The organism is Prevotella sp. HUN102 (genome assembly GCF_000688375.1).
Lineage (GTDB): Bacteria > Bacteroidota > Bacteroidia > Bacteroidales > Bacteroidaceae > Prevotella.
Genome location: NZ_JIAF01000004.1, coordinates 1785516 through 2016201 on the forward strand (window position 1 = coordinate 1785516; position 230686 = coordinate 2016201).

Consider the following 230686-nt stretch of genomic DNA (forward strand, 5'->3'; position numbering starts at 1 on the left):
GCATTTATGCCCGATTTGGATAAAGGGCAGCACGGAAGTGTCCCGATAGTGCTGGAGCGTTCGTTTGCTGATGTTCAGTATTCGGCACACATCCCCGTTGTGCAACAGGTCGGGGACTTCGGGCTTCGTGCCGAACTCCTCTCTCATACAAAGAGCCAACTCTTCGATGCTCTTTTTCAGTTTCTCCCAAGCGGAGGTGTCGATGGCGGTAAATCTCATATCAATATCGTTTTAATTGTTGTTTTTTCTCTTTTTGGTGCAAATGTATGCAGGAGAAATCCTTGTCCCAAGACCCGATGAAATCAAGGGAAATAAAAGGAAGTCGCAGGCAAATGTACAAGTATGAATTGCCTAATTTACCCACTTCTCTCTAAGTGCGTACTTGTGGCTCCGATATGGATAGAAGTGGCTCTCCTACCAACGAAAACAGATGCCCTTCTCTCGTCCAAGGAAAAAGGATGCAGGCTTTGGCAATCCGATGAAATTGCTTTTAGAGCCGTTCTCCTCGCTGTTCGCTCCTTTTGAGCGTTTTCGTCCCGATTTCCCCTGTTTATCCCCTCCATTCTCGGAGCATTTCTCTGTACCTCGAAGCAACAGAAACACAACCCTTGGGACTCTGTGTTCGCCTCTGTAACTTGGTTTCAGCATCCCGTTTCGGATGAAAGTTCAAAACCAAGCAAACAGAAGAAGTACGAACAATGAAAAAAGAAGAGAAGAAAAGCCCCTCCAAGAACGCCCAAATAGAAGAGTTCCTTTCGGCTCGTTACGAGTTTCGATACAACACCGTGTTGCATCGAGCGGAGTATCGTCCACGAGGAATGGACGATTACACAGCCATAGACCGCTACCGTATCAACACCCTCAAACGAGCGTTGGACAAGGAAGCCGATGTACAGACCTCGCCCGAGAATCTGTACAGCATCATCGAAAGCGATTTCTCCCCACGCATCAATCCCGTGCAAGCCTATTTCCAAGCCTTACCGCTGACGAATGGAAATGCGGAAGCCATCACCGCCCTTGCCGACTGCGTGAGCGTAACCCATCCCGAGAAATGGAAAGAATACCTCACCAAGTGGTTAGTGGCAGTGGTCGCCAATGCGATGGACGACAAGCAGTGTCGTAACCATACCTGCCTTGTGCTGACAGGCGAGCAGGGCAAATTCAAGACCACATTCCTTGACCTGCTCTGTCCCCCAGCTTTATCCGACTACCGCTATACAGGAAAGATATACCCACAGGAGAAGGACGTGCTGAGCCTTATCGGGCAGAACCTCATCATCAACATTGACGACCAACTCAAAGCCCTTAACAAACGGGACGAGAATGAACTGAAGAACCTCATTACCTGTCCGCAGGTGAAGTACCGTATGCCTTACGAGAAGCATATCGAGGAGCGCCCCCACTTGGCAAGTTTCGTGGCCTCGGTCAATGGCAACGATTTCCTCACCGACCCGACAGGAAGCAGACGCTTCCTGCCCTTTGAAGTATTGGCAATAGAGATAGACCGAGCCAAGAGCATTCCAATGGATGCCGTTTACAGCGAAGCCAAGACGCGATTGAATGAAGGGTTTCGCTATTGGTTCAATGATGAAGAGATTGCCGAGTTGCATAGAAATAGCGAAGCCTTCCAAGTCTATACGACAGAGATGGAACTGTTGCTCCGCTATTTCACCTTTCCCACGGAAGCGGAGACGGCAACGAAACGCTTCTATATGACCAATTCGGAGATAGTGGGGTATCTCTCCTGCTACACCCGACAACCCCTCTCCACCAAGCGGATGGGCGAAGCCTTGCGAAAGGCAGGCTATACGAGGGAGTGTCGCAGGATAAACGGCAATCCCGTGTATGTCTATGCCGTCCGTAAGATTTACCCCGAGCAACCGCCATAGCACTCTGCTGTTACTCACTCCTTTGCAATCCCCCTTTCTCTTTTCTTTCCTATTCTCCTTACTACGTTACTACAACTAAGGACAATACAGTGAAAGAGAAAGGATTGCAGGAGGTGTCCATCTTGCGACACAGCTTACTACCATCTTTCTACGCTTCTACGATAAATATGAATGAGAAAAGGTGTAGACAGGAGGTGTAGAAGGATAAACCCGAATGAAGTGTTACATTTTTCTCTTTCATTGTCAATCACTTATCCGAGTGTCGAAGGGTAGTAAGATAAAAAGGGGAAAATTCCAAAAAGAGAAAACAGAGCGAACAATGAAATAACGAACAAATGAATACGAACAATCCAATTCCAACGATAACAGCAATGAACAACGAATATTACGACCTACAACACATCAAGGCGATACCGATAGCCGACTACCTGCACGCTTGCGGTATTGAGCCTGCCAAGCGTTACAACGGCTATGCCCTCTATCACGCACCTTACCGAGAAGACCCCAACGCCAGCCTGAAAGTGGACTTTCGACAAAACCTGTGGCACGACTATGGCACGAGCCAAGGCGGAAGCATTATCGACCTTGTGATGCGGATGCGTGGATGTAGTGCCTATGAAGCAATGGCACATCTTGCCGAAGGCAAAGCGACAACCCTCGCCCCCTTTCCCTTTCATCGTGAAGCACACACGGAGCGGAAGAGAAATGAACAGCGACAAAATGATGCAAGGCGTATTCTCTCCATTAGTGAAGAATTGCCTCTGCATCTGCAAAACTATCTCCGAGAAGTACGCAAGATAGACCTTGCCGTGGCAAGTCCCTATCTCCGTCACATTCGCTACGAAGTGGGAGGACGAGAATACTCTGCCATCGGCTTTGCCAATTGTGCAGGAGGGTATGAACTCCGAGACGACAAGACATTCAAGGGAACAATCGCACCAAAGGATATATCCGTAGTTGCGGGAGAAGCGAACAACGCCCCTCTCTGCATCTTCGAGGGCTTTATGGACTTCCTTTCCTATCTCACAATGAAAGGGAAAGAAAGCATTTCGCCTTCCATCGTTCTGAACTCCGTCAGCAATCTACCACGAGCCATTGCCTATCTCCACGAGAAAGGTATCGATTCCGTTCAAGCTTTCTTCGATAACGACCAAGCTGGACGACAAGCCCTACATTCTTTACAATCGGCAGGTATCAACGTGGAGGATATGAGCCGACACTATGCCCGACACAAAGACCTCAACGACTACCACGTTGCTCAATGTAAGCAACAACAAGAAGTACAACAGCAAAAGCCTGTTATTGTCAAACACAAAATAAGATAAGCTATGAAAGAAGGAATTGATATATCACACTATCTGAACAGTGAAAGTTCTCAGATACTTTCAAGAAATATCACGAAAGCACTCTCTGCGGAACAAGAGAGAATACAAGCAGAGCAATCTGAAAGCTCACAGCATTCCTCAGCATCCGAGCAGACATTGCCTTCCCAGCCTTTGACTGAAGTAAAGGAAGCCGAGCATTCCGAACAGGAGAAGCAACAAGTGGCGTCAAGCAGTCCGAAACGCATCAGCCACAAGCAACGACAAGAGAGCTTGGATAGCTATCGGGAATCCTTTCTCGTTCCCCACAAAATCATCGACCGAAAGGCAACCTATCTTAGTCGCACCACGTGGGAACGCTTAGAATTCGTTGTCCGTCGTTTGGGTGATTACGGAGCGAATGTTTCCAGTTTCTTGGAGTGCATAGCTCTCCGACATCTGGAGGAATATAGCGAGGACATAGAACGCTGGCGCAAACTTTAATCACGGCATTCCGAGCCATCGGTAAGGAAATGAATAATCGGCATTCTCAGAAGATGAGAAACACAGGAGATGAAAGCCAAGCATAGTATATGCGAGGGTATTCCATCGGTAACATTGCAAGACGTCAGTTTGTAGCCACAAACTGCGCTTGCCCCCTTTACCGCTACGCTCAGGGGGAGAGCCGTAATCACTTCGTTCTCATCGGTCGGAATGCCTTAATGAACAAACTAATATGAAACCCAAAACAGATAAAGAGAAAAGGAAGAAGAAGTCCAATAAGACCTGCCTTCTTCGGGTACGCTGCTCCGAAGAGGAGAAAGCAAGGATACAAAAGCGAGCGGAACGGACGGGCAAGAAACTCTCCGAGTTCTGTCGGGAGGCATTGCTTACCGGAGAGATTGTTGCCGTTCCCCAATTGGGAGAACACGAACGGGAAGCCATTCGGGTATTGCAACGGGTCAGCTACTTCTTCAGTCACATTTCCAACTTGATTAAGACGAAAGACCCCTCTTGGGTTGCCATTGCCAAGAACCTTTCTTGCATTTCACTACACGCTTTCGAGCGATTTTACAGTCCTCGGTATCGGATTACGGACGAGATATATGATGTTCTAAATATGAAGCGCAATGATAGCGAAGTGCAAAGCCATAGCACACGGTAAGACGGCATTGGAGTATATCTTCCGAGAAACGAAGCTCAAGAATAAGCTCTTAATCCAGAACCTTTGCAGAGATACGGCAGAGAGAATATACGAAGAGATGAACCTTGTCAATCGGTTCAACAGCCGTTGTCGCAACAAATTCCTGCGGATGGAAATCGGTATCGCTCCGAAAGATGAAGCAGGAATGAATTGGAAGAAGCTCCGAGAAATAGCCTGTGAGTTTATCCAAGCAATGAAATTGCAGGAGTATCAGGTGGTAGCCGTTACGCATAAGGATACCGACAATCTGCACATTCATGTCATTGCCAATCGGATGAGTATGAACGGGGTGGTTTATGATACGACCTTTGTGAGCAACAAGGCAGCACGGGTGGCAGAGGAATTAAGTCGCAAGCACGGTCTAACCATTGCCAACGAGATACGGGTGGAGAAACGGTATCAAAAGCCGAGAGCCAATCAGACACGGGAGGCGAGCAAGGAGAGACTACGTACAATGGCTTACGGATTGTTAGGAAAATATACGAATGGCGGAGTGAATGGCTATGCTTCCTTTCGGTATGATTTGAGACGACAAGGAGTAACCGTTGAACAGATGAAGAACAAGAAAGGCGGAATCTATGGACTGAAGTTTCTTTTTGAGGGGCAGACGTTCAAGGCTTCGGAGATAGGACGAGAGTTTGGATATAACTCTCTGTTGAAGCAGTTCGGATTATCCTATGCTGCTCCCTATCAGTCTTCTGTTCCGATTTATCAGCCGAAAGCCCCTTTACAGGAAGAAAAGCTACAGCCGGCACCAAGTCCTGAACCAAGTCTTGTTGAAAGCGTAGTGGATGTGGCTGAAGGGATTGCATCGGGAGTTGGCGGTGTGTTGGACTTCCAAGTCCACGGAGAGGATTATGCGGAGACCGCCTTTCAGCGAAGATTGCGCCACGAAGCCGACAAGAAAAAGAAACGGGGAAGAAGGATGTAGGAAACAAATTTGCCTTCCCTAAGAAGAAAATCACGAAAGAGCGCTCACTTTCGCTCGCAAATCTGTACCTTTGCAAGTGATAATAGTGAGCGTTCTTTGGCTATTCAAAACAATGTGTCTCAAAGCACTCCGCTCATTTCTAAATCGTTACCTATTCACCCTCCGCTAGATGGTAATGCCTTATTATCCAATAAGATAGTTCGGAGTCGAAAAATCCATCTGCTGAATAAATCAACAGGCGTTAATATCCTTTGCAGACTTGTAATCTTATGACTCTGAAGTCTGACCTAATTCCAAACTCAAGTTGTTATCACGATGCCGTAGACTTACCTGCATAATTATACATATCATAATGAATATAGTTTTGATTTTATAAACACTTGAAAATAAGTAAATTACAAACGTTATTCATTTGTGCGAAGAATGCGTTCCAATCTTCGCACAAATGAATTGTATTTATCGCACAAACGCAAGCCATTTGTCGGATAATTGAAAGACAGCAATGCGTATTCTGTTTTTTTTGAATAAGAATACAAGGATATTTCCCATAAATATTATCAGCTTACAGATACCAAAGACGGAAAAGTTTTCAAGGAACGCACGGAACATTAATAGAAACAACTGGGTATTTATCTTATCACTATACATTCGTTTTTTGAATTATTCTACTATCCTTAATATTTGTCAAAAGAAAATAGTTGCAGGAAGTGTGTGTTTTAAAAAGTTTTACTACTTTTGCACGCAATTAATTAATAGGAGGACGCTCGGGAGTTCTTTTGTTATTTCCATCATAGAAGTAAATAACCAACATTAAATAATTGTACAATGAAAACTCTGATTGACCGTATTCTCAAGGAAGGAAAGTGCTTTGAGGGAGGAATATTGAAAGTAGACAAGTTCATCAACCATCAGATGGATCCTAATCTGATGAAACAAGTAGCCGTGGAACTGATTCGCCGTTATGCTTCTACGGACATCAACAAAATTATCACGGTGGAGGCAAGTGGTATTGCGCCTGCCATTATGATGGGATTCCTGTTGGATCTGCCTGTGGTTTTCGCAAAGAAAAAGAAACCGTCTACTATGGTGGATATGCTGTCTACGACGGTTGTTTCGTTTACCAAGCAGCGCGAATACCACGTCTGTATCTCCAGCGAATACCTCACGAAAGACGACAAAGTGCTCTTTGTGGACGACTTCCTCGCATACGGCAATGCGGCAAAGGGAATCATAGACCTTTGCAGACAGGCCGGGGCAGAGCTTGTGGGAACAGGATTCATCATTGAGAAGGCTTTCCAGAATGGTCGAAAAGTGATTGAGGAGGCCGGCGTGCGATGTGAAAGTCTGGCAATAATAGAATCGCTCGACAATTGTGAAATACGGATAAGACAATAGGGCTTCGGTAAACGGATTTCTAAGGAAGCGAGCTGACAAGTAAGTTACAAGAAACGACTTTCATACCCGTATTAAAGCCTGCTTACCTGCTCGTTTCTTTTGTGGTTTGTCTGTCGTTTTGTCTTCCGGTTATCTCGTTCCTGATGCCCTTAGTTTTCTTATCTATAAATTTACTCGTCATCTATTTTATCATATTATGGAAAAATCTAAAGAACTCATCTATGGTCTGAACGACCGTCCACCATTGCGCGAAAGTTTGTTTGCCGCGCTTCAGCATCTGCTGGCTATCTTTGTTGCCATTATCACTCCTCCGTTGATTATCAGCTCTGCCTTGCAGTTCGATATCGAAACCACAGGTTTTCTGGTATCAATGTCATTGTTCGTTTCGGGTATTGCCACTTTCATTCAGTGCTACAAGCTCGGTCCTGTGGGTGCAGGACTGCTCTGTATTCAGGGCACCTCCTTCTCTTTCATCAGTCCGATTATCGGTGCCGGTATGCTGGGAATGGCGAACGGAAAAATGAATGTGGAGATGGGGCTGAGCTATATCTTCGGTGCTTGTCTGCTGGCATCGGTGGTTGAGATGTTTGTGAGCCGAATCCTGCCTTATATGCGCAGGATTATCACGCCGTTGGTATCGGGTATAGTGGTGTCGCTCATCGGTATGTGCCTTATCAAGGCCGGTATCAATTCGTGTGGCGGAGGCAACGCGGCAATGGAAGCAGGCACTTTCGGATCGATGCAGAACCTTGGACTGGCGTTGCTTGTTTTGGTAAGCATCATTTTCTTCAACCGTTCCAACAACCGTTTCTTCCGAATGGCATCCATCGTCTTGGGATTGGTTATCGGCTGCGTGGCGGCTTATTTCCTCGGAATGATAGATTTCTCTAAACTGAATGGCGCAGGTGCGTTGAACATTCCTCAACCGTTCAAGTATGGTTTGCGTTTCGATGTGGGTTCAATCATTGGCTTGGGGTTGATTTACTTGGTTACGGCTGTTGAGGCCTATGGCGACATTACTGCCAATTCGCTGATTTCCGACGAACCAGTTGAAGGTCCGGTGTTTATGAAACGCGCACAGGGAGGTATTCTTGCCGACGGTTTCAATTCGTTTCTGGCAGCCGTTTTCAATAGTTTCCCGAACTCAATCTTTGCGCAGAACAACGGTATGATTCAATTAACGGGCGTGGCAAGCCGTTATGTTGGCTATTTCATTGCGGCTGCCTTGGTGCTGCTCGGACTGTTTCCGGTGGTGGGGCAGCTTTTCTCATTGATTCCCGACTGCGTGCTCGGTGGTGCAACGCTGCTGATGTTCGGTACGGTGGCTGCTGCCGGTATCAGAATCATCGCCGCAACCACCATCAACCGTAAGGCCGTCTTGGTAATGGCCATCAGCTTCGCAATGGGACTCAGCGTGGAACTGGTGCCGAACATTCTCGGTCAGATGCCCGATGTGATAAAGAATATCTTTTCGAGTGGAATCACTATGGGAGGTCTTACCGCCATTCTTGCCAATGCTTTCATCAGAATTAAAGAATAGCGTTTGAGAAAGTTTTAGTGATTAATTCCTGATTTTCTCCGATTTAATTTCTACCTTTGCAATAGATAGAATCATTCGTGCTTTAACGGTGAGACTATCTATTGTGGTTTTTTAGATTAAGGAAACAGACAGAATATGGCAAAAAGTAACAAAAAGCGAGGATTCAGACACAGCTTGACATTCAAGATTCTGTGTGGTATGGCAGTTCTCTTCGTATTGGGAATTATCTATAATATGATTGTTGCCGAGGATGCTGAGGTTGCTTCGGAGATTAAAGAAGAGGAAGAAATGCGTAAGGCAGCCCTCGATACGTTGGATATCATCGGCGACTATTTGTGGCCGAATGCCAAACCGGTGGTCAGCAAAGATACTGCTGCCGTGAAAAAAGAAGAAGACAGGAAAGGTGACGAGCGAAAGGAGGACAAGAACGAAGGCAAGACTAGTAGAGAAATAGAAATGCCTGAAGTGCAGTTGCCGCCTGCTCCTGCTCCTGCCACCGACCCAATTCCTGCGATTGACCCGAAGCCAAGTGCTCCGACTGTGGAGAAGATGGATGCGTCGAAGGTGGAAAAGATAGAGCAATAACAGGAATCCGAATCCGTTGCTTGCAGAAATACCCTACAATTTTCAATAATTAACACGAAAAGGAGGTTTTTATGAAGAAGATAATGATGTTGCTGCTCGGGGCGATGTTGCTCGTCGGCTGTGCAACTGTCTATTATGATTCAAACGGCAATCCTGTTCCGAAAGAACAGGTTATGCACTTGAAGAAGAAAGCCGTGCAAGGACATCTTGCTGAACGCCGATACAGAATTTTCGTGAATCGTGTTTATCCGATACGAGGTCCGTCGCACGATCTTCGAGACGATTGGGGAATGGAAGTGAGCGGCGACTCCGTGGGGTTGTTCCTTCCGTATTTCGGCCGTGTATATCAGGTTCCTTATGGCAGAGGATTGGGCTTGAACATCATTACGAAATTGCAATCCTACGAGGAAGAACCCATCAAGAATGGAATACGTATCATTATGAAGGCTCGTTCGGAAATAGAGAGCTATCACATCGTGCTCGAAGTTTTCAACGATGCCACCGTCTATCTGAACGTAATGCCCAGTGGAAAGGAGGGCATCAGCTATTCCGGCGTGATGGAACTTAATGATGCCTTCAAAGTAAATAAATAAAATACAATGACCAGACAAATAAAATTATTGTTCCCCATACTGATAAAGATTCATTTTTGAGGGACATTGAGTGCGTGGTATGAGAAGGGACAGAACTTCATCAGTGAGAGAGCAAAGAGAACAGACGGGAAAGCACATTATGTGCATAAAACCACGAGAAGTGCATACCTGAGTTTAAAGAGAAACATACCATGGCTGTGGACTTACTATGACTATCCGAAACTGGGCTTACCTAATACTAACAATGAGCTAGAAGTCCTCAACTCTAATGTGAAAACAAAATTAAACTTGCACAAGAGCATTACCAAAGAAAGAAGAAAAGTGTTCATACAGGACTTGTTAAAGGTTCATTCCCCTAATAGATAAAGGGGAAATGAACTTTTTTAAGTCTCTTTTTGTCTCTTACACCTTTATTTTATATTTTTGAGCACAGCAAGCAGATGATCCCAAACCATTTGGGCTGATGGGATGTGGAGACGCTCTTCTGGTGTGTGTACAAAACGGAGAGTAGGACCGAAACTTACCATATCCAAATCAGGATATTTCTCTGAGAACAGACCACACTCAAGGCCTGCGTGAATACCAAGTACCTGTGGTTCTTTATCAAAGAGTTTCTTATATTCCTCAACAGCAACTTCTACGAGCTTAGAGTTTGGATTCATTTTCCAACCCGGATAGGCACCGCCTTGAATCACTTCAGCTCCTGCAAGTTCCAAGCAAGCCTTTACGGTATTGGCCATATTCTTGAGATTGCTCATCACGCTTGAACGCTGAGAAGCCACAACCTTTACTTCGTTTTCCGAACTCTGAACCACGGCCACGTTGCTTGATGTTTCCACGAGATAGGCAAGCACTTCGTCCTGACAGTTGGCAACTGGTCCGTTGTCGATAGCCTGCATAGCCAAGATAAGATTTCGGCTCACGTTCTTATTCATTACCTTCTGAACATCAGTACTTTCCAATCCCCACACCATATTAGGGTCAGATACGTGATATTCGTCTTCTACACCCTTTGTGAAGATGTTCCATTCTGCCTTTACCTCTTCTTTCTTATCGTTGGGAATGGCAAAGACAATCTTGCCGTCGCGAGGAATTGCGTTGTCCATCTTTCCGGAATTCCACTGTGCCAAACGAAGGTCCATCTTCTCTTGAATGATGTAGAGGAAACGAGCCATAATCTTGATGGCATTAGCGCGCTTCTTGTTGATATCATCGCCGGAGTGCCCACCGATGAGTCCCTTCAGACTGGCTTCCATAAAGAAGAAGTTTGCCGGAGCTTCCTCGCGTTCAAATTTGAATTTGGCATTTGTAGTGATACCACCTGCACAACTCACGAATAATTGACCTTCATCTTCGGAATCAAGATTGATAAGATACTTACCAGTCATAAATCCCGGTTCGATACCTTCTGCGCCTGTCAGACCTGTTTCCTCATCAACGGTAAACAGACATTCGATAGGTCCGTGCTCAATGTCGTCAGAATCAAGGATTGCCAACTCGTATGCGCAGCCAATACCATCGTCGGCACCGAGTGTTGTACCCTTGGCAGTGAGCCATTCTCCTTCAACGTAAGTGATGATAGGATCATTGAAGAAATCTATTTCATAATCCACCAACTTGTCGCAAACCATATCCATATGGCTCTGAATTACCACCGTCGGTACGTTCTCCATACCTTTTGTGGCAGGTTTGCTGATAAGCACGTTACCGGTTTTGTCTACCTTTGTATCGAGATTGCGGCTCTTGCCGAATTCTACCAAATACTCAATCATTTTTTCCTCGTGCTTTGATGGACGAGGAATTTCATTGATTTTAGCAAATTGCTCGAATACACGAGCGGGCTTTAATTGAATGTTTTCCATTTTTAATAATTTTTTATTTGATATCTTGCTGATTTGTATTACCTTTGCCGAAAATATCACTTGCAAAGTTAAAGAAAATGATTGATACTCTATTGTTGAGTGTGTTAATAATTGCTATTGCAATGCTTTTGTTGGGTGTAAGAGTATTCTTCCAAAAAGGCGGCAGTTTCAAATCGCAGCACATTCACGACAATGAACATCTGCGCAAGAAGGGAATCCATTGCGTGATAGATCAGGACAAGGCTGCACGAGCAGCCAACAAAGCCTATTAAGATTCATTTCAAACGGCTTTAATAAACAGAAATAATAACAAAAAACAATAAAGAAAAAATGAAAAAGATTTTTGGTACTTTGGCAATTGCTGCATTGGCATTCGGAATGTATTCCTGCAACAACCAGCCACAAGCTAACGACACGAACGCTTCGTCCGGAAAGGGTGGGGCAGCAGCTTCTGCCAGTGGTCAGAAGATTGCATATATAGAATTTGATTCTATTTCCAGCCAATACACATTTGCGAAGGATGTTAAGAAGATTCTTGAAGAAAAGAGTAAGAACGCCGAAAAGACTATTGGTGCCAAGGAACAGGAATTTTCTCAAGCTTACAGCTCATTCCAACAGAAAGGGCAGAGCAATAAGTTTGCCAGTCAGGCAGAATTTGAGCAGGCACAGGCTCGACTCGCAAAGTTACAGCAGGACGGTCAGGCTCTGACAGCACGTCTGCAAGGCGAACTCCAGTCCGATACAGAGAAATATCTCAAAGCTGTCAGCGATAGCGTTGAGAACTACATCAAGCGTTTCAATAAGGATAAGAAATATTCAATGATTCTTGTTAAGTCTGGCAGCAATATCCTCGGTGCTGACCCTGCACTCAATATTACCAATGAAATTGTTAAGGGTTTGAATAAGGATTATAAGGGAATGAACAAGAAGTAGTTTATTTCGGCGTAATGGACATTTGGTAGGCTGAAAAGCTCCAAATGTCCTTTATTTACTACCTTTGTACCATTTGAAAACCTATGAATAAAAACCATGTGTATTCTGTGGTAGCTCAAATGTTAAAAAGAAGGTCATCGTCGTGGTGTGCAAATGTATTCTTGTGGTGGTTGCAAGAAGCAATTTCAAGGTGGTCATCGCATAGACAGTATATCATTATGGCGAAGCTATCTGACAGAGAAACGAACTGTTAGAGAACTCTCGGTCCTGCATAAATGTTCAGAAAGGACAATACGCAGGAAACTAAAGTTGGTGGCAGGCAGCTTTACCCCTTCCTATCCTAAGGAAGCAACAATCATAATGGACACGACCTATTTCTCCAGAACATTTGGTGTTATGCTGTTTCAGGATGCAACTTCTGGAAAAATCCTTTATCGCAGGTTTGTCAGGAATGAAACCAACAAGGACTATCTCTCAGGACTTAAATATATACAAGCTGGTGGAACAAAGATAAAGGCAGTAGTCCGCGGTGGACACACTGGGCTTTTGCAGGCTATAACCTCCTGTCCTGTACAGACGTGTCAGTTTCATCAACTACAAATCATCAGAAGGCTTCTGACAAGTAAGCCTCATCTGCCTGCAAGTATAGAATTGCTGGCATTGATAAGAAAGATGTTTACCGTCGGCAAGGAGCGGTTTTTAATAGAATTTGATAAATGGTGTGCCTTATGGGAAGATTTCTAGGATGAAAGAGCTACTTTGGCATCAGGCAAGACTACTTATACACACAGACGACTTAGAACTGCAAGAAGGTCTATAAGCACACACCTCAAGTGGCTCTTTACATATGAAGAATATCCAGAAACTAACATACCCAACACAACCAATATATTAGAGGGGTACAACTCACAACTTAAAAGAGCCTTACTGAGTCATAACGGATTAAACGAAACCAACAAAAAGAAGTTTATTGATGGGGGCCTGAATATAACAAAGTAGGCTGGGATGTGCCAGCCTACCATATTTGTCCATTACGAACATTTGGAGCTTTTTCAGCCTACCAAATGTCCATTACGCCTTTATTTCTTCTTTAGATATAGTTAAATAAAATAATCTCCCCGAAATATTTCTATATTTTCGGGGAGTTTTATTTATCTTTAAATCTCTGGCTATTGTAAGAGAAAGTAAACATTAAGGCTAAATTAACCTAATGTAGGAACAACGGCAAAGTAGATTACATCGTGGTCTGTCTTGTTTTCAAACCAGTGCTGATGTCCGTTAGGGCAGTAATGCACTTGTCCCATCTTGATTATTTCTTCTGAACCATCATAGTGTACTGTAAGTTCGCCACTTACTACATACATTACTTCAAATGAACCAGCGTGTGGATGTTTGCCACTTTTTGGACCGGGGCGTAGGGTAGAGTACATAATTCTGGCTCTGTCGTCTACGTAGTTTCGAGTGTCAAGTCTGCCTTCGCCTCCTTTGAATCCTTCAATATGTTCTTCTGCTATTTTTTCAAAATCAATTTTCATAATCCTTTATTTTAGAGTTTAAGACAAAGGTAATAAAAAAGATGGATACTCAAAAGGGTATCCATCTTTATTTTATTTGAAAGAATGTTCTTTAGAACGTGTACTTCAAACCAAGCTGACCACGCCAACGGCTGAAGATATCGCTGTAATCGCGATTAGCATATCCACCTGTGAACTGATAAACACCTGCACCACGATAGGTTACTGGATTATAGTAAACACCGAAGCCGTCTCCGTGAGTATGTCCCCAATCCTTATTCAAGAGGTTACCAAGGTTAAGAATATCGAAAGTAAGCTCGATAGAGTTCAACTGACCTGCAACCTTGAAGCTGTATTTCTGGCCGAAGTGCAAATCGAAATGATGCTCAAAAGCGAGATTGTCAGCATAACGCTCATAAAATTCGCCTCTGTGTTCGCTCATATAAGAGTCGCCTGCAATCCATTCCTTCAATAATTGTCTTTGCATCTCTGGAGTTAAGGTCTTTCCGTGAGTATCACCGAATACTCTGTTTGTGAGTGCATTTACGTTATATGAAGTTTCTTCAAACTGCATCTTGTCTATCTGAGCGTCAGTTGGAATGTAGAAGAGGTCATTTCCGTTTGCTCCATCTTCATTAACATCACCATAATAGTATAATGTATATGGAGAGCCACTTCGAGCAGAATAAATCAAACCGATAGTAGTCTGCCATTGTTTCTGTGTACCATACTGAAGGTGGTAGTAAGCTGAAGCCTGAATACGGTGAGGAACATTGTAAGCCGAATTGCCAAGTTCAGGATCATTAGGATTTCTATAAGTATAGTTGTAACGCCAGTTGCTTTCTGCCACAGAGCTACCACCATTGTTTACACTCTTAGACTTTGTCCAAGTATAGCTGGCCATCAAGTCGAGACCGAAATCGAAGTGTTTCTCGGCCTTCATTGAGAGGTTTACTGTGTATCCCTTGCTGGTATTGTACAATCCATAGACATTATTATAAGGTGTACCTGAAGTAACCTTTGAATATAAAGGACGGTTGTCCCAACTCAATGTAGGATACTTCTGACCGAACGTCTGACCAGTTCCTTCGTATGCAAGGTTCTTATAGAGAATGTCGTTCAATGTCTTTGAATAGATAGCTTCTGCTGTCCAGTCGATGCCAAGTGCCTTGAAGTCGAAGCCAAGATTGAATCTTAGGTTTTGAGCAAACTTGAAGTTCTTGTCGTAAACATTGACTGTCTGGCTGCCTGCTGCACTTGCTGTGGCAACATTAGGCTCCTGATTATTTGGGTCAAGCAAAAGATTGATTCCCTTTGGACGGTTCAGATAGTAGGTAGACATCTGAATACCTGTGTTGGAGAAATTGTTGCTGATCCAAACGAATGGGATACGTCCTGTGAAGATACCTGCACCACCTCGGAGGATGTACTTACGGTCATTCTGGATATCCCAACGGAAACCTACGCGTGGACTCCAGAGAGGAGTGCTTGAAAGTTTTTGATTGGTCTTTACTCCCCAACCTCTGTTTGCAGCATATTCGTTGAATGGAGCATTCTCGGAAGGAGTGTCGAAGAAGATAGGGATTTCCATACGCAAACCATAAGTCAGTTGGAAATTGTTGGAAGCATTCCACTTGTCCTGTGCATAGAATCCCAACTGCGCTGCACCAAAAGTTGCCGCCCAGCGAGGGTCTCCGGTAACATCGGTATTTGCGTGACCGTAACGGTATGTATTGAAATAGGCACGCTTAGGATCGATTGCACCAGCCATATAATCTGTATAATATCTATTGAATTCATCAACAGTCTGGAAACTATATGTTCCATAAAGATCCTGAATAAACAGGTTTGAGAACTTATAAATTTCGTTGTGTGTACCGAAAGTGAACGTATGGTTACCCTTGTACCAAGTCAGATTGTCCTCGATAGTCCAGATATCCTGATCCAACGAATTGGCCATTGACGAACGTTCGTTACCCAAATTGATGGTACCTCCACCGACACCGCTGATAGAAATTGATGGGAACGGAGAACCAACAGCTCTTTGGTCGCGAACTCTTACATAACTTACACGAGCTTCATTACTGATAGTAGGGGAGAGGCGGCTTTGCAACTCTGCGATAAATGAGTTGGTAACACTCTTGAATGGATAACTATAAAGGTTGTCGTTCAGTGCCGTGCGGCCTCCACCATTATTCAACTGCTTGGCATTAACAAGACTCCATCTGAAAGTAGCCTTGTTGAATTCGTTAATATTCCAGTCTAATTTAATACCACCTTTCTGACTCTTGGAATAAATATCCTCTGTGGTAAAAGCACCGGGATAGACTACGCCTTGCTTGTTCGCCATATCCTGAAGTTTTCCGATAATGTCGGTAGCCTGACTCATATCTACACGTGAATCAGCTGAACCGTATGCATAGAGGTTCGGATACGACTTGTCATTCATTTCGTAGTTGGCGAAGAAGAAGAGCTTGTCCTTAATGATAGGACCACCAAAAGTTACACCCCAGTTGTAATCTCTTTCTTCATTGTACTTTGGTGCATATCCACTTCCGTCAGCCAATTTATAATGGTGTCCCATCAAGTTCTGATTGTAACCATATCCATACAAACTGCCGTGGAATTGATTCGTACCACTTTTTGTGATAGCATTGATAGAACCACCGGTAAAACCACTCTGACGAACATCGAACGGGGCAACGTTTACCTGAATTTGCTCAATGGTTTCCATTGACACAGGTTGCGCACCAGCCTGACCTCCATTGGAGCCATTTGAGGTCAAACCGAAAACGTCATTGTTTGCAGCACCGTCAATAAGGAATTGGTTGTAACGGTTGTTTGTACCTGCAAACGACATTGCACCAGAACTGGTAGTTGTCAATTGTGGATTCAAACGGGCCACGTCTGCAATACCGTGATTAATACTTGGCATTTCTGCAATCTGTCTTGCGTTGAGACTTTGAGCAGCACCGGTTTTGGTTGCATTGATACCCGCAACTCCGGTAACGATAACTTCTTGAAGTTCTTTGGTGTCTTGTTCCATAGCACAAGACAAGTCTTCAGTCTCACCCAAACGGAGATTTACACCATTGAATGTTTTTGTTTGCTGACCAATGTAGGCAACTTCAACCTTGTATGGTCCACCAACACGCATACCTTGAATAGTATAGCGGCCGTCAATGTTTGTTACAGCTCGGTAAACAGTGCCCGAAGGTTGGTGCGTAGCTGTAACAGTAGCTCCGATTACATCCTCGCCTTGAGACGTAATCTTTCCACTAATTCCAGAAGTTGTAATCTGTGCCATAACTGAAGTGGCTAAGGCAAAAAAACTTACAACTATAAAGAATAATCTTCTTTGCATAATTGTTTAAATTAAAGGATTATAACGTTTATTTGTATTATGCTGCAAATATACCTATAATTTATTGAAACAGCACTACAAATTTATTAAAACTTTAAAAATAAGCTAATAAGTTAAACTAAACCTGAAATACTCTGTATATGCAAGGAAGATAAAATTATTATTTAATTAATTATTTATCATAATCATCATTATGTGATTATTGTGCTTTCACTTCATAATATTCATTTGGTTATTATGTATTCTAATACATCCAGTCTTTATTCAGCTAACAATTCGGAATTTATATAACGCTTAATTGTTTTCAGCTTGTAAGTAGCTGAAAGTCAGCTATTAATATCTTGATTTTTTAAAGTGCGAAGAATGCGTTCTAATCTTCGTAAAAATGGAATGCAAACGTGCGAAGATTGCAAGGCTTTCTTCGGTTACTTGGAAATCACGTTTCAATCACTCTGAAATACTATATTGTTTTAACGGATTAGGATAATGAAATTACTGTGAAGAAATAAACGAAAAGTATAAGTACATAAAACAAGATACAAGGAAAAATTATTCAATCTATGGTTTTCATAAAAGACAACGATAGATACCTAATGTTAGTATTAAACAAGGTTTTGAACATCTATTTTGCTAAGCATAGATAGCATTTTGCAGTTATAAGTTATGATTATATACCTACTATTAGGTATTGACAAGGAGTTATTATAGCATTTCTGCACACTAAGAAAAACTTGTGCAGTACAAAATACTAAAATTTAAGTATTGTGAAAAATGTGCAAACCGACTAACTTTGCACACAAATTTATTAACAGCCAATTGCGATGCTCAAATTGCAGTTGGCTAAGTTCTTTACCAAAACATATAACATTCAAGTATGAGAAAAGAATGGAGAGGTTTCACAGGCACGAAGTGGCTTGATGAAGTCAATATGCGCGAATTTATCCAGAACAACTACACGGCTTACGATGGCGACGAATCGTTCCTTGCTGAACCAACTGAAGCAACTGATAAGCTTTGGGGAAGACTGAAGGAATTGCAGAAAGAAGAGCGTGCCAAGGGTGGTGTTCTCGATATGGAAACAGAAATAGTTTCCAGTATGACTGCATACGGCCCCGGCTATATCAGTGAAGAAATGAAGGACTTGGAGAAAATTGTTGGTCTTCAGACTGACAAGCCTCTGAAGCGTGCCTTTATGCCATACGGTGGTATCAAGATGGCTGAACAGGCTTGTACTACTTATGGTTACACTCCATCTGAGAAACTTCACGAAATCTTCACAAAATACTGCAAGACTCACAACGACGGCGTATTTGATGGCTATACAGACGAGATGAAACTCGTTCGCCACAATCATATTCTTACCGGTCTGCCTGATACATACGGTCGTGGCCGTATCGTGGGCGACTATCGCCGTGTTGCTCTTTATGGTGTAGACTTCCTGATTGAAGAGAAGAAGAAAGACCTTCGCAACTGTGGTTGCGGTGTGATGACTGACAACATCATCCGTCTTCGTGAGGAAATTTCAATGCAGATCAAGGCATTGAAGGAAATGAAAGAAATGGCAAAAATCTACGGCTACGACATTTCTATGCCTGCAAGCAATGCTCGCGAGGCTGTTCAGTGGCTCTACTTCGGCTATCTTTCAGCCATCAAGACACAGAATGGTGCCGCTATGTCGGTTGGCCGTATTTCGACTTTCCTTGACATCTATATCCAGCGCGACTTCGCAGAAGGTACATTGAACGAAGCTGAAGCACAGGAGCTGATAGACCATTTGGTAATGAAGTTCCGTATGGTTAAATTCGCTCGTATTCCTTCTTACAACCAGTTGTTCTCAGGCGACCCAGTATGGGCTACTTTGGAAATGGCAGGTTTGGGTATGGACGGCCGTTCTATGGTTACAAAGAATGACTTCCGTTTCCTCCACACATTGGAGAATATGGGTCCTTCGCCAGAACCAAACCTCACAGTACTCTACTCCCCTGCCCTTCCTGAAGGCTTCAAGAAGTATGCGGCAAAGATTTCTATCACAACAAGCTCCATCCAGTACGAAAACGACGAAGTTATGCGTCCGGTTTGGGGTGATGACTACTCTATCTGCTGCTGCGTTTCTGCAACACAGACTGGTAAGGAAATGCAGTTCTTCGGTGCTCGTGCCAACCTTGCTAAGTGCTTGACTTATGCTATTAGTGGTGGTGTTGATCACAAGACACGCGAACAGTGTGGTCCTGCACTTCGTCCAATCGAAGGCGACGTTGTAACTTACGAGGAATTTATGCCTAAGTTTATGGATATGATGGAATGGCTCGCTGGTGTTTACGTAAACACACTGAACCTTATCCATTATATGCACGACAAGTACTTCTACGAAGCTGCTGAGTTGGCATTGATTGATACCGATGTTCGTCGTACTTTCGCTACTGGTATTGCCGGATTCAGCCACGTAGTTGATTCTATTTGCGCTATCAAGTACGCTAAGGTTAATATCATCCGTGATGAAACTGGCTTCCCTCTCGAGTTCAAGACCGAAGGAGAGTTCCCACGCTATGGTAACGATGACGACCGTGCAGACGAAATTGCAGTATGGTTGCTCAAGACATTTATGAACATGATCAGAAAGCATCATACCTATCGTGATTCTGAACCTACAACAAGTATCCTTACCATTACTTCAAACGTAGTTTACGGCAAGTACACTCCAAATATGCCTGACGGCCGTCCAGACGGTGCTCCTCTTGCTCCCGGTGCCAACCCATCATACGGTGCAGAGCAAAACGGTCTTTTGGCATCTTTGAACTCTGTGTCCAAATTGCCTTACGAATATGCACTCGACGGTATTTCAAATACTCAGACCATTGCTCCAAGCACACTCGGTCATAATGTTGAGGAGCAGACAAATACACTCGTAGGTGTAATGGACGGCTACTTCGGTCGCGGTGCTCACCACCTGAACGTAAACGTGTTCGGTGTAGAGAAACTTATCGACTGTATGGAGCATCCTGAAAAGGAAGAATATGCTAACTTTACTATCCGTGTAAGTGGTTACGCAGTTAAGTTTATCGACTTGACACGCGAACAGCAGGAAGACGTAATTGCACGTCAAGCACACGGCAAGATGTAAAACTCCCCCACTCTTTCCCGATAAAAGGAAAGAAGGGAAAACCATAAATGCCTGTCAGATGTGATTTGAAATATAATCCATAAATGTTTATATTTGCTTATCACAGCCTTTCAGCGCATTAATATCCTAAAATAATTGGGCACACATTGCCCAATTATTTTTTTATCAATCACAGAACAGAAACATTATGACAGCAACTGATAGCAAAGATTTACTTTCCACTCCCAAAATGGAAGATTATGAACTTGAAACTTCCAATGCTATGGAATCGATAAAGGCACGTGTACATTCAACCGAATCATTTGGTTCTGTCGATGGACCGGGTATTCGTTTCATCGTCTTCCTGAAAGGATGCGCAATGCGCTGTCGCTACTGCCATAATCCAGATACGTGGGATGTGAAGTCTGACCAGTTGATGACTGCTGACGAACTTCTTTCGCAGGCTGTTAAGTATCGCAGCTATTGGGGAAAAGAAGGAGGAATAACTGTCAGTGGCGGCGAGTCTTTGTTGCAGATAGACTTCCTTATTGAGTTTTTCCGCAAAGCAAAGGCGCAAGGTATCCATACTTGTCTGGACACTTCTGCTCAACCCTTCCGTCGGACAGGAATATTCTTTGAAAAGTTTGAAGAATTAATGCGTTATACCGATTTGCTATTGTTTGATATTAAACATATAGACTCAGTTGAACACAAGAAACTTACGGGTTGGCCAAATGAGAATATTCTCGACTGTGCGCGTTATCTGTCCGAAATAAACAAGCCTGTTTGGATTCGCCACGTTCTCGTTCCTACTATCACTGATAAGGATGAATTCCTTTATCGTATGCGTGATTTCATCTCAACACTCCAAAATGTTGCAAAGATAGAAGTCCTCCCCTATCACGCTCTCGGCGTTTATAAATGGGAAAACCTCAATATTCCTTATTCATTAAAGGACATTAATCCCCCATCTGAAGAACGTGTTCAGAATGCTTTGCAGATATTGGAAGGACAAAAGTAATGAATGTGAACCACGCTACTTCATCGTTAGTTCGTCAAGAATGCTATGAGCAGGAATTTAGACCATATCGAACTGGAGAAAAAGGATTATTAAAGAATCTGCTTTTAAAGTGGAGAGTTCAACTTTTTTCAGTATCTTTGCACGTATGACAAACGAAGAATTTGAAAAGATATGGCAGGAAAACCGAGGAAAAGTGCTTGCCAACGACGATGAATATCAGCGCATCTCAAAGAGTTATCTCAGTTGGGGATGGGCTGATTATATTATATTAATAGGTGGATTTGTTATCTTTGAGAACTTTATTCAGGGTTTCGGATTACATATCATACTCCAATATCTGTTGGCTTTGATTGGAATGGTAATGATTTGGTTGGGTTATAGAATTATCAAAGCAAGAATGGGGAGCAAGAAAACGCTTGAGGAAGTAGAAAGCAGAGTGAGGGAAAAATACAGAATGACTTTGAGAAAATAAGTCAGAGACTGCAAGCTAATGGGTTTGCAAGTCAAATATATCTGCCCATTCATCGCACCATTACCACTTTGCTTTTAGGTAATTATCTTGAACCGAAAAGCAACTTATGGTAAACTTATTGACCTGTATTCTTATTTTTCCGAGTTCAGGATTTGTCCCGAACTCGGGTTTCTAATTTTATTATTCTTCTGTCTTTTCTTTTTCCTTAGGCAGAATAAGGTTGAGCAAAACTCCAACGATGGCTGAAAGTCCGATACCACTCATTGCAAAATCTCCCCAATTAAGGATAGCTCCACCGATACCGATAGTCAGTGTAACGGAGATGATAATTGTATTGCGTGTCTGATTCAGATTTACCTTATTCTGAATCAGGTTCTGAATGCCTACGGAGGCTATCGTTCCGAAAAGCAACAGCATAATACCACCCAGAACGGCTTGTGGAATGCTCTGAAGCAATGCGCTCAATTTACCAATAACGGAGAAAACTATGGCTGTAAAGGCTGATATACGGATAACTTGTGGCTGAGTAATCTTAGTGATGCTCATTGCTCCCGTAACTTCGCTGTAAGTAGTTACAGGAGGACCACCGAAGAAACTTGCAGCAAGGCAAGCCAAGCCGTCGCCCAACATCGTGCGATGAAGCCCCGGTTCTTTCGTAAAATCTTTCTGTGCAACTGCTCCTACAACGTAGACATCGCCGATATGTTCAATAACCGGTGCGATGGCAACGGGAATCATAAAGAGGAATGGTTCCCAAGCAAACTGTGGCAACTGGAAATCGGACAATGCCGGAGGAAGTGCTATCCAAGGAGCAGCAGCCACCTTGTCGAAATTTACTTCTCCTAAACAGATTGCCACGATGAAGCCTGCCACGATTCCACATACGACTGGCACGAGTTTGATAAGTCCTTTTCCCAACGAGAGCACGAGAATAGCTACGGAAAGAGAGATACACGCTAAAATCCAGTTGGTCTTTGCCATATCAACGGCAGAACTTGAAAGCGACAAGCCGATGAGAATGATAACCGGACCAATGACAACGGGAGGGAAAAGCCGGTCGAGCAACTTCTTGCCTTGCCATCTGATAAGGGCTGCCATCAGGAAATAAACGAGCGAAACGCCGATGATCCCTGCCAATGTTCCCGGCATTCCCCACTGCTTGGAGGCTGCAATGATGGGAGCAATGAAGGCGAAGGACGAGCCTAAAAAAATAGGAACTTTACCTTTCGTAACGAAATGAAAGATAAAAGTTCCTATTCCAGCCGTGAATAAGGCCGTTGCCGGGTCGAGACCGACGAGTAAAGGGACGAGGACGGTAGCACCAAAAGCGACAAACAAGAATTGCACGCCTACTATCGTTCTTCGGAATGGAGATAAATTTGCTGTGTTCATTTTATTAAACTATATTATAAAAACGCATAGAACAAACTATGATTTCTGGCTGCAAAATTACTTAAAAATTTGCTAATATGGAGGAAATAAAGGAAAGAATGTTACATCTGAATCAAAAAAAGAAGATAATAAATAGTATTTCCTATTCTTTTTCGTATCTTTACAGACAGTAACACAAATTCTATACAATAAATTATGTCGGCATTAATATCAATCATTCCTATCGTGCTGCTTTTCGTTCTTATGCTGGGCTTCAATATGGCCGGCCACAAAAGCGCAATCATTACCCTCGCAGTAACTGTTCTTTTAGGTTTATTCGTTGCCCCGGAATTGAGCATCATTCCTGAAACCTATGCCGGAAGCAGCGTCTATGGACTTGTAGGGTGGAGCTTGGCAGAGGGTGTTCTGAAGGCTGTTTTTCCCATTCTCATCATTATTCTGATGGCGATTTACAGTTACAACATCCTTGTTGAGAGCAAACAAATAGAGGTTAACAAAAATCAGTTCACGTCTATTTCCGATGATAAAGGCATCATTGTCTTGATGCTCGTGTGGGGATTCGGAGGCATTCTTGAAGGAATGGCAGGTTTCGGAACGGCAGTTGCCATTCCCGCAGCTATCCTTATCGGATTGGGATTCAAGCCTTTGTTCTCTGCTCTCGTATCGTTACTTGCCAATACCGTGCCCACTATCTTCGGAGCAGTAGGCGTTCCGGTTACAACGCTGTGCAACGAGGTTACCGTGGGTGGTGCAGCATCGCCTGAAAGAATTAGCGAAGTGGCGAGTATGGCAGTTCTTCAACTTTCGCCGTTGTTCTTTCTCTTGCCATTCATCATCCTGATGCTGACAGACAGAAAAGCTATCGTGAAGAATATCGTGCTCACACTTGCCGTTGGTTCGGTATCGCTCGGCGTACAATACGTTTGTGCAAAATATCTTGGTGCAGAAACGCCCGCCATTATCGGCTCTATTGCAGCCATCATTGTAATTCTGGTCTTTGCAAAGCTGATGCCCAAGAAAGAAAGCGAAGCAGTAAGGTCAGAAAAGAAACGCTACACGCTGGGCGAAACCTTCAAGGCTTGGAGCGTTTATCTGTTCATTTTGGCATTCATTCTTCTTTCGGGTGCGCTGTGTCCTCCTATTAACAATTTCCTGAAATCCAACTTAGTGAGTCAAGTTCCTCTTCCTGCCATTGGCTCAACGTTCAAGTTCGGATGGATCAGCAATGCAGGCTTGATGCTTTTCCTCGGTGCCACTATCGGTGGATTGATTCAGGGGATGAGTTTCGGAAAGCTGATGGTAGTGTTGGCGCGTACAGTGGTTAATCTGCGTAAAACCGTCATCACAATTATAAGTCTCATATCTTTGGCTTCGATAATGAATTACAGTGGTATGATCGGAGCTATTGCGAGTGGATTGGTCAGCCTGACGGGTGTCTTTTATCCGTTCTTTGCACCATTGATTGGTGCAATCGGCACTTTCGTAACAGGTTCCGACACATCGGCAAACATTCTTTTTGCCAAATTGCAGGCCAATGTTGCAGGCCATTTGGGCTTCGATCCTACCCAGGCCAACTGGCTCGTGGCTGCGAACACAACGGGTGCATCGGGTGGAAAGATGATTTCGCCACAGAGTATAGCCGTTGCAACTGCTGCCTGCAATATGCAGGGAAAGGATGGAGAGATATTGAAGTCTGCCATTCCTTACGCCATAGGCTATATCGTAATAGCAGGCTTGATGGTATATTGGGGCTGTTAGAAACTGCTATCAGCCTTTTGATTTCATCAAGACATAGATTACCACGGGTGCTCCGATGAGTGGAGTTACGGCATTCAAGGGAATGATGCCTGCCTCGCCCGGTAAATAACAGATAATATTACAAAGAAGTGCTGTCAAAGCACCGCAGAGAATCGTTGAAGGCAATAGCATTCGATGATTCTCTGTCGTTAATAGAAGGCGTGCAATATGAGGTACTGCCAATCCTATGAAAGCAATTGGACCACAAAAGGCTGTGGTAATGGCTGATAAAAGTCCGGTTACCACCAATAGATAGTTTCGCACACGGCGTGTGTTTATTCCCAGACTTTCGGCATATTGAGGGCCTAAGAGTAAGGCGTTGAGTGGTTTCATCAACAGGAGTGAACATAATATTCCGAATGAGATAATGGCAACAAACATTGGAATATGCTTCATTGAAACGCCTCCAAAGTTACCCATTCCCCACATTATATAGCTTTTTACACCTTCATCAGTAGCAAAGAAGTTGAGCAATGACACTACTGATGAAGACAAATAGCCAATCATTATTCCGATTATCAGCAGCAAGACGCTGTTTCTGACAATTAATGAAAAGAAGAATATCAGTGCCGTAACGGCCATTGCCCCCACAAATGCAGCCAGAAGAACTGCCATAAAGCCCGAAACGGAGAAAAAAGCAGTAGACACGTTTCCCCCTAATAAGAGCATAACAAGGGCTACTCCAAGTCCCGCTCCTGAATTAATGCCGAACACATCAGGCCCTGCTAAGGGATTGCGAAAGGCTGTTTGCAGCATCAGTCCACTAACAGAGAGTGCTCCTCCACAAAACATTGCCGTCAAGGCTTGTGGCAAACGGTTTTCTATGATAATGTATAGCCAACTCTCCTTGCCTTCAAATTTTCCCGTAAGTATATCAACCACATCTCCAAAGGGTATCTGCACCGAACCAATATAAAGATTCAATGCAAATAAAAGAATAATGCACAGTGGCAAGAATATGAAGATACGAGTTCCTCTAATCATAAGAAGTATTGAGCCACTTAGTCGGATAGCTTTTTGTAATATCTCAAATTGTTCTTGTTCAAGTCAGGATGGAAGAGTTGAATAAGGTCGTTTAACAGCCAATCAGGTCGCCAACTCACTTCTTCAAAATATGGAACTTTGTCCGCAGGACAAGCATATATTTCGCCTTTCTTGAATGGTTTCAACATTGCATAGCCCTGATATTCCGAAAGCAGCAGTTGTTTGTTCATCTCTCCATTGTAACTCATTATCCAAAAGTCCGCTTCTCCAAACTTGTCTAAGACTGTTTCAAACGGCATAGACAGGCTGCCGCTACTCTTGTCGTTGGAGAAAGCATAGTTTCCACCTACATCTTTGTAAAGCAATCCCACACTGCTTTCGCCACCGGGCAAGTACCAAACCGATCCAACCATACGGTCAGGAAGGACTGAACGCGTTTCCTTTGCATTGCTTGCAGCATTCTTTGCTGCCATATAATTCTTTTCCACCTCAGCAAACAATGCGTTTGCTTCATCCTCACAACCGAACAGCATTCCATAGAATTTCATCCATTCGGCACGTCCCAAAGCAGACGTTTCCATATAGTCAGCACATTCAATGATTGGAATATTCAATCCGTCAAGTTTGCCGTAGCCACCACTATTTTCAAATGGCGAAAGCAACAAAACATCGGGCTTCATATCAATAATCTTCTCTATGTCGGGTTTCATTCCATCGCCACAATCCACAATTTCTTTCGATTTGATTCTTGCCTGAACATCTGGTATCAGCATATACTTGGCATCAGCTATACCGGCTATTACTTTCGGATTTTTCAGCATCTCCATCAGGTTTGCGTGGGCAGTAGTGAAGAAGACTCCACGCTGCAAAGGAATTTTAATTGCAGTGCCATCACTCGGTGCTTTGCTCACATCGTCCACCAAATAGTAGGTATGCAGCACTTCTCCTTTCTTCCAAGGATTGTCCAAACTTACCTTTATACCATCATCCACACGCTCCATCTTGATATTTTGCGCATATTTGAACGACAAAGTACTGTCAGAAGCATCTGATTTCTCATTTTTCACAGCATTGTTTGTGCATCCACAAAACAAACATAATAATAAGGTATATACTACCAGTAACTTTTGCATAGCTTAGAAATATTTTCGGCAAAAGTACAAAAAAAGTATGAATTTTTGTCAGTTTACAATATTTTTTCGTAATTTAGCAACGTTTGAACTGATAAAGAAGATAATCAATCATTAATTAATATTTTTATACCATGTCTGAAAAGAATTCTAATGCTCTTACAAACCACATTGAAATGAAAAAGATTTGGGAACTTTTGGCTATTATCGTGATTACAGCCATTGTGTGGAATCTGCCCAATAGTTCATTCGGCATCGATGGCTTAACAGTAGTTCAACAGCGTATCATCGCTATTTTCGTCTTTGCCACGCTTTCCTGGCTTACGGAATGTATTCCCGCTTGGGCCATTTCGTTGGCTATTATGACGATAATGTGTACAACGGTGTCTGAAAACTCCTTTGGATTCTTCAAAGGCGAAGGTATAGGAGATTTATTGAAAGCAAAGGAAATAATGGCATCATTTGCCGATCCCATTATAATGCTCTTCCTTGCAGGTTTCATTCTTGCTATTGCTGCATCCAAATCGGGGCTTGACACGCTGCTTGCAAGGAGTATGATTCGTCCATTCGGAAAGAAGAGCGAGAACGTACTGCTCGGTTTTCTGATGATTACCGGTATTTTCTCGATGTTCATTTCCAACACAGCCACTGCGGCTCTGATGTTAACGTTCCTCACTCCGGTGTTTGCTGCTCTTCCTGCAAACGGTAAAGGCCGTATAGCACTGACAATGTCTATTCCTATCGCTGCCAATCTTGGAGGTATGGGTACGCCTATCGGAACGCCTCCGAATATGATTGCATTGAAATATCTCAACGATCCGGCAGGGCTTGATATGCACATTGGCTTTGGCCAATGGATGATTTTTATGGTGCCTCTCGTTATCATCCTGTTGCTTATTTCGTGGAGGGTAATTCTCTATTTCTTCCCATTCAGCAAAAAAAACATCGATCTTGAAATCAATGGCGAAATACATAAAGGTTGGCGTATGTGGGTTGTTATTGCTACATTCATTATTACCATCCTTCTATGGGTCATTCCGAAGGAAATAACTGGTATCGATACTAATACGGTTTCAATGATTCCAATGGGACTGTTCGCAATTACAGGTGTCATTACAGCGAAAGACCTTCAACAGATTGACTGGGCTGTCATCTGGATGGTAGCCGGAGGCTTTGCATTGGGGCTGGGAATGAACGGTTCAGGTCTTGCTGATGCAGCTATTGAGAGTATCCCATTCGGCGAATGGAGTCCTATTTTGGTACTTGTCATCTCTGGGCTTGTATGTTATTTCCTCTCAAATTTCATATCAAACACAGCTACTGCGGCTCTCCTTGTACCAATTCTTGCCGTTGTTTGCCGTGCTATGGATTTAAACTCAATCGGTGGAACAAGTACAGTACTCATTGGTATTGCAATCGCCGCTTCCACCGCAATGTGCTTACCTATTTCAACTCCTCCAAATGCCATCGCTTACTCAACAGGTTTGGTAGAACAAAAGGATATGTTGAAGACCGGTCTCACTTGTGGTCTTATTTCAATCGCTTTAGGATATGTACTCCTCTTCATCATTGGAGAATTGCACCTGTTCGGTTAATTAAATAAAAAAAGAGGATGGATTTAATAGACAAAGGAATTAAAGAATTTACAAATCTAAAGTTTTACAGTTAATAAAGTCATTGCAAATCATATTCGTATCAATATTTTGCAGAACTCTTCAACTGATATTTTAATATCCTCCTAAATAAAATCTAAAGAATCGAGCTTTTCTATTTATTAGGAAAACTCGATTTCTCATTTCTCAGCAGATATCCGAACTCGCAAACCTATTCTTCAGTTTCTTTCTTGGTATAGTGCCAAACAGCCTAAGAAGTGTATGGGAAATAACGTGTAATACAAAAAGAATATCATTAAGTAGATTGCTTAAATATAATATTCAGCCGTATCTATCAAGCCTGCGCGAATGGCGTACTTTGTAGCTTCGTGTACATTGTTCACGCCAAGTTTTCTGAATATGTTCTTTCTGTGCGTGTTTACCGTATGAAAGGAAGAGAAACGGCGTTCGGCTATTTCCCTCGTAGTGATACCTTGTGCTATGTCCTTCAATATTTCCGTTTCCGTCTTCGTGAGATTAATCAGTTGGAAATCAGAAGGAACGGCAGGACTTGTAAGCATTTCGGTCATTTGTTGGCAGATGTAACGTTGCCCATGCATTGCTTCCGAAATGCACTGACGGATTTCGTACAGACGAGAGTCTTTCAAAAGAATACTGATCATACTGCTTGAGCCGATGAGCAGCCGAACAAAAGGGATGCTCAATTCTTCGCTCCAAAGAATTATCATCATCTCAGGAAACCGCTGCCCGATGATTAAAAGTTCGTTTTCATCCTTCAGGTCGAAGAGTGTATAATCCAAAATAACAATGGATTCTGGATTTTTTCTTCAACTGATAAAGCAACTCTTGTTTGTCGGCTGCCAAATGACAGACAACGTCTTTCATCTTGGAGATTACATATAATAAACCTGCGCGCGTGATATCCTGATGGTCTGCTATGATGATGTTCATTTTACGATGTTTTTCCTGAATTATTTTCCCATTCCTCCCATTCTTTCATAGCCTCTTTCCAGTCAGTAGCTTCGCCAGTTTCTATAGCCTGCTTTTCCTTTGCTGTTTCGTCCCGCGCCTTGTCGCGCGCACGTTTCTCCTTCATATCTACAATGGTCTGATCGTCAAGTATCTGAATTACTCCACGCTTAATGGCATCCGTGAGTTCTTCTTCGCCGAATGCTTTACCGGGAACGTTGAAATCAGAGATATTAAATTCGTAATTAACACGCAAATCGTGTCTTACCATCTTCTGCTGATACCTGTTTCCGGCATTCTTCAGCCTGAGCAATCTGCCGATTTCCTTTATTTCACTTTCCGAAAATTTATTTCTTCCCATCTATTTCTATTATTTCTGTGTGCAAAAATACGAATAAAATATGATAGTACTCCATTATCTTCCCACAAAGTGAGGATTGATTTTGAAGCAATATCTCTTTAATATCTCTACTTTTGCTGCACTCTAAAAAATAAGGCTCAATTATTTCTAGAACAATTGAACCTTATTTGATACGAACTAATATGAAGTTGAAATTATCTTATAGCCTCAAAATACTGGTCGAAAGCACGTGGATGTCTGCCAATAAGGATGGTATTGAGCAGACAGTTGGCTACGATTTCTTCATTGCCGAGGTCTACTTTTCCATCTTTTTTTACTTCTTTTGCCAAAAGTATGTCCCAAGGACCGTTAAAATTACTGTCGTCTGCACCAAAAAACATTTCGTTTGTATCAGGATCTTCCATCAACTGATAATGAATGTACTTCTTTGTTGGCGTAGGTTTGATTTCGAGAAGCATATCATAAGCCAACCTGAACTCCTTACGGAGCTTGCGTGCTTTGGGATACATCAGTCCGATATGTGGATAGATTTCGTCAAAATCGTATGCCTGAAAGTATTGCTGTAATGTCATTTCTTCTTGTTTTGTTGATTCAGACTAAAATTTAGCCATCTTTATGGCTACGATAGCACATTCGTCTCCCTTGTTGCCGAGCTTCCCTCCACAGCGATCCTTTGCCTGCTGCAAGTCGTTTGTAGTGAGAAGACCATAGATTACAGGGATTTCACAAGTGGCGTTGAGCCTTGAAATACCATAAGTTACGCCCTCGCAGATGTAATCGAAGTGAGGGGTTTCTCCACGGATTACGCTTCCAAGCACAATGATTGCATCGTAACCACCGTTGAGTGTCATCTGGTGAGCACCATAAACCAGTTCAAAACTGCCCGGAACAGTTTTCACGTGAATGTTTTCCGGAATAGCACCGTGCTTTTCCAGTGTTTTTACTGCACCATCAAGCAATGCCCCTGTTATTTCAGGATTCCATTCCGAAACAACAATGCCAAAGCACATATTGCTCGCATCGGGAACACTCGTAAAGTCGTAGTCTGATAAATTATGTAATGATGTTGCCATTTATTAATAGCTGTTGATGAATGATTTTTATAAATTTCCCTGTTCAACGTATAACACATATTATAAATATGCCTCATTTGCTCAACAAGTAAATGATGGAGTGGACAAATAGATGGTTTTATAAACTATCAGAATTGAATAGTTCCATCTTCAGTCGTCCATTATTGATATTCCATTTAAAAAGAATGGACAATTGTCAGTAAAAGTGTTTACTGCCAACTGTCCACTGTTTATTTTCAACTGATTAGTTGCTCGCTCTTTCAATGTATTTGTCAATGTCCTGTGAAATAGGAGCATTGAGATACTTCTTCTTGATGTCCTTGTAGATTTCCAATGCCTCAGCCTTCTTATTCTGGCTTTCAAGTATAATACCTGCCTTTCTCAAAGCCAAAGGAGCAACGCTGAGATTGGTATTGTTGTATGCTTCATCATCAGCCATCTTTGCAGCTTTCTTGAAAGATTCAACAGCCTTGTCCAACTGGTTGTTGTCGGCATAGACGTCGCCGAGTGCCATCTGCGAAGCCGGACTGATTATCATATCGTCTTCGGTATCGTACTTTTCGATATTCTCCAAAGCCTTAGCATAATCAGGCTTAGCTTGCTTTGCATAGCAGATGCCTACATAAAGATTGGCAAGATTGCCGGCTTGTGTTCCACTGTAATCGTTCTGAATCTTCTGAAACTCCTTCAAGGCATCTTCATATTTCTGCTGTGCAAGAAGTTCCTGACCTTTGTGTGAAGCAGTCTGAGCTGCCAGCTCATTTGGTTTTGAAACAAATTCCTTATAAAGGAAGAAGCCACCAACAACAACGATGATAGCTACGAGAGCGATGAGTGCCTGCTTTCCGTACTTTTGGAAAAAGGCTTCAGAACTATTGAGGTTTTCTTCGTATGTACCCTCTACTTTTTTGTTTGCCATTTTTATTTTGTTTTTTATTATTTCTCTTCTTAAATGCCTTTGATGAGCCTTCTATCATTTCTCCATTAACGATTAAATATAAAGGCAAATAGCATAATAACCCATAATAGCGTGGCAAAATTAATGAAAAACTCTCACATATTGAAATTTATTGCATACTTTTTTATGATATAACCTGTTGAATGGTAATTATCTATTTTTACTTTAAGATTTTTCCTTAAAAATATAACAAAGATCTTAATGAATTATTATCGTAGCTTGATACAGTTTGCTTTCTATTCTCTTTGAGCTGCACTTCATAGATAATGGTATTGTTGGAAAAAGTAAGATACTTCTTATCATATACACCAAAAACGTAAAGTGCAAAGATTCTTTATATAAGAGATTTACAGATAATAAAACTTGTTATTCTAAATATGCGAAGATTGTATTTCATTCTTCGTACATTTGGCGTGTATTTTTGCAAAGATTCCACGCCAATCTTCGCACGTTTGAAAGTGAGTTATATAATAATTGATTTCCAACCACTTACAAACCGCTATTTGGAATTTGTTCTGTGGAATTAAAATAGCTTTTGGAGTGCAACCATATAGCTTTGTTTTAGTTCAAAAATCCGTGTTGAAGTTTGTGATTCCATATCCTTTTCAGGTAGGTGTTAATACAAAAAATATTGCAAACAACAAATGATTTCCTTATTATACAAAAAGCGTTTGGCATATAAAACACCAAACGCTTTTCTTATTTTCCATACCACAGAATCATATAATGGAGTGATTGCGGTGTTTTATCACTGATTCCGATACAGAAATCCTTTGTATACTTAAGTTGCCTTATTGCATATCGTAAACAACCTGCATCAGTTTCTTGCCCAAAGCATCGGCCTCTCCCATTGAACCGGCTTCACTATACACACGGATGATTGGTTCGGTGTTTGACTTGCGAAGATGAACCCAAGCCTTTGGGAAGTCAAGTTTCACACCATCAATGTCCGTTACCTGAACATCGGCTTCCCGACCGTAGAGTTCTTTTACCTTGACGAGGATTGCATCAACATCTGTTTCAGGAGTCAAGTCTATGCGATTTTTTGCAATAAAGTATTCAGGATAAGTTCTGCGAAGTTCACTTGCTTTCAATCCCTTTTGTGCCAATGAGCTGAGGAAGAGAACGATACCTACTAATGAATCGCGACCGTAATGGCTTTCCGGATAGATTACTCCACCATTGCCTTCGCCACCGATAACAGCACCGACTTCTTTCATCTTTGTTGTTACATTGACCTCGCCCACGGCAGAAGCAAAATACTTGCCACCGTGCTTTTCTGTTACATCACGGAGCGCACGGGTAGAAGACAGATTGCTCACGGTGTTTCCCTTGACGTGGTCGAGAATATAGTCGGCAACGCTCACAAGCGTGTATTCCTCGCCAAACATTACGCCGTCTTCCTGAATGAATGCCAGACGGTCTACGTCAGGATCCACTACAATACCAAGGTCGTAATCTCCACTTTTCATCTCATCCATAATGCCACTGAGATTCTTCTCAATCGGTTCTGGATTATGTGCAAAGTCGCCTGTCGGTTCGCCATAGAGAATTTTGTATTCCACTCCTAACTGATCGAGAAGTTTTGGAAGGATAACACCTCCGACAGAGTTTACAGCATCAACGCAAACTTTGAATTTTCTATTCTTTATTGCTTCTAAATCAGCCAGTTCCAATGCCTTGACCGCGTCTATATGCTTCTGGTCGAAACTATTATCTTCCGTATATGAACCAAGACCATCAACATCTGCATAATTGAAGTCTTCACGTTCAGCAATATCGAGAACGGCAGCACCGTCGGCAGCAGTGAGAAATTCGCCTTCGTGATTGAGCAGCTTCAATGCATTCCACTGACGCGGATTGTGCGAAGCCGTGATGATAATACCGCCATCGGCGCCTGCCATACGAACAGCAAGTTCCGTTGTGGGAGTGGTGGCAAGACCAATGTTTACAACGTCAGCACCAATTCCCATCAAAGTGCCGCAAACTACGTTCTTAACCATCTCGCCCGAGATACGAGCGTCGCGGCCAACAACGATTTTCAACTTCTTACCGGGATGTTGGCCAGCAATGTAGGTAGCGTAAGCAGAGGTAAATTTAACGATGTCGAGTGGATTCAATGTATCCCCTGTCTGGCCGCCTATTGTTCCGCGGATACCAGAAATAGACTTAATAAGAGTCATAACCTATTGTTTTTTATATCTCATAAATTAAGAATATATCATTCTGACTTATAAGATGTTCATTGTTTGAGTTGCTATTGTAATTTGACTAATGTCTAAACTCCTCTTCCAAATGTAATATCGTAGAAACAAGGATATACATTTTGGCTGGCAAGTTTCTGTCCGTGTGTTGAAGGGACTATGAGTTTCACGTGAGCCAGTGAGTCGGTTGCATTCTGAATTCGACCAATATTAACGTAAGGCAACGCAACCAGCCATCCCTTAGGTACCGATGCACTCTGATAAGCACGATACATTACACTCGAACTGGGGTCGAAAGATGCTGTGAACGTACCACTTGTGTTGGTAACCGACATCTTATCGACAACGCTGCTCCAATAGAGAGAGTTGTTGGTCAATTGCAATGTATCAGTAAAGATATTGTATTCTGAGAATCTGCAAAGCACAGTCGTGGATTCACCTTTCTTTATTTTCTCTCCCACTCCCTTATGCACAATCTGCATATACACGCCAGCATTGTCAAACTTCACGTATTCGTTCTTTGATACATCAGTTGTTGAATCCTGAGCCTGAAACTGTTGCTCTGAAATAACTTTGATACCTTTCTTTACGATAAAGTCATTCATCGCATTACGCTCGCGTTCTATCTGATCGGCATAACTGTCATTGTCGCTGCAAGAAGCAAAAGCAAAAATTCCTACAAGCACCACTAAGAGAAAGTTTATTTTCTTCATTACTTTATAATTCCTTTGTTTCTATTTTGCAAAGGTAAGAAAAGAATATAGAAAGTAGGAATTTGAAATAAGAAAATATATTAAACTATCTGTTGCATTCAACTTATACGCTCGAAAGACCTACACTCTGACAGCGCATTAAAAGAGATTCCGCAATTTCACGAAAAGTCTATATGCAGCACAAAGACCTTTTATTCCAAGTATCTTATAGGCTATTGCTTTGAGTTTATATGTAGAATAGATAGAGGAAATCTGATAATTGAGTGGTTTGGGAATATCTCCGGTAGCTAAATTTTCAGACAACTGTACATTTAAAAGGGATTGATAGTAATGTGATAGGGATTTTTTGGAGAAGCGATGCAATTCATCTGCTATACGTTCGTGTGCAGAAAGATGAGCGTCCAACATCGTTTTCCAACCGTCAGCATTAACATTATGCGAAATTCCGTTAGGATTGGACACGTAATGATAGAAACCAACTTCACAAGTTCTAATGGATTGCGCCTTATCAACCAAAGAAGGAAGAATGATAATATCCTCAAAAACCTTTCGCTCTGCAAATCTTATATCATCAAAGAGAGTTTTCCGATAAATCTTGTTGCACGCATAAGAATGCTTATAGCCCTCGCCTGCAATCCAGTAATCGGCAAAAGATCTATAAATGATATCGTGGAAAGCCAATTTCTTCGTTGATTCGGTATCTTCCTGCTTTACGCCAAACTCTATTATATCTACATCAGGTGTAAACATTTGAAGCACTTCAGAATAAACGTTTGAATCGATGTAATCATCGGAATCGATAAAGGTAATGAACATTCCGTCTGCAACGTCTATTCCCTTGTTGCGGGCATAGCTTAATCCTCCATTCTTATTGTGCAATACTTTTACATCATAGCCTTTAGTACTGGTCTCATTAGCCCAACTATCGCATAAAGCTCCACTTGAATCAGTAGATCCATCATCTATCAGAATGATTTCATAATCATCTGACAACGCAATGCTGTTCAGACATCTAAGCAAGGTGTCTTCAACATTGTAAACAGGTATTATTACAGACAGTTTTTTCATTAAATTATCGTTTTTTATCAAGGTGGTATTAATTAAAATGGTGCTCAATAGGTAGCATAAATGGCGTTAATTCCTTGGCGTGAGTGCCATATTTACTTGTCGTAGACAGCGAGTAAGCAATATAAAGCCTACGCTTGGCACGCGATATTGCCACGTAAAACTTGCGTGCGTCTTCCTCATCGCTTTTTTTATTCTTATTATAGGCATTGGGGTAACGTCCGTCCACTGCGTCAAATACGATGACATTATCAAACTCCAAACCTTTCGCCTTGTGAACAGTAGTAACATATACCCGTTCACGTATGCTCCGGCTGTTGCAGAAATCGCTTTCTTTCAACGTATTTATATCCATTATATAAGAGCCAATCTGCTCAACCAACGCATTCGGAATGTGTTCGTCCACGAGCATATCCATATCCAGATAGCGAAGAATGTACTCCAAACGGTCTATTTCGCTAATCACTGCTGTTTGTTGGAAATACTGATAAGCGTCTTCAAGTGCAAGTATCAATGCTTTCTTTGCATTATCTTCCAACAAATAGAGTTTACTGAAAGCCGAAAGATATAATTCCTGATAGGCTGAACGGAACTTCCCCACGTAAGGCATAACTTTCGGATGATTGAGAAATGCCGTCTGCTGCGCCACGATGGTTTCGGCCTTTTGGGCACAAAGGCGCACAAGGCTCACCGTTGCTTTTGCATCGTCAATTGCCTGATGCGAATTTTCTCCCACAAGATTGAAACGTTCGAGCAGAGATTCCAGTTTATAGGAAACCAGATTGCGTTCCAAAAGTCTCATCAACTTCAGCGAATCGAAGTATCCGTTCGGACAATCCTTCATAGAAATATCGAGGTATCGGCGCAAATTAAAATCGAGAATATTGTAATCATAATCTGCATTGTGCCCAAGAAGCGTTGCGTTCCCAGCATATTCCAAAAACTTTTTCAGTCCCTCTTGTGGAGAAAGCAATGCGCCGTTTCTTAATTTGGAATGATACAAATCGTACAATGGATTTTCATTTTCACCCAATTTCCGCAATATCGGTCGGGAAGTTTCTATATAAATATCCAGCGGTTCACCGATAATTTCCCCATTCCTGATTTTTATCGCTGCGATTTCAATGATATCATCCTCAAACACATTCAGTCCCGTTGTTTCCGTATCAAAGACAATTATATCCTCATTTCTATACGTCTGAAGGAAATCGGCTACGTAAGTGCTTTTATCATACAGCAACAAATCGGTCGGCGACATAGCCAATTGCTTGAGCTTATAGACAAATCGCCGTGCCAAGGCATTTGAATCAAAAGCCTTCGTTCCTTTCAAGATGCGCGTCCAAGCCAGAAAGTTATGCTCATTGCCAAGCACATTTAAGTGCGCCATCAGCAGTTTCACGCTCGGCGTATCGAACAGATCCCTGCCTGACACCTTGAAATGACTTAAATCATAACGCATCATTACCCTGCTCAGCTTATCGGCATCGGCATTAGAACTTACTATCACAGCCGTAGTTTCGCTCTTATCCGCCTTGAACAAGTCCAAAGCCGTTCCGGCAATCTCTTCCATTTCAGCCTCAATATTGTCGCTGGGCAGAATCTTCAGGTCGTTTGGTTGCGCTTCCAGTTCATTATCCGTTATGGGCAACAGTTCCCTGTCAATCTTCAATTGCTTTTCAGCAAAATCATTGAATACGTCCAGAAGATAGCTCGGCGAACGATGGTTCTTCAGCAGATGATGAATATTACCCTTGCAGCGCATTTTCAGGAAGGTAAGTGTTTCAAGTTTCGCTCCCATAAAGGAGAAAATAGCCTGCTGCTCATCGCCGAGATACATAACGACGGGATTATCCTTGGAGGTCAGCAGGTCTATGATTGCAAGTTGCATTGCATTCAAATCCTGAACTTCGTCCACCTGAATCCACGGGTACCTCTTGCAATCGGCATCCTTGCTGTATATATCATAGGTTACCAGAAGCAAGTCCTCAAAGTCGAGCAGATGATGCTCGGTCTTGTATTGTTCGTAGCAAGAGGCATAATACATTTTCCAGAGCAATCTCCTTATATTATTAGCTGACTTCCAGTCTATCCTCGGAGCATCGGCATCGTCAAGAAACTGCTGTGCATTGTGATAGATATACACTACTGTCCGCTCGTTGTATTCCATCCGTTGCAGCTCGCAAATCAGCTTTACGGCATCACGGTCTTCTTTCGTAAAACATTCCGGATGCAGATAATATTCCCAAGGATGCGCCTTTTCCATCTGGTACATAAGATGTGAAAAGAAGATAATCTCCTGATAAACCTTGCTCCTGTTGTAATCGCCTATCACTCCTTCCTCGCTCTCGTTTCGGTAATCAGCTATGATACTTATGGCCTCTTCGTCGTCGATTATCGACGTGTCAGCCTCTACCCTATTCTCTTCAAACAAGAATCTCGAACAAAAATGATGCACGTTGCCCACTTGCAGCCGTTCCACTTCTGCGTCGTCCACCACCGAAGCGATACGGTTTATCATTTCCCTTGCAGCACGATTCGTAAACGTCAGACAAAGCATATCCTCGTACTTCACGCCCTGTCCGTGCGCATATTTGATTCGTTCGGCAAGAATATGCGTCTTGCCGCAACCCGGCGAAGCCAAGACAAGATGGAAACCATTGTCGGCACGTACTACCGGAATCTGACTGTCGTCCAGAGAATGAACATCGTTTGCTTTCATCGTATCGTTTTCATTTGATGCAAAGTTAATAAAAAACTTCCATCTACTGCGTTTCAACAAGAGATAATATCAACGAAGGGGTATGCGATTAGTATAGAATTGAGGGGTAAATATCCTAATTTATACTTTTTATAAACGTTACGATACACTTACAATTGCAGCATAAGGATATGCCATCTGCCCATTGTAAGCAGCAATAGCTCAATAGAAATTTGCAGTATTCTTCCGAAAATTGTAAATTTGCTGCCATTCATCAAAAACGATAAGATATTATGAAAAGATGCGATTGGGCTGAAACCGACCCGCTGCTCCAACAATACCACGACGAGGAATGGGCTGTACCTGTTCACGACGATCGGGAACACTATATGTATTTGCTGATGGAGAGTATGTCGTGCGGGCTTTCGTGGCTGCTGATGCTCAAGAAGCGTGAGGTGCTCAGAGAATGCTTTGCCGGTTTCGACTTCGAGAAAGTGGCACAATTCACAAGCGATGATGTGGAACGCATTATGAACACCGAGAATATGATCCGAAGCCGACGGAAGATAGAGGGAATGATTGCCAATGCAAAGGCTTTCGTCAAAGTCAGGGAGGAGTTTGGATCGTTCGACAGGTACATCTGGAGCTTCACGAAAGGAAAGACTATGATTTATCCCTCGCACAGCCACAAGCCCGTAGCCAGCAACGCATTGAGCGACAAGGTGGCAAAGGATATGAAGAAACGAGGCTTCAAGTTCATCGGCTCGGTCATTACCTACAGCCATTTGCAGGCTATTGGAATCATCGACGACCATCTGGAAAGTTGCTGCAAATACAAGGGTGGAAAGAAAAATCTTAACTCCCTTTAACTCGTCCAAGTCCCAAACAATCACTATCTTTGCACCATTAATAGTAAGAAAAACAAAAAAAATCAACAATGGACTGGAAAAAAATACAGAACGGATCAGATATCCGCGGAATAGCACTCGAAGGTATCGAGGGCGAAAACGTGAATCTTACCAATGAAGTTGCCAACGCCATAGCCAAGGCTTTCGTGGCTTGGCTGAAAGAAAAGAACGGAAAAACGATGCAGACGGTGGCAGTAGGCAGCGACTCCCGACTTTCAAGCCCTGCAATCCGTGAGGCATTTGCCGAGGGAGCAAGTGGCACAGGCGCGCAGGTGCTCGAATTTGGTATGGCTTCAACCCCTGCAATGTTTATGTCTACCGTAGACAAAGATCTGAAAGTGGACGGTGCCGTAATGGTTACGGCGAGCCATTTGCCTTGGAATCGCAATGGATTGAAGTTCTTTACAACAGAAGGTGGACTGGACAAGGGCGACATCAAGAGGATACTCGAACTGGCTCCGGACTTCTACAATGTGGAAAACACCAACAAGGGCAAGATAGAGAAAGTGGACTTTATGGACACTTACTGCCGAATCCTTACCGACTACATTCGTGAAGGTGCAGGCATCGGCAACGAACCGTTGAAGGGAATGAAGATAGTTGTGGATGCAGGCAACGGTGCCGGAGGCTTCTTCGCCCACAAGGTGCTCGACAATCTCGGTGCAGACACATCGGCAAGCCAGTTCCTCGAACCCGACGGGCACTTCCCCAATCACGTTCCAAATCCGGAGGACAAGGCTGCAATGGCTTCCATCTGCAAGGCAGTTGTTGAGCAGAAAGCAGACCTCGGCATTATATTCGACACCGACGTGGACCGTTCCGCCATCGTAGGCAGAACAGGTGCGCCCATCAATAGGAATGCACTCATCGCACTCATAGCAACCGTCATACTCCGCGAACACCCCGGAAGCACCATCGTTACCGACTCCGTTACTTCCGACGGTCTTGCAGAATTCATCGCTGCCAAGGGAGGCATCCATCATCGTTTCCGTCGCGGCTACAAGAACGTAATCAACGAATCGCTCCGTCTGAACGAAGCAAACGAAGAGTCTTGGCTTGCCATCGAGACATCAGGACACGCAGCACTGCGCGAAAATTATTTTCTGGACGACGGAGCATATCTGGTAGCAAAACTATTGGTTGAGGCTGCCCGACTGCGCACGGAAGGAAAAGAACTTCAAGACTTGATTTCCGACCTCAGAGAGCCTGCCGAAAGCAAGGAAATAAGATTCAAGATTGCAACGGACAACTTCAAAGAATACGGACAGAAAGTATTGGAGGATTTGCAGAACAAGATAGAGAAACAAGCAGACTGGAAGATAGTTGCACCCAATCACGAAGGAATACGCATAGCCTGCACGGCAGAGAACGAGAAAGGCTGGTTCCTCCTCCGTCAGTCGCTCCACGATCCAGTACTACCTCTGAACATAGAATCAGATGTAGAGGGTGGCGTGGCACGAATAGAGCAGCGCGTGCTCGGCTTGCTTTCAGCACACAGCGAATTAAAACACTAAGCTATCAATCGGGTGCAAGGCTGCAAGTTTACGAGTTTACAAACAAAGCCCATATGAACCTGAGTTCGGATAAGGTCTGGACTCAGGTTATTGATTGGACGAATTAAATTCATACCATCTTTCCGACAGGCAATTCTGCACATCGTTGTTTCTCGTCAGAGATTCTTCCAAGTCTTTGAAATCCATCGAATCCGAAGCGAGATGTAAGTCGTTGAAAATCAAGCAAAACAACATCCGTTTCCAATCGTGCGAAGAATGCGTTTCAATCTTCGCAAAAACGCAATGTATTTTTGCGAAGATTGAAACGCATTCTTCGGTTACTTGCAAATCATATCTTTATCTCCTTGCAAAACCTCCTCTTATATCCTCAAGAGAACAACGAAAAAATAAGTCTGAAATGGTTTAGAAATGAAGGATTTTTCTTGAAAATCGGTAAACCTGTCCCCATCCAAGTTAGCTCCTACCTACCATCTTTATAATATGAACATCACAATTGAAAATGCACAAAAGCACCAAGCCCACATCATCGCAACGATGATAATGGAAGCTATGAACCACGAATGCTGCCAATGGTTTGCAGGACCGGCACACACTTTGGCAGATTTCCACAAACTGATGCGCAATCTTGTGGAAATGGAAAACTCACAATATTCCTATAAGAACACATTGGTTGCAAGGAACGATGATGGAAAAATCCTCGGAATATGCGTCAGTTACGACGGTGCTTGCCTGCACGCACTAAGAAAAGCATTCATAGACGAAGCCAAAAAGGCTTTCGGCCGCGACTATTCAGACATTCCCGACGAAACGCAATCAGGCGAATTATACATCGACTCATTGTGTGTAGGGAAAGATTTCCGCAAGATGGGCATCGCAACAAAACTCCTTGAAGCAACCATCGAAAAAGGAAGAACGCTGAATCTTCCTACCGGATTGCTCGTAGACAAAGCCAACCCTGATGCAGAAAAGCTCTACAAGCAGGTTGGATTCAGATATGTGGACGACAATATGTGGGGAGGACATCCTATGCGCCACCTTGTTTTTCCTCTATAAGCAGGTAAGTTAAAAAAATAACTTTAAGGCAATTCAAAAGCCATTGAATACAATGCGTTCTTAAAATGAGAGACAATAATAAATTAAATATTTGGAATATCATTGGTTTTATATTATCTTTGCACAAGCATTTGGTTCACAGGAATCGTGATTAAAAGGGAATACGGCGAGAATCCGTAACTGTCCCGCAGCTGTAAGTTGTTCGTATGCAACAAGCGAATGTCACTGGAGAATGCCGGGAAGGTGTTTGTTGCGCTTTGAACAACAGAGTCAGAAGACCTGCCAATGCGAGTTACGCAACTCTCGAGGACGAGTTTGCGATAATGAAAAAACAAACGTTTCTATGAGATTATTGCCTATCGGGTTGCTCTTGCTGTGCCCATTGGGAATAAAGGCACAGTCCACTATAAATGATTCGACATTCCAAATCGAAGAAGTTGTCGTAACCTCCCGTTTGACTCAACGGGAGATTATTCCTTCACAGAATCTGAAAGGAACGGAACTGCAACGGCTCAACAGTCAGTCGGTGGCAGATGCGCTACGCTATTTCTCAGGAATGCAGCTGAAAGATTACGGTGGTGTGGGTGGCATCAAGACCGTTGATATCCGAAGTATGGGCACTCATCATCTTGGCATCTTCTACGATGGAATAGAATTGGGCAATGCGCAAAACGGACAGATTGACCTTGGGCAGTTCTCGCTCGACAATATAGATGAGATTTCGCTATACAATGGGCAGAAAAGTGCCATTTTCCAACCGGCTTCCGACTTCGGTAATGCAGGAAGCGTATATATCCGTACGCGTCAGCCACGCTTTACAGAGGGCAAGAATTACAACATAAAGCTCAAGACCAAATACGGTTCGAGCGATCTTTTCCGCTTCTCCACTCTATGGGAACAGCGACTTTCGCCAACAGTTTCAAGTTCTCTGAATGCCGAGTTTCTCTCCTCCAGTGGCAAATACGAATTTAATTACAAGCGACTGACTCCTAATGGAGAGGTTGCCTACGACACAACTGCCATCCGACAGAATGGAGACATACACGCGGAACGTGTTGATCTGAATATCAATGGTATTCTGGAACGTGGCTATTGGAATGCCAAAGCCTATCTGTATAATTCCAAAAGAGGCATTCCCGGTGCTATCGTCAATAACGTCTGGAGAAGAGGAGAACGACAGAATGACTTGAACACGTTTGTGCAAGGACGATTCCAGAAAGACATAAACGACCGTTTTTCCACGCAATGGTTGGCGAAATATGCTTATTATCGCACACATTACATCAACAGGGACACGACACAATTGCCGACAGACAATCGTTATTGGCAACAGGAATTTTATCTCTCAACGGCAAATGCCTACGAGATTCTGCCCAATTGGAGTGCATCCATCAGCTACGACTTCCGTTGGAACAAGCTGAATGCCGATACCTATCGCTTTGCTTTCCCAACAAGAATATCAAACCTCGTTAGTTTTGCAACAGCATTGGATGCAAGGTTCCTGAAAGTCCAAGGCTCTGTTTTGGTTTCATTCATCCACGACAAGCTGCATCCAAAGGTTCCGCTCATAGGAAAACAGGCAAAGGAAAACATCAATAAGTTTATGCCTGCAGTCTTTATAGACGTTCCTCTTGTTGATAGAATGACTGGTTTGCACACAACCAATTTGAGTTTGCGCACTTTTGTCAAGCGAAGTTTCCGTATGCCCACCTTCAACGATTTGTATTACACCGATTTGGGCAATTCCAACTTGCTCCCGGAAAGTGCTACTCAATACGATTTCGGCGTGGTGTATGACAGATTCAACAAGTTTGGAGTCCTAAGAAAGTTTCACATTCAGGCAGATGGCTACTACAATACCATTCAGGATAAGATTATTGCTTACCCTAAAGGACAGCAATTCCGTTGGACAATGCTCAATCTCGGACGAGTGCATATCACAGGATTGGACGTTTCTGCCTCTATGACGCTCGAACCTATGAGAGACTTACTCGTTACGGGAAGGCTGCAATACACTTATCAGGATGCCCGCGACGTAACAGATCCGGCTACATCTTATTATAAAGATCAGATTCCATATATTCCATATAACAGTGGTTCTGCCATTCTTAATCTTGCTTATCGCAATTGGTTCTTCAATTATAGCTTCATCTATTCCGGAGAACGATACAACGAACAGGAGAATATACAGTACAACTATATGCAACCTTGGTACACACACGATATCAGCTTGCAATACCAGTTTGTCGCAAAACGAACAAAATGGAGGGCAACATTGGAAGTGAATAATCTGTTCGACCAGAAATACGATGTAATTCTCAACTATCCGATGCCCGGAATCAACGGCGCAATGGGCTTACAGGTAGAGTTTTAACGAATATTCTAAAGAAAACAATACTTAAAATCTTTAGTGAATATGAAGAAACATCACATCTTATTATTAATGGCAATCCTGACTTTGATTGCTTGCCGTCAAGATGATTTAATCATATATCCCGACTTGCAAAATACGGGAGACCAATCCAAGACCGATTATTTGGGACTTTATATCCTAAATGAAGGAAATATGGGTACCAATAAAGCCACGTTGGATTATCTTGACCTCACAACGGGGACGTATTCCAGAAATATCTATCCATCACGCAATCCCAATATGGTAAAGGAATTGGGCGACGTGGGCAACGATATCAAGATATACGGCAATAGTCTTTGGATGGTTATCAATCAATCGAATAAGGTTGAGGTTGGATGCCCAAACAGCCGTGAGCCGTGGACACGTAGACGTGCCCAACTGTCGCTATTTGGCTTTCGATGGTGGCTATGCCTATGTAAGTTCATACGTTGGAAAGATTTTTGAAAAGAGTGTTTTGGGTTCTGTCTACAAGGTAGATACAGCCACTTTGAAGATTGTTGATAGATGCGTTGTAGGCTATCAGCCCGAAGAAATGGCTATTCTAAATGGTAAACTTTACGTAGCCAACAGTGGTGGTTACAATCCTATGCAGAATATGCCATACGATAAAACCGTGTCCGTCATAGACATCAGCACTTTCAAAGTAACGAAAAGCATTGATATTGCTCCTAATCTTTTCCGTTTAAAATCAGATAAATACGGCAGATTGTGGGTATCTTCGCGGGGGGATTACGCAAATATCAAGTCTAAACTGTATCTTATTGAAAACGATGTGCTTGCCGATTCCGTAGATGTGCCCATCGGAGACTTTGCTTTCAATGGAGATTCTCTCGTTTATTATGGTTCAGACACATACGGAAGCACTCCTCAATATGGTGTAATCGACATTCGTACAAACAACGTTGTAAACAGAAATTTCTTGCATCCAACTGCTGAAGCACCCCCCGTGAAGATACCTTATGGATTGATAGTACATCCTATTACTGGAGACGTGTATCTGATGGATGCAACTAATTATGTATCGAGTGGCAAGCTCTTCTGTTTCGACAGGAATGGAAAATATAAATGGAACACTTGGACAGGGGATATTCCCGGACACGCTTGTTTCCTTTTAAGAAAGAAAAAATAAATATTAATGATGGAAAAAACATTGATGATTGCAGGATTATTATCCTCAACTCTTTTAGCAACAGCACAAAACAGTCCATATATTAAGGCTGTAGACGAATACGTGCCTGCGCCGGGACAATTTGTAAATACAATGCCGGCTCTTACGGAAAATGATACTCCTGAGACGGCTGCACAAAAGTGTACGGAGGCAGTTGCAGGCAAAAAGCAAGGAGAATTAATTACTTTGGGAGCCTATGGTGGCTATATCACTTTCCACTTCGACCATCCTTTGGTAAATGTTGAAGGGGATAATGATTTCAAGATATACGGCAATGCGTTCCCGGGGAATAGCGAACCAGGGATTGTTATGGTTTCTCAAGACCTAAACGAAAACGGATTACCGGATGACGAATGGTATGAATTGAGTGGAAGCGCCGACGAAGACAGTATTGGCAAGGTCGTTTACGATTACGAAATCACTTATACCAAAAATTCAGAACCTGTAACGGCTGTGAAATGGACCGATAACAAAGGCAATTCTGGAGAAATTCCACGCATCGAACCTTGGCATCCACAGGAGTATTATCCACTATGGATAACTGAAAAACAGCTCACTTTCAAAGGAACGAGGCTGCCTAACAACTCATACAAAGACCCTCAAACCGGTTGGTTCAAGCAGAACGCATTCAGATATGGTTATGCAGATAATCTTGATAACGAAAATAGCTTCTTCAATATAGAGAATGCAGTAGACAAGGATAGAAAGAAAGTAAAGCTACGCTCTGTCAATTTCGTCAGAGTTTACTGTGCAATGAATCAGGTTGTAGGCAATTCCGTTGGCGAAACATCTACGGAATTTGCAGGAGCAGAAGATTTGCATCCAAATGCAACAGCAGTTGAAAATATATCTGCCGAGCAGACAAATAGAATTATCAAGAGCATTTATACCATCGATGGTAGAGAAATCAAACAACTTCAAAGAGGTGTAAACATAGTACGCTATTCAAATGGCGAAACTAAGAAGATAATTGTAAAATAAGAAAACATAAGAAAATTCATTATCCCACTATCTTTCCGAGAAATAGTGGGATTTTTTGTGCCCATACAATAGTTATACGTCCCACAAATTTTAAATGCAATATAACGGATAATCTATTGTCGAGTACTCGAATTTTGAATAAGAACTCACACAAGTAACAAAAATGCCGGCTGAATCACTTGATTCAGCCGGCATCATTTATATGAAAATCTCTATTGAGAAACTGCCTTTAAAGTGGAGTTGTAAAGATGAATGTGCGAATTACATAGTAGCTTAGAATACCTGCAATGTAGCCAAGGAAAGCTATCCACGTAATCTTCTTCATATACCAGCCAAAGGTTATTTTTTCCAATCCCATCACGACAACACCTGCCGCACTGCCGATAATCAACATAGAACCGCCAACGCCGGCACAATAAGCCAAGAGCTGCCAGAAAATGCCATCTACTGCCATATCGCCGGTAGCCTGAATCGGATACATACCCATACTGCCTGCCACCAACGGAACATTATCAACGATGGAAGAGAGTACGCCGATGATACCTGTTACAGCATAGTGATTCTCATTGAAAACAACGTTCAACGAGCCACCCAACTTAGTTAGGACGCCAATTTCCTGCAAACAAGCCACAGCCATCAGGATACCTAAGAAGAAAAGGATGGTAGACATATCAATTCTTCGCATAATGCTCGTTACGCGCTTCGAGAATGTCTCGCCATTACCCTGACGGTGCAGGTGGCGATAGAACAATTCAGTTACCGTCCACAACACACCAAGCACCAAGAGAATACCTACGAACGGAGGAAGATGGGTAATAGATTTGAAAATAGGAACAAAACACAAACCTCCCACACCAACTGCAAAGATAGTGATACGCTGCTTACGTCCGAATTCGCCTACATCTTCAGTTTCGCCATCATTATCCACAGTCTCTATATTACCTTTCAGCATATTCTGGATTATCAAACCGGGAATAATCATAGATACCAATGAAGGAATAAAGATTTCTTCTATCACACCTGCTGCCGTAACAGATCCTGCATTCCACAGCATAATGGTTGTAACGTCGCCTATCGGGGAGAAAGCACCACCGGAATTGGCTGCAATAATTACAAGCGAGGCATAAATCATTCGGTCGTTCTTGTCGCGAACAAGCTTACGCAGAATCATAATCATCACAATACTTGTGGTAAGATTGTCGAGAATCGCCGACAGGAAGAAAGTCATAAAGGCAATACGCCACATCAAATTCTTCTTCGATTTGGCCTTCATCACGTCCTTAACCCAATTGAATCCTCCGTTCTGGTCTACAATTTCCACAATAGTCATTGCTCCCATCAGGAAGAACAGCGTGGTGGACGTATCTCCAAGATGCTCAATAATTATGCTATTGCCAAACTTAGTGAGTCCGTGCTCTGCATCCGATATGAGTGCTTCGGGGTGCATCAGTGGAACAAACTGAGCCGGATCTACCATATAAAGTGTCCAGCAAAATACAAACATAAGCAAAGCTATGGCAGCCTTGTCGATTTTTACCAAACTTTCCGTAGCTATGAGCATATAGCCAAGAACGAAGATGGCAATGATTGCAATTGTTAGTGTTGACATTTATTTTATTATTAAGTTTTTTAACGGCAGCAAAGTTAATCAAAAGTTTACACTTGCAAGTAAAAGCGATGATAATTTTCGGAAATAAAAGTGTAATTTCCGTGATTTGTAGTATATTTGTAAAAAATATAAAACTATATGGAAAAGAAACGTCTGAATGTTGTTTGCGCCATCATTCGTGAAGGCGACAAATATCTTTGTACACAGAGGCTGAGAAAGGGGCCTTCATACATTGCAGAACGCTGGGAATTTCCCGGCGGAAAAGTCGAAGACAATGAAAACGACTATGAGGCTTTGCGCCGTGAAATACGCGAGGAAATGGATTGGGACATCTATGTTGGCAGCAGACTGGGAACTATCGAACACGAATATCCTGACTTTATTCTCAAACTTACTGCCTACGATTGTCTGGCACGCGACAATGAATTTAAGCTTTTGGCCCATCTTGATTCCAAATGGCTTACCAAAGAAGAATTTCCATCATTGGAATGGACGGAAGCCGATAAAATCCTCATCCAAGCACTATGGAAGTAATTGTAAGCAATGAAATAGGAAGTGTCTGCCCAACATTCGTTGGTGCTTGCGTGGATGCAAAGGTCAAGAATACAAAATACTGTCAGGCACTATGGGACGAAATTAACGCATTGACTGAAAGGTTTTGCGCAGAACTCACAACCGAAACGTTGAAAGATATTTCTGGCATAGCTGCCACACGCAGAGTTTATCGTGCTTGCGGGAAAGACCCATCGCGTTATCGTCCTGCTTCCGAAGCCCTAATCCGCCGTATATTGCAAGGTAAGGAACTCTATCAGATTGACACATTGGTAGACCTTATCAACCTTGCATCTATCGCCTACGGCTACAGTATTGGTGGTTTCGATGCCGATAAATTTGTTGGCACAACGCTCACGCTCGGTATCGGCAAAGAAGGCGAACCCTATGAAGGTATCGGACGAGGTATGATCAACATTCACGGATTGCCTGTATATCGTGATGCAGAAGGAGGTGTAGGAACTCCCACATCCGACAATGAGCGTACGAAAATTGATACCAACACCACTCATCTTGTTGTTCTTATCAATGGCTACGACGGCAATGAAGAGAATGTGCGCAAGAATGCAGAGTTTATTCAGGAACTTTTGAGAAAGTATTGCGAGAGCGACGGTGGAACTTACACAATGTATTAGGTCATCCAAAGCTCACAACGGAAGAACAGGAAAATACAATCAACTTGAAGAAATTATGAACAGCAACGAACAACCAGACAAAATAACTCCTTCGCTTCAGGGGTACGAAGATACTGCCCGTATGCAATCCCTCATTTCGAAACTCAACGCAGCTTCAGATGCCTACTACAATGGACAGGCTGAACTGATGTCTGACCACGAATGGGATGCAGCCTTCGATGAATTAAAGAGACTGGAAGAAGCCACCGGCACTATCCTACCCAATTCCCCAACGGCAAATGTAAGTGCAGACAATGTGGCAGGTACAAAAGAGGAACACGAATTTGCTACACTTTCATTGGCAAAAACCAAGAAGCCCGAAGAACTTGTGAAATGGGCGGAAGGCCGTCCTATATGGCTTTCTTGGAAATTGGACGGTTTAACGCTCGTAGCAACTTACGATAATGGCAGATTAACTAAGGTGGTTACACGTGGGAATGGGCATATCGGCACGAATATCACGCATTTGTCGAAGGCCATCGACGGCATTCTTCCAACAATAAATAACACGGGACATATCGTAATCCGTGGCGAAGCCGTTATCAGTTATACTGATTTCAACCAGTTCAATCTTGAATCAGAAGAAGAATATGCAAACCCCCGCAATCTCGCTTCGGGTTCTCTGACACTCAAAGATATAAACGAAGTAAAAGCACGACACCTCCGTTGGATTCCATTTACTCTCGTTTATAGCGATGAAGAGCACACGTCGTGGGGCGAACAAATGCAATTCCTTGAAAAACTCGGCTTTAAGACAGTCGATCACGAGGAAATCAGCAATCCAACATTAGATAATATAGAATCCGTTATTGATAAATGGACAAGGAGATTACAAGGAGAAAAAGCCTATCCAAACCTATCTAAGGGAAGGAATGCCGCAGTTGATAGTGAGGGTTTACTTTTGTTGGATACGCCAACAGCCAATGAGCAAACAAGAAAATCTTCTTCTTTGGAAAAACCTGAAAGAGTTTCAGCCTTCGATTATCCCGTTGATGGTCTCGTAATCTGCTACGACGACACGGAATTTGCAGCAAGTGGGTCAGTAACTGGGCATCACGCGACACGTGGGGGATATGCTTTCAAATGGCAAGATGAAAGCGCAGAAACGAAATTGGAGTATATAGAATGGTCGTGTGCAGCTTCCACAATATCACCAGTAGCCGTATTCAAGCCTGTTGAGTTGGAAGGAACAACAGTAAAACGTGCAAGTCTCTGCAATATTTCTGAATGCGAGCGACTGGGAATTGGCGACAAAGGAACGAAAATTTCAGTAATTAAAGCCAATAAAATAATTCCGAAAGTTATCAATGTTACTGAAAGATTGGGCGTTCTCACAATTCCTGAAACTTGTCCGGTATGCAAAGCTCAGACAGTAATTACTGAAAGTGAAAGCAGCAATACAAAAACCTTACATTGCACAAACGAATATTGTCCGGCAAAACAACTCAAGAAATTCGCCCGTTTCGTTTCAAAAGAAGGTGTAAATATCGACGGTCTGTCGGAACAGACTGTTCAAAAATTCATCAATCTTGGATGGGTGTCAGAATATGCCGACCTTTTCCATCTCAATGAGCACGCCAACGAACTGCGTGTTATGGAGGGTTTCGGCGACAAGAGCGTCAAGAAACTGTTGGATTCCATAGCAAAAGCTCGAACTGTTGAAGCACGGCGATTGCTTTTCGCCCTCAATATTCCATTAGTAGGGCAAGATGTCTGCACACGCTTGCTATCCTCTCAGCCATTGGAAGAACTGATTAGCACGGCAAGAACGACTGATGATTCCACCGTCTTCTCATCCATTGACGGTATCGGACCGGAAAAGAGTTCCAGTTTCGTTAAATGGATGCAGGATGAAAACAATAAAAAAGTTTTGGACAACCTGCTTTCGGAGCTAACCATCACACAAACATCGAAAGAATCGCAAGGTGCACGATGCGAAGGACTTACATTTGTTGTTACAGGCGACGTACATCATTACAAGAACAGAAATGAATTGAAAGCCTACATCGAAAGTCAAGGTGGTAAGGTTACCGGCAGTGTTTCCAAATCTACCAACTATCTTATTAATAATGACGTAAACAGCACTTCCGGAAAGAACAAGAAAGCACAGCAACTGAACATTCCTATCATTTCGGAAGACCAATTCATTGAGAGATTTAGTTCTTAGCCTATTCTTAAGACACTCTACAACCAACAAACAGCTACTGTCCTAAACGGGTCGTAGCTGTTTATTGGTTGTCTACCCCCACGGTATCAAAGAGATACTTGGCATAAACGTAGTGTCTATGGACATAATAAATTACAGACAAGCAGCCCCTACAAACGTCATAACAGAATTACACTTCTAACTTGAACGCCTAATTTATATATGATGGTATATTTCTTCAAATGGAATTCGGAAGCGATCTCCCCAAACGCCGTCGGACAAACGAATGCCGCAGGTAATTATCATATTGATTTCGCAGTTATAAGGGAGATTCAATGCTTTCTTAACCAGTCGGCTATCAAAGCCTTCAAGAGGACAGGTATCGTAACCCTCTTCGCTCATTGCAAGCATAAACGTCTGGACTGCAAGCGCACAACTCTTATGGACAACAACTCTAACGTCTCCTTCTGATACTTGCCGAACAATCGGTCTGAAGACTCCGATAGTCTGAGCAAGCATCTTTCGTCCTAAACCTGCCATACCAAAGAAACGGGAATAAAGGAGAGGCATAACCTTGCCATAATATAAATCCCATTTCTTTATACGCTTTTCTTGTTTTTCTTTGGGGCTATTGTGCCGAGTATTCTCTCGCTCAAAGACTTTTACAGCCTGTGCGTGAGCCTTGTACTTGTCTTGTCGGGTAACATAAACCACCATCTGTTGGGCAGAGGTTGCAGTCAATTGATTGAGACAAGCCTTGGAAAGCAAAGTCATTGTGCCTTTATCAGTAACGTGATAGCACTCCCAAAGTTGCATATTGGAACTTGTCGGGGCGAGTGTAGACTTGCGGATACACTCCTTTACACGTTCTTTGTCTAAAGGTTTATTGGAATCAAAATGGCGAACAGCCCGACGGTGGGACAATATTTCCTGTAATGTCATAGAAGATGGAAACAAATAAAGATGTTGATTGATAACAGTCTAAAACTCATTGAAAATAATCTAAACTGATAATGAGACCCTTATAAAGTTTCATTATCAGTTTTCTTTACTTAGCACATAGTCCAAAAGCTGATTTTATAACTTGCCGGCATCGCCTAAGTAACTATCCTTGAAACCGAGGAAGTAGAGCACTCCGTCAAGTCCGATAGTTGTAATGTTCTGTTCAGCAGTTGCCTGCACACGTGGCTTTGCGTGGAAAGCAATACCAAGACCGGCTTCTGAAATCATAGGAAGATCATTTGCACCATCTCCAACAGCGATAGTCTGTGCAAGATTTACCTTCTCAACCTGTGCAATGAGCTTCAGGAGTTCTGCTTTTCGTCTGCCATCCACAATCTCTCCGAGGTATCTTCCCGTGAGCTTATTGTTTTCATCTATTTCCAATTCATTGGCATAAACATAGTCGATACCGTATTTACGCTGAAGATATTCGCCGAAATAAGTGAATCCTCCACTCAGAATAGCAATCTTGTAACCACAGTTTTTCAATACGGTCATCAGTCTATCGACACCTTCAGTAATAGGAAGGTTCTCAGCAATCTCTTGCATAACCCTCGCATCAAGTCCCTTCAAAAGAGCAACACGTTCCGTGAAACTCTCCTTGAAGTCTATTTCTCCACGCATTGCACGTTCGGTAATCTCAGCAACTTTGTCTCCTACACCGGCTCTCTTTGCCAATTCGTCGATACATTCTGTCTGGATGAGCGTTGAATCCATATCAAAACAAATGAGACGGCGCATTCTTCGATACATAGTATCCTTTTGCAAAGAGAAGTCCACCTCCTGTTCGTGGCTCATCTGCATCAGTTCTGCCTGAAGCTCATCGTAATTTCTCGGAGTTCCACGCAATGAAAACTCGATGCACGCACGGACATTCAGGTTCTGTTTCTTGATACTCTGTCTACCAGTAAGGCGCAAAATAGAGTCGATGTTCATCCCCTGACCTGCAATAATCTTGGTTGCAGCCTCGATATTCTTAGCTGAAAGCGAACGGCCAATGATTGTCAGGATATATCTGTTCTTTCCCTGTTGGTCTACCCATTCTTCATACTCATCGTCATCGACAGGAGAGAAACCAATGTTCACTCTCAGTTCGGTTGCCTTAAACAGCAATTCCTTCATTACCTTACCAGAATTTTCGTCAGTTGTGCGGATTAAAATACCAAGTGATAAGGTAGAATGGATATCTGCCTGACCAATATCCAGAATATGCGCATCGTATTTTGCAAGGATTTCCATTACTGATGCAGTAAGTCCCGGACGGTCTTCACCTGTGATACGAATCAATATCTGTTCTTCTTTTGTGTTCTTATTATCTTTCATATCGTTATGTATTGATAGTGCAAAAATACAAACTTATTACGATGTGAGCAAGTTTTAGACTATGAATAAAATAAGAAAGCTGCCAACCATACACAGAATGTACAGCCACAGCTTTCGCCTTCTTTCTCTTTTCTCATATTCAGTATATCCTATGAGAGTCAATAAGCTAAAACAAATCAAAACGCATTGTGTCAATATCAGTTCTCCTAACCCACTCCCACTCTTTCAAGGAAGAGGATAAAGAAATGGATTCGGCATCCAATGCGCATTGACCATATAATCAACAAACCATCTGCCCATTCCGAGGAAAGAGCAGATGACAAAAATGATTCTAATATTCCTTTATTTCCTGCTGTCCACTGAGCGCAGCAACTGCATTCTCGGTCAATGCGAGCATTTCATCCTGACCGGGGTAAACCTTTACCGGAGCAAGAAATTCAATTCGCTTCTTTAACAGACCAACGATATACTCGCTATAACAGAGCCCTCCTGTAAGGAGAATGGCATCTACCTTGCCACACAAAACTGCTCCTTCCGAAACGATAGCCTTCGCAATGTGCCAAACCATTGCATCCAAAATAGCCTTTGCGTGTTCGTCGCCCTCATTAATACGCTGCTCTACAATGCGCATATCATTAGTACCAAGATGTGCCAAAACGCCTGAACGTGCACTGAGTTTACGAAGCATTTCTTCTTCGGTCAAATCTGTATTGTAGCACAAATGAACCAGTTCTGACAAAGGAAGCGTACCGGAACGCTCCGGAGAAAACGGTCCTTCTCCGTCCAAAGCATTGTTGGCATCAATAGCTTTACCCTTCTCGTGCGCTGCAATGGAAATGCCGCCACCCAAATGACAGATAATCAAATTCAACTTATCATACTCAGAATTTATGTCGCGGGCATATCTCCGAGCAATAGCTTTCTGATTGAGTGCGTGCCAGATACAGATACGTGGAGCTTCGGGCAAACCTGAAACGTGTGCTTCGGGTGCCATTTCGTCCACCACTCCCGGGTCTGCAATGAAACTTTGACAATTTGGTATCAGTTCGGCAATCTCATAGGCGAGCATACATCCAAGGTCGCAAGCGTGCTGATGAACAGCCTGTTTCTGGTCTTCTATCATTTCTTCGCTAACTCGGAATACGCCACTCGGAACGGCTTTCGCCAAACCTCCTCGACCTACTGTCGCATCGAAATCCAATGGAATGCCACGCTTCTCCAATTCCTGAAGAATATGCTGCTTGCGAAACTCGTATTGGTCGGAAACTTTCTCGAAATGCTTCAAGTCTTCTTTCGAGTGCTTTATATCCTCTACAAAGAGCAATTCATTGTCGTGAGCAACGGAAATCTTTGTAGATGTAGAACCGGGGTTAATCGCTAAAACCTTATACATAGTGTAATTATGAGTCTATTGTTATCATTGTGGCAAGTGCCAGACTGTAAAATTTCGATTTATTGCTGTCTCCACGGCTTGGGAGAACCACAGGAACCATCGGTCCCTTCAGCAAACCTGCCATTTCGGCATCAGCAAACAGCGTAATGCTCTTATAGAAGAGGTTGCCTGCCTCGATGTTTGGGAAGATAAGCGCATCTGCCTCACCACCGATAGGAGAATCAATCTTCTTGATAGCCAATGCCTCGGCGCAGCAAGATGTCTTCAAATCCAATGGACCATCAACAATGCAGTCGCCGAACACTCCCTCCTTTGCCATTTCTTTCAGTTGCAAATAGCCTTCCGTGTATGGGAAATGCTTTGCATCCACCTTCTCAGAACAGTGAATGAGCGATACCTTTGGCTTTTCAACGTGGAATGCGTGGCAGAAATCCACTACATAACGAATCTGCGCCTGACGCTGCTCTTCCGTTGGATAAGGAATAACGGCAGCATCGGTAAAGAAAATCAACTTTGGATAGCTCGGGATTTTTGCTGCTGCAACGTGTGTCAGCACACTTCCTTTAGGTAAAATTCCCGTTTCCTTATTGAGTACTGCACGAAGAAGGACGTCGGTATTTACGAATCCTTTCATCAAAACGTCTGCGCCACCGTCTCGCACAAGTGCTACTGCTTTTACTGAAGCGTCGGTAGGGTCATCTGCAAGAATTGTCTGGAATCTGTCTCCATATAATTCCTGACTCTGTTTTGAACAAATGAATATCGGTTCAATGAAACCTGCCTGAATGGCCATTTCTACTGCTTCTCTCGTATGGCCGTCTTCAGGCCATACCACTGCGACACGTTTTTGTATTTTCCGTTCAACCAAATGTTCTACAAGCTGGTTGAAATCTTTAATAGGCTCTGTTGGTTTAATCATAGATATTAATAGATTAAATGGATTCGTTTCGTTCTTGTTCGGAAGCAAAATTACAAAATAGTTTTTTAAATAGCAAAAAAATCAGCAATTTTCTATCAACGTTTTTTGCTTTTTTTTACTAAACGGCTTGCTATAAAATTCTTGTCATCAACCGAGAAACAGATACAAATATAGCTGCCGTGAGCTATGAATATCTTGTTTATAAAAATACATTTTACAAATAACCGATAAATGGAAAACAATCTTCGCACGATTGCAGTGCATTTTTGCGAAGATTGCACTGTATTCTTCGCACGATTGGAATCGAACGTTTTATCGATTAATTTTCAGACACTTACAAATCATCCATCAATAGAGATTCTGCATTGTTTTAGATTGCTGATTAATAAAAAACAAAAAGAGCGCATCATATTGATGCGCTCTTTATATTTTGATGATAATATCGTTAAGCTACCTTCTCGAGTCTCTTCATCATTGAGAACATAAAGAGTGCAGAGATGAGGCAGAGAACGATGAATACTGCCCATACAAGCCAGAGTGGCAATGAACCCCAAAGGTATCCACCTACCATTACGAGCAAGTTACCGATAGCAGTTGCCACGAACCAGCCACCCATCATCATCCCCTTGTACTTTGGAGGAGCTACCTTTGACACGAATGAAATACCCATTGGGCTAAGCAACAACTCACCGAAAGTGAGCACAAGATAAGTGCAGATCAACCAGTTTGGAGATACAAATGTACCTGCATCGCCTGCTATCTTCTGTGCATCAGGTGTGTTCAGTCCCAATGAGCCAACGAGCATTACACAGAAACCTGCTGCCGCAATCAACATACCGTAAGCAATCTTACGAGGTGCTGATGGTTCCTTGCCTTTATTTGCCAAACTTCCGAATATGGCCATACTTACCGGTGTCAATGCAACTACGTAGAATGGGTTGAACTGCTGGAAGATAGGTGCGCTGACATCAACAACGCCTTCCAATGAACTGTACTTCCAGATGAGAACGCCAACGGCTGCTGCAATGACAACGGCTGAAATACCCTTCGCCTTACTTGTCTTGCTCTGGAATAATGAGAACAGGGCATAAACAATGATGATAATCATAAAGAGGTTGATTACATCAAAAGGCATACTCTGAAGACCTTCGGCTTTCCTCTCTGTAAATTCAGCTGCGAAATATGTCAAACTCAAACCATTCTGATGGAATGCCATCCAGAAGAAGATTACTACTGCAAATACCAAGCAAAGTGCAACGATTCGGGCTTTAGTGTCGGCTGGCGAAAGTTCCTCTGCTGTATCTGCAACTGCCTTTGCACGCTCTCCACCTTCTACGTGCTTGAAGGTAGAACGGAAAGCGAAGTAGATCATCATTGAAAGAATCAATGACAAGCAAGCTACTGCAAAAGAGAAATGGTAGGCATCGTTTCCGGAATATCCAAGAGTGTGTTCAGCATAATCTTTAATCCTTACGGCTGCCGTCGGTGCGAACAAGGCACCAATGTTGATAGCCATATAGAAAATAGAGAAAGCTGAATCGCGCTTGCCTTGAAGCTCAGGACTGTCGTAAAGGTTACCTACCATAACCTGAAGATTACCCTTGAAGAGACCTGTACCAAAACTAATGAATACAAGTGCCGAAAGCATACAAACGAATGCGAGAGTGCCGCTGCCCAATGGTATGGACAGGAAGAGATAACCGAGGAACATCACGGCAATACCGATAGTTACCATCTTGCCGAAGCCAAACTTATCGGCCATAATACCGCCAATGAATGGCAGGAAATAAACTAAACCGAGGAAACTACTGTAAATCAATCCAGCTGTTCCCGGTTCGAGTCCGAAATTAGCTCTAAGGAATAGAGCAAATACTGCGATCATGGTATAATAGCCAAATCGCTCTCCAGTGTTGGCCAAAGCCAACGCATAAAGTCCTTTAGGTTGGTTTTCAAACATAATTTAAAAATTTTAGGTTTTACTTGTTTTTATATTCTTGTATTTTTTATCTTTTTGTTTTTATTAAATCAAACAGGTATGACACTTTTATCGTAATGGTGCTGTTATTGGATTTTCCGAAATAATCTTTCTTGCTACTGCCGTAGATATTTCCCAAGCCATAATAGTAGCGGGCTTCTAAAAGATAGTGCCCCAGTTTCCTGTTGCTCCATTCAACACCAATTCCGGCAGCGATTCCATAGTCGAATTTATTTTCAGCCTCCATACTTTCCTGTGCAATGATCGTATTGCTCCTGCCAGTACCATCTTTTGCAAGATTAGGTGTGTCATAGTTTTTTGATGTAGACTCACTTAAAAGAAATCCTATCTGTGGTCCTGCTTGCGCAAAGAAGTTCCACCCGGATTGTTCCCTTCCCCAAGTCAAATGTGCAAAAACAGGAATCTGCACATAGTTTAATGTACGTGAATATTCCTCTGTCAGACCATTGGAATTGACAACCCTCTGATCATTGCCCGTTAGGATATCCTGTTTCCATCCCATTGAGTTGTAGTTTATCTCGCCATATACGGAGCAGATTGTGTTGAAATACTTCTCGCATACATATCTGAAACTCACACCTCCTGTAATACCTCCGTGCATTCCTTGCGAAACCTTAGGGTCGAAACCGACGGATGACAGTGAATAGCCGAGATTCGCACCAACCGACAGGTCGTTACGATGGTCGCCCACTTGTGCAAAAGCAGCAATCGGGAGAATCATCAACAAAGAAAATAATATCTTTCTATACATATTATCTATTCACGTATTTATCATCCGTCTGACGGAAACATTTTTATATATGCTCTATTGCAAAAAATAATGAGTTCTTGTGCAAAAGATTTAATACACTAAATTCTCCATTGTCTGATCGGCTTTGAAATGGACGAGTTGGAAATGATTATTAATTCTCATACCTTGACCTATCTGTTCAAAGTTGAATCTTGCTTGCAAAGGACTGTATTTGATTTCGGAAGATGTGCCCTTGAATGCTTTACCCTTTCCTTTCAAACCACGAATGAAGAATTGTGCCTGATCGTAACCTGTGATAGCAAATCGAGGAATATAGGTTTTGCTCATAGCTTCTCCGTATGTGTCAAGGTAAAGTTTCTCCAACTTCTCTGTTTTGTCTGCTACCTTATTATAATAATAGGTTGAAGGAATGTAAACTCCATACTTAAAATAATTCGCAAGGTTGTAGTCCTGATACATAAACCATTGGTTATAGCCATAAACAGAAATGGCAATGCCGGGATTTGTTTGCTTCAATGAATCCAGTTTTGCAAAAACCTTATTCAGTTGGGGACTCTTTTCAGAATTGACAACAACAACGTTTGGCTGCTTGGAACTGAAATGTTTTACAAAATCAGCTTGCGAAGAGTTCAAACTGGTCAAATCATATCTGATGTTTGACAGCTCCAATTGCTTTCTCAACCCACTTGTAAACGCACCAACTTGACTTTCCGGGTCGTTGCAATTGATGAAAACAGGATGATGCGTCTTTTGGAAACGCTCGAAAAAACTGGCTATTGCCTTCTGATTCAATCGGTTTTCATCTTGATAAACTTGGTAAACATTTGGATTTGCAATCACATCCTTAGCATCAATAGAGAATGGAATAACCATCTTAATACCGTTCTTTTGGCAGAAATCAGCCAAAGGCTTTACCTGATTGGAATACAGGGGGCCAAAGATAATATCAAGTTTTGAAGCATTCTCTTCCAATAAAGTGGTACGAATGTCAGCCTCCTTCGGAACATTCCAGGCGTGTACATCAGTCGTGATACCTTCTGTCTTTAATTGATTCAATGCGAGCAAAATACCACGATAGTATTCCACCATCCGTTTTCCGTCGCCATCAAGGTTATGCAATGGAAGCATTACTCCCACCCTGATAGCACTTGAAACCGGAGTGCTTGAAACAGGCTTTGCAGCATTTCCATTTACCGAGGCTGTTGTGGGTTTTGAAGTTGCAGGCTTTGATTCCGACTTTTTGTCCCCTTCCTTGGCATAAGGAACAAATATCCATTCTCCTTTTTTCAATTCGTAGCCTTCACGTTTCATTTCAGGGTTTGCATCAAGTAAGTCCTGAATGCTGACACCATAGTCCTTGGCAATACCAAAGATAGTTTCCTTTTTCTTCACCTTATGGATATCTCTCCATATCGTGGTCTGTGCAGAGACGTGAACGGTGAATGTTAAAACAAATATTAAAACTAAATATTTAAAATAATGTTTCATAATTTTCGTTCTGAGTTTAACACCTTGCAAAGATAACAAAAACTATCCACTATTTGCTTTTTGTCAATAGTTTTTTTGTATTTTTGCAAAAATAAGAGATTTATGAAATCAATTTTTATAAAAATATCATTGTATATCGTAGCGATATTCTTTGGAACAGAAGGATTCGCACAATCGTGCAACCCTTATGGAACCTATATAAATAGCGAGGGTGTTACTGATACGCTCAATTCTTCACTGGGTTTTTCAGGTTCTGCTCCATTAACTGTGAACTTTGTTGCCAATCCCGTTTCACATTATGACCCAAACACGCATTTTGAATGGCATATATTCGAACAGAAGAACCGCCATCAGGCGTTTCTGGTAAGATATGAAGAGAACACGGAATATACTTTTACGCAGGCAGGTTCGTTCAGAGTTTGCCTCTATGAAATATTGGATGGAGACACCGTCAGTATTTATGATGCAATCACAGTTTCCATCAGCGAAAGTGAACTTGTAATGCCCAATGCCTTTTCTCCCAACGGCGATGGAATCAATGATATTTACAAAGCCAAGAATGGACACAAGAGTATCATAGAATTCCGAGCCATCATATTTAACAGATGGGGACAGAAGATTTACGAATGGACTGACCCAAATGAAGGATGGGACGGTACATATAGGGGCAAGAAAGTAGCAGACGGTGTGTATTTCGTGAATGTAAAAGCTAAAGGTGCTGACGGAAGAGAGTTCCACATTAAACGCGACGTGAACCTTTTAAGAGGTTTCACTGAATCTTCAATTCAAACACCATAAACGTTTGTTTATCAAACTATAAAGAACTGAAATGAACAATAAGATAGAAGTGTTGGGAGCACGGGTACACAACCTCAAGAACGTTGATGTTACAATGCCGCGAAACTCCCTGATTGTTTTCACAGGATTGTCTGGCTCTGGTAAGAGTTCGTTGGCTTTCGACACTATTTTTGCCGAAGGCCAACGGAGATATATTGAAACTTTCTCTGCCTATGCAAGAAACTTCCTTGGAGGAATGGAAAGACCCGACGTGGATAAGATTACAGGACTCTCTCCCGTCATTTCCATTGAACAGAAAACCACAAACAAGAATCCCCGCTCTACCGTCGGCACTACGACGGAGATATACGATTATCTCCGTTTGTTGTACGCACGAGCAGGCGTTGCCTATTCCTATATGAGTGGTGAAGAAATGGTAAAATATACCGAGGAGCGAGTTGTTGAGATGATTCTCAACGACTATGCCTGCAAAAGCATATACATTCTTGCACCTCTCATCAGAAACAGAAAGGGACATTACCGTGAACTTTTCGAGCAAATGCGAAGAAAGGGTTATCTGTATATCCGTGTTGATGGCGAGATTCTTGAGATTACCCGTGGAATGAAGGTGGACCGTTACAAGAATCACAACATCGAAGTAGTCATTGACAAAATGAAGCTCGGTGCATCAGACGATGATTCTTTCAAGGAACGACTTGCAAAGACCGTTTCCATCGCTATGCGGCAAGGCGATTCCCTTATAATGATAATGGATAAGGAATCGGGAGAAGCCAAATACTTTTCCAAACGTCTGATGGATCCCGTTACCGGCATTGCCTACAAAGACCCGGCTCCGAATATCTTTTCATTCAATTCGCCAGAAGGTGCGTGCCCACATTGCAAAGGTTTGGGTAAGATAAACGAAATAGACCTTGGCAAAGTGATTCCCGACACTTCGCAGAACATTCACGAAGGAGCCATAATCCCTCTTGGAAAATACAAAAACCAAATGATATTTTGGCAAATCAGTGCTATTCTTGAGAAGAGCGACTGCACACTTAAAACGCCCGTTAAGGAGATTCCAAAGGAGACTTTGGACGAAATTCTTTACGGATCGCTCGAAAAAGTAAAGATATCAAAGGAACTTGTACATACTAACTCCGATTATTTCGTTGCTTTTGATGGAGTTATCAAGTATTTGCGCACAGTAATGGAAACCGACGAGACGGCTGCCGGAAAGAAATGGGCCGACCAATTCATTGCCGAGAAGACCTGCCCGGAGTGCAATGGTCAGCGTCTTAACCGTGAAGCCCTGTCCTATCGCATTTGGGAAAAAAACATTGCCGAACTGGCTTCGATGGATATCACAGACTTGAAAGCGTGGATAGACGCCGCAGACCATCACCTGAATGAAAAACAAAGGAAAATTGCATCCGAAATTATCAAGGAAATCAGAAAACGCATTGATTTTCTACTCGACGTCGGACTTGACTATCTGGCATTGAATCGTCAGAGTGCCACGCTGTCAGGTGGAGAAAGCCAGCGAATCCGACTGGCAACACAGATTGGTTCACAACTTGTAAATGTGCTTTATATTCTCGACGAGCCTTCGATAGGACTCCACCAGCGGGACAACGACAGACTGATAAAGTCATTACGGGATTTGAGAGACTTGGGAAATACGGTCATCGTCGTAGAACACGATGAAGATATGATGAAAGCTGCCGACTGGATAGTGGACATTGGTCCTAAAGCAGGACGCAAAGGTGGCGAAGTAGTATTTCAAGGAACTCACGAACAAATGCTCAAAACCCACACATTAACAGCGCAATACCTTAACGGAGAGCAGAGCATAGCCATTCCGTCCGAACGACGAAAAGGAAACGGAAAGTCCATTTGGATGAAAGGGTGCAGAGGCAACAATCTGAAAAACGTAGACGTAGAACTTCCATTGGGCAAACTGATTGTAGTAACAGGGGTTTCAGGTTCAGGAAAGAGCACGCTCATCAATGAAACGCTCCAGCCTATCCTCTCCCAACATTTCTACCGTTCGCTCAAGAAGCCGATGGAATACGATGAAATCGTGGGAATCGACAATATAGACAAAGTCGTAAACGTGGATCAAAGCCCTATCGGGCGAACTCCCCGCAGCAATCCTGCAACATATACGGGCGTATTCTCTGATATAAGAAACCTTTTCGTAAATCTTCCTGAAGCTAAAATACGTGGTTACAAGCCCGGCAGGTTCTCCTTCAATGTGAAAGGAGGCAGGTGTGAAGAATGCGGGGGCAATGGTTATCGAACTATTGAAATGAACTTTCTTCCCGACGTAATGGTTCCTTGTGAAGTTTGTCACGGAAAACGCTACAACAGAGAGACTTTAGAAGTTAGATTCAAGGGAAAATCTATTGCAGATGTGCTCGATATGACTGTGAATATGGCTGTTGATTTTTTTGAAAACGTACCATTAATTCTTCCAAGAATCAAGGCATTGCAGGATGTGGGACTGGGATATATAAAATTAGGACAGAGTTCCACCACCCTTTCCGGTGGTGAAAGCCAACGCGTAAAACTTGCCACAGAACTCTCAAAACGTGATACTGGCAAGACACTCTACATTCTTGACGAACCTACAACTGGTCTTCATTTTGAAGATATCCGTGTCTTAATGGGTGTTCTTCAGAAACTTGTTGATCGTGGCAATACAGTTCTAATCATTGAGCACAATCTCGACGTGATAAAACTTGCAGACTATATCATCGATATGGGGCCTGAAGGAGGACGCGGAGGTGGAAGAGTGCTTGTTACGGGTACTCCGGAAGAAGTTGTTAAGAACGAACAGAGCTATACTACTCCTTTCCTTAGAAAGGTATTGAAAGAAAACAAGTAAGTTTATTCCACCATCAACGGCTGCGATACGCACGATTCCTGATTGGAAACAAGCGTATCGCAGCCGTTGTTCATCTGTATTTAACAGAATTACACACACCAATCAGGATCTATCTTTCTGTGAATTATCTTAACAAAACACGCTTTATAATTCGATTATTTCCGACAAAATATTTTTCTTTTTCAAATATGAGAATTATGCGTGTGCATAAATAAGCCCCAAATTATCAATGTATTGCCATCTCTTGCAATCAATGTGTGCAACCGAGTCCCATTAAAAACTTCGCAAACTCATCAATATTTCCGACTTTTGAAACATTTTTTGTACATTATTCTTCGCAGTTTTACCATTCATTCTTCCTAAGAATAATCTGTATTTGTCGCAAGATTGCAATTCAAACTTCGTGCTTCTGCACGCCAATGCTTCGTTTTTTCAATCCTCCTTTACAAAACAAGGTTAATTATTCTATAGATTACCGAAAAATAATGTGCGATTTTTGGTAAACAAATTTTACAATCTGAAAGTCAGATTAAAACAAAAGCGTTTTCCCACAATCATAGGAAAACGCCTTTGTTATTTTTAGTTATCGGATTCAAAATGAATGAATTGCGAAAAGACAGAACATTTGATTAAATGAACAACATACCGATTTGGAAGACAAGAGCACTGACAACCCACGCCAAAACCGTTGTATAAACGGCAGAGAATATGCCCCATTTCCAACTGCCGGTTTCTCCCTTAACGGCAGCGATAGTAGCAACACAAGGAAAATAGAGCAATACGAATATCAAGAAACTGAAGGCCGTAAGCGTTGCAATGGGTTTTGCTTTCTGATAGCTGACATTATGCAGCTTGGCAACATCAGTTGTCATTTGTTTCTTCAGCAGTTCGTATTTGCCATTATCGTCATTGTATTCCGTATCGTCCACAAACGAATCGTTGTCAGAATAAAGCACGCCGAGCGTTGAAGCCACGATTTCCTTCGCACCTGTGCCTGCAAGCAAGCCAACATCAAGTTTCCAATCGAAGCCTTGAGGTATGAATACAGGTTCAATGGTCTTCCCTATTCTTCCTATATAACTCTGTTCCTGTTGCGCCTGTCGGCTCATATTAGGATCATCGGGCAATGGGAAATAGCCCAGTGCCCAGACAATAATGGACGCCACAAGGATGATTCCTCCCATCTTTTTCAGATATTGCTTACCTTTTTCCCACGTATGACGGCCGATGGCTTTCCACGTTGGGAAACGATAAGGAGGAAGTTCCATCACAAACGGCGTATCTTCGCCCTTCACAAAGAAGGTGGAGAATATCTTGCTCAGCACCACAGCCATCAGAATACCAATCATATAAAGTGAAATCATTACCAATGAACGGTACTGGATAGCGAAGAATGAACCCGTAATCATTATGTAAATAGGAATACGCGCAGAACAGCTCATCATAGGAAGGATGAGCATCGTAACCAGTCTGCTCTTTCTGCTTTCAATGGTTCGTGTTGCCATAACGGCAGGCACGTTGCATCCGAATCCCATAATAAGAGGAATGAACGATTTTCCGTGCAACCCCATCTTGTGCATCAGCTTATCCATAATGAACGTGGCACGTGCCATATATCCACAATCTTCCATATAGGAAATGAAGAAATAGAGAATGAGAATCTGCGGCAAGAAAACTATCACGGAACCTACGCCTCCGATTACACCATCTACAAGCATTGCCTTCACAGGGCCATCGGGCAGATAATTGCTTACGAACCCTCCTATCCAAGCTACTCCGTCCTCAATCCAAGTCATTGGATATTGTCCGGCATAGAAAGTAACGTAGAACATTACGAAAAGCAACAAAAAGAATATCGGGAAACCCAAATACTTGTGTGTCAGAATATGGTCTATCAAATGCGTAATTTGGTAAGTGTCCTTTTTCTTTCCCGTAGCATATTCCGATTCTTTCAGCGCACCATTGATGAAACCGTATTTGGCATCCATAATGGCAGTTTCAATATCGGTTCCAGTCTCTTCTTTCACGCGATTGGCAACATTTTGTTTATGTTCCTGTATCTCTTCAGCATCGGGGAAAGCTGCTATGAAGTCGTTGATTTCACTATCGTTTTCAAGAAGTTTTATGGCAAGATAACGGGTTGAATACTTAGGGCGAAGATCCTCATTTTTCTTCAGATGCTCCTGAATGTCGGCAATACCTTGCTCTATTTCGTGTCCGTGATTGATATGAATGTGCCGATAGCCGGATGTTTTTCCTTCTTTTCCCTCGTAAACAGAAATGGCTTGCCCGAATAAATCCTCAACGCCACGTCCGCTTGTAAAAACGGTGGGAATCATCGGCACACCAAAGAGTTCTGAAAGTTTCCTGAAGTCTATGTTATCGCCTCTCTGCTCGGTTTCATCGTACATATTCAGTGCGCAAACCATCGGAATGTGCATATCTATGAGTTGGGTGGTAAGATAGAGATTGCGCTCCAAATTGGAAGCATCCAACACGTTGATGACAATGTCCGGTGTCTTCTCTATCAGTTGTTTGCGCACATACAGTTCCTCCGGACTATACGCCGAAAGGCTGTATGTGCCGGGAAGGTCTACCAATTCAAAATGGTATCCTCCGAAATCAGCCCTGCCATATTTTGCATCTACCGTAACTCCGGAATAATTTCCCACACGTTCGTGGGCACCGGACACAAAATTGAAGAGCGAAGTTTTGCCACAATTAGGATTACCCACAAGGGCTACATTGATAATATGCCGCTGTTCGTTTGCTTTTTTGCTGATTTCATCGGGTGTCAAAGCACCTTCGTCAGTGTCTCCATCCTCTATTTCAATCGCTTTTACCTCATTATCTCCTTTTTTTACAGGGATACTCTCACTGCTTGAAACAACCTCTATGAGATCTGCCTCACTGTGTCTTAAACTGACTTCATAGCCTAATATCTGGTATTTTACTGGATCGCTTAAAGGAGCATTGAGCAGCACCTTCACCTCCTTGCCAGTGATGAAGCCCATTTCTATGATTCGTTTTCTGAAGCCTCCCTGTCCTGCAACCTTAACTATAATGCCGGTTTCGCCAGTCTTCAATTCTGATAATTTCATAATCGCTTTTGTTTTATGCAAAGTTACGAAGAAAAATGCACAATAATATATAGTGGAAATTTAAAGAACGAAAGAATACCTACAAATGGGGGTAGAGGATAAGGCATTTGAGGCTATAACATACCTAAATGATTCAGATTTAGGATAAGGTAAGAAGCGCACAAGTAAACGAGCTTACAAGCAAATTCGTTCTGAATAAATCCAACCTCTATCCAGTTTTTCGTTTAATCTATTAAGAAATAAGGCAATTTGCTTGTAAACTTATCTACTTGTTCACTGGTAAAGAATCAACTTATCCGAACAATAATCTCAACGCTTCCTCCACTTTTGACACAGGATGAACATTGATTTGAAATCTTCCTTTAAGTCCTTGACTATTGTTCCGAGGAATAATTATGTGTTCAAAGCCCAGTTTTTCGGACTCAGCAATTCGCTGTTCAATCCTATTTACCGGACGGACTTCGCCACTCAGCCCAACTTCGCCGCACATACACCAACCTGCTTCGATTGGTGTATCAACGTTTGAGGAAAGAACGGCAGATATTACGCTTAAATCCATAGCCATATCCGTGATTCTCAATCCACCGGCAATGTTCAGAAAAACATCCTTCTGCATAAGTTTAAAGCCCACCCGCTTCTCCAATACGGCGAGAAGCATATTCAGTCTGCGCTGATCGAAGCCTGTAGCTGAACGCTGTGGAGTTCCGTATGCAGCCGAAGAAACCAATGCCTGTGTCTCAACCAAGAAAGGACGCACGCCTTCAATGGCACTTGATATAGCAACACCCGATAAGTCCTTGTGCGCATCCGTGATGAGCAACTCGGAAGGATTGTTTACTTCGCGAAGACCTGTCTGTTGCATTTCGTAGATTCCCAGTTCGGAAGTAGAACCAAAACGATTCTTTATGCTTCTTAGGATTCGATACATATAATGCTGGTCTCCCTCAAATTGGATGACAGTATCTACAATATGCTCCAAAACCTTCGGTCCGGCAATCGTCCCCTCCTTATTGATGTGTCCGATAAGAATAACCGGTATGCCGCTTGTTTTGGCTAATTGCAACAAAGCAGCTGCACATTCGCGTATTTGAGTAACGCTTCCGGCACTACTCGTAACAGTTTCTGTTGCAACCGTTTGAATAGAATCAACGATTAACAGTTCTGGCTTGACATTCTTTATATGCTCGAATATCTTTTCAAGAGAGGTTTCTGACAATATCTGAATCGAATCAGGAATGTTATGCGTGATGCGTTCGGCACGCATTTTTATTTGCTGTGGGCTTTCCTCTCCACTCACATATAAGACATTCTTGTCCAGATTCAGGATTGTTTGCAGGGTCAAAGTACTCTTCCCTATACCGGGTTCTCCTCCAACAAGCACGATACTACCCGGCACCAGACCTCCGCCCAGCACTCTGTTCAGCTCTGCATCCTTCATATCAATGCGAACTTCTTCTTTGGAAGAAATCTTATTCAGAGGCTGAGGTATGTTCAGTTTGGCTATTCCTCCATTGGTATTCATCAAGTTCTGAGCAGTATTTCTTATTGCTCCGGAACTTACTTCTGAGGCAATTCTGAATTCCTTGAAAGTGTTCCATTGCCCACAACTCGGACATTTGCCTATCCATTTAGAACTTTCCTGCCCACAGTTGTCGCAGACGTATGCTATCTTATCCTTTGCCATATTCGACAAAAGTAACAATATTTTTCCTTGTTACAAAATTTATTCTTAATTTTGCAATATATGAAAAGATTAAATTATTTGCTGATTTCAGCCCTTTTGGTTCTTATCGGCTGTTCTCCTTCCGAAGAAAAGCAGAAGCAAGATAATGCCGAACAGGCTAAAAAGGAAAAACTTGCTTACGAAAAGGCTTTCAAAGTGGCAGTTATGCCCACTATGGATTGCCTTCCCATATATTTATTGAAAGACAGTATTCTGTTCGATTCAACAAAGATAGATATTCGTCTGAAGCAATACAACGCACAGATGGACTGCGATACGGCTATTATCAATGGCAGAGTGCAAGCCTCCGTTACGGACCTGTTTCGGGCCGAACGTCTGAAAAGACGCTACCACACACCAATTACGTATCTCACGGAGACGAATGCGAAATGGCAACTCATAGCCAACAAGAAATCAAAACTTACAAAACTCTCGGATCTTAGCGACAAGATGATTGCAATGACGAGGTTTTCAGTTACCGACTACCTGACAAATAAAGTGGTAAAAGATGGAAAACTCAAGTTTCAGGCCTACAAAGTTCAAATAAACGACGTGTTGGTTCGTCTGAAGATGCTGGAAAACGACGAACTGGACGCATTATGGTTTACCGAACCACAAGCAGCACAGGCAAGAGTATGGGGCAATAATGTACTATACGATTCAAAAGAAGACGCATTCATACCGGGAGCAATCGTCTTTGTCGGCGCACCATCCATTACCGAACAACAGGAATTTCAGAACGCTTACAACAAGGCGGCAGACCTCATTAATAAAAATGGAGTTCAATACTATTCTGCCTTGATAATGAAGTATATGAAAGTGGGCGAAACCGTCGTGAAATCATTGCCTAAACTGGAATACAAGAAAGCGATACAACCACGGCCTGCCGACCTCAACAAGGCTCGTTCTAATTAATTCCAACCTACCAAAATACTGATTGTGAAGAATATTCAAGACGCAATACAATGCATTCAAGCAAAGAAGCTGGACGATGCCATCGGACTTCTTGCCCCTCTTTTTGAATCGAAACCATCGCTGATTGGACACGAAGAAATGACGGCAATCGCCAACGATTTCTCCCTTATGAAGCAATTTATGCTTCAGGGAGTAAAGGATCCCGAGAGAGAAAATCTCTATCTCAGCCTTCTTCAGCGACTTTATAAAGTTGCCGCAAATATTGAAATCAGTTGGCGATGCAAGAATTTTGACATCTACGTGAACGCTTTTCGGACGAGCGACCATCAGAACACGAGCCACGACTTCATCCAATCAGTGCTCGAAAATTTCGTTTCAGACGTTGCTATGCTCTCATTGGAAAGCGAAAGTGTCCGAAATGACAAACGAACAGAGATATTTGAACGCCATCAGCATTTTATGGATCGGCTTTTTTCCACGATACTCGTCTCTTGCCAATGGAAATCTGCCGATGTAAAGTTCTACGAAAACATCCTGACCTCTCCTTTGGTAGACCTCAACGACCAACTACTCATCATCAGCGCAATCAGCATCAGCACGATGAATGTTTTCGATATCAATAAATTCAAAGTGCTAATAAACATCTATTCATCGGCTTTGGACGAGAATGTAAAACAGCGCGCACTGGTTGGCTGGGTGCTTTCCATCGTGGATAATCTTGATATTTTCCCAGAGCAGACGAATCTCATAGCAACCGTTTGCAAGGAGGAAAAAGCAAGACTGGAGCTTCTCGAACTGCAAATACAGCTTTTCAGCAGCCTTGATGCCGAAAAGGATAACGACAAGATTCAACAGGACATAATGCCTAATCTGATGAATAATTCAGGATTCACTATCAACAGATTCGGCATCAGCGAAACGGACGAGGACAAGATGGAAAACATTCTCAATCCGAACGTGGACGACGAGAAGATGGAAATCATCGAGAAGAACATCCAGAAGATGATGAAGATGCAGAAAGAAGGTTCAGACATCTATTTCGGAGGCTTCAAGCAGATGAAGCGTTTCGCCTTCTTCAGCAAGATTTCAAACTGGTTTATGCCCTTCGTTATCGATCATCCTGAATTAAGTTCGGTAAGAAACAAGTTGCAAGATTCGGCATTTCTGAATCTCCTGTTCAAGCAAAACACCTTCTGCGAATCGGATAAATACTCGTTGGCACTGGCATTGTCGAGTATCATCGATAAGCTGCCTAAGAATATGCTGGAAATGCTCAACACCAACGACAGCTTTGCCTTTGCCGGAGGCACTATCCCCGACGAGGAAAAGACCGCATACATCAGGCGAATGTATCTGCAAGACCTGTTCCGTTTCTATCGCATCCATCAGGAATACAGAAGCGATATCGTGAATCCTTTCCACAAGACAAACCATCACGTAATCTATTTCTTCACGAAGAAGATTTTTGAAAACATTGCTTTGGGCAATCAGAAGATAAGGCTCGGAATGTATCTCTATCGGCATTCGAGACACACGGAGCTATACAATCTCCTTGAATCCTTCTCTTCCGAAAACCATAAATACAACACCCTGAAGGGCTATTCCTATCTATACAGAAACGAGTTCAAGCGGGCGTATTTTTACTTCGACAAAGTGCTCGTTCTCGCCCCCAACAACACTTGGGCATTGAACGGAAAGGTAAACGCCGCTCTTAAGAACGAGGACTATGAAACGGCTGCCTCCACTTATTCCAAACTATTGGAATTGAATCCCAATAAGCAGCATTATATTCTCAATCATAGCATTGCGCTCATCAAACTCGACAGAGCCAATGAATCACTCAACGCATTGTATAAACTTGAGTTTGAAAATCCTGACGACAAGAAAGTGAAGCGCATTCTTGCTTGGGCACTCCTCTGCAACGGTCAGACCGAGAAAGCCATCGAACATTATAAGGCATTGCTGTCAGACAACCCGTCCGATTCCGATTTTCTCAATGCAGGCTATGCCTACTGGATTGAAGGAAACATAGCGCAAGCCTGCAATTGTTTCCAAAACTGGAAGCAGATATGCAAGGACAAAGAACTCCTTGACGAGTTCCGAAAGGACGACTACCTATTAAATAAGGTAAATATCTCTGAAATTGACCGTGAACTGATGATCAGTCTTACCAATCAATAGGACTAAGAGAATAAATACAAGTTTACAAACAAGTAGATATTCACTATTAACAGTTATCATATTCAGGTCTGCTTTCAGACTATCTTTTCATCAGGAGACGAGTCTGAATTTTGTTAGTCATCTGTTTTTGAGGACTTTTTAAGTATCTGAAAATCAATATATAACAACTTCATTTCCAAACGTGCGAAGAATGCGCTCCATTCTTCGCACGTTTGCATTGTATTCTTCGCACATTTATATTGCATTCTTGCGAAGAATGCTTTTCACTACTCAGTTAGTTCAAAATCATATTTGATTCGCCAGTAATAACAGTAGCCTTTCTGAACCGATTATATTATTTCTTTGAAGCGTTTAATGGAAAGAAAAATATGTATTTCCGAACTTTAATAAATAGAAGAAATTGCGTATATTTGCAGAAACTATCAATAATAACGGAATGGAAATAAATAATATGAACAAGGAAAGCGAGAAGCTATATAAGATTTTGTTTATCTGTCTGGGCAACATTTGCAGGTCGCCTGCTGCCAATGCTGTGATGCAAAAGATGGTGGACGATGCAGGATTGTCCGCAAGATTCCTTATCGATTCAGCCGGAATCGGGAATTGGCACGTGGGAGAATTGCCAGATAAGCGAATGCGCAACCACGGTTTCAAGCGTGGCTATCAGGTAAACCACATTGCAAGGCAGTTTGATGCACGGACAGACTTCGAAGCGTTCGATTATATTATCGTTATGGATGAGGATAACTATAAGAATATCAATCGAATGTCGCAATCTGATAAAGAAAAGAAACAAGTGATAAGGATGATTGATTATATAACCGAACATCCCGAAGCGACTTCCGTTCCCGACCCATATTACGGTGAGGGCAAGGACTTCGACTATGCGCTGGATCTCATCGAAGATGGATGCCGAGGCTTACTGCAACGGCTTTGCGAATCAGAATCAACGCCAAACTCTTTATAAACTCCCTGTTATGCAAATAATTTTAGCTTCGGCAAAGATAATGAATGCCTCTGCCGACGTCGCATTGCCCACCGTTTCCGAACCTGCTTTCAAAAAGGAGGCAGAGCTTTTCGCACTCGAATTAGGTCAGCTTTCAGCAGAAGAACTGAAGGAGCAACTGCGTTGCAGTTTGCAATTAGCTATGGAAAACAAGCTGCGCTATCAGGATTTTTTCAATGAAGAGGCAAAGATGCCGGCGATACTGGCCTATTATGGTCAGGCATATAAGTGTCTGAAAGCGCAGACTTTAAAGAACGACGATTTCTCCTTTTCAATCAATCATCTTTGGATTCTCAGTTTTCTCTATGGTATGCTCCGTCCGTCAGACAATATCCATCCTTACAGATTGGAGGGGAAAATGAGTCTGGAAGCCACGGACGGCAAGAATATGTTTGCTTATTGGAAACCGATTCTCACGGATATGCTGATAGACTCGGTTAAAAATGACGACGGAATACTCGTACATTTGGCGACGGAAGAATATCAACATCTTTTTGATTGGAAACGCGTGAAGAAGGAACTGAACGTGATTCAGCCTCATTTTATGGTAAATAAAGGAGGTATGCCGAAGAATGTAACGGTATATGCTAAGAGTTGTCGGGGGGCAATGACGAGATTCATTCTTCAAAACAGGATAACCAAGCCCGAAGAGTTGCTCACTTTTGAGTATGAGGGTTTCCAATATAGAGAAGAAAACAGGGTTTTGATGGGCAAGAAAGCAAAATTCGACGTAGGTTCGGATCTTCTTTGGATTCTGGACGCATAGATAAAACTGCATTGAAAGAATATCTCCAGCTTATCCTTTAGAGCAGAATACACACACTCAGAATGCTGTATTCCGCACTTTAAGGAATATTATTTACAAAAACTAATCGCAAAAATTTTTGCGATTAGTTTTTTTCTTGTATATTTGTATTGTCAAAACCTAAATAAATGATGGAGCTTGCTGTCAAAATGCCGGTCAGCTTCCAAAAGCCTGAACCTGTAAAAGAGCAAGCACAGTAAGTAAATAAACAGAAACAATATGAACAATAACGTCTAATCAAAGCGATGAAATACTTAATTATACCAGAAAGAGCTAACAAGCAGCTTCCTTTTTATTTCGCAGTAGAAGAGTATGTAGCGCGTACTTATACTGACGATGACTATTTTATGGCATGGGTGGTAGACCCAACCGTGATGCTGGGTCGCAACCAACTCATAGAAAATGAAGTGAATGTGGACTATTGCAAAACCAATGGCGTACACATATATCGCAGAAAAAGTGGTGGAGGATGTATCTATGCTGACCACGGCTGTATGCAGTTCTCATACATTTCCTTTGCAGAGAATGTGAATTTGGCTTTTACCGACTATATGAAAAAGGTGGCAGAGCTGTTGCAGAGCCTCAACATTGATGCAACACTATCGGGCAGAAACGACATTCTCGTGGATGGAAAGAAGGTTGCAGGCAGTGCATTTTACAGACTGAAAGGCCGTAGTGTGCTCCACAACTCCTTGCTTTTCGGCACGATGCTCGACCATCTTTCCAATGCTCTTACACCTTCCAAGGAGAAGTTGCAAAGTAAAGGAGTTGCATCAGTAAGTCAGCGAGTTACGAATATTGGTCAATACACTTCTTTAAGTATAGAAGAATTTATAGCCTATACCCAAAAATATATGTGTGGCGACGAAGTTCGTGTGCTTACTGCCGAAGATATGAAAGGCATTGAGGAGATAGAACGAGAACTGGCATCTGACGATTTCGTTTATGGAAACAATCCGAAATACACGGAAATGCGGAAAAAGCGTTTTGAAGGAGTGGGAACGCTCGAGGCTCACATAGAATTAAAGAATGGAATGATTGCCAATATCAACCTGATGGGCGATTATTTCCTTACCGGAGATATTGACAGGGAGTTGCTGGATTTGCTCCACGGCGTTGAGTTTACGCGTGAAGCCGTTCGGGAGAAACTGGAGACAATAGATATTTCCACAGTCGTTCGCAATCTGAAACTCGACCAGTTCCTGCGTCTGCTCTTTGGACGTCCTCCACACGTTATGAAACCGGAATGGCTGAAGATTAATCTTACATCCAAGAAATCGTCCGGAGAGACGGCGGGAATCCTTGCCCGGCACCATCTGAACACCATCTGCACGAGCGGGCTTTGTCCGAACCGTACCGAATGTTGGGCTGCCCGCACGGCAACTCTGATGATTGGTGGCGAAATCTGTACGCGCAAGTGCCGCTTCTGCAATACGCTCAGCGGCCGTCCTCTTGCTTTGAACCCCGATGAACCACGCCACGTGGCAGAATCCATCAAGGCCTTGAACCTGAGATATGCAGTAATAACGTCTGTCGATCGCGACGATCTGCCCGATTATGGTGCAGAGCATTGGGTAAAGACCGTGGAAGCCATCCGGGAGTTGAATCCTGACACGAAAATTGAACTCTTGATACCCGACTTTATGGGCAAGTCCGAGTTGATTAGAAAGGTGGTTGCCACCAAGCCTCACGTTTGTGGGCACAATATGGAAACGGTTCGGAGACTTACTCCTTCGGTTCGCAGCGTGGCTCAATACGACCGCAGCCTTGAGGTATTGGCAGAAATAGTCCGCTGTGGCGTTCAGGCAAAAACCGGTTTTATGCTGGGTTTGGGTGAAACACACGAAGAGATTCTGCAAACAATGTCCGATATTCTTGCTACGGGCTGCAAACGGCTCACACTTGGGCAATACCTGCAGCCTACTGCCAGCCATCTTCCTGTGGCTGCATATATCAGTCCCGAGAAATTTGCAGAGTACAAGCAAATCGGGCTTGCGATGGGTTTCAAGCACGTAGTGAGCGGTCCGTTGGTTCGTTCGTCATATCACGCAGCCGAAGCTGATGCGTAATCAAAAAAATGGTATGAATCAAGGTGTAATCGTTCGATTCAAAAGAACTTCATTGATATGGTTAGGTTGCTGATATATGGCAACCTAAACTTTATATATAGCATTTCTGGAGGTCCGATAATGGTTTTGCAGATTATTACTGTCAGCAGCATTGAATGCTGATAGTTCCTAAATAGTGTTGCAATCAATGGGGAGTTTCAGTAAATTTTGCTATCTTTGCCTGTCCTTTACAATATAGATTATATGCGTTTAGACAAGCTGTCAATTATCAATTACAAGAATATTCAGGCAAGTACGTTGAATTTGTCGCCCAAGATGAACTGCTTTATAGGTCATAACGGCGAAGGAAAGACGAATTTGCTCGATGCCATCTATTATCTTTCGTTTTGCAAGAGTGCATTTAATCCGAAGGATTCGGAAGTGATGCGCCACGAGAGCGACTTTTTTGTACTTGAGGGCAACTATCAGACCGACTCTGGCGATGCGGAACAGATATACAGTAGTATGAAACGTGGCACGAAGAAGCATTTCAAACGCAATAAGAAAGAATACAAAAAGCTGTCCGAGCATATCGGATTGATTCCTCTTACATTCGTTTCTCCGTCCGACAGTTCGCTGATAGAGGGAGGAAGCGAGGAGAGAAGAAAGTTGATGGACGTAGTGATTTCACAGTACGACCGGCTTTATATCGAAACTCTCACGCGATACAACAAGACTTTGCAGCAGCGCAACAGTCTTTTGAAACAGGAGGAAGAACCAGATCAGACGCTGATGGAACTTCTTGAAATGCAAATGGCTGAGTTCGGCGAGCAGATTTACAGGAAGCGTGAGGATTTTGTGAAGGAACTAACCCCTGTTTTTCAAGAGATTTACCAAACTATTTCCAAAGACCGTGAGCAGGTGTCGCTGGAATATGTTTCTCACGGACAGCGTGGAGATTTACTGAACGTGATTCAGCGCGACCGCACAAAGGACCGTATAATGGGTTATTCGCTCCACGGTATTCATAAAGACGACTTGCTGATGATGCTGGGAGGATATCCGATGAAGCGCGAAGGGAGTCAGGGCCAGAACAAGACGTTCGTGTTGGCTCTGAAACTGGCGCAATTCAATTTCCTGAAGCGTACGGCAGGCAACAATACGCCCTTGCTGTTGCTCGATGATATATTCGACAAACTGGATGCCGACCGAGTTGAGCAAATCATAAAACTTGTTTCGGGCAAGAACTTCGGTCAGATATTCATAACCGACACCAACCGAGACCATCTGGACAGGATTTTGCACTCGTGCGATTCCGACTACAAACTGTTTGCAGTTAAGAACGGCGAGATAACCGAAAAGAATCAGGACTATGTTTAGAAGAAAAGTGGAATCGCTTGCTGATATTCTCGGCAAGACTTTGCGTGATAATGGTTTGGAAATGCCCCTGATGCAGAAACGTGCCGTGGATGCCTGGGACGTGGTTACAGGTAAGACGGTTGCAAGATATACTGCCGAGAAATATATCCGCAACCAAACGCTGTTCGTCAAGATAACAAATCCGGCACTGAGACAGGACTTGTCGATGATGAGGACACAACTGGTAAAACGTCTCAACGAGCACGTTGGCTCATTTGTAATAGCAGAAGTAAGAATCTATTAATTTGAGCAAAAAATGGAATATCCAACGCTCATATTCATCTTGTCTGTCTAAACCTTCTCCTGCGTAAATTCAATGATTTTCTATCATTTAGTAAGTTCATAACCTTATTAACAATATTTTAAACAGAAAAAGACTGTCTTTTTTTTGAGTATTCGGATATATTTATTACATTTGCACAAAAAGATGTCTGACGAAGACAGTAAAGCCTAATCGAACATCGTTCAGAGTCTTTGAGAAAGCCTAAGCAAAACAGGACATTAAGCCTTAAAATCAAGCTGAAAGCCAATGAGGAAATGTCTGATTTGAGGAAAATTCTAAAACCAAAATACAAATATGGAGAACAAAAGAACCTGCCTTTATGACAAGCACGTAGCACTCGGTGCTTTGATTTCACCTTTCGGTGGATTTGATATGCCTATTCAGTACTCAAGTATTATCGATGAACACAATGCAGTAAGACAGCATTGTGGTGTATTTGATGTTTCCCATATGGGAGAAATCATCATTACCGGTAACGATGCTGAAAAGTTCGTAAACTATATTTTCACAAACGATGTTATCGGTCTTGAAGTTGGCAAGGTAATATATGGTATGTTCTGTATGCCCGATGGTGGCGTGGTGGACGATACCTGCATCTGCAAGATTGGCGAAGACTGCTTCCTTATGACCGTGAATGCTTCAAACATCGACAAAGACAGCGAATGGATAAAGCAGAACGCCACAGGTTTCGATATCAATATCGACTATGCCAGCGACCGTTATGGTCAGCTTGCAATTCAAGGTCCTGACGCAGAAAAGATTATCGAAGAAAAACTGGGCATTCCTTGCACTGAATTGAAGTTCTATGAGGTTAAGTGCCTTGAGAAAGATGGTGAGCAAATCATTATCTCCCGTACAGGTTATACAGGCGAAGACGGCTTCGAGGTTTACAGTTCTCCTGCATATATAGTTAAGGTATGGGATATGCTGATGGCTGCCGGAGTTACACCGTGTGGACTCGGTTGCCGTGACACACTCCGTTTCGAGGCAGGTATGCCATTGTATGGCCACGAACTCTCTGAAGTTATCACTCCAGTTATGGCTGGTCTTTCAATGTTCGTTAAGTTTGAAAAGGAAAACTTCATCGGCAAGGAGGCACTTTTGAAGCAAAAGACAGAAGGCGTTACAAAACGTCTGCGTGGTATTTGGCTCGACGACAATGCTATTCCAAGAAATGGATACAAGGTGTTCAAGGATGGTCAGGAAGTTGGAGAAATCACAACCGGCTACAAACTTATTTCTGTTGAAAAGAGTTGTGCAGTAGCACTTGTTGATGCTTCTGTAAAGATGGAAGACCGCGTCGAAGTTCAGATTCGCAAGAAATTCTTCCCTGCTACGGTTGGTAAGAAGAAATTTTACGACCCACACTACAAGAAATAAATTCTCTAACGGAGATTAAATAATAATTCTATTGGGCGATAGCCTTATGGTTCTCGCCCACCCTATCTAAGACAAACTAATAAACAATTAATCGAATATGGCAAAAGTTATTGAAGGACTCTTCTATGCAGAGTCACACGAGTATGTAAAGGTTGAAGGCGATTTCGCTTATATCGGTATCACAGACTATGCACAGCACGCACTTGGCAACGTAGTATATGTTGATATGCCGGAAGTTGACGACGAAGTAGAATTCGACGAAGGTTTCGGAGCCGTAGAAAGCGTTAAGGCTGCGTCTGACCTGAACTCTCCTGTATCTGGCAAGGTGGTTGAAGTAAACGAAGCACTCGAAGATCAGCCTGAACTCTTGAATCAGGACGCATTTGCTAACTGGATTATCAAGGTTGAACTTTCAGACAAGTCTGAACTGGACAAACTTATGGATGCAAAGGCTTACGAAGAGTTCTGTGCAAAATAGTTATTCAGCAAACTTTTTCTAAAGCATAAAATAACTGTTTTCCTTCTCAAAATAATCTTTGTGAAAGAAAACAGTTATCTGCTTTTAAAACAGATGCTTTAATGTTACTACTGAATCAAGCGGCATCTGTAATTGGAAAACATAATCAACAAATACTAAAGAAAAATGAATTTTAAATTCTTCCCACATACCCAAGAAGAGACACAGGCTATGCTTGATAAGATTGGTGTGAAAAACATTGAAGATCTTTTTGCAAACATTCCTGAAGTATTGCGTTTCAGAGGGGAATACGATATTCCTGAAGCTAAGAGCGAGTTAGAAATCAGAAACTTCTTCAATCAGCTTGGAAACAAAAATCAGTTGCTGACTTGCTTTGCCGGTGCTGGCGTTTACGATCATTATGCACCAAGCGCAATTCCTACTATTGTAAGTCGTTCTGAGTATCTTACGTCATATACTCCGTATCAAGCAGAGATTTCACAAGGTACGCTCCACTATATCTTCGAGTTCCAGAGTATGATAGCCGAACTCACGAATATGGACATCGCTAATGCGTCATTGTACGACGGCTCTACGGCTACTGCCGAGGCTATGCTCGTTGCCAATGCTGCATCCAGCAAGAACAATACTATCCTTTATTCAGAAACCATCGACCCAAAGATTATTGACGTACTGAAGACTTACGCTCATTTCCAGAATATTAATCTTGTAGCCATAAAGAACGAAGATGGTATCACTTCAAAGGCTGATTTGGAAGCTAAGATGAATGAAGGTGGCGTTGCAGGTGTTATCGTTCAGCAGCCAAACTATTACGGTATCACAGAAGACTTCACAGGATATGCTGATATCTGCCACGGCAAGAAGGCACTGTTCATCGTAAACAGCGTTGCTGCCGACCTTGCATTGCTCAAGACACCGGGTGAATGGGGAGCTGACATTGCTGTCGGCGATGTTCAGAGTCTTGGTTTGCCAATGGCTTTCGGTGGCCCTTACGCAGGCTATATGGCTACTACACAGAAGTTGATGCGCAAGATGCCGGGTCGTATCGTTGGTCAGACAAAGGATACACGTGGTCAGCGTGTATTTGCACTTACATTGCAGGCTCGCGAACAGCACATCCGTCGTCAAAAAGCCACATCCAATATCTGCTCTAATCAGAGTTTGATGGCTCTCTACGTTACCATCTATATGTCTCTGATGGGCAAGGAAGGTGTAAAAGAAGCTGCAAAGATGAGTTTCGACGCTGCACATTACCTCTGCGATAAGATGGTGGCTACTGGTAAAGCAGAATTGGTTTACAATCAACCATTCTTCAATGAATTCTTGATTAAGATTGAGAATCGTGATGTATTCTATGACAAGGCTATTGAAAAGGGAATCCTGCCGGGTGTTAAGGTATGCGATGATAAACTTCTCGTAGCCGTAACAGAAAAACGCACTAAGGAAGAGATAGAAGCACTTGTTGCCCTTCTCTAATTCTCTATTTTGACAAGAACGTTTTTATTAACATCTTAAATTATTGAAGAAATGAACAATAGATTATATGGCAATTTAATATTTGAGCTTTCCCAACCAGGTCATAAAGCTTACAGCCTACCAAAGAATGATTTTGGAAGCTACGAATTTCCAAACAACCTGAAGCGCGAAAAGGATGCAGAACTTCCTGAATGTGATGAACTTACGGTTGTAAGACACTATACAAACCACAGTGGCAACAACTTCGGTGTAGACAATGGATTCTATCCTTTAGGATCTTGTACTATGAAGTACAATCCAACAATCAACGAAGAGATTGCAGCTATGCCTCAATTTACAGGGTTGCATCCTCTCCAACCGTTGAACACAGTACAAGGTGCTTTGGAAGTTCAATACAACTTGCAGCAAGCATTAGCAAGCATTTCAGGCTTGCACGATTTCACACTAAATCCTTATGCAGGTGCTCACGGCGAATTTACCGGTTTGATGATTATCGCATCTTATCATCAGCACCGCGGTGATATGAAGCGTACAAAGGTTATCATTCCTGATTCAGCGCACGGAACCAATCCGGCATCAGCAGCCGTTTGTGGTCTTGAAATTGTTGAGGTAAAGAGTACACCCGAAGGACTTGTAGATGTTGAGGATTTGAAACCATTGCTCGGTGATGATATTGCCGGTATGATGATGACCAATCCTAATACACTCGGTCTTTTTGAAAAGGAAATTCCTGAGATTGCCAAGTTGGTTCACGAATGTGGTGGCTTGATGTATTACGATGGGGCAAATCTAAATCCAATGTTGGGCGTTGCCCGTCCTGGCGATATGGGCTTCGATGTTATGCACATCAATATTCACAAGACATTCTCTACTCCTCACGGTGGTGGTGGTCCCGGCGACGGTCCTGTTGGCGTAAGAGAAGACTTGGTGCCATTCTTGCCAAAGCCACACGTAATCAAAACTGAAAATGGATTCGATATGGAATTGCCAAAGCACGGCGAAGAGTTTACTGTAAAGAATCTACACGTTGGTCCTCATCTTGGTAACTTCCTTGTAGGTCTTCGTGCCTACGTTTACATCCTTACATTAGGGAAAGAAAACTTGAAGTGGGTTGGTCCTTATGCTACATTGAATGCAAACTACATCAAGGAATGCCTGAAAAACGACTACGAGTTACCTATCGGAGACATCTGTATGCACGAATTTGTATTCGACGGTTTGAAGGACAAGAGCACAGGCGTTACGACTATGGACGTTGCAAAACGTTTATTGGACTACGGCTATCACGCTCCAACTATCTACTTCCCATTGCTGTTCCACGAAGCAATGATGATTGAGCCTACCGAAAACGAAAGTAAGGCTACTCTCGACAGCTTCATCGGAATAATGCACACGATTGCCAAGGAGGCACGTGAGATTCCTAATGAAGTTAAGGAAGCACCACACAACACACCAATTGGTCGCGTAGACGACGTACTGGCAGCTAAGGAACCTATCCTTAACTATCGTCAGGCGATGATGAAGTAAATGCCTAAAGTAAGAATATTATGGAAAAAACCGATTTAATTATTATCGGTGCTGGCCCTGGAGGCTATCATACTGCTGTTCACGCAGCAAAAGATGGCCTCAAGGTTACTATCATCGAAAAAAAACATCCAGGTGGTACCTGCCTGAATGAAGGATGTATCCCAACAAAAAGTTTCGCACACGATGCAGACTTATACCGCAATCCTCTCCTATCCTGTGTAGGTGGTGGACACGTTAGGTTTAATCGAATACAAGAGCGCAAAACTGAGGTTATCAATACATTACGCGAAGGTGTAAAGGGATTGCTTTCTCAGCCCGGAATTACTTATATAGAAGGTGAAGCAAAGTTTGTAGACAAGAAAGTGATTGAAGTAAACGGCACACAGATTACTGCTGACAACATCATCATTGCTACCGGTTCACGTGCTCGTATGCTTCCTTTCATCCCTGCATTGGATTCTCCGGAAGGAAAAGTACTGCAAGGAAAGATAATGACATCGACAGAACTCTTGGACATTGACTATATACCTAACCGAATGGCCATTATCGGTGCCGGTGTTATCGGTCTCGAGTTGGCATCTGCCTTCGAAACATTCGGCAGTTCCGTAACTGTTATCGAGTTTATGAAGGAATGCTTGCCGACAATGGATTCCGACATCGCAAAGCGTCTTCGCAAGACAATGGAAAAGAGAGACATCCAATTCCACTTGCAAAGTGGTGTAACGGCAATTGAACCAACTGCCGACAACAAGCAAGTAACCGTATCTTTCAACCAAAAGGGACAGGACAAGCAAGTAACGGCAGACGTAGTGCTCGTTGCTACTGGCAGAGCTGCGAATATTGAAGGACTCAACCTTGAGGCAGCCGGCATCAACTGTATCAAGCAAGGCATTGAAACAGATGAAAACTACGAAACGAACGTTCCCGGCGTCTATGCTATCGGTGATGTTAATGGCAAACAGATGCTTGCACACGCTGCCACATTCCAAGGAATGCGCGTTATGAACAGAATATTGAACAAGGAAGACAAAATCCGTTTCGATATTATGCCGGCAGCCGTTTTCACCTATCCCGAGGCAGGTTCAGTGGGTCTTTCAGAAGATGCGTGCAAGAAGGAAGGCATCAAGTGCATCGTGAAGAAGGGATTCTATCGTTCAAACGGTAAGGCATTGGCAATGGAAGAAACCGAAGGATTGCTGAAGGTCATTGCAAATGAAGAAGGCAAGATTATCGGTGCTCACGTATTCGGTGCCCATTCAGCCGACATCAGTCAGGAAGTGGCAGCACTAATGAACAATGATGCAACGTTAGATGATTTGAGAGACATCATTCACATTCATCCAACCATTGGCGAGATTCTCCTTGATGCCATAATTTAAGTGTGAATGTTTGGCACATAAAAAAGAATGTGCTATCTTTGCACGCAGAAAGGACAAACAACAGTCGTATCGATTCGATCGGGATAGTCATCAAATAAATAAGAAAACCGAGATGACTTCTCTTGTTGATGGCGGGCCACATAAAGCGCATTTAAGCGACTAAGCCGTAAAGGCCAGTGGATTACAAAAACGGAGAGCTCTCTTATCATTGATACTCGGACTTTTCATCACATCATCGATACGACTTTTCCATTTCCTCTCTTTTGAGGGGGCACGAAGGCGAGGCTCCAATGAGAACCTCGCCTTTATTTTATTAATCCAAATAAACCCGAAAGTTCATATTCAATAAAAACTGATTTTAAATTATGTTCTCAGGCATTGTAGAAGAAATGGCACAGGTAATAGCCATTGAACGTTATCAAGAAAATATTGACTTCACGCTCAAATGTTCATTTACCAATGAACTGAAGATAGACCAGAGCATTGCGCACAATGGAGTTTGTCTTACCGTCGTTCGTCTTACAGATGATACATATACGGTTACGGCAATGAAGGAAACCTTAGACAGGTCGAACCTCGGTCTGCTTAAAGTTGGAGACCGTGTAAACGTAGAACGTTCAATGATTATGAACGGACGTTTGGACGGACACATCGTGCAGGGACACGTTGATGAAACTGCAAAGTGCAAGGCGATAGAAAATGCCGACGGAAGCACCTACTTCACATTTGAATATGAGCAAAACGCAGAAATGGCACGCCGTGGTTATTTCACGGTAGACAAGGGATCCGTTACCATCAATGGTGTATCGCTTACCGTCTGCGAACCAACCGACAACACTTTCAAGGTGGCTATCATCCCTTATACACGCGAAAATACAAACTTTGCAGACATTCAGGTCGGTTCGGTAGTCAATATCGAGTTTGACATTCTTGGCAAATATATTGCAAGACTAAACAGTTTTCAGAAGTAAAGCTGAAAAAATGGAATTACAGACAAATTGAATCAAGACACAGAATCATAAAAACAATACGCCCTCGTTTGCTATTTTGCAGGCGAGGGCGTATTGTTTAGCTGTCAGGCAGCAATTCTTTTGGTTCTTCTATGAAAAGATTACCACCATTTTCTATCAAGAAATCCTTATTCCGAAATCCCCACAATACACTTGCACACGGCAATCCGCTGTTCCGTGCAGTCATTATATCCACGTCGCTATCACCAATATAGACAGCTCCCTCCTTGGAAACACCCAGTTGTCTAAGTGCCTCTATTACTGTATCAGGTGCAGGTTTCTTGTTGATATCCTCACGTTCGCCGATAGCCACCTCAATAGTATCGGGGAAAAAATGGCGTGCCAAATCCTGTGTCGCAGCATAGAACTTGTTGCTCACGATTGCTATGTTCTTTCCCCTGTTCTTCAGTTCTGCCAATACTTCAGGAATGCCGTCATACGGTTTTGTTGTATCAAGATTATGTTCCAGATAATGCTGACGGAAAGCAGCATAGGTCCGCTCGAAAAGCGGGTTCTCCAGACCGTCCGGAACAGCTCTTTCCATCAGTTTCTTCACTCCATTTCCCACAAACTGCCTTACCTCATCAATGGTTCTTTCGGGCATTCCCGATGATTTTAGTGCATAGTTCGTGCTCGCTGCAAGGTCGTTCAGCGTGTCGAGCAGCGTGCCGTCAAGGTCAAATATATAAGTTTCAAACTCCTTCATCGTTATAATTTTCGTGCAAAATTACCTATTATAAATCAGACAAAAGCCAACAAGTGTATTAAAAATAGAAAAAATAGAGAGCATTTACGAATGAACGAAGAAAGTTCTTTGATTAAATGTGTATCTTTGCACACTGTTTTATAGAAAAAAATTCCAATGGCAAAATCAAAGCGTAAAGCAAAAAAAGGCAAGGCACTGAAAATAGCAGCCGGTGCAGCAGTTCTGCTCGCAGCAGTAGCCTACTATTTCCTTTTCACGGCAATGTCAAAAACAGGTGAAAAACATTATATATTTATCGACGACAACGATAATATAGACTCCGTTTACACCAAGCTCGAAAAAGTTTCAACCTCCCACAGTTTATGGGCATTCAGGCAAATGGAACGCTTAACCTCTTACGCAGACAAGATTCGCACCGGCCGCTATCAGATAGGAAACGAAGGTGCGTTGCAAACTTTCAGACATTTGCGAAACGGCTATCAGGCACCGGTAAATATCACCATTAAATCCGTAAGAACAATAAACGACCTTGCCAAGGAAATTGACAACAAACTGATGTTCTCAAAAGCCGACCTACTCAATGCCCTTACCTCAAAGGAAACTTGCAAGAAGTACGGATTCACGCCTGAAACCATCATCTCAATGTTCATTCCCAATACCTATGAATTCTATTGGAACACCTCCATAGACAAGTTTATGGATAAGATGGCAGAAGAATACAAGAAGTTTTGGACTTTCGAGCGTGTTCAGAAAGCAAAGAGTGCAGGTTTCCAACAGTCGGAAGTAGTTACGCTCGCAAGCATCGTAGACGAGGAAACAGACAGCGAGGGCGAAATGCCGATGATTGCCGGTATGTATATCAACCGACTGCATCAGGACATGCTGCTGCAAGCCGACCCGACCGTAAAGTTCGCCACCAAGAACTTTGAAGCGCATCGCATCTACCACAAATGGCTATCCTACGACAGTCCCTACAACACCTACAAATACAAGGGCTTGCCTCCGGGGCCAATCCGTATCCCCTGCATAGCAGCAATCGATGCCGTGCTCGATTATGTTCATCACGATTATGTATATATGTGTGCAAAAGAAGATTTCAGCGGCACCCACAACTTTGCAAAAACATACGAGGAACATTTGAAGAATGCCGAAAAATATGCGAAGGCGTTGAACGAAAGAGGTATCCAATAAATCCTATTACGCATATTCAGCTATTCAAATAATTGTTCGATTTTTCCAGAACTGAACAAGGCTGTATTGCATTCCTCACTTGCTGAATTAAATTTACAAAAGTGCGTCTAAAATCCCTACGAGAATTTTAGACGCACTTTCATTTTAGAAATTCCCTGTTTTTCAGATTATCGATAAACAACTAACAGCCAGACACTTTTCATTTTTTACAAAAAACGAAACAAGAAATACTCTCCCATTCTTCGCATAAACAGAAGAAAAAAAGCCATTAATCAGCTAAAATAATTGACTAAATCCGAAATTCAGCCTTCAATACTGCGGAAAGTGAAATGCAACCTTCGCAAGAATGCAATCTGTTCTTCGCACATTTGGATTCCATTTTTCGCACTTTTGACTTCTTAAAAACCGAAAAACAAGGCTTAAAACTCTCTTTCAATGAACTTAGAAGTACGATTCTTAGTAATGAGATATTACAGAAATCAGGCAAATACACCTCATCATCACAAATTCATTGTTTGAAATTTCGACAAAAAAGATATATAAAAGACTAACTGTCAATACCTATTTAAGCTATATTTATTACTTATTATAATGTCTGTACCAATTACTCTGCCATTGTTTACCCATCGTATAGGTTCATAAACCAGTTTTTTCTGCATATAGGATTAATCAGGCACCAATACAAACTTGCAGCAATTATTTTTGTACACCTTGTTTAAAATTATTACCTTTGTGGAATACAAGAACATAAACAGACCAAAACAAAAACCCATTAAAGCAAACTATGATAGACATAAGACTAAAAGTTTTTCAGAATGTGGCACGCAACTTGAGCTTTTCGCAGGCTTCAAGAATACTGTATATCAGCCAACCTGCCGTGAGCAAGCATATAGCTGAACTGGAAAAAGAGTTCAGCACACGATTGTTCGACCGTCTCGGCAACAAAATTCAGCTCACAAGAGCCGGCGAACTGCTGCTCGACCACACCGAACGCATTATAAAAGCCTACGAACTGATGCAGTTCGAGATGAATGCGTTGCAACAGAACATCACAGGGCAGTTGCGAATAGGAGCCAGTACCACCATTTCGCAATACATTCTTCCGGAAATTCTGGCATCGTTTCTATCAGCCTACCCCAATCTGCACGTGAATATGATTTCAGGCAACTCGCACGAGATTGAAGAACAACTGAAGGCAGGACGCATAGACATAGGTTTGGTGGAAGGAGTCAGCAGACAGCCCGAATTGAGATATACCCGATTTATGAAAGACGAACTGGTCGCCATCGTCTCAAGCAGGAATCCACTGGCTGAAAAGGACGAGATTTCCATCAATGAACTTCGCACATTACCTTGGTTATGCGTGAGTATGGTTCGGGAACACTCGATGTGATAGAACAGCATCTTAACGAAAAAAACATCAGATTGTCCGACCTCAACATCATCTTGAATTTTGGAACAACCGAAGGTATCAAGCATTTTGTTTCTCGCTCTAACGTTATGGGTATCATATCTATACGCGCAGTAAGTAAAGAAATACTTGATGGAGAATTCAAGGTAATTGATATCAGGGATTTACCCATCAACAGATACTTGAACATAGTGGAGAAACAAGGTAAAAGCACCGGTCTTCAATCAATGTTCAGCGAACATATAACGAAAAATTATAGATTATAGCAAATCTGTATAACCATAAACAGTTATTTCTTCTTACCTTTGCAGTACTTATCGTCAGAGAGAAACGCTTTGATGCAAACCGACAACTGGAAACAAAAAGAAGAAATAACAACTATGAAACTATCCAACGAGAAGAGCAGTATGCTCCAAGGCATTCTGCTGATGGCACTATTTGCCTTTACGGCATTCTACATCGGCGAAATGAATATAATGAAAACCATTTCATTCTCGCCAATGATTATCGGCATTATCTTAGGTATGATTTATGCTAATACGCTCCGGAGCACGCTGCCGGAGACGTGGACGCCGGGCATTGTATTCACTTCAAAGCGCATTTTGCGACTGGGCATCATTCTTTACGGCTTCAAACTTACCTTTCAGGACGTTATGGCAGTCGGGCTGCCGGCTATTATCATTGATGCAATCGTAGTAATCGTAACGATATTCTTCGGCGTTTTCATCGGAAAGCTCCTGAAAATGGACCGGAGCATAGCTCTTCTTACCTCGTGCGGAGCGGCTATCTGTGGCGCGGCAGCCGTAATGGGCGTTGATGGTGCCATCCGCTCGAAACCTTACAAAACGGCAGTTGCCGTGGCAACGGTGGTTATCTTCGGCACATTGTCAATGTTTCTCTACCCTGTTCTTTACCGTGCGGGAATCTTTGATTTGCCTGCCGACCAGATGGGAATCTTTACCGGCTCAACCGTTCACGAGGTAGCCCACGTTGTTGGTGCAGGCAATGCAATGGGATCAGCCATCAGCGACAATGCAATTATCGTAAAGATGATTCGTGTGATGATGCTTGTTCCCGTACTGCTGATAATCGCCTTTTTCGTGGCAAAGGATGCTGTGTCGGCAGATGAGAGTGGACAGAAACGCAAGATTCAGATACCTTGGTTCGCTATTCTGTTCCTTCTCGTCATTTGTTTCAACAGCCTGAATATATTGCCTATTCCGGCAGTTGAATTTATTAAAACACTTGACACCTTCCTCCTGACAATGGCAATGACGGCATTGGGCGCAGAAACAAGTTTTGAGAAATTCAAGAAAGCCGGCTTCAAGCCCTTCCTGTTGGCAGCCATCATCTATTGCTGGCTGATAGGAGGAGGATATTGTCTCGCACGGTTCGTAGTCCCACTGATTTAATCCGAAAAAGAAAACCTAACAATATGGCAATAGCAACTTAATTCTTTACTGCCAATAGCGGTAAATAATGTTTTGTAATTAAACTAATCTCGAACGAGGTATACGTGTGAATGATTCAAGCGTGTACCTCGTTCAAGATATATTTGCATATTGGCAAGAGATTGGCAGAAGCAGCTTAATAATTGCTCCAAATATCTGCAAATAAATTTTAAGAACCTCCGAAAAACATTTCTTTTTCCGTATCTTTGTAGGTATATATCAATTATGAAATAATGAACAATACGGATTTAACTATCTGGCAGCAGATAAAGAAATATTTTGATATGTCGCGCGATCAGGAACGCGAATCAGCTATCATCCAAAGCATTACGTCGAATATTTCCTTTACGGGTGCCAATCTCTGGATTCTAATTTTTGCCATTTTTCTGGCCTCATTGGGATTGAACGTGAACTCTACGGCCGTAATTATCGGTGCGATGCTCATATCGCCACTGATGGGTCCGATATTGGGAATCGGACTGGCAATCGGTATCAACGACCTCCCATTGCTGAAACGGTCGGGCAAGAATCTGTTTATTGCAACGGCAATCAGTATCACTACTGCCACTATCTACTTTGTACTGTCACCCTATCAGGGAGTACAGTCTGAATTATTGGCGCGTACATCGCCCAACATATATGATGTTCTGATTGCGCTCTTCGGTGGTGCTGCGGGAATTACGGCACATTGCGCAAAGGACAAAGGCAACGTTCTGCCGGGTGTTGCCATTGCAACAGCCCTGATGCCACCACTGTGTACAGCCGGATACGGTATTGCAAACGGCAATCTGGCGTTCTTTGCAGGTGCATTCTTTCTTTATTTCATTAATACGGTATTTATCACTGTTGCAACATTCATCGGTGTCCGGCTGATGAAATTCAGACACAAGGAATTTACTGACCCACAACGGCGTAAGGTTGTGCTGAGAACGATTGCCGCTATCGTGATTCTAACAATGATTCCTGCGGGAATTATGACTGTTAAGATTACCCGTGAAAGTCTTTTCAACAGACAACTGGGAATTTACAGCCACGATAATCTGACGTGGAAAGGAACACAAATCGTATCACAGAACATAGTAAATGACACTACGCTCCGAATTGTAGCAGTAGGAAATATGATAACTGACGAACAGATAGCCAAAGCACAACAGGAAATGAGCAAGTTCAGCAGACTGAAAGGTATTCATTTGGAAGTCATACAAGGTATGGGTACAGATAGTCTGTTGGCACTCAGAACAGAAATGGGTAATCAAATTTCCACATCGAATAATAATGTGGAAATCATTCAACAGCAAACAGTTGAGTTGGCACAGTTGCAGAAGAACTTAAATAAATACGTAAAGTACGAACAGGCAGGTTCGCTGCTGAAGCCAGAGATGCAAACGCTCTATCCCGAAGTACGTTCATTAACGCTCACGGCAGCAACTGAAGTGCCGACAGACACGTTGCAACCACGCAAATACGTGTTGGCGGTTGTCAAGGTTGTGAACAGTTTCAGACAAACAGATGCCGAACGTAAACGGATGACGGAATGGCTGAAAGCGCGCGTGAGTGCAGACAGTCTGGTCTTGATAACAAGAAGAGAATAACCTCTTCGCCATCAACCGTTCAATTAAACAAATTATATGATAAAGAATTATCAACAGAAACTAAACCAAAGGGTAATTATACCCACTCAACAGTTTATGAAACAGGAAAAGTCGGGAGGAATGGTTCTGGCTATTTCTGTTGTCATAGCATTGATATTGGCAAATTCGCCTATTCGAGAGCAGTATTTTAAATTTTTCGAGCAGCATTTCGGTTTCGTATATAACTATGAACCATTCTTCAACTTCAGTCTTGGGCACTGGATTAACGATGGATTGATGTCGATGTTCTTCTTTGTTGTCGGCCTGGAACTGAAACGTGAGTTTATTGGTGGGGAACTTCGGGATATAAGAAAGGTAACGCTGCCTGTTGGTGCGGCAATTTTCGGAATGATAGTACCGTCGCTCATTTACCTTGCATTCAATGCTGGAACACCATCGGCGCACGGATGGGGGATACCAATGGCTACGGATATAGCTTTTGCATTGGCGATACTATATCTGTTGGGCGATAAAGTGCCATTAACGGCAAAAGTATTCCTCACAACTCTCGCAATCGTAGACGATCTTGGGTCAGTGCTCATCATCGCTTTGTTCTACACTTCCAACATATCTTTCACAAGCATTGCCATCGGTGTGGCTTTCTTGCTGCTGATGTTCATCGGCAACAAGATGGGCGTAAAGAATGTTTGGTTCTACGGTATCATCGGTATTGTTGGAGTTTGGACGGCCTTTCTTATGTCAGGAGTACACGCAACTATCTCGGCCGTACTTGCAGCTTTTATGATTCCGGCTGATTCAAGAATCAACGAGGGGGTATTCGTGGCTCGTGCAAAGCGACAACTCAAATTGTTTGAGGAAGCTGATATGAACGACGTGATAACATTGGAAACAGAACAGCTTGAAATTCTCTCGAAAGTGAAGGACGAAACGAGGAACGCTATCCCCCCACTCCAACGCCTCGAACACAGTCTGCATCCCTTTGTATCTTTCATTGTTATGCCTGTCTTCGCATTGGCAAACGCAGGCGTGGCTTTTGTAGATATGGACTTGGCACAAATCTTCTCCAACTACGTGGCAATTGGAGTTATGCTTGGTTTGCTGATAGGAAAACCATTGGGCATAATGCTTTCTGTCTGGCTGTTGCTGAAGCTGAAATTGGGGCATCTTTCGCGTTCAATGACGTGGCGAAGACTTTTAGGAATAGGTTTTCTGGCAGGCATAGGATTTACAATGTCTATGTTCGTAACTGCATTGGCTTTCAATGATTCTGTCAATATAGTTCAGGCAAAGGTAGGAATCTTTGCAGCCTCGTTCCTTAGTGGTGTAATTGGCTATCTATTGCTGAAATCAGATAGAAGAAAACTATAATCTTCATAGATTGATTCCATTCAGCAAATGGCTGAAAGAGCTTTTATAGAGTCTAAATCAGAATAAAACAAAACAGGAACATATCACTAAAGATATGTTCCTGTTTCGTAAATACAGTATAAAAAGATTATACCAAGTATTGGTTGGAAATACTTTCGTTGTTTACAACACGGCGAATGGTTTCTGCAAACATATCGGCTACCGATATTTGCTTCACTTTAGAACAACGGTCTGTATAAGGAATTGAATCTGTGAAAACCATTTCAACGAGTGATGACGCCTCTACGCGTTCCGTTGCCGGGCCACTCATCACACAGTGAGACGCACAGGCACGAACGCTCTTTGCACCGGCTTCCTTCATAATGTCGGCAGCCTTGGTAATTGTACCGGCCGTATCCACCATATCATCGACGATAACAACATTCTTGCCCTTTACATCACCGATGATCTGCATACTTGCAACCTCGTTTGCGCGAGCACGGGTCTTATTGCACAATACCAATGGCACACCAAGATACTTTGCATACGTGTTGGCACGCTTGGAACCACCAACATCAGGACTTGCAATTGCCAAATCTTCCAGTTTCAGACTTTGGAGGTAAGGAAGGATAACACCACTTGCATAGAGGTGATCCACGGGTACATCGAAGAAACCTTGAATCTGATCTGCGTGAAGATCCATAGTCATCAAACGGTCAATGCCTGCAACGCTGAGAATATCTGCTACCAATTTAGCACCGATACTTACACGTGGCTTGTCCTTACGATCCTGACGTGCCCAACCGAAGTAAGGAATTACGGCCGTAATGCTTTTAGCTGAGGCACGCTTTGCCGCATCAATCATCAGGAGAAGCTCCATAAGATTGTCGGTAGATGGGAATGTACTCTGAACAAGGAACAGGTCTTTGCCTCGAATACTTTCTTCATAATAAACAGCAAATTCACCGTCAGAGAAGCGGGTCATCGTAAGATTGCCCAACTGTACTCCTAAACTTGCACAGATTTTCTCTGCGAGGTATCTCGTCTTGGTTCCGGAGAATACCATAAAAGAGTTTTCTTCACTCATTTTTCTTATTGTAATATGTTGTGAAATAACTAATATTTCTACTCTACTGCTCTGCGCAGTTTATTGAAGTAGGCTATAATAGCCTTGAAATCATTGTCCTGATGTATATCGAAATGATTCCAGAAATCTCCACAGAAGACGGCACCACCAAAGCCTAACTCCTTGATTCGTGAAACATCTTCAAGCGTTATGCCTCCCATTGCATAGACATTCTTATTGATTAAGCCCTGCCGTTTCAATTCTCTTAACTCAAAATCAGAGATGTTTCGCTTTTCTTCAGGATATTCAATGCAATCGTTTATATTCTTGAGAAAAACATAGTTAGATTTCTTCCGAGCCTCCTTCAGTCTCAAACTATCGCTGCAATCACGACTTATTTTTCCTCTGTAACCACTTGGAATATCGGCATCAACGGAACTAAGATGAATCCCCGCAAGCGAAAATTCGTTTTTAAGATAAAAATGTTGATGGACTGTGATATATTTATGGTATTGAGATGGAATAAGTTTCAAGAGTCTTTCCAGATAAAGGGGAGAATTATCCGTCTTCGAGATATGGAGATTTTCCAGTCCTTCCTCGAAGAGAGTAGTCAGTATTTTGTCTTCTTCCACGAAAAATGTGGATTTAGTCATAATGACTAATTTCATAGTCCCTTTAATTTTGTGGTTGCAAAGGTAGAGATTATTTCTGAATTTCACAAAAAAAATTACTACATTTGCAGAATGAAAGTAAACCCATCTACATTCAAAGAGTTGCATCAGCCAGTCTATGTTTTGGAAGAAAGAAGACTGCGCAGGAATCTTGAATTGATTTCCAACGTTGCAAAGCAGGCTGACATCGAGATAATTCTGGCTTTCAAGGCTTATGCCCTGTGGAAGACATTCCCAATTTTCCGTGAGTATATCAATGCAACCACGGCTTCATCATTGTACGAAGCAAAGTTGGGCTACAAAGAATTTGGTGCACCCACGCATACATTCTCTCCAGCATATACAGATTACGAAATAGATGAAATAGCAAAATGCTCTTCGCATTTGGTTTTTAATTCTTTATCCCAGCTTAATCGGTTCGGAAAGAGAGCTAAGGATATTAATGAAAAACTTAGTATTGGTTTGCGCGTAAACCCTGAATATTCCGAAATTGACACCTTATTATATAATCCTTGTGCACCGGGAACCAGATTTGGTGTTTCCAATGACAAACTGCCCAACGAGCTTTCTCAAGAGATTGAAGGCTTCCACATACATTGCCATTGCGAGAATGGGAGCGATGTTTTCGAGCGAACGCTAACACATATCGAAGAAAAATTCTCCAAATGGTTCTCTCAAATCAAATGGATAAACTTTGGCGGAGGTCATCTGATGACAAGGGACGGCTATGATATTGACAAACTTATTCAGGTTCTTAAGGCTTTCAAAGCCAAATACCCTTGGTTAAAGGTTATTATGGAACCCGGGAGTGCATTCGGTTGGCAAACAGGTCCGCTCGTTTCTCAAGTTGTTGATGTAGTGGAAGACAAAGGTATCAAGACAGCTATCCTCAATGTCAGCTTCACTTGTCATATGCCAGATTGCTTGGAAATGCCTTATCAGCCGGCAGTAAGGAACGCTTCCATTGTAGATGACGGAAAACAAGGAGACATATCTGTTTATAGGCTTGGTGGCAACAGTTGTCTGAGTGGCGACTGGATGGGCTATTGGGAGTTCGACCACGAACTGCAAGTTGGCGAAAACATTATCTTTGAAGATATGCTTCACTATACTACGGTAAAAACCAATATGTTCAACGGCATTACGCATCCGAGCCTTGCTATTTTAAAGACGGATGAAACACTCGAGATTCTGCGTGAATTTACGTATGAAGATTATCGTTCGCGAATGGACTAATGGCATATTATTTGTAGTTTGATTTGCAAAAACAGATATAATATGGCATTTGTAGATTATTATAAAATATTAGGTGTCGATAAGAATATACCACAAAAGGATGTACGTGCAGCTTACAGAAAGCGTGCAAAGCAATTCCATCCCGACCTTCATCCCGATGATCCAAAAGCTAAAGCTAAGTTTCAGGCACTTTCCGAGGCATTTGAGGTAATTGGAGACCCTGACAAGCGTGCTAAATACGACAAGTATGGAGAGCAGTGGCGCAGTGCCGATGCCTTTAACGGCTTTGGTGGAGGTGGATTCGGAGGCAATGCAGGTGGTGGCAGAAATCCATTTGAAGGCTTCGACTTCAGCAGTTTCGGAGGAATGGGAGGAGGTGGAGGCTTCAGCAGCTTCTTCCAAGACTTGTTTGGCGGTGGAGGTTCACAGCGAACTACATATCGAAGGGAAAGACCTAAACCACAAACACAGGATATTCAAGTTGATGTAGATTTCTACACGGCAATATTGGGTGGTGAAGTTATCGTTCAATTACCAGACGGAAAGAAGGTAAAATTGAAGATGAAGCCCTACACTCAGAACGGCACGAAAGTAAGATTGAAGAGTAAAGGGCCTAATCTCGGAAATGGAACTCACGGTGATTTGATTATTTCTTACAATGTGAAACTTCCTACAAGCCTTTCCGAACATCAGAAAGAATTGTTAAAGCAAATGAGAGATTCATTTGTATAGAAAATCATTCTATAATACACGAATAAATTTGATAGAGAAATGCTATTCAAGGTAAGATGTAATCAATGTGGGCATCAGTTTTCCGTTGAAACAAAATCATTTGGCAAGGTAAAATGCAAATGTCCATATTGCAGTTCAAATCTTCTTTGTCAATTAGACGAAAACACACCTTTCAGAACAAAGGCCCGTTCCGTCATACCAGTAGGAGAAACAAAAGAAAAAAAGATCTCGGACAGTGTATTACCAGTCGTATCAACAAAACTTTTGAAAGATGCACCTTCAGCCAAACAGCTTTCTGACAATCCGTTGGAAGATGAGGATACATACAAAAAGAACTTGAGCTCAAGCAAGACTCTTACAGAACAGAATGTAGACTCCAAATTGAATGATGAAGAGGAAAACAATGATAAAATATCCAACATAAAGAAGACCATTTCCCGATTAGATAGATTTCAGAAAGACGATCCAAACGGCAATTTGTGGCTATTCTTTGGATTCAGTTTCCTCTTTATGCTATTGGTAATAGCAGGATTTATGCTTTTAGCAGAAGCATCCGTCGCAATTTCAAATGGCACATCGTGGATATTCAAGGAATACATTCAGCTCAAGAACAGTTTATAAAGCAATCTTTACTTGAGATTAGGATTGGCTATTATTAAGAGCAGAACAGTTTCTAAAGTTACATTCCCCTTGCAGATAACACCTGCATACCAATACAAAAACTAAGGTAACACATCATTTCCTTCGCTCTTCAACGGATGGAAATCAATGGAAAAGGAAATCCCTCACCAACAAAGTTGGGAGGGATTAAATATTACAATATTATTTTTTGAATTAAATTCTTGTTCTAGTAAGCGAATAATGGATAATCCTTCATTGTTGCATTAACCTTTTCGCGAACTGCTGCGATAACCTTCTCGTCTTCAGGAGATGTGAGAACTGTATCAATCAATTCAGCAACGAGCAGCATCAGGTCTTCCTTAGCACCACGAGTTGTCATAGCTGCTGTACCGAGACGGATACCACTGGTCTGGAATGCAGAACGACTATCGAAAGGAACCATATTCTTGTTTACAGTGATGTCTGCTGCTACGAGAGCATTTTCAGCCACCTTACCTGTCAGTTCAGGGAATTTTCCACGAAGATCGAGCAACATAGAGTGGTTGTCTGTACCACCACTTACGATGTCGAAACCACGATCAACCAATGCCTGAGCAAGGGTTGCAGCATTCTTCTTCACCTGTGTTGCATATTCTTTCCAACTTGGCTCAAGGTTTTCGCCGAAAGCAACAGCCTTAGCTGCGATAACGTGCTCCAACGGACCGCCCTGATTGCCCGGGAATACAGCAGAATTGAGGATGGCAGACATCTTCTTGAGTTCGCCATTCTTCAATGTGATACCCCAAGGATTGTCGAAATCCTTGCCCATAAGGATAACACCACCACGAGGACCACGAAGTGTCTTGTGAGTTGTAGTTGTTACGATGTGAGCATATTTTACAGGATTGTCGAGCAAACCAGCAGCAATCAAACCTGCCGGATGAGCCATATCCACCATAAAGATAGCACCAACTTCGTCGGCGAGCTTACGCATACGGGCATAATCCCATTCGCGGCTGTAAGCAGAACCACCTGCAATAATGAGCTTTGGCTTATGCTCGCGGGCAAGTTTCTCCATATTGTCGTAGTCCACACGGCCAGTCTCCTTGTTCAATGTATAGCCGACTGGCTTGTAAAGAATACCAGATGTGTTTACAGGGCTTCCGTGAGAAAGATGGCCACCGTGATCGAGGTCCATACCCATAAATGTATCGCCTGGTTTCAGCACGGCGAGGAACACAGCCTGATTAGCCTGCGCACCAGAGTGCGGCTGAACGTTAGCGTATTCTGCGCCGAATACTTTCTTCACGCGCTCGATAGCCAGCGTTTCAACTACGTCCACCACCTGGCAACCACCATAGTATCTCTTACCGGGGTAGCCTTCGGCGTACTTGTTTGTGAGGTATGAGCCCATAGCCTGCATTACCTCGTCACTCACGAAATTCTCAGATGCAATAAGCTCCATGCCTTTCAGCTGTCGCTTATGCTCTTGTTCGATAAGATCGAAAATTTCAAGATCTCTTCTCATGTTGTTTAAAGTATTAAGTGTCTTTGGCGTAAACCTTTTCATGGTATCTTTTCAGCCGAAAGACATCGGTTATTATAGTGGATGCAAATATAAACAAATTAAATATAATCGACAAATATTTTCATCGAAAAGTGTGTCGGTTTTGAATCTTCGGAATCTTCAAATCCCCTATTTTGATAAGCTTCTCCCCTATTCGCAGATTTCCACCTTATCTATATGCTGCTCCTTGTCGCAGTAATGACACTTGAGGATTCCCTGCGATTTATCCACCACATTAAATATGGTGCGCATTGGCTCATTATTGGTAATGCACTTGGGATTGTTGCACTTCACGATGCCACACAATTCATCGGGCGTTACCACCTTTTTCTTTTCCACAACCTCATAATCCTTGATTATATTGAGCACTACATTGGGGGCTACTACTGACAGACGGGAGATTTCATCGTCGGTAAAAAACTTGTCGCTCACTTTGATTATTCCCTTTTCGCCAACCTTTGTCGACGAAAAATTGTAGCCTATGGTTACAGGATTCTCCAACTTCTGCAGCTCAAGCAAATTCACCACATCGAAAGTCTTGCCTGCGGGTATGTGGTCTATAACGGTGCCGTTTTCAATCGCGGCCACTAAGCGTTCTTTTTTTGACATAGAAAAAGTATCTAAAAAACTTATTTCATCATTCTCTTGTTCAGAGCAATTTCTTTCAATTCCCTTCCTCCTTTTGCCGTATGCTCTCTATCGGAGACTCTTTCTCAAAAGAAAGCATACAAAGGAGAATATCCTATAACTTCACGTCCTCCAATTTACAGCCCAGACAATAAGAAAAGATTGCCTCACGTGCAAAGAGTCCGTTCTTAGCCTGTTGGATATAGTATGCGTGAGGATTATCATCCACGTCGTAGGCAATTTCATTTACACGAGGGAGTGGATGAAGGATTTTCATATTCTCACGAACCTCGCCGAGCATATCGTTGCGGAGAATATACACATTCTTCACTCGTTCGTATTCCATCAGGTCAGAGAAACGTTCTTTCTGAACTCTCGTCATATAAATAATGTCAGCACCTGCTATCACTTTCGGCGAAAAATCTTCGTGTTCTATGAACCTGATGTTATGCTCACGACAGTAGATTTTATATTCCTCAGGCATTGCAAGTTCCTTTGGTGCGATGAAATGGAAAGTTGGGTTAAAGTGGCGCATAGCCATAATGAGAGAGTGAACGGTGCGTCCGTATTTAAGGTCGCCTACAAGATGGATGTCCAGATTTTCGAGCGTTCCCTGTGTTTGATAAATCGAATACAGGTCAAGAAGACACTGCGATGGGTGCTGGTGTGCGCCGTCGCCTGCATTGATGATCGGCACCGGTGCCACTTCTGAAGCATATTGGGCAGCTCCCTCTATATAGTGGCGCATCACAATCGCATCGGCATAGTTCCCCACCATAAGGATTGTATCCTTCAATGTTTCCCCTTTGCTGACGCTCGACGCCTTTGCATCGGTAAATCCGATTACTTTTGCACCCAATCTGTTGGCTGCTGTTTCAAAACTAAGGCGTGTTCTTGTGGAAGGCTCATAGAAAAGAGTGGCAATAATCTTGCCGTTGAGCAAATCCCTGTTCGGTTTTTTTTCAAATTCTTCAGCCATTCGGATAAGATACATCAGTTCTTCTTTATCCAAATTCTGAATATTCACGAAATCATGTTTTTCCATCTGTCGTGTATGTTGGGTCTGTTATCGAGTCCAAAGGTACGGATTTATTTTCATTCAGCAAGTTTACATACCTATAAAAATAAGCCACAACCGAATGTTTTTCACATTTTTTGCAGCCATTTTCAGTAGTATGACATTTGTTTTGAAAAGGATGGTTTACAAACGTGCGAAGATTGTCCGGCATTCTTCGCACGTTTGCATTGCATTCTTGCGAAGAATGGAAGGCAATCTTCGCAAGAATGAAAACGAATAAAAACACATCTGATTTTCAATCACTTATAAAGTTGAAAGAAAACAAACCTCCGCATCTTAATACCACTTTTTGTATTCAAGATAATGGTCGGCGAACGTGCGCGACACTCCCGACTCAACAGCCTTCAAACGTTTGGCTGGTACGCCTCCCCAAATCTCATTCGCAGGGATTTTAGTACCTTGCAGCACAACAGCTCCGGCTGCAATAACCGAGTTCTCGCCAACTTCGGCACCATCAAGCACCGTCGAGTTCATTCCAACGAGTGCCCCTCGTCGAATTGTTGCACCGTGGACCACGGCCGAATGCCCGACCGTTACACCATCTTCAAGAATCACTGGATTGCTGCGAGATTGATGGATGCACGCCAAATCCTGAATATTCACTTCCGAACCAATGCGAATTGCATTCACATCGGCTCTCAACACGGCTCCAAACCATACAGAGCAATCGTCGCCCATCGTGATTTCGCCTGCAAGCGTTACGTTTTCAGAGAAATAACATCCCTTTCCCCATTTGGGTTCTTTACCGTTTACGGATTTTATAAGTGCCATAATATTTTTAGAGTCAAAGTTTATTCATACTATTATATTAAGGTATTCAGTTGTCAGATGACTTACCGACAGAATGAATCGTCCAGTCTTTCCGGAAAAACCAACCATTCAGAATACGCTGACAAAATTCTGCATTTTTTCTGAATTGAGCAAACAAATCCAGATGTTTCGCAAACAGTCTTGAAATTATCACATTCAATACAGGATGATTCAGCGATATACGTACTTTAAAATTCCATCATACATTGTTGAAAATTGCTTTCACAACGTGCAAATTCTAATTTAGAATACAAAATATTTCGATAAAATATAATAATCTCATATTGAATGCGTTTACACAATAAACAACTCTCTTAATTTATAGACTAGCCTATGATAGAATTATTTACACAAGAAGAATTGACACCGTCAAAAAAGACTTTGGACTTCATACGCCAGTTTGCATACACCTGCCGTTCAATAAAAGTCAATGGTCGTGTTGAAACATACAGTCTTAATTAAATCTTATGAAAACATTAGTATCGCCTTCATTGCTCTCTGCCGATTTTCTGCATTTGGACAGAGATATTGAAATGATTAATAACAGTGATGCCGACTATATTCACATGGATGTTATGGATGGTGTCTTTGTTCCCAACATTTCTTTCGGCTTTCCAATCCTCGAGACTGTGGGAAAAGTCTGCAAGAAACCGATGGACGTTCATTTTATGATTGTTCATCCCGAGAACTATATTCAGCAAACAGCCGACACGGGTGCTGCGATTATGAGCGTTCACGTGGAAACCTGTCCACACCTTCATCGTACCGTTCAGCAAATTCACCAAGCAGGGATGAAAGCCGGCGTGGTATTGAATCCGTCCACACCTGTTTCGCAACTTGAGGACATTATCGAAGATGTAGACCTTGTGCTCCTTATGAGCGTAAACCCGGGTTTTGGAGGCCAGAAGTTCATCGAAGGAACTATCAACAAAGTCAAGCGACTTCGTGAACTGATTGCAAAGAGCGGCAGCAAGGCAATCATCGAGGTGGATGGCGGCGTACAGGCAGAAACAGCTCCACGACTTGTAGAGGCCGGAACAGATATGCTCGTAAGCGGCAGTTATGTGTTCAAGGCGGCAGACCCTATTGAAACTATTCATTCTCTCAAGATGTTATAAAAAGAGAGTAAATCAATGATAACAAGGAACGGGCAAACAAGCTGTTTTACACGCTTGTTTGCCCGTCCTTTTATTGATATATACCATTAAGATGGAGTATAAATCATCTGCCGACCCGTCCTAACATCTCCCAATCAACTGCCTATAACGCCAACTGCAGGCTGACATCGTGCTCACGCACCATTCTTCTCAGGTTCAGAATAGCATAGCGCATACGCCCAAGACTTGTATTAATGCTCACGCCCGTTGTTTCCGCAATTTCCTTGAACGACATTTCCTGATAGAAACGCATAAACACCACTTCACGCTGAGAGGCTGGAAGATGGTTCATCATCTTCTTAATGTCCTGTAAAGTCTGCGTATTCACAAACTCATTCTCAATATTTCCAATCTGCACATCAACTGAACCGATGTTTGAAAGGTCGTTTTCCCTCGGTGCCTCCACCAACTTGTCGGCCTTCTGCGCACGATACCAGTCCATAATAACATTATGGGCGATACGCATTGTCCACGCACTGAATTTGCCGCTTGGCGAATATTTACCTTCCTGAAGTTTGGTAATGACCTTCACGAAAGTTTCCTGAAATATATCATCAGCAGTATCGCGGTCACGAACCACAAAGAGTATATAGGCAAAAAGTTTAGACTGATTGCGAGACAACAATAAATCGAACGCCCTGTTGTCTCCATTAGTATAGGACAAGGCCAATTCTTCATCCGACATCTTATTCAGATTCTTCATTCCTTAAGATAGTTTTAAATTAAGTAATGTTGCTTCGATAGGCAGAATTTATTTAATTTTGAACCGATTTATTGTATTTTAGTTTGCAAATATAGAAAAATTTATCATTTCAGACAAACTTTTAACAATAAATCTGCGTCCTTTTCGTTGTTCAGTCCATCAACTCATAGCCCCAAATATCTTTTTTCATACCGGGAATACCTAAATATTTCTGTTTCTTGCCATAGAATCTTGCCCGCTTTCCATAGTTCTCCGGATGATCACAAAGGGCAAAAATCTCTTTCATATCCTTGTTCATCAGTTGAATGGAAATAACCTTGTCGATATTCGTCTCCCCTACTTCATCGGCTAAAAGGATTGCAGTATTGTAAGAAAAAGGTGGTTCCCACTCTGCATTCTTCTTATTTGCTTTGCAATCGCCGACTATAAAGCCTTCCACACAAACGTAGGAATCGCCGAAATCGCCCTGAATGAACTCTTCAACCGTCAGCACCTGACTGGGAACATCGTCTTCGTCGAAATCATATTCCCCTTCGCTGCCACTTACCGATGGCTTGTCTTTCTTCTCGAAATCCTCTATTTCTGTTTTGGTACAGCCCAAACACAGGCATACCAACAGAAAACACACTATTAGATTCAGTTTTTTCATTTGATTCAAGATTATCACTTGCAAAGATATAATAATATATTAGGTGTAGCAAGATAATTCCAATACTTTTTATGAGAAATAATAAAAGACTGTATTGAAAGAAAAAATAATTCAAAATACACACACTGGCAAACAAAAGAGGTTGGTGCAGGAAGCTACCAACCTCGATAAAGGATTTAGTAAATTTCTAAATCCACGAAAAACACGTAGCAAATATACGCTTTATATATCTTACTGCCAAACTTTTAACTAATAATAATTGTTTTTTAACATTGTAATCGCACACATTCATTAATTTGTGCGCTTCTCGCCTATGCTTCTATATTTTAATTGATATTTAACACAGAAAGAATTGGCTATATCATTATTATTCGGTACTTTTGCAAAAGTATTAACAAATTTATATTTTAAACTAAAATTTCTATTATGAACAAAATTTTACGTTATGCTTTCGTTGCTGCTATGACAGCAATCAGTTCTTTCACATTCGCACAAACAGAAGCCAAGTTCGACTTCGTTCCTGAAAACAGCTACGAGTTATTTGGATTGACAGGTCTGTCTTCACAAAGTAGTAATGCAGGCGACATTACAGAAACCAAGAGTGCTACCGTAGACGGTGTTACCATCACTGCAACTGTCAGTAATCAAAAGAATCCTAACCGTTTTTGGAAAGGTTCTTTCAGAATGTATGGTGGCACATTGTCTCTAAAAGCCACTGGCAAGAAGATTACCAGTATTCTTTATGCACTCTACTTCGACAAGTGGGGAGCTGGGAATAGCTTCGAGCCTGAAGGTACAGTAGAAGATATAGAAGAAAAAGAAGGAAAGAACACTTACAAGTTCAAGAAATGGACTGGCGAAGCAGAAGAAGTTGTTCTCAACGTAGTAAAGAACACACAGTTGCGCTCAATCACAGTTACTTACATTGACGCAACAGGCATCGAGACAGTTGAAACTATCAACTTGAACGAAAACGCTCCTATGTACAACCTCGCAGGTCAGCGTGTTGCTAAGAACTACAAGGGTGTTGTGATTCAGAACGGTAAGAAATTCATCAACAAGTAATTTACTTGCAAGAAAACAATAAAAAAGAGATTCCATAACGGAGTCTCTTTTTTTATTGACGCTGCCAAACTAATACCTATAAAAAACTATTAAAGTCTGATATTTCCAAAACACCTAAACATACCCCTCATATATTCGAAATATTTTCTTTATCGCCTCTTCTATTCATACTATATCGCCTAAGTTCTGCATAAAATTAGAACTAAAAGAAAATAAATAAACAAAAAAACACATAACTATCTGAAAAACAAATAATTACAAAAACCTTCCATTCTTCGCAAAAATGAAATGTAATCTTCGCAAAAATGCATCATAAACGTGCGAAGATTGCAAGCCATTCTTCGCACGTTTAGAAACCAAAGCTGCAATCTAAATTTTTCAGCATTGCAATATCCAACAATACGAGTTCTGCCATTTACCATTAAGAGCACAATATAACGAACTAATAATTACATTGACCTACAATCATAACATCGCAGTTTTATCTTTTGTTATTATCGCGATAAAACGAGGAAATCTGCTTGTTTCCCTGTCCTCCTATTTCTCTGTTTCATTCAAATTAAACACCTATATCAACAAACTGAAATGTTAAAAAAACTCAGAATGATATGTTTTTTCAAGCAAAAAATATGCAGAAAAGAAATAAATAGATTAAATTTGTGGCGTATTACTGCGAAAGTAAAAGAAGATGTAATATTATAATAGCAAAACCTAACAAACAGTCAAAAGGAAAATAAACGTAAAAACCTAATACTGTATAATATGAAGAAAACTGTACACCTATTAATTCTGATGGCATTAATGGCGATGCCGTCGTTTGCCGACAAGGTTTCAAAGTCTGAAGCCCAACGGATTGCAGAGAAGTTTATGGCGCAAAGCAATATGCGCAAGGGTAAGGCTCGCTTTGCTGCCACTCCCAAAACGCTCAAGCTCAGCAAAACCACCAATCAGGACTATGCCCCTTTCTATGTCTACAACGTTGAAAACAACGGTGGTTTCGTAATCGTATCCGGAGAAGATGCGCTCGGCAGCATTCTGGGATACAGCGACAGCGGTTCTTTCGAGATGGAAAATGCCCCCAGCAATATCGTAACGATGTTGCAGATGTTTGCGCGTGCTGCTGAGAATGCAGGCCGACAGGCAAACCAAGGTCCGAAGGAAGATGCCGTTCCATACAAAGGGAACGGTTGTCGTAGCTCCTCTTTTGGGCAACATCCAATGGGGACAGGATAAGCCTTTCAACGCAAAGATGCCGGAATATACGGCTGACGGCGTTACGAGGAACTATTATGTGGGTTGCGTGGCTACGGCTATGGCGCAGATAATGCGTTTCCACAAGTATCCACAACAGGGTATCGGCAGCGAAACCTATCAGACAAAATACGGAACGCCGGCAACAACTCACACGCTAACAGCCAACTACGGAGAAACAACATACAACTGGGGCAATATGCCCGAGTATTTGGAGGAAGACAATGCCGATGCAGCGCAGAACGAACAGGTGGCTACCCTGAGCTATCAGGCAGCAGTAGGCGTGCACATGTCTTTTGCTCCGGGTGGAAGTGGCTCTTATTCGCAGGGCGTAACTGGTGCTTTGGTCAATCATTTCGGCTACGACAAGGGCATTTCCTATAAGAAGCGCGAATATTTCAGCACCAAAGAGTGGATGGATATGATCAAGAAGGAACTCGATGCACACCGTCCTGTGTTTTACAGTGCTTCAAACGAAGATGGTCTGGGCGGTCACGCATACGTCTGCGACGGCTACGACGATCAGGACTATGTTCATATCAACTGGGGCTGGTACGGCAAGAGCAACGGCTATTTCTATGTGAATGCGCTCAATCCATACGATTTGGGAATCGGCGCAAACGGTGGTGGCTACAATCTCCAGCAGGAAATCATCATCGGCATTCAACCCCCTGTTGCCGACAGCAAGAAGCAGTGGGCCATCTATGGTGCTACTCGTCTGGCAGTTCAGGAAATAAATGGAGAAATTCTGGCTATGTCAATTGTTGAAAGCCACGATTGCGATAAGTTTGAAGGCAAGATTGCGGCAGTAATGGTAGATGAAAATGGCAATGTTGCACACGTTTTGAAAGATATGGATATCACTATCAAAGGTGTAAATCTCGACAGTAAGCCTCTTAGTTCTGGTACAACTGTAACATTCAGACAGGTTTCAATGTCTGTACCCTCTCTATCTAACGGAGAATATAAGATAATGTACGCAGTTCAGGCTAACGGAAGCAGCGACTGGACAATCGTCCGTATGCCTAACGGAAAACCAAACTACGGTGAAGCGACCGTGGAAAGTGGTATGATTATATCTGTAAAACAGCACGTTACCGAACCAAACGATATTCAGTTGCTCGAAAAGATTACTCCCGATGGTACGCTCTATGCGAAGGGAAGTGGCAATTTCAGAGTGAACGTCCGCAACAACACCAAGGATTTCTACCTCACACGCATTTGGCTGAAGTTCACATCGGTTACAGACCCTTCAAAGGTTTATTATCTCCACGAAGACAGCGTGAAGACAAACAACGTTTACGACGGTAGCGACAAGGTGCTGAACCTGCTCATCAATCTGCCAGAGGAAATGGAAGCAGGCGACTACAATGTGGTTGCGTTTGAAAAGGGATTCGAGCAATATCCTTTCAAGGAAGACCTCGTTGGTCCTACTGTTCTAAAGGTTCTCGACAAAGCCACAACTCCTATCATTCGTCAGATTGGCAACTTTGCGTGGTTGAGTGGTGGTGCAAACGAAAAAGAAATCCTTCAGGGCGACAAGATTGTGATGACACAACCATTGCGCAACTATGGTATAGCCGGTAAGGCAGCATTGCTTCTCAAGGCTGTGAGTATTGACGACCCAAACAAAGAAGTCAATTTCTTCCAAGTCAAGGAAATCAATTTCTTCCAAATTAAGGAACAGGTATTCGAGCAGCAGCAGCTCATAAACCCACAGTATATTACACGTGTAGACCTGAATCCCGGAAAGTATAATATTGTTCCTTATTATATTGTAGATGGTACGGAATATCCAATGGAAGGCGATGCAGAAAAATGCGTAATAGAAGTGAAGGAAAATGCTGAACTTCCGTTAAGCTGTATGGGACTTCTCACTCCTACAACCGAAATGGTTCAAGGCAAACGTTATACTGGCTTTAAGGTTTCCCTGAAGGCTAAGACGGCTACAAAAGGTACTGTGTATGTTCGTTTGCGCCCAGCTACCTATAAAGAAGGTGAACTCGCCACAATGAAAACAATCAATCTTGCTGCTAACGGCACGATGGATATAACTTTCAATTATACCCCTAAGACTTCATTGCTTAGTGGCAAGTATCTCCTCTATGTGGAATATCGTCCTAACGGCGTTGCTATCGGTAAGGAAATCACAGTTATGGGTGAGAATACAAGAGAAATCTATCTCGGTATTACACAAGGCATTGAAGATGTGAATAATAATGAGGAAGTTGCTGCCGACTTCTCTGTGAACGGCAAACAGATTAGCTTTACGAACGTTCAGAATGTTCGTAAGGTGGAAATTTACAGCCTTACAGGTTCGCAGGTTTATACAACGTCTGCCGTTCCTTCTACGCTCAGTTTGCCGGTAGCAGATGGCGTTTACGCTGTTCGCATAGTTACAAACGGAAGGACTATAACACGAAAGATAGTTTTAAGATAAGATAATGATTTAAGTGTATTAATGAAGGAGTTGGGTCGTGAGATTCGGCTCCTTTTTATTTCAGGGAACAAGGAAAAAAGGAATAAGAAGACGAGAGGAAACAGAACAAATGAACAAAGAATATCGCCTCGACAATATAATCGGATAACGGAAAAATACTTCTGCTTGCAGCTCAATTCCCAACTATGCAACCAAGTTGCAAAACATTAGTTGTATCTTTGCAGTTGTAAAGACAATATTCAAACTTAAAAACTAAAAAATTGTTGCATTATGGTACACGAACATAACTGTTGCTCACACGAACACCATCACAGTAATTGCTGCAAGCACGATGAACATAATCATCACGAACACGTCCATCACAGAGAATGCAGCTGTGGATGTGGACATCATCACCATCATCACGGCGAAATGAAAGGGCAGGTAGCCATCATTATCACTACAATTGCCCTGCTGATAGCAGCACATTTCATTGAAAAGAACTACACGATAACGCGTCTTGAATTGCTTTTCGTCTATCTTGTTCCCTATTTTCTCGTAGGATGGCGCACATTGAAAGAGGCTGTCGAGGGCATTTTGAGCGGCAATTTCTTCAATGAGCATTTCCTGATGTCAGTTGCAACCATCGGAGCATTGGTCATTGGTTTCCTTCCCGGTGCCGAAACACAATATCCTGAAGCCGTTTTCGTGATGCTTTTCTTCACAATCGGTGAAATGTTCGAGGGCTATGCTGAGGGGAAAAGCCGCGAAAGCATTTCGCACCTGATGGATATTCGTCCTGACACGGCGAATGTTGAACGCAACGGAGAACTGAAGACAGTCAGTCCAGAGGAAGTTTCGGTAGGCGAAACGATTGTTGTCCGTCCCGGAGAAAAGGTTGCACTCGACGGAATCATTATTGAAGGCACATCGTCGCTCAATACAACGGCTCTGACTGGAGAGAGTGTACCACGAGATTTGACCGTCAATGATGAGGTTATATCGGGTTGTATCAATCTGACGGGCGTTATCAAAGTGAGAACCACCAAGAGTTTTGGCGAAAGTACGGTGTCGAAAATCATCAAGTTAGTGGAAAGTGCTGACGAAAACAAGTCGAAAAGCGAAACTTTCATTGCAAAGTTTGCACGCATCTATACGCCGATTGTTGTGTTTTCTGCCATTGCCTTGGCGTTTCTTCCACCATTATTTCAGACTGGAGAATACGTAAGCAATCTTTCAACGTGGGTTTATCGTGCGCTGTTGTTCCTCATCGTGTCGTGTCCTTGCGCCCTTGTTATCTCCGTTCCTCTCACGTTCTTCGGTGGAATCGGTGGTGCTTCCCGCAAAGGAATCCTTGTGAAGGGCAGCAATTTTATGGAAACTTTAGCAAAAGTGAAGACCGTTGTGCTCGACAAGACTGGCACTCTGACGCACGGACAGTTTGAAGTTACTGCCATTCATCCCGAGATGGAAGATGAAAAAGAGCTGTTGCATCTGGCAGCTCACGTAGAACATTTTACAACTCATCCTATCGGAGCTGCACTCAGAAACGCCTTCCCTAACGAGGCTACCGACGACTGTCAGACAACCGACGTGGAAGAGATTGCAGGAGAAGGCATTAAGGCTAATGTGAATGGAAAGATAGTCTGCGTGGGAAACACGAAAATGATGGACAGAATCGGTGCAAAATGGCATACTTGCAGCCACGATGTGGGTACGATTATCCACGTTGCCATCAACAGCGAGTACGCCGGACATATCGTTATCAACGATAAAGTGAAGAGCGAGAGCGCAGAAGCGATTGCGAATCTAAAGAAATTGGGTGTGGCAAATACGGTAATGCTTACCGGAGACAGAAAGGAAGTTGCAGAAGAGGTGGGCAAACGCATTGGAGTAGACCAGATAAAATCAGAACTTCTTCCCACGGATAAGGTTTCCAACGTAGAAGATCTCTTGCAGCAATGCAGCGAAAACGAGACTTTGGCATTTGTTGGAGATGGCATCAACGATGCTCCGGTTCTTGCACGTGCCGATGTTGGCATTGCAATGGGAGGTCTTGGCAGCGATGCAGCCATTGAAGCGGCAGACGTTGTGCTGATGGACGACAATCCGAATAAGATTGCCACGGCGATTTCCATAGCCCGCCGTACTCTGAACATCGCACGGCAGAATGTGGTCTTTGCAATCGGAGTGAAAATTGCAGTTCTTCTTCTGGCAACATTCGGGCTTGGAAATATGGCAATGGCAGTATTTGCCGACGTAGGCGTTACAGTAATTGCAGTATTCAATGCTATGCGTGCATTGAAATCATAATAAAAATGGCAGGCATCTATCTGATGCCTGTCATCTACCTATTAACTATTAAAAAACAAAAAGAGCGGACTCATTGAGAACCGCCCTAATGAAAGGAGGAGTGGTACCACCAGGAATCGAACCGGGGACACAAGGATTTTCAGTCCTTTGCTCTACCAACTGAGCTATGGCACCATTCTGCATTTCTTGTTTGATCAGTAGTCATTTCTGAATTGCGAGTGCAAAGATAGGCATTTATTTTTATTCCTACAAATTTTGTGTGAATATTTTCAAACATTAACGTTTATTTATAATTTTATTTTTGATGAATTCCTTTCTAAGTGCCTGAAAAAATAAAGGGTAAAAGAAAAATACTTTACTGTATAATCTTTTACCCTTTACCTCATATCATTCTTCTTCCATCCAACCTTGCGCTTTCAGTTTGAATTCGTTTCCATCACGCGTTATTATGTATTCTCCCAATTTCTCTTCTGTGATGTAACCTATCTGGCGAATATTTTCTACATTTTCAATCTTTGCGTGGTCGCCGATTGGAATTGTAAAGAGCAGTTCGTAGTCCTCGCCACCGTTCAGTGCAGCCGTCGTAAGGTTCATATTAAATTCTTCACACGTTGATGCCGTTTGGTAATCGATGGGAATCTTGTCTTCATAGATTCTGCATCCCACATTGCTTTGCTTGCAAATATGCTTCAAATCACTTGCCAATCCATCGGAAATATCTATCATTGCCGTCGGTTTAATGCCTGCTTCACGCAATTTTTCGAGAATTTTGCCCGGTGCTTCAGGTTTCAGCTGTCTGTCAATAAGGTATTCTTTGCCTATGAAGTCGGGGGTAAAGTTTGCTATCGTGTCCCTTTCAACATTCAATGCCTCCAGTTGCGCTTTGTTATTACTTTCCTGAGCAGCCTTCAGTTTCTTGTTGAACTCTTCAACCTGCTGATAATACACAATTTTCTCACGTTCAAGAATCTGAAGTCCCATATAGGCCGCACCTAAATCGCCCGATACGCAGATGATGTCGGTAGGTTTTGCACCATTTCTGTAAACCACATCTTCCTTTTGAGCTTCGCCGATACAAGTAATGTTAATCGCAAGTCCAGTGTATGATGAAGTGGTGTCTCCACCCACAATATCCACTCCCCACTTTGCACAGGCAGTTTTCAGACCAGTATAGAATAGGTCAAGGTCGCTCACTTTGATACGCTTTCCCAATGCAATGGAAACTATAAGCTGCTTCGGTTGTCCATTCATTGCAAAGATATTGCTCATAGAAACCATAGCACACTTGTATGCCAAGTGCTCCATATCTATATAGGTAAGGTCGAATTGTATTCCTTCCATAAAGAGATGTGAGGAAACGAGAACTTCCTTGCCATCATAATGAAGCACGGAAGCATCGTCGCCGATTCCCTTTACAGTAGAATGGTTTGCCGGAATAATATCTTTTGTAAGGCGATCGATAAGTCCAAATTCGCCCAGTTCTTTTATTTCCATTTTATTTAGAATGTGTTGTGGAAGTTATCCGAATGTGCTATAAAACTTATCAGCACTATTATAGCACCCTATCAGAAAAAATAAAAGGAAGCTAAACACCTTCAGGCTGAAGTCAATGAACAATACTTGAGTTTCATTTACAGATATTGTCCATCAACTTCTACGCAAGAAGTGAATTTAACTTCCCCAAAAGCGTTTAAGCTCTCTTTATCATTTCACGCATAATCTCCGTCATCAAAGGCTGTGCTCTGTTGGCAGCTTCCTGTACTTCCTCGTGGCTCACTTCCACAGGAACGTCAAATCCACCGAGGTCTGTGATGACACTTACACCAAACACCTTAATACCAGAGTGGCGCGCAACGATAACTTCAGGTACGGTACTCATACCAACAGCATCACCGCCCAACAAACGATACATACGATACTCAGCAGGGGTCTCAAACGTAGGACCTTGAACGCCTACATACACGCCGTGCATCACGCGAATACCTTTTTCTTCGGCAATGCCGTCAGCTATTTCGATGAGCTTATGGTCGTAAGGCTCGTGCATATCCGGGAATCTTGGGCCTGTTGGGAAATTAGGACCGTGCAATGGATGTTCGGGGAAGAAATTGATATGGTCGTTGATAATCATCAGATCGCCTATCTTAAATTCCGGATTCATACCTCCTGAAGCATTTGAGACGAAGAGCGTTTCGATGCCCAATTCGTGCATAACGCGGATAGGGAACGTAACCTCCTTCATAGAATAGCCTTCATAATAATGAAAGCGACCCTTCATTGCAACGATATCCTTGCCACCCAGCTTACCGAAGATAAGACAACCGGCGTGTCCTTCTACGGTAGACACAGGAAAATTAGGAATATCCTTATATGATAATTCGTAACTGTCAGTTATTTCGGAAGCTAATTGTCCGAGGCCTGTTCCCAGAATTATTGCCGTCTTTGGGCTTGTTGTCATTCTTTGCTTTAGCCAAGATGCTGTTTCTTGAATTTTTTCGTACATAGGATAATATTTTTTCATTAAACTTCTCTCCCTTATCAAGCATAAACTTGACTTTTATAGGAAGCGCATAAATATTTTTTCTAACATTTTCGTCCAATCCCTCCAAGCCTATAAGGCGGGCACGGTCTTTCTCCGTCGTAATGATAATCTTCGGTTCTGCCATTTGGGCAAAGGTGGAATTGATTAACGCCACATCGTTCTTCTTGAAAGAATGATGATCGGGGAATGCCAATATCTCCGGAGTTCTGTCGCCTGTATAAGGTTGTAGGTCTACTTCCAGTTGTTTTGGCAATGCAATACCCGTAAGAAGCAGTATATTTCTGTGCCTAATATCGTTTAGTACTATCTTTTCTTCCATTGCCTCTCCGTCGAATACAGGAATAAGGTCGCAGTATTCCAACGTAGTGAAGAACAGTTCCTGAAACGGAAACAGGTTCATCGACTTACTCAGCACCCGATATTCAATGGGAGTCAGCTCTTTCGGGCACTTCGTTACGATAACGATGTCTGCACGATTCTTGCCCGAGAGAGGTTCCCGCAACCGCCCTGCCGGCAATAGCTTGTCGTAGATAATCAACCGATGATAGTCCACAAGCAATATATTAATACCCGGCTTCACGTATCTGTGCTGAAAAGCATCGTCAAGCAGCACCACATCGGTATTCTTTGTTTCCTCATCCTGCGTCAGACGGTCGATACCTTCACACCGATTCTTATCCACGGCAACGTGTATATTGGGGAATTTATGCTTCATCTGAAATGGTTCATCGCCAATTTCCCGCATCGGAGTATCTTTTTCAGCCAGAACGTATCCCCTACTCTTACGCTTATAGCCACGTGAAAGCACGGCAACCTGCGTACAGTCCTTGAGCAGATTGATGAGATATTCCACGTGAGGAGTCTTTCCTGAACCACCCACGGTAATGTTTCCTACAGAAATAACAGGCACATCAAAGCTACGGCTTTTCAGAACTCCAAGCTCGAAAAGCTCATTTCGCACCCCTACTCCCAAGCCGTATAGCCAGCTTAGGGGTAAAAGTGATTTATTTATTTTGATGAAATCGCCTTCCATTATATTGTTTAAAGTGCCGAACAGCCTTATTTTCCATTCGGACACCGTTATGTTACTTAATTGATATTGGGATAGAACATCATTCTTGCCTGAATAGCGGACTGCTGATTGAGCGTTTTCAGGAGCGAGAACGGTTCATAATAAAGTCCCAAACCTGCACGAAGCTGCTCGTCCAGATAATTATAGTTCTTCACTTCAGCAAACAACTGCTCTTTCCAATCAGCCGGAGCTGGATACGTTGCCTTGTGATATGATTCCAGTTTTGCAAGTTTGGCAGCCTTGTCAATAGCTTTATCCAATCCTCCCAACTCATCAACGAGCTTTATCTTCAAGGCATCTTCGCCCGTATATACGTGTCCCTGTGCCAAGGCTTCAACCTGCTCGTTGGTCATTTTTCTGCCTTCTGCCACTCGACTCTTGAAGAGTGCATAGCCACGGGCGATATAACGTTCGAGATAACCCATTTCTTCAGCATTGAACGGACGCGTTATCGCACCGAAACTTGCATTCTTATTTGTCTTCACCTCATCAAACTTCACGCCAAGTTTCTCAGAGAACAAGCCACTCATATCGGGGAACATACCGAAGATACCGATCGATCCCGTAAGCGTTGTAGGCTCTGCAACTATCCAACTTGCCGGAGCAGCAATGTAATAGCCACCCGACGCAGCATATCCGCCCATACTGACCACCACAGGCTTCACTTTCTTGAGTTCCATCACCTGATGCCAAATCTGTTCTGAAGCATAAGCCGAACCACCACCGGAGTTGATGCGCAACACAACTGCCTTTACATCTTCATCGTTCATCAGTTCCTCAAGATCCTTGCACACCGTCTGTGCGTCTATCACGTGTCCCTGTGAGAACATTCCACCTGCCACGCCATCCACGATACCGCCGTAAGCATAGTAAACTGCCACTTCTTCGCCTTCCTCCTCAGCCTCAATCGTGCTCATATCGGCGAGCGAAACCTGATTGATATGCTTTGAATCTTCCAACTGAAGCAATTTCTTGATTTCCTTCTTTACCTGATCGGTGTAGATAAGTCCATCAACCAGTTTCATTTTCTTGTATTCTTCCGGCGCAGACAGCGTTATAAGACTGTCGGCATACTGATTGAGCGCAGCAACGGAAACCTTTCTGTTCTCGCTCACGCCCTTCGTGATGTTCTTCCAAATGCCAGTCAGGTATGCAGTAGTCTGTGCGCGGTCGGCATCGCTCATCTTGTCGCCCGTGAACTGCTCGGTGGCACTCTTGTAAGTACCCACCTTTGCCACCTGCACCTTCACACCGAACTTTTCCAAAACATCTTTCAGGAAAACCGGCTGTGCTGCCAGACCGTGCCAGTCAATCTGTCCTTGTGGATTCAGATACACCTTGTTGGCAATCGATGCAAGATAATAAGCATTTTGAGTATAGATGTCTCCATAAGCCACAATCCATTTGCCGCTCTTCTTGAAATCTGCCAACGCATCGTAGGCTGCCTGCAACGAGGCGTGGGAATCGGGCGCAAACGCACCGGCTTCAAGATAAATACCCTTTATTTTATCGTTGTTCTTTGCTTTCCTTACGCCATCCACAAACTCGTCCAACCCGATACCGCCTGCCACCTGACCGGTAAGCTCTGCCATAAAGTTGCTTTCCGCCCTTTCGGTCATCGGGCCTGAAAGATTGATTACAAGCACGGAATTGTCTTTAATGTCTGCCGATGGATTGCCGGAAGCCAACATTCCGAAGACAGCTATGAGACCGAAGACGAACATTATTACTCCAAAGAGAAATATTCCGACAATGGTAGCAAACACGTGTTTTAAAAAATCTTTCATAAAGGTTGTAATTAGTGTTTATTAATATGATGTAAGCGTCTGGTCAAGTAAAGCCATTAGTATTGAATTTACCTTACAAACCTTATTATATGCAAAGATAAATATAAATGGGGAGAATCCCAAATTTTTAATAAAATCTTTATACATTTGCATCCGAAGGAGGGTGTTTCCCTACCCTTTTCCTGAAAAAAGAACAGAAAAATCTTCATTATGAAAACAATACTTGCGATAGACAGTTTCAAAGGATGCCTCACTTCGATGCAGGCAGAGCTTGCTGCCGAACAGGGAATCATATCAGCATATCCCGATACAGAAGTAGTGAAAATACCCGTAACGGATGGTGGCGACGGAATGCTCGACGTGTTCTGCTCGCTTTTCGACTGCGAGAGAATCACTGTCCCCTGCCACGATGCACTGATGAGACGCATTGATGCAAGTTTTGCCGTAAGGAAAGACGGCCTCTGCATTCTTGAAACGGCGCAGGCCTGCGGCATCCATCTGCTGCAAACCGACGAGCTGAACCCATTGCGCGCCACAACCTATGGCGTAGGCGAGCTGATGATAGCAGCGATAAAGCACGGATGCAAGGATTTTCTCGTGGGCTTGGGAGGCTCTGCAACGAGCGACTGCGGCCTTGGAATGCTGAAAGCTTTCAGGAAAGAGTATGGCGAGGACTGGATTCAGCATCCGGCATTGAACATCAACGTTACGTTGGCATCGGACGTGAAGAATCCTCTCTACGGAACAAACGGAGCAGCAGCCGTCTTTGGCCCGCAGAAAGGAGCCTGCGCAACCGATATAGCCTGTCTGGACAGGCGTGCAATGACCTTTGCCAGAATGTCGGCAGCCAAGATGGGATTCGACCAATCCGGCACGGAAGGCGCAGGGGCTGCCGGTGGTTTGGGCTATGCGTTCTTGCAGTTCCTCAATGCAAGGATGGAATCGGGAGCCGATATTCTGTTGCGCGAAGCTCGGTTCAGGCAACTGCTGCACGATGCTGATTGCGTAATTACCGGCGAGGGAAGTGCCGACAAGCAAACCCTGATGGGCAAGATTCCCCAAAAAGTGTTGGAGACAGCGCATCAGGAGAGGGTTCCCGTTCATTTGATTGCGGGGAAAATATCCGAAGCCGACGCACTTTTAAATGCCGGATTTGCATCGACAACGTGCATCAATGCACCCGACTTACCATTGGAAGAAGCCCTGAACGCCGATGTTGCAGCAAAAAACATAGCCTCAACCGTGCAGAAAATCATTGCCGATTGCCAATAGACTGCTTTCCTTGTCAGAAAACCTTATTGGGACAAAAAGAAACAGACGGAAACAAGGCAGCAGTAATCCTGTCAAGAGGAATCCATATAATATAATGTGTAAAAATGCAGATAGCCTTTTTCGGGCAACAAGCCCTACTAAAGACTATCTGCTAAACCTGTATTCAGCGTTCGGGCCTAAAGAGAGGACTAAACCCAAATCGGTCATTAGAAAAATCCGCTTTCTTTTTGCAACGGAACCAGTAACATATGCACGCCATAGTTAGTATCGACACTGTGTTTTATACGATTCTGTTGGAATCCTATGACATTTTGCTATCATAAATCTCTAATGACCGATTTGGGTTTAAGCCTTTCCCTCCTTCTTATAAACAGAGGACTAAAGGGCAAGACGCAACCCAATGTTGCTGTTACGGTAAGAGGGCGTGAAGTCATTACGGTACGAAACACGGCAATTGACTGCACGGTAGTTCCAGCTCCCACCACGACACGCGCGGGAAGAACCCCCTGCAGGTCCCACAGGATTGGTCTGTGCTTCGGCAGTATAGTCGCCATACCAGTCCTGACACCATTCAAGCACGTTGCCACTCATATCGTAAAGCCCAAGCTCATTCGGAGCAAGCTGCCCCACCTCGTGCGCCTTAGATTCAGAATTCTGATAATACCACGCCACCTTGTCTATCTTCACGCTGCCCGCATACTTGTTGTGATAGGTCTTTCGCCCACCACGTGCGGCATATTCCCACTCGGCTTCGGTGGGCATACGGAACTTCATACCGGTCTTGGCATTCAGCGTCTTGATGAAAGCCTGACAGTCTTCCCACGAAACATACTCCAATGGCAGCTTCGCTCCCTTGAAATAGCTCGGGTTCTCGCCCATCACTTCTTCCCACAATTCCTGCGTTACCTCGTATTTGCAGAGATAGAAAGAGGAGAGCGTAACGGAATGCACCGGCTTTTCACTAGGATAAGCCTCTATCTCCTGTTCGGATGTTGCGCCCATATCGAACGTACCCCCTGCAACATACACCATATCGGCGATGAGTTGGTCGAAGATGGCATTGCCGGTGTGTCCCTGCAATGGATTGTCCTCGTCGTCGGATGCCGACACCTTTACCGTCAGCGCAGCCTTTTCGCGGCTCTTGGTGTCGGTTACGGTAATGGTGGCATTGCCTGCCTTCAGTGCCTTCACGTGCAGACTATGCCCCGACAGGGCGGCCGTTGCCACTACCCTATTGCTGCTTTCCACGGCATAGGCACCACTTCCTCCTACCACTTCCACCACAGCTTCCTCCGTGGGTTTCAGCTCCACGGAACTCTGCGAGAGCGAGAGTTTCTCCTCGTTGATTTCTTCCTTTCCGAAAGCAAGCTGTTTGCCGTTCCACGTGGCGTAGAGATGATAGGCCTTCCCACTCTCTATCGCAACGTTTGAACTCTTGGTATTCGCACTCTCCACAGCCTTTCCGTCAATCGTGGCAAGGAGTGTAGCTCCCTCGATTTTCCTACCCGTAGGAACATACCACGATACAATGGAGGCAGAGCCTCCGGCAGGGACGCTTACAGCCGTGCTTGCGGTCGTTTGTGGATGAGAAACGTCTATCTCTACCCCATCCATAAGTTTTACAGTTGATGATGCAGACGTCCAACCTGATGCAGTACGATACCCACGAAGAGCTGCTGAAATAGTCTTTTGGCTCTTATTGATAAAGTGTGTCAGTTCGTAAGCACCCAAATGCTTGAACTTCACGTTTAAACTCTTTGGACCGCCTGAAGCCGTGAACCACACAGGAGCCTGCAAGGCATCCAGTTTTTTCCGCACAAGGCTGCCGGCAAGGATTATTTTGTCCTTCTCCAACTTAGCTTTGCACCCACAGAAGCCATAGAGTGTATAGGGTTTCTCTGTATCTATCTCCTTTGGCAATGTCAACTTCAAGACACACCTCTTTCCATCATTAGAAACAGACGAAACCGGAGAATCCTCCAAAACATATATTTTCTTATTCTGTTTTATGAAGAGCTGCACAATGTCATCTTTGTGCCACTTGGAAACAAGGGACATTGTTCCCTGTTTCTCTGCCAACGAAACGCGTGTAGTCCTCATATCGGAATCATCTTCCGGCATATAGGCAGACAGAAATACTTGCGTGCTTTCCACTTTTGTTTCTTCATCGGTTGCACAGCCAATCAGAAGAAAAACAAATATTGACAATAAAAAATTTATATTTTTCATTTTATTCATAAGTCTATCATTTATAATTCACTACCCGGAACATCGTCAATACTCCCCTCTATACCCGAATCGACATAATTAATATAAAAATACATTCTTTCATCGGGATATAGATATGTAGCAGCCAAAGGCAAGATGGCATCTCCTCCGAGCTTGACAGCGTCTACATAAAACATATATTTTCCCAAAATCTTATCTATTTCTTTACCAGACATTGCAATAGCAACATCTTTTATTTCCTTATATCCTTTCTTCTTTAAATACTTCCAAAATTCCCCTGATACAAATCCGAGCACTTTAACGACACGCTTCTTGCCTGATATAGTCGAGTCTGCTATAATATTCCGGACTTCATTGAGTTTCATAGGGTCGGTCGCAAACTTATAAGAAAAATCAAAGACAATCTTCTTTTTTATTTTATCACTCTTTCCTATAAGGCTCAATACTGGGTCAGCGACAACCATTACCGTATTAAATATCTTCAGCCATTCTCTTTCTTGAGAAGTTATTACTAAGATAACGTCATCCTCGTCTTTCAGGCTTATTTTAATATCTGAAAGTTTTGTCGCATCCCAAGTAAAATCATCTATCGTAAAATCTTTCTCACTTATCAGTTTCCACATATCAGTGAGACTGGCCTTTGCTCCACTCAAGGAAGTACTCTTTTTCATAAAATGACTGACATTCACTGGCTCAATGAGGTATCTGGATTCGTTCCATATACTGTTATCATAGGGATATATCATATTCTGCTTTTTATCATAAATTGCGTGTACGAATGCGTGATAGGTGAATCGCCAGCTATAAGCCTTGAAGACACAGTTCCAAGTTTTATTCTTATCATCCCATTTACGCTCTGTCAGGTCAAGGCGTATTCCTCTGTATTTAGAGCTGCCTAATTTAGGTTCTTTAAATTGTGAAACAGCACGTCTGGCGCGTACAGATTCCATCTTATCATAAATATCCTTCAGACCTGAAAGTTCAAGGATTCGGTTTTTAGCAGAAAGGAATTCTTCCTTTATCTCGGCAAAATCCGTATATCCTTTATCAATAACCGACTTTTCTATGGCCTTTGCTAAAAATTGAGTTTCAGGAACATTCCCAATTAAATTCTTCAGTTTGATAAAATCAGCATCAGGAGTTTCAACAAAGGCATTTGGCAATACCGGCAACAAGAGTGCTATTGCAGTTTCCTCTGCATTGATTTTTACAGGTTCGGTATTTTTACCATCATCTATGGAAGCGTAGCAAAGATATAACAGGCTATCATTCTTCCCAAATACTACATAGGAATTAGCTGCCGTATTAAATCCATTGTCGCTTCCCACACTGATACTGGTACCGTCGGCTATCAGGTCAATATCGGTCGGCTTTATTCCAGAAGCATCCGGAATCTCAATGAAACTTCTTCGAGGTTCAGGCTCTGGTGTTGGAGTTTGGGAAACTCCCTCTTCCTTGCTGCAACCAACCAAAAAAGCAGTAATCACTCCCAACAGCACGAAGGCAGAGAGCCTCCTGTACTGTTTCATCTTGCTAAATTTTCTTTTTCTCATAAAACAGGTAAATTAAATAAATCAACAAAAAAGGTATGGAACAGACCGGGCTGCCTACTTCAGGGTAAGCGTATAGCTTCCTCCATCCTTGTAATCAACCTTATAGGCAGTGCCCTTCACATAGACCTTGGTCAGCTTGCAGCCCTTTATCCAGTAGAGAATGGCCACACCGTCCCTGTCGGTCTCGAACGTGCGCCCACCACAGCAGAATGCACCACCCGACACGTCGGTGGAAACCTTTACATACGCCGCACGGTCGCCATTGCTCTTATAGACCGTTACCTTGCAAGTCTGGTCGTTGTCCGAAACCTTGTTGGCACTTGTAAATGCGGTTGTAACCACAAATACCATCATAAACAGGGCAAATACGCCCGACATTTTCATCAATCTTTTCATTGTCTTTGCTGTTTAAAATTAAATAAATAGGATTTAATAATAATGTTCAATTTGCTCTATGGTAAGATTTTCGTTGCAAATATAAACAATAATGTTAAAATTACCCCCCCCGAATGTTAAATTACGTTATTAAGAACGTTTTTATGCTGTCTGACTGTCCGAAAAGGGATTCCGTATGCCTGTGATTTAGTAGGAAACAAGGCATATCAAGGCATCATCGGAAGCAATGGAAAAGTGCTGTTCACAAACACCATAGGAGCACGAAAGGAGTTCGATTTTGCTCAATTCTCAGAGGTATCGTAAGTAGCGCAGACCGAATATACAATCGTTTTGCATCAGATATCTGTGCCATCCTTGAAGGCTTTGCCTTCTCTGTGTTCGGGAAAATAGGCGTAAATCTGTGCATCTGAGAAATCTGTGAGAGAGATACTTGTCATTTTATTCCGAACTCAGGTAAGTAGCTGATAATCAAACGCATTTTTCTTCATTTTCATTTTTGCGAAGAATGCACGGCAATCTTCGCAAAAACGCAATGCAATCTTGCGAAGAATGAAACGCATTCTTCGCAAGAATGGAAAGGAGGGAGGAAGGGATGGGAAATGGGGAATGGGAAAAGGGAAATGGGGAATGGGAAAAGGGAAATGGGAAATGGGGAATGGGAAATGGGAAATGGGGAATGGGAAAAGGGAAAAGGGAAAAGGGAAAAGAGAAAAGAGAAATGGGGAATGGGAAGAAGGGGACGATAAGGAAGTTTCCTTTATAGGTGTTCCTTATTATATTATATTATATTGCATTACCTGAGTTCGGGATAAAACGGCAAGACGCTCTCGCAGATTTCGCAGATTCACAGATTCACAGATTTACGCCTACTTTCTCGAACACAGAGAAAATAAACGTCTGTGATGCTGTGGCATCCGTGAGAGATAAAACTATTAATGATCCCGAGCAGCAAAGGGAAGAAAGAGAGGAAACAGGAAGGGTAAATCTGTCATTTGTTGTGCCAATCGTGTCAGTATGTGATTTTTGGCACGGTTTTCGTATAATGAGTGTCGGATGCCTGCAAGGGCATTTTACGAACCGATAAGTTTAAAATTATAAAATACATACGATTATGACAATTAAACCATTAGCAGACAGAGTGCTCGTTCTCCCGATTGAGGCAGAACAGAAAGTAGGTGGAATCATTATTCCAGACACGGCAAAGGAAAAGCCACAGCGTGGCAAGGTTATCGCAGTAGGCAACGGCACAAAGGATGAGGAAATGATTCTCAAACCGGGCGACGAGGTGTTCTACGGTAAGTATGCCGGCACTGAAATCGAAAACGAAGGAACAAAGTATCTGATGATGCGTCAGAGCGACGTGTTGGCAGTAGTGGAGGAAGGAAGGAGTTAGTTCTGGGGAGTTAAGGAGTTAAAGGGAGTTAGAAGGAGTTAAAGACATCACTGATGAGAAGGAGGGAAAGGAGAAAGAAGTCAAAGGAAGTTAGAGGGAGTTAAGGACATTACCATCGTGTGGTGAGAGGCTCAGAATTAACTCCTTATATTATTAAGGAAAGGGTAAGGAAAGGGAATAAAAGTTCAAAGATATAGGAATTCAAAATCTACGACATACAGAACTATTGTCTTTAACTCCCTTTGACTCCTTTAACTCCTTTAACTTCAAAAAAAACTCCCTTAACTCCCCAAAATAACATTTAAACAAATAAACATCAAAATACAATGGCTAAAGATATTAAATTCAACAAAGATGCACGTGAGTTGCTCAAGAGTGGTGTAGACCAGTTAGCAAACGCAGTAAAGGTAACACTCGGCCCTAAGGGTCGCAATGTAGTAATCGGCAAGAAGTTCGGTGCGCCACAAATTACCAAGGACGGCGTGAGCGTTGCCAAGGAAATTGAACTGGAAGACAATTTCGAGAACGCAGGAGCACAGCTCGTGAAGAGCGTGGCAAGCAAGACCGGCGACGATGCCGGCGACGGTACAACAACGGCTACCATACTTACGCAGGCTATCGTGAACGAAGGCTTGAAGAATGTTGCTGCCGGTGCCAACCCTATGGACCTGAAGCGCGGTATTGACAAGGCGGTAAACAAGGTTGTTGAATACATCAAGAGCAGTGCCGAACTCGTTGGCGACAACTACGACAAGATAGAGCAGGTGGCTACCGTGAGTGCCAACAACGACCCGGAAATCGGAAAGCTCCTTGCCGACGCTATGCGCAAGGTTTCAAAGGACGGCGTTATCACTATCGAGGAAAGCAAGACTCGCGACACTACCATCGAGGTTGTGGAGGGTATGCAGTTCGACCGTGGCTACCTTTCAGGCTATTTCGTAACAGATACCGACAAGATGGAGGCATTGATGGAGAATCCTTATATTCTCATCTACGACAAGAAGATTTCAAACGTAAAGGACTTCCTGCCTATCCTTCAGCCTGCTGCCGAGAGTGGCCGTCCGTTGCTCGTTATTGCAGAAGACGTTGATTCAGAGGCATTGACAACATTGGTGGTAAACCGTCTGCGCGCAGGCTTGAAGATTTGCGCCGTGAAGGCTCCGGGCTTCGGTGACCGTCGCAAGGCTATGCTTGAAGACATTGCCGTGCTCACAGGTGGCGTTGTCATCAGCGAAGAGAAGGGACTGACTTTGGAGCAGGCTACACTCGAAATGTTGGGTACAGCCAAGAAAGTTACCGTTTCAAAGGATTTCACAACCATCGTCGATGGTGCAGGCTCAAAGGAAAACATTGCAGAGCGTGTAAATCAGATTAAGAGCGAGATCGCCAACACAAAGAGCACATACGACAAAGAAAAACTTCAGGAGCGTCTGGCTAAGCTCGCAGGTGGCGTTGCCGTGCTCTACGTAGGTGCCAACTCTGAAGTGGAAATGAAGGAGAAGAAAGACCGTGTGGACGACGCATTGTGTGCAACACGTGCGGCAACGGAAGAAGGCGTTGTTGTGGGTGGTGGCACTACTTACATCCGTGCTCAGGAGTCTCTCGTAGACCTCAAGGGCGAGAACAACGACGAGCAGACTGGTATCAACATCGTTTGCCGTGCCATCGAAGAGCCATTGCGCCAGATTATTGCAAATGCAGGCGGCGAAGGCGCAGTAGTAGTGAACAAGGTGCGCGAGGGCAAGGGCGACTTCGGCTATAACGCCCGCCGCGACCAATACGAAGACCTCCGTGCAGCTGGTGTTATCGACCCTGCAAAGGTGGCTCGCGTGGCACTCGAGAATGCTGCCTCCATCGCAGGTATGTTCCTCACAACGGAATGCGTCATCATAGACAAGCCGGAGGAAATGCCGGCAATGCCTGCTAATCCGGGAATGGGCGGTATGATGTAAGCCGTAGACGGAAAGAATATAATAATATGATATAAGCCGTAGACAGCGGAAAGAATACAACAAACAGAAGGGGAAGATGCCGAATGGCGTCTTCCCCTTTTCAGTTTGAAGCTGACAGAAGTAAATGATGCTATCTTCAGCCAAGATTCTATGTGTAGCTAAGATTCTGTGTCAGCTAAGATTCTGTGTGCAGCTAAGATTCTATGCTCGGCGACGATCAGTCCTCCCACACGGAACCCCGCTTATAGCCCCACTCCGAAGACTCATTTCCCTCGTCGTCCGTTACGTCCCATTTCTTGCTCAATGCAGGTTCTGTTGCCGGGTCGTCGCTGATGCCGACTTGGGGCGAGCCTGCCATAATGCTTATGTGCATATCCAATTGCACAACGCTGATGCGGGGCTTTTCATATTGTTTCTTTTCCATATTGTCGTATCGATTTATCCAGTATGATTATTTCTTCAACACTTTCTTTCCGTTGCCGATGTAGATGCCCTTGGCTGACCTTCGAGCGAGGTGCCTATGTAGCGTCCGTTGAGGTCGTAGTAGCGCACGGTGCCGGTGCCGTCGGTGGTCTCGATGGTGCTGATGCCGGTTGTGGTCTCGTCGTCGAACTCCAATGAGAAGGGCTTGCTCTCCACCATTTCCCGCATAATGGAAAAATAGGCACGGTAAGGCGGAATCACTACGTTGGCGTTCGTTTCCGTTACCTTGTGGAACTTGCCGTCGCTCTGCAATATATAGGCATTGGCAGCTACTGCCTCGGCATTGCTCATACCTGCATAGGTGGCACACCATTTCACGTAATCACTTGCCACTTTGAGGAACTTTTCCGGGTCTGCCTTGAAAGGTCTTTCGGGTTCTGCCTTTACGGTGATGTCGCTCATCCGGAGTTCGTGGGCATCAGACTTCGGCACGAAGAGATAAGGCTTGTAGGCCTCGTAATGTTCGCCCGACGCAAGGGCTACTTCCTTGAAGCGGGCCGTGCTGGCTTCCTCGTTCACGGCGGCGAGGGCGTATGCCTTTCCCTCTCTGTGCCAGTCGAAAGGCAGCGTTACGGTGGAAGGCTTCCCGGCAGCGAGGCTGCGCTTCAGCGTGGCATCGGCGGCATAGAAGTCCAGTCCCACGGGCAGGTAGCCATTTGCCTCGAAGGAATGGCAATACCACGTCTGCCCGTCTTTGTTCCAATACACATAGTTCGTCTGCTTCCCGGGCTGATAAAGCTCCGGCATCTCGCCCAACGGCTGCGCCCAGTAGCACTTGTCGGTACGGTCGGCTTGGAGGCACTTCGCCACGTAGCCGTTCTTGAGCTGCTTCTCCGTTACCCGTATGCCCTGCTGCGCGCCACAGGCGTTGAGATAGTAGCAGCCGTTGAAAGTGGTGTTCTCGGCAAAGGTCTTCGACCACGTATGCCCATTGCCGCTGCCGAGGTAGAGACAGTTGTTCAGGGTGCATTTGCCTGCCTGATCGCACACGAATCCTGCCACCTTTCGCCTGCCTTTTTCCGTGGTGGCAGTAATCCTGCCTTTTACGATGCAGTCGCTCATCGTGGCACTGGCAGGGCCGCGTACGCATTGCACCATACCCGACGCAGCGCAATAGCCCTTGTCATAGCTGCTCGTGATGTCCACTTCGCTGACGCAGTTGGAAAGGGTGGTTGTGCCATACAAATCGAGGATCATTCCAGCCAGCCACGCTCCTGCCGACGTTATCTGTCCCTTGACGTGCAGGTTCTTGACGGTGGCACTTTCCACACATTGGATAGGGGCAACGTTGTTTTTATCGCCGGTATTCCAGTTGATGGAGAGCGTATGTCCCTGTCCGTCCAATGTGCCGCCATAGCGATGGTTAGTCGAGCCGAGCATCCAGAGGTTGCTGCCGAGGTCGATGTTCCCCGTCAGCCTGTCGTTGAGGCGGGTCTGGCCGTTGTCCACGAGGTCGCAGAATGTCTTCCGGTTTTCCTTCGTGGCAATCTCGTAGGCATCCTTTTCGGTAATGGTAGCCTTTACCGTGAGGTCGCCGCTTACGGTGGTGGAGGCAGAGAAGTCGTCGGCAAAGGCGAGCGTATAGAAATGGCGGGCATCGTATTCGCTGCCGAGGATTTCCTGTATGGTGGGCAACGCTCCGAAGAAGCCCCTGCCCGAGGTGGCATAGCGCGATGCCCTTGCCTTGCCGTTGTAGGCGAAGTCCACCTTATGCACCCGTTTCGCGGCATCGGAGGTGAGCTGCGGCTCGCTGTCGGAGCCGAGGGTCTGCCCCCATATCTTATCCCCACGCCTGTTCTGAAGCAGATATGCCACCTCGCCGTTCCTGAGCTGTTCGGCAGTTACGAGCGTGCCTCGCGGCATGCCACAGGCGTTGAGGTAGTAGCAGTTGCTGAGCTTGGCGTTCTCTCCGAATGTATGGCCCGAGTCGTCGGCATTGTTGCTGCCGGTGTACAGGCTGTTGCTGATGGTGCAGGTGCCTTCGTTGCTAAAGACGAAACCTACCCAGTCTTTTTTAGCGTTGCTATTTGTCGCCTTGAACGTGCCGGACACCTTGCAATCAGTGATGGTAGCGCGTCCGTATTTGCCAACAGACCAAATCAGTCCTGAAGACTGGACTATGCCAGACCCAGGAACTGTTATATCAACGCTGCTGGTGCAGTTGGAAATCGTAGACGCGCCGTGGACAGCATTCACCAATCCGGCAACAGTTCCCCCTCTTGCAGTAATCTCTCCCTTTATATGCAGATTCTTGATGGTGGCATCCGACACAGTTCCAAATGGGACTACGAATGAGTCTTCGAAATCCCATTTTAAGATGAGACTATGCCCGTTGCCGTCGAATATCCCGGCATATTCATTCCTGGCTCCCACCATCGCAGACCAGTCCTCAAGCGTGATGTCGGCTTCGAGGCGGGCGTTGAGGCGGGTCATACGCTTGTTGTTTACGAGATGGGCAAAGAGCTTCCACTCGTTGAAGTCCTTGATGAGCACCGTGCCTTGGGCGTCGGAGCGCACGACGGCGAACTCCCTCGAGAGAGAGGCTGCCTCGTATATGCCGTTCTGTGTCTGGCTGATGGTGATGGTGGCAATGCCGGGTGTGCCGCCGTAGGTGAGCTTGCCGGTGCTCGACGATCCTTCCAGAACAGCATTGTTGCTGCTGCTGATGCTGCATCCTTGGTTCTTGTGGCTGTAGGGGTGGCCGCTTTCGGTGGTCATCTTCACATAGTCGTAGAAGGAAGCGAAGTCGTCGCCCTTTCTCCTTCCTTTGGTAAAGAAAACATCGTCGTCGTTCGTGGGCGTGAATATCGGCCGGTAGCGTTTCACGTTAATGACCGTACTGCACTCTTGCTTGGGATGTATGGCTGTGGCGGCATAGGTGGCAATGATCGTAGCCTTGCCGGGGGAATTGAATTTTACCCTGCCAGTGTAGTCTACCGATGCCACGCCATCATTGGTGCTCCTGAAGCTGACGTGGCCACGATGTTTGCCGTTTTGGAGCGAAGGTCTTATGTCGTCGTCTAAGATGTAGACGTCGTACTGTCCCTGATCGAATCTCACGCGGGCTTCCTGTACGTAAAGCACCTTGTACCGCGCAAACTCCACTTGCTTGCTCGCGGAGAGCGTGATGCTGTTGTCGGTAGCATCGGAGCACTCGATTCCCTTCGAGCCGTCGCCCTTGTAGGCTTTATTTGAGGTGCAGGTGAGCGAGGAAGCGTTATCCAGCTGCTCCTCGATGTAGAAAGCGCGCACGCGGTAGCCCGGTTTGCAGGTGATGGTTACGGTAGAGCCTTCTTTCATTTCCCAGTTACGGTTGCCGGCAAACAAAGCCGGACCTGTCTTGCAATTGCTCCACGATACGGTAACGATGCCGTCTCTGGAGGTACGGGTTCCCTCTACTTCTTTTTTGCCGCGGTCGCTGGCATACCAAGTGTCAAGGTAGCCCCACGCCGGCGCAGTCAGCACGAGGGCGAAGAGGAAGAGGCATAGCCTCTGGATGATGTTCTGTTGTTTCATTTTATTGATAAGATAGTATAGTATTTCCATTTGGGGTTGATAAGAGGGGGGACGCCCCACGAGTGAACGCCCCCCCAGACACGATAAAATTAGTAAGTTAAGGGTTATCGTCTTCGGGCTGGCTGGGCGTGTTGCCGTCCTTTTCCTTCTCTTCGTGGATGATGATGCGCTGCACGCCCTTTGCCTGAGCAAGCATCTCCTGCTTGGGGAAGAACTGTATGCGCGGCGTCTTGAGTGTCTCGGCTTTCACGTCTTCCTCTTTCTCCACGCGCTTGGCCGTGGAGATGACCTTGAAGGAGCCGAGGTCGGCGAGGTCTACGGTGCGGCCGCTGAACATTTCCTCGCGCACGATTTCGGCGAGTGCCGTGATTGCCGAGCGCACGTCGGCACGCGAGAGGGCGGTGAGGTTGATGATACGGTCTTCTACCTGCTTGGAGGTAATCTCGTCCTGTGCGACGGGTGCGGCATAATACATCGTCTTGCCTTTCTTTGCACCGATTCGCATCACTTCGGATTTAACTTTGTACGTAATCATAACTTTAAAGTTTTTATTAGGTGTATAATATATTAAGGTGGGAAGCACGCCTTGGTGCTTTCCCGATGCTTTCTTTCCGTTCTCCAACAGTCGCTTTCATCGTTCCTTAGGAAGCCCTTTAGTCGTTCCTTAGGGATCGCTTCGGTCGTTCCTTAGGGATCGCTTCGGTCGTTCCTTAGGAAGCCCTTTAGTCGTTCCTTGGGAATCGTTTCGGCCGTTCCTCGGAGGGCTTTTCTGCCGTTGTCTTCAGCGCAATCTTTCCCTTGGCGAAGATGATTGACGGCGCAAAAATAAGAAAATACATTTTTCCGCTATAAGATTTATCAGGAAAATGGCTTGTTTTGGGCATAATTGCACGTCTAAAAACTCTAAAACGGGTCTAAAAAAGTCTAAAAAAGGCGTTTTATGCCGAAGATAAATGCGTTTTGTTGCAGGCGTCGTCCAACAGGCGAGACGGCAGAGGGAGGTCTGCCCATTCATTGGGGAGGAACGGCAGAACGGAGAGAGGGCAAGCAAGTTATTCGTGTTTTTGATGCGTATCTCCTATCTTTTTGCTACCTTTGCGCTATGAAGCTAAAAATAAACTGGAAAATGTTCTTGGTGTTCTTCATCGTGATTGGAGGACTCTATTATCTCACGCGAAACGTGTGGGTTGCGGCAGGCATTATGGTGCTGCTGTTGCTTGCAGACGGACTTATCCGTCAGTATGAACTGAAGAAGAAAGGCGAAAGGCAGGCAGAGGAGATTCTGAAAGGTCTGACGGAGAAGGAAGAGAAGGAGGGGGAGGAAGAGGAGAAATAGATTCCCCAATCCCCCTGATGGCAGAAAATTGATGCGCAAATGGAAAAACTCATTGAATTATACAGGAAGTGGGCGGGCAAGGCTCCCCAGAACATAGAGAAACTTGCCGGGGCAGGCAGCAACCGGAGCTATTTCCGGCTGACCGACGACGGAGGAAGAACCGTCGTGGGCGTGATTGGCACGAGCAGGGACGAGAACCACGCCTTCATCTATCTTGCAAGGCATTTCACGAAACGGCAGCTGCCCGTTCCGGAAATCCTCGCCGTGGCTGACGACGAGACACGCTATCTGCAAACCGACCTCGGAAACACTTCGCTCTTCGACGCCATACGCGGGGGAAGGGAGGCAGGGGGACGGTACAACCTTGCCGAACAGGAACTGCTGCGCAAAGCCGTGAGGGAACTGCCGAACATTCAGCTCAGGGGGGCGAGGGGACTGGACTACGCCAACTGCTATCCTCAGCCGGAGTTCGATCAGGAGAGCGTGCTGTTCGACCTGAACTACTTCAAGTACTGTTTCCTGAAAGCAACGGAGCTTGATTTCCACGAACTGAAGCTCGAGGCGAACTTCCGTATGTTTGCCAAGGACCTGACTTCCGAACCGATGGAGGCTTTCCTCTACCGCGATTTTCAGGCGCGCAACATTATGCTCGACGAAGACCTGAACCCACAGTTCATTGACTTTCAAGGGGGGCGCAAAGGGCCTTACTATTACGACCTCGCCTCGTTTCTCTGGCAGGCAAGCGCAAAGTATTCGTTCAAGCTGCGCCGCGAACTGGTGTTTGAATACTACAACAGCCTGAAGCATTTTACCGAAGTTCCGTCAAAGCGTCATTTCGTGAACCGACTTTCGCTCTTCGTCCTTTTCCGTCTGCTGCAAGTGCTCGGAGCTTACGGCTTCCGCGGCTATTTTGAACGGAAGAGGCACTTCATCGACTCCATTCCGCCTGCAATCCAGAACATCAGGGACATATTGCAGTTGGGCGAAGAGGTGTTCCCCTACCCCTATATGATGGATATGCTGAAACGGCTGACGGAACTGCCGCAGTTCGCACTTATCGAGCAGCCGGCTCTCAATCGTTCAGATGGATACAAGGTGGCAGAAAAGGACATTTACATGGCAAATCCACTCGACGGCCCTGCCACTTTCTCGAAATATGACGGCAAAGGTCCGTTGGTAGTGCGTGTATTCAGTTTCTCCTTCAAGAAAGGCATCCCTGAAGATACATCGGGCAACGGCGGAGGATATGTATTCGACTGCCGAAGTACGCACAACCCCGGACGCTACGAACCTTATAAGCAAATCACAGGACTTGACGAAGCCGTCATCCGATTTTTGGAAGACGACGGTGAAATCATAGAATTTCTCAAGCCCGTGTACAATTTGGCCGACCATCACGTAGAAAGATATATGCAACGAGGATTTACCGACCTGATGTTCAGTTTCGGCTGCACCGGAGGTCAGCATCGTTCCGTTTACAGCGCGCAGCACTTGGCTGAGCATCTGAACGAGAAATATGGCGTCGAGGTGCATATCACGCATCGGGAGCAGGGGATTGAACAGGTGCTGGAGGCGAAAAGATAGTTGAACGGAATCAAATAAACAGTATGATTCTGTTCAAACCTATCTGCTAATCTCCTGATTCTTTCCTTGTTAATTCATATAGAAATCAAGTAATAAACTATATCTATGAAACATCGTATATTCATTTTATTAGGCTTTCTCATAACTTTTAATAACTTAAAGGGACAAAACGGCTATACCGAAAGAGTACAGGAAGCACTTCAGACAATGTGGCAATCCGAAGATACGACAGGTTATAAGAAATCATTGGATATGCTTGAAGAAGCATTTGTCACTTATCCTGACAGCATAGAGGGCTCAGGACTTTACAAGGCTTCTGTGTTGGCATCAGAATTACACTATAATGACAAGGCTTTCAAGTATCTGGAAAACCTCCTTAAACTCAAAAAGGATAATTATGGTTCGCCGTGTTGGACTTATATTGTCGGTAAATATCCTGAAAATGAATATAAGAATCTGCTTTCCGACTTACGTTGGCAATCTCTTGTAGCGCAGGCTGAAAAGGAAAAAGCTGTTTTTTATCAAGCATTATCCATTGATGAAAAAGAGTTTTATCAGACAAAGAGCACGTCTTTCACGGAAAACAGGAATGGCAACCTTAGAGAGTTGTATGAAAAAATAAAACAATTTAATCCCTATTTACCGAAAATCAAACAAGATTATTCAATTGTCTTTACCATAAACGACAGCACTAAAACTTCTTTTCTCATTCATTTACCTTCCAATTATAACCCTGAAAAGAAATGTCCTTTATTGTTCTTCCTACACGGAGCAGTAAGAAACAATGCTCTCACAGACTTTCAAATGCCTGAATGGAATTTGAAAGACTGGAACAGATTCTATACAAAATATGCCGAAAAAGATGGTGTTGTCTTAGTATTTCCGAAAGCAGACCGAGAATACAATTGGATGATTCCCGACAAAGGTTTCTTTATGGTGCCTGAAATTCTGAAACTTATTAAGCGAGCAATAAATATCGACGATGCAAAAGTTTTTATAACAGGACATTCAAACGGAGCAACCGGCTCTTTTTCCTATATGATGAAGCAACCAAATTTCTTTGCAGCAGCTTATGGATTCAATACTTATCCGAAAGTTTTTACGGGAGGGACATTCATTGAAAATCTAACAAATAGAAGTTTCATAAGTTTCACGACAGATCAAGATTATTATTATCCGCCTCAAGCGAATGAAGATTTTACCAAGTTAATGCAAGAAACTGGACTGAATTATAAGGAATACAGATATAATGGTTACCCACATTGGTTCCCAGAATTCGACAAGTCGGAAGAAGCAGTAAAAATCCTGTTTGAAGATATTAAACAGAAAAAACGTCCTAAGTTCCCTTCTAATATCGTATGGGAATTTGACGACAATAAGTATGGAAATATAGATTGGCTTTCTGACATCTGTCTTGACACATTGAGATTACCTCAGAAATGGCATAAACTTTCTGCTAATTTCAAGATAAACAAATGGTTGAAATATAATGAGAAAGACAGTTTGGAAACAATTACCGTAGACAAAGAAGCATTCGATTTCCCAAGAAAATCAGGTAAGATCAAAGCAAGCTATCATAAAAACATCTTTCATATTGAAACGTCTTGTATTCAATCGTTCTGCATAAATCTATCACCAGAAATGATAGATATGAATAAAAAGATTAAAGTGTATGTAAATGGGAAGCAGCATTTTAATGATAAAGTTCTCTATAAGGAATCGTTTATGCTCGCAAATTTCGATAACAATAAAGACAGAGAACGAATTTGGGTAAATCAAATAAAAATATCTGTGGGCAAATGACATAGAATTACAGTTGTGGGGTTAAATATATTTTAAAAAGCTCCAATCTTTGCCGTCTGAAAATTAATTAGTAAATTTGCACGCATTAAAAAAGTAGATAATGCAATCAATGATTTTTGCAGCTGGACTCGGCACACGCCTTAAACCGCTTACGGACACAATGCCGAAAGCGTTGGTAAAGGTGGGCGGCCAGCCACTGATAGAACATACCATAAAGAGACTGAAAAATGCAGGTTGCGACCACACGGTTGTAAACGTACATCACTTTGCAAACCAAATCGTAGATTATCTGCACAAGCACAACTTCGGAATAGATGTTTCGATTTCAGACGAATCGGAGGAGCTTCTCGACACCGGCGGCGGTATCAGGAAGGCTTCTCCGCTTTTTGATTTGAGCCGTCCCATTCTCATTCACAACGTCGATATTCTCAGCAATGTGAACCTGAAGGATTTCTATGCACGTGCCGTTGCGAGAGAGAATGCCGAACCGATAGATGCGCTGCTGCTTGTGAGTGCGAGAAAGACGAAGCGTTACCTTATCTTTAACGATGAGATGCATCTCGTGGGATGGATGAACGTGGAGAATGGAGAGGTAAAATCTCCATTTGAAGAAGTGAAACGTCTCACTTTCACGCAGCCCTACGGCGAAAGCGCAACGAATCGACAGCACGGCTATCGGCTCTTTGCGTTCTCTGGCATTCACATTCTGAATCCATCCGTATTCAAGAAAATGGACGAATGCCCGAAGAAATTCCCGATAATGGATTTCTATCTGAAGTATGCCAAGGAACTGCAATTCAAGGGATATGCTAAAAACGACCTGCAACTTATGGATGTCGGCAAGATAGACACCTTGAAAGATGCAGAGGATTTTCTGATTTCCCAAAGTTCAAAAGACTGACGGCAGCAAGAAGAAGTTCCTCGAAAACAATACAGAAACAGCTGAGCCGTAGGGCAAAACAACCCGACAGGCTACATAAAGTTTAAAACAAAAACCTGCTAAGCCGTACCGGTTATTACATCCTCCTCGCTTTCGCGAAAGGATTTGTACGGACTTCAAGGCTTAAAAGCTAAATCATAAACAATTATGCAAAAGATTATCATCTTGGATTTTGGCTCACAAACCACGCAGCTGATCGGTCGTCGAGTGCGTGAAATGGATACATTTTGTGAGATTCTTCCATACAACAAGTTTCCAAAGGACGATCCGTCCGTCATTGGAGTCATCCTCTCGGGTTCCCCCTATTCGGTTCACGACCCTGAAGCATTCAAGGTTGATTTGAGTGAGTTTATTGGAAAGGTGCCGGTATTGGGTATCTGCTACGGTGCTCAGTTCATTTCACACTCTAATGGAGGCAAGGTAGAGCAGACTGGAACACGTGAGTATGGTCGTGCAAACCTCACAACAATAGACTTTGAAAATCCTTTGTTCAAGGGATTCGACAAAGATTCCCAAGTGTGGATGAGCCACGGCGACACGATTACTGCCATTCCGGAAGACTGCAAGATTATTGCTTCCACGGCTGACGTGAAGTTTGCATCTTACGCATCCATAAAGAATCCCCTGTGGGCAGTACAATTCCATCCGGAAGTTTTCCACTCATTGCAGGGCAAGACGCTCTTGAGGAACTTTGTTGTAGACATTTGTGGCAGCAAACAGGAATGGAGCGCGGCTTCCTATGTGGAAACAACCGTTCAGCAACTGAAAGAACAGCTCGGCAACGACCGTGTTATCCTCGGTCTTTCGGGCGGTGTGGACTCATCGGTATGTGCAACGCTCCTGAACCGTGCCATCGGTAAGAACCTTACCTGTATCTTCGTAGACCACGGTATGCTCCGCAAGAACGAGTTTACCAAGGTTTTGGAGGCTTACGAAGGATTGGGGCTGAACGTAATCGGCGTTGACGCATCCGAAAAATTCTTCAAGGATTTGGAAGGCGTAACCGATCCAGAGCAGAAGCGCAAGATTATCGGTCGCGACTTTGTGGAAGTATTCAATGCCGAAGCTAAGAAAATAACCGATGCAAAATGGTTGGCTCAAGGCACAATCTATCCCGACCGCATCGAAAGTCTGAGTATTACGGGTATGGTTATCAAGAGCCATCACAACGTTGGTGGGCTTCCAAAGGAAATGCACCTTCAGCTTTGCGAACCGCTCCAGTGGCTTTTCAAGGACGAAGTTCGCCGTGTGGGTTACGAACTCGGTATGCCCGAACGCCTCATCAAACGTCATCCGTTCCCCGGTCCCGGTCTTGCTGTTCGCATTTTGGGCGATATTACCCGTGAGAAAGTGCGCATTCTTCAGGATGCCGACGACATCTACATTGAGAATATGCACAACTACATCTGCGAAGACGGCGAACATCTCTACGACAAGATTTGGCAGGCTGGCGCAGTGCTGCTCTCATCAATCCGCAGCGTAGGCGTTATGGGCGACGAACGCACCTATGAACATCCCGTTGCACTCCGTGCCGTAACCAGTACCGACGCTATGACGGCCGACTGGGCACACCTCCCCTACGACTTTATGGCAAAGGTTTCAAACGAAATCATTAATAAGGTGAAGGGCGTAAATCGTGTTTGCTACGATATATCCTCAAAACCACCATCAACAATCGAATGGGAATAAGAAACACCTATATGCCGAAACAACAAAAAGGCTCAACGCAAATGCGTTGAGCCTTTTTGTTGTATAGATTTTTACTACTGACGATCAGATAGCTTTCAAATAGTATTTCTTCGTGCTGCCTTTAAATCAAGAACATAGAATATGCGCAGTACAGCAGAAATCTGTCGCCAGTTACTTTTTAATTACCTTGCGCGTAGTTCCGTCAGACATACGAACGATGTTCAATCCACGCTGCAATTCTGTCTGAAGTTTACCATCGGTGGAATAGACAGCCTTAATGGTAGCGTCCATAGATGCTGTTGTTGCTGAAATACCTGTTGCACTTTTCTTTGTGAAGTAGCCTTCAGGACTCGCCATCGCTACATCAACCTTGAGCCTATCATAGCCAACTTTGCCTTTGAGGTTCGTGCATCCCAAGAACATCTCCTTGGATTTGCCACACGTCCATTTGTCGTTGCAGATAATAGTAGTGATTCTGTCGCAACCTCTAAACATACTTTCCATATTCATTACTTTCGCAGTATTGAAGTTGGCAATGTCAAGCGTAACCAATCCAGCACAGTAAAGGAACATACTGTTCATATCGGTAACTTTCTCCGTGTTGAACTTCGAGAAATTAAAGACAGACACGCTCGAACAATAGAGGAACATACCACTCATATCTGTAACGTTGTCCGTATTCAGCTTTGAAACGTCGATAGATTTCAGTTTCTTGCAATAGTTGAACATATTGCTCATATTGGTAACTTTAGAGGTATTGAGATTTTCCAACCCTTTAATCTGCGTCATTTCCGTAAGACTGAAGAACCAATACTTGGTGCTTGTAGGCTGATAATTCTTGAATTGCTTGTCAAATACCACCTCAGTAGTTGTAGTATTCTCCTTCTCATAAGTCCCTGTCCAAGTTGGATAAGTATCGTATTTATCACTATGTGTAGCGTTGATTTCATACACGGTACCCGCTGCTTTCTGCTTCGCCTTGTCCTTGTCATAACGGAACGTGACAGTCTTTCCGTCTTTACTTTTCACTACATAAGCTTCCTGTGCCTTCAGTTGTGAGGCAAGGCGAACATCGCCACAGTCATAGCGAGGACGAATGTGATTAATGTCTTTTTTCTCATCTTTTTTAATGGTTTACATAAATTTACCCTATCGCACTGAATGGGTGAAAACCTCAAGCAACAAGCATACACAACAATTCCTTACCGCACTTTTTCTCTGTGCGCACAAGCACGTAATACTGCATTTCGCTGTTTGTTTCAACGTGGTCAGGTTCGATGGGTTTATTAAATCGGCTGCAATATTAATTATTTTTCCGAATATAACAAAGGGATGGATAAAAAATATTGCCATCTTCGTCCCCCCTCTCATTGATTTTTACGATTTTCAGACCTTAAATCTATCTCGATTTTACGAACAAACCTGTCCTCCTGTTGTCTTATTTCTATGAGTTCAGCCCTGTATTGAATTCAGATTATAAAGCTGTCATTTTGCGTAATTGAAGATGCGTTTTTAATTGACCGAAGAATGCCGTGCAATCTTCGCACATTTGCATTCCATTTTTGCGAAGATTGGAACGCATTCTTCGCAAGAATGGAAATAGGTAAATTACCTATTGATTTTCAAGTACTTACATTCGTTATCGATTACAGTTATACGACAATATTCGTAGCCGCTGAAAGATTGCGCTAATAAAACATATCCACAACACTATCGACATTAATAATCAGGGCGGTTGCTACAAATAATAATGGCGCATCAAAACGATGCGCCATCACTATATTGCTTATCTAATTCCCGAACGAGCAGGAATTGAGGAATTACTTGTTCTTCAACAAGTCGCGAATTTCGCCAAGGAGTTTTTCTTCGTTGCTTGGTTCTGCCGGAGCAGCAGGCTCTTCTTCCTTCTTTTTAGACAGGCTGTTCATCCCTTTAATCATCAGGAAGATACAGAATGCGATGATGAGGAAGTCGATTACGTTCTGGATAAACAGTCCGTAAGCAATCTTGGCATCACCAATCGTTGCAGACAGTTCCTTGAAATCTATTCCACCTGTTGCCATACCTACGAGTGGCATAATGATATCATCAACAAGTGAGGTTACAATCTTACCAAATGCACCACCGATGATCACACCGACAGCCATGTCCATAACATTGCCACGCACGGCAAATTCTTTGAATTCTTTAAGAAATCCCATAAACTTAATTTTTTAATCAAATGACTGCCGTCTGCACTATGAGCATTTGTCTTTCTCAATTTATTGCAAACTTGACTTTGCAATACGGCAAACCTGACCTTCATTTAATATTGTTTAATACTCAATTCGGTTGCAAATTTAAGAATAATTTTGTAACTTTGCACGTGAAAAGGTAAGAAAATTGATTCTTTCATAGAGATTTAGGATTTATATTATTCACTTTATAAAAAGTAAAAATCAAATGATTAAAATTGGTATTAACGGATTTGGCCGTATCGGTCGTTTCGTATTCCGCGCAAGTCTCGAAGGCGCAAACGCAAAGGAAGTACAGGTAGTAGGTATCAACGACCTCTGCCCGGTAGATTACCTCGCTTATATGCTGAAGTATGACACAATGCACGGTCAGTTCAATGGTACAATCGATTTCGACGTAGAGAAGTCTATTCTCATCGTTAATGGTAACGAAATTCGTGTAACTGCTGAGCGTAACCCGGCTGACTTGAAGTGGGATGCAATCGGTGCTGAGTATGTAGTAGAATCTACTGGTCTCTTCCTTTCAAAGGAAAAGTCTCAGGGACACATCGATGCAGGTGCTAAGTACGTTGTAATGTCTGCTCCTTCTAAGGACGACACTCCAATGTTCGTTTGTGGCGTTAATTTCGACAAGTACGAAAAGGGTACACAGTTCGTATCTAACGCTTCTTGCACAACCAACTGCTTGGCTCCTATCGCTAAGGTCTTGAACGATAAGTTCGGTATCTTGGACGGTTTGATGACAACTGTACACTCTACAACAGCTACACAGAAGACTGTTGATGGTCCGTCTTTGAAAGACTGGCGTGGTGGTCGTGCTGCTTCCGGCAACATTATCCCTTCTTCTACTGGTGCAGCTAAGGCAGTAGGCAAGGTTATTCCTGAATTGAACGGCAAACTGACAGGTATGTCTATGCGCGTTCCTACTTTGGACGTTTCTGTTGTAGACCTCACTGTAAACTTGGCTAAGCCTGCTAAGTACGACGAAATCTGCGCTGCTATGAAGGAAGCATCTGAAGGCGAAATGGCAGGTGTGCTCGGTTACACAGAAGACGCAGTAGTTTCTTCTGACTTCCTCGGCGACGCTCGCACATCAATCTTCGACGCTAAGGCTGGTATCGCTCTGACAGATACATTCGTTAAGGTTGTATCTTGGTACGACAACGAAATCGGTTACTCTAACAAGGTTGTTGAGTTGATCAAGCACATGGCAAAGGTTAATGGCTAATCAATTTTAGCATAAAACATATTAAAAGCCATTCGGTATGATGCCGAATGGCTTTTTTTTATTATTTTTGCCAATAAATGGAGAAGTTGATAACGATAATCGGTCCTACTGCAAGTGGAAAGACACCTTTTGCCGCTGCGTTGGCATCGCAAATCGGGGCTGAAATCATCAGTGCCGACAGCCGACAGGTGTATAGAAGAATGGATCTCGGTACGGGAAAAGACCTCGAAGACTACCTCGTAGATGGTGTAAAGATTCCCTATCATCTGATAGACATTGCCGAACCCGGCACCAAATACAACCTTTTCCAATATCAGCAGGACTTTCAGAATGTGTATTCTGCCTTGAAAGAGAGTGGGAAACCCACGATTCTCTGTGGAGGAACAGGGCTTTATGTAGAAGCTGTGCTGAAAGGATATGCACTTTCCCCAGTACCGCAAAACCCAAAGTTAAGGGAAGAATTAGCCGGAAAGTCGCTCATTGAACTGACAGAGATTCTCAAGGATTTGAAGGAACGCAACAAATCGGCTATGCACAATCGCACGGATGTTGATACAGCAAACCGTGCTATGCGAGCGATTGAGATTGAAACCTACGAATTGGAACACCCTACTCCCGACCGGCAGATGCCATCCGTCGATTCCGTCATCATCGGACTCGACATCGGCAGAGAAGAAAGGAGGCATAAAATCTCCTCACGCCTGAAGAAACGGATAGACGGAGGAATGGTAGATGAAGTGAAATCCTTGCTGGATTCAGGCATCCCGGCCGATGACTTGATTTATTATGGTCTTGAATACAAATTCCTGACACAGTACGTCATCGGACAGATAAGCTATGACGAGATGTACAGGTCGTTGGAAATAGCCATTCATCAGTTTGCCAAGAGGCAGATGACGTGGTTCAGAGGAATGGAACGGCGTGGTTTCAGGATTCATTGGATTGATGCAATGCTGCCGATGGACGAGAAGCTGAGGCTTGCAAAAGAAATAATACGTGAAACAAAATAATATAAACTGCAAACAACATAAGCGCGTGAGCAGTCTGCTTAAAGAAAGGAAGTTATGGTAGACGAAAAGAAATGGGGCATCGTGTATTGTCCAAAGGGAGGAATCTTCGGAAATTCCCGTAAAAAATGGGAACGCGTTGAGCGCATTCTCAAGGAACGCAATATTGACTTCGATATGGTTCAGAGCGAGAACGTAAGAAGCGTGGACCGTCTGATACGAATGCTGATTAATAATGGTTACAAAACCATTATTATATATGGTGGCGACTCTGCGCTGAACGATGCCGTAAATTGCGTTATGCAAGAGAAAGAAGAAGTGAGAAGGAGCATCGTTTTCGGTGTTATTCCCAATGGTGTGATGAATGATTTTGCGCATTTCTGGGAGTTTGATGAGGACAATGTTGAGCAAACCATAGCCTGGCTGCAAAAGCGTCGCGTGAGAAAAATCGACCTCGGCTGCATCCGTTACAAGAACAGAAAGGGCGAACGCTGCCACCGTTATTTCCTGAACTGTATCAACGTTGGTTTGATTGCAACGATTATGAACCTTCGCCGCCGTACCAGACACGTCTTGGGTTCGCGCACGCTTTCGTTTATATTCTCTTTCATTCTGCTCGCTTTTCAGCGAATGGACTACCGTATGCACATCAAAATCAATACGGACGAAATCAAGCGAAAGGTAATGACCGTCTGCATTGGCAATGCTCTGGGCTACGGACAGACACCGAATGCAGTCCCCTACAATGGTCTTCTCGATGTTTCGGTGGTTCATCATCCACAGGTTACGCAGCTTTTTGAAGGCATTTACCTGTTCCTCAGAGGCAAATTCCTCAATCACCGCAGCGTGCATCCATACCGAACGCGTGAGATTGAAATGCACGTTGAGCCTCATACACTTGTCGGAATAGACGGAAGACTGATGAGCAACACGCCCGTTGGTCCGTTCAAGATTACCGTGGAAAAAGAAGTTATCAACTTCCTGATTCCAGAATAGAGGCACGAAATCCGCAATAAGACACACCATCTCTGCGAATTAAATCGAAAGCAGATGACACGATAACACCGAGAAATCGTACCATCTGCCAATACAGAACAGGCATTTCTTTTGTCTTTATTTGTTCCTTTCTTACAACGGATAAAAACAGGAATTACAACTGTGCGAAGAATGCGTTCCATTCTTCGCACGTTTGCAATGCGTTTTTGCGAAGATTGCCGTGCATTCTTCGCACGATAGAAAACCAATATTTTACCTATTGATTATCAATCAATTACAAACAGGCTGTTCAAAGACGGCAATCAACACAAAGTTAAGGGTATATTGCATACCCGAAAGACTTTCCACATAGTCAAATTCCACGTTACTACACAATGCTCCTTGATGTATTGAAAAACTGTCATCAGGGAGTTTTTCATCGCCAATAATCAAGACGGAAATTAATATCCTGTGAAAAACGTATCAACGACTATTATTTTTATCTCATTGCATTGTTTATTTCATATATTTTTCGTAATTTTGAAGTGCTAACCGGACCTTGACAAATAAGATCTGACCGACAACACAAAAATAAAAGCAAGATTATCAATTTAAATATATAAACCTAAAAGAAGATGAGCTATCTAAAATTTGAAAAGGCTCTAATGACCAATTTGCAGGACTCGCTGCCGAAAGAGTTGTTGAGAACAAATCGTTCGGGGGCTTATTCGTGTTCAACCATCGTGGATTGCAACACACGCAAGTATCACGGACTGCTTGTAGTGCCGGTTCCTGAACTGGACAACGAGAACCACGTGCTGCTGAGTTCGCTCGACCCTACGGTCATTCAGCACGGTGCTGCATTCAATCTTGGGCTACATAAGTATCAGGGAGATAATTTCAGTCCGAACGGACACAAGTACATCAGGGAGTTTAATTGCGACAACGTGCCGACAACGGTTTACAGAGTCGGTGGCGTGATATTGAAGAAAGAGGTTGTTTTCCAACATTACGAAGATAGAATCCTCATCCGCTATACTCTGGAAGATGCGCATTCGCCGACAACCTTACAGTTCAGACCGTTCCTCGCATTCAGAAGCGTGCGACAGTTCACACACGAGAATGCTGCCATCAACAGGGAATATCAGGAGATTGACAACGGCATCAGCACCTGTCTGTATGCAGGTTATCCGTCGCTCTTTATGCAATTCTCAAAGAAGAACGAGTTCCACTACGAGCCCTACTGGTATCGGGGACTGGAATATCCGAAAGAACAGGAACGAGGCTACGCATCCAATGAAGACTTGTACGTGCCGGGCTACTTTGAAATGACGATAAAGAAGGGCGAAAGCATCGTGTTTTCTGCATCAACGTCCGAAATCAAGACTTCATCCCTGAAGCACCTGTTCGATAAGGAGGTGGAATCCCGCAGTCCACGCGACAATTTCTTTCATTGTCTGGTCAATGCCGCACATCAGTTCCACAACAGAACAGCGAACGACGACCGTTATATCCTCGCCGGCTATCCTTGGTTCAAGTGTCGCGCGCGCGACCAGTTCATAGCTCTTCCGGGGCTTACATTGAGCATTGAGGAGCAAGACTATTTTGAACTCGTGATGAAGACTGCCGAAAGGGGATTGCGAGAATTTATGGTTGGCAAGCCTTTATCGGTTGAAATAGATGAAATAGAAAAACCGGATGTTCCCCTCTGGTGTATATGGGCTATTCAGCAATATGCCAAAGAAGCTGGCAAAGAGCGTTGCACAAAGCTCTATTCCACATTCCTGAAGGATATTCTCCAATACATAGAAAGCGGCAGACACCCCAACCTGCAACTTCACGACAACGGATTGCTCTATTCGGAGGGAAAAGAAGAAGCCATCACGTGGATGAACTCTACCATCAATGGCCGTCCCGTAGTTCCACGTTCGGGCTATATCGTTGAGTTTAATGCACTTTGGTATAATGCTCTTCGTTTCGGAGCTGCCATCGCACGTGAAGAAAACAACGAAGAACTGGCAAATCATTACGAAGCATTGGCTGAAAAATGCAAGCAATCCTTTGTTCCGATGTTCCTCAATGAGTACGGCTATCTGTACGACTACGTAGACGGTAATATGACGGATTGGAGCGTGCGCCCGAATATGATAATTGCCGTTGCACTGGATTACTCTCCCTTGGAGCAAAATCAGAAGAAAAGCGTCATAGACATCTGCACGCGCGAACTGCTTACACCAAAGGGATTGCGCTCGCTTTCACCAAAGAGTGGCGGCTATAATCCGATGTATGTAGGCCCTCAGGACCAACGCGACAAGGCATACCATCAAGGAACGGCGTGGCCTTGGTTAGGAGGATTCTACCTTGAAGCGTGTCTGAAACTCTATAAGCGCACCCGTCTAAGTTTCGTTGAGCGGCAGATGGTGGGCTATGAAGACGAGATTTTCTATCATTGCTTAGGCACACTCCCCGAACTGTTCGACGGCAATCCGCCGTTCCGTGGCCGTGGAGCCATATCCTTCGCAATGAATGTTGCAGAAGTGCTCAGAACGCTGGAGCTTCTTGAGAAATATAAATATCAAAACTAAGGAGGGTACAATATGAAAGTATTAATGTTCGGATGGGAATATCCTCCACACGTTTACGGCGGACTCGCCACAGCAAATTTTGGTATATCAGAAGGACTGCACGCACAGGGAGATGTAGAGACAATTCTCTGTCTGCCACATCCGTTTGGCGATGAAGACAGAACCTATGCCAATATCGTTGCGATGAACTGTGTGCCAATCGCATACCGAGACGTTGATTTCGGCTATGTTCAGTCGCGTGTCGGGCACATAATGAACCCTGAACTTTATTACAAGCTGAGGGAAAACATCTACGCCGACTTCAATATGATGAACGTGAACGACCTTGGCGCATTGGATTTTGCAGGTGGCTATCCTGCAAATCTCCACGAGGAAATCAACAACTATTCCATTATTTCAGGCGTTGTAGCCCGTACATTCGATTTCGATATCATTCACGCGCACGACTGGCTCACTTTCCCCGCAGGCATCCATGCGAAGAAAATTTCCGGAAAACCCTTGTGCATCCACGTGCACGCAACCGATTTCGACCGGTCTCGTGGACAAGTGAATCCCACTGTGTACGCCATTGAAAAGGACGGAATGGACAATGCCGACTGCATAATGTGTGTTTCGGAACTTACCCGTCGGACAGTTATCAACCAGTACCATCAGAATCCCAACAAGGTGTTTACTGTTCACAATGCCGTTTACCCATTGCAAGAAGAAATTGTCGCAATTCCACGTCCCACCCACAAGGGAAAGGAAAAGGTTGTTACCTTTCTTGGCCGCCTGACGATGCAGAAAGGTCCGGAATATTTCGTTGAGGCAGCCAGTATGGTACTCCACCGAACACGCAATGTTCGCTTCTGTATGGCCGGTTCGGGCGATATGATGGAGCAGATGATAAATCTTGCCGCCGAAAGAGGCATTTCCGACCGTTTCCATTTCCCCGGATTTATGCGCGGCAATCAGGTTTATGAGTGCCTGAAAGCGTCAGATGTGTACGTTATGCCGTCCGTGAGCGAGCCATTCGGCATATCTCCATTGGAAGCGATGCAATGCGGAACGCCCACCATCATTTCAAAGCAGAGCGGATGTGCCGAAATCCTGAACAACTGCATCAAGGTAGACTACTGGGATGTCCACGCAATGGCCGACGCGATGTACTCCATCTGCCACAACGAAAGCCTGTTCGACTATCTTTCCACCGAGGGAAAGAACGAGGTAGACCAGATTACGTGGGAGAAAGTGGGTGCGTGGATTCGCGAACTTTACCTGCGGACGCTCGGCTGGGCGTAATCAACCGTGAGACTATCAATCATCCAAACAATTTCAAATAGAAGAATATATGAAAACAATTTGTTTATATTTCGAGATACATCAAATCATTCATCTTCGCCGTTACCGTTTCTTCGACATCGGAACCGACCATTACTACTACGACGATTTTGAAAACGAGCAGACCATTTCCGACATTGCCCGACGAAGCTATATGCCGGCATTGGATATGCTCCAGCAAATGATTCGCGAAAACGGCAAGTTCTTCAAGGTGGCATTCTCACTTTCGGGCGTAGGCATCGAAAGTCTGGAACAGTATGCACCTGAAGTAATCGAGAAACTTCAGGAACTCGCAGCCACAGACTGTGTGGAATTTCTTGCAGAACCCTATTCGCACGGCTTGTCGGCACTCGGAAACGAAGATTGCTTCAAGGAAGAAGTAAAGCGGTTGAGCCGGAAAATAAAGGACATGTTCGGGCAAACTCCAAAGGTATTGCGCAATTCATCGCTGATTTACAGCGACAAAATCGGCTTTCTTGCCTCTCAGATGGGCTTCAAGGGTATGCTTACGGAAGGGGCAAAGCAGGTTTTGGGATGGAAAAGCCCACACTACGTCTATAATTGTGCAATGGCTCCATCGCTGAAACTCCTCCTGCGCGATTACAACTTGAGCGACGACATATCATTGCGCTTCAATAATTCCGACTGGGAGGAATACCCACTGTTCGCAGATGCCTATATGAACAAGATTGCCGCCCTTCCCGACGAGGAACAGTTCGTGGGAATCTTTATGAATCTTTCGGCATTGGGCATAGAGCAACCCCTGTCGAGCAACATTCTCGAGTTCCTCAGAGCACTTCCCTACTGCGCAAAGGACAGAGGGATTACCTTCTCTACGCCGACGGAAGTATGTATGAAGATGAAGAGCGTCGGAGCACTGGAAGTTCCCGAGACAATCAGTTGGCTGGATGAAGAGCGCGACGCGAGCACTTGGCTCGGAAATGCGATGCAGCGCGAGGCTTTCAGCAAGTTGTACAGCGTGGCAGAAAGAGTGCGTATAGCCAATGATCCACGCATCAATCAGGACTGGGACTATCTTCAGGCAAGCAACAATTTTCGTGCAATGTCCACCAAGTCCTCATTGATAGGTATCAACCGCGGCATCTACGACAGTCCTTTCGACGCCTTTACCAATTATATGAATATCCTCGGCGATTTCATCAACCGTGTGAATAATCTCTATCCGGATGATATAGACAATGAGGAACTCAACGGACTGCTGACCACCATCCGTAATCAGGGCGAGGAAATCTCGATGAAGGACAAGGAGGTAGCACGCTTACAGGCAAAGGTCGAGAAACTCGAGGAAGAGGGCGACAAACTCCGCGAACAACTGGAAAAGAAACCCGTAAGGAAAACTGTCCCCCGAGCAAGGACAACTGCCGCAAAAGCCAAGACTATGACTGCAAAAGCCAAAGCGGCAAAGCCTGCTTCGGATGCAAAGGATACGAAGGAATAGACCTTGTCTTTTACATAATACGAAAGTGCCATTGCCGACTCCCGACAATGGCACTTCCGTTTATAGACGGACGAACAGAGTTTTTCATCCAGTATTCATTCAAGCATATTTATTCATCAAAATGAATATCGCTTCATCATCTTGTAAACGTGCGAAGATTGCATTCCATTCTTCACACATTTGGGACTCACTTTTTATACACCTAACTATCAGTTGTTTACAGTGTGTATAAAACTATTGCATTGCATAATATTTATATATGTCAGAAAAAGAAATTTTATAAATAGTATTTCTCAATCAATACGCATAATAAAAGAATATAAAATAGTTTGAGACCTTTGCAAAACTACCTCTACTTCTCACAAATTCGCTTATTCTCACATCAATACTATAAATTGGAGTCTGTGTAAAGGGTAAAAGGGCTTATATTGCCCTCACAAAGTATATATTTCTCCCTTATTTGAGAGAATTTGACACAATTATCCCAGGACTTCGGTAAAGGTTATATGCTACTGCCTCCATGATGTGCTGTGCATGTGTCTTGTCCAATCCGACGTATCTTGCCACTCCTGCACGAAACCACCTGCGCATGGAGCCGAAAGTACGTTCCACCTTGTATCTGATCTTACTGATACAGGCATTGACACGTTGCTCCCTCCCTGTAATCTTCCTGCCTCTGCTCCCCTTGTGCATGATTCGGCTCTTGAGTCTCATCCGGACAAGGACGTCCCTGTTCTCCGATGAGTCATAGCCTTTATCGGCATAAACAGGTGTTCCCTCCGGGAGATTGGCTTTTTGCAAGGGAGTTTCAAGATGCTTGATGTCGCTTGCGTTGGCAGCCGTTGTCTCCTCGGCCAGGACCATCCTGTTCCCGTCCGTCACGGTATGCCGCTTATAACCGAAGTGGAGTTTGCCCATCTTCCTAATCCACCGTGCCTCTCCGTCCACATTAGGCTTGACAACCTCCTTGAGCATCGCCTGTCCAGAACTGTCACCGTCCGCCGCTTCATTGCGGTCCTCCACCACTTCATACTCCTTACGGACACGCTTAACGAGAACGCCCTGGGCGGAAAGTTGACTATTGATCTCGTTGAGCACCACGTCATAGAGGTCCGCCTCCACCAACGTGTTGCGAAAGCGGCACACCGTGGTACTGTCCGGAGCGGTGTCTTCCAGGCCCAGGCCGACGAAGCGGCTGAAGGAGAGACGGTCGTTCACCTGTTCCTCGACCTCACCGTCACTAAGGCCATACCATGTGCGAAGAAGCTCTATCTTGAGCAGAATCAGGCTGTCATAGCTTGGACGACCGGTTGGTTTGTAACCTTTGGTATAAGCGATTTCTATGATACCACGGATAGGGTTCCAATCGATTAGTTTATCGATTTGGGAAAGAAAGCCTGCTTGACTTTACGCTGACCGAGAACGACATCGGCGAAACTGGGAGAAGAGGGATTTTGTTTCATACGATAAAAGTACAAAAAATAAAGGAGATGAACAAGGGTTGGGAGGGAATAGTTTTGCAGAGGTCTCAGTTTTTTGTAATTTATACAAGATTTGTTAATCTATTGCCTCCATTAGTTAATACGTGTTAGTATTGCGCTTATTTTCTATTGGAAATTTGTTTATTGAGAAATAATAGCATAGCTTTGCGATGATTTCCAAAGGAAACAAAGAATGTGTCATTAACGAATAAATAAAATTACAATACGTATGAATAAGGTGTTATTTGCAAGTTTGGCATTTTTTGCTCTTGCATTAAGTAGCTGCAACAGTGCAAATGGAAAGAAGAACATAAACGAACAACAGAAAAGTATTAACAATAAAGAAAGAAAGGACAAAAAAATGAAGACAATAGAAATGAATGTTGCAATGTTTAAGGAAAAGGTAATGGATTATACCAATAATACAAGCGAATGGAAATTCAAGGGAGACAAGCCTGCCATCATTGATTTCTACGCTACTTGGTGTGGTCCTTGCAAACAAACTGCTCCTATTCTCGAAGAGATTGCAAACGATTACGATGGGAAAATCGATGTATATAAAGTGGATGTTGATAAGAACGAGGAACTTGCCGCTATGTTCGGCATCCGTTCTATCCCTACCCTGCTCTTCATTCCAAAGGAAGGCGACCCGACAATCTCTGTTGGTGCAAAGATGAAGCCTGAATTGGAAGAGATGATCAAGCAATATCTATTGAAGTAACAACGCTTTGCCTATCCCGGAAAGTCGGGTTAGGCAGGGATTGAAAAAACAAGCGTTAATGAATAATCTGTGTATCAATAGAATCAGAAACATATACAGAGCTATCGGAGCCTTTGAAATAAAATTGGAAAAGAACTTCCAACTCAACATAAATGAGGCTATGCTGCTAAGTATTCTTCTGGAACACGATAATTTGCTGTCGGGAGAGTTGGCTGATGAACTGGGCATTTCGCGCTCCAATGCTTCAAAAGTGATTGCATCGCTGGAAAAGAAGAAATTGATCAGTCGCGAAACTTGCAAGAAAGACACTCGCTGCCAACGTTTCAGTATAACAGAAGATGGGAGGGAACGAATGTCGCACATCAACTGTGAAAGCTTTGCAGTGCCCGATAATCTCCAAGAACTTGTGAAGATAAGCTAATCTGCCAATAAACTCGTTTGTATCATTTCATAATACAAGCGAGTTTATTTAGTTTCCTCCCAAAAGAAGATTTCATTGTCATTTAATATAGCAATCCCCTTGACTTACTCTACTTTTTCTGCCTCATCAGAACATTACATAGCTTAATGAATTAAACAACAAAAGTTTACAAAAAAAACAGTATGTGCAACTATTTTATCATAATAATTTCTACAAATTAATTCAACAAACAAGTATTAAATTACCTTTCTATTAAATTGGAACGCAGCACCATTTTGTTACCTTCAACATCATACTGATACCGGGGATCTCTTTGAGGAGATAATACTTCTTGCTCGAACGAACCAGTCTGCCCGTCATTCCCTTCAATGGACCGAACTTCACATACACAGGATCGCCCGCTTTCATACTGGCTTCTTCAGGAGAAATAAACTTCTTAATCGTGATATCAGGATTGCACATCAACCTGAATTCATACATCTGATTATGTGGAATAAGATAAAAGTCTCTGGTTTCGCTGCTTGTCATTATCACGCTCATCTTTAAATTAGAGTCATAGACAATGGATCTGAACGCAGAGTCTTCAACCGTTTTCTTCACAAAGATAAGGTTTCGCACAACTGGTTTCAGTCTTCGGCGCACCTTACCATTCTTATCTTTCTCATCAAAATAATTCATTGGAATAAAACTCTCCAAATCTTTTTCTTCAAAATATCTGGCTGCTTCTTCCTGGCGAGCTGCATATAGCCGGATGGCATACCAAGAATTGCCATCGTCAATTATCTCATCCACGTACTTATCTTGAGTTTTTTCCATTGCAAATACAAAAGTAATGATTTAAAATAAAATTGCGAAAGATTAATTTATGAAAATCATCATATTCTGCAAAATCGACAAATAAGGTTTTAAAGCAACAGCCAATTACGAATCATCTGCTTCCCTTCCGGTGTCAGTATACTTTCGGGATGAAACTGAATGCCGTGAATATCATAAGAACGATGACGCAAAGCCATAATCAAACCTTCATTGCTTTCAGCCGTAATTTCCAATTCTGACGGAAAATCATCTTTTGAAATTACCCAACTATGGTATCGACCGACTGTGAATTTATTCTTTATCCTCTTGAATATCGGATCATCGGCTATCAGGCGTGCTTCGGTAGTTACACCGTGAAAGACATCGGACAGATTTTCAAGCTTGCAACCAAATACTTCGCCGATGGCCTGATGCCCGAGACAGACACCGAGAATTGGCTTCTTCCCTGCATAGGTCTTGATTGCATCTAACAGCAATCCTGCTTCTGAAGGTATGCCGGGGCCAGGGCTCAGAATAATCTTATCGAAAGTTTCGAGCTGCGAAAGTTCAAAATCGTCGTTACGACACACCGTAACCTCGGCACCGAGTTCGCGTACAAGCTGAGCCAGATTATAGGTAAACGAATCATAATTATCTATTATAACGCAATTGACTTTCATCATTCTCTTCTCTCTTTATTTTTCCTCCATTCCCTTCCTTTGCCTCTGATTCTATTCCTTTATCTGCTTTATAAACGTTTCCAACTTACTTACATCCTTCATTGCAGGCTTGATTTCAAAGCGACTGTTCAGGTCGATTCCTATAAACTGTGGATGCTTGAATGCCTTTATATTCTCCACATCTTCAGGAGCAATTCCACCTCCCAAGAGGAACGAAACATTGCCTTCGTAAGCATCAAGCACAGTCCAGTCAAATTGTATTCCATCTCCTTCGGCAGCATCATCCTTTGTATCGAAAAGGAAATAGTCCACAACGTTTTCATATTCCCTATATTTCAAGACATCTTCTCGCGAGGCAACCTGCAACACTTTCATAATCTTAATGCCCGGACAGATATCAGGATCGAGCGTGCAACGGAGATTATCTATCATCACGGCACTCTCTGTTCCCTGAAGCTGCACTATATCCAACTTATAATTCACTACTCGGGTTACGATGTTCTGTGGCATATCATCCACAAACACACCACATAGTTTGATTCGTTTCTCTTCTGCCAGCACCAACTTTGAATCCTTGCGACCACGAGCTGCTTCCTGACTTCCGAAATCTGGAATAATGCCGGCGCGCGATGAGATTTGCTGAACAAAACGAGGACTATCCCGGTAGAACACAAAGCCCATCCAATCGATTCCCAATTGTGCTACGTCGTGAATATTCTCGGCATCACGCAGACCACATACTTTTATTATCATAGGTTTATTTATGTTTTCTGAAAGATTTTTCTAATTGTTGATATTTTCAATGAACCGTTTCAATGCTTCGCCCGGGTTTTCTTCCTTCATAAAGTATGCGCCTATGAGGAATCCTTTGTACCCAATTTCCCGTAAATCTCTGACAACTTCAGAATGACTGATACCTCCTGCACTGACTTTCACAGCATCCTCTGGCAGCATTTCTGCCATCTTGAACGACTTTTCCATATCAGTTGCAAACGAACCGAGGATTCTGTTGTTGATTCCGTACATATCCGGCTCACATTCAATGTATTCTAAATCTTCAATACTGTGCATTTCCAAGAGCACTTCCATCTTCAGATGATGCGCCAGAGATATCAACGAATGGCATTGTTCCTTTGTAAGAATGGCTGCCATCAGAAGAATTGCCGACGCTCCGGCATGCTTTGCCTGAAACAATTGGTATTCATCTATCACAAAGTTATTATATAATATAGGTAGACTCACACCTGTTGCGCGTGCTTCCTGTATAAATTCATCGTAACCACCGAAATACGCATTGTCGGTGTGAATGCTCAATGCGGCGGCACCGTTCCTTTCGTAGCTCAATGGTATTTCTCTTGCTTTGCCATCTTGTTTTATCCATCCCTTTGAAGGACTTTTGCGCTTAAACTCTGCAATGACACCCGTGGAAGAATAGAGCAATGCCTGCTTCATAGAAGGAATTTCCCTGTTCATTGCTCCTTCATATTCTATGATGCCAAACAGTTGTTTCATCGGAATGAACTGCCGCCATTGCTCAAGTTCGCATCGCTTGTTGGCTACTATTTCCTCTAAAATATCTTTCATATCGCAAAGTTAATGAAAAAGAAATATTATTCCTTATAATTCTACATTTAATTCTATCAAGAGGCTTTAAATTTTGGATTACCTTACCATTTCCCATCACATCTTTACTCCAATTCCACAAGTATAAAATTGAGAAGTTGTAAGAACTTAAACCCAAATCGGTCATTAGAAAAATCCGCTTTCTTTTTGCAACGGAACCAATAACATGTGCACGCCATAGTTAGTAGCGACACTGTGTTTTACACGATTCTGTTGGACTCTTATAACATTTTGCTATCAAAAATCTCTAATGAACGATTTGGGATAAATCTTTACTCAAACTCTTTTTGTCGAGCCTAAAAATGCTTTTACAAACTAATGGCGGCATAAGTTTTGCCTAAGATTTGCTGCTCTTTTATGTTTTCTTTAATTCTTCAGAAGAACAGTATTGTAAACTCTGTACAACAATAATCATTGCAGCAGTTAAAAACACGATTTTCAAATGACCGAAGAATGGAAAACAATCTTCGCAAGAATGCAATGCAAATGTGCGAAGAATAGAATGCAATCTTCGCACATTTGAAAATGGAGGAATATGTAAAGAAAAAACATAACCAGTATCGCTGTATGACGTGAGTTCGATGAGTTCAGAATAAAGCAAGCTGTGTGATCCAAAACAATAAACCTCTTTCTATGCATTATAGGGAAAGAGAGACTTTAAAAATATGAATGGACTTATCAGGCAGTATATAATAAAGAAAGAGGACCTCATAAGAACACTTGGCAGAATAATATACTGGATGCAGATTAAACAAAACAACAAATCAGAAACAATGAATTTTAAAAGTCAAAACAGACAATTTACCTGAAATACAGATAGACTCGCACTTTCTTATGGAATTTGTCCACAGCTATTTCAAAGTTAAAGAATTGTAAACATTATTTATTTTTAGATATTTTCTGCCATTTTATGCGATTAATCCGTAGAAAATAGATAATTTTGCAGCACCAATTGCATAAGGAAAGGTGCTCGAGTGGCTGAAGAGGCACGCCTGGAAAGCGTGTAACCGTCAAAAGCGGTTCGGGGGTTCGAATCCCCCTCTTTCCGCATTTTATTATTGAACCAAAAAGAGGTTACCGAATATGAAGAAATTGATTGCACATTTTGCAATGATGACTCTCCTCGTTTTTTCTTTCTCAACAAGCGTACTTGCACAAGATTCATCGGCCAACATTCAGGAAAAAACGGCTGCGAGTGTTGCTGCAACTGATACGCTGACGGATGAGGCACTCGATGAAAGTGGCGTTATTGACACGACAGAAGTGGCTGGAGCAAGTAGTGGCGATGGAAATTTGCACAAGTCTCTGAAACGGAAATTCATTGACGGCAACGCAGGTTTTATGTCCTTGGTAGCCCTTGCATTGGTACTTGGACTGGCGTTCTGCATCGAGAGAATCATCTATTTGAGCCTTTCAGAGATAGACACAAAGAAATTTGTGGCAGAACTGGAGAAGAAGATTACCGAAAACGATATTGAAGGAGCAAAGGAACTCAGCAGAAACACACGTGGCCCGGTGGCTTCCATCTGCTATCAGGGCTTGGCGAGAATCGACAGCAGCATAGAAGACATAGAACGGAGCATTACCGCCTACGGAAGCGTACAGAGTGCAAATCTTGAAAAGGGTTGTTCGTGGATTACGCTTTTCATTGCTATGGCACCGTCGTTAGGATTCCTCGGCACGGTTATCGGTATGGTAATGGCATTCGACCAGATTCAGATGGCAGGCGATATAAGCCCTACTATCGTTGCATCGGGTATGAAGGTGGCGTTGATTACGACAATCTTCGGTATTATCGTGGCTTTGGTGTTGCAGGTTTTCTACAATTACATACTTTCCAAGATAGAACATCTGACTGCTCAAATGGAAGAATCGGCAATTTCCCTGCTCGATTCCATTATGAGATACAAATTGAAGAGGTAGCAATGAGGGAGAATAAAGTAGATAAAAAGCTGAATGCAGAACGCTTGTCTCAACGAGTGCTCTACATTCTGATAGTATTCATTGCCGTTTCCTTCGCAGCGTTCTATCTCATTGGCTTTGATATGCCCTTCGTTGAAAACCCTGCTTTCAACGCACCACTGCTCACAGATTTAGTGATTATCACAATGTGGGTATTATTTGCTGGTACGCTCGCCATTGCAGGATTCTCTCTTTATAAGGCAATCCATTCAACGGCAAAAAGCGAAAGCGTGGTGAACAACATACCGGTAAGAAAGATTTCCATTGCTGTTTTCAGCGCAACGCTCCTTTGCCTCGTACTTACATTCATTCTCGGCTCATCAGAAGCAATGCAAATCAACGGCGAGGAATTTACAGACAGGTTTTGGCTGAAGGCAGCCGATATGTTTATGTCTTCATCCATCATTCTGTTGGTGTCAGCTATTGGCGTTGTCATCTTCGGTGCAACACGCTATTACAGGAAAAGAAAGTAAGGAAATATGTTCAGAAGAGAGAAGAGAAAAGTTCCGGGATTGAATACTTCATCGACAGCAGACATTTCGTTTATGCTGTTGATTCTCTTCCTCGTAACCACTTCGATGGACGCAGACAAAGGTGTTTCCGTTCAATTGCCTGCCATCGAGAAGACACAAGACGAACAACCGTCGATGGTGGATGTAGGTAAGATACTGAATTTCAAGATAACGGCAGACAACAAGATATTGCTGAATGGTAAGAATGTAGAGCTTTCCACCATAAAGAGCACTGTATCACAGTTTGTTACAGAAAAAGGAAAGGAGCATATCATTCAAATGGAATCGGACAGAAAGGCATCGTATGATACCTATTTCAATCTTCAAAATGAGATTATTGCAGGCTATCAGATACTGAGAAACAAGCGTTCGGAAGAACTTTACGGAAAATCCTATGCACAGTGCAGCATAGAACAACAGTCAGAAATAAACAAAGAAGTTCCCCAACGTATCTCGGAAACGTATGATTCTCAAGCACCTGTCGGGGAAGGAGGTGGCGAATGAGCATTTACCGAAAGCGAAGCCACGAGATTCCCGCATTGAACACGGCTTCCCTACCCGACCTTATCTTTACCATTCTTTTCTTTTTTATGCTCGTTACACAGATGAGAAAGGTGGCAGTAAAAGTGAAATATCAGTTGCCACAAGGCACGGAACTCACAAAATTAGTGAAGAAATCAGCCATTTCCTATGTTTACATTGGTCAGCCAATGGATGAACTGGGAAACATACAGAGCGATTCTACAATGATTCAGCTCAACGACAAGTTTGTTTCGCTCCCCGAAATGCAGGAATATCTCATCAACGAGCGTGCGGGAATGGACGAAACAGACCGAAAGCAGATGTCAGTGAGCATACGGGCCGACAAAGATGTACCAATGGGAACCATCATCGACCTGAAACAGACCTTGAGAAAGGCCAACACGCTCAACATCAACTACACGGCAATAGCCAGAACAGATTAATATTTTATATTATATTAGGATTATAAATTAAAACAAAGCACTAAAAACAGTTGGGGTTTTAAAAGTTTAATTGTAACTTTGCACCAAATTATTTAAAGAAATGGCACATAGAAGTTTAGATCAACTTGACAAAAAGATTTTGCGTCTCATTGCTGAAGATGCTCGTATTCCATTCTTGGAAGTTGCCCGTGAATGCAATGTCAGCGGCGCAGCTATTCATCAAAGAATACAAAAGCTCACGAATCTCGGCATTCTTAAAGGTTCACAATTCGTCATTGACCCGGAGAAAATCGGATATGAGACTTGTGCATTCATCGGATTGAACTTAAAGAATCCCGAAAATTTCGACACCGTTGTTGAAGCACTGAAGATGATTCCCGAAGTGGTGGAGTGTCACTATACAACGGGCGAATATGACTTGTTCTGCAAAATTTACGCTTACAACAACCATCACTTGCTGAACATCATCCACGATAAGCTCCAGACTTTGGGATTGTCGAGAAGTGTGAGCATAATCTCTTACAATGCTGTGATTGATCGCCCTCTTCCTATCGTCGATTTTCCATTCGAAGGTGGTGAAGACGACGAAGAGGATAACGAGATCGGAGCATAATACAAAGGAAATAAGTATAAAAAAATGAAGTCGAGTTGATTGCAAAGCTACAATTAACTCGACTTTTTATTTTTAAAGAAAGAGAAATCTTTATATCTTTGCGATAGAAATGCGTTACAGCAAAAACAAAAGAACAATCAGAAACAACTCATAAAACATTCAAGACAATGAACATTGGAAAGAAAACATTATTATCCTTGCTCGTTATCGGTGCAGCAATGAGCCTTTCAAGCTGCAAGGAAAACTATTCAAATGGCGAAAAAGTAGGCAACCTTATAGAATTCACGAGCAAAGGAGTATGGTGGGATTCGTGGGAAGGAAGACTGAATATGACACAGACTGGTATGAATACCAGTGGCGAACCTTTCTCGTTCTCGTTCGACAACGACCGTGATGATCAGGATTCGCTCATCAATCTGATGAAACAGGCACAAGTGGAAGGATGGAAACTGAAGATTCGTTATCACGAGGTATGGGGCTTGAAGAATTTCTTTCACAACCGTGGAGAAACCGATTATTTCGTTGATGACGTAACCGTACTCGACAAGGATTTTGCAAATCCACTGAAAAGGAGTGCTGTAAGTAATGGTAAAGGAAAGGTTGTTGATACGATTTACGTGGTAATCGACAAATCTGAACTCAAGAACAGATAAGCTCTTTAAACATAATCAAAGATTAAGTGGGAGCGTTTTCAGACAATTCTTGTGCATAATTCCGCAAAGCTGAGAAGAAAGCATTCTGAACATTGCAATCAATGAACACAGTAAAGGAATACAAGAAAACGAGAACAGCAGAAATATGAATTTGATGAAGAAGAATATTTTGCACATCTTGATTTTCCATAAACGCTCTTCTTAATTATCAATATTGAAACAAGATGGCAAAAATCATTGAAGGCTATATGCCATTCCGTGGATACAAGACCTACTATCGTTCGGTAGGCGAATGCAAAGATGGCAAAAAGCCACTCCTGTTATTACACGGAGGACCAGGAAGTACGCACAATTATTTTGAATTATTGGACGTTTTGGCTGATGATGGCAGACAAGTTATCTCCTATGATCAGTTGGGTTGTGGCAATTCGTTCGTGGAAGGACATCCGGAATTGTGGACGCTGGAAACGTGGATAGAAGAATTGGAAACGCTCATCGAACATCTGCAACTCAAGGATATTCACATTCTCGGACATTCGTGGGGAGGAATGATGATTATTGCTTGGCTGATAGAATACAAGCCTTGCAGCGTCAGTTCTGCAATATTGTCCAGCACGCTGTCATCGAGCAAGTTATGGGGAAGCGAACAGCATCGTCTGATTTCCTTTATGCCACAGGAACATCAGGAAGCAATACAAAAAGCTGAAGCAAACAACGACTGGAAAAATCCCGAATATCTTGCGGCAAACGACTATTACACCATTCGGCACGCTTGCGATATCAAGGGCGAAAGACCAGAATGCCTGATGCGAAAGAAGCGTTTCGGTACAGAATCATACATTACTGCGTGGGGACCAAACGAATATACCCCACTCGGCAATCTTAAAGATTTTGACTATACCGACAGACTGAACGAAATTTCGCAACCCTGTCTGGTTATTAATGGCACAAACGACGAAAGCACGCCACTACTGGCAAAGACTATGTACGACAACATTCCCAATTCTGAATGGGAATTACTGGACGGTGCCCGCCATTTAACCTTTGGCGATCAGACAGAAACATATTGTAGAATCCTCAGAAACTGGATGGAGAAGCACGATTGAATCGTATATTTTCAGCCTCTTCTTAAATAAAGAAAGGCAAGGAACAACAAAATTTTGTCCAAAAACAACGTGGCGTTGCCGTTGTTTTTGGACAAAATTTTTATTATTTTCTACCCTTTGCAACTACTTAACAGCTTCGACTGGCTTCTTTTCGTTGGTCCAAGCTATGATTCCTCCAAGAAGATTGGTAGTCTTGTATCCCTTTTTTTCAAGTATCGAGCAAGCCAGCGCAGAGCGTTTTCCCGAACGGCAATACACAGCAACTGGGCGATTCTTGTCCAATCGTTCCAATGCCTGAGCTTCAAAATCGCCGTCGTGAACATTGATATTCATTGCTCCGTGAATATGAAACTCATTATATTCTCCCGGTGTACGCACATCGAGCAGTTGAACAGAGTCTGTTTTAATCATCTTCTCAAACTCTGAAACCTCAACATTTGCTACTGATGGCGATGTGCATTGTGCTGTAACTCCGACAGCGAAACCAAAAAGTGCCAATATGGTTGCTTTTATCTTGTTCATATATTTCTAAATATTTTATTGCTTTTAATTTATTTGTATATATCTGATACAAAACCTATTTCTATCTATCTTCTAAGATAATGCTTTAATGTGAGTATCGGATGGCGAAGAAGCATTCTCGGACCTGCCCAACGCATCACTTTTCTGATTTCTGCACGCTTTTCCTTGCCGTAACAATGTATCGGGCAAACCTTGCAAACAGGTTTCTTCTCGCCCCAATGACAGTTTTCCAAACGCAACTCACAATAATCAGCCAAATCCCTGTAATGCCCTTTCAACTCCTTCTCGCCAGTCTTGCTTTGGGCATACATCTTAATCATTTCCCTTACAATAACCTTCTCCCTTTCAATCTTTTTCATTCTATAAACATTTCAGTGGGCGCGATGATTGGCTGACCGAAGCCGCATCAGGCATTCGCCAAAGGATTTGACGCAGTAGTCTCAAGATGATAGTAGCTGTGGTCGATACCTTGCTCCGCAAGATAAGTCTTCGCAGCATAATAAATCTCATTATCATTGTTCTCAGCTGAATAAGCAATTACAGCCTGATGCTTGTCTGCCGACAACATATCCATATCCTCTATTGCCAATCCGTGATCATCAAGATAACTGATCAGATTATTGATGTGTCTCGCTACAACGCCCATCGTGTTATCATTCTCGGTAATGTGGAGAAAATGAGTCCCCACAGGTAAAACATTCGCTTTCATTTGGGTAAATAATGTAATAAAATGTTTTGCAAAAATAGCAAAAATAAACGATTCCCACGTATAGTTTCAAAAGTAATACTCTCGCAATTAAAACATATTAACGAATGATTTTTTACATATATATTATATAATTGAAAAGCAACAACTTGCTGCGTATTACTAAATTTTCTATTGAACAGAAATAATTAACTCTCAAGAGAACAAAAGGAGTACGAAGAGCAATGGCAAAAGTTCAGCATTTCATTCCCGTGAGATTACAAATTCTTCCTAAATTTTATTTCACACTATCGGTAATTTATAAAGCCTTAAAGTAATGGAATCAATTTAAAATTGTATCTTTGCATCGAACACTATTCGTGTATATCATATTAATCGTACACGTACATTAATTATAACAGATGGAAAAAGCTGAATACTTTCAGTTGCTTCAATTCAGACTTCTTAAACGTTTGGAGTTGAAGGAGGCAAAGGATATGCAAGGAATGCACATCCGATGGTTCCGGTATGGCAAACATCTGATGAGTGCAAGAGAGGTTACTATCGGCAGTATCATCGACCTTGTGGCAGAGGCAACCACCCTTTCATCGCAGCTCGGCCATGAATCCTTAGCCGATGAATGGCTCAGCCAACTGACGATAGAGGAAATGCAGGCGAAATCCAGAACATTCAGAATACTCGATCCTGACGGACTCCCCACTCCATTGATTACCGAACTCGACAAAGCCACCGGCCAGACGGTGTTCATCGACGAGATTACCCACAAACCTGTCCACTATCTGCTCGACGAACACTATACAGGCACGCCACATCGTCCCGACCCGAAAGACATTATCGACATTCTCATCTTCCTCAAACGGCAACAGACGCTCGGCAATTACGTTACATTCTATAATCAAGGATGCTTCGCCGACAGTGGCTTGGAATGGATTCCACCCGGCAAAAACGATTCAGAACTGAAAGCAATGATGGAACTCTATGGCAGTTTGAACTTCGACGGAGAGGTACCATCAGAGGCATTGGACGAGGAATTTACATCATACGTCTCTCCGATTGAATACGATGCCGTTTACAGGCTTTCCGACGACAAGCTCAACACGCTCTATCTGGCGTGGATAAGATAAATGACAATGCAAACTAAATGGAGAAATAAGATTCAGATATCTCTTCAAAATCAAAATTAAATGCAGATGAAAACGGGAAAAACAATTATGTCTCTAATGCTTTCTGCAATCTCAATGATTGCGATTTCGTGTTCAACAGCCAAAATACAAGAACAGACGGCAACCCTCTTGCCGGAACTTGTTTTCACTTTCAACAGCAAAGGAGAATGTATCGTGAAGAACGCACAAAAAATTTCAAAGAAAGACTTCAGCAAATTATCACAAAAAGATGGTTTACAATGGATTTCCACACGTGAGATTATGCCTTCAGGAGAACTCGCAAAGAATGATTCTTACCACCTAATCAGAGGACGAAGCCCGATGAGTTACTTCTTTGAAGACGGCAAAATCCACTCCTTTTTCTTCAATTCTGCAACCGGGAGAATCGCATCCAATCCCTACCCTTTTGAATATGACGAGAAAGAATGCAGACTGATCATCAACAATTTTGCTACGATGCAGATTGTAAGACTGACAAACGATGAAGTAGGTGCAGTCAGTCTGTTGGGAACCGATGCCGAAGGAAAGCCAACCTACGCATACACAATCTACAAACAACTTTCTGCTGCCGAAGTACAGGCTATGAAAACGAAGTATGGATATGAAGAACCAATTCAGATAATTGAAAAAAGAGAAGAAAAAGAATAAGCCTGAAAACTTAATTCACGATTGCTTTATGACAAGGTTTTGCAAGAAACCGGCTGCCTGCATATTCAAAGGCTATCAATTTTTCTGCTTGAAATATTTTTACAATATAGTTGAAAATACGGCGATATTTTGAAAAAATATTTTTCTATTCGCAAATATGCCCGTTATTTGATAATTTTATAAAATACTGATATTTAACGATTTATAAATATTATCTCGATTAGTGAAATTTATCTGACGTGCATTCTTGCGAAGAATGCACAGTTCCAAGTTGATTTTATCAAGGAGTTGTGCTTCCATTCTTCGCAATTTCGTTTTGCGTTTATGCGAAGAATGGAAAACATTTATCGCACACTTGTATTGCATTCTTCGGACAAATGGAAAATTAGAAGTGAAAACAAAGTGTGAATTGATGAAAAACCATTGCCGAAATTCCTATTTTGAGATTTTACAGAAGCCTTTTTTCAGAAAGATTTATTTACAAGTCATTCGTAGAATGACAATCCTGAAAAAATATAATAATCTATCAAAAATTAAATATAATGCTAATATCGTGCTTGATATATGTCAATAAAATGAACTTTCAATGAGTTTTTCCATTAAAAAACCTTGCTGTGTCCGATAACAGTCGTATCTTTGCATCATCATAAGATAACAAGTAATGATTGTTTTAGATTAGTAACAGTTAATAGGCTACTTATAAGGTAAAGAACTGAATTGTTTTCAGAAAATAGGATTAGTAAAATTGAGGTTAAAGATTGATTCAAATTTCAGGATTACAGGTTGATTTAGGTAGATTAGTTATATAAGGAAAAAGATTTTAAGAGTTCAAGAGAGACACTTTAGGTTGTCTGTCGACAGCCAAGAGGTGCACAACGAGCAAGAAATTGCTGTTGCGCACCTTTTTATTTTATATTTAAATTTAGGAATGCGCTACATTTTTTCATAGATTTATTTGGGAAAAACTCTTTGCTCCCACATAGAAAAAAAATCAAGAGCAATAAGAAATAAAAACAAATTGGTCATATCTTCATTTGAAAATATGACCGTCTATTTTGAAAAACTTATGATTTTCTTAGCAACCACTACCATCCAGTCGGCACGATGGAGCATCTGAGTCAGCCGACTTCAACCCAGCATCTTCAGGATTGAGCGTTATCGTACCATCTTCGAGCACAAAACAGGGGATGCCTGCGTATCCCATCTGTTTCGCTTCATCGAACACAGGGCTGTTATCTCGCAGACGGAGAAATTCCTTGAGATAGCGCACGTGTTCGCCGATATCAATGATTTTGTAATTATTGTTTCCCTTTACCTGCTCGTCCACGGCCACACAGTCGGGACAAGACTTCATTCCATATATCTTTATCATAGTTGCAGGGAATTAATGGTTACAGATTTTGCTTGAATCCACCGTAAATTCATCTTCCTGAGAAGGCATAAACTTGCCACGCTGTTCCAGAAAATCAACAAGCTCTTCGGCAGAAAGCCCTTCAACAGAGCAAGTATGGAAGGTTTCTTCCGGTCCGAATTTCTCAATAATAGCTTTCACAAGGCTTTCCTTTGTAGTGTAGCTATTACCCTCCATCATATGCAATACGTCGTGTCCGTGTGTCATATTCTATTTCCTTTCGTTTTATTTGTTTATTAAATTCTGCGCAAAGATAAACTATTTAATATGTATGGAGAGTAACATTTGTGCCCTTTCAAGTGTTTTTAACTTAAATTAGTAGGACTGGAAGAAGGAAGGAAGACTACAAGAAAAGTGAACGCTTTCCCATTGTTTTTAGAGAAATATGATTTATCTAGGTAAAAACAAATGGTGCGAATACGATGTATTGGTTCGCAATACGGTTGATTTGCTTGAAAAAAGAAAACATTGAAACAACAAAGCTGCCGACACGATGAAATCATTATTCTCAAAAGATTAGAAAGAGAGTTGAATATGGCTTAAAGGAGAAAGTTTGTTATTCCGTAAGTATCAAAAAGTCAGCAATATAACTACATTTATTGTTTTTGTTTCTATGTTTTCATAGAGGCAAAAACTTGAAATCAGATACCTATTCCGTTGGTTAATTTATGCAAAAAAGAATATATATTCTTGCGTGAATAAAAGAATATTTCATATTTTTGTGATATCAATTTGATATCATTTAATCGTATAACTTAAAACAAGAAAATATGGAAAATAAAGAATTTTCATTTCAGGGAAAAGTCTTCAGTGGCTTAGGTATGCTTTTCGTAAACATCCTAATGGGAATCGCTGCACTGGCAATCGGCATTTATGGGATAGTATTACTCGATAATGGAGCCGACTTCGGAGGATGGCTGTTGGGAGGCGGGATTTTGTTGCTGCTCCTGTCGATTTTCGTATTAGCGGGATTTATTAAAGTAGAACCCAATGAAGCACTTGTAATGATGTTTTTCGGGCAATACAAAGGTACGTTTACCAAAGTGGGATTTCATTGGGTAAATCCTCTTATCTACACGAAGAAACTTTCGTTCCGTGCCCGAAACATTGATGCGGAGCCTATCAAGGTAAACGACAAGACGGGTAATCCGGTTATGATTGGTATGATGCTCGTGTGGAAACTGAAAGATACGTACAAAGCTATCTTTGAAATCGACTCGGAAACGATGGCACAGGGGAACGTGGCCACCGACGGAACGCAAAAGCCCGGCGACCTTATGTCGGCCTTTGAAAGGTTTGTCAGAGTACAGGGCGATGCAGCCTTGCGACAGGTGGCAGGTCAGTATGCCTACGACAACATCGAGGACGACAATGATTCGCAGACGCTCCGCGACAATAGCGACGAAATAAACAAGCTCCTTGAAGCCACGCTGGACGAGCGTTTGGATATGGCGGGAATAGAGATTGTAGAAGCCCGAATCAATTATCTCGCCTATGCACCAGAGATTGCCGCTGTAATGTTGCGTCGCCAGCAGGCAAGTGCCATCATTTCGGCACGCGAAAAGATTGTGGACGGTGCCGTTTCGATGGTGGATTTGGCGTTGAAACGACTCAGCGAAGACAATATCGTGGACTTGGACGAGGACAAGAAGGCTGCAATGGTAAGCAATCTGATGGTGGTTCTTTGCAGCGAGAACAACACGCAAGCCGTAGTAAACACCGGAACCTTGAATATGTAAGAGACAAAGGATACAAGGATTGTATTAAGTGTTGGCTGACCAGACTTCCACCGTCAGACGGATAAGATGAAAATTCTGAATCAGAAGCATTCGGTCGCCGATACTTAATACTTTCAATCAACCGTTATGGCAAAAAAAGAAAGTGCAAACAAAAGTTTTATCCTTCGAATGGATGCTGAAACTATGGCTGCCATTGAAAAATGGGCTGCCGACGAATTCCGTTCCACCAACGGACAGCTTCAGTGGATTATAACTGAAGCACTGCGCAAAGCCCGCCGTCTGCCGAAGAATAAAAAAGCAACTGAAGAATAAGCAATAGTAATACTCGTGGCGAGGCTCGTTCTCGCCAACGCTTGTTTACATACCTTCAAACCCAAGTATAGTAAAATCAATACGCAAGAAAATGACACTTCCAAGAACAAAACAAGGAACCATACTGGAACTTCTATGCGCATCTGCGCTCATCATCAGTTGGGCTGTCTCCATAGTTGGATTCCACAATGGGAAAATATCTGTTAATGGCATTATTGGTGTGGGCATTATGACTCTTTCTGTGGTTGTACTGCTCGCCGCTGCCTATAAACCACGGATGAAGTGGGTAAACTTCACTTTCGACCGTAAGCTGAGCAATCACAAGCAATACCATCTCAACGCTATGATGTTGCGATTGGTGGCTTTATGGGTATCGTGCAGTATCATTCTCAAATCGATTGTGAGAAACTTTTCCGACCCTCTCCAAACCGTGATGGACATTTGCTTCTCAGTGGTTATAGCGATTATCGTGATTTATTTCACGAATAAAATCAATGAAGCAGGATAGTTTTCGGCTTGTAAGGAAGAAAAAAACGGATGCAAATTGTGCTAAATTCCATTATGCTTTTTAAGCAGGAATGCAGCCATTTGCATCTTTTTTTACCTGAATTTTGAATAAATCCAGAATCAGGAAACGACTTTATTGGAACGCCTTTGGAAAATATCACGTAATATTTCAGTAAATATCACGTAATATCTCGGCAAATATCACGTAATATTTCAATAAATATCACGTAATATTTCGGCAAATATCACGTGATATTTATGTGGAAATGATTTCTGATTCCCGAAAGGCGAAAATAATATAACCTGAGTTCGTGATAAATCCGAACTCAGGTTATTGCAGAAACGACAGCGCTCTGTCATCCTGAATTATATGAAATGAGGACTGTGAAAAGGGGAACAAACAGGAATCCTTGTATGTAACCATTCGCAAGGTGTACGCCTACACCCAACATAAATGAAGCATTCATAAAGGTTCCTCTTCCCATTCATCCCCATATATCGCGAGGTCAATATGTTATTTTCAGACCCACGTAATAGCATCGTGGGAGCGACGGACCATAGATATAGCCGGCATCACGGTTCCATCCCTTGTCAATGTCTTTCTGATAAGCGTCCGTGATGTTCTGAATGCCGCCATTCAACTGTGCCTTCACGCTCTTGTGAATCTTGAAATCATAGGCAAGTTTTAGGCTCAGCGTCATAAACGACGGCGTATTCACGGCCACCGGTGCATCAACACCCGAACCGGCAGCGTGTCCCACGAGCATTTTGCCCGTATAATTGCCTGAAAGGGATGCTGTGAAGTTCTTTACCGGAGTTATCTGCGCCGTGAAATAACCGTAAATATCGGGCGTGCGCAACATTTTCTTCTCGGCGGGCGCACCCTCGTCCCACTCCACGGCTTCCTTGTATTCGCTCTTCTGCCAAGTGAAACCTGCCTGAAGTTGCAGCCAACGGCTGAAAACAGCCTTGCCCTCGAGGTTCAAGCCAATGACGGTTGCCGAATGGGCGTTGTATCTTTCAAGGATTCCGATACCATTTTCATCCGTCTCCTCCAGTTTGCGCTGTGCAAAAACATTATTAAGATGCGTAAAGAATCCTTCCACAAGCAGGTTGGTCTGCACGGAGCCGAAGCTGTGATACATATCGGCCGAGAGGCTGATACTGTTGGAACGTTCCTCCTTCAGATCCTTGCTGAGCCGTGTCTTGATGCGCTCGCCGCCGGCAAGCGTCGTGTGCAGGTCTTCGTCGAAAGCCTGTGGAGCACGGAATCCACCGGCATAAGTGAGTCGGAGGTGGACGTCGTCCGTAGGATTGTAGCGGACGTTCACACGGGGGCTGAATATCAGATGGCTGATGAGGTTGTGTTTGTCGAACCGTCCACCGAGCAAGAAGCTCCATTGGTCGTTTTTCCATTCATTCTGAAAGAACATACTTCCCGTTCTCACGTATTGTTTCGTGATGGCGTCATAGCCCAGAGCGTGGTCCTTGAGCCCGTCGTAGCTATATTCTGCACCCAGTGTAAGGTCGGCGGGCATAAAAAGAAGGCTTGCAAAATTATGGATAAACTGAACCCCACCCATAATATTCAAATCACGTGTCTTGCTGTAAGCCTTCATAGCATCCTCCTTGCTCTCATCCGACCCGTTGCCCGTGCCACCATAGTAGCTGTCGCGTGAGATGGACTGGAACGAAGCATAGGCAGAAAGATGGTTCAAGCCATCAGGAGTGAAGAGGTCATAGCCCAGATTTCCTCCGTGAATATTGTGCCGGAGCTGTTCGGCAATGTTCGATTCGTGGGCGGGAAGATGGAGATTGTTGCCCCCGCGACGGAACTCGCTCTGCGTATGGTAGTGTAAAGTCAGCTTGGAATAGCTGTTCAGACGAAGGAAAGAACTCAATCCAATCGTCTTGTTGATGAGTTTCGGCAAATCGGTATAGCCGTCAGCATCACGGTCGTATCCCCCACGGTTTCTGCTATGGCCGTAGACAGAGAATCCGGCCTTGTTGTCGCTCGACACCACCGATGCGTTTACCGTGGTGTTGTTTTCAAACGTCTTGCCTCCTTTGAACGCCATAAAGGTGTGCGAAAGGTCGGCAGAGTTGCTGCTTGGCTCTTTCGTTATGATGTTGATTGTACCACCGATGGCAGACGAACCGAAGAGAGCCGAACCTCCGCCACGCACCACTTCCACACGCTCTATCATATTTGCCGGAATCTGCTCCAGTCCGTAAACGCCCTGAAGCGCAGAGAACACCGGTCGGGAATCAATCAGTATCTGCGAATAATGCCCGTCAAGTCCGTTGATTCTCACTTGTGAGAAACCACAGTTTGCACAGTTGTCTTCCGTTCTCACACCGGGCTGGAAATTCAGTCCCTGTGCAAGGCAGAGTGACTGCGTTACATCAAACATCTTCGTGTCTATAACGCTTACCAGCGTCGGAGCATTGCGTCGCAACGATGCGTAACGGTTCGACGAAACCACCACTTCGTCGAGCGCAATATCATCCACTTCCATTGAGAAGTCCAAAGTCTGCGCCCCATTTGCCGCCATTACCACGGTTTTCGTAATCGCACGATAGCCCGTTGCTCTCACTTCTATCTTCTGATTGCCCACCGGCAAATCCTCCAGATGATAATATCCGTCGGCATTTGTTACACAGGCTATCATCGTGCCCAATACTCTCACGCTCACGTGCGACATAGGTTCGCCGCTTTCCTTCTCAACAACAGTTCCCGTAACATTGGCACCGCTCTTGTTGTCGTCTATGCTTTCGGCACCAACGAGCGATGGCAGGCAGCAGAACAGTGCCACCATCGCCGCAATCAGCCCACTTCGGGCTGTCAGTCTTTCTTTCTTCATTGTTTTTTTTAGTTCTAATTCTAATATTTTCGGAGACCAGTCCGTCTCCTCATTTGTGATTAATCTTTCGGTCAGTATCAAAACCTCAGCTTCTCTTCCGAGTCCAATCGGTCTTCATTTATCCCCCCTTCTCACTTGAACGCTATTTCTCCATCTTAAACATTATTATATATAAAGTGAGAAAGATAGCGTAAAGATGAAATGAGTGGGCACAAGTCCAATTCCCTCATTAAGACGATGCAAAGGTAGCAACTTTCCTTTTACCGAACAATACCTAAATACTATGAATTTAACAATCGCACAAATACCTAAAGATATATCCACTCGCATTCTCCTTTTTGTTAAATTCCTTTACTGAAAAACAGCCTCTGAAAAATTTCAAAATAGAAATCGAAAAGCAAAATTCCGATGATTCCAGACCTATTTTCCAATGACTTCATCGCGTTTCTGCGAAGTATGTTTTCCAATCTTGCGAAGAACGCAATGCAATCTTCGCAAGAATGTTTTTCAAACTTGCAAAGAATGAAGCGTAAAAACTATCCGATTATCCACCTTTATTGTCCTTTACCACGGCTTTTATCATCAAAACACTTTACAAGAATTTCATCTTTAATGATAATCTATTAGTATTCAACAAGTTACAAAAACGACCAAAATTCGCATATTTGAAAAATTTTCTCTCCCTGCTCCAAAATATTGAAGTTATGAAAACCCTTTTGTAAAATTTATTCATTGAATTTTTCTATCTCGCAACTGCTGCATATAACGATATAAATACCTACTTCCGTTCTTTTCAAAGTGCTTTTTGGGATTATCAATTAATTATTGTACCTTTGCACGAAAATAAAAATAGGTATAACAACATAAAATGATTACACTTTCAAACATTGCCGTTCAGTTCGGCAAAAGGGTTCTGTACAAGGACGTTAATATTAAATTCACTCCCGGAAATATCTACGGTGTCATTGGTGCCAACGGCGCAGGCAAATCAACGCTGCTTCGTGCCATCTCCGGCGATTTGGAAACAACAAAGGGTACTATCGATTTAGGACCCGGCGAACGGTTGTCCGTATTGGAACAGGACCACTTCAAGTACGATGAATTCAAGGTTATGGAAACCGTTCTTATGGGGCACGAACCTCTTTGGAAGAATATGAAGGAGCGCGAGGCTCTCTATTCTAAGGAAGAAATGACCGAGGAGGACGGCAACCGTGCTGCTGATCTCGAACTGAAGTTTGCCGAAATGAACGGTTGGGAAGCTGAAAGCGAAGCTGCTCAGTTGTTGCAGAATCTTGGTGTGAAGGAGGCTTTGCACGACAAGCAGGTAGCTGAACTTTCAAACAGCGAGAAAGTGCGTGTGATGTTGGCAAAGGCACTTTTCGGTAAACCTGAAAACTTATTGCTTGATGAACCTACCAACGACCTTGACCTCGAAACCGTAGAATGGTTGGAAGAATATCTGAGTGAGATTGACGAAACGCAGACCGTGCTTGTTGTGTCCCACGACCGTCACTTCCTCGATTCCGTAAGTACACAGACCATTGATATCGACTTCGGAAAGGTTACGGTGTTTGCCGGCAACTATTCTTTCTGGTACGAAAGTTCGCAGTTAGCTCTCCGTCAGGCTCAGAATCAGAAGATGAAGGCAGAGGAAAAGAAGCAACAGTTGGAGGAATTTATCCGCAGATTCTCTGCCAATGTGGCAAAGAGCAAGCAGACAACGTCAAGAAAGAAGATGCTTGAAAAGCTCAATGTAGAGGAAATTCGCCCATCAAGCCGCAAGTATCCGGGCATCATTTTCCAAATGGAAAGAGAGCCGGGTAATCAGATTCTTGAAGTTCAAGACCTGAAGGCAGTCGATACGGACGGAACCGTACTCTTCGACCACGTGGACTTCAACGTGGAGAAAGAGCAGAAAGTGGTATTCCTGTCTCGCAATCCTAAGGCTATGACCGCCCTCTTCAATATCATCAATGGCGAGCGAAATGCCGATGCGGGCACGTTCAACTGGGGCGTAACCATCACTACGGCTTATCTCCCATTGGACAATACATCGTATTTTGACTGCGATCTGAACCTTGTTGATTGGCTGTCGCAGTTTGGTCCCGGCAACGAAGTAGCAATGAAGGGCTTCCTCGGCCGTATGCTCTTCAAGCAGGAAGAAGTTGAGAAGAAGGTCAATATCCTTTCCGGAGGCGAGAAGATGCGCTGTATGATTGCACGTATGCAGCTTCAGAACGCCAACTGTCTGATTCTCGACACACCTACCAACCACTTGGATTTGGAAAGCATTCAGGCATTCAACAATAACCTCGTTGGCTTTAAGGGAAACATACTTTTCAGTTCTCACGACCACGAATTTATTGGTACCGTAGCAAATCGCATTATCGAACTTACGCCTAAGGGGATTATTGACAAACTGATGAGCTACGACGAATACATTCACGATGCTCAGATTAAGGAGCAGAGAGAAAAGATGTATTCGTAGGTCTCTCAATGGCTTTCTCAATAGAGAGAATGTATTTTGATTATTGGCACGCAATTTGTCTTTATGCAATAAAAATATTCCAATTATGACTGATAAAAAGAAAAAGATAGAAATCGAAGACGAAGAAATAGAAACCGCCGTTGATTCCCAAGAGGAAGTAAACAACGAGAATGCAGAAAATTCTGAGGAAACAGATTCTTCAGAAGAGCCAAGTGAGGACGAAGAAAAAGAAAATTCCGAGGAAGTTAAAGACGAAGCCGAGGAATGGAAAGACAAGTATATCCGTCTTTTTGCCGAGTTTGAAAACTACAAGAAACGCACTTTGAAGGAGAAAACGGAGCTTATACTCAATGGTGGCGAAAAGACTATCAAGGCCGTTCTTCCTATTCTCGACGATTTTGAGCGTGCTATCGCTGACAAAACAGAGGATGCCAACGCCATCAAAGAAGGGTTTGAACTTATCTATAAGAAGTTCCTCAAGTCTTTGGAAGGTCTTGGTGTAAGCAAGATTGAGACAGAAGATCAGGATTTCAATGTAGATTTCCACGAGGCTATCGCAATGGTTCCGAATATGGGCGACGACAAGAAAGGCAAAATCATCGATTGCGTACAGACGGGTTATACATTGAATGAAAAAGTAATTCGCCACGCTAAAGTAGCAGTAGGTCAGTAACTTAAAGAAGTTATCGGAAGTTTGAAAGAATTTTAAAGGAAAATAAAAGGAAGGAAACTTTTAATCTGAGGCTGACAGACAGAACTTTGATGACTGATTTGAAGACAAACTCAAAAGAATCATCGCTTTTCAATGCTGTTCACAAGATGAGTAAATTTCCTTATCAACCTTCTGATAAATTCAAAAATAAGTACAAACTTCCATTCAACTACAATCAACAACAATGGCAAAAAGAGACTACTACGAAGTGCTTGGCGTTGACAAGAACGCTTCGGAAGACCAAATAAAAAAAGCTTATAGAAAGATTGCTATCAAGTATCATCCGGACAGAAATCCGGATGACCCTGAAGCGGAGGAGAAATTCAAGGAAGCTGCCGAGGCTTACAGCATCCTCAACGATGCTCAGAAGCGTCAGCAATACGACCAGTTCGGGTTTGATGGACCCGGAGGAGGCTTTGGTGGATTCAGCGGAGGTGGATTCTCAATGGACGATATATTCTCTATGTTCGGGGATGTATTCGGAGGTGGAGGCTCTGGCTTTGGAGGATTCGGTGGTGGTGGCTCACGTACACGCCAGCATCGAGGCTCCGATTTGCGACTGAAAGTAAGTCTTACACTTCAGGAAGTTGCAACCGGCGTAACCAAGAAATTCAAGGTAAGAAAGGATGTAACCTGTGAACATTGCCACGGAAGTGGTGCTGAGGCAGGCAGCGGCAAGGAAACGTGCCCTAATTGTCACGGAAGTGGTATGGAAATACGCACCCAGCAAAGTATTTTTGGAATGATGCAGACCCAGACAACCTGTCACGTATGTGGTGGCGAGGGAAGCATTATCAAGCAAAAATGCACACATTGCCACGGCGATGGAGTTGTTAAGGGCGAAGAAGTTGTAGAAATCAATATTCCTGCCGGCGTAGCTGAAGGTATGGTTCTCAACGTTTCGGGCAAAGGTAATGCCGGAAAGCGAAACGGTGTGAATGGCAATATTCAGGTATTCATCGAAGAAGAGGAAAACGAAACGTTTATCCGTGATGGTCAGAACATCATCTACAATCTTTTGCTCGACTTCCCGACAGCCGTACTTGGTGGTCAGGTAGACATTCCAACTATCGATGGTTCAAGCGTAAAGATAAAGATTGAACCCGGAACACAGCCCGGCAAGACGCTTCGCCTTCGTGGAAAGGGTTTGCCGGCAGTGCAAGGTTATGGAAATGCTACCGGAGACTTAATCGTCCAGATAAGTATCTACGTGCCTAAGGAACTTACAAAGGAGGAAAAGAAAGCCGTAGAACAATTCCGTGAAAGTGATAATTTCAAGGGAGACAAGTCTACCAAGAAATCAATATTTGAGAACTTCAAGAAGCTATTCAGCTAATTGTAAAAGGGGAAGTCAGGAAAAGAATCGGATACTTTCGGTTTGCAGCCAATGGGTAATATCAATAATTGAGCTTTAATCTTGATGTAAAGCAAACTATTGCCCGCAATCGCTGCAAACAAAGTGAACTAAAATCCGAATGGCTTCCCCTTTTACCACAATACAGAACCACAAACATTATTACAATGTCCTTCCAAGAAACCATAGAATACCTATTCAATACCACTCCAGTATTCGAGCGCGTAGGCAGCACAGCCTATAAGGAAGGTTTGTCAAACACGCATTTGCTTGACGAGCATTTCGGACATCCACACCAGAATTTCCGTTCTATACATATAGCAGGAACCAATGGAAAAGGTTCTTGTTCGCACACTTTGGCTTCTATTTTACAGGCAGACGGTTATAAAGTGGGACTTTACACGAGTCCACACTTAGTAGATTTCCGTGAGAGAATAAGAGTGAACGGCGAAATGGTTTCCGAGCAATACGTCATTGACTTTGTTGAAGAGCATAAGGATTTTTTTGAACCTCTGCACCCTTCTTTCTTTGAACTGACCACGGCAATGGCATTCAAATACTTTGCCGAACAGAAAGTTGATTTTGCTGTCATAGAAGTGGGACTGGGTGGAAGACTGGACTGCACGAACATCATCAATCCCCTACTCTCCATCATTACGAACATTTCGCTCGACCACACGCAATTTCTGGGCGACACGCTGCCTAAAATAGCGTATGAGAAAGCAGGCATCATCAAGCATCAGACTCCAGTCGTAATAGGAGAAGCTGATAGAGACACGCGTGTTGTGTTTGAAGCGCAGGCTCAAAAAATGGATTCCCTCATTGTTTTTGCCGAGGATATTCCTGCCATTCTGTCTTCTTCAAGTCTGCCCAATGGAGGAAGAAAATACCAAACTCGCTTTTATGGCGAAATAGAAGGCGAACTGGGGGGCATTTATCAGGATAAGAATGCAAACACCATTCTTACAGCCACGATGCAACTCTATAACAATAATATTATCAGGAATATAGATAGCATTGGAAAAGGCTTTAAGGAAGTATCTAAACGAACAGAATTGATGGGCAGATGGCAAACCATTCAAGAGAACCCAAAAGTGGTTTGCGACACAGGCCACAATGAAGCCGGTTGGAAATACCTTTCACGGCAGATTGTCAATCAACCTTGCAAGACAAGAAGGATTGTATTTGGAATGGTGGACGACAAGGATTTGAAAGCTGTTATGAGAATGCTACCCAGCGATGCAAGGTACTATTGGACGCAACCAAGTACCAAACGTGCTTTCCCTGTCGATAAAATTGCTGAACTGGGCAAAGAACTTGACTTGAATGGAAACTCCTTCGCTACTGTTAAGGAGGCTTACGAGCAAGCTCTGAATGATGCCTCTGAAGAAGATTTCATCTTTGTAGGTGGTTCAAGCTATGTTGTTTCGGATTTCTTGACCATCATTAAGAAATAAAAAACTGTTCTGAACGATATGCAAACTTCATCTTATTCTTTTCGTTTACGAAATACAAAGATGCTAAAATAGACTTACCCTCCTTTATAAGCCCGCATCCGCTCAAATAGGAAAAGCCAGAAAATCAATACATATATAATGTATAGGAAAAGAAAAGCAGAATCTTTCAGATGAAAGATTCCGCTTAATATTGTTAGGCAATTACTATTTCTTAGCCTCCATAACTCCTTCAATATAAAGACGAGTCATTTCCGTTTTGCCGTTTGTACGAACCGTGATGCTCTTCTTGAAGTGTCCCGGGAATTTACCCTGACCATTATAGGTAATGTCGATAGAACCTTTCTGCCCCGGAGCGATAGGTTTCTTGTCGTAACGAGGCACCGCACATCCACAACTGGCCACAACCTGATTGATAACCAAAGGTGCCTTGCCTGTATTTGTGAAAGTAAATGTAACCTTCTGAATCGGAGTGCTTTCAGAGAAAGTGCCGAAATTGTGATTAACCTTGTCGAACTTGATTTCAGATTGATTCTGTGCCATTGCAAATGAAAGGCCGAAAAACATCATCAAGGCTATCATTAAAAACTTTTTCATAATTATAATCCTTTTATGATTTATATCTTCTGATGCAAAAGTAACCAGAAAGTTTAGAGCGATTGATAGTTTTTACAATTATTAAATGCTTTTTACATAATATTTAATAAACTCTTTAACTGAATTGAATTTATAGGATATAAATAGCGATATATCGGCTATACGCCTTATAATTAGATGCTTATTGATGCTCATAAAGTAAAAATAGAGAGAAGTCTACAATCGAGAAAGGAAAGATTTTTACTTATATACTCTTATTTAACCAACGTACTGACAGCGTTTTTCCATCATCTTAACCGGCTCTGTAAGTATCTGTAAATCAACTGATAATAATTCTGTTTCCAAACGTGCGAAGATTGCGATGCATTCTTCGCAAAAACGCAAGGCAAATGTGCGAAGAATGGAATGCAATCTTCGCACAATTGCAAATCGTGCTTTATCATCTGTCTAAAATGATAATTATTTCGTTCAAATGATGATATTATTCCGTTTTAACAAACGCATTCCATATAAAAACTTCCGGACTGTCATATATTTTTTGTTTACCGTTATACTAATTCGTCAAAAGTTTGTACCTTTGCAGTTAGAAACAAAAATATTGATATTATATGTACCGTACAAATACTTGTGGTGAACTTCGTGTTTCGGACTGTGGCAAAGAAGTAACACTTTCCGGATGGGTTCAGCGTTCACGTAAAATGGGGGGTATGACCTTTATCGATCTCCGTGATCGCTACGGCATTACCCAGTTGGTTTTCAACGAAGCAGAAAATGCAGAACTTTGCAATGAAGCTAACAAGCTTGGACGCGAGTATTGTATTCAAGTGAAAGGTATCGTAAATGAGCGTCAGAGTAAGAACAGCAAGATTCCTACTGGCGATATAGAAATCATTGCCAAGGAACTTGTACTCTTGAGTTCTTCGCTCACTCCTCCATTTACCATTGAAGATAATACAGACGGCGGCGACGACCTTCGGATGAAATACCGCTATCTCGACCTTCGCCGCCCTGCTGTCCGCAATAATATGGAATTGCGCCACAAGGTTACCATCCTCATTCGCAATTTCCTCGACAGCCATAAGTTCATCGAAGTGGAAACTCCGATTCTCATCGGCTCTACTCCCGAAGGAGCACGCGACTTCATTGTGCCTTCGCGTATGAATCCCGGCCAGTTCTATGCGCTTCCACAAAGCCCACAGACCTTGAAACAGCTGCTGATGGTGGCAGGTTTCGACCGTTATTTCCAGATAGCAAAGTGTTTCCGCGATGAAGATTTGCGTGCAGACCGTCAGCCCGAGTTTACTCAGATAGACTGCGAAATGTCTTTCGTGGATCAGGACGATGTTATCAATATCTTTGAAGATATGGCCCGCCATCTGTTCAAGGAAGTGCGTGGCGTTGAGTTGCCTGAAAAGCTGGAACAGATGACGTGGCACGAGGCAATGAGAAAGTATGGTTCTGACAAACCTGACTTGCGATTCGGAATGGAGTTCGTGGAACTGATGGACGACCTGAAGGGTACGAGCGAATTTTCCGTATTCAATGAAGCTGAATATATCGGCGGTATCGTTGTGCCGGGCTGTGCAGATTACAGTCGCAAGCAGCTGAACGAATTGACAGATTTCGTGAAACGCCCACAGATTGGCGCGCAAGGTCTTGTTTTCATCAAGTATGGTGCCGACGGCGAAGTGAAAAGTTCTATCGACAAGTTCTTCACTCCCGAACAACTTCAGAAGGTTAAGGAGACCACCGGAGCAAAGGATGGCGACCTCGTGCTGATCCTTTCAGGCGACAAGCCCAACAAGACACGTGTGCAGCTATGCGCCTTACGCTTGGAAATGGGCAGCAGACTCGGTTTGCGCGACAAGAATGTATTCAAGTGCCTGTGGATTGTGGACTTCCCTCTCTTCGAGTGGAGCGATGAAGAGCAGCGTCTGATGTCTACCCACCATCCATTCACGATGCCAAACCCTGACGACCTTCACTTGCTGGACGAGCATCCGGAGCAGGTGCGCGCCAAAGCCTACGATTTCGTGTGCAACGGTATCGAAGTCGGTGGTGGTTCCATCCGTATTCACGATACAAAGTTGCAGGAAAAGATGTTCGAGGTGCTTGGTTTCACACCTCAGCAGGCCGAAGTCCAGTTTGGTTTCCTGATGAATGCTTTCCGATATGGTGCACCTCCTCACGCAGGTCTTGCATTCGGTCTCGACCGTTACGTCAGCATCTTTGCAGGTTTGGACTCCATCCGAGATGTGATAGCATTCCCTAAGAACAATAGTGGCCGCGACGTGATGCTCGATGCGCCGTCTGCAATTGCCGACAAACAGCTTGATGAATTACAGATTAAACTGGACCTAAAGAGCTAACAATCTTTGATTTAAATCAAAAAAAACTATAAATCATTGATTTTCAACTTAGAAGTGGCTACTTTTCCCGAAAAAAAATAGTTCCATCAAGATAATTGATGTACTTTTGCAGCAAATAATTACAGATTGTTTTATTTGATTTGAATAGAAACCAATTATTGAAGGAAATTATGGTAGAAAAGAAAGCAGCTGAGGCAAAGCCTACAACAAAAAAGGCCACAACTAAGAAAGTAGCTACAAAGAAAGAAGCAGCAATTGTTTATTTGTCAGCAGAAAACGCAGGTTTCAGAGCTGGCGACGTTTACAATGCACTCGCAGCAGCAGAGAAAGCTCTTTCAGCAGCCGAAATAGCAAAGGCAGCAAAGATTTCAGTAGAAGATACTTATCTTGGAATTGGCTGGCTCTTCAAGGAAGGCAAGGTTAAGGAAGGAAATGACAACAAGGTTGAACTTGCTTAAAAAGACAATTCAATAAACCAAAATAAGGAGTCTGTATTTCAAATATGGACTCCTTTTTCTTATGCAATACGACAAAGAAATCATACGCATATTGCTTGAGGCTGGCGAAGATGGGCTTTCTGTCCAGAAAATCTCCCGCCACGTCTTCAATGCGTGCAATTCTCTCTTTTCGCCGATAGAACAGAAGGACGTACACGCGTATGTTCAGCAATACCTTATCAGGGTAACTAAAAATAAAAATTCGATTATAGAAAAGACACAAAAAGGCATTTACAGACTGAATCTGGACAATCAGGAAACCCAACAGCTTTGCCTTCAATTCACAGATGAAAAGGAAGCTGATAATGTTCAGGAAAAAGAAGTTGATAACAGCTTGTCGCTATTCGATTTTTAACACGAAAGAACTTGCGTTTGGTTCTTTTACAAATAGAACTAAATAAAACTAGATAGTTATCAATAAGATAGTATAACAGAAGAACGCTATCAAAAAATCACGGAAAAATAAAGTTTTTATAATTTGTTGGCATTATTGCGTACTTTTTGTTTTATTTTCAATACCTTTGCACTCAGAACTATTTAACTGCATAAATTCAAATAAAATGCTTAATAAAGCAAATACAAGCAAAAAACATCGTAAATACGACCCATACAGCGCATTTGATTCACAGAAACACGCAAGCATTGCACATAGAAGAAAGATGTGGAAGCGTGCAATTTTAACTTTTACCTGCTGCATCGCGATTATCATTGTGATGCTTGTTGCGTGGTTGTATGTATAGAAACCTATCGTATTCTCACATTATCATCTGCCAATGTGCAAATGATAATGTGTTCCATCGAAAGCAATGTGCATAGTTTTGTGGATATCGATTCCTTTTCTGCTTAATGACAAAGCCACGTGTCCCATTGTCCGCCTTAGATTAATTTCAATCATCGGATGAAGCAAATAAGCGTTTTCTTCTGAATTTGCTGCATTGGAATTTGAAACTATCATCATATCTACGCCTAAAGCTCCACGATAGCTGCAAGAAAGTTTCTCGGTCAATAGTTTTTCCAAAGTCCTACGAATACTATCCAATAGCCGCAAGTCGATATATCGCCCTATTATTTCTCGTTTTTCATCTTCATTTGTCAATAGATTCCCTCTATAAACTCCATTGACAGTCTGGAACAACGACAAGCCTGCATACGAAACACCCTCTGAAGTTGAGAAAAACTCCATAGCAAAATCTGTTACCTTATTATAATAAGGTTCAATAGTGATTCCCCCTTGATTGGAAATGATGTTCCGAGCCCAGTTTATATGCACCCTGTCCATAACACGGTCAATGTATCGTATCCCTCTCCCACTACTGCTCCAAGGTGCTTTTATGACAGACATTTCATTATCTGCTGCAACTGCCTGCAATTCATCCAAGTCTGTAACGTATCGAGACTTGCCAATAACATTTTCGCCAATGCCTGATTGCTGCAATTGCAATAATATTTCAACTGAAAACTGTCTGCTGCTATAAGTCCTTATCGCGTGCAATTGCTCATCAGATAATAGCAATCCATCTTCTATCCCCAATGCTTTCAATTGAAATTTCAAGGCTTTGTCCCATCCCCACGGCGAAATCTCTGTGATTTTGCTTTGTAAAGCTGCAAGATTATTCTTATCAACAAAAACAACGTCGTTGGCAAAAGCCTTGAACCGTTGCAGATGAGTGTTTGCAGCTTCGGCATCATCCACCCAAACGGCATCGCCATTATTTGCCCAAAATGCAGGAATGTAGCCCAAATCCGAACGCAACTGCCGGGCAACGTGTGGAGCTGTGAAATTTCTGTCGTTATTTGCCAATGCAAGGTCGTGCTCGGGATTGAAAATATGTAATATCATTTCATCTTATATTTGCTACTGCAAAGATACACCAAAGTAAATATAATCCAAAATAAAAGCAAAAAAACGTTTTTTGTAATCTAGAGTTTGCAAATTAGGGAAATAAATATTACCTTTGCACATTATAATATAGAAAGTTTATGGACGCATTTTTTCGCACTCATACCTATCTTGTCGAACATAATGACGCATCGGTTCGTCGCATCCTGATGGATGAGATAGACTGGAATCATCGTATGATTGGCATAAAAGGTACGCGAGGAGTGGGCAAAACAACTTTCTTATTGCAATATGCCAAGGAAAAATTCGGGTCTACCGACAGACAATGTTTATATATCAATATGAACAACTTCTACTTCCAAGGCAGAGGTATCGCCGATTTTGCAGGTGAGTTTTACAGAAGAGGTGGGAAAGTTCTGCTCATTGATCAGGTTTTCAAACAGCCGAACTGGAGTCAGGAGTTAAGAAGGTGTTACGATTTCTATCCGAAACTGAAAATTGTATTTACCGGATCAAGCGTAATGCGTCTCAAAGAAGAGAATCCCGAACTCAACGGCATCGTGAAGAGTTACAACCTAAGTGGGTTTTCTTTCAGAGAATTTTTAAATCTCCAGACTGGCAACCAGTTCAAACCATACACTTTAGAGGAGATTCTTCAGAACCACGAGCAAATCACCAAGCAGATACTTCCTAAAGTCAGTCCACTCAAATACTTCAAGGACTATATTCATCACGGGTATTATCCATTCTTCCTTGAAAACAGAAACTTTTCGGAGAATCTTCTGAAAACGATGAATATGATGACTGAGGTGGATATTCTGCTGATCAAGCAAATCGAATTAAAATACCTCACAAAGATTAAGAAGCTCTTTTACCTGTTGGCACTGGGAGGTCCGAAAGCTCCGAACATCAGTAATCTCGCAAAGGACATCAATACGAGCAGGGCAACGGTAATGAACTACATCAAGTATCTGGCCGATTCAAGGCTGATCAACATTATTTACCCTGTCGGACAGGAATTTCCCAAGAAGCCCGCAAAGGTAATGATGAACAATTCCAATCTGATTTACGCAATTTATCCTATACAAGTCGAACAGCAACATCTGATGGAGACTTTCTTTGTAAACGCACTTTGGAGGGAACATCTGATAAACGAAAGCAACAAGCAAGGAACATACATCGTAGATGAAAAGTTTAAATTCAGGATTTGCGATGCTGACAACCCCAAGATACGTCTAAGCGCAGACACCATCTACGCACGATACAACACCGAGGTGGGCAAGGATAACAAGATTCCACTCTGGCTTTTGGGATTTCTGTACTGACAAATGTAAAGGTAAAAAGGATAATTGGAATAACGGATTCCCTATACAAAAGAAACGACTGATTTCACGTCCTATACAAAATAAGACAAAAACATTATAAAGAATCATTTAATAAATTACAAAATGGCTAAAGAAAAAAAGTTTATCACATGTGATGGTAACGAAGCTGCCGCACACGTGAGCTACATGTTCTCAGAGGTAGCAGCGATTTATCCTATCACTCCGTCTTCTCCAATGGCGGAGCATGTTGATACGTGGTCAGCAAAGGGTCGCAAGAATTTGTTCGGACAGACTGTTGCTGTTCAGGAAATGCAGTCTGAAGGTGGTGCTGCCGGTGCAATGCACGGCTCACTTCAGGCTGGTGCTCTCACAACTACATTTACCGCATCACAGGGCTTGCTCTTGATGATTCCTAATATGTACAAAATCGCAGGCGAAATGCTTCCTTGCGTATTCGATGTTTCTGCTCGTGCCATTGCCAGCCACGCTTTGTGTATCTTCGGAGACCACTCAGACGTTATGGCTTGCCGCCAGACTGGTTTTGCAATGTTCTGCTCCGGTTCAGTACAGGAAGTAATGGACTTGACGGCAGTTCCTCACCTCGCTACTTTGAAGACAAGCATTCCTTTTGTCAATTTCTTCGATGGTTTCCGTACTTCTCACGAGTACCAAAAGATAGAAATGATCGATCAGGAAGAAATTGCAAAGCTTGTTGATCCGGCAGATATCCAGCGTTTCCGCGACCGTGCGCTTTCTCCTGAGCGTCCTGTAACTCGTGGTACGGCTGAAAACCCTGAAACATTCTTCACACACCGTGAGGCTTGCAACCAGTATTATGAAAACATTCCAGAGGTTGTTGAAGACTACTTGGTTAAGATTAAGGAAATTACTGGTCGCGAATACCACCTCTTCTCTTACTATGGTGCAGAAGATGCAGAGAACATTATCATCCTGATGGGTTCTGCTTCAGAAGCTGCTCGTGAGGCTATCGACTTCCAAATGAAGCAGGGCAAGAAGGTTGGTATGATTTCAGTACACCTCTATCGTCCATTCTCTGTAAAGCATTTGCTTGCAGCAGTTCCTAAGACTGTTAAGCGCATTGCCGTACTCGACCGTACAAAGGAACCGGGTGCAGAAGGCGAACCACTGTACCTCGATGTTAAGAGCGCATTCTACGATGTTGAAAACAAGCCTTTGATCGTTGGTGGCCGTTATGGTCTCGGTTCTTCAGATACAACCCCAGGTCATATCATCTCAGTATTCAACAACCTTGAACTTGCTGAACCAAAGAACCACTTTACAGTAGGTATTGTTGATGACGTTACTTTCACATCACTTCCATTGATTGAAGAAGTTCCAATGGGTGGCGAAGGTATCTTCGAGGCTAAGTTCTACGGACTTGGTGCTGATGGTACAGTAGGTGCCAACAAGAACTCTGTAAAGATTATCGGCGATAACACAGACAAGTATTGTCAGGCATATTTCTCTTACGACTCTAAGAAGTCTGGTGGTTTCACTTGCTCTCATCTTCGTTTCGGCGATTCACACATCCACTCCACCTATCAGGTAAATACTCCTAACTTCGTGGCTTGCCACGTTCAGGCTTACTTGAATATGTACGATGTTATTCGTGGTTTGCAGAAGAATGGTACATTCCTTCTGAACACAATCTTTGAAGGCGAAGAACTTGTTAAGTTCATCCCTAACAAGATTAAGCGTTACTTCGCTCAGAACAATATCACTGTTTACTATATCAACGCTACAAAGATTGCACAGGAAATCGGTCTTGGCAACCGTACCAATACTATCCTCCAGAGTGCATTCTTCCGTATCACAGAGGTTATCCCAGTAGATTTGGCTGTTGAACAGATGAAGAAATTCATCGTTAAGTCTTACGGAAACAAGGGACAGGACGTGGTAGACAAGAACTATGCAGCCGTAGACCGTGGTGGCGAATACGCAACATTGGCAGTAGACCCAGCTTGGGCTAACCTTGCAGATGATGCAGCAGACCCAACAGACGACGCTCCGGCATACATCAAGGAAATTGTCCGTCCTATCAATGCGCAGATTGGTAACGACTTGAAGGTTTCTGATTTCGTTAGATACGATATGGTAGATGGTACTATGAAGAATGGTGCATCTGCATACGAGAAGCGTGGTGTAGAAGCGTTCAATCCAGAATGGACTGCCGAGAATTGTATCCAGTGTAACAAGTGTGCCTACGTTTGTCCTCACGCAGCAATCCGTCCGTTCGTTCTTGATGAAAACGAAATCAAGGCATTCGACGACAAGACATTGGAAATGAAGGTTCCGAAGCCTATGGCAGGTATGAACTTCCGCATTCAGGTCAGCGTTCTCGACTGTGTAGGTTGTGGTAACTGTGCTGACGTTTGTCCGGGCAACAAGAACGGCAAGGCACTTGCAATGGTTCCATTCACACGCGACGAGAAGATGATTTCAAACTGGAATTACTTGACAAAGAATGTAAAGTCTAAGCAGAACCTTGTAGACATCAAGAGCAATGTTAAGAACTCTCAGTTTGCTCAGCCATTGTTTGAATTCTCCGGAGCTTGTGCAGGTTGTGGCGAAACTCCATACGTTAAGTTGATTTCTCAGCTCTATGGCGACCGTGAAATGATTGCCAACGCAACAGGCTGCTCTTCTATCTACTCTGCATCTATCCCTTCTACACCATATACTACAAACGAAAATGGTCAGGGACCTGCATTCGACAACTCATTGTTCGAAGACTTCTGCGAATTTGGTCTGGGTATGCACCTCGGTAACAAGAAGATGCGCGAGCGTATCGTAGTTCTTCTGAACGAATTGCTTGCCAAGGACGACACTCCTACTGACTTCAAGGAAGCTGCTACCGAATGGATCAACACAATGAACGACTCAGAAGCCTCTAAGGTTTCCAGCGCAGCATTGAAACCATTGATTGCCAAGGGTGCTGAAGCAGGTTGTCCAATCTGTGCAGAACTGAAGACTTTGGATCACTACCTCGTTAAGCGTTCCCAGTGGATTATCGGTGGCGACGGTGCTTCTTACGACATCGGCTACGGTGGTCTCGACCACGTTATCGCATCAGGCGAAGATGTTAATATCTTCGTTCTCGATACAGAGGTTTACTCTAACACCGGTGGTCAGAGCTCTAAATCAACACCTCTCGGTGCTATTGCTCAGTTCGCAGCATCAGGTAAGCGCATCCGTAAAAAGGACCTCGGCTTGATGGCAACTACATACGGTTATGTTTACGTTGCACAGATTGCTATGGGTGCCGATCAGGCTCAGACCTTGAAAGCTATCCGTGAAGCAGAAGCATATCCGGGTCCATCTCTCATCATCGCTTATGCTCCTTGTATCAACCACGGCTTGAAAGCTAAGGGAGGTATGGGCAAGAGTCAGGCAGAAGAAGCTCGTGCCGTAGAGAGCGGTTACTGGCACTTGTGGCGTTACAACCCACAGTTGGCAGACGAGGGCAAGAACCCATTCTCACTCGACTCTAAGGAACCAGACTGGAGCAAGTTCCAAGACTTCCTGTTGGGCGAGGTTCGCTATCTCTCTGTAAAGAAGGCTTATCCTAACGAAGCACAGGAACTCTTCGACGCAGCTGAACAGATGGCAAAACTCCGCTACCAGAGCTATGTCCGCAAGACTAAGGAAGACTGGAGCATTGAAACTGCTGAATAATTCTATTCAACATACTATTATAAAGGAGATTCTCAAAAGGAATCTCCTTTTTTAAATTCCTCCCCGAAGCGCATTGGCCGCACCATATAACCAGTTTGATAGCTCCACAATCAGAAAGTTTTATAGGATATTCTGCCATTATTGCAGCAAAAAGTTAAAGAAATCTTCTGTCGTACAAAACATTTCCGTAACTTTGCCTCGGCAAATATGGAGATTGTTGCTTATGAACCTTTGTGAGATAATCACTATAAAATTTACAACGATTCTCGCTATATAACCATTTTGAAAGCACTTGCAAAATTTTGAATTCACGTAACTATGATTATCGGAGATTTAAGGGAAGTGAAAAGATATTACTGCCTTCATCCACGTATGAAGGAGGTATTCGAGTATGTTGCGAGCCACGATTTCAGGGACGTGGCGGCAGGAAGGATTGTGTTGGATGGCGAGAAGCTGTTCATCAATCTTGATGAAGTGGAGCTGAAGAGGAAGGAAGAACAAGTGTTGGAGGTACATCGCAGATATATTGATGTGCAGATACCACTCGTTCTGGAAGAAACATTCGGATGGTCGGCATTGGCTAACCTTGGAGAAGCCGACGTTCCATATTCTGAGGAAAAGGACTTTGCTTTCTATCGTCAGCAGGCAGAGGTATATGTGCCAGTGAAGCCCGGACAATTCATTATGTTCTTTCCGGAAGATGCGCACGCACCACTCATCGGCAAAGGCAGACAAAGAAAACTGATTGTAAAGGTATTGGTATGAGTGGCAAGGGGACAAGGGAACGAGGGGGACGAGTTTACAAGTAGATTTGCCGATTCATCATATCCTCAAGACTTAACTCTGGATTATCGTCTTGAATAAAAGGTAATTAACTTCGGATCCTTATTTTTGTATTAACTTGCCCACTTGTAAACTTGTTCTCCTTCTTCCCTTGTAAACTTATCTACTCGTAAACTTGTTCCCTTGTAAACTCGTAAACTTATAAACTTATCCTAAAGTTCGGGAATAAACCCGAACTTTGGATTATTTCACAATCGGATGTGCCTTCAGGAGCTTTTCATAGTCGGCATATCCCTTCAGGTTTTCCATCCAAGGATGATTGTGGAGAAGCGGCCAACTGTTGAAATTTTTGTCGATGGCGATTTCCAACTTGCGGACAGCCATAGCCTTGTCGTCCATCAGCGCATAGAGGCACGCCACGTCGAAACAATTCATAGCCCCATCGTTCTCTGACACACTTCTCTCGGCAGATACCACAGCCGTTTTGTCGATGCCGAGGAAATGCTGCGAAATGAAGGTAGCCTTGTATGGCGTACCTACGCTGTCGGCTTCAACCGCCTTTCTGAAATCGCCCTTAGCCTCAACAATCTTTCCGTCCTTTAGAGTCAGCCATCCACGGAAAAGATACAGGTTTGGATCTAAGGTTTCTCCGGTTTCTGCACTGTTTCCAATAGCTGCATTGAAATCGTCCATAGCTTCCTTGTACTTTCCCTGCAAAACATAGGCGTATCCACGACCAAGCCGAGTGGTTTCGTCATCGTAAGCACGTTTCAGCAAAGTGGTGTAATCTCTGACAGCGAGGTCGTAGTCGCCCTTGTCCAGATAGATATTTGCCCGCTGACTTAGATAATAATCAACAGGCATTTCAGAAGCATCCGCAGAATCCTTTGCCAATTCCATAGCCTTGTTCATCCAACGGACAGCATCATCATATCTATTCAGACTGAAATGCTGCGCACTTATCAGTGCAGCATTCCTAGCAGACGGTTTCTGTTCATAGATTTTCTCGTAGGCTTTCAATGCTGCGGCATAGTTCTCCTGATATGTGTAGACCTCTGCCAAGAGCTTCGGCCATCTCGGGTTAGAAGGTTCCGCGACCTCGCGTGCCTTGATTTTCTGCTCCACCAAATCCTTCGTGCTGATGGTATCGGCCATCTTGTAAAGATATGAATTCATCAATTCTCCCTCTTCAATTTCAAGGTCAAGGATGGCGTCGATGGCCTTGCCGTAATCCTCCATAGCATAATATGCTTGTACATTGCCGTATTTCGCTTCAGCGTTCAACGAGTCAGACTCCGTTGCACGCCTGTACCATCCCAGTGCTTCCGGATAATTTTCCTCCGCAAGATAAAGGTGTCCCATACTTACCATCGCTCCGGCATTATAGGCATCCAAATTGAGAACGCGCTCATAGTCTTTCCTTGCCAGACCGTATTTGTCCTGCTCCGCATAATACTCTGCACGCTTGGCCAGAAGTTTGATGCTCTTTGGCAGACGCTTCAATGCCTCTTCGTAGATAGCGGGAATCTTTTCGGCGTCTATATCCTCATAGAGCTTTATTTTCGTCTGATAGCATCCCAACAATCCATCCGTATCCGTGGCGGGCATAAACCTGATGGCATTGTCGAGAGCAGAGAGCGAACTGCCTTCTTCCCCATTATTAATTGCATTGCAAAGGGCGTTGAGCAGCCACGCATACGCATTTTTCGGATGCACCTTCAGCTCGCGCACGGCATAGGCCTGTGCCGTCTTGTAATCATCATACTGGAAGGATTCCAGAGCCTTTGTATAAAAGTATGTGTCCTTCTGGGCAAAACTAATCAACGGAAGCATAGCTAACAGAACCGTTGCAAGAATGAATCTGATACTTTTCATAATAGATAAAATTAATGTTTTCGTAAATACGGAATATAAGCCAATGAGTTCTTTATGTACATCTCTCCTCTTCAGTCTAAATTTGTAAAGAAAAAAGTACAATGTAAAATTAGATATTATATTTGAATTATGCAAATAAAATGTGCTTTATTATCGGGAAATCTACCAGAATTTTCAAGTGTGTAGAGTCAACCAGCAAGTGCAAAATTACAACACATATTTGAAGAACTCGCACTTTGGTGTGGAAAAGTTTAATTTTTCCCTTGGTCTTTCATTCAATTTCTTCTGTATGGCCATAATCCTCTTGTCCGTATAGTTCTCAAAGGAATCCTTTTTAGGGATATATTGCCTGATTAACTTGTTTGTATTCTCAATGGCTCCCTTTTGCCATGAACAATATGGATCTGCAAAGTACACAGGCACGCCCAACCATTTCGTGATATCCTTATGTGCGGCAAACTCAGGTCCGTTGTCAGTGGTAATGGTCTTCAGTCTGTCCTTGTATGGCAGCAGCAGTCTCCTGACTGCTTTTGCCAGAGGCTTCGACTGCTTCCCAAATGGCAGTTTCCGCATAAGCAACATATTGGTGGGTTTCTCCACCAGTGTGAGTATGGCGCGCTGGGCAGGGTCGACGATCAGGTCCATCTCAAAGTCTCCAAATCTCTTCCCGTCCACTTCCTTGTTTCTCTCATGGATGCGCACCCTGTCCTTGACAGGAAGATGCCCCCCTTTGGGTGATGCCTGTATTTCATCTTGTGTCTTGTGTGCCCGGCAAGTTTCCCTGTCGGGTCATCGTGGATGATGTTGTAGATGGACTGATGGGACACCCTTATCCCATCATTCACACGCAGATACCCCGATATTTGTCTTGGAGACCATTGGTCATTAACGATATATTCCTTGATTCTCCAGACCAATTCGTCGGAGAGCTTGGAGTTCGTCCCCGTTCTCTCTCTGCGCTGCATGGCCATGTCGTGCGCCTTCGTCCAGATATACTTTCCCGAGGGCGTGCTGTTGCGTTTGATTTCACGTGAGAGTGTTGCCTGACTGATGCCGACGATGGCGGCAATTTCTTTTCTTGCGATTTTCTTTTGAAGTAAGGCGAAAATTTGCGACCTTTGCTCCGAGATTAATTGATGATACATTTACAATACAAAGTTAGTTAATCCTGGGGAGACTTCGGTCTCCCTTTTTTAATTTGTATTGCCGGTTGTTGCTTTTTCCTCGCCGAGAGATGCAGACAACCTCTCGCTACGCTTCGAGAACGTCTGCATCTCTCGGCGAGGGCTACTCTTTTTTGCACTTCGATTTGGAATCTTCAAGTGCACAATCTTGGGTTTCGGGCTTTGCTGTAATGCCTTTATTTTGTCCCTATATTCCTTTCTCCAGAAAAGTATATACTTTTTCATTAAAAGGTATATACTTTTTTGATGGAAAGTATATACTTTTGGGGCAAAAAGTATATACCTTTTTCAAGATCCAAAGTAGATTTCACAACTAACTGATTATCAAACTCTTGCAAGATAACGAAAAGTCGGAATGAAACTGGATTTGAAAGGAAAAGGAAAGGGGCGGAAACGTGCGGCATTTCCCATTTCAAACACGAAAAAGACTATGGACGGCAGAGGCTCCGGAGAGGCGTATCACGAATATGCGCCCGATTCTTTCGGAAGTCTGTTTCTGTAAAAATATTTCACGCCCATTCTTAAAGAAAAAACCACTCCACTCCTCAACGGAGCAGAGTGGCCAAATCAAATTCTAACAGTTATTATTTAAAGTCTATTTCTCAGAAATGGAATGAAAGGTCTACACCTATCTGGAATGGATTCCCCAATTGGGCAAAGGTGTATCTTGTCCCTGTTGCGGCACTCTGAACTGCGAACGTATCGTATCGGGTGTCCGTGAGGTTGCGCACCCAGAGATTGATGTTCAAAGGTCCGAAGTCGGCATCTGCGTGCGCGCCGAGCGTTGCATAGAAGTTCTGTCCGATGCTGTTCGCCTCGTCCCAATAGGTTTTACCCTGTCCGGCGAGGTTCAAGCCAACGGTAACGGAGCGCAGACGGAACTTGTTGGAAGGATCGAGCAGGGCTGCCGGGTCTACGTCTATCCGATAATCGGCATTTGCCGAGAGCGTGTGCTGCGGCACAAACGGCACCTTGTTGTCGTTATAGTCAATGCGTCCTGTTGAGGTGGAGTCAGCATATTCGTCGAAACGGGCACTTGTGAAGCCGTAGCTCAAGGCATAGTTCAGCTTGTCGGCCAGTGCCTTTCCGCGCAATGTGGCTTCCAATCCACAGGAATGGCTGCGACCGGCATTGGTCATCATTCTGCCAAAGCCATAGTTGCCCGACATTACAGACAACTGCTGGTTGCGAATCTGCATATAATAGGCAGCAGCGTCGAGTTTCATCTGTCCGCCCATCAGATTAAGATGAGCACCCACCTCGTAGTTCCAGCTCGTTTCGGGCTTGTACTCAATCGTCCTTGCTATCTTATCGTAGTAGGCGTCGTCGTGAGGAATGTCGTAGTCCCCACGGGCAGTATTGGCCGCTGCCGAGATTTCGCTCTGCAATATGTCGGAGAACATCTGAAAGTTGTAGCCGCCGGCACGATAGCCCTTCGACCAAGTGGCGTAGACGTTGCCGCCGTTATCAAAGCGATAGGTCATACCTACTTTCGGGAGCAACTGTCCGAAATGGTTGCTGTGGCGGCGCGCAAGCGTGGAAGTGATTGTCGGCTTCAGGCTCACGCCCATCACATTCTCGTCCATCAGCACGCGTGCCGATGTTTCATAGTCTATCGCCACGTGGGAATAGTCGTAGCGCAGACCCAGAGTGGCTCTCAAACGTTCGGTGAGATTGATGTTGCTCTCGTGATATACCCCGAAATTAAAAGTCGGCGTATGGAAAAGCCCCGGAATCGGTTCCATCATCATATTGATTGTGCAGCCGCCGGCACGCTTTATGTTCTCTGCCGCAATCTTCTTCGCCGCTGCCATCGCTTCGCTTTCAGGCATTCCGTTCTTTATCATTGGCTGCGCAATGCGCTTTGCCATAGAGTTCAGCATTCCGTTGTAGGCATAACCGGTAATCATCCTTGAGAGAAACGCATTCATATCCCCTTCGAAAAAGACCGGAGCCTGTGTCTTCAGCCATTCATAAGAGCCGAATGCGCCGAATGTCCACTGCCAGTTGCCCGTGTTCTTGCTCTTGATTGAGAGTTCTTCCGTGAGGGCGTTCTGGTGCTGACGCTGCTCCAAGTGCATAAAATCCCTTGGCAGATAGTCCATATCCATCAGCATATAATCTTTCAGAAACTGCCACGAGGTCATAGAACTGAGCAGGTATCCATCGCCCTTGTAGCTGATTCCCAGACCGGTGTTCAGCATATTCCTGCGGTAGTTGCTCTGCCTGTTCTGACTGGGATGCTGCGTGCCTGCCTTCAGTCCATAATAAGGAGAAGTAATGGGGGCATCGGCAATCTGCTCTTCGGTTACAATCTGTCCGTATGGGAAACCGTTCTGGCGTACATACTGATAGTCTGCTGTGAGACTGAGGCTCAGACGCTCGCCGGGATTCCACAGAAAGCGTCCCTTTCCGCCAAACTCATCGAACGCATCGGCACGCTTGCCATTGAACTGATTGCGGAAAAAGCCGTTCTGACCGTCGTAAAAAGCCGACAAGGAGAATGCCGCCTTATCATTAAGCCGTGCATAATGCCCCACTTCCGCCTTGCGCCAGAATTTATTCCCGACTGACAATTTCACGTCAGTACCCTGATATTCAAACGGATTCTTGCTGTAAATACGAATCAATCCTCCTTCGGTGTTCATTCCGTAGAGCGTGCCCTGCGGACCGTTCAGCACATCGACGCGCTCAATGCCATAGATGTGAAAGTTGAAGGCACTCTTGTTCTGAATCGGCATTCCGTCTACATAGATGCCCACAGCAGGAGAGTTGATGCGCGAACCAATGCCGCGAACATACATCGACGAAGTAAGCCGGCTTCCGTATTCGGGCATTGCAAACGAAGGCACGAATGCCGAAAGCTGACGGAGGTCCTGAACGTTCAGTCCCTTCAGTTGTCCTCCATTGAATGAAAGGCTGCTCAAGGGCTGCTGGCGCAATCGGAACGCCTCCTTCGGCTGTTCGATAACGAAGACTTCTTCAATATCGTAAACTCTGGATGTGTCGTTCAGCTCATCATTATCAGTCGCATTAGCCGTGGCTGGTAACAAAGCAGTACATAAAATACCTAAATATAATAATCTCTTGTTCATCACAAATAAAATCTCAATTCATCAATCTGTCTTAATGTGAATGCAAAGGTACATAAAATATGCAGACAAGACAATCCTTATTTATTAGGAAAACCTTTTTATCAGCCTTTTGCGAATTTTACGAGAGGACGAAGGGACGAGAAAACAAGAGGACAAGGAAACGAGAAGACGAGGGAACGAGAAGACGAGGGAACGAGAGGACGAGGGGGCAAGGAAATAAGGAAACTTGCCGTTTGTATTGTAAAGATAAATGCCCTTAAAACCCACCTTTATTTTCTCGTCATTTAGGTTTTTTCAGCCCCTGATACGAACAATGGAATTGGGATTTCGGCATTTTCAGTTGTAAAAGTCCGAAGACCGTTCTGCGTTCTTGCGAAGAATGCAAACCAATCATCGCAAGAACACATTGCGAAAGTACGAAGAAAAAGGCAAAAAACAAGGCTATTTATTCCGATTTATTGTTCATAATACGAACAATCACAGGGACTTTTAATGCACAAAAGTATTTCATTCATACATAGAAGGCTCATACTTAACGGTTTAGGTATGCACACGCATAACTCGCATATTTGAAAAATAAAAATATTTTGTCCAGAATATGCGAATTATGGAGAGGCTTTTGTCAAGATTATTCACAGAAAAACACATTCAGATTTTGCCTGAACCTATTCATTGATTACGCCGCAATGCGGACATCTTCCCTTTCTGTGCAGACGGGCACCACAGTTTCCACATTCGTAAGTGTCGCTGTGCTTGCGATACCAAACTCTGACGGCATAGTAAATATAGACTATCAGAAGCAGATAACCTATATAATATAATGTGAGAATAGAAAAGACAATATAGTTTACAGCGCAGACGGCAGCCAGTCCGCTCAGGTAGAGCACGGCATCGCCCGACTTCAACAGACGTCGGACATCATCCAATGCGGCGATTCCGATTATCAACATTCCCCACACCAACACAAGAAATATGTTCAGCAATAAGGGTTGCGAGAAGGGATTGAGCGACGGGTGGAAATAGAACTCACGCCAAGTTTCGGGAGCAAAGAGCTGAATGCTCGCATAGAAAGCTGCCGAAAGGGCTACAATGAGTGCCAAGAGCGTTGGATAGAATGAATTGATGTCGTTCCAATGCACGATATTTGCATTCCTCCGGTGTATCTTCCGCATCAGATAGCCCACTGCTATCAGGGAAATCACAACAAGGAATATCAGCAAATGGGAATTGGAGAACATAGAAATGAACTGCGAAATAGGGTCGTCGGGATCAACATTTTTCAGCAACCTGCCTTCCTGAATCCATCCAAAAGCGAAATCTTCTGTTGCCAACTGCACCCAAACAGAATCTATACTGTCGTTGGGTACGATGCGAATATCGGCCACGGCCATTGATTTTCCCTGAATAACGGGGAAAGAATCTATCTCCAGTTTATTGACGGTTTCCTCGGGTTGCTGCCGAATCAGCATCAGAGTATCCGTGCGCACCACGAAGTTGAATCCTTGCGAATAGTGGTGCCTCACACGGAAATTGAAAGAATCTATGGGATTCGTGCCTCCGTGCCATTCTGAACGCACCGTCTTTGCCTCTTCTATCAGAGAATCGTGATTAGAGAGAAGGCGTTTGGAAATCTGCGCTTCCTGAATACTGTCGGGAAGATGGAATGAAGATGGGGTCTTCTTATGGTAACAGCCATCTGTAACCATTGCAAGAACAAAGGCTATAACCACAAACACAGAACTGAACCTGCGTGTGGACGATGATGGATTGTTAGCTGACTTTTTCTTCATATCGCTTCAAAAAATTATACTGAGTAAATATTCATCTGACAATTCTTGCAGTCAAACTCCAACTTGAAGCGTTTCTTGTCGCCCAATTCGAGGAACAACGGTTCTTTCCAAGTTGGTTTTCTGCCGCCGTGAATCACGCAATAGCCGAGAGAATAGCGTATGCAATGGCGGCATTGCATCAGAATGGCAGGGTCGCTGGCAGCAGATTTCTGCCTGTTCCCTGCTTTCATGTCGGAACATTCATAGGCGGGCTGCATATTATCCAAGCCCTGTTCCTCGTAGAAAGAACGAGCTTCGTGATTAGAAATGTTATAAAGATAAGGAAATTTCTCGTATTGCGAGGGATTAACGTAAGTGAAATGCCGCTTCGTTTCCGTTGGTTTTGCAACTTTCACAGGCGAAATAATCGCCTTGCTGACCAAAGAAAGTTTGGAAAATCGTTCTACAACATTTCTTCTCAATTCGGCAAGTACACTACTGGGAACAAACAACTTATCTGCTCCTTCCTCAAGTTCTACATTATCGCAGGTATAGATGGTATTGCCAAACTTTGTCAGTTGTCTGACAATATTATCACGTTGTGGTTTCTGTGCTTCCTGATGGGCAAACGCTATCGTTGCCGTTGCTTCCTTATCCGTGTTTGGCAATGCCATCTTCAGCGAGAATCCATCTTCTGTAAGTCCGAATTTCATCGACACCTGTACTCTTCTTTCAGCACTCTTTCCACTCAATTCTTTCTCGAAAGCCTGATCTTGGTTTCTGTAAAGTGCCGTTCCCGGTTTCAGTCCCTGCGGCATCTTGAACGGATAGAGCCTGTTCCCTACGGCTCTGTTCACACGGAAGCCCTCCAGTATTTCTTTTCTGCCTTCATTGGTAGCCTGATGGTTGATGAAACACAGGCCATCGCCGTTTGCAAAAGTCGATGTACTGGAAACATTGAACGAATCCCTGCGAATCTCCTTCACTTTTCCAACATATTCGCCTAATGCTTTCGGCGTGTTTGGAGAGAAGATATTCTGCTGGCGGCCGTTCATAAAGTAGTTCGTGTAGCCACGATTGAAAGTCTTGTTCAGGTCGGGCGTAAAGTAATACTCCACCCTACCCTGTGATGCACGCCTGAATTCATTCGGATGCTTCGCAATGATGTCGTTCAGTCGCTGACTGTATGCAGAGACAACGTTCTTCACATAGTTTATATCCTTCAATCGTCCTTCTATCTTGAACGCACAGGCACCGGAACGCATCAAGGTTTCGAGATTGTCTATCTGGCACATATCTTTCAGAGACAACAGATAACGCTGTTTCTCTATTGTCGTTCCGTCTGAATCTTTCAGGTCGAATGCCATACGGCAGAACTGCGCACACGCACCACGATTGGCCGAACGGTCGAAACAATGCTGCGAAGCATAGCAGATGCCACTATAACTGACACATAATGCCCCGTGTACGAAGGCTTCAAGCTCTAATTCCGGGACAGCTTCGTGTATGGTCGAGATTTCCTTTGCAGACAGTTCGCGGGCCAGAACCACACGCTCGAATCCCAACGACTGCAACCATTTTACCTTGCCTATCGTTCGGCTGTCGCACTGTGTGCTCGAATGAAGGGCAACCTTCGTGTTCAGACGCTCTTTCACGGCTCTGAGCAAACCCATATCCTGTATGAGGAGTGCATCAACACGTGCTTCTTCCAACTGCTTGATGAGCTGAAGCATATCCTCCAGTTCATCGTCGTATATTATCGTATTGACAGTTACGTGTACCGTAGCCCCGAACTGGTGTGCATAATCGCATAATGCCTTTATATCCTCAACACTATTGCCCGCAGACTGGCGTGCGCCAAACTTTGCCGCACCAATATAAACGGCATCAGCACCGTGGTCTATTGCTGCAATACCACATTCCAAGTTTTTGGCCGGTGCCAATAATTCTATTGTCTGCATATTATTTGTTTAGTTGAACAAGTAGACGGAGAAACTACTTCAAGGTAGAATGTTTCACGTATTCTTGTTCTTCAAATACCTGTATTCTAATAATTAAATCTGCTTTATTACTGCTATCATTGCAAAACAGTCTATCCTATCTCATCAATATTGAACGGAGTAGTCTGATAAACGTAATAGTTTATCCAGTTTGAAAACAACAAGTTGGCGTGAGCTCTCCACGTTACCAACGGTCCTAATGCCGGATTATCGTCCTTATAATAATATTTGGGAAGCTCAACATCGTCCCGTTTGCCCAAATCGCGACGGTATTCGTTGTCCAAAGTGTCGGGAGCATACTCCAAATGACCCGTAATAAAGAACTCTCTTCCCTCTCGTGCCATCACGATGGACACGTCGCTTTCGGGCGATTCGGCAATGATGGTCAGCCCGGACTTGTCTTCAATATCCTTTCTCTGCACTTCCGTATGGCGACTCTGCGGCATATAGAATACATCGTCGAATCCACGGAAGATGGAGATGTCCTTAATCAAAGGATTTGTTGGGAAGATACCGAACATTTTCTTGTTTAATGGATACTTCGGAACATCGTAGAAATGATAGAGACCGGCCTGCGCTGCCCAACATATATAGAGCGTTGAGGTTACGTGCGTCCGTGCCCAGTCGAAGATTTCCTTTATCTCGGCCCAGTATCCCACTTCTTCAAATTCCATTGTTTCGACTGGCGCACCTGTAACAATCATACCATCGAACTTCTCTTCCCGAATTTTCTCGAAGTCCTTATAGAACATCATCATATGTTCTATCGGTGTATTCTTCGGTGTATGGCTGCGCAACTTCATAAAACTGATTTCCATTTGAAGAGGTGTGTTCGACAGCAGGCGCACCAAATCCGTCTCCGTAGTAATCTTCAACGGCATAAGGTTGAGAATCACAATGCGAAGCGGACGGATATCCTGCGTATGTGCACGCGAATCGTCCATCACAAAGATATTCTCCTGTTTAAGTATGTCTATGGCCGGAAGCCCGTCTGGTAGTCTTAAAGGCATCTTTCTTAATTAATTTTCAAATGTTCCGTATGTATAAATAGGTATTTGTATGCCTGCACATACAATCTTTTGCTGAACATTGCAAAGATAATAAATAAAATACAGAATTATGAAAAAGTATATACTAAAAGTAAAGGAGTATGCCAAACTTCAATGGGCATACTCCTTTTATAGGGTTTCAGATTGTCTGATTAATGCAAAAAGAAAGGTTGAAGAGCGTTGTCTCTTCTTTGTTTCTTCATTCCGCAAGAATCTATTTTACCAGAGATTCAAACGCTGTGATTCAGGCAAGAAGAGCTTGTCGGACGGTTTTACGCCGAATGCGTCGTACCAAGCCTGAATATGTGGCAAAGCACCGTTCACACGCCATACGCCCAATGCGTGAGGATCGCTCTTTGTACGGTTGCGAATTTCGGCTTCCGTGATGTTTGCCGCCCATACACCTGCATAGGCAAGGAAGAAACGCTGCTCGGGAGTGAAGCCAAGCAAGTTCTTAGCCTTCTTACCCTTGCTTGCATTCTTCAAGGCATTGAATGCAACCATCAGACCTCCGTGGTCTGCAAGATTCTCTCCCAGTGTGAGACGACCGTTACCCTTCAGGTCAGGCAAGACGTTAATGTTGCTGAAGAAATCGGCAAATGGGTTTGTCAGTGCCTTGAACTTGGCTGCATCTTCCTCAGTCCACCAGTTCTTCATATTACCATCCTTGTCATAGTTTCGGCCGCGGTCATCGAACCCGTGCGTCATTTCGTGCCCGATAACAACACCGATGGCACCGTAGTTAAATGCGTCGTCGGCCTTCGGATCGAAGAATGGATACTGAAGAATACCTGCCGGGAAGCATATCTCGTTGGTAGTAGGATTATAGTAAGCATTCACGGTCTGTGGATTCATATGCCATTCGTCCTTGTCTACCGGCTTACCGGCACGTTCCTGAACGCTGACGTTGCTCCAGAACTTACGGCAGTTCATCACATTTTCATAATATGACTTTGCTGGATCAATGTTGAGATTGCTCAAATCCTTCCACTTGTTCGGATAACCAACCTTAACATAGAAGGTAGAAAGTTTGTCAAGACCAGCTTTCTTGGTAGTCTCGCTCATCCATTCCTGTGCATTGATGCGCTCAGCAAGGCTCACCTGAAGATTCTTGATAAGTTCCTCCATACGCTGTTTGCTGCTTGCAGGGAAGTAGCGTTCGCAGTAAATCTTGCCCAATGCTTCGCCCATCTGGCTCTCAACCTGTGATGTTGCAATTTTCCAACGTGGATAGTCTTCCTTCGTTCCACGCATAGTCTTGCTGAAGAAATCGAAGTATTCGGCACGGACATCATCGCTAAGATAGTTTACTGCACCACAGATGGCATTCCATTCCATACGGGCACGGAGTTCATCGGCAGTTTCCGTCTCGGTAAGTTTGTCAAGACCTGCCAAGAATGCCGGCTGACCTACGACCATTTCCTGAATAAATTCGCTCTTGATACCTTCCGCATTGGCAAATTTCTCCAATTCGATGTTCGGATATTTCTCCTTGAAGTCGGCCAAAGTCATCTTATTGTAGTTTGCCTCTGAGTTGCGAAGCTCCGTACGGCTCTTCGATACGAGAGCCAAAGCAGTTTCAAAGCGAATGATGGCGTCGCGTTTCTTCGCTGCTTCTTCCTGAGAGAAACCGAAGAGTTTGAACATATTCACGATATGCTGCTTGTAAGCATTGCGAATATCCCTCGTAGCCTTATCGTTATCCAGATAGTAATCCTTCTGTCCGAGCGTCAGACCACTCTGATAGACAATGAAGATATTCATCTTTGCATTCTTTTCATCGGCATCGAAACCATAGCTCATAGGAATGCCGTAACCGAACAAGGCATACTTAACCTGCACGGCACGAAGGTCGTTCAAGGTCTTTGCAGCCTCCATCTCGTTGAGCAAAGGCATTACCGGTGCCACGCCTTCTTTGTTGCGACGTACTGAATCCATTGCCAACTTGTAGAAGTTGCCCAGTTTCTGCTCAACAGTTCCTTCCTTGGTTTTCTTTTTCAACAATTCATTTAGAATCGTATTGATACGCTTGTTGTTGTCCTCTTGCAACTGGTCGAACGACCCAAAGCGAGAGAATGCACCCGGCAGAGGATTGTTCTTCTGCCAACCGCCCGTAGCAAACTGATAGAAATCATCAGCTGCACGCACCGACTTGTCGAGATTCTCAGCCTTCACGCCCGGTTGGTTCTGTGCCATACCAGCCAATGGAGCTGAAGCAATCATCATCATTGGTAAGATAGATTTGATTTTCATATTTTAAAGATTTAGTAAAAAGACTGTCCCCACTCCCTATAATATATAAAAGGTAAATAGAAAACTCTACCGGGTTCAAGTCCTATGATATTTAATTCGATACTTTTATTTCAAATTTATTTCCTCGCATCTGCAAACAGACTCTGCCATTAGGGAAGACGAGCAGAAAAAGACGGAATATGTATTTACAACAGAGCTTCCAGTTCTTCGGACAGTTCCATCCATCGTTCATTCTCTTCATCCAATCCTTTCTGCAACTCGGTGTATTCGGTTACGAGTTTCATATCGCTTGCATTCTCCGGATTCATCAGGAGATTGTCGAGTTCGCTCTTACGCTCTTCCATCTGGGCTATTTTCTTCTCCGATTCCTCAACGGCACGCTGCGCTTTCTTTATCTTCTTCTGCTGTTCCTTGCGCTCGGCGTAGGACAGCGCACCGACAGAATCTTCTTTCCGTGCAGGCGTTCCCTCCTTGCCGCTCTTTACAGTTGAGGCATTGTCGCTCTTTGCAGTTTCTCCCCTGCTCGGGAGCGTCAGCGAGAGTGTGTCCTTGTCCAGATTATGCGCCCTCAGATAATCGTAGATACCACCTAAATGCTCACGCACCTTTCCTCCTCCGAACTCATAAACCTTGCTTACCAGTCCGTCGAGGAACTCACGGTCGTGAGAAACGATGATGGCCGTGCCGTCGAATGCCCTGATAGCTTCTTTCAGCACTTCCTTAGAAGCCATATCCAAGTGGTTCGTCGGCTCGTCGAGTATCAGCAGATTCACAGGCTCGAGCAGGAGTTTTATCATTGCAAGGCGTGAGCGTTCGCCGCCCGACAGCACTTTCACTTTCTTCTCCGACGTTTCTCCTCCGAACATAAATGCGCCGAGCAGATCGTTGATTCGCAATCGCATATCGCCCTTTGCCACCTCGTCTATGGTTTGGAAGATGGTCAGTTCCTCGTCGAGCAACTGTGCCTGATTCTGTGCAAAATAGCCAATCTGAATATTATGCCCTACCTTCAGGTTGCCGTCGTAAGATATCTCGCCCATAATACACTTCACGAGCGTGGACTTGCCCTCGCCGTTCTTGCCCACGAACGCCACTTTCTCGCCTCGTTTTATGGTAAGGTCCACGTTGGCAAACACCGTGTGCGCATCGTAATCCTTTCTCAAATCCTCCGTAATCACAGGATAATCGCCCGAACGAAGGCAGGGAGGAAACTTCAGTCGCATTGCAGAGTTATCCACCTCATCGACCTCTATGAGCACTATCTTCTCCAGTTGCTTCACACGCTGCTGCACCTGCACGGCTTTTGAGGCCTGATAGCGGAACCTCTCAATGAATGCTCTGATATCTGCAATCTCCTTCTGCTGATTCTCATACGCACGGAGCTGCTGCTCACGGCGTTCCTTGCGCAATACGAGATACTCGTCGTATTTTACCTTATAGTCTTCCACCCGTCCACAGGTTATCTCGAGTGTACGGTTCGTTACGTTATTGATGAAAGCACGGTCGTGCGAAACGAGCACAACAGCCTTTGCACTCTGCGCCAAAAACTGTTCCAACCACTGTATGGACTCAATGTCCAAGTGGTTGGTAGGCTCATCGAGCAGAAGAACGTCAGGACGGCGCAGCAGAATCTTCGCCAGTTCGATACGCATACGCCAACCACCGGAAAACTCCTTCGTGGGTCTGTCAAAGTCGGAGCGCAGAAAGCCGAGTCCCGTGAGCGTGCGCTCAATCTCCGCCTCGTAGTTCTCGCCTCCGAGCATCATATATCGTTCGTGCTCTTGCGTGAACTTCTCCACGAGCCGTGCATAGCTTTCACTCTCATAGTCAGTCCTCTCAGCCATTTCCTGTTGCATTTTCTCCAGCCGAGCCTCCATTTCCGTATTACCCGAGAAAGCCTTTCTGGTTTCTTCCTTCACGGTGGTGTCATCCGAGAGCTTCATTACCTGCGGCAAATATCCGAGCGTGGTGTCGTTCGGTACGGCCACCACTCCCCCCGTAGGCGTCTGCATTCCGCAGAGTATCTTTAGCATTGTGGATTTTCCTGCACCGTTCTTGCCCACGAGGGCTATCCTGTCCCGGTCGTTCACAACAAATGACACGTCCTGAAACAACGGCTTCACGCCGAACTCCACTTTCAATCCTTCTACTGCTATCATTCTTTCTATTGCATATATACCGTGCAAAGTTACGAATTTATTCCAAACTATGGATACTCCAAACTGCGGAATGTCAAATATCACAATAAAAGATGCCTCTCTTTTAGGACTACAAACTAATAATTTCGTAACTTTGCATCAACAGAAAACCTATCATCTATGGAATTAAAATACGAAGATCTGCCAATCGGATGGGAAATATGCTTCCTCGAGGAATGCAGACAAAAGGACAAATGCCTGCGATACAAGGCTGCAACCATCCTGCCCGACAACTGCTATTCGGCAAATGCCGTAACACCGAAAGTGCTGAAAACCAAGAAATGCCCTTGCTTCAAGAGCATAGAAATCGTACGCGTTGCAATGGGTTTCTCTACGATCTATCGCGAGGTCAAGGCACGGCACGCCCCCGAACTGCGTGCCTATATTTCGCAATATCTCGGAGGAAACGGGTCGTACTACCGCTATCTGCACGGCGAAAGAATGCTTATGCCCGAGCAGCAGTCGTGGATAAGGAACCTGTTCAAGGAATACGGATACGATGAAAATATTGAGTTTGACGGCTATAAAGACGCTTATCGGTTCTATGATGACTGAGGATAAAAGATTACCAAGGCGTGGTAAACCGATTACCACGGGCTGGTAAACCAATTACCAACGGTTGGTAATTCAATTACCATCGGCTGGTAAATCGATTACCATCGGTTGGTAAAAACAAATTATCATTGTGCATAGCAATCAATCATCAGCTATTCTCTCCCCGATTTCGCCTTTCCACAGCCATATCATCATTCAGCACCATACAAACTCCCTGTGTGGGAGAAATAAAAACAAGGAGAACTTCTTATGAACAAATACACGCAACACATTTCGCATACGCTCAACCTTTCGGAGAAAAGCGTAGACGCAACGCTGAACCTTCTGGACGAAGGATGCACCATACCCTTCATTGCACGCTACCGAAAGGAACGGACGGGAAATCTTGATGAAGTGCAGATTACACGCATCAGCGAGATGAACAACCGACTGAAAGAGCTGGACAAGCGAAAGGAAACAATCCTGAAAACTATCGGCGAGCAGGATAAACTCACGCCCGAGCTTGAAAAGCGTATCGCAGCGTGCTGGGATTCCACAGAACTCGAGGATATTTATCTGCCCTACAAGCCAAAACGACGCACACGTGCGCAAATTGCCCGCGAACAGGGACTGGAGCCGTTGGCATCGCTCATTCTGCTTCAGCGGGAACGCAGTCCGAAAGAAGTTGCCAAACGTTTTGTAAAGAATGATATAAAGGACGAGACGGAGGCACTTCAAGGCGCACAGGACATCATTGCCGAACTCGTGAGCGAAGACCAACAGGTGCGCAACATCGTGCGGGGATACTATCGCCGTGAAGCCGTCATCACGTCAAAGGTTGTCAAAAAGAAACAAGACGAGGAGGATGCACAGAAGTTCTCCGACTATTTCGATTTCTCAGAACCCTTGAAGCGGTGCAACAGCCACCGTCTTCTGGCAATGCGCCGCGGCGAGAGCGCAGGATTTCTCCGTGTGGGTATTTCTATTGACGGAGAGAAGTGTACCGAGCGAATCAAACGACAGTACATTCACGGCAACGGTCCGTGCCAGTCGCTCATTGCCGAAGCCATTCAGGATTCCTTCAAACGGCTCATTGACCCAAGCATAGAAAACGAATTTGCCACCTTGAGCAAGGAAAAGGCAGACGAGGAAGCCATCAAGGTGTTTGCCGAAAACCTCCGACAGCTCCTCCTCTCTGCCCCACTCGGTCAGAAGCGTGTATTGGCTCTCGACCCCGGCTTTGCCAATGGCTGCAAGACGGCGTGCCTCGACGAGCAAGGCAATCTCCTCCATCACGAAATCATCTATCCCCACCCTCCCAAGCGGCTTTATGCCCAAGCCACCATCGCCCTCCAACGTATGATCAGGCAATACAAGATTGAGGCAATAGCCATCGGGAACGGCACGGCATCGAGGGAAACAAAGGAGTTTGTAGAGGAAGCAATAAAACTAAAAGCCTCCCCAAGCCCCTCCAAAGGAGGGGATGTTATCCCTGCAAACAATAACAGTATATCCTCTCAAACGCACCCAACCACAAGCAGCGAGCATCCAACAAGGACATCCCCTCCTTTGGAGGGGCTTGGGGAGGCTTTCGGACTTGCGTCGGCTAAGATTTTCACCGTCAGCGAAGACGGTGCTTCCATCTATTCAGCTTCGCCTACTGCCCGTGAAGAGTTTCCTGATGAAGACGTAACCACTCGTGGCGCAATATCCATCGGTCGCCGACTGATGGATCCGTTGGCAGAACTCGTGAAGATTGACCCGAAGAGTATCGGCGTGGGACAGTATCAGCACGACGTAGACCAGAGCCAACTGAAACATTCGCTCGACCAGACTGTGGAAAGCTGCGTGAATCAAGTGGGCGTAAATCTCAATACAGCATCCAAGCATCTGTTGATGTATGTCAGCGGTTTAGGGTCTGCATTGGCACAGAACATCATAGACTATCGGCGTGAGAATGGTCCTTTCACTTCACGTTCACAATTAAAGAAAGTTCCCCGACTGGGCGCATCGGCCTATCAGCAATGCGCCGGTTTCCTCCGTATTCCGAACGCCAAGAATCCTCTCGACAACTCGGCCGTGCATCCCGAAAGCTACCACATCGTGGAACAGATGGCAAAGGACAAGAACTGCACAGTAAAGGAACTGATGCAGTCGCCTTCGCTTCAGAAGGAAATCAACATAGCCGACTACGCAACAGCCGAGACCGGTCTACCGACACTAACCGATATAATGAAAGAACTGGAAAAGCCGGGACTCGACCCACGTGGCGAAGTCGAGGTTTTTGAGTTCGACAAGAGCGTACATTCCATTGACGACCTCGTTGAAGGAATGGAACTGCCCGGCATCATCACGAACATTACCAACTTCGGCGCATTCGTGGATATCGGCGTACATCAGGATGGACTTGTGCATATCTCGCAGCTTGCCGACAAGTTCGTCAGCGACCCGGCTCAAGTAGTTCATCTTCATCAGCACGTTCGTGTCCGTGTTACGCAGATTGACTATCGCCGCAACCGTATCGGCTTGAGTATGAAACAGGTAAAACAATAAGGAGTTAGAAGGAGTAAAAGGAGTTAAAGGAGTTAAAGGGGGTTAAAGGGAGTTAAGACAAAAGCTCAAACTGCAAGGGCTTTTCCCATTTCCCATCTCCCACTTCCCATTTCACATTTCCCATTTCCCATTTCCCATTTAATATTTCACAGTTCTAATTATGACTTGGAAAAAATTAAAATTCTATCTTATATCTGCAATATTCGTCGTTATCGGCATGTGGTTGTACAAAGCAAGTCTATCGGAAACAGATTTTCCTCCTATCTTACTGAAATTAGTAGGACTTTCCTCAATAGTCTTCTTCGGAGGTGGGGCTTTGTTCTACACCTACAAGTCCTTAAGGTTGAAACGAAAAGGCCAAAGGCAATTGGAGTTTACAGACGAAGGCATTGTGATTATGGGAGGCCAGCCCATTCCTTGGAAGAACATTACGGGTTTTAAGTGGCAGTCATACGGCGATATGATTCTCATATTTACAAAAAATCCTCTTCAGGAAATAAATGAAGAAAAGAACTTCCTGAAACGATTCACAATGCGACTCAGCTACAAAACAACAGGTGCACTCTATGCTTTCTCTACTTCAATTATGGAAGGAGACAAGAATCAAATCCTCGAGATATGCGAAAGGGTATTAAAGAAACATACCTCATAATCCTTACTCAGGTTTTGGATAATCTTACCAACTGATGGCAACATCCCATTAATACAATGTATCTCTGAGTTCAGCCCTATTCCGAACTCAGAGATACAAGGTTATAATTAAGAATCCACAATTTATTCAGACATCATCGTTATTTCAATTCGCCGGTTGGATTGCAGCAAATCCTTTGCTATTTGCTGAACATCGGCTGAGGTAAGACGGTTCACGAGGCCTTCATAATCGGTGTGGAGGTCGATACCGGTGCGCAGCCGATTATAGATAATGCTCTCCCAATAGCCATTGTTCACGATACTTTGCCGATAGGCTTTCAGCAAATACTTCTTTACCTTATCCATACTCGACTCCAACGGACCGTTCTCTGCAATATGCTCAATCTGCCTATATATAATAGGTATCAGCATTTCATATTTTGCAGGATCAGTTCTGAAATTGATTTTCACGAGCGAGGTGGGCGAACTGTTCTTGTCGAACGATGTCTGCACGCCAACACCATAGGTGCCGCCCTTTTCCTCGCGCACGGAATCGGTATAGGCGATTGAAAGCACACGCTTGAACACGTCGAGCGCAAGGTCGTTTTGGGCAGTATATGGCTCGTCGAAGGTGTAGAAAATATTTACAAGCGTGGAAGGAGTGTTCATTTTCTTCTTGAAAATATGCGTCTCGTTCACGTTGCGTACTTGTGGATAAGTGTTCCTGAATGTTTCTATCTTGCCCTTTGCAGGGAGCGAAGCAACATACTGGCAGAGCAACGGCCGAAGCTCTTCGAGGTTGATGTTGCCTACGAGCACCATCTTGAAGCCCGAGGCATCGCTGAAACGTTCCTTGTAAATTTGGAAAATGCGTTCGTATGAAACCTGATTCAGACGCTCGGCTTTCAATGGTTGGAGACGAGGATGGTTGCCGTAGACGATGGCCATAACGGAATCGTTGTAGGAAACCTGTGGATTGGCCTCACGATTGGTAAGGAAAGAGCGCATCGTGTTCACGCTGCCTGTAAATTTCTCTGCATCCTTGCGGGGAGAAGTGAAGTAGAGATACGTGAGTTCCATCAACGTCTTCAGGTCTTTCACAGATGAAGAACCGTTTATCGACTGTGTTTCCTGACCGATGCTTGGTGCTATACGGACAATTCTCGCCGAGAGCATCTTCTCGAGTTGCGTATTGGTAAACTCGCCAACGCCTGCTTCGTTGATGGCTGTTGAGAGCAACTGGAAGTTGATTGCGTCGGCATCTGGATAAAGCGACTGACCACCTTCGCCATAGAAACGCATAGTGATTTGGTCTTTGGCAAAATCAGTAGTCTTTACATACACTTCTACGCCGTTGCTGAGCACTATTTTCTTTACGCCAAACTTATCCCAGTCGCTTTCGCTCTTGATTTTTCCTTTCTTGGGAAGTTTCGCTATCAGTTCCTTTGCTATGGTTTCTTCCTTGTAGGGCGCATAGTTTTTAGCCTGAGCATCGAGCACATATTTCTCGAATGTGGCTTCGTCGGCTATGGGGAAGTCGGTTTTGTCAGGTGCATAGACGGTAAGCACCTGATTCTTATTGGAAATCAGTTCCTTCGTGGCAGCATTTACCTCCTCCAAAGTGATTTCAGCAGAGAACTTCCTGATGAGTTCCAAATCGTATTCTGCCGTTGTCATCGGTTCGTTTTCGATGAAATGATTGAGTGCTGCACGCACGAAATAGCTGTTGCGGCGGTCGTTTCGTTCGGCAAATCTGCGTTCGGCGGTTTTCAGTTGCTGTGCCTTTGCACGCTCCAATTCGCCGATTGTGAATCCGTAACGACGCGCACGCTCCGTTTCTGCAATGGCTGCATCGAACGACTTCTTCACATTCTCCTGCAGACATCCGAATGATACGGAGAAAGCCTCCTTTGTACGTGATACAAGGAATTTACCCGAACTTATGGATGCGCTGTGGAATGGTGGATTTGCCTGTTTCTTGATATCATTCAAATGGCTGTTGAGCATATAAACGATGAGTCGGCTCACATAGTTGTCGCGCTGATACATTACCGTATTTTTTTCATTATCGGGCGTTGCATCGTGCTTCATATAGAGGTTTGCGAGCATAATGGGCTGTTCGCTGTCTTTATCAATGGCAACAATCATCTTGTCGTTGTCATTTACGGGATAGTAAATGCGTTCGGCTGGGTTTATCGGTTTCGGAATATCGGAAAATGTCTGTTTGATTTTCGCTTCAATCCGGTCTACATCAATATCACCGACGATGATAATAGCCTGCAAATCCGGGCGATACCACTTCTGATAATAGTCTCGAAGGTCTTTATAGGGAAAGTTGTCCACAATATCCATCGACCCGATTGGCAGACAATCCTCGTATTTTGTACCTTTATATACGGTAGGCAACACACGTTCCATCATTCGCTGAACGGCCATTCCGGCACGCCGGGTGCGCCATTCTTCGTGAATCACGCCACGCTCCTTGTCTATTTCCTCATCGGTAAGCAAGAGAAAATGGCTCCAGTCGTGAAGAATGAGGAGTGTTGAGTCGATGATTGACTCACGTTTTACAGGCACGGATGAAATGTTGTAGACCGTCTGTTCTACACTGGTGTAGGCATTGAGGTTTGAACCAAACTTCACACCGATGGATTCGCACCACGGAACGATGTTGGGCGACGAGCCTTTGCCCGTGAAATGCTTTGTTCCGTTGAATGCCATGTGTTCGAGGAAGTGGGCAAGCCCACGCTGACGGGGTTCTTCCAAAATTGAACCCACGCGCTGCGCTATGTAGAAATCGGCAATTCCTGCTTCCTTTGCGTTGTGGCGAATGTAATAAGTAAGTCCGTTCTCGAGCTTTCCTGTCCTGAAGGATTTATCTTGCTGGACGTTTTGTGCCTTTGCCGTAAAAGGACAGAATAGAAGAAGTGCCGCAATCAATAGCCCTCCGTGTTGTATTCTCTTGGCGAAAGTATTCTTTAATAATGTTTTTATCATCTTGTTGTTTGTTGTAATTTGCTTTTTTTGAAGTGAATTTGCCCATCCTTTGAAATGAATCGCAGACAACAAAGGTCGTCAGGCGCACCTGATTTAGAACACACAACCCACTCGGAAATGGAGCGTGGTATGGTCTTTCCCTAATGTATATTCGCTGATTTTGCCGGCTTTCCGATGATTGACTTGTGCAAGCACATAGGTATGGAGAGTGGTTTTCGGAATGATGAACGAGTATTTCACAGAGCCGTTGAGCAAATAGCGCGAAGCTGTGAGGTAATCGTACTCACGATAGAGGTAGGGAATCATCGTGTTCATACCAGTCTGCTTGTCGGATGGCGTGATGAAAGTGCCGTCTTCAAATAGATTTCCGCTGCCGTTGAGATAGCTTCCACCTAACGACAGAGTGAGAAGCTGTTTTCCAATCGGGAAATTGTGCGACGCCTGCATAAAAATCTCTGTACTGCGCAGTTCCTGTCTGCGGAAATATGGATAGTAATATGCCGTTTGCTTTCGGCGCATCAAGTCTACACCGAGTTGCAAAGTTGTTGTTGGCAGGTCGCCGTTGATGTTGTAATAGCCCGAATAAGCTATACGAGTGTTCGCCCACAGCTTGTTGGCAGTCTTAATGGGGTCGTAATATTCGTAATAACTGGTGCCTGTTTCTTCCGTTACGGAACGGTAAGACTGCTTTTCATTAACGAGATTCTCTACCTCCATACTTACATTTAGCTGATGTAGATGGCGAGTTTGCTGCCACGCCAACTGTCCATCGTATTTATAAATGTTGGAATGGTGGCGCGTGAAGATGATTGTATAAGGAGAATCCTTACCATAATAGCCTTGCCGATGTGCGAAAAGCATATTGTTGAAGAAGGAAAAACTGCCGAAATGGAACGACAGTTGCACATCGGCACCGTGGCTTTGGTCCAGAATCGGAAACTCATTGTTCTTGTCGGTAAGCCCTGAATTGCTGAACTGCTCAATATCGCCGATGAACACGCCATAATTGATGAGCGACTTGTAGGTGCGTTCCGTCTTTCCGTATTCGCTGAATTTCAAACTCTCCGTGTTTCGGTGGTAATAATAGTTCGCACCGATTTTCATAAAGTTGCCGACGGGTGCCATCAGTCCCACGGTAACGGTCATATCCAACAGAGAGTTTTTGTGTCTGAGATCTTTGTATTTGGCATAATTGGCAGCCGTGTAGTCAAGCCTTGCACCGAGTGAGAATCCTTTGTAAAGGTCGATTCCAAATGCGCCAATCAGTTGATAGGTATCACGATGCTTCTTTCCGATGTTGGTAAGCGAGTCTTCCGTGATGTCGAATGGTCGTCTGGTAGGGTCAATCCACGCCGAACCTGCCATTTCCTTTCCTGTGTAATTATCATATTCCATCTTTCCATAGACTACCGTTCGCTTGTTGAGACGATAGAACGACTCTACATTTGCACCGACTTGAAAGGTGCGTGGCGATTGATAATAGTCAATCAGTCCACCTTTGCCGTACTGAAACCCTACTTCGCCTGTGGAGATGGACTTGCGATTGTAGATCGTAAGCCCCGACGCATTGTGCTGATGGAGCCAAACATTCTGTTGTCTTACAAAATCGAAGTCGCGGTATACGCCGGTTGAATCGCAAGAGACAGCAAAGCATTGAGCGGAAGCCACGAAAGCTCCACCCAATGCTATGATATATGATAATATTTTATTCAAAACGTTATGTGTTTTACTTATCAGGAACTGTACCTTTCTTAGTTGCGGATAGAGAATTTATCGCGTTCGTGAAAATCGTTTGTCGAGTTGTTGGTATCCATATAAATAATGTGAGCACCGTTCTTGATAGATGCTTCAGCATCAATACCGCTTGGATCCTTCGCATAGCCGGTTACCAACTTACCTGCATTTTCAGGCAAAGCCTCTGTTGCAGCCTTGTCTACATTGCGATACAGGGTGTGTCCTAACTTGTTTGTGAGGGAAACTGAACCTGCATCAATATCGGAAGTGAAACGCTTTTTGTTTTCTGTTGATGAGGTTGTGAAGATTTCTATACCATCAAGAACCCATTCTCTTGGCACTTTCAGACATCTGAATGCCTGTGTTCCTTGCCATTTCGGCGCATAAACCTCATTGTCGGCATTGGCAGCGAAGGCAGCCGGAGAGGAATCCTTTGTCTGGAAAATCATAAATGCAGGGGATGTTACGCTCACTGCCCAAGCATTTTGCATAGAAATCAGCGCGCCCTTCAAATAGTGAGAAGTAGGAATTACTTCTGATGGAGAAGGGTAATAGTTCTTGTTGTGGAAACCTGCTTCAGGATCATACATACAGTAATAGTCCTTGTTGGCGTAATTTACCGACTGGCTGTGTGTCTGTGTGTTGTCGATAGAACCCATAAAGCTGACTACCACCTGAGAGTAAGGCTTGATAACCAATGCCTGTTGGAACCACCACATACCACCTGTTGCAGGAATGTAGCCCTCTGATTCGTAGCGAAGCGCACCGTTTGCATCATACCAATCGTTTGATGGTGCTTGTGAATTGTACGGATCAATGATACCGAAGCAGAGATTATTCAAAACGGCAGTCTTGTTACTGTTGTTATAGAGAATACAGCCCTTGTCCTGTTGGAAATAATCAGTGCCAACGTCTTTCGGACAACCACCATTATAGAGTTCCTTGATAATAACCTGATCGGCATTCTGATCCTGAATCATAGAGAACGAAACGTTCTTGACTGCCGTGGTCATAACAGAATCGACTGTGCCATCTTCGTGTGTTACAACCATATAATAACCTTGTGCGCTGCTGTTAAGTGCGAATGCAGCGATTGCCAATAAGGAGAGTAAAATCTTTTTCATATTGCTGTTTTATATTTTTGCTATTGATAAATAAATGTTGTTAGAAAAATTAGTTGTTTACTATCTTCATACTTTTGTTAGGTGTGCGTAAGATGTAAGCACCCTTAGGAAGATCGCGCAAACCAAGACCTGCAATGCCAGACTCATCTGCAATTACCTGCTTTACCAACTGTCCGTTGATGGTATAGATAGCCACACGGTCGCCTGCCTTCAAGCCCTTGAATTCTGCTGTCTGGAAACTGAATGATGGTTCTGAAGTCTTGGGATTGTCGGCGTTTAGGTCGTTGATGCCCGTTGATACTTTCTTAACCGTGAAGTGATAATCTTTCACGTCTTTGATAGCTAACTCAACAACGTCGCCATTGCAGGCTACAACGAGGGCTTCTTTACTGAACGTAACCAGAGGATTCGTGTCAAGAGCATAGGAACTCTCCGTGCCATCGCTCTGTGAAACGACCAAATAGGTCATTTCTATTGTCTCTTCGGCAGTACCGGCAAAGATTTGTCCCGGCAAAGCTAAGGCAAGAGCAATAGCCAATGTTTTAAATGATTTTCTTTTCATATTATTACTGATTAAATTAAGACTGAACGTTTGTGTCCAATTTTTTCTTTTACTGATTAATGTATGATTCGCTTTTTAGACATTGATAGCTTCAACGGAATATGATTGGTGCTATCCGGAGATATTACTATCAGGCTTTTCACACCATTGAAGAAGTAGCGGTAATCGTAGGTTTCGTGCGTGTTGGACGAACGTGCCTCGTAGATTCCGGGCGTTACCGTGAAGTGTGCCACGCCATTAGCATCTGTTGAATCTACAAATATGGATCCCTTGCCGTCTATAAGCTCCACCCTCGCACCGGCATAAGGCTCGGAACCGTTGGGAAAGACAAGTTCTACCGACACGTTGCACACTTCCATATCTTCATCGTAGCTGCAAGCCGTGAAGGAAACAGCAAACAGGGCAAGCATAATAAGTCTGATTTTCATATTCAATTACAATTTAAGTTTCAGCGAAAGGCCATAGTAAAATCTGGGAATATATCCACTTCCGAAGAGAGTGGTCTCCAAATCTGTCTGTGAAGAACGAACCTTCGCCATATTGTTGAAGAAGTTGTTGGCATAGAACGATAGTGTAACGTGGTCGCCTATCTCTTTTGTAATGCTCAAATTGGCAGAGAAATAGCCCGAACGACGGTTGGGATTCATCACATAGGCATAGTTTGAGCGCACCACCATACGTGCCAAATCGTTGTAGAGCGCACGGTTGTTATCTTTTGCCCACTTGAACTTCTCAAGGAATGGAATTAATTCATCCGGATTTTCCCAAGTGCTGTAATATTCAGGATATACTACCAAATACTTATCGCGCAGCGAACGGTCGTAAGGAGTGCCGAAATAATCTCCTCGCTTCTCGAGAACGTATGCACGACTTCCATCAGAATATTCGCTTATCGAACGACTGTATTCATAGAGTGAAGCCTCTATGCGCAATGCTACCACCATTCTTATTTTCGGAATGTGTGTCGTTATCGTTGTATTGATGTTTGCTTCGTGGCTGATTGCACCGTTTGCAATGGCTGCGTGGGCTGAATATGAAGTGGATGTGGCATTTGCTCCCTTGTAATAAGCAATATATTGATACGGCTGTCCATTGCTCATCACGATACCGTTCACGCTTGAGGGAATATCAGCAAAGAGCATTTCGTTCCTACCTTTATAATAGTAGAAGTTCCCATCGACTCTGATTGAGGTGCGAAGCGACTTTATCTGCTTGAAATCGAATATCCATTCCACACCATAACGCTCAAGAGGTGTTCCATTGACATACTTCATATTACTGTAATAAGCCTGTCGCTCGGTATAGTCCAACTGAACAGGCTGCTGCGCTCCTGTTTTATCCGTAACCGTTACGATACCTGTCTGTTGATCAATGGTGTATTGTCTGTTGGCTGAAGGAATACTAAGGTGTTCCAAAGCACGCTGACTTGTGAACTTGTATTTGTAGGGCGAGTAGGAAACGGTTGCCATATAGGGGTGGAATGTCTTGTTGTAGAAACCGGAAATCGTGATACGGTTGCCCAAAACATCCATTTCCACACCTACGTCGGTTTGATGCGTAGACTGCCATTTCAATTCGGGATTGTACAAGGCTGAAGAAACGTAGGTGTTATAGCCGTAGAAAGCCTTGTTGTCCACCGTGCTGCCCGGTGTGAAAATCAATCTGTCGGTATACGATGGCGACGGATAAAGCACCTGAAACGATGGCAGTTTCACGGATTTTCCCCAACCGGCGTGAATACTCAGGTTGCGCACCCAAGCCTCACGACCTTTCCAAAAGATATATCGGGTGTTGATACGTGGCGAAAGACTGGAAGCCGTACCGTAATCCGACCCACTAATGAATGTGAAATCGCTGCGCAAACCTGCCGTAAGTTCAAAACCGGAACGCTTGCCGGTCTTGATTCCGATTTTCTCTTCGCCGTAAAGTGCCACATTGTTGAGTGCCGGGAGGTCAATATACTTGTATTCTCGCCACGATGGAGCCAATCGCATATCCTCATAATAGGTGCCTCTACCATAATTCTTGCTGCCCGTAAAGTCGATGCCGAGGAGAAGTTTATTTCGGAAAATGCTGAATTGCCTGCTCCAGTCGGCTTTCATTTTTACGGAATAACTGAGTGCGCGTGAGTCGTTGAACGATTTTTCATGCCAATATCCGGTAGGACCGAGTATGATGTCGGCATTAGGATTCTCGTCGTATTCCGTGGCTACGAAATAACCGTTCTCCCTTGAGTGGATGGCTGCTTGAGTAGCTGCGCTGCTTGTATTTTCATAGACTTCTGATTTACGGTCTTTGTAGTCGATGGAAGCCTTCAACGACAAGTTGGTTATCCAAGTTTTATTGAGCAACCAGTCCAAGGATAACTGCGCACGCCAGTTGTTATCGCGCTGTTTGGTGTAATCGTCAAGTTCCTGATCAGGGTCATTTTTTGAGTTATATCCACCCACATTTCCCGAAACACCCGCATTGAGCGTTAGTGGAAAACGTTCACGCATAAACACATTCATATAGTTAAGCGAGAAATTGTTGCGCTGATAGGCTGTGAAAGGCGATGCGGCATCGGAGAATGAACGGGCGTGTTCCAGAGAAACATTCAGCATACCATTATTGTTTCGGAGGTCGAAACCCTTGTGCAGTGCTACTTGACGTGTGTGCTGATTCAGCTTTCCTTCCACTATGAAGGGAGATTTACCCTTTCGCGTGCTTACTTTTACCACGCCATTGTTCAAATCTCCGTATTCCACGGATGGAATTCCCGTTACGATTTCCACGCTTTCCACGTTTGACGAACTCACACTTCGCGTACTTGCACCGAGCGTAGAACCTAATGTGGCATTGTTGTCGAGCCGCACCCCATCCACTTCTATCGCCGTTCCGAACGATGAGTTTCCCATTTCATTTGCATTGGCACGCAGCATAATTCGGTTATCGTTCATCAGAGAACTGTTGATAGTCTTTCCACCGGGCAGCAAAGTTGCAATATCTCCAATATTGATAATCTGCTGATTGTCGAGTGCCATACGGTCTATAATATAAGAGGTGGTGGCTTCGTCGCCCTTTCGTTTTGCCACAACCTCTATTTCGTCTAATTTTAGATTGTCTTCCTTCATCTTGATAACGAGGTCTATGCGATTATTGCCCACAGAGACCATAGTAGACTTGGTCGCATAGCCCAGACATTGCACCGTCAATGTAGACTTCCCACGTGGCACTTTAGTGATTGTGAACGCTCCCTTTTCGTTGGTGATTGCCCACAAGCCCGATTCCTTCAGCAAGATGGAAGCAAATTCAATAGGTTTTCCGTCCTTTTCGTTCAGCACCTTACCTGCAATAACAGCTTGCTGTGCCAGAGTCGAAAGGGTTATCGTAAAAAATAGTATTGAGAATATAATTAACTTTTTCATCAAGAATAATTCTTTTGAAATTGCAAATTTATCAGTTTCCAAGAATATTCGCAATACCTAAAAACTACGATTTTAAGACTTCTGAATTATTCTTAATTCATTATATTTATGTAGGATAACTTCCTTTGAATTAAAAAACTTTCTCAAAACAAGCATTCTTATAACCTAAGTTAGGTATTCCTTTATACCAACTTTCGGGTATTCTCAAAGAATGACTTAAAAAATAAGGTGGAAAGCACATTATTTGCTTTCCACCTTGTTCATTTATAAGAAGATATTAATTTCTTATCCTTTTATTTTTGCTTTCTTATTCTTTTGCCTCACTTGCCTTTAAAGTGCACTTTCAAATTCTTTCAGGAATCTTACGTCGTTTTCGGAAAACATACGGAGGTCGCTGACACGATACTTAAGATTGGTAATGCGCTCAACACCCATACCGAAAGCATAGCCAGTATATACACTCGAGTCAATTCCACAGGCTTCGAGATCGTGTGGGTCTACCATACCACAACCGAGGATTTCCACCCAACCGGTATGCTTGCAGAAACTACAGCCTTCGCCACCGCAAATATTACAACTGATGTCCATTTCCGCACTTGGTTCTGTGAATGGGAAATAGCTTGGACGGAGACGAATCTTGGTATCAACACCGAACATTTCACGGGCAAATGTAAGAAGAACCTGTTTCAGGTCGGTAAAGCTAACGTTCTTGTCTACGTAAAGCCCCTCTACCTGATGGAAGAAACAGTGGGCACGTGCGCTGATAGCCTCGTTTCGATATACACGACCCGGACAGAGAACGCGGATTGGCGGCTCGTGGGTAGACATATAATGCGCCTCATCGTTGGAAGTATGGCTGCGGAGAATAACGTTCTTTGTAACGTCCATCGTGTTTGAACGCTCAATGAAGAATGTATCCTGCATATCTCGTGCGGGATGGTCGGCAGCGAAGTTGAGCATCGTGAATACGTGCTTGTCGTCGTCAATCTCCGGTCCCTGATAGAGCGTGAATCCCATACGGGCGAAGATGTCTATGATTTCGTTCTTCACAAGCGTCAATGGATGGCGGGTTCCCAAGCCGACAGGATAAGCCGTGCGTGTGAGGTCGATGTCGTCGCTCTGCGCTTCCTTCGTTTCAAGGCTCTCTTTCAAGTCGTTGATTTTATCCTGCGCAATGGTCTTCAGTTCATTGATTTTCATACCGACTGCCTTCTTCTGATCGGCAGCTACGTTACGAAATTCATTCATCAACGCATTAATCTCGCCTTTTTTGCTGAGATATTTCAGACGAAGCAGTTCCACCTCTTCAGCATTTTTAGCCGAAATGGTGCTTACTTCTTTCAGGAGTTCTTCTATCTTTTCTAAGATCATATTCTTGAATTTTAGTGCAAAGGTACAATTTATAATTTGAACGAGGAAGACACCATAAGAAAAAATGTGCTTTTACTACATTATTAAAAATAAATATCGTACTTTTGTACAAAATTTGAGAACTAAGATTATTATGAGAAAAGCAGTTTTATTCGTTGTTGTAATCTGTGCAGCGATGATAGTTGTAACTACCGGCTGTACGAACAAGAAGCCAGAGGTGGTGGATACCCCACAAGTTGCTACGGCATTGATGGACACTACTGTGAACGATTCCATTGATTCAGTAATGGCAGTAGTTGAGGAAACGCCTATGCCAAAGGCTGCCGACCAGTTGTTCGACGATTTCTTCTTCAATTTTATGTCCAGTAAGAAATTGCAGTTGGCACGCACGAACTTCCCCTTACAGGTAATTGACGGAAAAAAGACAACTACCATCGAGAAGAAGAACTGGAAAATGGACCACTTCTATCGCTCACAGGACTATTACACTTTGATTTTTGACGACGAGAAGCAGATGGAAATTTCAAAATCTACTGAAATCGACAGTGTGATAGTAGAAAAGATCCACCTGAAAGCAGGCAAGGTGGACCAGTACTGCTTTGACCATTTCGACGGAAAATGGAAGTTGAACCAGATACGCAAGGTTACGTTTGATGATAACCACAACGGTTCTTTCCTGCACTTTTTGCCAAAACTGTTTGCCGGAAAGGATGTTTCTTGCATAAAGAACCCATTGCCGTTCTATGGTCCAAATCCCGAAACAGGCGAAGGCGACAACATCAACACGACGATTCCTGCAAGTGCGTGGAAAGACTACGTGTCTGTTCCTAACGATATGATTTACAATGTGCTCTATGGTCAGAAGAACAAGGAGAGCAATCAGAAAATCCTCACTTTCCGAGGATTGGCTAACGGTATAGAAACGCAGCTCATCTTCAAAAAGAAAGGCAACAGATGGCAGTTGGTTAAAATCAACGCAGCATAATCATCGGGCGCAGAAATCTTGCAGAAGTACAGCTCTGAGAAGCCCGTTACTTTATGGATTCTGACCAAAAGGATTAAATTAGAACAATGAAAGACCTCAAAGATTATAGTTTATTAAAGCATAACACCTTCGGCATTGACGCAAAATGCCGAAGGTTTATTGAATATACATCCGTGGAGGAGGCACGGCAAGCCGCCGCAATGCTGACGGATGAAGACCGTCCTCTGCTCATTTTGGGAGGAGGCAGCAATCTTCTGCTGACAGATGATTATAAAGGTACGGTGCTTCATTCGGGAATCAACTATCTGAAACAGATAGACGAGGAAAGAGTGAAGTGTGGTTCGGGCTATGATTGGGACAGATTCATAGACTATTGTGTAACGCATCAACTCTACGGCGCAGAGAATCTCTCCATCATTCCGGGCGAAGTTGGTGCCAGTGCCGTGCAGAACATCGGTGCATACGGCGTGGAAGCCAAGGACTTGATAGAGGAAATAGAAGCCGTTGAGATTGCTACCGGCAACATTCGTGTGTTCAGGAACGAGGAATGCGAGTACAGCTATCGGCAGAGCAAGTTCAAGAAGGAATGGAGAGACCGATACCTGATAACCTCCGTAACCTATCGGCTTTCCAAAAACTACGCACCAAAGCTCGATTATGGCAATATCCGTTCGGCATTGGCAGCCAAAGGCATTGAAAACCCTACGGCAACCGAACTCCGCAAAACCATCATTGAGATAAGAAATGCGAAACTTCCCGACCCAAAGGAATTGGGAAATGCAGGCAGCTTCTTTATGAATCCCATTGTTTCAAAGGCTAAATACGATGAGCTGGCAGCACAATATGCCAATATGCCGCACTATACGATAGACACCGACCACGAAAAGATACCTGCCGGATGGATGATTGAACAGTGTGGATGGAAAGGAAAGTCGCTCGGCAATGCCGGTGTCTACGAAAAGCAAGCACTCGTTCTCGTGAATCTTGGCGGTGCAAGCGGCAGCGACATCGTTCGCCTGTGCGAAGCTGTTCAGAAAGACGTGAAAGAAAAGTTCGGCATAGAGATATATCCGGAAGTGAATGTAAGGTAAAGCCGCCTTCAAAAGCCACTTCGCCAGTATTTGGAAAAGTTATCAGAACTGCAATGAAACTACAATTTTTAGGAACAGGTACTTCTAATGGCGTACCGGTAATAGGATGCGATTGCGAGGTTTGCAGAAGCACGAATGCCAAAGACAAGCGTCTCAGAACGTCTGTTTTGTTGGAAACGGACGACACGCGCATACTGATAGATTGCGGACCAGACCTCAGACAGCAGTTGCTGCCGCTGCCATTCAGAAAGATTGACGGCGTATTGATAACGCACATTCACTACGACCACGTGGGAGGTATCGACGATTTGCGTCCTTACTGCAAATTGGGCGATATTGATGTGTTTGCGAAAGAAGACACCTGCAACGGCCTACGTCATAATTTCCCCTATTGTTTTGCTGAAAACCTCTATCCCGGAGTGCCAAGACTGACCCTCCACGCAATAGAACCTCACAAGGCTTTCCGCATTGGCGGGATAGATATAATGCCGATAGAGGTGCTTCACGGCAAGTTGCCTATCCTCGGTTTTCGGATTGGAAAACTGGCTTATATCACGGATATGAAAAGCATCAGCGATTCAGAGTTACCTTATCTGCAAGGAGTAGAAACGTTGATAGTGAGTGCTTTGCGTTGGGAAAAGGAACACCACTCCCACCAGTTGGTAAAAGACGCCATCGAGTTTAGCGACAGGATAAAGGCAAAACAAACTTATTTGATTCACCTTACTGATAAAATCGGACTGCACAACGAAGCAGAAAAACTCTTGCCTATGAATGTTAAGTTGGCTTATGACGGCTTAACAGTTGATGTTTAACTGAACTTTTAGGAGCAAGGGATGACTATTGACAAATTGACAAGAGGGCAGATGATTTAGTAGATTGACAGACTGTCTTATTATCTTTGCAGTATTTTGGTCATTTCTTGGATTTACGAAATGATATGCTTGTAAATTTATCCACTTACTGCCTTGCATTCCGAGTTCAAGGATAGTCCCGAAATCCATAATAGAAAATGAATAATCTTGACAAATATGTCTCTATAATTCCATTATTTTCAGCAGAATATTTTTATTTTTCAAATATGCGAAATATGAGAGTGCAAAGATAAGCAACTATATATCAGCAACTTGTCTCTGAATTATGGAGCTATGTGCAATGATTTCCTTTTGATTAGTTCTCGAACAGAAGAATAAATCGGAGTAAATGACTTCTTTTTTGAGCTTTTCTGTCGTCTTTTAGTGTATCATTTTAGCGAAAAGCGTATTGCATTCTTCGCACGATTGAATTTCTATCTTCGGATATTCGGCAATCAATCTTACGAAAATTGGATTTCAACTGTCAAAACAAAGGTGTTGAAATCTCTAAATTGCTGAAAAAATATGTGCGATTTTTGGTAATCGAATTTTACAAAAATCCGTCGTGAAAAACTTGCAGAGAATTAACAAAGGTTGGGCTGAAAGGCAATGTTAAATAAATATAGCTGATGGATAGAAGCAAAAAGATTTGCTTATTTCTTTTTTCCGAAGAGACTGAAAGGAGTCTTTCCACCTTTATTTCCACCAAATTTTCTATATAGTTTCCACCCGAGGATAAGTCCATCAACTATCCCCGCACCTGATTTCATCAAACCCGCAAAACGCTTTGAGGGAGTTGCCACTCCTTCCTTAGGCTTATGGAAGATGCCGTTCCATAAAATGGCCATCTGATTATTGTCCTTTGTAATGTCGGTAAGCAACTGAGCCTTGCGCAAACGGATTTCACTCAAGGTCTTGTAAACGGGTTCATTCTTATCTGATGAGGTAAACATAGGCTATTTTGACATTAAAAGACCTGCCAGAAATCTTACGAGAGGACGCTCCACAAGACGATGGCGAAGGAAGATGAACAATATGAGCAAAACCAGATAGCAGAATCCCACGATGGCAAACGAGAGCGAGAGCGAGCCTATATAAGGTTCGAGCGCATAGACTGCGGCAAACGAGAAGTAGATAAGGGAAATCGTGAGCAAGCCAACGAATACTGCCAGCAGGGCAATAACCGTCAGCAAGCGCACAACCTTCTCTATCACATCCAACTTCACGTATTCAGACTGAAGTCCGATGTAATGTTTTACTACCTCAACGAGTTGGGCAATGGTTTCTACATTGTTGTCGTTAGAGAACATACGCTGTATTAGAGAACGTCTGATGCAGCGTCCTTGATGTCTTCTACAAATTCGTCAGTTTCCTTACGGCTGAGCTTGATGTCGTGCTTCTTGCAGAAATCATCCACAGCATCAGAAATCTTTGTACGAGTGTCGGCACCCTTTTCAGGAGCACACAACAAACCGAGCGCGGCACCTGCGATTGCACCACCGAGGAAAGCACCGATATAGCCTAATGTCTTCATAATTCTTTTATGTTATAAGTTAAACTAAATGTTTATTATCAAACGCAAATGTACTAAAACTTTCTCATTTCATCAATGTTTATAAATCTTTTTTGTGTTAAAAAACTTGTAAATGATTTATTTAACAAACTTTAGGCGCGTCAGAGCGTGGTATTAGCGTCTTATTTTGTATCTTCGCACGATAAAAGTTTGAAACTAAAATAAATAAGTATAATCAAGATAATAATAAAAGTTTTATGAAGAAATTGATGATTTTAGGTGCAGCGGTATGTGTTGCAATGGCATTCACAGGTTGTAAATCAAGCGAAAGCGCATACAAGAAGGCTTATGAAAAGGCTAAATCACAGGAGCGCACAGGTTACAATGAAAACGCAACAGAGTCATCAGATGTACCCGTAGTAGCACCGGTTGAAACTCAGCCTGTTACCGAAACTCCAGTTTACGATAACTACGACAACGAGACTGTCCGCAAGGAAAACGTATCCGTGGTTAGCGGCTCGGGCTTGAAGGTTTACAGCGTAGTCGTTGGTTCATTCCGCAACAAGGCAAACGCAGACGGTTTGCAGCAGCGTATGCGCAATTCCGGCTACGATGCACAGCTTGCTTACAACTCTGAGAGAGATATGTATCGTGTAGTGGCTTCTACATACGACAGCAAGGCTTCTGCCGTTCAGAGCCGTAACCAGTTGCGTTCACAGTTCCCTGACGCTTGGTTGCTTTCTAAGTAATGGGCAGAATACTGTCAGTAGATTACGGAAAGAAAAGAACAGGTCTGGCAGTCACCGACCCATTGCAGATTATTGCCAATGGGCTGGTGACTGTTGCCACATCTGAACTGTTCGATTTCCTGAACGATTACATCAAAAAGGAAACGGTGGACAGAATCGTTGTGGGCAGACCTCTTCAACTGAATGGCGAACCCAGCGAGAATCTGGCTCGTGTGGAGCAATTCGTGAACCGTTGGAGAAAAGCCGTCCCGGCTATTCCGATAGAGTATTACGACGAGCGTTTCACTTCTGCCATTGCACATCAGGCGATGATTGCCGGCGGAGTGAAGAAAAAGACACGCAAAGAAGATAAAGGATTGGTTGATGAGATTTCAGCAACTATCATCCTTCAGGACTATATGAGGTCGAAGGGCTTATAGGGCTAAAGGAATATGACTCCTCAATTTGTTGAGGATAAATACACTTTTCCCTATCGGAATATTCCAACTGCCCCATCTTTACAGGATGCCGGCAGCTTCTTCACACTCATAAGAACGGGGCCAATTGCCCAATAAAAAAACAAATAATAATAAATGATTTTACCAATTTATACATTTGGGCAACCGGTGCTTCGCAAAGTGGCAGAGGATATTCCTTTGGACTATCCGGACTTGCAGCAGCTCATTGCCGATATGTTTGAAACTTGTTCGGCAAGCGATGGCATTGGCTTGGCAGCTCCTCAGATTGGAAAGGCAATCCGTCTCGTTGTGATTGACCTTGACGTTATTTCAGAGCATTTCCCGGAATACAAGGGATTCAAGCACGCATTTATCAATGGGCATATTCTGGAACTTGACGATACGGAAACGGAAACAATGGAAGAGGGCTGTCTTTCGTTGCCGGGCATACACGAGAATGTAACCCGCGCTACCCGTATCCGTGTGAAGTATGTTGATGAGAGTCTGGAAGAACACGATGAATGGATTGAGGGCTATTTGGCACGCGTTATTCAGCACGAGTTCGACCATATTGAGGGAAAGGTGTTTACAGATCGCATTTCCCCATTCCGTAAACAGATGATTGCCAAGAAAATGAAGGCTTTGCAGAGTGGACGTTTCAATTGCCACTACAAGGTAAAGCCTGCAAACAAATAAACGATGTTTCGATGCTTCGTAATATGTCTGATAGCTTTGTTTGCGCTGCCTGCTTCTGCCCAGTACAACATCAAGAAGTTAATGGAGGAAGGACGGCGCACGCTCGATCAGGGATATTACGTGGCATCGTTGCAGATTTTCAATAGAATTGTAGCCTTAAAACCAAATTTGTATGAGGCGTGGTACTTGATGGCTTTATCCAAATACCATCTTGAAGACTACAAAGGAGCTGATGAGGATTGCTTGGAGGCTCTTAAACTCCAGCCATATATCGCAGATATTTTTGAACTTTACGGAATGGCTTGTATCCGTGAAGAAAAGTACGATAGTGCCATTATGGCTTATACAAAGGCATTGGATATCAATCCCGACAATCAGGATTTCTGGTTCAATCGTGCTTATAGCTTTTATATGAATCAAAACAAGGAAGAAGCATCCAAACAGTTGGCATATATATTGAACAGATGGCCTAAATTTGAAGCTGCCAGATTGCTGGACGAGGAGATTCGGTCGGGAAGAAAACTGAAACGCAAGCCGGTGCAGTCTGCCAAAACAGATATGATAAAACTCAGTTCGTTGAGTCGTGGCAGTTGGCTGATGCAGAGAATGCCGAAAGAAGACACAAAGAACACTCCGAATCCGTCTAAGGAAGGAGAGCTGAAGATAAAGCACGATTTTATAAAACTTTATTAGTTTCACAGATTAAACTAACAGACTTGTTCCCAATTAAACAGGTTGTATTGGGCAATAATGCCTTTTCTGAAAAGATTTAGAGAGGTCTTGCTCGTAAATGCTGCTGTTTTGCAAATCTTGCAAACTATTTTCTCTACATTTTATTACCCATTCTCATATTTTAGTTGTACCTTTGCTGCAATATTGATTTATAAAAACTAATTTGTATTATGGTTAAAATCACTTTCCCAGACGGTTCCGTTCGTGAATACGAACAGGGCGTAACTGGACTGCAAATCGCAGAGAGCATCTCACCGGCTCTCGCTCGCAACGTTGTATCTTGCGGGATCAATGGTGTAACAACAGAACTTAACCGCCCTATCAACAAAGACGCAACTATCGCGCTTTATAAGTTTGAAGACGAAGAAGGCAAACACACCTTCTGGCATTCTTCTGCCCATCTCCTCGCTGAAGCATTGAAGGAACTCTATCCCGGTATTCAGTTCGGATTCGGTCCGGCACTCGAAAATGGCTTCTTCTACGATGTTCAGACAGCAGACGGCACACCTATCTCTGAGAACGACTTTCCAAAGATTGAGCAGAAGATGCTTGAACTCGCAAAGAAAGACTCTCCTATCGTCCGCCGTGAGGTAGCAAAGAAAGATGCAGTTGAGGAATTTACTGCTGATGGTCAGGCTTATAAAGTGGAGCACATCGTGGAAGATCTCGAAGACGGAACTATTTCGACATATTCCCAAGGCAATTTCACTGACCTTTGCCGTGGTCCGCACTTGATGTCTACCGGTCTTATCAAGGCTGTAAAGCTGACAAGCGTTGCCGGTGCATTCTGGCGTGGCGATGCCAAGAGCGACCAGCTTACGCGTATTTACGGTATTACCTTCCCAAAGAAGAAGATGCTCGACGAATATCTCGTGATGCTTGAGGAAGCCAAGAAGCGCGACCACCGCAAGATTGGCAAGGAAATGGAACTCTTTATGTTCTCTGACAGAGTTGGCAAAGGTCTTCCTATCTGGTTGCCGAAGGGTACTCAGGTGCGTCTTCGCCTTCAGGAAGTTCTTCGCAAATTGCAGCGTCCTTACGATTATCAGGAAGTTATCACTCCGGGGATCGGTGGTAAGAACCTCTACGTAACTTCCGGACACTACGCACATTACGGCAAGGATTCTTTCCAGCCAATCCAAACTCCTGAAGAAGGCGAGGAATATATGCTGAAGCCAATGAACTGTCCTCATCATTGTGAGATTTTCGCACACAAGCCACGTTCATACAAAGATCTTCCACTCCGTATTGCAGAGTTCGGTACTGTATTCCGTTATGAGAAGAGTGGAGAACTTCACGGCTTGACACGTGTCCGTACATTTACTCAGGACGATGCCCACCTCTTTGTTCGCCCCGAACAGGTAAAGAAAGAGTTTGAGGACGTTATCGACATCATTCAGAAAGTGTTCGTAACCTTCGGCTTTGAGAACTACGAAGCACAGATTTCACTTCGTGATCCTAAGGATAAAGAGAAGTATATCGGCTCTGATGAAGTTTGGGAAGAAAGTGAAAATGCCATCAAGGAAGCCTGTGCTGAAAAGGGATTGAAGGCACGTGTGGAGATTGGCGAAGCTGCATTCTATGGTCCTAAACTTGATTTTATGGTCAAAGATGCCATCGGTCGTCGTTGGCAGTTGGGTACGATTCAGGTAGACTACAACCTGCCGAACCGTTTCAAACTGGAATATACAGCCGAAGACAACACAAAGAAGACTCCTGTGATGATTCATCGTGCGCCATTCGGTTCATTGGAACGTTTCACAGCCGTACTTATCGAGCACACGGCAGGTCATTTCCCATTGTGGCTGACACCTGATCAGGTGGCTATTCTCCCAATTTCAGAGAAGTATAATGAGTACGCAGAAGAGGTTAAGAAGTTCCTCGAAACCAAGGATGTCCGTGCATTGGTTGATGACCGAAACGAGAAAATCGGACGTAAGATTCGCGACAACGAATTGAAGCGCGTACCTTATATGGTAATCGTGGGCGAAAAGGAAATGGCCGAAGGTCTTGTTTCAATGCGTGTTCAGGGTGGTGGCGAGCAAGCTACTATGCCTATGGCTGATTTTGCAAAGCGAGTTCAGGATGAAGTTGCTGAGCAGATGAAGAATCTTGAATAAAATATTCTTCTTTTAAGAAAGAATATCAATTTGAAATGTAAACTCTGACAACTTCAGATAGTAAATATTTAAAATCAAAGAAGCCATATCAGCCTCACGTAATGAGTGCTGATATGGCTTCTTTTGCTGTTTTAGGCGACTTAAATATCTACTACGAAAGTTCTTTATACACAAATTAAATTCTAATACATTCTTGTGTAGCACAACATTTTTTTAATAATTCAAATATTATGAGAGAAATAATTCATTTAATCATCTTTTCATTGGGGCTGCTGTTCACTCTATACAACCTCCTGTATGCGAATGGAAAAATTAAAGACAAGACCCTGCAAAAAGTAACCAACGACCGTGATATTCTTCTTGCAGCACTCTTTGCATACTTAATTCTTATGAGTCTGGATGTATTATGAAAAGCCATTATTTTTATCCTTATATATAAATAAGGTAAAAATAAGTCTTGGAACACTCTCTAAAATGACGAAAAGTATTCAAAATATTTGGATAATATATTGAAAAATAGTAACTTTGCAGCCGTTTAATAAAATAAAAACATTTAATATAGTTGAATGAAGAATGACAAAATGAAGATGCAGTACCGAGTGAACGAACAGATTCGGGCTCGAGAAGTACGTGTGGTAAGTGAAGGCGAGGCAGAAGTAATGCCCACCCGTAAAGCTTTGGATCAGGCCCGCAGCGAAGGGTTGGATCTTGTGGAGATTTCTCCAAACGCACAACCTCCAGTTTGTCGTATCATCGACTATTCAAAATTCCTCTACCAGCAGAAGAAACATCAGAAAGAGATGAAGCAGAAGCAGGTAAAGCAGGAAGTAAAGGAAATTCGTTTCGGACCTCAGACTGATGAACACGACTATCAGTTCAAACTAAAGCACGCTCAGGAGTTCCTCAATGAGGGTAACAAGGTTCGTGCATACGTATTCTTCCGTGGACGTTCTATCCTTTTCAAGGAGCAAGGCGAGGTTTTGCTTCTTCGTTTTGCAAATGATTTGGAAGAACTGGGAAAAGTAGAGCAGATGCCAAAGCTCGAAGGCAAGAAGATGTTCCTCTACCTTGCACCAAAGAAAGCAGCAGGCGTGCAAAAGAAAAGCCAACAGCGTCGCGATCGCGAAGAAGCTGAAAGCAATGCAAAGAAAGCTATTGCAGAAAAGGCTGAAACTGAAGGAAATGCAGATAACGGCTTGTTTGCAAATGCCAAGAATGGTGCTGATGTACTCAGCAAATTGAAGAATGAAGATTAAAGCCTGACAACTCTTCGACAACAAGAAGACCCTGACAGGCACCTGTGCGTAACGTCCTGGTATATACGTTGCCACAGATGAATATAATAACAATTTAAAAATAAAAAAAATGCCAAAGCAAAAGACAAATTCCGGTGCAAAGAAGAGATTCAGCTTCACCGGTACAGGTAAGGTTAAGCGTAACAAGGCTTACCACAGTCACATTTTGACTAAGAAGACAAAGAAGCAGAAGAGAAATCTTGTTCACTCAGCAATCGTGGACAGTAGCAACATGAAGCAGGTTCGTGACCTGTTGAATCTTCGTTAATTAACATTAGTCAAACAAATTAAAGGAAAAAAACTATGCCAAGATCAGTCAATCATGTTGCTTCAAAAGCAAAGAGAACTAGAATTTTAAAGAAGACCAAGGGTTACTTTGGTGCTCGTAAGAACGTCTGGACAGTTGCTAAGAATACCTACGAAAAGGGTTTGACTTATGCATACCGTGACCGTCGTAACAAGAAGCGCAACTTCCGCGCACTCTGGATTCAGCGTATCAACGCTGCTGCTCGTCTCTATGATATGAGCTACAGCCAATTGATGGGTGCTCTCCACAAGAATGGTATCGAAATCAATCGTAAGGTTCTTGCAGACCTCGCAATGAACAATCCGGAAGCTTTCAAGGCTATCGTTGAGAAAGTAAAGTAAATATCAACCTCTTGAATTAAGAGTGCAATGATAAAGACAGAGCCTGCTATTCTAAATGAATAGCAGGCTTTTTATTGTTATAGATTTTTGTTATATTAACGTGAGTTCGACGAATTCAGAACAAAGCAAGCTGTGTGTCCAATGTCCTTTGTACATTGATGCACGGCTTCTTTGGAAACAGGCAATAGGCCGCAATGCCCCCCAATAAATTGACGATGAAATTGTCAAAGGACCGATGCCTGGAGTGCTCCACCTGTGCAATGTTCTTGAGTTCATCGTTCACCGTTTCTATGATAGCCCTCTTTCTGAGCAGCAGTTTGTCCGAGACGCTCATCAATGCTCCTTTCATGTTGCTTTTCAACTTGGTAATAAGTTGTATGCCATCAACGAAAAGTCTTTGGAAGAGCCCCTTGCTGATATATCCCTTGTCACTGACCAACTTGCCATGTATAAACTCTACAAAGGCTTTGTATTCCAAAGGCTTACGGTCATCAAGACCACCTGGGGTAATCATGAAGTTGAGAAGTTCTCCTCTCTCGTTGCAGATTAAATGCAACTTGAATCCGAAGAACCAACCCATGGAGCATTTCCCTCTTTGGGCAATGCCCCTGAAAACCTTATGAATGTGTATTCTCTGGTTTCGGCAGACGCGAAGAGGTGTACTGTCAACAAAACTGATGCCTGTGCATTTGCCCAGCAGGACCTTTTTGATAAACAAAGCCAAGGGGATGGCGACTTCCCTTTCCAATTCTACGAAACGGTTGTACGAGACTACCTCAGGAAACAGATGACGTAAATGCTTGCACACCTTCTCAAGATAGAAATGCTTCAGGCAACGATAGCCTGAATCGTGAAAGAATATCATAATCAGCATGATTTCAGCCTTGGACATCGTGGAATCACGGTGATACTTCCTCTTGTCAGACGGTTTTAGCGTATATTTTGCCATCAGTGCGTCAAAAAACTTGCAGAAGTCATCTGCTATACAAAATATTTCCGTAACTTTGGCCTCGGTAAGCATAGCGATTTTTGTTTGTAATTCTTTGTATTTTAGCACTATAAAGTTACAACAAATTTCGCTAATCACCAAATTTACAAGAACTTATAATTCATCGAACTCACGTTAAATTATTATTAATAAAAATCTTCTTCAATAGTTCATCTCCTACAATAACTGAATCAAAAATAAACAATAAATCGGCGATTCTTAATTGTAAGAATCGCCGATTTATTCATATATCAGGTTTTGAAATTACTTCTTGTAGTTTTCCAATCCCTTGTCAAGGAAGTCAAGATAAGCAGGTATGTCTTCCTTATACGTGAAGCTACCGCTCAAAGGATTGCCGGCATTGTCTACTGTTACGTAGAATGGCTGTGCCAGATAGCCGAACTTAGTCTGCTGCAAGTAGCTCCATTTATCGCCGACTGTTCTCAGCGTACGCGGATTACCATTAACATCCTTTACCTTTACCTGTTCCTTCAACGGAGTCTTGTCGTCCACATAGAGCGAAATCAGGATATAATCCTTGTTCAACTTCTCCGCAACCTTCGCATCCGTCCAAACAGAACCTTCCATCTTGCGACAGTTTACACAACCAAAACCAGTGAAGTCCAACAAAACTGGCTTGCCTGCTTGTGCAGCTGCCCGCATACCTGTTTCATAATCAGTGTATTTCGCTTCTACTTCCTGATGATGCAGATTGAAATCCTGAGTATTGATAGGTGGAGCAAATGCGCTGATGGCTTTCAATGGTGCACCCCAAAGTCCCGGAATCATATAAACTGTGAATGCCAATGAAATCATACCAAGCATAATGGCAGGTACAGGCATTGCCGTCTGTGATGGATCGTCGTGTGGGAATTTGAGCCTTCCAATGAGATACAACCCCAACAGACCGAAGATTACTATCCACAATGCGAGGAATGTTTCTCTATCGAGCAAATGCCATCCGTAAGCCAAGTCGGCAACAGAGAAGAATTTCAATGCGAATGCCAATTCGATGAAACCCAATACAACCTTAATCATATTCATCCACGCACCTGACTTAGGTGCCTGCTTCAACCAAGTTGGGAACATTGCAAACAATGAGAATGGGAGTGCCAATGCCAACGCAAAGCCAAACATTCCCACCGTTGGTGCCACCCAGTCACCACTGGTTGCTGCCTGCACGAGCAAGAGTCCAACTACCGGAGCCGTGCAAGAGAAACTTACCAATGACAAGGTAAATGCCATCAGGAAGATAGAAAGCAAACCTGTGGTTGAGGCAGCTTTATTATCGACCGCATTTCCCCAAGATGATGGCAAACTAAGCTCGAACCATCCGAAGAAACTCAATGCGAACACTACCAATAAAAGGAAGAAGAAGATATTGAATGGGGCATTCGTTGCCAACTCATTCAGCTTTTGAGGACCAAATATGGCAGTAATAATCGCCGCAAGTCCCATATAGATAACGATGATAGAGATTCCGTAAGTGATGGCATCACGGATACCTTTCTTCTTGTCGTCCTTTGCACGCTTCAGGAAGAAGCTGACAGTCATAGGAATGATAGGCCATACACAAGGTGTGAGCAATGCCACAAGTCCACCAACAACGCCCATCAGGAAGATGTAAATCAGCGAACGGCTTTCTGTATTCTGTCCATTGCTGAATGCTTTCAGCTCATTGATTACAGGTTTCCAAAGATCGTTGGAATTAACATCGGGTGATGACGCGCTGGCAACTGCTGCTGAATCAGAAAGCGTTGTGTCGCCGGGAACAGCTGAAGATGCAGAATCTGTCAAAGCAGCTAAACCGTCGGCTTCAGCTTCTTCACTTTTTTTTTCTGCATCGGCAACCGGTTGTGGAGCGTCAGCAGGACCATTACCCTTGTAGTTAAACTCTACACTGCCCGGTGGCATACACATTTCATCATTGCAGGCACCGTATTCCAAATAGCCCGCAATGCTATACGTCTTACCAGTAATCTTATATTTCTGAACAAACGTAACATTGTTCTCGTAATACCTTAATTTCATCTGAAAAGCATTGTCGAACACATTCTTTTCAGCCCCCTTTGCAATTAGCTTTCCAACAGCTTGTGCACCTTCAGACTTCTCTGTAAAAACCTTTGCTTCCGTAGGCCCATCGGCTCCTAAGTTTGGAGAGTATACGTGCCAACCGGCATCAATCTTTGCAGTAAAGATTACATCAACCTCAGTTGGGGATACTTGGTTTTCTTTAACGCTGAAATGTACTGGCATCTGTGCCAGAGCTGTTAAATTGAACAGCATCAGCAAGGCAAATAAAAACTTAAATTTCATATTTTTCATCATAGTTTAGATAGAGTTTCAACTATCATTTTCAGCTCTTAACACCTAAAGTCTTAGCTTATGGGTGCAAAGATAATAATTTTTTCTGAAAAATATAATTCTGATGAATTTATTTACTCTTTCAATGTATTAAATTCTCCAAATGAATTATCTTCATTCGGAATAAATTGATAGAGAACAAGTTTAAACGTTTACAGATAACCGATTAAGGATCATCCCACTTCAATGTTAAATATCTATTCTTTTCGTGTCTTTATCAAATTATATATACTTATTTATCTCGTTACTTGTTACCATAATAGCAACAATTTCGAGACATATCCCAACTCAAATTTGAGATGTGCTTTCCGTTAATATTTTCTTAGGAATTACACCCTTGAGATTCGGCAGAATGGAAATCATTTTAGGCTAATAAAGATATGATTTGCAAATAACCGAAGATTGCATTCCAATCTT

188 protein-coding genes, 2 tRNA genes, 5 pseudogenes and 1 riboswitch (1 of these 196 running past the window's edge) are annotated in these 230686 nt (G+C 43.5%); of the genes and pseudogenes, 112 read left to right on the forward strand and 83 right to left on the reverse strand.

Features of this window, described 5'->3' with window-relative positions:
* Positions 1-219, reverse strand: partial view of a helix-turn-helix domain-containing protein gene (locus tag P150_RS0112920; protein WP_028898051.1) — the 5' portion only. The gene continues 60 nt to the left of window position 1, outside the view; the window shows 219 of its 279 coding nt (coding positions 1-219); its start codon is at positions 217-219; its stop codon lies beyond the left edge, outside the window.
* A gap of 479 nt (positions 220-698) precedes the next feature.
* Between P150_RS0112920 and P150_RS0112930 the strand changes: the two genes are divergently transcribed.
* The 3 genes from P150_RS0112930 (at position 699) to P150_RS0112940 (ending at position 3694) form a co-directional block, all read left to right on the forward strand.
* The gene (locus P150_RS0112930; RefSeq protein ID WP_028898053.1) at positions 699-1889 is read left to right on the forward strand and encodes a VapE domain-containing protein; all 1191 of its coding nucleotides are present in this window, start codon (positions 699-701) and stop codon (positions 1887-1889) included.
* A 371-nt stretch (positions 1890-2260) separates the two neighbouring features.
* Positions 2261-3214 (forward strand): toprim domain-containing protein, encoded by a 954-nt coding sequence (locus tag P150_RS0112935; protein ID WP_028898054.1) that lies wholly within the window; start codon positions 2261-2263, stop codon positions 3212-3214.
* A 3-nt stretch (positions 3215-3217) separates the two neighbouring features.
* Positions 3218-3694, forward strand: a complete 477-nt coding sequence (locus tag P150_RS0112940; protein WP_051617638.1) for a DUF3408 domain-containing protein — start codon at positions 3218-3220, stop codon at positions 3692-3694.
* On the opposite strand, the gene P150_RS17705 is transcribed toward P150_RS0112940, so the two are convergent.
* Positions 3691-3885 carry a hypothetical protein gene (locus P150_RS17705; RefSeq protein ID WP_155952947.1) on the reverse strand — a complete coding sequence of 65 codons (195 nt, stop codon included), beginning with the start codon at positions 3883-3885 and terminating at the stop codon, positions 3691-3693. The genes P150_RS0112940 and P150_RS17705 overlap by 4 nt on opposite strands.
* A 41-nt stretch (positions 3886-3926) precedes the next feature.
* Between P150_RS17705 and P150_RS0112945 the strand changes: the two genes are divergently transcribed.
* The 6 genes from P150_RS0112945 (at position 3927) to P150_RS0112975 (ending at position 9438) form a co-directional block, all read left to right on the forward strand.
* A complete protein-coding gene (locus P150_RS0112945; RefSeq protein ID WP_028896756.1) occupies positions 3927-4355 on the forward strand; it encodes a ribbon-helix-helix protein, CopG family in 429 nt (142 codons plus the stop codon).
* Complete coding sequence (locus tag P150_RS0112950) at positions 4321-5325, forward strand: relaxase/mobilization nuclease domain-containing protein (RefSeq protein ID WP_028898056.1); 1005 nt, start codon at positions 4321-4323, stop codon at positions 5323-5325. The genes P150_RS0112945 and P150_RS0112950 overlap by 35 nt, the downstream gene beginning before the upstream one ends.
* 825 nt (positions 5326-6150) lie before the next feature.
* A complete protein-coding gene (gene xpt, locus P150_RS0112960) occupies positions 6151-6720 on the forward strand; it encodes a xanthine phosphoribosyltransferase (protein WP_028898058.1) in 570 nt (189 codons plus the stop codon).
* A 196-nt stretch (positions 6721-6916) separates the two neighbouring features.
* The gene (locus P150_RS0112965; protein WP_028898059.1) at positions 6917-8260 is read left to right on the forward strand and encodes a nucleobase:cation symporter-2 family protein; all 1344 of its coding nucleotides are present in this window, start codon (positions 6917-6919) and stop codon (positions 8258-8260) included.
* Positions 8261-8395: 135 nt separating this feature from the next.
* Entirely contained in the window at positions 8396-8845 is a 450-nt protein-coding gene (locus tag P150_RS0112970) for a hypothetical protein (protein ID WP_028898060.1), read from the forward strand.
* Positions 8846-8916: 71 nt separating this feature from the next.
* On the forward strand, positions 8917-9438 hold the full coding sequence (locus P150_RS0112975; RefSeq protein WP_028898061.1) for a DUF4251 domain-containing protein: 522 nt from the start codon (positions 8917-8919) through the stop codon (positions 9436-9438).
* A gap of 410 nt (positions 9439-9848) precedes the next feature.
* Here P150_RS0112975 and P150_RS0112985 read toward each other — a convergent pair whose 3' ends face one another.
* A complete protein-coding gene (locus P150_RS0112985; RefSeq protein WP_028898062.1) occupies positions 9849-11300 on the reverse strand; it encodes an aminoacyl-histidine dipeptidase in 1452 nt (483 codons plus the stop codon).
* 77 nt (positions 11301-11377) lie between these two features.
* On the opposite strand from P150_RS0112985, the gene P150_RS0112990 reads away from it, so the two are divergent.
* The 3 genes and pseudogenes from P150_RS0112990 to P150_RS16545 all read left to right on the forward strand — a co-directional run bounded on the left by P150_RS0112990 (position 11378) and on the right by P150_RS16545 (position 13232).
* Positions 11378-11572 (forward strand): hypothetical protein, encoded by a 195-nt coding sequence (locus tag P150_RS0112990; RefSeq protein WP_028898063.1) that lies wholly within the window; start codon positions 11378-11380, stop codon positions 11570-11572.
* 58 nt (positions 11573-11630) lie between these two features.
* Positions 11631-12233: an OmpH family outer membrane protein gene (locus P150_RS0112995; protein ID WP_028898064.1), complete on the forward strand. Its 603-nt coding sequence runs from the start codon at positions 11631-11633 to the stop codon at positions 12231-12233.
* A gap of 153 nt (positions 12234-12386) precedes the next feature.
* Positions 12387-13232: pseudogene (locus P150_RS16545) on the forward strand (transposase).
* Positions 13233-13435: 203 nt separating this feature from the next.
* On the opposite strand, the gene P150_RS0113005 reads toward P150_RS16545, so the two are convergent.
* The gene (locus tag P150_RS0113005; protein WP_028898065.1) at positions 13436-13768 is read right to left on the reverse strand and encodes a cupin domain-containing protein; all 333 of its coding nucleotides are present in this window, start codon (positions 13766-13768) and stop codon (positions 13436-13438) included.
* A 91-nt stretch (positions 13769-13859) separates the two neighbouring features.
* Positions 13860-17111 (reverse strand): carboxypeptidase regulatory-like domain-containing protein, encoded by a 3252-nt coding sequence (locus P150_RS0113010; protein WP_028898066.1) that lies wholly within the window; start codon positions 17109-17111, stop codon positions 13860-13862.
* An 874-nt stretch (positions 17112-17985) separates the two neighbouring features.
* On the opposite strand from P150_RS0113010, the gene pflB reads away from it, so the two are divergent.
* From pflB to P150_RS0113030, 3 genes are all read left to right on the forward strand, one after another.
* Positions 17986-20232, forward strand: a complete 2247-nt coding sequence (gene pflB, locus P150_RS0113015) for a formate C-acetyltransferase (protein WP_028898067.1) — start codon at positions 17986-17988, stop codon at positions 20230-20232.
* Between the two features lie 229 nt (positions 20233-20461).
* On the forward strand, positions 20462-21232 hold the full coding sequence (gene pflA, locus P150_RS0113020) for a pyruvate formate-lyase-activating protein (protein ID WP_155953052.1): 771 nt from the start codon (positions 20462-20464) through the stop codon (positions 21230-21232).
* 145 nt (positions 21233-21377) lie between these two features.
* A complete protein-coding gene (locus P150_RS0113030; RefSeq protein WP_028898069.1) occupies positions 21378-21704 on the forward strand; it encodes a hypothetical protein in 327 nt (108 codons plus the stop codon).
* A 180-nt stretch (positions 21705-21884) separates the two neighbouring features.
* On the opposite strand, the gene P150_RS0113035 is transcribed toward P150_RS0113030, so the two are convergent.
* Positions 21885-23096 carry a uracil-xanthine permease family protein gene (locus P150_RS0113035; protein ID WP_028898070.1) on the reverse strand — a complete coding sequence of 404 codons (1212 nt, stop codon included), beginning with the start codon at positions 23094-23096 and terminating at the stop codon, positions 21885-21887.
* A 195-nt stretch (positions 23097-23291) separates the two neighbouring features.
* Between P150_RS0113035 and P150_RS0113040 the strand changes: the two genes are divergently transcribed.
* Positions 23292-24854: an L-lactate permease gene (locus P150_RS0113040; RefSeq protein ID WP_028898071.1), complete on the forward strand. Its 1563-nt coding sequence runs from the start codon at positions 23292-23294 to the stop codon at positions 24852-24854.
* Between the two features lie 9 nt (positions 24855-24863).
* On the opposite strand, the gene P150_RS0113045 is transcribed toward P150_RS0113040, so the two are convergent.
* Positions 24864-25877, reverse strand: coding sequence for an iron ABC transporter permease (locus P150_RS0113045; RefSeq protein WP_028898072.1), 1014 nt, complete (start codon positions 25875-25877; stop codon positions 24864-24866).
* Positions 25878-25894: 17 nt separating this feature from the next.
* Positions 25895-27010 carry an ABC transporter substrate-binding protein gene (locus P150_RS0113050; protein WP_028898073.1) on the reverse strand — a complete coding sequence of 372 codons (1116 nt, stop codon included), beginning with the start codon at positions 27008-27010 and terminating at the stop codon, positions 25895-25897.
* A gap of 131 nt (positions 27011-27141) precedes the next feature.
* On the opposite strand from P150_RS0113050, the gene P150_RS0113055 reads away from it, so the two are divergent.
* Entirely contained in the window at positions 27142-28602 is a 1461-nt protein-coding gene (locus P150_RS0113055) for a DASS family sodium-coupled anion symporter (RefSeq protein ID WP_028898074.1), read from the forward strand.
* A 326-nt stretch (positions 28603-28928) separates the two neighbouring features.
* Here P150_RS0113055 and P150_RS16550 read toward each other — a convergent pair.
* The 9 genes and pseudogenes from P150_RS16550 to P150_RS0113100 form a co-directional block, all read right to left on the reverse strand.
* Positions 28929-29571: pseudogene (locus P150_RS16550) on the reverse strand (response regulator transcription factor).
* Position 29572: 1 nt separating this feature from the next.
* A complete protein-coding gene (locus tag P150_RS0113065; RefSeq protein WP_028898075.1) occupies positions 29573-29950 on the reverse strand; it encodes a hypothetical protein in 378 nt (125 codons plus the stop codon).
* Positions 29951-30144: 194 nt separating this feature from the next.
* Complete coding sequence (locus P150_RS0113070) at positions 30145-30522, reverse strand: hypothetical protein (protein WP_028898076.1); 378 nt, start codon at positions 30520-30522, stop codon at positions 30145-30147.
* 24 nt (positions 30523-30546) lie between these two features.
* On the reverse strand, positions 30547-31023 hold the full coding sequence (gene ribH, locus P150_RS0113075; RefSeq protein ID WP_028898077.1) for a 6,7-dimethyl-8-ribityllumazine synthase: 477 nt from the start codon (positions 31021-31023) through the stop codon (positions 30547-30549).
* Positions 31024-31267: 244 nt separating this feature from the next.
* Positions 31268-31942, reverse strand: a complete 675-nt coding sequence (locus tag P150_RS0113080) for a tetratricopeptide repeat protein (RefSeq protein ID WP_028898078.1) — start codon at positions 31940-31942, stop codon at positions 31268-31270.
* Between the two features lie 830 nt (positions 31943-32772).
* On the reverse strand, positions 32773-34164 hold the full coding sequence (gene glmM, locus P150_RS0113085; protein WP_028898079.1) for a phosphoglucosamine mutase: 1392 nt from the start codon (positions 34162-34164) through the stop codon (positions 32773-32775).
* A gap of 95 nt (positions 34165-34259) precedes the next feature.
* Entirely contained in the window at positions 34260-34898 is a 639-nt protein-coding gene (locus P150_RS0113090) for a DUF4827 domain-containing protein (RefSeq protein WP_028898080.1), read from the reverse strand.
* Between the two features lie 138 nt (positions 34899-35036).
* Positions 35037-35966: a glycosyltransferase family 2 protein gene (locus P150_RS16555; RefSeq protein WP_051617639.1), complete on the reverse strand. Its 930-nt coding sequence runs from the start codon at positions 35964-35966 to the stop codon at positions 35037-35039.
* A 28-nt stretch (positions 35967-35994) separates the two neighbouring features.
* On the reverse strand, positions 35995-38682 hold the full coding sequence (locus P150_RS0113100) for a 3'-5' exonuclease (RefSeq protein ID WP_028898081.1): 2688 nt from the start codon (positions 38680-38682) through the stop codon (positions 35995-35997).
* A 272-nt stretch (positions 38683-38954) separates the two neighbouring features.
* On the opposite strand from P150_RS0113100, the gene P150_RS0113105 reads away from it, so the two are divergent.
* The 7 genes from P150_RS0113105 to P150_RS0113135 all read left to right on the forward strand — a co-directional run bounded on the left by P150_RS0113105 (position 38955) and on the right by P150_RS0113135 (position 46698).
* Positions 38955-39530, forward strand: a complete 576-nt coding sequence (locus P150_RS0113105; protein WP_036932230.1) for a DNA-3-methyladenine glycosylase I — start codon at positions 38955-38957, stop codon at positions 39528-39530.
* Between the two features lie 68 nt (positions 39531-39598).
* Positions 39599-41083, forward strand: a complete 1485-nt coding sequence (locus tag P150_RS0113110; protein ID WP_028898083.1) for a phosphoglucomutase — start codon at positions 39599-39601, stop codon at positions 41081-41083.
* Between the two features lie 480 nt (positions 41084-41563).
* Positions 41564-42136 (forward strand): GNAT family N-acetyltransferase, encoded by a 573-nt coding sequence (locus P150_RS0113120; protein ID WP_028898085.1) that lies wholly within the window; start codon positions 41564-41566, stop codon positions 42134-42136.
* 115 nt (positions 42137-42251) lie between these two features.
* Positions 42252-42438: riboswitch (cobalamin riboswitch) on the forward strand.
* 41 nt (positions 42439-42479) lie between these two features.
* Positions 42480-44510 carry a TonB-dependent receptor gene (locus tag P150_RS0113125; RefSeq protein ID WP_028898086.1) on the forward strand — a complete coding sequence of 677 codons (2031 nt, stop codon included), beginning with the start codon at positions 42480-42482 and terminating at the stop codon, positions 44508-44510.
* A 42-nt stretch (positions 44511-44552) separates the two neighbouring features.
* Positions 44553-44993, forward strand: coding sequence for a DUF5074 domain-containing protein (locus P150_RS18055; protein ID WP_231477611.1), 441 nt, complete (start codon positions 44553-44555; stop codon positions 44991-44993).
* On the forward strand, positions 44881-45678 hold the full coding sequence (locus P150_RS16560) for a YncE family protein (protein WP_231477612.1): 798 nt from the start codon (positions 44881-44883) through the stop codon (positions 45676-45678). The genes P150_RS18055 and P150_RS16560 overlap by 113 nt, the downstream gene beginning before the upstream one ends.
* Positions 45679-45684: 6 nt before the next feature.
* On the forward strand, positions 45685-46698 hold the full coding sequence (locus tag P150_RS0113135) for a hypothetical protein (RefSeq protein ID WP_231477613.1): 1014 nt from the start codon (positions 45685-45687) through the stop codon (positions 46696-46698).
* A gap of 229 nt (positions 46699-46927) precedes the next feature.
* On the opposite strand, the gene nhaD is transcribed toward P150_RS0113135, so the two are convergent.
* Positions 46928-48307, reverse strand: coding sequence for a sodium:proton antiporter NhaD (gene nhaD / locus P150_RS0113140; protein ID WP_028898088.1), 1380 nt, complete (start codon positions 48305-48307; stop codon positions 46928-46930).
* Between the two features lie 138 nt (positions 48308-48445).
* Here nhaD and P150_RS0113145 point away from each other — a divergent pair, with 138 nt between their 5' ends.
* The 3 genes from P150_RS0113145 to P150_RS0113155 all read left to right on the forward strand — a co-directional run bounded on the left by P150_RS0113145 (position 48446) and on the right by P150_RS0113155 (position 51700).
* Complete coding sequence (locus P150_RS0113145) at positions 48446-48841, forward strand: (deoxy)nucleoside triphosphate pyrophosphohydrolase (protein WP_028898089.1); 396 nt, start codon at positions 48446-48448, stop codon at positions 48839-48841.
* Positions 48832-49494: a B3/4 domain-containing protein gene (locus tag P150_RS0113150; RefSeq protein WP_028898090.1), complete on the forward strand. Its 663-nt coding sequence runs from the start codon at positions 48832-48834 to the stop codon at positions 49492-49494. The genes P150_RS0113145 and P150_RS0113150 overlap by 10 nt, the downstream gene beginning before the upstream one ends.
* 121 nt (positions 49495-49615) lie before the next feature.
* Positions 49616-51700 carry a BRCT domain-containing protein gene (locus P150_RS0113155; RefSeq protein ID WP_028898091.1) on the forward strand — a complete coding sequence of 695 codons (2085 nt, stop codon included), beginning with the start codon at positions 49616-49618 and terminating at the stop codon, positions 51698-51700.
* A gap of 195 nt (positions 51701-51895) precedes the next feature.
* Here the strand turns inward: P150_RS0113155 and P150_RS0113160 are convergent, their stop codons facing one another.
* The 7 genes from P150_RS0113160 to P150_RS0113190 form a co-directional block, all read right to left on the reverse strand.
* Positions 51896-52621 (reverse strand): nitroreductase family protein, encoded by a 726-nt coding sequence (locus P150_RS0113160; protein ID WP_028898092.1) that lies wholly within the window; start codon positions 52619-52621, stop codon positions 51896-51898.
* A gap of 135 nt (positions 52622-52756) precedes the next feature.
* Positions 52757-54004: a phosphoserine phosphatase SerB gene (serB, locus tag P150_RS0113165; protein ID WP_028898093.1), complete on the reverse strand. Its 1248-nt coding sequence runs from the start codon at positions 54002-54004 to the stop codon at positions 52757-52759.
* Positions 54005-54335: 331 nt separating this feature from the next.
* Positions 54336-55397, reverse strand: a complete 1062-nt coding sequence (gene buk / locus P150_RS0113170) for a butyrate kinase (RefSeq protein ID WP_028898094.1) — start codon at positions 55395-55397, stop codon at positions 54336-54338.
* A 7-nt stretch (positions 55398-55404) separates the two neighbouring features.
* Complete coding sequence (locus P150_RS0113175; protein ID WP_028898095.1) at positions 55405-56316, reverse strand: phosphate acyltransferase; 912 nt, start codon at positions 56314-56316, stop codon at positions 55405-55407.
* Positions 56317-56761: 445 nt separating this feature from the next.
* The gene (locus P150_RS0113180; RefSeq protein ID WP_028898096.1) at positions 56762-58273 is read right to left on the reverse strand and encodes a peptide MFS transporter; all 1512 of its coding nucleotides are present in this window, start codon (positions 58271-58273) and stop codon (positions 56762-56764) included.
* 46 nt (positions 58274-58319) lie between these two features.
* Entirely contained in the window at positions 58320-59063 is a 744-nt protein-coding gene (locus P150_RS0113185) for a porin family protein (RefSeq protein ID WP_028898097.1), read from the reverse strand.
* Positions 59064-59153: 90 nt separating this feature from the next.
* Positions 59154-60551 carry a LysM peptidoglycan-binding domain-containing protein gene (locus tag P150_RS0113190; RefSeq protein WP_028898098.1) on the reverse strand — a complete coding sequence of 466 codons (1398 nt, stop codon included), beginning with the start codon at positions 60549-60551 and terminating at the stop codon, positions 59154-59156.
* Positions 60552-60653: 102 nt separating this feature from the next.
* Between P150_RS0113190 and P150_RS0113195 the strand changes: the two genes are divergently transcribed.
* Both P150_RS0113195 and uvrA read left to right on the forward strand, forming a co-directional pair.
* Positions 60654-61349, forward strand: coding sequence for a gliding motility-associated C-terminal domain-containing protein (locus tag P150_RS0113195; protein ID WP_028898099.1), 696 nt, complete (start codon positions 60654-60656; stop codon positions 61347-61349).
* Between the two features lie 31 nt (positions 61350-61380).
* Positions 61381-64218 carry an excinuclease ABC subunit UvrA gene (gene uvrA / locus P150_RS0113200; protein WP_028898100.1) on the forward strand — a complete coding sequence of 946 codons (2838 nt, stop codon included), beginning with the start codon at positions 61381-61383 and terminating at the stop codon, positions 64216-64218.
* Positions 64219-64847: 629 nt separating this feature from the next.
* Here the strand turns inward: uvrA and feoB are convergent.
* The gene (feoB, locus tag P150_RS0113205) at positions 64848-67319 is read right to left on the reverse strand and encodes a ferrous iron transport protein B (protein WP_028898101.1); all 2472 of its coding nucleotides are present in this window, start codon (positions 67317-67319) and stop codon (positions 64848-64850) included.
* Between the two features lie 292 nt (positions 67320-67611).
* On the reverse strand, positions 67612-69003 hold the full coding sequence (gene radA / locus P150_RS0113210; protein ID WP_028898102.1) for a DNA repair protein RadA: 1392 nt from the start codon (positions 69001-69003) through the stop codon (positions 67612-67614).
* A 60-nt stretch (positions 69004-69063) separates the two neighbouring features.
* Here radA and P150_RS0113215 point away from each other — a divergent pair, with 60 nt between their 5' ends.
* The 13 genes from P150_RS0113215 to P150_RS0113280 all read left to right on the forward strand — a co-directional run bounded on the left by P150_RS0113215 (position 69064) and on the right by P150_RS0113280 (position 84910).
* Positions 69064-69957: an ABC transporter substrate-binding protein gene (locus tag P150_RS0113215; protein WP_028898103.1), complete on the forward strand. Its 894-nt coding sequence runs from the start codon at positions 69064-69066 to the stop codon at positions 69955-69957.
* Positions 69958-69981: 24 nt separating this feature from the next.
* Positions 69982-72138: a M48 family metallopeptidase gene (locus tag P150_RS0113220; protein WP_051617640.1), complete on the forward strand. Its 2157-nt coding sequence runs from the start codon at positions 69982-69984 to the stop codon at positions 72136-72138.
* 436 nt (positions 72139-72574) lie between these two features.
* Positions 72575-73105, forward strand: coding sequence for a low molecular weight protein-tyrosine-phosphatase (locus tag P150_RS0113230; protein WP_231477614.1), 531 nt, complete (start codon positions 72575-72577; stop codon positions 73103-73105).
* Positions 73106-73115: 10 nt separating this feature from the next.
* The gene (locus P150_RS0113235; protein ID WP_028898106.1) at positions 73116-73910 is read left to right on the forward strand and encodes a YaaA family protein; all 795 of its coding nucleotides are present in this window, start codon (positions 73116-73118) and stop codon (positions 73908-73910) included.
* Between the two features lie 284 nt (positions 73911-74194).
* Positions 74195-76018, forward strand: a complete 1824-nt coding sequence (gene lipA, locus P150_RS17220; protein ID WP_081819332.1) for a lipoyl synthase — start codon at positions 74195-74197, stop codon at positions 76016-76018.
* Between the two features lie 243 nt (positions 76019-76261).
* Positions 76262-77377 carry a DNA replication/repair protein RecF gene (locus P150_RS0113245; RefSeq protein WP_028898108.1) on the forward strand — a complete coding sequence of 372 codons (1116 nt, stop codon included), beginning with the start codon at positions 76262-76264 and terminating at the stop codon, positions 77375-77377.
* Positions 77370-77660, forward strand: coding sequence for a DciA family protein (locus P150_RS0113250; protein ID WP_028898109.1), 291 nt, complete (start codon positions 77370-77372; stop codon positions 77658-77660). Before P150_RS0113245 ends, P150_RS0113250 begins: the two co-directional genes overlap by 8 nt.
* Before the next feature lie 333 nt (positions 77661-77993).
* Positions 77994-79079 (forward strand): glycine cleavage system aminomethyltransferase GcvT, encoded by a 1086-nt coding sequence (gcvT, locus tag P150_RS0113255; RefSeq protein WP_028898110.1) that lies wholly within the window; start codon positions 77994-77996, stop codon positions 79077-79079.
* 97 nt (positions 79080-79176) lie between these two features.
* Positions 79177-79557, forward strand: coding sequence for a glycine cleavage system protein GcvH (gene gcvH, locus P150_RS0113260; RefSeq protein ID WP_028898111.1), 381 nt, complete (start codon positions 79177-79179; stop codon positions 79555-79557).
* 165 nt (positions 79558-79722) lie between these two features.
* On the forward strand, positions 79723-81033 hold the full coding sequence (gene gcvPA, locus P150_RS0113265) for an aminomethyl-transferring glycine dehydrogenase subunit GcvPA (protein WP_028898112.1): 1311 nt from the start codon (positions 79723-79725) through the stop codon (positions 81031-81033).
* Between the two features lie 51 nt (positions 81034-81084).
* Complete coding sequence (gene gcvPB, locus P150_RS0113270; RefSeq protein WP_028898113.1) at positions 81085-82560, forward strand: aminomethyl-transferring glycine dehydrogenase subunit GcvPB; 1476 nt, start codon at positions 81085-81087, stop codon at positions 82558-82560.
* Positions 82561-82580: 20 nt separating this feature from the next.
* Positions 82581-83939 carry a dihydrolipoyl dehydrogenase gene (gene lpdA, locus P150_RS0113275; protein ID WP_028898114.1) on the forward strand — a complete coding sequence of 453 codons (1359 nt, stop codon included), beginning with the start codon at positions 82581-82583 and terminating at the stop codon, positions 83937-83939.
* Between the two features lie 365 nt (positions 83940-84304).
* Positions 84305-84910 (forward strand): riboflavin synthase, encoded by a 606-nt coding sequence (locus P150_RS0113280; protein ID WP_028898115.1) that lies wholly within the window; start codon positions 84305-84307, stop codon positions 84908-84910.
* Between the two features lie 97 nt (positions 84911-85007).
* Here the strand turns inward: P150_RS0113280 and P150_RS0113285 are convergent, their stop codons facing one another.
* Positions 85008-85655, reverse strand: a complete 648-nt coding sequence (locus tag P150_RS0113285) for an HAD family hydrolase (RefSeq protein ID WP_028898116.1) — start codon at positions 85653-85655, stop codon at positions 85008-85010.
* 156 nt (positions 85656-85811) lie between these two features.
* Between P150_RS0113285 and mltG the strand changes: the two genes are divergently transcribed.
* The 5 genes and pseudogenes from mltG (at position 85812) to nhaA (ending at position 92668) form a co-directional block, all read left to right on the forward strand.
* Positions 85812-86846 (forward strand): endolytic transglycosylase MltG, encoded by a 1035-nt coding sequence (gene mltG / locus P150_RS0113290; protein ID WP_028898117.1) that lies wholly within the window; start codon positions 85812-85814, stop codon positions 86844-86846.
* A 784-nt stretch (positions 86847-87630) separates the two neighbouring features.
* Positions 87631-88523 (forward strand): annotated as a pseudogene (locus P150_RS16565) (LysR substrate-binding domain-containing protein).
* 114 nt (positions 88524-88637) lie between these two features.
* Positions 88638-89669 carry a YeiH family protein gene (locus tag P150_RS0113300; protein WP_028898118.1) on the forward strand — a complete coding sequence of 344 codons (1032 nt, stop codon included), beginning with the start codon at positions 88638-88640 and terminating at the stop codon, positions 89667-89669.
* A gap of 272 nt (positions 89670-89941) precedes the next feature.
* Positions 89942-91300, forward strand: coding sequence for a DUF389 domain-containing protein (locus P150_RS0113305; RefSeq protein ID WP_028898119.1), 1359 nt, complete (start codon positions 89942-89944; stop codon positions 91298-91300).
* Between the two features lie 36 nt (positions 91301-91336).
* Positions 91337-92668, forward strand: a complete 1332-nt coding sequence (nhaA, locus tag P150_RS0113310; RefSeq protein ID WP_028898120.1) for a Na+/H+ antiporter NhaA — start codon at positions 91337-91339, stop codon at positions 92666-92668.
* Between the two features lie 127 nt (positions 92669-92795).
* Here the strand turns inward: nhaA and P150_RS0113315 are convergent, their stop codons facing one another.
* Both P150_RS0113315 and P150_RS0113320 read right to left on the reverse strand, forming a co-directional pair.
* Complete coding sequence (locus P150_RS0113315) at positions 92796-93734, reverse strand: ribose-phosphate pyrophosphokinase (RefSeq protein ID WP_028898121.1); 939 nt, start codon at positions 93732-93734, stop codon at positions 92796-92798.
* A gap of 38 nt (positions 93735-93772) precedes the next feature.
* Positions 93773-94381: a thiamine-phosphate pyrophosphorylase gene (locus tag P150_RS0113320; protein ID WP_028898122.1), complete on the reverse strand. Its 609-nt coding sequence runs from the start codon at positions 94379-94381 to the stop codon at positions 93773-93775.
* Positions 94382-94456: 75 nt separating this feature from the next.
* On the opposite strand from P150_RS0113320, the gene nspC reads away from it, so the two are divergent.
* From nspC to P150_RS17710, 3 genes are all read left to right on the forward strand, one after another.
* Positions 94457-95620, forward strand: coding sequence for a carboxynorspermidine decarboxylase (nspC, locus tag P150_RS0113325; protein WP_028898123.1), 1164 nt, complete (start codon positions 94457-94459; stop codon positions 95618-95620).
* A gap of 42 nt (positions 95621-95662) precedes the next feature.
* Positions 95663-96352 carry a DnaJ domain-containing protein gene (locus tag P150_RS0113330; RefSeq protein ID WP_028898124.1) on the forward strand — a complete coding sequence of 230 codons (690 nt, stop codon included), beginning with the start codon at positions 95663-95665 and terminating at the stop codon, positions 96350-96352.
* A 264-nt stretch (positions 96353-96616) separates the two neighbouring features.
* Complete coding sequence (locus tag P150_RS17710) at positions 96617-96973, forward strand: hypothetical protein (RefSeq protein ID WP_155953015.1); 357 nt, start codon at positions 96617-96619, stop codon at positions 96971-96973.
* Positions 96974-97199: 226 nt separating this feature from the next.
* Here the strand turns inward: P150_RS17710 and glyA are convergent, their stop codons facing one another.
* The 4 genes from glyA to P150_RS0113360 all read right to left on the reverse strand — a co-directional run bounded on the left by glyA (position 97200) and on the right by P150_RS0113360 (position 100995).
* A complete protein-coding gene (gene glyA / locus P150_RS0113340) occupies positions 97200-98480 on the reverse strand; it encodes a serine hydroxymethyltransferase (protein WP_028898126.1) in 1281 nt (426 codons plus the stop codon).
* 189 nt (positions 98481-98669) lie between these two features.
* Positions 98670-99128 carry an aspartate carbamoyltransferase regulatory subunit gene (gene pyrI / locus P150_RS0113345; protein WP_028898127.1) on the reverse strand — a complete coding sequence of 153 codons (459 nt, stop codon included), beginning with the start codon at positions 99126-99128 and terminating at the stop codon, positions 98670-98672.
* A gap of 133 nt (positions 99129-99261) precedes the next feature.
* Positions 99262-100191, reverse strand: coding sequence for an aspartate carbamoyltransferase (gene pyrB / locus P150_RS0113350; protein WP_028898128.1), 930 nt, complete (start codon positions 100189-100191; stop codon positions 99262-99264).
* Between the two features lie 309 nt (positions 100192-100500).
* Positions 100501-100995, reverse strand: a complete 495-nt coding sequence (locus P150_RS0113360) for a gamma carbonic anhydrase family protein (protein ID WP_028898129.1) — start codon at positions 100993-100995, stop codon at positions 100501-100503.
* Positions 100996-101367: 372 nt separating this feature from the next.
* On the opposite strand from P150_RS0113360, the gene P150_RS18145 reads away from it, so the two are divergent.
* Both P150_RS18145 and rpe read left to right on the forward strand, forming a co-directional pair.
* On the forward strand, positions 101368-101496 hold the full coding sequence (locus P150_RS18145) for a hypothetical protein (RefSeq protein WP_255327178.1): 129 nt from the start codon (positions 101368-101370) through the stop codon (positions 101494-101496).
* A gap of 5 nt (positions 101497-101501) precedes the next feature.
* On the forward strand, positions 101502-102152 hold the full coding sequence (rpe, locus tag P150_RS0113365; protein WP_028898130.1) for a ribulose-phosphate 3-epimerase: 651 nt from the start codon (positions 101502-101504) through the stop codon (positions 102150-102152).
* Positions 102153-102294: 142 nt separating this feature from the next.
* Here the strand turns inward: rpe and P150_RS0113370 are convergent, their stop codons facing one another.
* Complete coding sequence (locus P150_RS0113370) at positions 102295-102894, reverse strand: sigma-70 family RNA polymerase sigma factor (RefSeq protein ID WP_028898131.1); 600 nt, start codon at positions 102892-102894, stop codon at positions 102295-102297.
* 151 nt (positions 102895-103045) lie between these two features.
* A complete protein-coding gene (locus P150_RS0113375; protein ID WP_028898132.1) occupies positions 103046-103543 on the reverse strand; it encodes a DUF6359 domain-containing protein in 498 nt (165 codons plus the stop codon).
* Positions 103544-103969: 426 nt separating this feature from the next.
* Here P150_RS0113375 and P150_RS0113380 point away from each other — a divergent pair, with 426 nt between their 5' ends.
* The 4 genes from P150_RS0113380 to P150_RS0113400 all read left to right on the forward strand — a co-directional run bounded on the left by P150_RS0113380 (position 103970) and on the right by P150_RS0113400 (position 110591).
* Complete coding sequence (locus P150_RS0113380) at positions 103970-104608, forward strand: hypothetical protein (protein WP_028898133.1); 639 nt, start codon at positions 103970-103972, stop codon at positions 104606-104608.
* 762 nt (positions 104609-105370) lie between these two features.
* Complete coding sequence (locus tag P150_RS18060) at positions 105371-105841, forward strand: Spi family protease inhibitor (protein ID WP_231477615.1); 471 nt, start codon at positions 105371-105373, stop codon at positions 105839-105841.
* Positions 105771-108299, forward strand: a complete 2529-nt coding sequence (locus P150_RS0113390) for a C10 family peptidase (protein WP_231477616.1) — start codon at positions 105771-105773, stop codon at positions 108297-108299. The genes P150_RS18060 and P150_RS0113390 overlap by 71 nt, the downstream gene beginning before the upstream one ends.
* A gap of 411 nt (positions 108300-108710) precedes the next feature.
* Positions 108711-110591, forward strand: coding sequence for a heavy metal translocating P-type ATPase (locus tag P150_RS0113400; protein ID WP_028898136.1), 1881 nt, complete (start codon positions 108711-108713; stop codon positions 110589-110591).
* Between the two features lie 101 nt (positions 110592-110692).
* On the opposite strand, the gene P150_RS0113405 is transcribed toward P150_RS0113400, so the two are convergent.
* The 5 genes from P150_RS0113405 to sppA form a co-directional block, all read right to left on the reverse strand.
* Positions 110693-110765 (reverse strand) — tRNA-Phe (locus P150_RS0113405).
* A gap of 213 nt (positions 110766-110978) precedes the next feature.
* Entirely contained in the window at positions 110979-112085 is a 1107-nt protein-coding gene (locus P150_RS0113410; RefSeq protein WP_028898137.1) for a thiamine-monophosphate kinase, read from the reverse strand.
* A gap of 196 nt (positions 112086-112281) precedes the next feature.
* Positions 112282-113046 (reverse strand): purine-nucleoside phosphorylase, encoded by a 765-nt coding sequence (locus P150_RS0113415; protein WP_028898138.1) that lies wholly within the window; start codon positions 113044-113046, stop codon positions 112282-112284.
* Complete coding sequence (lpxK, locus tag P150_RS0113420; RefSeq protein WP_028898139.1) at positions 112976-114163, reverse strand: tetraacyldisaccharide 4'-kinase; 1188 nt, start codon at positions 114161-114163, stop codon at positions 112976-112978. Before lpxK ends, P150_RS0113415 begins: the two co-directional genes overlap by 71 nt.
* A 56-nt stretch (positions 114164-114219) precedes the next feature.
* Positions 114220-115989, reverse strand: coding sequence for a signal peptide peptidase SppA (sppA, locus tag P150_RS0113425; RefSeq protein WP_028898140.1), 1770 nt, complete (start codon positions 115987-115989; stop codon positions 114220-114222).
* Between the two features lie 210 nt (positions 115990-116199).
* Here sppA and P150_RS0113430 point away from each other — a divergent pair, with 210 nt between their 5' ends.
* Positions 116200-117261: a glycerate kinase gene (locus tag P150_RS0113430; RefSeq protein WP_028898141.1), complete on the forward strand. Its 1062-nt coding sequence runs from the start codon at positions 116200-116202 to the stop codon at positions 117259-117261.
* 378 nt (positions 117262-117639) lie between these two features.
* Here P150_RS0113430 and P150_RS16955 read toward each other — a convergent pair whose 3' ends face one another.
* From P150_RS16955 to P150_RS0113445, 3 genes are all read right to left on the reverse strand, one after another.
* Positions 117640-119490 (reverse strand): SUMF1/EgtB/PvdO family nonheme iron enzyme, encoded by a 1851-nt coding sequence (locus P150_RS16955; protein ID WP_051617642.1) that lies wholly within the window; start codon positions 119488-119490, stop codon positions 117640-117642.
* A 20-nt stretch (positions 119491-119510) separates the two neighbouring features.
* Positions 119511-121019 (reverse strand): hypothetical protein, encoded by a 1509-nt coding sequence (locus P150_RS0113440; protein WP_155953016.1) that lies wholly within the window; start codon positions 121017-121019, stop codon positions 119511-119513.
* A gap of 78 nt (positions 121020-121097) precedes the next feature.
* Entirely contained in the window at positions 121098-121439 is a 342-nt protein-coding gene (locus P150_RS0113445; protein ID WP_155953017.1) for a hypothetical protein, read from the reverse strand.
* 606 nt (positions 121440-122045) lie between these two features.
* Between P150_RS0113445 and P150_RS16575 the strand changes: the two genes are divergently transcribed.
* The 3 genes from P150_RS16575 (at position 122046) to groL (ending at position 124784) form a co-directional block, all read left to right on the forward strand.
* Positions 122046-122240 carry a hypothetical protein gene (locus P150_RS16575; protein WP_155953018.1) on the forward strand — a complete coding sequence of 65 codons (195 nt, stop codon included), beginning with the start codon at positions 122046-122048 and terminating at the stop codon, positions 122238-122240.
* 310 nt (positions 122241-122550) lie between these two features.
* Positions 122551-122832 (forward strand): co-chaperone GroES, encoded by a 282-nt coding sequence (groES, locus tag P150_RS0113470; protein WP_028898145.1) that lies wholly within the window; start codon positions 122551-122553, stop codon positions 122830-122832.
* Between the two features lie 326 nt (positions 122833-123158).
* Positions 123159-124784 carry a chaperonin GroEL gene (gene groL / locus P150_RS0113475; RefSeq protein ID WP_028898146.1) on the forward strand — a complete coding sequence of 542 codons (1626 nt, stop codon included), beginning with the start codon at positions 123159-123161 and terminating at the stop codon, positions 124782-124784.
* A 217-nt stretch (positions 124785-125001) separates the two neighbouring features.
* On the opposite strand, the gene P150_RS0113480 is transcribed toward groL, so the two are convergent.
* From P150_RS0113480 to P150_RS0113490, 3 genes are all read right to left on the reverse strand, one after another.
* The gene (locus P150_RS0113480; protein ID WP_036932234.1) at positions 125002-125208 is read right to left on the reverse strand and encodes a hypothetical protein; all 207 of its coding nucleotides are present in this window, start codon (positions 125206-125208) and stop codon (positions 125002-125004) included.
* A gap of 35 nt (positions 125209-125243) precedes the next feature.
* Positions 125244-128783: an Ig-like domain-containing protein gene (locus tag P150_RS16580; protein ID WP_051617643.1), complete on the reverse strand. Its 3540-nt coding sequence runs from the start codon at positions 128781-128783 to the stop codon at positions 125244-125246.
* A 97-nt stretch (positions 128784-128880) separates the two neighbouring features.
* Entirely contained in the window at positions 128881-129318 is a 438-nt protein-coding gene (locus P150_RS0113490) for an HU family DNA-binding protein (protein ID WP_028898148.1), read from the reverse strand.
* 405 nt (positions 129319-129723) lie between these two features.
* Here P150_RS0113490 and P150_RS18215 point away from each other — a divergent pair, with 405 nt between their 5' ends.
* From P150_RS18215 to guaA, 5 genes are all read left to right on the forward strand, one after another.
* Entirely contained in the window at positions 129724-130119 is a 396-nt protein-coding gene (locus P150_RS18215) for a hypothetical protein (RefSeq protein ID WP_369793326.1), read from the forward strand.
* A gap of 39 nt (positions 130120-130158) precedes the next feature.
* Positions 130159-131703 (forward strand): RNase adapter RapZ, encoded by a 1545-nt coding sequence (locus P150_RS0113510; protein ID WP_028898150.1) that lies wholly within the window; start codon positions 130159-130161, stop codon positions 131701-131703.
* A gap of 105 nt (positions 131704-131808) precedes the next feature.
* The gene (locus tag P150_RS0113515) at positions 131809-133506 is read left to right on the forward strand and encodes an alpha/beta hydrolase-fold protein (RefSeq protein WP_028898151.1); all 1698 of its coding nucleotides are present in this window, start codon (positions 131809-131811) and stop codon (positions 133504-133506) included.
* 100 nt (positions 133507-133606) lie between these two features.
* Complete coding sequence (locus tag P150_RS0113520; protein ID WP_028898152.1) at positions 133607-134407, forward strand: nucleotidyltransferase family protein; 801 nt, start codon at positions 133607-133609, stop codon at positions 134405-134407.
* A 183-nt stretch (positions 134408-134590) separates the two neighbouring features.
* Complete coding sequence (gene guaA / locus P150_RS0113525; protein WP_028898153.1) at positions 134591-136135, forward strand: glutamine-hydrolyzing GMP synthase; 1545 nt, start codon at positions 134591-134593, stop codon at positions 136133-136135.
* 171 nt (positions 136136-136306) lie between these two features.
* On the opposite strand, the gene P150_RS16585 is transcribed toward guaA, so the two are convergent.
* Positions 136307-137164 carry a BspA family leucine-rich repeat surface protein gene (locus P150_RS16585; RefSeq protein WP_051617644.1) on the reverse strand — a complete coding sequence of 286 codons (858 nt, stop codon included), beginning with the start codon at positions 137162-137164 and terminating at the stop codon, positions 136307-136309.
* A gap of 791 nt (positions 137165-137955) precedes the next feature.
* Positions 137956-138336, reverse strand: a complete 381-nt coding sequence (mscL, locus tag P150_RS0113540; RefSeq protein ID WP_028898155.1) for a large-conductance mechanosensitive channel protein MscL — start codon at positions 138334-138336, stop codon at positions 137956-137958.
* Between the two features lie 241 nt (positions 138337-138577).
* On the opposite strand from mscL, the gene gap reads away from it, so the two are divergent.
* The 6 genes from gap (at position 138578) to P150_RS0113570 (ending at position 146943) form a co-directional block, all read left to right on the forward strand.
* Complete coding sequence (gene gap, locus P150_RS0113545) at positions 138578-139597, forward strand: type I glyceraldehyde-3-phosphate dehydrogenase (RefSeq protein WP_028898156.1); 1020 nt, start codon at positions 138578-138580, stop codon at positions 139595-139597.
* 77 nt (positions 139598-139674) lie between these two features.
* On the forward strand, positions 139675-140607 hold the full coding sequence (gene miaA / locus P150_RS0113550) for a tRNA (adenosine(37)-N6)-dimethylallyltransferase MiaA (protein ID WP_028898157.1): 933 nt from the start codon (positions 139675-139677) through the stop codon (positions 140605-140607).
* Between the two features lie 54 nt (positions 140608-140661).
* Entirely contained in the window at positions 140662-141600 is a 939-nt protein-coding gene (locus P150_RS0113555) for a diacylglycerol kinase family protein (RefSeq protein ID WP_028898158.1), read from the forward strand.
* Between the two features lie 614 nt (positions 141601-142214).
* Entirely contained in the window at positions 142215-144164 is a 1950-nt protein-coding gene (locus P150_RS0113560) for a glycogen debranching enzyme N-terminal domain-containing protein (protein WP_028898159.1), read from the forward strand.
* A gap of 12 nt (positions 144165-144176) precedes the next feature.
* The gene (locus tag P150_RS0113565; RefSeq protein WP_028898160.1) at positions 144177-145445 is read left to right on the forward strand and encodes a glycosyltransferase family 4 protein; all 1269 of its coding nucleotides are present in this window, start codon (positions 144177-144179) and stop codon (positions 145443-145445) included.
* A 49-nt stretch (positions 145446-145494) separates the two neighbouring features.
* Positions 145495-146943, forward strand: a complete 1449-nt coding sequence (locus tag P150_RS0113570; protein WP_028898161.1) for a glycoside hydrolase family 57 protein — start codon at positions 145495-145497, stop codon at positions 146941-146943.
* Positions 146944-147399: 456 nt separating this feature from the next.
* Here P150_RS0113570 and P150_RS16590 read toward each other — a convergent pair.
* Positions 147400-148406 (reverse strand): annotated as a pseudogene (locus P150_RS16590) (IS5 family transposase).
* A gap of 247 nt (positions 148407-148653) precedes the next feature.
* Here P150_RS16590 and trxA point away from each other — a divergent pair.
* Both trxA and P150_RS0113585 read left to right on the forward strand, forming a co-directional pair.
* Positions 148654-149145, forward strand: a complete 492-nt coding sequence (gene trxA / locus P150_RS0113580; protein ID WP_028898162.1) for a thioredoxin — start codon at positions 148654-148656, stop codon at positions 149143-149145.
* Between the two features lie 58 nt (positions 149146-149203).
* Positions 149204-149566 (forward strand): MarR family winged helix-turn-helix transcriptional regulator, encoded by a 363-nt coding sequence (locus P150_RS0113585; protein ID WP_028898163.1) that lies wholly within the window; start codon positions 149204-149206, stop codon positions 149564-149566.
* Between the two features lie 252 nt (positions 149567-149818).
* Here the strand turns inward: P150_RS0113585 and P150_RS0113590 are convergent, their stop codons facing one another.
* From P150_RS0113590 to P150_RS0113605, 4 genes are all read right to left on the reverse strand, one after another.
* On the reverse strand, positions 149819-150382 hold the full coding sequence (locus P150_RS0113590) for a UpxY family transcription antiterminator (RefSeq protein ID WP_028898164.1): 564 nt from the start codon (positions 150380-150382) through the stop codon (positions 149819-149821).
* Positions 150383-150471: 89 nt separating this feature from the next.
* Complete coding sequence (locus tag P150_RS0113595) at positions 150472-151041, reverse strand: aminodeoxychorismate/anthranilate synthase component II (RefSeq protein ID WP_028898165.1); 570 nt, start codon at positions 151039-151041, stop codon at positions 150472-150474.
* A 51-nt stretch (positions 151042-151092) separates the two neighbouring features.
* Positions 151093-151794, reverse strand: coding sequence for a phosphoribosylanthranilate isomerase (locus tag P150_RS0113600; protein ID WP_028898166.1), 702 nt, complete (start codon positions 151792-151794; stop codon positions 151093-151095).
* Between the two features lie 30 nt (positions 151795-151824).
* On the reverse strand, positions 151825-152625 hold the full coding sequence (locus P150_RS0113605) for an indole-3-glycerol-phosphate synthase (protein ID WP_028898167.1): 801 nt from the start codon (positions 152623-152625) through the stop codon (positions 151825-151827).
* Positions 152626-153624: 999 nt separating this feature from the next.
* Between P150_RS0113605 and P150_RS0113615 the strand changes: the two genes are divergently transcribed.
* From P150_RS0113615 to P150_RS0113645, 7 genes are all read left to right on the forward strand, one after another.
* Positions 153625-153712: transfer RNA gene (locus tag P150_RS0113615), tRNA-Ser, on the forward strand.
* Between the two features lie 35 nt (positions 153713-153747).
* A complete protein-coding gene (locus P150_RS0113620; protein ID WP_028898168.1) occupies positions 153748-154587 on the forward strand; it encodes a MotA/TolQ/ExbB proton channel family protein in 840 nt (279 codons plus the stop codon).
* A gap of 2 nt (positions 154588-154589) precedes the next feature.
* The gene (locus P150_RS0113625; protein ID WP_028898169.1) at positions 154590-155099 is read left to right on the forward strand and encodes a hypothetical protein; all 510 of its coding nucleotides are present in this window, start codon (positions 154590-154592) and stop codon (positions 155097-155099) included.
* Between the two features lie 6 nt (positions 155100-155105).
* Entirely contained in the window at positions 155106-155642 is a 537-nt protein-coding gene (locus tag P150_RS0113630) for a biopolymer transporter ExbD (RefSeq protein ID WP_028898170.1), read from the forward strand.
* Positions 155639-156103, forward strand: coding sequence for a biopolymer transporter ExbD (locus tag P150_RS0113635; protein ID WP_028898171.1), 465 nt, complete (start codon positions 155639-155641; stop codon positions 156101-156103). Before P150_RS0113630 ends, P150_RS0113635 begins: the two co-directional genes overlap by 4 nt.
* 100 nt (positions 156104-156203) lie before the next feature.
* Positions 156204-156716 carry an Lrp/AsnC family transcriptional regulator gene (locus P150_RS0113640; protein WP_028898172.1) on the forward strand — a complete coding sequence of 171 codons (513 nt, stop codon included), beginning with the start codon at positions 156204-156206 and terminating at the stop codon, positions 156714-156716.
* Positions 156717-156883: 167 nt separating this feature from the next.
* Positions 156884-157369, forward strand: coding sequence for a hypothetical protein (locus tag P150_RS0113645; RefSeq protein ID WP_028898173.1), 486 nt, complete (start codon positions 156884-156886; stop codon positions 157367-157369).
* A 22-nt stretch (positions 157370-157391) separates the two neighbouring features.
* Here P150_RS0113645 and P150_RS17860 read toward each other — a convergent pair whose 3' ends face one another.
* Positions 157392-157559, reverse strand: coding sequence for a hypothetical protein (locus P150_RS17860; RefSeq protein WP_197018093.1), 168 nt, complete (start codon positions 157557-157559; stop codon positions 157392-157394).
* Between the two features lie 34 nt (positions 157560-157593).
* On the opposite strand from P150_RS17860, the gene pepI reads away from it, so the two are divergent.
* Positions 157594-158475: a proline iminopeptidase gene (gene pepI, locus P150_RS0113650; protein WP_028898174.1), complete on the forward strand. Its 882-nt coding sequence runs from the start codon at positions 157594-157596 to the stop codon at positions 158473-158475.
* A gap of 123 nt (positions 158476-158598) precedes the next feature.
* Here the strand turns inward: pepI and P150_RS0113655 are convergent, their stop codons facing one another.
* From P150_RS0113655 to P150_RS0113665, 3 genes are all read right to left on the reverse strand, one after another.
* Positions 158599-158997, reverse strand: a complete 399-nt coding sequence (locus P150_RS0113655; RefSeq protein WP_028898175.1) for a rhodanese-like domain-containing protein — start codon at positions 158995-158997, stop codon at positions 158599-158601.
* A 65-nt stretch (positions 158998-159062) separates the two neighbouring features.
* On the reverse strand, positions 159063-159356 hold the full coding sequence (locus P150_RS0113660; protein ID WP_028898176.1) for a nitrous oxide-stimulated promoter family protein: 294 nt from the start codon (positions 159354-159356) through the stop codon (positions 159063-159065).
* A 47-nt stretch (positions 159357-159403) separates the two neighbouring features.
* Complete coding sequence (locus tag P150_RS0113665; RefSeq protein ID WP_028898177.1) at positions 159404-159706, reverse strand: hypothetical protein; 303 nt, start codon at positions 159704-159706, stop codon at positions 159404-159406.
* 398 nt (positions 159707-160104) lie between these two features.
* On the opposite strand from P150_RS0113665, the gene P150_RS0113670 reads away from it, so the two are divergent.
* Together P150_RS0113670 and P150_RS0113675 are read left to right on the forward strand one after the other, a co-directional pair.
* A complete protein-coding gene (locus tag P150_RS0113670; RefSeq protein WP_028898178.1) occupies positions 160105-160827 on the forward strand; it encodes a hypothetical protein in 723 nt (240 codons plus the stop codon).
* A gap of 66 nt (positions 160828-160893) precedes the next feature.
* Positions 160894-161514: a hypothetical protein gene (locus P150_RS0113675; protein ID WP_155953021.1), complete on the forward strand. Its 621-nt coding sequence runs from the start codon at positions 160894-160896 to the stop codon at positions 161512-161514.
* Between the two features lie 1075 nt (positions 161515-162589).
* Here the strand turns inward: P150_RS0113675 and P150_RS0113680 are convergent.
* The gene (locus P150_RS0113680; protein ID WP_028898180.1) at positions 162590-162886 is read right to left on the reverse strand and encodes a hypothetical protein; all 297 of its coding nucleotides are present in this window, start codon (positions 162884-162886) and stop codon (positions 162590-162592) included.
* A 12-nt stretch (positions 162887-162898) separates the two neighbouring features.
* Positions 162899-163132, reverse strand: coding sequence for a YecH family metal-binding protein (locus tag P150_RS0113685; RefSeq protein WP_028898181.1), 234 nt, complete (start codon positions 163130-163132; stop codon positions 162899-162901).
* A gap of 563 nt (positions 163133-163695) precedes the next feature.
* Here P150_RS0113685 and P150_RS0113690 point away from each other — a divergent pair.
* From P150_RS0113690 to P150_RS0113700, 3 genes are all read left to right on the forward strand, one after another.
* Positions 163696-164664, forward strand: a complete 969-nt coding sequence (locus tag P150_RS0113690) for an SPFH domain-containing protein (RefSeq protein WP_028898182.1) — start codon at positions 163696-163698, stop codon at positions 164662-164664.
* Positions 164665-164790: 126 nt separating this feature from the next.
* The gene (locus P150_RS0113695) at positions 164791-164976 is read left to right on the forward strand and encodes a hypothetical protein (RefSeq protein ID WP_028898183.1); all 186 of its coding nucleotides are present in this window, start codon (positions 164791-164793) and stop codon (positions 164974-164976) included.
* A gap of 91 nt (positions 164977-165067) precedes the next feature.
* Positions 165068-165484 carry a hypothetical protein gene (locus P150_RS0113700; RefSeq protein WP_028898184.1) on the forward strand — a complete coding sequence of 139 codons (417 nt, stop codon included), beginning with the start codon at positions 165068-165070 and terminating at the stop codon, positions 165482-165484.
* Between the two features lie 505 nt (positions 165485-165989).
* Here the strand turns inward: P150_RS0113700 and P150_RS0113705 are convergent.
* Positions 165990-168347 carry a TonB-dependent receptor gene (locus P150_RS0113705; RefSeq protein WP_028898185.1) on the reverse strand — a complete coding sequence of 786 codons (2358 nt, stop codon included), beginning with the start codon at positions 168345-168347 and terminating at the stop codon, positions 165990-165992.
* An 868-nt stretch (positions 168348-169215) separates the two neighbouring features.
* Here P150_RS0113705 and P150_RS0113710 point away from each other — a divergent pair.
* The 4 genes from P150_RS0113710 (at position 169216) to P150_RS0113725 (ending at position 174358) form a co-directional block, all read left to right on the forward strand.
* Positions 169216-170835 (forward strand): ABC-F family ATP-binding cassette domain-containing protein, encoded by a 1620-nt coding sequence (locus P150_RS0113710; protein WP_028898186.1) that lies wholly within the window; start codon positions 169216-169218, stop codon positions 170833-170835.
* A gap of 85 nt (positions 170836-170920) precedes the next feature.
* Positions 170921-171508, forward strand: coding sequence for a nucleotide exchange factor GrpE (locus tag P150_RS0113715; protein ID WP_028898187.1), 588 nt, complete (start codon positions 170921-170923; stop codon positions 171506-171508).
* A gap of 223 nt (positions 171509-171731) precedes the next feature.
* Positions 171732-172883 carry a molecular chaperone DnaJ gene (gene dnaJ, locus P150_RS0113720; protein WP_028898188.1) on the forward strand — a complete coding sequence of 384 codons (1152 nt, stop codon included), beginning with the start codon at positions 171732-171734 and terminating at the stop codon, positions 172881-172883.
* A gap of 185 nt (positions 172884-173068) precedes the next feature.
* Positions 173069-174358, forward strand: a complete 1290-nt coding sequence (locus P150_RS0113725) for a folylpolyglutamate synthase/dihydrofolate synthase family protein (RefSeq protein WP_028898189.1) — start codon at positions 173069-173071, stop codon at positions 174356-174358.
* 204 nt (positions 174359-174562) lie between these two features.
* On the opposite strand, the gene P150_RS0113730 is transcribed toward P150_RS0113725, so the two are convergent.
* On the reverse strand, positions 174563-174952 hold the full coding sequence (locus P150_RS0113730; protein ID WP_028898190.1) for a DUF1573 domain-containing protein: 390 nt from the start codon (positions 174950-174952) through the stop codon (positions 174563-174565).
* A gap of 608 nt (positions 174953-175560) precedes the next feature.
* Here P150_RS0113730 and aspS point away from each other — a divergent pair.
* The 3 genes from aspS (at position 175561) to P150_RS0113745 (ending at position 178173) form a co-directional block, all read left to right on the forward strand.
* On the forward strand, positions 175561-177321 hold the full coding sequence (aspS, locus tag P150_RS0113735) for an aspartate--tRNA ligase (RefSeq protein WP_028898191.1): 1761 nt from the start codon (positions 175561-175563) through the stop codon (positions 177319-177321).
* Between the two features lie 170 nt (positions 177322-177491).
* Positions 177492-177779: a winged helix-turn-helix domain-containing protein gene (locus tag P150_RS0113740; protein WP_028898192.1), complete on the forward strand. Its 288-nt coding sequence runs from the start codon at positions 177492-177494 to the stop codon at positions 177777-177779.
* A gap of 61 nt (positions 177780-177840) precedes the next feature.
* Entirely contained in the window at positions 177841-178173 is a 333-nt protein-coding gene (locus P150_RS0113745; RefSeq protein ID WP_028898193.1) for a hypothetical protein, read from the forward strand.
* 408 nt (positions 178174-178581) lie between these two features.
* On the opposite strand, the gene P150_RS0113755 is transcribed toward P150_RS0113745, so the two are convergent.
* The gene (locus P150_RS0113755) at positions 178582-179658 is read right to left on the reverse strand and encodes a hypothetical protein (protein WP_028898195.1); all 1077 of its coding nucleotides are present in this window, start codon (positions 179656-179658) and stop codon (positions 178582-178584) included.
* A gap of 140 nt (positions 179659-179798) precedes the next feature.
* Between P150_RS0113755 and P150_RS0113760 the strand changes: the two genes are divergently transcribed.
* The 3 genes from P150_RS0113760 (at position 179799) to P150_RS0113770 (ending at position 185444) form a co-directional block, all read left to right on the forward strand.
* Complete coding sequence (locus P150_RS0113760; RefSeq protein WP_028898196.1) at positions 179799-180983, forward strand: ATP-binding protein; 1185 nt, start codon at positions 179799-179801, stop codon at positions 180981-180983.
* A 123-nt stretch (positions 180984-181106) separates the two neighbouring features.
* Positions 181107-184679, forward strand: a complete 3573-nt coding sequence (gene nifJ / locus P150_RS0113765) for a pyruvate:ferredoxin (flavodoxin) oxidoreductase (protein ID WP_028898197.1) — start codon at positions 181107-181109, stop codon at positions 184677-184679.
* Between the two features lie 318 nt (positions 184680-184997).
* Positions 184998-185444 carry a YhcH/YjgK/YiaL family protein gene (locus P150_RS0113770; protein WP_028898198.1) on the forward strand — a complete coding sequence of 149 codons (447 nt, stop codon included), beginning with the start codon at positions 184998-185000 and terminating at the stop codon, positions 185442-185444.
* Between the two features lie 261 nt (positions 185445-185705).
* On the opposite strand, the gene P150_RS0113775 is transcribed toward P150_RS0113770, so the two are convergent.
* Both P150_RS0113775 and P150_RS16595 read right to left on the reverse strand, forming a co-directional pair.
* Entirely contained in the window at positions 185706-187337 is a 1632-nt protein-coding gene (locus P150_RS0113775) for a tetratricopeptide repeat protein (RefSeq protein ID WP_028898199.1), read from the reverse strand.
* A 207-nt stretch (positions 187338-187544) separates the two neighbouring features.
* Positions 187545-188482, reverse strand: a pseudogene (locus P150_RS16595) (IS30 family transposase).
* 394 nt (positions 188483-188876) lie between these two features.
* On the opposite strand from P150_RS16595, the gene P150_RS17715 reads away from it, so the two are divergent.
* Positions 188877-189023, forward strand: coding sequence for a hypothetical protein (locus P150_RS17715; RefSeq protein ID WP_155953022.1), 147 nt, complete (start codon positions 188877-188879; stop codon positions 189021-189023).
* A gap of 100 nt (positions 189024-189123) precedes the next feature.
* Here the strand turns inward: P150_RS17715 and P150_RS0113795 are convergent, their stop codons facing one another.
* From P150_RS0113795 to P150_RS0113825, 6 genes are all read right to left on the reverse strand, one after another.
* Complete coding sequence (locus tag P150_RS0113795) at positions 189124-191616, reverse strand: TonB-dependent receptor (RefSeq protein WP_028898201.1); 2493 nt, start codon at positions 191614-191616, stop codon at positions 189124-189126.
* Between the two features lie 665 nt (positions 191617-192281).
* A complete protein-coding gene (locus P150_RS0113805; RefSeq protein WP_155953053.1) occupies positions 192282-193322 on the reverse strand; it encodes a zinc ribbon domain-containing protein in 1041 nt (346 codons plus the stop codon).
* Positions 193323-193420: 98 nt separating this feature from the next.
* Complete coding sequence (locus tag P150_RS0113810) at positions 193421-195346, reverse strand: U32 family peptidase (RefSeq protein ID WP_028898204.1); 1926 nt, start codon at positions 195344-195346, stop codon at positions 193421-193423.
* A 131-nt stretch (positions 195347-195477) separates the two neighbouring features.
* Positions 195478-196395, reverse strand: coding sequence for a homoserine O-succinyltransferase (gene metA, locus P150_RS0113815; protein ID WP_028898205.1), 918 nt, complete (start codon positions 196393-196395; stop codon positions 195478-195480).
* A 258-nt stretch (positions 196396-196653) separates the two neighbouring features.
* Positions 196654-198687 (reverse strand): M13 family metallopeptidase, encoded by a 2034-nt coding sequence (locus P150_RS0113820; RefSeq protein WP_028898206.1) that lies wholly within the window; start codon positions 198685-198687, stop codon positions 196654-196656.
* 185 nt (positions 198688-198872) lie between these two features.
* Positions 198873-200846 carry an ABC-F family ATP-binding cassette domain-containing protein gene (locus tag P150_RS0113825; RefSeq protein ID WP_028898207.1) on the reverse strand — a complete coding sequence of 658 codons (1974 nt, stop codon included), beginning with the start codon at positions 200844-200846 and terminating at the stop codon, positions 198873-198875.
* 159 nt (positions 200847-201005) lie between these two features.
* Here P150_RS0113825 and P150_RS0113830 point away from each other — a divergent pair, with 159 nt between their 5' ends.
* The 3 genes from P150_RS0113830 (at position 201006) to P150_RS18160 (ending at position 204624) form a co-directional block, all read left to right on the forward strand.
* Entirely contained in the window at positions 201006-201440 is a 435-nt protein-coding gene (locus P150_RS0113830) for a DUF6078 family protein (RefSeq protein ID WP_028898208.1), read from the forward strand.
* 249 nt (positions 201441-201689) lie between these two features.
* Positions 201690-203972 (forward strand): Tex family protein, encoded by a 2283-nt coding sequence (locus tag P150_RS0113835; protein ID WP_028898209.1) that lies wholly within the window; start codon positions 201690-201692, stop codon positions 203970-203972.
* A gap of 160 nt (positions 203973-204132) precedes the next feature.
* The gene (locus P150_RS18160) at positions 204133-204624 is read left to right on the forward strand and encodes an STM3941 family protein (protein WP_028898210.1); all 492 of its coding nucleotides are present in this window, start codon (positions 204133-204135) and stop codon (positions 204622-204624) included.
* A gap of 122 nt (positions 204625-204746) precedes the next feature.
* Here the strand turns inward: P150_RS18160 and P150_RS0113845 are convergent, their stop codons facing one another.
* The 7 genes from P150_RS0113845 to pheS form a co-directional block, all read right to left on the reverse strand.
* Complete coding sequence (locus tag P150_RS0113845; RefSeq protein WP_081819335.1) at positions 204747-207599, reverse strand: pitrilysin family protein; 2853 nt, start codon at positions 207597-207599, stop codon at positions 204747-204749.
* A 93-nt stretch (positions 207600-207692) separates the two neighbouring features.
* The gene (locus tag P150_RS0113850) at positions 207693-209312 is read right to left on the reverse strand and encodes a DUF6850 family outer membrane beta-barrel protein (protein WP_028898212.1); all 1620 of its coding nucleotides are present in this window, start codon (positions 209310-209312) and stop codon (positions 207693-207695) included.
* Positions 209313-209350: 38 nt separating this feature from the next.
* Positions 209351-210457: a DUF4876 domain-containing protein gene (locus tag P150_RS0113855; protein WP_028898213.1), complete on the reverse strand. Its 1107-nt coding sequence runs from the start codon at positions 210455-210457 to the stop codon at positions 209351-209353.
* Positions 210458-210506: 49 nt separating this feature from the next.
* A complete protein-coding gene (locus P150_RS0113860; RefSeq protein WP_028898214.1) occupies positions 210507-211019 on the reverse strand; it encodes a hypothetical protein in 513 nt (170 codons plus the stop codon).
* Between the two features lie 56 nt (positions 211020-211075).
* A complete protein-coding gene (locus tag P150_RS0113865; RefSeq protein ID WP_028898215.1) occupies positions 211076-211447 on the reverse strand; it encodes a hypothetical protein in 372 nt (123 codons plus the stop codon).
* Between the two features lie 6 nt (positions 211448-211453).
* Positions 211454-214426 carry a TonB-dependent receptor domain-containing protein gene (locus P150_RS0113870; protein ID WP_028898216.1) on the reverse strand — a complete coding sequence of 991 codons (2973 nt, stop codon included), beginning with the start codon at positions 214424-214426 and terminating at the stop codon, positions 211454-211456.
* 330 nt (positions 214427-214756) lie between these two features.
* A complete protein-coding gene (gene pheS, locus P150_RS0113875; RefSeq protein WP_028898217.1) occupies positions 214757-215797 on the reverse strand; it encodes a phenylalanine--tRNA ligase subunit alpha in 1041 nt (346 codons plus the stop codon).
* 133 nt (positions 215798-215930) lie between these two features.
* Here pheS and P150_RS0113880 point away from each other — a divergent pair, with 133 nt between their 5' ends.
* From P150_RS0113880 to P150_RS0113890, 3 genes are all read left to right on the forward strand, one after another.
* Positions 215931-216782, forward strand: coding sequence for a DUF4348 domain-containing protein (locus tag P150_RS0113880; RefSeq protein ID WP_028898218.1), 852 nt, complete (start codon positions 215931-215933; stop codon positions 216780-216782).
* Positions 216783-216868: 86 nt separating this feature from the next.
* Positions 216869-217873 carry a UDP-N-acetylmuramate dehydrogenase gene (murB, locus tag P150_RS0113885; protein ID WP_028898219.1) on the forward strand — a complete coding sequence of 335 codons (1005 nt, stop codon included), beginning with the start codon at positions 216869-216871 and terminating at the stop codon, positions 217871-217873.
* Between the two features lie 53 nt (positions 217874-217926).
* Entirely contained in the window at positions 217927-218688 is a 762-nt protein-coding gene (locus P150_RS0113890; protein WP_028898220.1) for an MBL fold metallo-hydrolase, read from the forward strand.
* A gap of 692 nt (positions 218689-219380) precedes the next feature.
* Here P150_RS0113890 and P150_RS0113895 read toward each other — a convergent pair.
* From P150_RS0113895 to P150_RS0113905, 3 genes are read right to left on the reverse strand one after another with little or no spacing between them, the layout of a single operon-like run.
* Positions 219381-219680 (reverse strand): hypothetical protein, encoded by a 300-nt coding sequence (locus tag P150_RS0113895; RefSeq protein ID WP_028898221.1) that lies wholly within the window; start codon positions 219678-219680, stop codon positions 219381-219383.
* 3 nt (positions 219681-219683) lie between these two features.
* The gene (locus P150_RS0113900) at positions 219684-220037 is read right to left on the reverse strand and encodes a phage holin family protein (RefSeq protein WP_028898222.1); all 354 of its coding nucleotides are present in this window, start codon (positions 220035-220037) and stop codon (positions 219684-219686) included.
* 8 nt (positions 220038-220045) lie between these two features.
* Positions 220046-220261 carry a YtxH domain-containing protein gene (locus tag P150_RS0113905; protein WP_028898223.1) on the reverse strand — a complete coding sequence of 72 codons (216 nt, stop codon included), beginning with the start codon at positions 220259-220261 and terminating at the stop codon, positions 220046-220048.
* 236 nt (positions 220262-220497) lie between these two features.
* Here P150_RS0113905 and P150_RS0113910 point away from each other — a divergent pair, with 236 nt between their 5' ends.
* From P150_RS0113910 to rplT, 9 genes are all read left to right on the forward strand, one after another.
* Complete coding sequence (locus tag P150_RS0113910; RefSeq protein WP_028898224.1) at positions 220498-220989, forward strand: SPOR domain-containing protein; 492 nt, start codon at positions 220498-220500, stop codon at positions 220987-220989.
* Positions 220989-221408 (forward strand): Holliday junction resolvase RuvX, encoded by a 420-nt coding sequence (gene ruvX, locus P150_RS0113915; RefSeq protein ID WP_028898225.1) that lies wholly within the window; start codon positions 220989-220991, stop codon positions 221406-221408. The genes P150_RS0113910 and ruvX overlap by 1 nt, the downstream gene beginning before the upstream one ends.
* A 153-nt stretch (positions 221409-221561) precedes the next feature.
* Positions 221562-222122: a peptide deformylase gene (gene def / locus P150_RS0113920; RefSeq protein ID WP_028898226.1), complete on the forward strand. Its 561-nt coding sequence runs from the start codon at positions 221562-221564 to the stop codon at positions 222120-222122.
* Between the two features lie 3 nt (positions 222123-222125).
* Positions 222126-222815 carry a tetratricopeptide repeat protein gene (locus P150_RS0113925; RefSeq protein WP_028898227.1) on the forward strand — a complete coding sequence of 230 codons (690 nt, stop codon included), beginning with the start codon at positions 222126-222128 and terminating at the stop codon, positions 222813-222815.
* A 209-nt stretch (positions 222816-223024) separates the two neighbouring features.
* A complete protein-coding gene (thrS, locus tag P150_RS0113930) occupies positions 223025-224974 on the forward strand; it encodes a threonine--tRNA ligase (RefSeq protein WP_028898228.1) in 1950 nt (649 codons plus the stop codon).
* 230 nt (positions 224975-225204) lie between these two features.
* Positions 225205-225384: a hypothetical protein gene (locus P150_RS0113935; RefSeq protein ID WP_028898229.1), complete on the forward strand. Its 180-nt coding sequence runs from the start codon at positions 225205-225207 to the stop codon at positions 225382-225384.
* Between the two features lie 156 nt (positions 225385-225540).
* Positions 225541-226230 (forward strand): translation initiation factor IF-3, encoded by a 690-nt coding sequence (infC, locus tag P150_RS0113945; protein WP_028898230.1) that lies wholly within the window; start codon positions 225541-225543, stop codon positions 226228-226230.
* 109 nt (positions 226231-226339) lie between these two features.
* Positions 226340-226537 carry a 50S ribosomal protein L35 gene (gene rpmI / locus P150_RS0113950; protein ID WP_028898231.1) on the forward strand — a complete coding sequence of 66 codons (198 nt, stop codon included), beginning with the start codon at positions 226340-226342 and terminating at the stop codon, positions 226535-226537.
* Between the two features lie 35 nt (positions 226538-226572).
* A complete protein-coding gene (gene rplT, locus P150_RS0113955) occupies positions 226573-226917 on the forward strand; it encodes a 50S ribosomal protein L20 (protein WP_028898232.1) in 345 nt (114 codons plus the stop codon).
* A 115-nt stretch (positions 226918-227032) separates the two neighbouring features.
* On the opposite strand, the gene P150_RS0113960 is transcribed toward rplT, so the two are convergent.
* Together P150_RS0113960 and P150_RS0113965 are read right to left on the reverse strand one after the other, a co-directional pair.
* Positions 227033-227938: an IS982 family transposase gene (locus P150_RS0113960; RefSeq protein ID WP_028898233.1), complete on the reverse strand. Its 906-nt coding sequence runs from the start codon at positions 227936-227938 to the stop codon at positions 227033-227035.
* Between the two features lie 231 nt (positions 227939-228169).
* Positions 228170-230221 (reverse strand): protein-disulfide reductase DsbD, encoded by a 2052-nt coding sequence (locus P150_RS0113965; protein ID WP_028898234.1) that lies wholly within the window; start codon positions 230219-230221, stop codon positions 228170-228172.
* Between the last annotated feature and the right edge of the window lie 465 nt (positions 230222-230686).

Coding starts and splice junctions, on each gene's coding strand:
- P150_RS0113280 (WP_028898115.1), top strand. CDS start 84,305: ATGTTCTCAGGCATTGTAGAAGAAATGGCACAGGTAATAGCCATTGAA.
- P150_RS0113620 (WP_028898168.1), top strand. CDS start 153,748: ATGAAGAAATTGATTGCACATTTTGCAATGATGACTCTCCTCGTTTTT.
- gcvT (WP_028898110.1), top strand. CDS start 77,994: ATGGAGAACAAAAGAACCTGCCTTTATGACAAGCACGTAGCACTCGGT.
- P150_RS0113675 (WP_155953021.1), top strand. CDS start 160,894: ATGAAAACGGGAAAAACAATTATGTCTCTAATGCTTTCTGCAATCTCA.
- P150_RS0113895 (WP_028898221.1), bottom strand. CDS start 219,680: ATGTTTACCTCATCAGATAAGAATGAACCCGTTTACAAGACCTTGAGT.
- P150_RS0113245 (WP_028898108.1), top strand. CDS start 76,262: ATGCGTTTAGACAAGCTGTCAATTATCAATTACAAGAATATTCAGGCA.
- P150_RS0113150 (WP_028898090.1), top strand. CDS start 48,832: ATGGAAGTAATTGTAAGCAATGAAATAGGAAGTGTCTGCCCAACATTC.
- gcvPA (WP_028898112.1), top strand. CDS start 79,723: ATGAATTTTAAATTCTTCCCACATACCCAAGAAGAGACACAGGCTATG.
- P150_RS0113905 (WP_028898223.1), bottom strand. CDS start 220,261: ATGAAGACATTAGGCTATATCGGTGCTTTCCTCGGTGGTGCAATCGCA.
- P150_RS0113635 (WP_028898171.1), top strand. CDS start 155,639: ATGAGCATTTACCGAAAGCGAAGCCACGAGATTCCCGCATTGAACACG.
- P150_RS0112950 (WP_028898056.1), top strand. CDS start 4,321: ATGATAGCGAAGTGCAAAGCCATAGCACACGGTAAGACGGCATTGGAG.
- P150_RS0113230 (WP_231477614.1), top strand. CDS start 72,575: ATGGAAATAAATAATATGAACAAGGAAAGCGAGAAGCTATATAAGATT.
- P150_RS0113795 (WP_028898201.1), bottom strand. CDS start 191,616: ATGAACAAGAGATTATTATATTTAGGTATTTTATGTACTGCTTTGTTA.
- P150_RS0113480 (WP_036932234.1), bottom strand. CDS start 125,208: ATGGAAAAGAAACAATATGAAAAGCCCCGCATCAGCGTTGTGCAATTG.
- P150_RS0113835 (WP_028898209.1), top strand. CDS start 201,690: ATGAACAAATACACGCAACACATTTCGCATACGCTCAACCTTTCGGAG.
- P150_RS0113855 (WP_028898213.1), bottom strand. CDS start 210,457: ATGAAAAAGATTTTACTCTCCTTATTGGCAATCGCTGCATTCGCACTT.
- pflB (WP_028898067.1), top strand. CDS start 17,986: ATGAGAAAAGAATGGAGAGGTTTCACAGGCACGAAGTGGCTTGATGAA.
- P150_RS0113315 (WP_028898121.1), bottom strand. CDS start 93,734: ATGAGTGAAGAAAACTCTTTTATGGTATTCTCCGGAACCAAGACGAGA.
- P150_RS0113605 (WP_028898167.1), bottom strand. CDS start 152,625: ATGAAAGATATTTTAGAGGAAATAGTAGCCAACAAGCGATGCGAACTT.
- P150_RS16580 (WP_051617643.1), bottom strand. CDS start 128,783: ATGAAACAACAGAACATCATCCAGAGGCTATGCCTCTTCCTCTTCGCC.
- trxA (WP_028898162.1), top strand. CDS start 148,654: ATGAATAAGGTGTTATTTGCAAGTTTGGCATTTTTTGCTCTTGCATTA.
- P150_RS0113725 (WP_028898189.1), top strand. CDS start 173,069: ATGTCCTTCCAAGAAACCATAGAATACCTATTCAATACCACTCCAGTA.
- P150_RS18055 (WP_231477611.1), top strand. CDS start 44,553: ATGAAGAAACATCACATCTTATTATTAATGGCAATCCTGACTTTGATT.
- P150_RS0113570 (WP_028898161.1), top strand. CDS start 145,495: ATGAAAACAATTTGTTTATATTTCGAGATACATCAAATCATTCATCTT.
- P150_RS0112935 (WP_028898054.1), top strand. CDS start 2,261: ATGAACAACGAATATTACGACCTACAACACATCAAGGCGATACCGATA.
- P150_RS0113865 (WP_028898215.1), bottom strand. CDS start 211,447: ATGAAAATCAGACTTATTATGCTTGCCCTGTTTGCTGTTTCCTTCACG.
- P150_RS0113715 (WP_028898187.1), top strand. CDS start 170,921: ATGACTGATAAAAAGAAAAAGATAGAAATCGAAGACGAAGAAATAGAA.
- P150_RS0113730 (WP_028898190.1), bottom strand. CDS start 174,952: ATGAAAAAGTTTTTAATGATAGCCTTGATGATGTTTTTCGGCCTTTCA.
- metA (WP_028898205.1), bottom strand. CDS start 196,395: ATGCCTTTAAGACTACCAGACGGGCTTCCGGCCATAGACATACTTAAA.
- radA (WP_028898102.1), bottom strand. CDS start 69,003: ATGGCAAAGGATAAGATAGCATACGTCTGCGACAACTGTGGGCAGGAA.
- P150_RS16955 (WP_051617642.1), bottom strand. CDS start 119,490: ATGAAAAATATAAATTTTTTATTGTCAATATTTGTTTTTCTTCTGATT.
- P150_RS0113595 (WP_028898165.1), bottom strand. CDS start 151,041: ATGAAAGTCAATTGCGTTATAATAGATAATTATGATTCGTTTACCTAT.
- infC (WP_028898230.1), top strand. CDS start 225,541: ATGAAGAATGACAAAATGAAGATGCAGTACCGAGTGAACGAACAGATT.
- mltG (WP_028898117.1), top strand. CDS start 85,812: ATGGCAAAATCAAAGCGTAAAGCAAAAAAAGGCAAGGCACTGAAAATA.
- P150_RS0113215 (WP_028898103.1), top strand. CDS start 69,064: ATGAAAAGATTAAATTATTTGCTGATTTCAGCCCTTTTGGTTCTTATC.
- P150_RS0113390 (WP_231477616.1), top strand. CDS start 105,771: ATGCCGTTCCATACAAAGGGAACGGTTGTCGTAGCTCCTCTTTTGGGC.
- P150_RS17715 (WP_155953022.1), top strand. CDS start 188,877: ATGAAACTGGATTTGAAAGGAAAAGGAAAGGGGCGGAAACGTGCGGCA.
- P150_RS0113760 (WP_028898196.1), top strand. CDS start 179,799: ATGGACGCATTTTTTCGCACTCATACCTATCTTGTCGAACATAATGAC.
- P150_RS0113825 (WP_028898207.1), bottom strand. CDS start 200,846: ATGATAGCAGTAGAAGGATTGAAAGTGGAGTTCGGCGTGAAGCCGTTG.
- P150_RS0113515 (WP_028898151.1), top strand. CDS start 131,809: ATGAAACATCGTATATTCATTTTATTAGGCTTTCTCATAACTTTTAAT.
- nhaD (WP_028898088.1), bottom strand. CDS start 48,307: ATGTCAACACTAACAATTGCAATCATTGCCATCTTCGTTCTTGGCTAT.
- ribH (WP_028898077.1), bottom strand. CDS start 31,023: ATGGCAACATCATTACATAATTTATCAGACTACGACTTTACGAGTGTT.
- P150_RS0113300 (WP_028898118.1), top strand. CDS start 88,638: ATGAAACTATCCAACGAGAAGAGCAGTATGCTCCAAGGCATTCTGCTG.
- P150_RS0113655 (WP_028898175.1), bottom strand. CDS start 158,997: ATGAACAAGATAAAAGCAACCATATTGGCACTTTTTGGTTTCGCTGTC.
- P150_RS0113105 (WP_036932230.1), top strand. CDS start 38,955: ATGAAAAGATGCGATTGGGCTGAAACCGACCCGCTGCTCCAACAATAC.
- P150_RS0113090 (WP_028898080.1), bottom strand. CDS start 34,898: ATGAAGAAAATAAACTTTCTCTTAGTGGTGCTTGTAGGAATTTTTGCT.
- P150_RS0113440 (WP_155953016.1), bottom strand. CDS start 121,019: ATGAAACAGTACAGGAGGCTCTCTGCCTTCGTGCTGTTGGGAGTGATT.
- P150_RS0113820 (WP_028898206.1), bottom strand. CDS start 198,687: ATGAAAATCAAATCTATCTTACCAATGATGATGATTGCTTCAGCTCCA.
- serB (WP_028898093.1), bottom strand. CDS start 54,004: ATGAAAGATAATAAGAACACAAAAGAAGAACAGATATTGATTCGTATC.
- P150_RS0113045 (WP_028898072.1), bottom strand. CDS start 25,877: ATGATTAGAGGAACTCGTATCTTCATATTCTTGCCACTGTGCATTATT.
- P150_RS0113520 (WP_028898152.1), top strand. CDS start 133,607: ATGCAATCAATGATTTTTGCAGCTGGACTCGGCACACGCCTTAAACCG.
- P150_RS0113810 (WP_028898204.1), bottom strand. CDS start 195,346: ATGCAGACAATAGAATTATTGGCACCGGCCAAAAACTTGGAATGTGGT.
- P150_RS0113695 (WP_028898183.1), top strand. CDS start 164,791: ATGGCAAAAAAAGAAAGTGCAAACAAAAGTTTTATCCTTCGAATGGAT.
- P150_RS0113370 (WP_028898131.1), bottom strand. CDS start 102,894: ATGAAGAATCTGAATAAGATGTCGGATGAAGAATTGGCCTTGTCCTAT.
- lpxK (WP_028898139.1), bottom strand. CDS start 114,163: ATGGAAGGCGATTTCATCAAAATAAATAAATCACTTTTACCCCTAAGC.
- P150_RS0113685 (WP_028898181.1), bottom strand. CDS start 163,132: ATGACACACGGACACGACGTATTGCATATGATGGAGGGTAATAGCTAC.
- P150_RS0113380 (WP_028898133.1), top strand. CDS start 103,970: ATGAACAAAATTTTACGTTATGCTTTCGTTGCTGCTATGACAGCAATC.
- P150_RS18060 (WP_231477615.1), top strand. CDS start 105,371: ATGAAGAAAACTGTACACCTATTAATTCTGATGGCATTAATGGCGATG.
- P150_RS18160 (WP_028898210.1), top strand. CDS start 204,133: ATGACTTGGAAAAAATTAAAATTCTATCTTATATCTGCAATATTCGTC.
- P150_RS0113710 (WP_028898186.1), top strand. CDS start 169,216: ATGATTACACTTTCAAACATTGCCGTTCAGTTCGGCAAAAGGGTTCTG.
- P150_RS0113080 (WP_028898078.1), bottom strand. CDS start 31,942: ATGGCAAACAAAAAAGTAGAGGGTACATACGAAGAAAACCTCAATAGT.
- P150_RS0113145 (WP_028898089.1), top strand. CDS start 48,446: ATGGAAAAGAAACGTCTGAATGTTGTTTGCGCCATCATTCGTGAAGGC.
- P150_RS17860 (WP_197018093.1), bottom strand. CDS start 157,559: ATGGAAAATCAAGATGTGCAAAATATTCTTCTTCATCAAATTCATATT.
- P150_RS0113035 (WP_028898070.1), bottom strand. CDS start 23,096: ATGAACACAGCAAATTTATCTCCATTCCGAAGAACGATAGTAGGCGTG.
- P150_RS0112985 (WP_028898062.1), bottom strand. CDS start 11,300: ATGGAAAACATTCAATTAAAGCCCGCTCGTGTATTCGAGCAATTTGCT.
- pyrB (WP_028898128.1), bottom strand. CDS start 100,191: ATGGAAAAACATGATTTCGTGAATATTCAGAATTTGGATAAAGAAGAA.
- P150_RS0113065 (WP_028898075.1), bottom strand. CDS start 29,950: ATGGGAAGAAATAAATTTTCGGAAAGTGAAATAAAGGAAATCGGCAGA.
- buk (WP_028898094.1), bottom strand. CDS start 55,397: ATGTATAAGGTTTTAGCGATTAACCCCGGTTCTACATCTACAAAGATT.
- aspS (WP_028898191.1), top strand. CDS start 175,561: ATGTACCGTACAAATACTTGTGGTGAACTTCGTGTTTCGGACTGTGGC.
- P150_RS0113125 (WP_028898086.1), top strand. CDS start 42,480: ATGAGATTATTGCCTATCGGGTTGCTCTTGCTGTGCCCATTGGGAATA.
- P150_RS0113830 (WP_028898208.1), top strand. CDS start 201,006: ATGGAATTAAAATACGAAGATCTGCCAATCGGATGGGAAATATGCTTC.
- P150_RS0113965 (WP_028898234.1), bottom strand. CDS start 230,221: ATGAAATTTAAGTTTTTATTTGCCTTGCTGATGCTGTTCAATTTAACA.
- pepI (WP_028898174.1), top strand. CDS start 157,594: ATGGCAAAAATCATTGAAGGCTATATGCCATTCCGTGGATACAAGACC.
- pflA (WP_155953052.1), top strand. CDS start 20,462: ATGGAAGATTATGAACTTGAAACTTCCAATGCTATGGAATCGATAAAG.
- P150_RS0112970 (WP_028898060.1), top strand. CDS start 8,396: ATGGCAAAAAGTAACAAAAAGCGAGGATTCAGACACAGCTTGACATTC.
- rpe (WP_028898130.1), top strand. CDS start 101,502: ATGAAAACATTAGTATCGCCTTCATTGCTCTCTGCCGATTTTCTGCAT.
- P150_RS0113890 (WP_028898220.1), top strand. CDS start 217,927: ATGAAACTACAATTTTTAGGAACAGGTACTTCTAATGGCGTACCGGTA.
- P150_RS0113005 (WP_028898065.1), bottom strand. CDS start 13,768: ATGAAAATTGATTTTGAAAAAATAGCAGAAGAACATATTGAAGGATTC.
- P150_RS0113430 (WP_028898141.1), top strand. CDS start 116,200: ATGAAAACAATACTTGCGATAGACAGTTTCAAAGGATGCCTCACTTCG.
- dnaJ (WP_028898188.1), top strand. CDS start 171,732: ATGGCAAAAAGAGACTACTACGAAGTGCTTGGCGTTGACAAGAACGCT.
- P150_RS0113510 (WP_028898150.1), top strand. CDS start 130,159: ATGGAAAAACTCATTGAATTATACAGGAAGTGGGCGGGCAAGGCTCCC.
- sppA (WP_028898140.1), bottom strand. CDS start 115,989: ATGAAAGATTTTTTAAAACACGTGTTTGCTACCATTGTCGGAATATTT.
- P150_RS0113320 (WP_028898122.1), bottom strand. CDS start 94,381: ATGAAATTAGTCATTATGACTAAATCCACATTTTTCGTGGAAGAAGAC.
- P150_RS0113190 (WP_028898098.1), bottom strand. CDS start 60,551: ATGAAACATTATTTTAAATATTTAGTTTTAATATTTGTTTTAACATTC.
- P150_RS0113910 (WP_028898224.1), top strand. CDS start 220,498: ATGAAGAAATTGATGATTTTAGGTGCAGCGGTATGTGTTGCAATGGCA.
- nspC (WP_028898123.1), top strand. CDS start 94,457: ATGAAAGTAAACCCATCTACATTCAAAGAGTTGCATCAGCCAGTCTAT.
- P150_RS0113100 (WP_028898081.1), bottom strand. CDS start 38,682: ATGAAAGCAAACGATGTTCATTCTCTGGACGACAGTCAGATTCCGGTA.
- P150_RS0113305 (WP_028898119.1), top strand. CDS start 89,942: ATGAACAATACGGATTTAACTATCTGGCAGCAGATAAAGAAATATTTT.
- mscL (WP_028898155.1), bottom strand. CDS start 138,336: ATGGGATTTCTTAAAGAATTCAAAGAATTTGCCGTGCGTGGCAATGTT.
- P150_RS0113070 (WP_028898076.1), bottom strand. CDS start 30,522: ATGACATTACAGCAATACTTTCAGGCATACGATTTTGACGAAATCTAT.
- groES (WP_028898145.1), top strand. CDS start 122,551: ATGACAATTAAACCATTAGCAGACAGAGTGCTCGTTCTCCCGATTGAG.
- P150_RS0113030 (WP_028898069.1), top strand. CDS start 21,378: ATGACAAACGAAGAATTTGAAAAGATATGGCAGGAAAACCGAGGAAAA.
- P150_RS0113705 (WP_028898185.1), bottom strand. CDS start 168,347: ATGAAGAAAGAAAGACTGACAGCCCGAAGTGGGCTGATTGCGGCGATG.
- P150_RS0113185 (WP_028898097.1), bottom strand. CDS start 59,063: ATGTATAGAAAGATATTATTTTCTTTGTTGATGATTCTCCCGATTGCT.
- lpdA (WP_028898114.1), top strand. CDS start 82,581: ATGGAAAAAACCGATTTAATTATTATCGGTGCTGGCCCTGGAGGCTAT.
- P150_RS0113180 (WP_028898096.1), bottom strand. CDS start 58,273: ATGTTTGAAAACCAACCTAAAGGACTTTATGCGTTGGCTTTGGCCAAC.
- P150_RS0113870 (WP_028898216.1), bottom strand. CDS start 214,426: ATGAAAAAGTTAATTATATTCTCAATACTATTTTTTACGATAACCCTT.
- P150_RS0112995 (WP_028898064.1), top strand. CDS start 11,631: ATGAAAAAGATTTTTGGTACTTTGGCAATTGCTGCATTGGCATTCGGA.
- P150_RS0113555 (WP_028898158.1), top strand. CDS start 140,662: ATGGTAGACGAAAAGAAATGGGGCATCGTGTATTGTCCAAAGGGAGGA.
- P150_RS0113775 (WP_028898199.1), bottom strand. CDS start 187,337: ATGAAAAGTATCAGATTCATTCTTGCAACGGTTCTGTTAGCTATGCTT.
- P150_RS0113285 (WP_028898116.1), bottom strand. CDS start 85,655: ATGAAGGAGTTTGAAACTTATATATTTGACCTTGACGGCACGCTGCTC.
- P150_RS0113155 (WP_028898091.1), top strand. CDS start 49,616: ATGCAATCCCTCATTTCGAAACTCAACGCAGCTTCAGATGCCTACTAC.
- murB (WP_028898219.1), top strand. CDS start 216,869: ATGAAAGACCTCAAAGATTATAGTTTATTAAAGCATAACACCTTCGGC.
- P150_RS0113625 (WP_028898169.1), top strand. CDS start 154,590: ATGAGGGAGAATAAAGTAGATAAAAAGCTGAATGCAGAACGCTTGTCT.
- P150_RS0113660 (WP_028898176.1), bottom strand. CDS start 159,356: ATGAAAAAGATTGAAAGGGAGAAGGTTATTGTAAGGGAAATGATTAAG.
- ruvX (WP_028898225.1), top strand. CDS start 220,989: ATGGGCAGAATACTGTCAGTAGATTACGGAAAGAAAAGAACAGGTCTG.
- P150_RS0113925 (WP_028898227.1), top strand. CDS start 222,126: ATGTTTCGATGCTTCGTAATATGTCTGATAGCTTTGTTTGCGCTGCCT.
- nifJ (WP_028898197.1), top strand. CDS start 181,107: ATGGCTAAAGAAAAAAAGTTTATCACATGTGATGGTAACGAAGCTGCC.
- P150_RS0113680 (WP_028898180.1), bottom strand. CDS start 162,886: ATGATAAAGATATATGGAATGAAGTCTTGTCCCGACTGTGTGGCCGTG.
- P150_RS0113600 (WP_028898166.1), bottom strand. CDS start 151,794: ATGATAATAAAAGTATGTGGTCTGCGTGATGCCGAGAATATTCACGAC.
- pheS (WP_028898217.1), bottom strand. CDS start 215,797: ATGATCTTAGAAAAGATAGAAGAACTCCTGAAAGAAGTAAGCACCATT.
- gcvPB (WP_028898113.1), top strand. CDS start 81,085: ATGAACAATAGATTATATGGCAATTTAATATTTGAGCTTTCCCAACCA.
- P150_RS0112975 (WP_028898061.1), top strand. CDS start 8,917: ATGAAGAAGATAATGATGTTGCTGCTCGGGGCGATGTTGCTCGTCGGC.
- nhaA (WP_028898120.1), top strand. CDS start 91,337: ATGATAAAGAATTATCAACAGAAACTAAACCAAAGGGTAATTATACCC.
- P150_RS0112990 (WP_028898063.1), top strand. CDS start 11,378: ATGATTGATACTCTATTGTTGAGTGTGTTAATAATTGCTATTGCAATG.
- P150_RS0113195 (WP_028898099.1), top strand. CDS start 60,654: ATGAAATCAATTTTTATAAAAATATCATTGTATATCGTAGCGATATTC.
- P150_RS0112940 (WP_051617638.1), top strand. CDS start 3,218: ATGAAAGAAGGAATTGATATATCACACTATCTGAACAGTGAAAGTTCT.
- thrS (WP_028898228.1), top strand. CDS start 223,025: ATGGTTAAAATCACTTTCCCAGACGGTTCCGTTCGTGAATACGAACAG.
- P150_RS0113040 (WP_028898071.1), top strand. CDS start 23,292: ATGTCGGCATTAATATCAATCATTCCTATCGTGCTGCTTTTCGTTCTT.
- P150_RS16555 (WP_051617639.1), bottom strand. CDS start 35,966: ATGAAAAAACTGTCTGTAATAATACCTGTTTACAATGTTGAAGACACC.
- P150_RS0113665 (WP_028898177.1), bottom strand. CDS start 159,706: ATGAAAGCGAATGTTTTACCTGTGGGGACTCATTTTCTCCACATTACC.
- P150_RS18145 (WP_255327178.1), top strand. CDS start 101,368: ATGATAGAATTATTTACACAAGAAGAATTGACACCGTCAAAAAAGACT.
- P150_RS0113360 (WP_028898129.1), bottom strand. CDS start 100,995: ATGGCACTTATAAAATCCGTAAACGGTAAAGAACCCAAATGGGGAAAG.
- P150_RS0113565 (WP_028898160.1), top strand. CDS start 144,177: ATGAAAGTATTAATGTTCGGATGGGAATATCCTCCACACGTTTACGGC.
- P150_RS0113900 (WP_028898222.1), bottom strand. CDS start 220,037: ATGTTCTCTAACGACAACAATGTAGAAACCATTGCCCAACTCGTTGAG.
- P150_RS0112930 (WP_028898053.1), top strand. CDS start 699: ATGAAAAAAGAAGAGAAGAAAAGCCCCTCCAAGAACGCCCAAATAGAA.
- P150_RS0113120 (WP_028898085.1), top strand. CDS start 41,564: ATGAACATCACAATTGAAAATGCACAAAAGCACCAAGCCCACATCATC.
- P150_RS0113690 (WP_028898182.1), top strand. CDS start 163,696: ATGGAAAATAAAGAATTTTCATTTCAGGGAAAAGTCTTCAGTGGCTTA.
- xpt (WP_028898058.1), top strand. CDS start 6,151: ATGAAAACTCTGATTGACCGTATTCTCAAGGAAGGAAAGTGCTTTGAG.
- P150_RS0113055 (WP_028898074.1), top strand. CDS start 27,142: ATGTCTGAAAAGAATTCTAATGCTCTTACAAACCACATTGAAATGAAA.
- P150_RS0113110 (WP_028898083.1), top strand. CDS start 39,599: ATGGACTGGAAAAAAATACAGAACGGATCAGATATCCGCGGAATAGCA.
- P150_RS0113860 (WP_028898214.1), bottom strand. CDS start 211,019: ATGAAAAGAAAATCATTTAAAACATTGGCTATTGCTCTTGCCTTAGCT.
- P150_RS0113755 (WP_028898195.1), bottom strand. CDS start 179,658: ATGATATTACATATTTTCAATCCCGAGCACGACCTTGCATTGGCAAAT.
- P150_RS0113410 (WP_028898137.1), bottom strand. CDS start 112,085: ATGGAAATAAAAGAACTGGGCGAATTTGGACTTATCGATCGCCTTACA.
- P150_RS0113645 (WP_028898173.1), top strand. CDS start 156,884: ATGAACATTGGAAAGAAAACATTATTATCCTTGCTCGTTATCGGTGCA.
- rpmI (WP_028898231.1), top strand. CDS start 226,340: ATGCCAAAGCAAAAGACAAATTCCGGTGCAAAGAAGAGATTCAGCTTC.
- P150_RS0113960 (WP_028898233.1), bottom strand. CDS start 227,938: ATGCTTACCGAGGCCAAAGTTACGGAAATATTTTGTATAGCAGATGAC.
- P150_RS0113805 (WP_155953053.1), bottom strand. CDS start 193,322: ATGGTTACAGATGGCTGTTACCATAAGAAGACCCCATCTTCATTCCAT.
- P150_RS0113770 (WP_028898198.1), top strand. CDS start 184,998: ATGATTATCGGAGATTTAAGGGAAGTGAAAAGATATTACTGCCTTCAT.
- P150_RS0113590 (WP_028898164.1), bottom strand. CDS start 150,382: ATGGAAAAAACTCAAGATAAGTACGTGGATGAGATAATTGACGATGGC.
- P150_RS0113630 (WP_028898170.1), top strand. CDS start 155,106: ATGTTCAGAAGAGAGAAGAGAAAAGTTCCGGGATTGAATACTTCATCG.
- P150_RS0113560 (WP_028898159.1), top strand. CDS start 142,215: ATGAGCTATCTAAAATTTGAAAAGGCTCTAATGACCAATTTGCAGGAC.
- P150_RS0113330 (WP_028898124.1), top strand. CDS start 95,663: ATGGCATTTGTAGATTATTATAAAATATTAGGTGTCGATAAGAATATA.
- lipA (WP_081819332.1), top strand. CDS start 74,195: ATGAAATACTTAATTATACCAGAAAGAGCTAACAAGCAGCTTCCTTTT.
- P150_RS0113415 (WP_028898138.1), bottom strand. CDS start 113,046: ATGACAACAAGCCCAAAGACGGCAATAATTCTGGGAACAGGCCTCGGA.
- P150_RS0113250 (WP_028898109.1), top strand. CDS start 77,370: ATGTTTAGAAGAAAAGTGGAATCGCTTGCTGATATTCTCGGCAAGACT.
- P150_RS0113935 (WP_028898229.1), top strand. CDS start 225,205: ATGAGAGAAATAATTCATTTAATCATCTTTTCATTGGGGCTGCTGTTC.
- P150_RS0113050 (WP_028898073.1), bottom strand. CDS start 27,010: ATGCAAAAGTTACTGGTAGTATATACCTTATTATTATGTTTGTTTTGT.
- def (WP_028898226.1), top strand. CDS start 221,562: ATGATTTTACCAATTTATACATTTGGGCAACCGGTGCTTCGCAAAGTG.
- P150_RS0113235 (WP_028898106.1), top strand. CDS start 73,116: ATGCAAATAATTTTAGCTTCGGCAAAGATAATGAATGCCTCTGCCGAC.
- groL (WP_028898146.1), top strand. CDS start 123,159: ATGGCTAAAGATATTAAATTCAACAAAGATGCACGTGAGTTGCTCAAG.
- P150_RS0112965 (WP_028898059.1), top strand. CDS start 6,917: ATGGAAAAATCTAAAGAACTCATCTATGGTCTGAACGACCGTCCACCA.
- glyA (WP_028898126.1), bottom strand. CDS start 98,480: ATGAGAAGAGATCTTGAAATTTTCGATCTTATCGAACAAGAGCATAAG.
- P150_RS0113490 (WP_028898148.1), bottom strand. CDS start 129,318: ATGATTACGTACAAAGTTAAATCCGAAGTGATGCGAATCGGTGCAAAG.
- P150_RS0113585 (WP_028898163.1), top strand. CDS start 149,204: ATGAATAATCTGTGTATCAATAGAATCAGAAACATATACAGAGCTATC.
- P150_RS0113175 (WP_028898095.1), bottom strand. CDS start 56,316: ATGATTAAACCAACAGAGCCTATTAAAGATTTCAACCAGCTTGTAGAA.
- P150_RS0113135 (WP_231477613.1), top strand. CDS start 45,685: ATGATGGAAAAAACATTGATGATTGCAGGATTATTATCCTCAACTCTT.
- P150_RS0113670 (WP_028898178.1), top strand. CDS start 160,105: ATGGAAAAAGCTGAATACTTTCAGTTGCTTCAATTCAGACTTCTTAAA.
- pyrI (WP_028898127.1), bottom strand. CDS start 99,128: ATGTCAAAAAAAGAACGCTTAGTGGCCGCGATTGAAAACGGCACCGTT.
- gcvH (WP_028898111.1), top strand. CDS start 79,177: ATGGCAAAAGTTATTGAAGGACTCTTCTATGCAGAGTCACACGAGTAT.
- P150_RS0113400 (WP_028898136.1), top strand. CDS start 108,711: ATGAAAGGGCAGGTAGCCATCATTATCACTACAATTGCCCTGCTGATA.
- uvrA (WP_028898100.1), top strand. CDS start 61,381: ATGAACAATAAGATAGAAGTGTTGGGAGCACGGGTACACAACCTCAAG.
- feoB (WP_028898101.1), bottom strand. CDS start 67,319: ATGAAATTATCAGAATTGAAGACTGGCGAAACCGGCATTATAGTTAAG.
- P150_RS0113700 (WP_028898184.1), top strand. CDS start 165,068: ATGACACTTCCAAGAACAAAACAAGGAACCATACTGGAACTTCTATGC.
- P150_RS0113640 (WP_028898172.1), top strand. CDS start 156,204: ATGGCACATAGAAGTTTAGATCAACTTGACAAAAAGATTTTGCGTCTC.
- P150_RS0113845 (WP_081819335.1), bottom strand. CDS start 207,599: ATGATAAAAACATTATTAAAGAATACTTTCGCCAAGAGAATACAACAC.
- P150_RS0113160 (WP_028898092.1), bottom strand. CDS start 52,621: ATGACATTACAGGAAATATTGTCCCACCGTCGGGCTGTTCGCCATTTT.
- P150_RS18215 (WP_369793326.1), top strand. CDS start 129,724: ATGCCGAAGATAAATGCGTTTTGTTGCAGGCGTCGTCCAACAGGCGAG.
- P150_RS0113010 (WP_028898066.1), bottom strand. CDS start 17,111: ATGCAAAGAAGATTATTCTTTATAGTTGTAAGTTTTTTTGCCTTAGCC.
- P150_RS16575 (WP_155953018.1), top strand. CDS start 122,046: ATGGGAAAAGGGAAATGGGGAATGGGAAAAGGGAAATGGGAAATGGGG.
- P150_RS0113445 (WP_155953017.1), bottom strand. CDS start 121,439: ATGAAAAGATTGATGAAAATGTCGGGCGTATTTGCCCTGTTTATGATG.
- P150_RS0112945 (WP_028896756.1), top strand. CDS start 3,927: ATGAAACCCAAAACAGATAAAGAGAAAAGGAAGAAGAAGTCCAATAAG.
- gap (WP_028898156.1), top strand. CDS start 138,578: ATGATTAAAATTGGTATTAACGGATTTGGCCGTATCGGTCGTTTCGTA.
- P150_RS0113745 (WP_028898193.1), top strand. CDS start 177,841: ATGCAATACGACAAAGAAATCATACGCATATTGCTTGAGGCTGGCGAA.
- P150_RS0113375 (WP_028898132.1), bottom strand. CDS start 103,543: ATGAAAAAACTGAATCTAATAGTGTGTTTTCTGTTGGTATGCCTGTGT.
- glmM (WP_028898079.1), bottom strand. CDS start 34,164: ATGACTCTTATTAAGTCTATTTCTGGTATCCGCGGAACAATAGGCGGC.
- miaA (WP_028898157.1), top strand. CDS start 139,675: ATGGAGAAGTTGATAACGATAATCGGTCCTACTGCAAGTGGAAAGACA.
- P150_RS0113880 (WP_028898218.1), top strand. CDS start 215,931: ATGAGAAAAGCAGTTTTATTCGTTGTTGTAATCTGTGCAGCGATGATA.
- rplT (WP_028898232.1), top strand. CDS start 226,573: ATGCCAAGATCAGTCAATCATGTTGCTTCAAAAGCAAAGAGAACTAGA.
- P150_RS0113740 (WP_028898192.1), top strand. CDS start 177,492: ATGGTAGAAAAGAAAGCAGCTGAGGCAAAGCCTACAACAAAAAAGGCC.